General features: G+C 59.9%; 130 protein-coding genes, 1 tRNA gene and 24 pseudogenes (1 of these 155 cut by a window edge). 68 read left to right on the top strand and 87 right to left on the bottom strand.

Going from position 1 to position 163578, the window contains the following annotated elements:
• The 3 genes and pseudogenes from I6F20_RS30450 to I6F20_RS30440 form a co-directional block, all read right to left on the bottom strand.
• Positions 1-203: pseudogene (locus tag I6F20_RS30450) on the bottom strand (IS5/IS1182 family transposase); the annotation flags it as partial.
• A 67-nt stretch (positions 204-270) separates the two neighbouring features.
• Positions 271-1518 carry a group II intron reverse transcriptase/maturase gene (gene ltrA / locus I6F20_RS30445; RefSeq protein ID WP_225129234.1) on the bottom strand — a complete coding sequence of 416 codons (1248 nt, stop codon included), beginning with the start codon at positions 1516-1518 and terminating at the stop codon, positions 271-273.
• A gap of 536 nt (positions 1519-2054) precedes the next feature.
• Positions 2055-2324 (bottom strand): annotated as a pseudogene (locus I6F20_RS30440) (transposase); the annotation flags it as partial.
• A gap of 582 nt (positions 2325-2906) precedes the next feature.
• Between I6F20_RS30440 and I6F20_RS30435 the strand changes: the two are divergent.
• Entirely contained in the window at positions 2907-3089 is a 183-nt protein-coding gene (locus I6F20_RS30435; RefSeq protein WP_225129232.1) for a hypothetical protein, read from the top strand.
• A gap of 635 nt (positions 3090-3724) precedes the next feature.
• On the opposite strand, the pseudogene I6F20_RS30430 reads toward I6F20_RS30435, so the two are convergent.
• Both I6F20_RS30430 and I6F20_RS30425 read right to left on the bottom strand, forming a co-directional pair.
• Positions 3725-4736: pseudogene (locus I6F20_RS30430) on the bottom strand (IS110 family RNA-guided transposase).
• Positions 4737-4825: 89 nt separating this feature from the next.
• Positions 4826-5095: pseudogene (locus I6F20_RS30425) on the bottom strand (integrase core domain-containing protein); the annotation flags it as partial.
• An 80-nt stretch (positions 5096-5175) separates the two neighbouring features.
• Here I6F20_RS30425 and I6F20_RS30415 point away from each other — a divergent pair.
• From I6F20_RS30415 to I6F20_RS30405, 3 genes and pseudogenes are all read left to right on the top strand, one after another.
• A pseudogene (locus I6F20_RS30415) lies at positions 5176-6130 on the top strand (IS110 family RNA-guided transposase).
• Between the two features lie 512 nt (positions 6131-6642).
• The gene (locus tag I6F20_RS30410; RefSeq protein WP_225129228.1) at positions 6643-6999 is read left to right on the top strand and encodes a hypothetical protein; all 357 of its coding nucleotides are present in this window, start codon (positions 6643-6645) and stop codon (positions 6997-6999) included.
• Positions 6996-7565, top strand: a complete 570-nt coding sequence (locus I6F20_RS30405) for a 3-methyl-L-tyrosine peroxygenase-related protein (protein WP_225129226.1) — start codon at positions 6996-6998, stop codon at positions 7563-7565. Before I6F20_RS30410 ends, I6F20_RS30405 begins: the two co-directional genes overlap by 4 nt.
• Positions 7566-7606: 41 nt before the next feature.
• On the opposite strand, the gene I6F20_RS30400 is transcribed toward I6F20_RS30405, so the two are convergent.
• The 4 genes and pseudogenes from I6F20_RS30400 to I6F20_RS30385 all read right to left on the bottom strand — a co-directional run bounded on the left by I6F20_RS30400 (position 7607) and on the right by I6F20_RS30385 (position 13397).
• Positions 7607-8344: a hypothetical protein gene (locus I6F20_RS30400; protein WP_225129224.1), complete on the bottom strand. Its 738-nt coding sequence runs from the start codon at positions 8342-8344 to the stop codon at positions 7607-7609.
• The gene (locus tag I6F20_RS30395) at positions 8251-8904 is read right to left on the bottom strand and encodes a hypothetical protein (protein WP_225129222.1); all 654 of its coding nucleotides are present in this window, start codon (positions 8902-8904) and stop codon (positions 8251-8253) included. The genes I6F20_RS30400 and I6F20_RS30395 overlap by 94 nt, the downstream gene beginning before the upstream one ends.
• A gap of 1115 nt (positions 8905-10019) precedes the next feature.
• Entirely contained in the window at positions 10020-10679 is a 660-nt protein-coding gene (locus I6F20_RS30390) for an SDR family oxidoreductase (protein WP_346276910.1), read from the bottom strand.
• A 1370-nt stretch (positions 10680-12049) separates the two neighbouring features.
• Positions 12050-13397: pseudogene (locus I6F20_RS30385) on the bottom strand (IS701 family transposase).
• Between the two features lie 157 nt (positions 13398-13554).
• On the opposite strand from I6F20_RS30385, the pseudogene I6F20_RS30380 reads away from it, so the two are divergent.
• From I6F20_RS30380 to I6F20_RS30370, 3 genes and pseudogenes are all read left to right on the top strand, one after another.
• Positions 13555-14537 (top strand): annotated as a pseudogene (locus tag I6F20_RS30380) (IS630 family transposase).
• Between the two features lie 512 nt (positions 14538-15049).
• Entirely contained in the window at positions 15050-16087 is a 1038-nt protein-coding gene (locus I6F20_RS30375; RefSeq protein ID WP_518513078.1) for a cytochrome-c peroxidase, read from the top strand.
• A gap of 912 nt (positions 16088-16999) precedes the next feature.
• Positions 17000-17171: pseudogene (locus I6F20_RS30370) on the top strand (IS3 family transposase); the annotation flags it as partial.
• Position 17172: 1 nt separating this feature from the next.
• Here the strand turns inward: I6F20_RS30370 and I6F20_RS30365 are convergent.
• Positions 17173-17541 (bottom strand): annotated as a pseudogene (locus tag I6F20_RS30365) (DDE-type integrase/transposase/recombinase); the annotation flags it as partial.
• A gap of 1321 nt (positions 17542-18862) precedes the next feature.
• Between I6F20_RS30365 and I6F20_RS30360 the strand changes: the two are divergent.
• The 3 genes and pseudogenes from I6F20_RS30360 to I6F20_RS30350 all read left to right on the top strand — a co-directional run.
• Positions 18863-20020, top strand: coding sequence for an HlyD family secretion protein (locus I6F20_RS30360; protein WP_225129220.1), 1158 nt, complete (start codon positions 18863-18865; stop codon positions 20018-20020).
• Positions 20021-20339: 319 nt separating this feature from the next.
• A pseudogene (locus I6F20_RS30355) lies at positions 20340-21149 on the top strand (glycosyltransferase family 2 protein); the annotation flags it as partial.
• Between the two features lie 125 nt (positions 21150-21274).
• A pseudogene (locus I6F20_RS30350) lies at positions 21275-21768 on the top strand (integrase core domain-containing protein); the annotation flags it as partial.
• On the opposite strand, the gene I6F20_RS30345 reads toward I6F20_RS30350, so the two are convergent.
• Both I6F20_RS30345 and I6F20_RS30340 read right to left on the bottom strand, forming a co-directional pair.
• Positions 21698-23425 carry a recombinase family protein gene (locus I6F20_RS30345; protein WP_225129218.1) on the bottom strand — a complete coding sequence of 576 codons (1728 nt, stop codon included), beginning with the start codon at positions 23423-23425 and terminating at the stop codon, positions 21698-21700. The pseudogene I6F20_RS30350 and the gene I6F20_RS30345 sit on opposite strands and share 71 nt — an antisense overlap.
• A gap of 63 nt (positions 23426-23488) precedes the next feature.
• Positions 23489-24022: a hypothetical protein gene (locus tag I6F20_RS30340; RefSeq protein WP_225129216.1), complete on the bottom strand. Its 534-nt coding sequence runs from the start codon at positions 24020-24022 to the stop codon at positions 23489-23491.
• A 1395-nt stretch (positions 24023-25417) separates the two neighbouring features.
• Here I6F20_RS30340 and I6F20_RS30335 point away from each other — a divergent pair.
• The 3 genes and pseudogenes from I6F20_RS30335 to tcmP all read left to right on the top strand — a co-directional run.
• Positions 25418-26917: pseudogene (locus I6F20_RS30335) on the top strand (ISNCY family transposase); the annotation flags it as partial.
• A gap of 108 nt (positions 26918-27025) precedes the next feature.
• The gene (locus tag I6F20_RS30330) at positions 27026-27499 is read left to right on the top strand and encodes a DUF5131 family protein (RefSeq protein WP_518513080.1); all 474 of its coding nucleotides are present in this window, start codon (positions 27026-27028) and stop codon (positions 27497-27499) included.
• Between the two features lie 74 nt (positions 27500-27573).
• Positions 27574-27984: a three-Cys-motif partner protein TcmP gene (tcmP, locus tag I6F20_RS30325; protein ID WP_225129214.1), complete on the top strand. Its 411-nt coding sequence runs from the start codon at positions 27574-27576 to the stop codon at positions 27982-27984.
• 1015 nt (positions 27985-28999) lie between these two features.
• Here the strand turns inward: tcmP and I6F20_RS30320 are convergent.
• Positions 29000-29224: a hypothetical protein gene (locus I6F20_RS30320; RefSeq protein WP_225129212.1), complete on the bottom strand. Its 225-nt coding sequence runs from the start codon at positions 29222-29224 to the stop codon at positions 29000-29002.
• Positions 29225-29619: 395 nt separating this feature from the next.
• On the opposite strand from I6F20_RS30320, the gene I6F20_RS30315 reads away from it, so the two are divergent.
• Positions 29620-30438 (top strand): nodulate formation efficiency C protein, encoded by an 819-nt coding sequence (locus I6F20_RS30315; protein ID WP_225129210.1) that lies wholly within the window; start codon positions 29620-29622, stop codon positions 30436-30438.
• A gap of 615 nt (positions 30439-31053) precedes the next feature.
• On the opposite strand, the gene I6F20_RS30310 is transcribed toward I6F20_RS30315, so the two are convergent.
• Positions 31054-31644 (bottom strand): AAA family ATPase, encoded by a 591-nt coding sequence (locus tag I6F20_RS30310; protein ID WP_225129208.1) that lies wholly within the window; start codon positions 31642-31644, stop codon positions 31054-31056.
• Between the two features lie 276 nt (positions 31645-31920).
• On the opposite strand from I6F20_RS30310, the gene I6F20_RS30305 reads away from it, so the two are divergent.
• Both I6F20_RS30305 and I6F20_RS30300 read left to right on the top strand, forming a co-directional pair.
• A complete protein-coding gene (locus I6F20_RS30305; RefSeq protein ID WP_225129206.1) occupies positions 31921-32172 on the top strand; it encodes a DUF7662 domain-containing protein in 252 nt (83 codons plus the stop codon).
• 51 nt (positions 32173-32223) lie between these two features.
• Positions 32224-32940, top strand: a complete 717-nt coding sequence (locus tag I6F20_RS30300; protein WP_225129204.1) for a hypothetical protein — start codon at positions 32224-32226, stop codon at positions 32938-32940.
• 466 nt (positions 32941-33406) lie between these two features.
• Here the strand turns inward: I6F20_RS30300 and I6F20_RS38475 are convergent.
• Positions 33407-33983, bottom strand: a pseudogene (locus I6F20_RS38475) (HdeD family acid-resistance protein); the annotation flags it as partial.
• A 942-nt stretch (positions 33984-34925) separates the two neighbouring features.
• Between I6F20_RS38475 and I6F20_RS30290 the strand changes: the two are divergent.
• From I6F20_RS30290 to I6F20_RS30280, 3 genes are all read left to right on the top strand, one after another.
• The gene (locus tag I6F20_RS30290; RefSeq protein ID WP_225129201.1) at positions 34926-35495 is read left to right on the top strand and encodes an inclusion body family protein; all 570 of its coding nucleotides are present in this window, start codon (positions 34926-34928) and stop codon (positions 35493-35495) included.
• Between the two features lie 376 nt (positions 35496-35871).
• Complete coding sequence (locus I6F20_RS38470) at positions 35872-36324, top strand: AidA/PixA family protein (protein ID WP_225129200.1); 453 nt, start codon at positions 35872-35874, stop codon at positions 36322-36324.
• Between the two features lie 669 nt (positions 36325-36993).
• Positions 36994-37767 carry an outer membrane protein gene (locus I6F20_RS30280; RefSeq protein ID WP_225129257.1) on the top strand — a complete coding sequence of 258 codons (774 nt, stop codon included), beginning with the start codon at positions 36994-36996 and terminating at the stop codon, positions 37765-37767.
• Between the two features lie 1178 nt (positions 37768-38945).
• On the opposite strand, the gene I6F20_RS30275 is transcribed toward I6F20_RS30280, so the two are convergent.
• The 6 genes and pseudogenes from I6F20_RS30275 to I6F20_RS38460 form a co-directional block, all read right to left on the bottom strand.
• Positions 38946-40019 carry a ribonucleotide-diphosphate reductase subunit beta gene (locus tag I6F20_RS30275; protein WP_225129198.1) on the bottom strand — a complete coding sequence of 358 codons (1074 nt, stop codon included), beginning with the start codon at positions 40017-40019 and terminating at the stop codon, positions 38946-38948.
• The gene (locus I6F20_RS30270) at positions 40010-41953 is read right to left on the bottom strand and encodes a ribonucleoside-diphosphate reductase subunit alpha (RefSeq protein ID WP_225129196.1); all 1944 of its coding nucleotides are present in this window, start codon (positions 41951-41953) and stop codon (positions 40010-40012) included. Before I6F20_RS30270 ends, I6F20_RS30275 begins: the two co-directional genes overlap by 10 nt.
• Positions 41954-42336: 383 nt before the next feature.
• Positions 42337-42483: pseudogene (locus I6F20_RS30265) on the bottom strand (IS5/IS1182 family transposase); the annotation flags it as partial.
• Between the two features lie 430 nt (positions 42484-42913).
• Entirely contained in the window at positions 42914-43555 is a 642-nt protein-coding gene (locus tag I6F20_RS30260) for a GNAT family N-acetyltransferase (protein ID WP_225129255.1), read from the bottom strand.
• A gap of 1197 nt (positions 43556-44752) precedes the next feature.
• The gene (locus tag I6F20_RS38465; RefSeq protein WP_502219692.1) at positions 44753-45094 is read right to left on the bottom strand and encodes an ATP-binding protein; all 342 of its coding nucleotides are present in this window, start codon (positions 45092-45094) and stop codon (positions 44753-44755) included.
• Entirely contained in the window at positions 45088-45303 is a 216-nt protein-coding gene (locus I6F20_RS38460; protein ID WP_271581306.1) for an ATP-binding protein, read from the bottom strand. The genes I6F20_RS38465 and I6F20_RS38460 overlap by 7 nt, the downstream gene beginning before the upstream one ends.
• A 47-nt stretch (positions 45304-45350) precedes the next feature.
• Between I6F20_RS38460 and I6F20_RS38455 the strand changes: the two genes are divergently transcribed.
• The 5 genes and pseudogenes from I6F20_RS38455 to I6F20_RS30235 all read left to right on the top strand — a co-directional run bounded on the left by I6F20_RS38455 (position 45351) and on the right by I6F20_RS30235 (position 47565).
• Complete coding sequence (locus I6F20_RS38455; RefSeq protein WP_518513079.1) at positions 45351-45704, top strand: DUF5372 family protein; 354 nt, start codon at positions 45351-45353, stop codon at positions 45702-45704.
• Positions 45667-45840 (top strand): hypothetical protein, encoded by a 174-nt coding sequence (locus I6F20_RS30250; protein ID WP_157785360.1) that lies wholly within the window; start codon positions 45667-45669, stop codon positions 45838-45840. The genes I6F20_RS38455 and I6F20_RS30250 overlap by 38 nt, the downstream gene beginning before the upstream one ends.
• Before the next feature lie 107 nt (positions 45841-45947).
• Positions 45948-46235 carry a recombinase family protein gene (locus tag I6F20_RS30245; RefSeq protein WP_225129194.1) on the top strand — a complete coding sequence of 96 codons (288 nt, stop codon included), beginning with the start codon at positions 45948-45950 and terminating at the stop codon, positions 46233-46235.
• 78 nt (positions 46236-46313) lie between these two features.
• Positions 46314-46697 (top strand): annotated as a pseudogene (locus I6F20_RS38220) (recombinase family protein); the annotation flags it as partial.
• Positions 46698-47031: 334 nt separating this feature from the next.
• A complete protein-coding gene (locus I6F20_RS30235) occupies positions 47032-47565 on the top strand; it encodes a transposase (RefSeq protein WP_225129191.1) in 534 nt (177 codons plus the stop codon).
• Positions 47566-48162: 597 nt separating this feature from the next.
• On the opposite strand, the pseudogene istA reads toward I6F20_RS30235, so the two are convergent.
• From istA to I6F20_RS30220, 3 genes and pseudogenes are all read right to left on the bottom strand, one after another.
• Positions 48163-49283 (bottom strand): annotated as a pseudogene (istA, locus tag I6F20_RS38450) (IS21 family transposase).
• Positions 49284-50409: 1126 nt separating this feature from the next.
• Positions 50410-51642: a cytochrome P450 gene (locus tag I6F20_RS30225; RefSeq protein WP_225129187.1), complete on the bottom strand. Its 1233-nt coding sequence runs from the start codon at positions 51640-51642 to the stop codon at positions 50410-50412.
• Between the two features lie 126 nt (positions 51643-51768).
• Entirely contained in the window at positions 51769-53769 is a 2001-nt protein-coding gene (locus I6F20_RS30220) for a c-type cytochrome (RefSeq protein WP_225129185.1), read from the bottom strand.
• Between the two features lie 2181 nt (positions 53770-55950).
• Between I6F20_RS30220 and I6F20_RS30215 the strand changes: the two genes are divergently transcribed.
• Positions 55951-56394 (top strand): hypothetical protein, encoded by a 444-nt coding sequence (locus tag I6F20_RS30215; RefSeq protein WP_225129183.1) that lies wholly within the window; start codon positions 55951-55953, stop codon positions 56392-56394.
• Here the strand turns inward: I6F20_RS30215 and I6F20_RS30210 are convergent.
• The 4 genes from I6F20_RS30210 to I6F20_RS30205 are packed head-to-tail and all read right to left on the bottom strand — an operon-like array spanning position 56382 to position 58948.
• Positions 56382-57692 carry an oleate hydratase gene (locus I6F20_RS30210; RefSeq protein ID WP_518513077.1) on the bottom strand — a complete coding sequence of 437 codons (1311 nt, stop codon included), beginning with the start codon at positions 57690-57692 and terminating at the stop codon, positions 56382-56384. The genes I6F20_RS30215 and I6F20_RS30210 overlap by 13 nt on opposite strands.
• On the bottom strand, positions 57667-57918 hold the full coding sequence (locus I6F20_RS38445) for an oleate hydratase (protein WP_518513076.1): 252 nt from the start codon (positions 57916-57918) through the stop codon (positions 57667-57669). The genes I6F20_RS30210 and I6F20_RS38445 overlap by 26 nt, the downstream gene beginning before the upstream one ends.
• Entirely contained in the window at positions 57836-58144 is a 309-nt protein-coding gene (locus I6F20_RS38440) for an oleate hydratase (protein ID WP_518513075.1), read from the bottom strand. The genes I6F20_RS38445 and I6F20_RS38440 overlap by 83 nt, the downstream gene beginning before the upstream one ends.
• A gap of 45 nt (positions 58145-58189) precedes the next feature.
• Positions 58190-58948, bottom strand: coding sequence for a glucose 1-dehydrogenase (locus I6F20_RS30205; protein ID WP_225129181.1), 759 nt, complete (start codon positions 58946-58948; stop codon positions 58190-58192).
• Positions 58949-60148: 1200 nt separating this feature from the next.
• Between I6F20_RS30205 and I6F20_RS30200 the strand changes: the two genes are divergently transcribed.
• The 3 genes and pseudogenes from I6F20_RS30200 to I6F20_RS38215 form a co-directional block, all read left to right on the top strand.
• Entirely contained in the window at positions 60149-60979 is an 831-nt protein-coding gene (locus I6F20_RS30200; protein WP_225129179.1) for an acetoacetate decarboxylase family protein, read from the top strand.
• Between the two features lie 9 nt (positions 60980-60988).
• Positions 60989-61312, top strand: a complete 324-nt coding sequence (locus tag I6F20_RS30195; protein WP_225129178.1) for a hypothetical protein — start codon at positions 60989-60991, stop codon at positions 61310-61312.
• A gap of 57 nt (positions 61313-61369) precedes the next feature.
• Positions 61370-61792, top strand: a pseudogene (locus tag I6F20_RS38215) (transposase); the annotation flags it as partial.
• Between the two features lie 14 nt (positions 61793-61806).
• On the opposite strand, the gene I6F20_RS30185 reads toward I6F20_RS38215, so the two are convergent.
• A protein-coding gene (locus I6F20_RS30185; RefSeq protein WP_225129176.1) for an IS3 family transposase occupies positions 61807-62993 on the bottom strand; the annotation gives its coding sequence in 2 pieces (ribosomal slippage) (positions 61807-62741 and positions 62741-62993; 1188 coding nt in all).
• Positions 62994-63085: 92 nt separating this feature from the next.
• Here I6F20_RS30185 and I6F20_RS30180 point away from each other — a divergent pair.
• From I6F20_RS30180 to I6F20_RS30170, 3 genes and pseudogenes are all read left to right on the top strand, one after another.
• The gene (locus I6F20_RS30180; protein WP_225129175.1) at positions 63086-63658 is read left to right on the top strand and encodes a hypothetical protein; all 573 of its coding nucleotides are present in this window, start codon (positions 63086-63088) and stop codon (positions 63656-63658) included.
• Between the two features lie 30 nt (positions 63659-63688).
• Positions 63689-64006: a transposase gene (locus I6F20_RS30175; RefSeq protein ID WP_249787946.1), complete on the top strand. Its 318-nt coding sequence runs from the start codon at positions 63689-63691 to the stop codon at positions 64004-64006.
• 334 nt (positions 64007-64340) lie between these two features.
• Positions 64341-64849: pseudogene (locus tag I6F20_RS30170) on the top strand (recombinase family protein); the annotation flags it as partial.
• A gap of 129 nt (positions 64850-64978) precedes the next feature.
• Here I6F20_RS30170 and I6F20_RS30165 read toward each other — a convergent pair.
• Entirely contained in the window at positions 64979-65203 is a 225-nt protein-coding gene (locus tag I6F20_RS30165; RefSeq protein WP_157785281.1) for a hypothetical protein, read from the bottom strand.
• A gap of 899 nt (positions 65204-66102) precedes the next feature.
• Here I6F20_RS30165 and I6F20_RS30160 point away from each other — a divergent pair.
• From I6F20_RS30160 to I6F20_RS30150, 3 genes and pseudogenes are all read left to right on the top strand, one after another.
• Entirely contained in the window at positions 66103-66432 is a 330-nt protein-coding gene (locus I6F20_RS30160; RefSeq protein ID WP_050992060.1) for a hypothetical protein, read from the top strand.
• Positions 66433-66560: 128 nt separating this feature from the next.
• Positions 66561-66788: pseudogene (locus I6F20_RS30155) on the top strand (DUF2285 domain-containing protein); the annotation flags it as partial.
• A gap of 450 nt (positions 66789-67238) precedes the next feature.
• Positions 67239-67838, top strand: a complete 600-nt coding sequence (locus tag I6F20_RS30150; RefSeq protein ID WP_050992059.1) for a hypothetical protein — start codon at positions 67239-67241, stop codon at positions 67836-67838.
• A gap of 674 nt (positions 67839-68512) precedes the next feature.
• On the opposite strand, the gene I6F20_RS30145 is transcribed toward I6F20_RS30150, so the two are convergent.
• Together I6F20_RS30145 and I6F20_RS30140 are read right to left on the bottom strand one after the other, a co-directional pair.
• Positions 68513-68686 carry a hypothetical protein gene (locus I6F20_RS30145; protein WP_157785279.1) on the bottom strand — a complete coding sequence of 58 codons (174 nt, stop codon included), beginning with the start codon at positions 68684-68686 and terminating at the stop codon, positions 68513-68515.
• 83 nt (positions 68687-68769) lie between these two features.
• Positions 68770-68997 (bottom strand): hypothetical protein, encoded by a 228-nt coding sequence (locus I6F20_RS30140; RefSeq protein ID WP_225129172.1) that lies wholly within the window; start codon positions 68995-68997, stop codon positions 68770-68772.
• A gap of 930 nt (positions 68998-69927) precedes the next feature.
• Here I6F20_RS30140 and I6F20_RS30135 point away from each other — a divergent pair.
• Positions 69928-70233 (top strand): DNA -binding domain-containing protein, encoded by a 306-nt coding sequence (locus I6F20_RS30135; RefSeq protein WP_036046019.1) that lies wholly within the window; start codon positions 69928-69930, stop codon positions 70231-70233.
• A gap of 568 nt (positions 70234-70801) precedes the next feature.
• Here I6F20_RS30135 and I6F20_RS38210 read toward each other — a convergent pair.
• Positions 70802-71023: pseudogene (locus I6F20_RS38210) on the bottom strand (ArdC-like ssDNA-binding domain-containing protein).
• Between the two features lie 348 nt (positions 71024-71371).
• On the opposite strand from I6F20_RS38210, the gene relB (I6F20_RS30125) reads away from it, so the two are divergent.
• Positions 71372-71650, top strand: coding sequence for a type II toxin-antitoxin system RelB family anti-toxin (gene relB, locus I6F20_RS30125; protein WP_081493968.1), 279 nt, complete (start codon positions 71372-71374; stop codon positions 71648-71650).
• Positions 71651-72137: 487 nt separating this feature from the next.
• On the opposite strand, the gene I6F20_RS30120 is transcribed toward relB (I6F20_RS30125), so the two are convergent.
• The 8 genes and pseudogenes from I6F20_RS30120 to I6F20_RS30085 form a co-directional block, all read right to left on the bottom strand.
• Entirely contained in the window at positions 72138-72431 is a 294-nt protein-coding gene (locus I6F20_RS30120) for a GMC oxidoreductase (RefSeq protein ID WP_249787945.1), read from the bottom strand.
• Positions 72432-72853: 422 nt separating this feature from the next.
• Positions 72854-73720 (bottom strand): annotated as a pseudogene (locus tag I6F20_RS37785) (GMC family oxidoreductase); the annotation flags it as partial.
• Between the two features lie 54 nt (positions 73721-73774).
• Positions 73775-75607: a dipeptide ABC transporter ATP-binding protein gene (locus tag I6F20_RS30110; RefSeq protein ID WP_225129168.1), complete on the bottom strand. Its 1833-nt coding sequence runs from the start codon at positions 75605-75607 to the stop codon at positions 73775-73777.
• Positions 75604-76524, bottom strand: a complete 921-nt coding sequence (locus I6F20_RS30105; RefSeq protein ID WP_225129249.1) for an ABC transporter permease — start codon at positions 76522-76524, stop codon at positions 75604-75606. The genes I6F20_RS30110 and I6F20_RS30105 overlap by 4 nt, the downstream gene beginning before the upstream one ends.
• The gene (locus I6F20_RS30100; RefSeq protein ID WP_225129246.1) at positions 76518-77504 is read right to left on the bottom strand and encodes an ABC transporter permease; all 987 of its coding nucleotides are present in this window, start codon (positions 77502-77504) and stop codon (positions 76518-76520) included. Before I6F20_RS30100 ends, I6F20_RS30105 begins: the two co-directional genes overlap by 7 nt.
• A gap of 42 nt (positions 77505-77546) precedes the next feature.
• The gene (locus I6F20_RS30095; protein ID WP_249787943.1) at positions 77547-79100 is read right to left on the bottom strand and encodes an ABC transporter substrate-binding protein; all 1554 of its coding nucleotides are present in this window, start codon (positions 79098-79100) and stop codon (positions 77547-77549) included.
• 21 nt (positions 79101-79121) lie between these two features.
• Positions 79122-79346: a hypothetical protein gene (locus I6F20_RS30090; RefSeq protein ID WP_225129164.1), complete on the bottom strand. Its 225-nt coding sequence runs from the start codon at positions 79344-79346 to the stop codon at positions 79122-79124.
• An 18-nt stretch (positions 79347-79364) separates the two neighbouring features.
• Positions 79365-80531 carry a mandelate racemase/muconate lactonizing enzyme family protein gene (locus I6F20_RS30085; RefSeq protein ID WP_225129162.1) on the bottom strand — a complete coding sequence of 389 codons (1167 nt, stop codon included), beginning with the start codon at positions 80529-80531 and terminating at the stop codon, positions 79365-79367.
• A gap of 135 nt (positions 80532-80666) precedes the next feature.
• On the opposite strand from I6F20_RS30085, the gene I6F20_RS30080 reads away from it, so the two are divergent.
• Both I6F20_RS30080 and I6F20_RS30075 read left to right on the top strand, forming a co-directional pair.
• Entirely contained in the window at positions 80667-81371 is a 705-nt protein-coding gene (locus I6F20_RS30080; RefSeq protein WP_225129160.1) for a GntR family transcriptional regulator, read from the top strand.
• A gap of 411 nt (positions 81372-81782) precedes the next feature.
• Complete coding sequence (locus I6F20_RS30075; RefSeq protein WP_225129158.1) at positions 81783-82700, top strand: LysR family transcriptional regulator; 918 nt, start codon at positions 81783-81785, stop codon at positions 82698-82700.
• Here the strand turns inward: I6F20_RS30075 and I6F20_RS30070 are convergent.
• The 13 genes and pseudogenes from I6F20_RS30070 to alr form a co-directional block, all read right to left on the bottom strand.
• Entirely contained in the window at positions 82664-82921 is a 258-nt protein-coding gene (locus I6F20_RS30070) for a DUF2274 domain-containing protein (protein WP_225129157.1), read from the bottom strand. The genes I6F20_RS30075 and I6F20_RS30070 overlap by 37 nt on opposite strands.
• Positions 82918-84120 carry a TraB/TrbI/VirB10 family type IV secretion system protein gene (locus tag I6F20_RS30065; protein WP_225129155.1) on the bottom strand — a complete coding sequence of 401 codons (1203 nt, stop codon included), beginning with the start codon at positions 84118-84120 and terminating at the stop codon, positions 82918-82920. Before I6F20_RS30065 ends, I6F20_RS30070 begins: the two co-directional genes overlap by 4 nt.
• Positions 84111-85190 carry a P-type conjugative transfer protein TrbG gene (gene trbG, locus I6F20_RS30060; protein WP_225129153.1) on the bottom strand — a complete coding sequence of 360 codons (1080 nt, stop codon included), beginning with the start codon at positions 85188-85190 and terminating at the stop codon, positions 84111-84113. The genes I6F20_RS30065 and trbG overlap by 10 nt, the downstream gene beginning before the upstream one ends.
• Complete coding sequence (trbF, locus tag I6F20_RS30055; protein WP_225129151.1) at positions 85187-85876, bottom strand: conjugal transfer protein TrbF; 690 nt, start codon at positions 85874-85876, stop codon at positions 85187-85189. Before trbF ends, trbG begins: the two co-directional genes overlap by 4 nt.
• Before the next feature lie 3 nt (positions 85877-85879).
• The gene (gene trbL, locus I6F20_RS30050) at positions 85880-87232 is read right to left on the bottom strand and encodes a P-type conjugative transfer protein TrbL (protein WP_225129149.1); all 1353 of its coding nucleotides are present in this window, start codon (positions 87230-87232) and stop codon (positions 85880-85882) included.
• Positions 87229-87549, bottom strand: a complete 321-nt coding sequence (gene trbK-alt, locus I6F20_RS30045) for a putative entry exclusion protein TrbK-alt (protein ID WP_128930982.1) — start codon at positions 87547-87549, stop codon at positions 87229-87231. Before trbK-alt ends, trbL begins: the two co-directional genes overlap by 4 nt.
• A gap of 10 nt (positions 87550-87559) precedes the next feature.
• Positions 87560-88318: a P-type conjugative transfer protein TrbJ gene (gene trbJ, locus I6F20_RS30040; protein WP_225129147.1), complete on the bottom strand. Its 759-nt coding sequence runs from the start codon at positions 88316-88318 to the stop codon at positions 87560-87562.
• A complete protein-coding gene (trbE, locus tag I6F20_RS30035) occupies positions 88315-90753 on the bottom strand; it encodes a conjugal transfer protein TrbE (protein ID WP_225129145.1) in 2439 nt (812 codons plus the stop codon). Before trbE ends, trbJ begins: the two co-directional genes overlap by 4 nt.
• A 7-nt stretch (positions 90754-90760) precedes the next feature.
• Positions 90761-91036, bottom strand: coding sequence for a VirB3 family type IV secretion system protein (locus tag I6F20_RS30030; RefSeq protein WP_225129144.1), 276 nt, complete (start codon positions 91034-91036; stop codon positions 90761-90763).
• Entirely contained in the window at positions 91036-91377 is a 342-nt protein-coding gene (locus tag I6F20_RS30025) for a TrbC/VirB2 family type IV secretion system protein (protein WP_109141606.1), read from the bottom strand. Before I6F20_RS30025 ends, I6F20_RS30030 begins: the two co-directional genes overlap by 1 nt.
• Positions 91374-92372 carry a P-type conjugative transfer ATPase TrbB gene (gene trbB, locus I6F20_RS30020; protein ID WP_225129142.1) on the bottom strand — a complete coding sequence of 333 codons (999 nt, stop codon included), beginning with the start codon at positions 92370-92372 and terminating at the stop codon, positions 91374-91376. The genes I6F20_RS30025 and trbB overlap by 4 nt, the downstream gene beginning before the upstream one ends.
• 391 nt (positions 92373-92763) lie before the next feature.
• Positions 92764-94014 carry a D-amino acid dehydrogenase gene (locus tag I6F20_RS30015; RefSeq protein ID WP_225129140.1) on the bottom strand — a complete coding sequence of 417 codons (1251 nt, stop codon included), beginning with the start codon at positions 94012-94014 and terminating at the stop codon, positions 92764-92766.
• A 51-nt stretch (positions 94015-94065) separates the two neighbouring features.
• Positions 94066-95129 (bottom strand): annotated as a pseudogene (gene alr / locus I6F20_RS30010) (alanine racemase).
• Positions 95130-95324: 195 nt separating this feature from the next.
• Here alr and I6F20_RS30005 point away from each other — a divergent pair.
• From I6F20_RS30005 to I6F20_RS38435, 5 genes are all read left to right on the top strand, one after another.
• Entirely contained in the window at positions 95325-95780 is a 456-nt protein-coding gene (locus I6F20_RS30005; protein ID WP_225129139.1) for an Lrp/AsnC family transcriptional regulator, read from the top strand.
• A gap of 636 nt (positions 95781-96416) precedes the next feature.
• Entirely contained in the window at positions 96417-97274 is an 858-nt protein-coding gene (locus I6F20_RS30000; RefSeq protein WP_225129137.1) for a DMT family transporter, read from the top strand.
• 352 nt (positions 97275-97626) lie between these two features.
• Positions 97627-98565: an aminoacyl--tRNA ligase-related protein gene (locus tag I6F20_RS29995; RefSeq protein ID WP_225129135.1), complete on the top strand. Its 939-nt coding sequence runs from the start codon at positions 97627-97629 to the stop codon at positions 98563-98565.
• Positions 98562-99710 carry a citrate/2-methylcitrate synthase gene (locus I6F20_RS29990; RefSeq protein ID WP_225129133.1) on the top strand — a complete coding sequence of 383 codons (1149 nt, stop codon included), beginning with the start codon at positions 98562-98564 and terminating at the stop codon, positions 99708-99710. Before I6F20_RS29995 ends, I6F20_RS29990 begins: the two co-directional genes overlap by 4 nt.
• 491 nt (positions 99711-100201) lie before the next feature.
• Positions 100202-100606, top strand: a complete 405-nt coding sequence (locus I6F20_RS38435) for an S-adenosylmethionine decarboxylase (protein WP_225129131.1) — start codon at positions 100202-100204, stop codon at positions 100604-100606.
• A gap of 365 nt (positions 100607-100971) precedes the next feature.
• Here I6F20_RS38435 and I6F20_RS29980 read toward each other — a convergent pair.
• Positions 100972-101144, bottom strand: a pseudogene (locus tag I6F20_RS29980) (IS3 family transposase); the annotation flags it as partial.
• Between the two features lie 219 nt (positions 101145-101363).
• On the opposite strand from I6F20_RS29980, the gene I6F20_RS29975 reads away from it, so the two are divergent.
• From I6F20_RS29975 to relB (I6F20_RS29945), 7 genes are all read left to right on the top strand, one after another.
• Positions 101364-102290 (top strand): LysR substrate-binding domain-containing protein, encoded by a 927-nt coding sequence (locus tag I6F20_RS29975; protein ID WP_225129129.1) that lies wholly within the window; start codon positions 101364-101366, stop codon positions 102288-102290.
• 388 nt (positions 102291-102678) lie between these two features.
• Positions 102679-103575: an amino acid ABC transporter substrate-binding protein gene (locus I6F20_RS29970; RefSeq protein WP_225129127.1), complete on the top strand. Its 897-nt coding sequence runs from the start codon at positions 102679-102681 to the stop codon at positions 103573-103575.
• A gap of 12 nt (positions 103576-103587) precedes the next feature.
• The gene (locus I6F20_RS29965) at positions 103588-104310 is read left to right on the top strand and encodes an amino acid ABC transporter permease (protein ID WP_225129125.1); all 723 of its coding nucleotides are present in this window, start codon (positions 103588-103590) and stop codon (positions 104308-104310) included.
• Complete coding sequence (locus I6F20_RS29960) at positions 104310-104960, top strand: amino acid ABC transporter permease (protein ID WP_225129123.1); 651 nt, start codon at positions 104310-104312, stop codon at positions 104958-104960. The genes I6F20_RS29965 and I6F20_RS29960 overlap by 1 nt, the downstream gene beginning before the upstream one ends.
• Positions 104961-104995: 35 nt before the next feature.
• Positions 104996-105724 (top strand): amino acid ABC transporter ATP-binding protein, encoded by a 729-nt coding sequence (locus I6F20_RS29955; protein ID WP_225129244.1) that lies wholly within the window; start codon positions 104996-104998, stop codon positions 105722-105724.
• Positions 105725-105738: 14 nt separating this feature from the next.
• On the top strand, positions 105739-106818 hold the full coding sequence (locus I6F20_RS29950) for a threonine aldolase family protein (RefSeq protein ID WP_225129121.1): 1080 nt from the start codon (positions 105739-105741) through the stop codon (positions 106816-106818).
• Between the two features lie 165 nt (positions 106819-106983).
• The gene (gene relB / locus I6F20_RS29945) at positions 106984-107265 is read left to right on the top strand and encodes a type II toxin-antitoxin system RelB family anti-toxin (RefSeq protein ID WP_225129119.1); all 282 of its coding nucleotides are present in this window, start codon (positions 106984-106986) and stop codon (positions 107263-107265) included.
• Between the two features lie 109 nt (positions 107266-107374).
• Here relB (I6F20_RS29945) and I6F20_RS38025 read toward each other — a convergent pair whose 3' ends face one another.
• A complete protein-coding gene (locus I6F20_RS38025; protein ID WP_256379488.1) occupies positions 107375-107497 on the bottom strand; it encodes a hypothetical protein in 123 nt (40 codons plus the stop codon).
• 166 nt (positions 107498-107663) lie between these two features.
• Here I6F20_RS38025 and I6F20_RS29940 point away from each other — a divergent pair, with 166 nt between their 5' ends.
• Entirely contained in the window at positions 107664-107903 is a 240-nt protein-coding gene (locus tag I6F20_RS29940) for an AAA family ATPase (protein WP_011082871.1), read from the top strand.
• A 328-nt stretch (positions 107904-108231) separates the two neighbouring features.
• Here I6F20_RS29940 and I6F20_RS29935 read toward each other — a convergent pair whose 3' ends face one another.
• The 17 genes and pseudogenes from I6F20_RS29935 to I6F20_RS29855 form a co-directional block, all read right to left on the bottom strand.
• Positions 108232-108627: a GFA family protein gene (locus I6F20_RS29935; RefSeq protein WP_014490264.1), complete on the bottom strand. Its 396-nt coding sequence runs from the start codon at positions 108625-108627 to the stop codon at positions 108232-108234.
• Positions 108628-109163: 536 nt separating this feature from the next.
• Positions 109164-109265: pseudogene (locus tag I6F20_RS29930) on the bottom strand (P-type conjugative transfer ATPase TrbB); the annotation flags it as partial.
• Positions 109262-109702, bottom strand: a complete 441-nt coding sequence (locus I6F20_RS29925; protein ID WP_225129117.1) for a CopG family transcriptional regulator — start codon at positions 109700-109702, stop codon at positions 109262-109264. The gene I6F20_RS29925 and the pseudogene I6F20_RS29930, both read right to left, overlap by 4 nt.
• A gap of 7 nt (positions 109703-109709) precedes the next feature.
• Positions 109710-111692, bottom strand: coding sequence for a conjugal transfer protein TraG (locus tag I6F20_RS29920; protein ID WP_225129115.1), 1983 nt, complete (start codon positions 111690-111692; stop codon positions 109710-109712).
• 41 nt (positions 111693-111733) lie between these two features.
• Positions 111734-113473, bottom strand: coding sequence for a relaxase/mobilization nuclease domain-containing protein (locus I6F20_RS29915; RefSeq protein ID WP_225129242.1), 1740 nt, complete (start codon positions 113471-113473; stop codon positions 111734-111736).
• A 468-nt stretch (positions 113474-113941) separates the two neighbouring features.
• Complete coding sequence (locus I6F20_RS29910) at positions 113942-114850, bottom strand: lytic transglycosylase domain-containing protein (RefSeq protein WP_225129114.1); 909 nt, start codon at positions 114848-114850, stop codon at positions 113942-113944.
• 4 nt (positions 114851-114854) lie between these two features.
• Positions 114855-115190, bottom strand: coding sequence for a DUF736 domain-containing protein (locus I6F20_RS29905; protein ID WP_225129111.1), 336 nt, complete (start codon positions 115188-115190; stop codon positions 114855-114857).
• A gap of 34 nt (positions 115191-115224) precedes the next feature.
• Positions 115225-115770: a S26 family signal peptidase gene (locus I6F20_RS29900; RefSeq protein ID WP_225129109.1), complete on the bottom strand. Its 546-nt coding sequence runs from the start codon at positions 115768-115770 to the stop codon at positions 115225-115227.
• On the bottom strand, positions 115767-116285 hold the full coding sequence (locus I6F20_RS29895; RefSeq protein WP_225129107.1) for a DUF2840 domain-containing protein: 519 nt from the start codon (positions 116283-116285) through the stop codon (positions 115767-115769). Before I6F20_RS29895 ends, I6F20_RS29900 begins: the two co-directional genes overlap by 4 nt.
• Positions 116282-116536: a hypothetical protein gene (locus I6F20_RS29890; RefSeq protein ID WP_225129105.1), complete on the bottom strand. Its 255-nt coding sequence runs from the start codon at positions 116534-116536 to the stop codon at positions 116282-116284. Before I6F20_RS29890 ends, I6F20_RS29895 begins: the two co-directional genes overlap by 4 nt.
• Entirely contained in the window at positions 116533-117171 is a 639-nt protein-coding gene (gene parA, locus I6F20_RS29885) for a ParA family partition ATPase (protein ID WP_225129103.1), read from the bottom strand. Before parA ends, I6F20_RS29890 begins: the two co-directional genes overlap by 4 nt.
• Positions 117168-118283, bottom strand: a complete 1116-nt coding sequence (locus tag I6F20_RS29880) for a replication initiator protein A (RefSeq protein WP_225129101.1) — start codon at positions 118281-118283, stop codon at positions 117168-117170. Before I6F20_RS29880 ends, parA begins: the two co-directional genes overlap by 4 nt.
• 13 nt (positions 118284-118296) lie before the next feature.
• Positions 118297-118548: a helix-turn-helix transcriptional regulator gene (locus I6F20_RS29875; protein WP_225129099.1), complete on the bottom strand. Its 252-nt coding sequence runs from the start codon at positions 118546-118548 to the stop codon at positions 118297-118299.
• A gap of 314 nt (positions 118549-118862) precedes the next feature.
• The gene (locus tag I6F20_RS29870) at positions 118863-119294 is read right to left on the bottom strand and encodes an NlpC/P60 family protein (protein WP_225129096.1); all 432 of its coding nucleotides are present in this window, start codon (positions 119292-119294) and stop codon (positions 118863-118865) included.
• 152 nt (positions 119295-119446) lie between these two features.
• Positions 119447-119962 (bottom strand): DUF2285 domain-containing protein, encoded by a 516-nt coding sequence (locus I6F20_RS29865; RefSeq protein WP_225129095.1) that lies wholly within the window; start codon positions 119960-119962, stop codon positions 119447-119449.
• A gap of 61 nt (positions 119963-120023) precedes the next feature.
• Complete coding sequence (locus I6F20_RS29860) at positions 120024-120233, bottom strand: transcriptional regulator domain-containing protein (RefSeq protein WP_225129093.1); 210 nt, start codon at positions 120231-120233, stop codon at positions 120024-120026.
• Positions 120234-120345: 112 nt separating this feature from the next.
• Positions 120346-120609, bottom strand: coding sequence for a DUF2285 domain-containing protein (locus I6F20_RS29855; RefSeq protein ID WP_225129091.1), 264 nt, complete (start codon positions 120607-120609; stop codon positions 120346-120348).
• 231 nt (positions 120610-120840) lie between these two features.
• On the opposite strand from I6F20_RS29855, the gene relB (I6F20_RS29850) reads away from it, so the two are divergent.
• Both relB (I6F20_RS29850) and I6F20_RS29845 read left to right on the top strand, forming a co-directional pair.
• Positions 120841-121074: a type II toxin-antitoxin system RelB family anti-toxin gene (gene relB / locus I6F20_RS29850; RefSeq protein WP_225129089.1), complete on the top strand. Its 234-nt coding sequence runs from the start codon at positions 120841-120843 to the stop codon at positions 121072-121074.
• 165 nt (positions 121075-121239) lie between these two features.
• Positions 121240-121659 carry a hypothetical protein gene (locus I6F20_RS29845; protein WP_225129087.1) on the top strand — a complete coding sequence of 140 codons (420 nt, stop codon included), beginning with the start codon at positions 121240-121242 and terminating at the stop codon, positions 121657-121659.
• Positions 121660-121764: 105 nt separating this feature from the next.
• Here the strand turns inward: I6F20_RS29845 and I6F20_RS29840 are convergent, their stop codons facing one another.
• Positions 121765-122091: a DUF736 domain-containing protein gene (locus tag I6F20_RS29840; protein ID WP_011084751.1), complete on the bottom strand. Its 327-nt coding sequence runs from the start codon at positions 122089-122091 to the stop codon at positions 121765-121767.
• Between the two features lie 712 nt (positions 122092-122803).
• Between I6F20_RS29840 and I6F20_RS29835 the strand changes: the two genes are divergently transcribed.
• Positions 122804-123133, top strand: coding sequence for a hypothetical protein (locus tag I6F20_RS29835; RefSeq protein ID WP_225129085.1), 330 nt, complete (start codon positions 122804-122806; stop codon positions 123131-123133).
• A gap of 43 nt (positions 123134-123176) precedes the next feature.
• Here the strand turns inward: I6F20_RS29835 and I6F20_RS29830 are convergent, their stop codons facing one another.
• Entirely contained in the window at positions 123177-123383 is a 207-nt protein-coding gene (locus I6F20_RS29830; RefSeq protein ID WP_164940908.1) for a cold-shock protein, read from the bottom strand.
• Between the two features lie 393 nt (positions 123384-123776).
• Between I6F20_RS29830 and I6F20_RS29825 the strand changes: the two genes are divergently transcribed.
• Positions 123777-124535: a class I SAM-dependent methyltransferase gene (locus I6F20_RS29825; RefSeq protein WP_225129083.1), complete on the top strand. Its 759-nt coding sequence runs from the start codon at positions 123777-123779 to the stop codon at positions 124533-124535.
• Between the two features lie 35 nt (positions 124536-124570).
• Here I6F20_RS29825 and I6F20_RS29820 read toward each other — a convergent pair whose 3' ends face one another.
• Positions 124571-125011, bottom strand: coding sequence for a hypothetical protein (locus tag I6F20_RS29820; protein ID WP_225129081.1), 441 nt, complete (start codon positions 125009-125011; stop codon positions 124571-124573).
• Positions 125012-125307: 296 nt separating this feature from the next.
• Between I6F20_RS29820 and I6F20_RS29815 the strand changes: the two genes are divergently transcribed.
• Positions 125308-125976 carry a hypothetical protein gene (locus tag I6F20_RS29815; protein WP_225129080.1) on the top strand — a complete coding sequence of 223 codons (669 nt, stop codon included), beginning with the start codon at positions 125308-125310 and terminating at the stop codon, positions 125974-125976.
• Between the two features lie 69 nt (positions 125977-126045).
• Here the strand turns inward: I6F20_RS29815 and I6F20_RS29810 are convergent, their stop codons facing one another.
• The 3 genes from I6F20_RS29810 to I6F20_RS29800 all read right to left on the bottom strand — a co-directional run bounded on the left by I6F20_RS29810 (position 126046) and on the right by I6F20_RS29800 (position 132694).
• On the bottom strand, positions 126046-126975 hold the full coding sequence (locus tag I6F20_RS29810; protein WP_225129078.1) for a DUF2493 domain-containing protein: 930 nt from the start codon (positions 126973-126975) through the stop codon (positions 126046-126048).
• A 329-nt stretch (positions 126976-127304) separates the two neighbouring features.
• Complete coding sequence (locus I6F20_RS29805; protein WP_225129077.1) at positions 127305-128363, bottom strand: DUF7146 domain-containing protein; 1059 nt, start codon at positions 128361-128363, stop codon at positions 127305-127307.
• Positions 128363-132694, bottom strand: coding sequence for a strawberry notch family protein (locus I6F20_RS29800; protein ID WP_225129076.1), 4332 nt, complete (start codon positions 132692-132694; stop codon positions 128363-128365). Before I6F20_RS29800 ends, I6F20_RS29805 begins: the two co-directional genes overlap by 1 nt.
• 135 nt (positions 132695-132829) lie before the next feature.
• Here I6F20_RS29800 and I6F20_RS29795 point away from each other — a divergent pair, with 135 nt between their 5' ends.
• Positions 132830-133360: a hypothetical protein gene (locus I6F20_RS29795; protein ID WP_225129075.1), complete on the top strand. Its 531-nt coding sequence runs from the start codon at positions 132830-132832 to the stop codon at positions 133358-133360.
• A 40-nt stretch (positions 133361-133400) separates the two neighbouring features.
• On the opposite strand, the gene I6F20_RS29790 is transcribed toward I6F20_RS29795, so the two are convergent.
• The 6 genes from I6F20_RS29790 to I6F20_RS29765 form a co-directional block, all read right to left on the bottom strand.
• Positions 133401-135545, bottom strand: a complete 2145-nt coding sequence (locus I6F20_RS29790; protein WP_225129074.1) for a ParB/RepB/Spo0J family partition protein — start codon at positions 135543-135545, stop codon at positions 133401-133403.
• A gap of 171 nt (positions 135546-135716) precedes the next feature.
• Positions 135717-136913 carry a DUF932 domain-containing protein gene (locus I6F20_RS29785; RefSeq protein WP_225129073.1) on the bottom strand — a complete coding sequence of 399 codons (1197 nt, stop codon included), beginning with the start codon at positions 136911-136913 and terminating at the stop codon, positions 135717-135719.
• Positions 136914-137124: 211 nt separating this feature from the next.
• Positions 137125-138414, bottom strand: a complete 1290-nt coding sequence (locus I6F20_RS29780; RefSeq protein ID WP_225129072.1) for a hypothetical protein — start codon at positions 138412-138414, stop codon at positions 137125-137127.
• A complete protein-coding gene (locus I6F20_RS29775; protein WP_225129071.1) occupies positions 138411-138992 on the bottom strand; it encodes a hypothetical protein in 582 nt (193 codons plus the stop codon). The genes I6F20_RS29780 and I6F20_RS29775 overlap by 4 nt, the downstream gene beginning before the upstream one ends.
• Before the next feature lie 13 nt (positions 138993-139005).
• Positions 139006-139476, bottom strand: coding sequence for a hypothetical protein (locus tag I6F20_RS29770; RefSeq protein ID WP_225129070.1), 471 nt, complete (start codon positions 139474-139476; stop codon positions 139006-139008).
• Positions 139477-139478: 2 nt separating this feature from the next.
• Complete coding sequence (locus I6F20_RS29765; protein ID WP_225129069.1) at positions 139479-140528, bottom strand: AAA family ATPase; 1050 nt, start codon at positions 140526-140528, stop codon at positions 139479-139481.
• A 119-nt stretch (positions 140529-140647) separates the two neighbouring features.
• Between I6F20_RS29765 and I6F20_RS29760 the strand changes: the two genes are divergently transcribed.
• From I6F20_RS29760 to I6F20_RS29730, 7 genes are all read left to right on the top strand, one after another.
• Positions 140648-140950 carry a type II toxin-antitoxin system TacA family antitoxin gene (locus I6F20_RS29760; RefSeq protein WP_225129240.1) on the top strand — a complete coding sequence of 101 codons (303 nt, stop codon included), beginning with the start codon at positions 140648-140650 and terminating at the stop codon, positions 140948-140950.
• Positions 140951-140965: 15 nt separating this feature from the next.
• Positions 140966-141466: a GNAT family N-acetyltransferase gene (locus I6F20_RS29755; RefSeq protein ID WP_225129068.1), complete on the top strand. Its 501-nt coding sequence runs from the start codon at positions 140966-140968 to the stop codon at positions 141464-141466.
• A gap of 61 nt (positions 141467-141527) precedes the next feature.
• On the top strand, positions 141528-146699 hold the full coding sequence (locus tag I6F20_RS29750) for a DEAD/DEAH box helicase family protein (RefSeq protein ID WP_225129067.1): 5172 nt from the start codon (positions 141528-141530) through the stop codon (positions 146697-146699).
• Between the two features lie 4 nt (positions 146700-146703).
• Positions 146704-149469 carry a DEAD/DEAH box helicase gene (locus I6F20_RS29745; RefSeq protein WP_225129066.1) on the top strand — a complete coding sequence of 922 codons (2766 nt, stop codon included), beginning with the start codon at positions 146704-146706 and terminating at the stop codon, positions 149467-149469.
• Between the two features lie 3 nt (positions 149470-149472).
• The gene (locus I6F20_RS29740) at positions 149473-154323 is read left to right on the top strand and encodes an Eco57I restriction-modification methylase domain-containing protein (RefSeq protein ID WP_225129065.1); all 4851 of its coding nucleotides are present in this window, start codon (positions 149473-149475) and stop codon (positions 154321-154323) included.
• Positions 154307-156280, top strand: a complete 1974-nt coding sequence (locus I6F20_RS38205; RefSeq protein ID WP_225129064.1) for a DUF2326 domain-containing protein — start codon at positions 154307-154309, stop codon at positions 156278-156280. The genes I6F20_RS29740 and I6F20_RS38205 overlap by 17 nt, the downstream gene beginning before the upstream one ends.
• 13 nt (positions 156281-156293) lie before the next feature.
• Positions 156294-157049 (top strand): HNH endonuclease, encoded by a 756-nt coding sequence (locus I6F20_RS29730; RefSeq protein WP_225129063.1) that lies wholly within the window; start codon positions 156294-156296, stop codon positions 157047-157049.
• On the opposite strand, the gene I6F20_RS29725 is transcribed toward I6F20_RS29730, so the two are convergent.
• Complete coding sequence (locus tag I6F20_RS29725) at positions 157050-157634, bottom strand: hypothetical protein (protein ID WP_225129062.1); 585 nt, start codon at positions 157632-157634, stop codon at positions 157050-157052. It abuts the gene before it with no gap.
• Between the two features lie 248 nt (positions 157635-157882).
• On the opposite strand from I6F20_RS29725, the gene I6F20_RS29720 reads away from it, so the two are divergent.
• The 3 genes from I6F20_RS29720 (at position 157883) to I6F20_RS29710 (ending at position 162287) form a co-directional block, all read left to right on the top strand.
• Complete coding sequence (locus I6F20_RS29720; protein ID WP_225129061.1) at positions 157883-159937, top strand: DEAD/DEAH box helicase; 2055 nt, start codon at positions 157883-157885, stop codon at positions 159935-159937.
• Positions 159930-160169 (top strand): hypothetical protein, encoded by a 240-nt coding sequence (locus tag I6F20_RS29715; RefSeq protein ID WP_225129060.1) that lies wholly within the window; start codon positions 159930-159932, stop codon positions 160167-160169. Before I6F20_RS29720 ends, I6F20_RS29715 begins: the two co-directional genes overlap by 8 nt.
• 459 nt (positions 160170-160628) lie before the next feature.
• Positions 160629-162287 (top strand): recombinase family protein, encoded by a 1659-nt coding sequence (locus tag I6F20_RS29710; protein WP_225129238.1) that lies wholly within the window; start codon positions 160629-160631, stop codon positions 162285-162287.
• Here the strand turns inward: I6F20_RS29710 and I6F20_RS29705 are convergent.
• Positions 162244-162320 (bottom strand) — tRNA-Met (locus I6F20_RS29705). The two genes, I6F20_RS29710 and I6F20_RS29705, sit on opposite strands and share 44 nt — an antisense overlap.
• Positions 162321-162630: 310 nt before the next feature.
• Between I6F20_RS29705 and I6F20_RS29700 the strand changes: the two genes are divergently transcribed.
• A protein-coding gene (locus I6F20_RS29700) for a GMC family oxidoreductase (protein WP_225129059.1) crosses the window boundary here: on the top strand, positions 162631-163578 show its 5' portion. It continues 645 nt past the right edge of the window; 948 of the gene's 1593 nt are visible here — the first part of the coding sequence; the start codon lies at positions 162631-162633; the stop codon falls past the right edge of the window.

The following is a 163578-nucleotide window of genomic DNA, read 5'->3' as shown; positions in this document are numbered from 1 at the left end:
TCCCCGGGGGCTACTCGACCGACCGTGACCCGCTTGAGGTCCTGGCTGCGCAACGCGCCGGCCTCGTGTGCCACCCGCAAGCTCTCGGCCAGCAACAGCTCCAGCTTGTCGCCGAGCCGCTTGCGCCGGTGGCTCAGGTCCGAGCGCTCGTGCGGGAATGCGTGCTGGAAGAACTCTTCGCCGGTAAAGTACTGTCGAGTGGGCCGAGGGAGTTTCACCCTCAGCCCCTCACAGAACCGGACGTGATACTCTCGCATCATCCGGCTCTTGTCACCCAACCGTTGCGTGACCAAGGCGCGCCCAGTGGACGAAGAATGAGGGATTGCGCTTCGCAATGCTGTTCAGCCGCCGCAAGCTCCGTCCCCGGTGCCTTTTGAGCGACTTGTACTTCCGCCGGAGCCACACTCCGAGACGTTCGTCAAAGTACGTGAACAGCTTCCACATCTCCGTTGGATAGAAACGCCCATAATACTGCCACCACCCTTGAAGAATCGGATTGAGTATTCGGGCTATATCAGTCAACGGAAGCGGCGCGTGCTGTGGCAAGCGCCAGCTCCTTATCCGCTCCCGCATGCGTTTGAGCGCCTGCGGGCCAACTGCGGGAAGGAAGCGTGTGAAGAGCTTTCCCCAGCGATTCTTCGCCCTGCGGGGTTGGAAGGTGAAGCCAAGGAAGGTGAAGTGGATCTGCGGATGTGTCCCACGTCGATTGCTGTCCCTGCAATAAACCACTTGGGTCTTTTGCGGGTGCAGTGTCAGATGACAGTCGGCAAATCTCTTTTCTAGCGCAGCCTTCAGATGTTCTGCTTCCTGCCGTGTCCGGCAATGGCAGATTGCATCATCGGCATAGCGCTCGAACGGAATGCTCGGAAACGTCCGACGCATCCACGCATCGAAGGCGTAGTGCAGAAAAAGATTCGCCAGCAGCGGGCTTACCACTCCACCTTGCGGTGTTCCGGCCTCCCGTTTCTGGATAGTCCCATCGGGCATTTCCACCGGAGCCTTCAGCCATCGCTCGACGTACAGCAAAACCCAGGCCTCCTGACAGTGCTTCCGAAGCGCTCTCACCAGAAGGGCATGATCGATCGTGTCGAAAAAGCCTTTGATGTCGAGATCCAAAGCCCAGTCATAGTCCCAGCACCGCTTACGCGTTTGCTCGATCGCCTGATGCGCTGATTTGCCCGGCCGATAGCCGTAGGAGTTGGGATCAAACACTCGATCCAACCCCGGTTCCAGATACTGCTTGACCACCATCTGTGCGACGCGGTCCCCGACCGTCGGAATGCCCAGAGGACGGATGCCGCCGTTGGCTTTGGGAATCTCCACGCGCTTGACCGCAGGTGGGAGATAGCTTCCCGACGCCATGCGATTCCACAGCTTGTAGAGGTTATTCCCAAGGTCCTGCGCGAATTCATCCAGGCTCTGGCCATCGACGCCCGCTGCTTTTCCATTCCCTGCCACCAGCTGGTAGGCCTCCCAGACCATACGCTTGGTGATCGGCAACGGTTTGTCCGGCGTCATGACGCTCCTCCCGACAAAGCCGGTTGGCGTCTGATGTCGGACAGAGTAACGCAGCCCCTTCGCTCCACAGCCATTACAGCCACTTCAGCGCTACTACGAGCTGCTCCGTCCCTGTCTCGGGTATTGGTGTTCTCCCTCGTGGTGTGCGCCACTTGCGGATTCCCCTTGACACCCCGAACCAGGTTCCCTCGTTCCGGATTGAAGCCTGTGATGAGATCATGCCGCCTATACACCGGCTGCCGCGTGGACCGTAAGCAGGTGTCGCCCACACTCTTCCGAGCATCACTATCCCCATGCCCGTTTTGACAGCGTCTGGACCCATTTCGATGCGTCATCGGCGGTTCGCTTGCGCTCATCTTCTCATCACTCACCTGACGGCGTATCCCGCCGCCTTTTTTCCCCAGCGCTCACCACCGCGTCTCTTAAACGCAGCAGCCTGGAGTGGTTTGAAGCCTGCCCCTGCAGGCCGGCTCCGGGAGGCCAACTCCCATCTTCAACACAGTTGTGCCGGCAGATACGCACCGGCTACGAGGCACACGGAAATATGGGTCGTGGACCCAGCGCTCGCACACCCCCTCATCGGACAGCCCGTAAATGTGCTTGAGCAACAACAGCCCGATCATGAAGCGGGTTTCAATCCCCGGTCTGCCGTTCTCGCTGTAGAGCGGGGCAATCTCCCCGTCGATCCAGTCCCAATCGATCCTGCCGGCAAGCAGAACCAACTCGTGCTTCATGTTGATGATCTGATCCAGCCGTGCCCGGAACAGATCGTTCGATCCCGTCGTCTTATGCTTCTTCGGCCGCATCGTCCTCCGGCGCACCACAGAAGCACGGTTCACAACGGAGAGGAATCCACAAAACGAATTTGCAAGGTTTGCGGCGTCCAAGCATCAAATCCCTGCAATCTCAAACGCCATCAAATCCCAGAAACAGACTCCCGCTCAATCGCTTAGAGGCTTGTTCACGGGCGACAGTGTAAGTCGCACCATGGATGCGCGATCCCTCCCAGCGTCGCGCAGAGTTTGCTGCTGAGACACTGAATCGGCGCTGGCTTGCGACTGTTATGCTCGAACCATCAATGACAAGTTGGATCCGTGCGCCTCAGCTCCCACAACCTGCTTGGCAGCACAGCCGAGAGTTTTCCCAGAGCATCGTGTCCGGATTACAACTAAACAATTCGCGTGACATAGCGACAGCGTGCCCTTTTTTTTGGCACCGACAGAACCACCAGCGCCGAGCTCTCCAGGTTGCGGCGTCGACGCAGCGTGCCTGTAGGTCATCAAGAAGACGACATTTGACTCGTGCTGCCAAGCAAAAGCGATCTGACGATCTGTTCGAATTCGACCGCGAAAGTGCACTGTGCGTGGCCGCCGGCACGGACGCACCTGATGCGCAATTCAGACGACCGGCTCTACTTGGTCGAAGAGCAGCACGAACCGGGAGAGCGTGAGGTCGTCACGGCGATCAGTCAGAAGCGTGCAGTGGTTTGGCTGATCGCCAACCCGGCCCGTCGTCGTGGTGCGGCTGCCTCTGATCGTAAGCACGCCGAACGCCCTTTGTCTGGTGTCTAAACGTCTTCATTGTTCTCGAGGCAAGTGGCCCAGGCGGGCTGCGTTTCGTTGGGTGAATTGCTACGCGGTCTCCTCAGCTTTCAGTCAGCTAGCGCCGATACAAAGCCGATGGGTTTGGCGAGGCGCGCCAGCCCGCTAAACTCGACGGCAGCGTGGGTGTAGCAGGATACGGGCCTTCATGCCTCCCTGGCTAACCGACTCCGAGCCGCGCCCGCGCTGCTTCCGACTGGTGGGCCGGGATCAAGTAGTTAGGCTCGTCCTCCGACGACGATGATCTCCCGGCCTGCTTCTTCCGCTGCTTTGAGGCTGGCCGGTGTGGGAGTTGGCGGCTCGTGGCAGGGACAGCTGACCTTGCCCCCATATGTGGAACGGCCCGCGAGGCAAGAGCTTTTTCAGTCGATTTCACACATTGGGACGGTGCGGTTATATGTCCGGCCTTTGCGCGCGGCACATGGCCGCTGGCCTCGATGAGATCCGCGAAACGAGGAGCCAAATCAAGTTTGCGCGCTTGAGCGCATTGGGGGCAGTGGCTTCACTCGTCTCGGGATTTCGTCCCATGGGTTCATCGCCTGTCGTTGCACCTTGCCCTCTGCCGGCCTGCGCCGGTCAGATCGTTGTGACGGTCATTGCGTTCATCAGTCGGCTACCGCGGTAATCGCCAGTGGGTCGGGACGCCGATAAGTCCCGCCCTTGTTTAGAAGCGCCCAGATGATCCGCGCCGTCTTATTGGCCTCCGCGACCGCGACAACTTTGAAAGGCCGTCTGGCAAGAAGCGCCTTCAGCCACGGCCGGCTCAGCGCGTCGTTTCGGGCAACCCGCAAGACGGCCGTTGCCCCGACGACGAGGAGAGAGCGGAGCTCCGGATTCCCCATCTTTGATATCCGCCCCAGCCGCTCTTTGCCAGCCAGGCCGCGAAGTGGCGAGCTGACGTGAACCCTCCGGGGTCTGGCACAAGCGCCTTAATGGTCGCCGCTGTAATGGGGCCGACGCCAGAAATCGTGGTCAACCGACGCATGTCCTCGTCGCGCTTGCCTCCACAATAATTGCGCGCTCGAGCCTGTCGATCTGGTCCGCTGCAGCTTCGATCTCATCGGCAATCGCCATCAGGGCGAAGCGCGCCGCTGCGGGCAGGCGGACATCTGTCTTGTCCCGCACGATCGCAATCAGCGCCTCAACCTTTGCCATGCCGGCGGCGGCGATGATCCCCAATTCGGCCAAATGCGCGCGCAGCGCGTTAACCGTCTGCGTTCGCTGCCGCACTAGAAGAGCGCGGGTCTTCAGCACCATCGCGGCAGCCTGTTGCTCGGCTGTCTTAATCGGCACGAAGCGCATGGTCTTTCGGGTCACCGCTTCGCTGATGGCCTCCGCGTCCGCCGCATCCGTTTTGCCTCGCTTGACGAAGGGTTTAACATAAGCCGGGGGAATGAGCCGCACCTCATGACCGAGAGCTGCGATCTCGCGCGCCCAATAGTGGGCGCTACCACATGCTTCCATCCCCACCAGGCACGCTGGCAGCTTCTCAAAGAGACGCAGAACTTCGCTGCGCCGTAGCTTCCGGTTGAACACGGGTGAGCCCTCGGCATCCGCCCCATGAACCTGGAAAACGTGCTTGGCCAGATCCAGCCCAATGGTGATAACCTGCTTCACGGAACGGTCCCTCCTTTGTGGTGTTCGAACGACGACCACGTTCTAGCACTTTGATGCTGTTGGAGCGGGCCGTTCCACCACATCAAGTTTTATCCATTCCTGAGTTCGCTCCGGTCGTTGGATTTGCCCGGTTGGGCGGTGGGAGCGACGGCAGCTGGCGCGGAGCCTTCGGCATAGCGCAGCGCCAGATCCCGGCGCGGGTGACAGGTGAAGGCGAACTCGGAGGGCGTTTTCCATCCGAGCTGCGAGTGGGGTCGGGCATCGTTGTAATCGGCCCGCCAGCATCCGAGAGCCATGCGAACCTGGGCCACTGACGTGAACAGCGTCTCGTTCAGCAATTCATCCCGCAGCTGGCCGTTGATGGGGAAGACGGCCCCGCTCCCTCGGCGCCGGCGATATACTGGCGATGGACGAACCCGCTTACAGGAGCAATTGACCAATGGAAGCCGCAACAATTGGGTTGGACATTTCGAAGCACGTGTTTCACATCCATGCAGTTGATGGCCAAGGCCAAGTGGCCGGTCGCCAACGCCTCCGGCGAGGCGAGATCGTGTCGTTCTTCTCCTCGCTCGCACCTTGCCTGGTCGGCATCGAGGCCTGCGCGACTGCTCACCACTGGGCGCGGGAGATTCGGCAATTTGGGCACGATGTCAGATTGATTCCGCCAGCCTATGTTAAACCCTACCTACGAAGAGGAGCCAAGAATGACGCCGCTGACGCGGCCGCGATCTGCGAAGCGGAGTCGTCCCAATATGCGGTTCGTTCCAATCAAGAGCGCCGAGAACCAGGGCTTCTTGATGCTTCATCGTGCAAGAGGCTTGCTGGTCCGCCAACGCACCATGACAGCTTGCGCCATTCGGGCTCACTTTGCTGAGTTCGGAATCACTGTCGGGCAAGGCCGGCAACGGGTGGACGGTCTGGTGGACTTGTTGGATGACGAGGAACTGACGCTACCGGCCCACGCCCGCATCGCGCTGGCCGTCCTTGTGAGCCAGCTGAAGGAATTGGACCGGCAGGTCGAGGCCATTAAGCGCGAACTGGCTGAGATCCAGCGAGTAAATCCGATGGCGAAGTTGCTGTCCTCGATTCCCGGGATCGGTCCCATTACGGCCACGGCTCTCGCCGCGACCGTGCCGGACGCGACCATGTTCCGCTCCGGGCGGGAGTTCGCGGCCTGGCTTGGCCTGACGCCTAAGCAGAATTCCACCGGCGGGAAGGATCGACTCGGCCGGATTACGAAACAGGGCGATTCCTATCTCAGGCACTTGCTTGTCATCGGAGCACGCAACGTCGTTCGGTACCCAAAGGCACGCGGCTTCTTTTGCGGATCGCGAGTGGCGCGATCCAGGCAGCGTGATCTCCTTTTGATGATACCCGCTGCGCGACCGATCTGATTCCACATCAGCGAAATTCTGGGAATGTAGGAAAACAAGTCTTTCACAACTTCAAACTCAGCAACGGATACATAGGAGGCAGGGACGGGGGGCATGGGCCGACCAATCCTGGTAGGCGCCTGTTGGTCTTTTCGGGGATACAATCCGGGACCCTTGTGTGGGAAAGATATGACTGAACGGCGTGTGCTCTGGTTGTGTTGCGGCGTCGGCTTCTGTCTCGCCTGCCAGAGAGGCTAGCGTGCGGGCGACGAATTCGCGCAGACAGCAACCGCGTTATCAGTTGGGGGGGGCAAATCCGCTGGACGAGCACTGGCAGAAAGCAAACCCGCTGCTTCCGCTGGTCTTGATCAGAGCTTGCGATACGAACCAAGATCTTGGTCTGCGGACGTGGTTTGTTTGAACCGGCTCTGGTGTAGTTGTGCAGGCTGGATGAAACTCGTGGAGTAATCTAGAAAGGCTAAGTTATGGCCACGCCACATCTAATGCTTCCAATCGAGGTATCGGCGGACCTGATGAGGCATCTGTCGCCAGATCGCGCGCAGGCGGTAGTTGACATCATTAGAAACTCCTCGCCATCTCTCATAAGCCAAATGAAATCTTTGAGGCTCATTCTCGGCGCCGATGTGAACGCAGTCGCTCTTGAGGACAAGGTGCCGAGTTCAGGCTCCAAAATGGATCGCTACGACTGGTTCTTCTTGGTCCAGCGTATCCAAAAAGATTCAGACCTTGCCGGATTGGTGGCGCTTCTTCGGACTATGAGTGGATGCGCCGCACTTGTAAGCTCCAAGAGCGTCCTAACAGATGTTGAGGAAGCGATCCTGGGCGAGGCCGTTCAATCGATTGTAGAAAACTACGGAGAACGAACATGACTGGCCCTATGAAGTACGAGGAACTTAGGAGGGCCCATGCCGGTGAAGCCCTCACCAACTGGATTACTGGTCATCAAGGCTTGTTCGTACTCTGCCGTGAACTCGAGCGCAGCCTCAAGCTAATGGAACGTGCTATTTCAGCCGACAATCATGTGGCCACTGCTCGTCAGTTTCAGCGGTTCTCATCAATAACCAGGGCGTGTGCAGTCGCGTTCAAGGTTGCCGGCAATATGTCCAGGAACGACTACGAGAAACACGTGGTCGTTCCGATGCTCGGCGTGGATGAGGCCTTCACAGGACTTTGGGCTCGCGACCATTCCTCGATGTTGCAGCAACTGCGTTCCACCTTTGCGAAGTTGCGCGGCTTCGAAGCGGAACGAGCAGCCATAAAAATGCTGACCGCCGTGATGGTCAAGCAACACGAGCGCGTTTGCGAGCGCTTTGCGAAGGGCCGGCCCAGTCTGAACGCTCAAGCCCGAAGCGGAATGGCAGCGGATCGTCCAGAAGGCTACTTGCTTATTCGTGAGCGATTTGGACCGCGGCACGTGCAGTTGATCGACTCATAGCGAATATGATCGGCCACCTGGAGTGAGCAACACGCTCCCGATCAATGGTTCGCCGAACTAGGCGCCGTTTGGCTGCCAATGAATAAGCCGGCGTCAGTCAACGCTTTTACGTAGGTCTCGTGATGGTGAAAGTCGTGCTTGAACTGCTCAAGGTTGTCGAGCTCATCATGCCAATTTTCTGCTGATAACTCTCCTTTGAATGTCGATTTCAGCATCTGCATGATGGCAGCTCGTTGCTCGACCGGAAGCTTGGCAATTGCCGAGTTTAGATATCCACCCGGCCCGAGTTTTACCTCAGTTGAGGTATAAACACCGGCCGCACGAACAGCGTCGATCTGGATCGGTAGGCTCACCCTGCAATTCGGGAATATCCATGCGCGGTAGCGATGCAATGCGAGAAAGTAGATCGATGCGAAGAATGCAAAATAGCCGTCGATCGGAAGAGTGCGCGCTGGTCTTTTGTCGGTGCGCGGCGTAGTAATGTTGTTCCAAGTTGGCATGCCTACGATAATAGGATCACCGGGCTGGTACGAACTTTCCAGATATCGGGCGTGATCTACGGTTGCAATTATCTCGAACCCGATATTTGGATTTAGGCCTAGCATTGCTCCAACTGAAGCCGATAAGCCTTCCCGTAGCGCGCGATCCTGGCTCTCCAACCGGAAGCGGTATCCATCACCATTCTTCACGACCTTGTAGTTGTCATCGATGCCGCGAGCCTTGGGACCCTTCGTAATGTGGGAGTTATAGACTTCATGGTCATAAGTCTCCTGCCACATGATGATGCCGTCAGCGCCGGGTTCTTCAGGCTTCTATAATGCCGTGACGTCAGCGCCATCGTGCAAAACAGTACTCTGTTTGCGAGACTTCCGCCCATTATCTGCCTTACTCGTTGAACAAGGACGGGAAGCTGATCTCTTACGAATTTTACATCATCGCCACCAACAAGTTCGATGTGCTGGAAACCCTTCGCGAGTAGGTACTCAACCTGCACGACAATGAGCCGCTCGTCCAGGCTTATCCGGCGCATCTCATTGTTGTCGGAGCGCCAGCCACAGAAATTACAATCAGACGCGCAGCGATTTGTTACCTCCACCGGTGCCATCGAAACAACCAAGCCGCCATAAATCTTGCGACGGACAAATTCGGACTTTGCAAGAACTTTGTCGCGAATGGCCTGGAACTCGGTTGAGTGGATCGCGTTCACGAGTGAATTGAGCTTCGCGTAGCTGAGTGACTCGCTCTCCGCTTCCTCCAGTATTGCCTCGACTTGCGGCACTGTTGGGATGTCATGATTCTCGGTAAGGTCGAGAAAACGCTCGCGGTCGATTTTATACATGGTTCACGCCCTGTGAAGGCAAATGCTGTTTTCGGTCAGAGCTCAGAGTTCTTGAATAGTTCGGCAAGCGCAAAGTGGGCTCCCAGTTTTAGGAGTAAGGCCCCAGGCAGCGCCATCAATCGAATTGCCGCCGACGAGTAATTGTGATGGAAGCATCATATGGCTGGAATCATCTACTACCAAATGTTGTAGAGTTGAGGTCCCAAGGGAAAACGACCAACTGTGCCGCGGAATCTGCCAGGAGAAATCGCCCTTCGCAGTGCTTCGACCTCGCTCGAGGGACATTCACTCGACATCGTCCGCTTCGGGTTCTATCGGTATCGTTGACGGCCTCGAAGCTCTGCGAGCCCTTCCCTGTTGCGGATGATCAATACACTCCGCGCCTCCGGCGGGTCGAACATAGGGCGATCAGGCCAGCCTAGCTGTCCTCTCACCGATGACATTTCTAGTGAGCGGAACCTGCGACTTGTCTATCAGGCGCCGACACCGCGAATTTGGTGAGACCCTGCGCGGGACTGCCGAACTCGCCGTCGATCGTCGCGGACACGCCGCGGTGAGCTGCGTCATCCAACTACAACAGCGATTGTGAGAAACTTCACGATACAACCTCGGCCTGAGGCTTAGGTTAGGGTGCATCGAGTAGTGCTACGGATGTGCTGGCCCCTATTTGGTCACCACTTTGCATGTCCCGCAGCGATAAGCGATCGAGGCATCTTCGGGTTTCGCTTCCCTCGGAGTTTCAAAAGCGGGAGAAGCACATGGTGGGACGTCTTCCAGAACGTCGGATTGATCTAAAAGCGCGGCTCGAGAGTGGTGGGCCGCGCAAACGTCTTGCCATAGACGGGGGCGGAATCCGAGGGGGCCTCTCGTTGAAAATTCTAGAGGAAATCGAGCGGTTGCTAACCAAGGCAAGCAACCGCGCCAGACTGTCGTCTGGCGGACTATTTCGACTACGTCGCCGGAACCAGCACCGGCGGCCGCGCCGGAGAGCGCCGCCAAGTCTTGCTGTCCACACCAGCGGGCTTGCGGGGGCGAGCATAGGCTTCGTAGTTCCCACTGCTGTACTACATCGCAACCTCAGATCTTGTTTTATGTGACAATTGATCAGCTGCTAGTCAGAAGATGCTTTCGGGCGCCTGACACTTGTACGGGACGCCGATCGTCAGACCGCCATCGACGACGATTTCGGAGCCCGTAAGATAAGAGGACTCGTCACTGAGCAGGAACAACACTACCTGTGACACTTCCGGCGGCTCGGCTGCCCGCCCAAGCGGAATGGGAAAACTGGAAGAATCGAAGTCCTTTGTCATCCAGGTGTTGATTAACCCCGGATGGACTGAGTTTATTCGAACCCCAGACGCAGCGGCCTCCAAAGCAGCGGACTTGGTAATGCCCCGCACGCCGAACTTGGAAGCAACGTAGGCGTGAAGCCCTGCACTACCCCTCAGCCCCTCGACCGACGAGATGTTGACGATCGAGCCTCCGCCCGCGCGGCGCATGGCCGGCAGGGCAGTCTGCATTCCCAAAAATACACCGGTGAGATTGACAGCAAGGGTCTTCGTCCACTGCTCAAGCGGAAACTGCTCGATAGGAGCAATACTGACTATGCCGGCATTGTTGACGAGGCCATGCAGCGCGCCAAACTTGCTCTCCGCAGCCGCGATCGCTTGGCACCATTCCTCTGGCTGAGCGACGTCTTGACGCAGATAGATCGCGGATGTGCCAAGGCCGGCCGCGAAAGCCTCGCCTTCTTTACGAAGAATATCGGTGATCACGACTTTAGCTCCCTCGCTACCAGCAGGCGCGCATGAGCGGCCCCCATCCCTCGAGCCCCGCCGGTCACCAGAATGACTTTTTCGCTGACACGTCCCATAATTTCGCTTCCTCGAGAGTGTGGTGGGTGCAAGGTCTTTGCGACATCCACTATGCACTATGTCAATCGCCCCCTGGTCGATCTGCTGTGTCCCGCTGCGATGCCCAAAGGCTGTGCGTAGTGCCGTGTAACTCGGCGTGAAAACCAACTCGATAACGATTCCACGTCGTGGACACGCGTCCGCCGTTCATACATTACCGTCGGAGTGTTGAATTGGCATCATGACATTGGGCCACCTTGTTGAGCCCGACGAATCACGACCGAGTTTCCTCCGGAAGATGCGCGTGGACTGCAGGCGACGCAACGCCGGTTCCGCACAGATGCACGTACTGAGCTCTTCGTGGCTGGCCGCGGGAGTGGGGCGCAGAACGCATGAGGTTCTCCGAGTCTTGCGAATTGGAGTATCCATCCTGTGCAATCGACGCGCCGAGAATCTCGTACGAATGCAAACTCACGCAACTCTTGCACAGTTGCTACAGCTGTTCCGATCTTCTTACGCGACCTGGGTATCCGCTAGCATGCGTTTCGGGCCATGCACAGCGATAGCGTTTCGACATTAAAGCTTAGTCGAGCCTCCCCAAACTGCGAGGCGTGCGAACTCGTCATGCGTTTATGTCCCAATTGATCATGTCGGACTTTCGACATTCCGCGTGGCCAATCAAACAAGGGGGAAGGCAACAGCAGAAGAGGCGACGGTTGTCGGCGGCCTTCTCGTACATCTTCATCCGAGCGAGTCCTCTAACACCGAATGAGGTGCTTGGCATCGACGTTGCATGCGACAGATAGAGAGGCCTATCGAGTTATCATCATCGTCGGTGAGCATACTTCACGGGAATGAACGCACGATCGTCAAGCTCATTCTGCACCACAGAATTGAGGTGCAGCGCGCAGAACTGTACGCGTCGTCGGCGAGACGATCATGATCAGCGCTCTATGAGCCGAGGGATCACCGAGCTGCATTGGAGGTTGCATCATCGAGGTTGCATCATCACAGTCTCTTCAGGATGCTTCAAAAACCGAGCACTGTTGCTGAGACGAGTTAGCTGAATCTACAGTTGCGTCCAAACACTCCAAGAGCGAGGAGGAATGCGATGCCCGAGGTAAAAGGTATTCCTCTTGATGCGCCTCTCTACCGTGGGAGCAGAGACCGTGGCAGCGCGTTTCTCGGCTGCCAAGCCATAAACCTTGTATTCAGCGTGGGGAGCGAGGTGTCCTCTCTACTACCGAAGGGATTAGCACTACTTTGGCAGATTTGGTTTGTGCTGTGGTTTTTCACAGATTCGTCTTCTGCAGTGCGGGCATCGCTGCGATGGCGGCCGGAGAATGAGATCGACGATGGCGTGGCGTACGGCGGGCATGGTTGGTTGAGGCGGAGGCCCATTGATTCTTTTTTTCCGTCCCGCATGTGCGAGGCGACGGTGCTGCAAGAAGGCGTAGGCAATCATTGTCATCAGGGCGTGGCGATGAAGACCCTGCCATGATCGCCCTTCGAAGTGATCAAGCCCAAGCTCCTCCTTCAACTGCTGATGCGCCTGCTCACAAATCCATCGTGCCTTGATGGTGGCGGCCAGTGTGCGCAGATCCGTCGCCGCAGGGAGGTTGGCGAGATAGTATTTCTTCTCCCCTGAGGCACGCTGCTCGCCAATGAGCCAAGCTTCGTCGCCCGGGAGATGCTGCTGACCCTTATCCCAGATTCGCTGCGGAGGGCCGTCGGCGGTGCGGACACGGAGAGCAGCAAATCGGGCTTTCAGCCGACCTTTCGTCCCGCTGCGCCAACTCACGGTTTTCCATTTGGCGCTCGCCAGCATGTGTTCTGCCGCAATTGATAAGATATCCGGCACGTGGTGCTTTCGTGGTTTCCCGCGGACTTTGGTAATCGGCCAAATGAGCTTCACATCAACCGGATACACCTTGAGGTGCCGAGGGATGCCGACGGCCCAGGCCAATCCGCGTTCTGTTAGCCCTTGTCGAAATGGTGCGCTGAGCCCGTATCCTGCATCCGCCAGCACACATCCAAAGCGCACGTTGGCTGCCATCGCTCGATCAACCTCAGCCAAAGCGATTTCTGGCTTGGATCTTGCCGTTCGGTGTTCGATCGGCACCCGAGCACGCATCAAACGAGACACATTGCCTGTCCAACTCTCGGGCAGAAAGAGACGCAATGCGACCATCACGGGCACTTCGCCGCGCGCAAGGGTCAGCGACACCAGCGTTTGGCAATTTGCCGTTTTGCCAAGAGAGGACGCATATTGAGCCGCGACACCAACCGAGCGTTCGCCCTTTTTCGGCATTGCGGTGTCATCAATGACTAACACCGCATCCTTGCCGCCGACAAGCCGATCCGCCTGGTTGAGCAGCTCAGATTCCAGCGGTGATGCGTCCCAGACACCTTCGACGATGAAATGGTGCAGCTGATCGTAGTTGCCGGTTGCAAGGCGTTCTGCCATCGGCTGAACGCTCTTGCGATCGCCCGGGCCGATCAATCCCGCAACGTACAGGGGATACATCCGCTGCCGGTCTTATGACCCAACCGGTCCAGGAACGGCTTCAGCCAGCGTTCGAGTTCGTCTTCCCATTCCGCCATGGTCAGCCCTCCAAGAGCCGACCACCCATGAATCATTGAAAAATCGATTCGGGAATCCTAATAAACAGCCCAAATCCAACAATCTGCCAAAGTAGTGCTAGTGTCCCGAGTCACAAGTTCGCAATCGTAGATTGCGCATTAGATTCGCGTCGCTGTGCCAGAGATGGCGGCTGCAACAGCGACGGAGGATCTGATGGCGACCCAGCGACTTGCGCCCCTGGTATTGAGCGATGATGAGCGTGCTGAACTTCAGCCGCTGAGAATGCGGCGAAAGGCGGCGCAGGCGTTGGCTCTGAGAGCCCGGATCGCGCTGGCCTGCGCGGAAGGCGGTCAGAACAAGGAAGTGACGGCCAAGCTAGGCCTGGAGCGGGGGACGGTAGGCAAACGGCGGCGGGGCTTTGTGAAGCAGCGCGTGGCTGGGCTGCACGATGAGCCGCGCTCGGGAGCACCGAAACGTATCTGGCGGGCCTTCGGGCTCCAGCCGCACCGGCTGGAGACATTCAAGCTCTCGACTGATCCGAACTTCGTGGCCAAGGTGCGTCATGTCGTCGGGCTTTACGTCTCGCCACCGGCACACGCCATCGTCCTGTGTGTAGATGAAAAGTCTCAAATCCAGGCGCTGGACCGCAGTCGGCCGATGCTGCCGATGCGTCCCGGCCAGCCGGCCCGAAGGAGTCACGATTACAAAAGGCACGGCACCACATCGCTGTTCGCCGCCCTCGACATTGCGACCGGACCGGTTATCGGCAAGTGCTACGGACGGCACCGTGCCGCCGAGTTCCGCAAATTCCTGGACGAGATCGAGGCCGCTGTGCCGCGCCAACTCGACGTCCATCTCGTCATGGATAACTACGCCACTCACAAGACCCCGCTGATCCGGAAATGGCTGGCCAAGCGGCCGCGCTGGCATGTGCACCTGACCCTGACCAGTTCGTCATGACTCAATCAGGTCGAGCGCTTCTTACCGATTAGAAGATCAGGCGCCGCGTCTATCGCAGCGTAGCCGCCCTCAGGGCGGACATCGCCTCGTTCATCGAACGACATAACGCTGATCCCAAGCCGTTCCGATGGACCAAGTCAGCCGATGATATCCTTGCTTCCATCGAACGCTTCTGCCGTTACAATGCCCCGGTACAACACGACGCGATGTTGCGAACTTCTGGTTCAGGACACTAGACGCGATCCGGCAGACAGTTAGCTAAGTTCATCAAGCTCAGCGCCAGGCCTCATCCCGTCGTGACAGCCTGGCAGCCCCCTTTCAGGCCCATGGGACCGAAAGCCGGTTGGGGAGGGACTGACGGCGCTGCGCTAGGCACGGGGCGGAGCTTCGATCGGGCTCGTATTAATAGTGTAACGCCTGCGACATCGATTCGGATCCAATTGGAGGGAGGTTTCATCTACTCCCGGGACAGGTGCCTGCGACGTCACTGCCCCCTGCATTTCGTCGGAGAGACGCGTCGTGCCTCCTCGAAGAGCAGCAAAACACTATGCTTCGTGATTAGTCGAAGTGTTCGTGTCGGGCTAACGACAACTGTCGTGAAGCCAACATCGAACACAGAAACCCTAGACCAATTCACTCGCGCGCGCTGGCTCAGTTCCTGCATAGCAAAAGCCATCCATGCAGCGGGCGCCTCTTCTGAAGAACTGTTGTTCGGTAGCGGCGCGGCAAGATCTGGAAGTCTCACGTCATGCTCAAGGTATCGATTACTACCGTTCTGATGTGTGTCTCATGCAATGCCATCGCAAACGACGATTTGATGATGACAGCCAGACAGATCTTCAAACCGATCCCTTCTGGTATCCCCGCCCTAAAGGACAATCCCGTGACTACCGAGAAAGCGGAGCTCGGGAAGATGCTGTTCTTCGACCCTCGTCTGTCGGCGAGTGGGATCATTAGCTGCAATACCTGCCACAATCTTGGCACCGGCGGCGTAGACGCGGGTCCAACGTCAGTTGGTCACGGTTGGCAACGGGGAGCGCGGCGGGCGCCGACCGTCTACAATTCAGTGTTCAATGTCGCGCAATTCTGGGACGGACGCGCGCCGGATCTTAAGGCACAAGCCAAGGGGCCCGTTCAGGCGAGCGCCGAGATGAATGCGACTGCGGATCACGTAACGACCACACTGAATTCGATGGAAGATTATGTGGGCAAGTTCAAGCAAGCATTCCCGCGTGATACACCGCCGGTCACCTTTGACAATTTCGCGAAAGCGCTCGAGGCTTTTGAAGCGACGCTCACGACACCAGCAGCTCCGTTCGATGGATACCTGAACGGCGATGCCAACGCGCTGGATGACCACCAAAAGGCAGGATTGCGGCTGTTCGTGGACAAAGGCTGCGCCTCCTGCCACAACGGAATCAATATTGGTGGGCAGGAGTTTTTCGCGTTCGGCGTGATTGAAAGACCAGACAGCAAACTGCTTCCCCCAGCCGACCAGGGGCGTTTCGCGGTCACGAAGGCCTTCAGCGACCGATACGTGTTCCGCGCCGCCCCTTTGCGCAACGTTGCCCTGCGAGCTCCCTACTTCCATTCGGGTCAGGTTTGGACGCTCCAGGAAGCGGTAGGCATTATGAGTGAGGTGCAGCTCGGCGCCGAGCTCACCGAGAAGGAGAAGAACGATATCGTTGCGTTTCTTAATTCATTGACCGGCCGGTTACCCAAGATCGAATATCCGATACTGCCAACGCGCACAAAGGATACGCCGCCACCGTCCTTAGACAGATAGTGCTCTTGTTCACTATCCTGGTTGTTCCACGGTTTAGTCGCGGCGACGCAGCTCCGCTTTGCAGCTGCCGCAAGCCGGAGCGCGTTCAGGCTCGTCGAACCGATCTCTGAGATCGCACTGCTCCCTATCGCGAAGCACTGGATCAAGGTGAAGAGCGGCTTCGGTTCACGATGCCAGTGCAACACCTGCTAAAGGTGTTGTTGCGATGGGACGATGCTCAGCCTTGAGGAGCGCGGCCCTGGCCGGTCGCCACCCACGATCAGTCGGGAACTTAGGCGCAATTCCAAGCGAACGAAGGCTTGGGCCGGCGGCGACGAACCAATCCGCGTCCAGCAGGTGGCCGAGCGACGGCGGTTCCAAGGGAATGGCTTGATCGGACCCCAATCATCGATTTTGCTGAACTTGACCCTCAGAGTGTAAGTCGCACCATGGATGCGCGATTCCTCACAGCGTCGCGCAAGAGTTTGCTGCTGAGACACTGAATCGGCGCTGGCTTGCGACTGTTATGCCCGAACCATCAATGACAAGTTGGATCTCGTGCGCTCAGCTCCCACAACCTGCTTGGCAGCACAGTGGAGGGTTTCCCCAGAGCATCGTGTCCGGATTACGACTCAACAATTCGCCTGACTTAGCGACAGCATGCCCTTCTTTTTGGCACCGACAGAACCACCAGCGCCGAGCTCTCCCGCGTGCTGGCGTCGTCGCAGCGTGCCTGTAGGTCATCGACAAGACGACATTTGGCTCGTGCTGCCCAGCAAAGCGATCTGACGATCTGCTGTAAGGCGACCGCGCGAGAGTGCACTGTGCGTGGTCGCGAATTGAGGATGATCTCGAACGGCACGGACGCACCTGATGCGCAATTCAGACGACCAGCTCTACTTAATGCCGAGCGCGCTCACGTCGGTGAAGTCGGACAGGGCCTTGGAAGAGGAGAACGTGAAGCTGAAGAAGCTTCTGGCCGAGCAGATGCTCGATGCCGCCGCACTTCGCGAGCTCCTTTCAAAAAATGGTAAGGCCCGCCGCTAAGCGCGCTGCGATCGCGCATCTGCAGGCTGTCATGAGCCTGTCGGAACGGCGGGCCTGCTGGCGTTGCAGGTGAACTCGGTGCCATGGTCGGACACGATCATTTCTCGCTTGCCGCGTCGCTGGACGATTGCCGTCAGTTCGCCGACCACGCGCCGCCCCGAGATCGACGTCTCCGGAATGGCGCCAGGCATTCGTTGGTGACGTCGTCGACGATGTTGAGGATGCGGAAGCGTCGGCCATTGGCGAACTGGTCGTGGACGAAGTCCAGCGACCAGCGCGCGTTCGGCCTCGCCTCGACCAGGATCGGGGCACGGGTCCCCACGGCCTTTGCGGCGAGCCCGCCTTTTGCAGACGGTGAGCCCTTCCTCGCGATAAAGCCGGTAGATCCGGTTGATGCCCGATGGCTCGCCCTCCCGCCGCAGCAAGACGTCCCGCTGCTTGACGGATTTGCAGCTCGACGCTTACAATCGAGCTCGCGAACCGAAGCATCTCGTGCTTATAAACGCTAGGATCCCTATGTGTGTCACCTCGCAACCGTGAACAGAGTCACTGGCGATTGGTTCACCAAGCATTTGGCCAACCAAATGGATCCTGCTGTTATCTGATTTTGATCAATGACGTTTCATTGCAGCCCTGCTTCTGAGCAGCCCGTCCGTCTCGTCAGACCTCCGATCTGACCGACCCCATTTGGTTACCCCAGGTGAGCCCTCAGCGACGCGCTCGCCATAGCAATGAGGTAACACCAGCAAATTTGTTGGTCGACGGCTATCCGTGGCCACAAGCTCGACGTATCAAGCTCTCTACCTTTGCCTTGACTCCTTGACCGAGAGAGCAGCGCACAGCTCCGGCATACCCCGCACAGTTCATCGCAATGACGGCTTATAAAGCTGAGGACCCATCATTGCCCTAAGGGCTGATGGGGCAGGCGGGTTATCAGGCTTACGGACTGTCGCCTGCCATTTGGAAATTGGAATACTCTAGCCATAGGCCCCGCCTCCGGACGCATTTCAAAGTCGGCCGGAGAATGTTCATTGACGTCATTTTCCTCCGTTCTTCCCATTGACTCGGAGGCGGGCTTTTCTGTCCAACTAGAAAAAGCCATCGCCATGTGTCCGATTTGCGACCTTACGTTAGAACATGACCTTGACTGTCCGATCTCTGACATGCTGTCGGTTTGGTACACTTCCTTGAAAAATTATCCCTTACTGATCAAGCTGTCGCGGTTGGCACAGGATTTGAACAGAGAGGCGCATCCACCGCAGCCGACCACGAAGCGGCGGCTACGCTAACGCTTCTTCGGCTGTGGCCTTTTGACGCAATGACACGAGCTGCCACATGGAGTCGGTCTCAATAGAACGTCACAAAAACTGCCCTCAATGTGGCTCTGCATTGGTCCACCTCGAGTGGCATGAACGCATCGGTGCGCGGGGGGTCCAAGATCTCTGGCGCTGCTGGAACTGCAGGAATGAATTCATGACCGTTTGCACTTCTGACGATACGGATCCTCCTGCCGCTGAGATCACGAAGCTGTTCTTTACCAGCCTGTTAGTCTGATCATGACGCCTGAGCCACTAACACTTGCATCCGAGCGGACTTGGCAATCCAAAGCAGGGCGGAGGGTCGCTTAGGCGAAAACGATTGGACCGTAGGCTGCTCAGTAATACGCTGCGCAACCTTCCCGTCATAAATGCAGTTGGGAGTTATGAGGCTCGTACGTGCAATCGTCGGCTTGGCCTGTTGGCAGTGGGATTGTACGTTATTATCGGTGAGCACTTCGCTGGAACATCGGCGGACGCTACACTCAATGCTCGGCTCTACATCGTTCGCGCCCCAATCGAAGGAAAGGTAACGCTTGCCGTAAAGAGCATCGGCGCGCGCATTAGTCCCGGCGAGCTCATAGCAGAAATCAACGACCAACGCTTCGATACCGCGAGGCTTCTTGAGCTTGATCGCCATCGCACGAACCAGCAGATCGAGCTCAACCGTCTCGTTGGCCAGCGAGAGGCCTTGTCCGCATCCAGGTCTCGCTTCGATGTTCAATCAACTGATTACCAGCGCGGAAGGGTTCGGCAGATTGAGGCTCGAATTGCCGAAACGAAAGCAGCTCAAGACGCTGCGGCCACACGCCTTCGTCGAGCGGACGCAGAATTCAAGCGAGCAAACGAACTGAGCACGCGTGGTGTACAGACGGCGGCGAATTTGGATCGCGCTCGTGCAACTTACGACGTCGCGCAGCAAGAACTGGAGAGTGCGCAGCAGCGAGTGAAATATTTGGAGACGGAACTTACGTCCGCTCGCGAGGGCGTCTTCATCGGGGAGTCCTATAACGACGCTCCCTCCTCGGCCCAACGTATCCGAGAGCTCGAGCAGCGGTTGGCCGAGCTAAATGTCGACAAGGAGCAGGTGAAAGCACGTATTGTACAGCTCGACCGGCAAGTCGATGCCGAGCGTCTTCGTGTCAATAATCTGAGCTTCGCTACCCTTAATGCCAGCGTCGTTGGTCTGGTCTGGGACATACTAATAGACGATGGCCAATACGCGCGGCGCGGCCAGGATCTCGTCAAGATCGTAGACTGCAGTACCCAGATTGTCACCGCGGGCGTCAGCGAATCTCTCTACGACGGTCTCTCGGTGGGAACGGCCGCGCAATTTCGGTTGTTTCGAGATGATCGTATTTTCAATGGAACCATAACCCGCCTTGGCGGATCCGGTGCGGCCTCGCTCTACACCAATTTTGCTGTGGGTCCAAGTGCGCAACATCTCCAGCGCTTTGATGTCACAGTGACAGTTCCAGACCTTGCAGGAGAGGCAGATCTCGGCTGCGCGATTGGACGTACTGGACGCGTCATCTTCACAGCTGGCCCAATCGCACAATTCCGTCGCTTTATAACGCGGTACGGACTCTGATGATTCTGCTGTCGCCACTCGTTGCTGCCTTCGCAGGCGCCGCCTTCATAATTGGGCTCTGCCTTACCGTCTTTCCGTTTCTCAATCCGATGAAGTGGTATTGGCGCGCTCTGCTCCTGGGGACGGCTGCCGTACTGTCTTGGCGTTATATGGCTTGGCGCTTCACCGAAACGCTGGCGCCCCTCGACTGGACTGCGGACGCGCTGTTCAGTTGGGCATTCGCCATCCTCGAAGCTCTGACGATGCTTTCCTCTACCATCGCGTTTTTCATACTGTCGCGGGTGAAAGAGCGGTCGGCAGAAGCAGACCGGTACTCTGAATGGTGGCTGCCTGGAGAAGCGCCGCGTGTGGACGTCTTTATCACGACTTACAACGAGCCTCGGAAGTGCTCGAGCGCACGATCATTGGCGCGGCGCAAATCCGCTATCCACGGCTTCGGATTTTTATCCTCGACGACGGCGCCAGGAATTGGGTGCGGCAACTTTGCGAGCTGCACGAAATCGGATATCTCGCACGCTCGGATAAGGAGCACGCTAAAGCGGGAAACATTAACCATGCACTTCGCGCGTGCGCCCGCGATCCAGCCCCCCCGGTCTTTGTCGCTGTACTTCACGCAGATTTCGTTCCCCATGCGGACTTCATCGAGCGGACGCTAGCGTTGTTTCACGAGCCAAGCGTCGCACTAGTGCAAACCCCGCAGCACTTCTTCAATCCTGATCCGATCCAACATAACCTTGGAATAAGCACCGCATATCCGGATGAACAACGTCATTTCTTTGACAACGTCGAGCCAGCGCGGGACGCTTGGGGGATTGCCATCTGCTGTGGGACATCATCCGTAATGCGGGTACCGGCCGTCGAGCAGATTGGCTGGATTCCAACACAAAGCGTAACCGAGGACTTCCTACTCACCCTCAAGCTTGCGGAAAACGGCTGGCAAACTGTGTACCTTAACGAGCCATTGACTGAAGGTTTGGCTCCCGAAGGACTGAAAGAGTATATTACTCAGCGTGGACGGTGGTGCCTCGGCTTGATGCAAATTGTCCGCAACTCATACAGCCCCTTTGGCATGCGCAGCCTTGGTCTGATGCATCGAATCGGGATCCTCGATTCATTGCTCTACTGGCTCAGCACTTTTCCCTTCAGGCTTGCCAGCCTGATTTGCCCACTGTTGTACTGGTGGTTCGGCATCACCATCGTGAACGCGGCTGCACGCCAAGATTGGACAACTGACAATCGAGTGCGATTTTTGCGGTGCGCCGCCATGGCGACCGCAAGCGGCCGATCCGGACACGGTTCGCCGATGACGGTGGCGATGCGCCGAACGACCGCTGGTCGCTCGACTTCGTGTCGGATCAGCTCACCGATGGCCGCCGCTTCCGTATCCTCTCACGGTCATCGATGATTGCACCCGCGAGTGCCTGGCGCTGGTAGCCGACACCTCGCTCTCCGGCAACCGCGTGGCGCGGGAGCTGGACCGGCTGACGATCGAATGCGGCAGGCCGAAGATGGTGGTCAGCGACAACGGCAGCGAGTTCACCAGCAACGCCATCCTGACATGGGCTGATCAGAGCCGTGTCGCATGGCACTACATCGCGCCGGGCAAGCCGATGCAGAATGCCTTCATCGAGAGCGTCAACGGCAGGTTGCGGGATGAACTGTTGAACGAGACGCTGTTCACGTCGCTGGCCCAGGCCCGCGTCGCACTCGGATGCTGGCGGGCCGATTACAACTGCGCATCAGAACACCCATCTGGCTATGTAATTGAAGAGAAGAGATTTTGTTGAGCGGGATGCGATCCCGCGGGGTGATGATTTGGGTTCTGTCGCGCTCGTTCGCGATAGATTGAGCAGCAGTTGTTGTCAGCGAGGTGCGGGCGAAGATCCAAGGACCATCCGGCAGAGGATGGATGGATTCGATCTCGCCGACTTCAGCGGCCAGCCGGAGCGTCTTGGGCGCGATCTTCAAGAGCTTTGCGGCCTTGCCAAGGTTGAGCCATGGCTCGATCCCGTCCTCCGCGGGCTTGAACACCGGGATGTGGTAGTTCGAGCGCATTGATGTGACGCGCTCGCGGGTCCAGCGATTGCCGTTGCCGGTCTTGAGGCCGTTGCGGTTGAGGAGGCCGGCAATCAGATCGTCGCTGGCGATCACCACCAGTTGACGTACGGCCTGGATGATGTCGGCAGAGGTGCTGTTGCGTTGTCCGCGCCGGCGCTTCGGCAAGCGCAACTCGCTGTGGGCGCCACCCACCCAATGGACGATGAGAACGATCTCGGACGCCACGTCGTCGATATCGGCCACGACCTCATGAATGAGGGTGCGCACAATGCGCTTCTTGAGACGAGCATCCGTCGTCGGCGCATCCCAGACCGTTTTGAGGTTCGAGGCTAGAATGCCGAACGAAGCTGGATCAGCAAGGGGTGCGGACGTCGCCACATCATGCATGGCGATCTTGGCCTCAACCTCCGCCGCGTGAGTAAGCGCCCTGTTCCAGCGGGCTTCCAGCTCACTGGCGACCAGCCGGTGCGCGGGATCAGCGGCATCGTATTGCCGGAAAGCCCTGTCGGCGGCATAGCGCGCCGCTTCGAGGTCGCGACTGAGAGCATCGCGTACCCGATCGCGCCGTTCCCTGGCTCCGTTGGCGGCAGCGGTTGCGGCGGCGACCGCGCCTGGACCGACGACTCCAAGCAGTGCTTCCTCGATGGCGTCATCGACGCGCAGTCCGCCGAAGGCGATGCAGTGGGCCCCGCCATTGTCCATCCAGGCACAGCTGCAGCTGTAGCGCGGGATATGGTTCTCCATGCCGGAGTACCGGAGTGTGAGCTTGCGACCGCAGCGCTTGCAGCGGATCAGACCGGCCAGCAACGCGTCACTATGCTTGGGCGCGCCGTGATGCCGACTGGTGGGAACATTACTGCTGACCATGGTGCGAATCGCCTCGAACTTCTCCCAGCTCACATACCCTTCGTGAGTGTTGGGCTTCAGCGTCAGCCATTCGTTCCGCGCCTTGCGGCGGATCTTCACGCTCACGCCCGCGGTGCTGTATCCCGCCGCCACGGCCGTCTTACCATAGGCATAGGCGCCGCCGTAGACCGGGTTCTCAATGATCCGGTGGATGGCAGATCCGCGCCGGTTGCGCTCGACGATAGCTATAATCAATTCTTCGGCGGCGATCAGAGCCAGCTCCATTTTCTCCGCAACAATGGTCGACGTATCTCGACCGATGCTGTCGAGGTGGTTCAAGGCCATCGCTTTGAAACTATGGGCTAGGCGCTCCTCGGCATCGTCGCGCGCATAGTCAATAATAGTATCCAGGTGGGCGACGATTTCAGCCCGTTGCTCGGTTGGCTTTGGACCGTCAAGCAACGTCATCGCTCGAATAAAGGCCTCTTCAATAGGGATCATATCACGTTTCCTTTGTTACTGTGATTGGAAGCCGCAATTCCAGCTCGCACCGTTGGTGCAGATTCAGCGGATTGAAAGGCGGGGGACTTCAAACGGCTTGCCGCTCCTCTTTAAGAAGTACCAGGCAGAGGGTATCTGTAGATTTTCGTCGAATTTTCCGTCGACCACATGCCCCACGGCCGATTCCGTGAACAACACCGCGTCATCTAAAGCCACCTTTTCGGCTTTGCCCGTATCGATGTTGAAGTATTCACGGTGATGCCGATCTTGTTGACCTGCGATGAACGCCTTGTTCCCCACGCAGACCAAGGGCACGCCCGCTGCAGAACCTGGCACGGCAGTGCTCGACAGGGCCGGCCTCAGAAGTGCGGTCGGAAAGTAGATAATTGTTCGGTGTGATATTCCGCCCCGCTGATGCCACGCGATTTGGTCTTGTGGGGCAGGCGTCGCGGGAAAGGTAACGATGCCCTGATTGCCGTGGCCGTCCTCTACAAAGATGCCGAATGATCCGCCGTCAATTGAGATATCGAGTTTGATAAATGCACCAGGCGAGATGTTCTGAAATTTAGTAAGCACCGCCGCGAGATCGATGTTCATTGGAAATGCTCCATTCTTTTGGTGCTCATAGGGGAGTTTTGCTCAACCGATGCGGGCGCGATAGCCACCCGAAGGCCAATCGACTACTTCGGGGCTAGCCCGGGGCTCGAAGGGCGCGGCTGATCCTGGATGGGACGGCCGCGCCCTTCAAACCTGAGAAAAACGGGACAGCGCGGACGGGACACGGCGCTCACGCCTCCGGAAGCACTGTCCCTACCACCAGCCGTCGCCCTCAGAGGTAGCAAGGCTGGCCACCTCGGCCCGCTGAGAGGCTGAACTCCCAAAGGGTGCTACCAAGTATCGCGGAGAGGACTGCAAGGCAATCTACCAGGATTGGTCGGCGCCGATCTCATCTGGTCAGCGATTAGCCGGCTGGCGGGTATGGATCGTGGCCATATGTCCACTCGATTCTAAATTGGTGGCTTCGCTTTGAACGAGAACCTGAACGTCGTGCCCTGCCTTTCCGTCCGCGTGGGCGGCATCAACCGCGGCGCGGATTGCCTCTTTCTGAGTAGCGTATGGGCGGAGTGCTTGCCATTTACGAGGTCCATTCGTCATTGTGGAGTGTGAATGATATGTTGAATACGAGCCATAAGGTCTTTCTCCCCAGGTTCTGGAACGCGTGTCCACGCCGGGAGGGAGTTTGCAACCTGACGCGGTCGCCTCAACTACCGGATTGGAGGGGGGGCGAGCTGGCCTCTTGCAGGACACATTTGTGTGGCAGGCTGAGTTGCTCGATGGTGGACCTGAAGCGCGCGTCGGCTTGCCGAGGACCGCTCAGAGCCAGGCGGGCGGCCGAGGAGATCGGGGGAGTCGGCCGATGGATAAGGCGCTAGCAATCGCGTGGGCGTGCATTCTAATCGTCCTGGTGCTGTTCGCCGCGCTGTATCTTCCGTGGTCGTGATTTCAAGGAAGCAGCGGATTGCCGCGCCGCGCCTGCTTGCCGCAGGCAAGCCGGCGGCAAGCGTTCGTATCAGGCCATCGCGAGTTGGCGCGGCGTCTCAGTCTCATTCCATTTGACGCCGCTATGGCGGAAAGCGACGACTTCGGTCGGTGGCTCATCCCTCTCGACGAGCTCCTCAACTATGGCCTCACTTGGGCTGCACTTTCAGGCCCAGCTCGATCAGGCGGCGGATGGGCTTCGGGACGGGTGGTCACGCCATGCTTTTCTCGCCACGGTCGATGGCAGACAGTTCAAGGTCTTGCCAACGCATGCCGATCTGCGTGTCAGGTATCCACTGCGTTCGCAGCACCTCAGCCGGCCCGATCGCGCCCTGAAGTGGCGACCACGCCAGCATGCGACTAAATTGTGAGTTAGGCTCCTTTTAGGGGCATATCCGCGCGTGTACTTCACATCCAAGCGCGCGCCGTTGGTCACGCTGAACGCGCGGACCGATGGGATGGGGAGAGCTGAGCATGGCGACTAGGAAGGAACTGACGGCAGCTGTGGGCGAACGCTACCGATCGAGCGATCGCGTGGAGAAGGCGCGGATATTGGATGAGTTCGTCAATGTCACTGGATATCATCGCAAGCATCCGATGCGGCTGCTGCGGGGCCACGATGGGTCGCGAACAGGTCGTCGGGCGCGGCGCCGGATTTACGGTGAAGCCGAACGCAATGCGCTCGCACTCCTCTGGGAAGCCTCGGACCGGGTTTGCGGGAACCGGCTGAAAGCCTTGATACCGATGCTGATCGACGCGATGGAGCGGCACAGCCATCTTGACCTCGCTCCCGAGATCCGCGGCAAGCTGCTTTCGATGAGCGCGGCGACGATCGACCGGGCGTTAGGCCGGATTCGGGAAGGGCCCGGTCGCCAGCGCCGGCGATCGGCCGCACACGCCCTACGACGCAGTATTCCGATACGGACTTCGGCGGATTGGAATGATCCCGCACCGGGCTTCGTGGAGGCGGACCTTGTCGCCCACAGCGGTCCATCGGCGCGCGGCAGTTTCGTACAGACCCTGGTCCTCACTGACGTCGCGACCAGCTGGACGGAATGCACGCCGCTGATCGTGCGCGAGCAGACGCTGCTGAGCACCGTGCTGACGGAATTGCGTAAGCAATTGCCCTTCGCGCTTCTTGGCTTGGACACGGACGATGACACCGTTTTCATGAACGAGACGCTTAAGACGTACTGTGACACGGCCGATATCATTTTCACGCGCTGCCGGCCGTGCCGCAAAAGCGATCAAGCTTTTGTCGAGCAAAAGAACGGCGCTGTCGTGCGCAGGATGGTCGGCTACCGGCGGTTCGAGGGTTTGGAGGCAGCGACGTTGCTGGCGCAGCTCTACCGCTCGGCGCGCCTGTTCGTGAACTTCTTCAACCGTCGTTCAAGCTGATCGCCAAGCAGCGCGACGGCGCCCGGGTGCACAAGACCTACAGCGCGCCTTCCACGCCGCATCAACGGCTAGCCGCCGACTCGCGCACGTCCGATGAAGTTCGCGCCCGTTTACAAGAGACTTTCGCCGGCCTCGACCCCGTCGCCTTGTTGCGCGATATCCGAGTGACGCAGGAGTGGTTGGCGGCGCTTACTGACGCCGAGCCTGCCGCGAACCCCGGCCCGATCGCGCAGCCGATTGATCTTTTCCTGGCGAGCTTGAGAACCTGAAGGAGGGCGGTGCCCGGCCGACAGATCGGCCGATCGCCAAAGCAAAAGAGGCCGTCGCCGTCCCGACCCGCTCATTCGAGTGACGCCGGATTTGCGCAAATGGTTTGAAGCCGAGCCGTGGCGGACCGGCAGTGAACCCCTAGCGCGATTGCAGGCAAAATGCCCTGGAATCTATCCCCAAAAACTTCTGCGCACGCTACAGCGTCGCCTAAAGACCTGGCGCAGCGAACAGGCCAACGCCATGCTGTTTGGTCCCTCCCAAGAGACGCCGCCTCCACTTCAAGTCAGGAGCAAAAAAGATGAGGCAGCGGACCACCCTGAGGGAGCACTTTTACGTGCGGCAATACGGAGTGTCACCCTGATCGCCGCCGCGCACAAGATATTTGTAAACTCGATGAGCGACCTGTTTCATGAACGAGTTAGCGACGCCTTCATTCGCGACGCCGGGCAGGTGATGCGCGAGACACCGCATCACAACTATCAGATTCTCACGAAGCGCCCCGAACGCATGGCCAGGTTGGTCCCTGCCCTCATCGGCGAGGTCCTGCCCAATATCTGGCTCGGCACTAGCATTGAGAACGCGGACGTAGTGGTTCGCATAGAGCACCTGCGCCAGGTGCCGGCAGCCATTCGGTTCATTTCCGAGCCCCTTATCGGAGCCGTCGGCACTGCCGATCTCCGGGACATCCATTGGGCGATCGTCGGTGGCGAAAGCGGGAAGGCAGCTCGGCCAATCCGTGAGGAGTGGATCGACGAAATCTATGTGCAGTGCTTATCAGCCGGGACGGCCTTCTTTTTCAAACAGTGGGGCACCTGGGGGCAAAGACAACAAGAAGCGCTCGAAAAAGGCCAATGGACGCGAATATAGGGGGCGGACCTGGCGATGAGATGCCCACCGGTCCCGGCGCTGTTCCATAATAGCGCAATACGGTTGGGGGCGACGTGGCCGAAAAACGGTATGAATGGGCTGATGGCGCAAAGCTCGAGGAGCATTCAAAGCGCAAACACAAAATCCTGCGCGAATACGTCTTCGACTATCTAACCGTCCGCTGTAAGCTCCCGCAACAGGAGCGTTTTCGGCTTGCAATCGTCGACGGATTTGCCGGTGGCGGGCGATATCACTGCTGCACGCCTGGGTCACCACTGATATTCATTGAAGAATTGAAGCGTGCTGTCGAGGCAGTGAATACACATCGTGCAGTTCAAGGCCTCGGCGCCATCGAGGTCGAGTGCCTTCTAATCTTAAACGATGCTAGCCGCGATGCCATAGAATTGCTGAAGACACATGTTGGACTGATGGAAGCTGACATTGTTCAGACGTGCCCGAAACTACACCTTCCGTGGAGTATCTGAACGAGTTTTTCGAGGCTGCGTATCCAAAGATCAAGACGTTCTTGAGCAAGGACGCTACAAAAGCGTTCTCTTCAATCTGGATCAATGTGGGGACAGTCACGTCGACCGGAATACGCTTCTTGACATTATGCGCTCCTATCCCGCCGCCGAGATCTTTTACACCTTTATGATCAGTTCACTTCCGGCATTTCTACAGAAGAACCAGCCGGAGCAGCTAAGAGTGCGGCTTGCTCATCTTGGGCTAAACGAGCGCGAATGTCGATGCGCTTAATGGACTCATGAGCAAGAACGACTGGCTACGGACGGAGAAGATCGTCTTTGACGACTTTCGTCTATGCGCTCCCTATGTCAGCCCCTTCTCGATCAACAATCCGGGCGGATGGCGGTATTGGTTTATCCACTTCGCCAACGCCTAGCGGGCGAAGCAGTTTTACAACGATATCCGGACAATGCGAGCCTTCAGGCTCATTTCGGTCGGTCCGGCCTCGACATGCTGTCCTACGATCCGAGGCACGATGAGGGCATGCTCTATCTTTTGACGATAGCGGACGTGCGTCCGCAAAGAACCGGCTCTTAGGAGATATTCCGCGCCTCGTGACGGAATCGGGTGACGTCATGTCTGTCATGGACTTCTACGGGAGCATCTACAACATCACCCCCGCTGCATGCGCATGATGTGCATGCAGCAATCATCGAGAACCCCGACAGGGTCCCACTCTCGTCGAAATCAAGCGCCAGAGCCACAGCCGCATCCACTTCTGCCACCGTCCGCCGCGATCCTTGGCGAGTAGGCGCGCGGGAAACTCGGCCTCGCGCTGTTCGATCCCGCCGGGTCTTCGCGATCTGCGAGATATGGCGTTGGCGGGGTATTCTCCCACTGCTTGAGGATCAGCGTGGGCGCTGTCCGGCCAGCATCTCACACCACGTCGCCGCGAGCCGGGTTTTCAGCGGCATGTAGTTGCGCCGCCTTACTTCCACGCTCCATGAAGACGCGATGAAAAGTCAAGTCAGCGCATTAATTTCCCTCACGGCTATCGAGCTTGGCCCAGATGGCGGTGTTCGCCTCACCGAAGTTCAAGCTCTCTGATCGCAAGGGGGCAAGTTCTGTTGGGTCACCGACAACTGTTTGTGCAATCTTGATGACCTCCTTCGCGATCATTTCCGTTAGCGGATCGTCACCATCCTTCACGCAAACGGTATAGAGCACTTGCTTGTAAGCCGCCCTCATGCGGCTGACCATTTCGGGCTCCATCGCGGCGTCTCGAACCAATCGGTGAATAATGCACCTGTCTCAACCTGGGGTTCGGCAGGCCTCCCTCTCACTGAGACGAACATAAACGCTTCCCCCGAACGGAGTTCACCGAGAGAGGCAATGCCACAACGTGAATTTAGTGGTTCCCCCGGGAATGGTAAAGCCACGCCCATCGTCCGGACCGCGCGCATATTTCGCGGTGGCCTTTCGACCTTTGGTTTCTCGCAAAAAGTGGCTTCCCCAGCCGTGATTGGCCCGCCGCCGGGACCGTCACTCCAGACGCCGATGGCATTGTGACCGACCAACCCTGATAGGTGCGTCTTGGGTCTCTTCGGAAATACGATGTGACGCGTAAGGGGCGGCTGCGTAGGGTGAGAGAATAGATGACTAATAGGCGCGTGCTTTGGTTCGCTCTCGGGCTCGGGCTCTGTGTCGGCCATATTCTGTGGCTGATTTTGCCCGGCGGGCTGGCGGGTAAGGGCGACGGCGTCCGTGCGGATGACAACCCTCTGATCGACAAGGTTAGATCAACTTGGCGAACGGAGGATGGTGAGACGGCGGAGGAAATCTTTGCCAAGGTCGCGAGGGTAGCCCACTTCGCTCCCAGGGGATGGGAGGTTGGCCGAAAGACCGACACTGGCCAGCGTGTTGTCTTTTCATGGGCCAAACACAGGTCTGACAAAACGACGGACGAAAATATGGTCACGTGGGAGGTGGCCCCCGATGGCACGGTGAAACTTGTGACTCCATATGCGAAACCGATGGAACTAGGCTGGCAAGCGTTCGCACTCTCTCTTGTTGTTGACGAGGTAGCGAATAACGAAAGAGGCGTGAACCGCCGCTTTCTGCATGATCCCGCTAACTTCAACTTCGTGACGACCGCACAAGGCAAGTTGGGCGATCTTCTGCGGCGCGGCCGCTGCACGATCGGCGAGCCGGTTGCAGTGCACTACTCGCCGAAAATACACGAGCAGCAAACCGCCGAAGACGACCTGTGGCGCGTCGAGCTTTCGGTCGGCTGCAGTATTCCCGGCCTTGGCGACGGAGCCATCATTTTCGAGAAGCGCGAAGGACAAAATTGGGAGCCGCAATCCGTCTTCGCCAAGCTTATCGCCACGTCAGTACCCGGCTCTTGGTTTGAGCTTGCAGACCCCAAAGACCAGGAAGCATTCGAGCCGCCCCGAAAGACATTGCCAAAGTGAAGGCAGAAAACAAGCTGGAGATGCAGGGCCGTCGATCATAAATGGCCTTGATACGTACGATCGCGCGCGCAGAGAACCGCGCCCGAGAGCCTGTCATCCGGGGTAGACCATGGATGCACTGGCGAGCAAGCCGACCGTGGAAACATGGCCGGTTGCCCTCATATGGCCCTATGAACGCAATTCCGGCGCCCTTCGCCCAGCAGATCGCGGCGTCGCCAATCGGCTGCGCGACGAGATGCTGCGGCTCGAATTGTCCGACCTCGTGGAGGGCGGCTTCGAGAACGCGCTGACAGGGCATAACGGGGTAGCGTCGGAATCCAGGAGTTCGTCCTTGCGCGCCGCCGCCGCATTCCGAGCACTCAACAGGAGTCGGCCGTCACTTGCCTTACAAGGATCGTTTGATCAATCGTATTCTCGCCTGCGTTCTCCGATTTCGGATTCAGAGCAGCAATCCCGACTGACAACACAAAGAGGCTATCGTCAACGGCTCGGCTCGCCCGGCGCGGTAGGCTCCACGAGCGAGCGTCGCGCGGCGCGTCTGCCTAGCACGCCGCTTTTTCGTTTCTTCCGTATGGCTCATGACGACCCCTCGACAAGCTGTTCCAAGACCCACCGCTACAGCTCACGAACTTCCTCCGAGGCTCTTCCCTCTTGTGCAAACTCGGTCACGCCTAATCCTGCCCCAAGCGCGTCCTGATGGTCATTGCGCTGTCCGACATAGGGAAGCGCAAGCACCCCGAGCGAATTGAGCGACGTTGCAGCTTCAGTCAAGCGGCAGCCCCGCGGTGGTGTCTGATTGAGGACGAAAGCAAATCGGCGGTTGAGCCTACGAATAGCAATCAGCGTCGGTATCGCAGCTTCGATGTCCGCCGGACTCGGACGCACCGGGATCAGGCAAAGATCGGCCCTCGCGATTGCGCGCATGGCCAGTGCATTATTTGTGGCGGCGGTATCGATGACGATAAGCGAGATCCCCTCAGCTTCAAGGCTGACCAGCGCCCCTTCTATTTCGACGGGATCGGCGCCCCGAACGAGCCGCGGATAGGAATGGCCGCGCCGCTCTTTCCATTTTGAAATCGTTCCTTGTGGATCCGCCTCGACAATTGCAACGCGCTTTCCGTTCGCCAAAGCGGCGACTGCAATTCCGACCTCCAGCGTGCTCTTGCCGCTTCCGCCTTTTTGGGTGACCAGAGCAAGGACATACATCGCCTGCGTGTCCGGACAACAGCGACATGAAACGCACGATTCGCCGAAAAGAGCCTGCTGATTGGTAGGCCTACCATTCGCCATCGTGAATCGCACTAAGAGCGAGCATGGAACTCACAACCCAATCAAAGGCCCGGACGCGGTGCTCGACATGATGTCGCGGCGGCGTCAGTGCCGCTGCGAGCGAAAACCGACAAATATCGGACAAAATCCGCAATTGGTGACGAAAAGTCCGGATTGGCTATATAGTATGAGATCGTTGGATGGGGGAGCCCGATGTCGATCTATAACCCTTTGAGAGACAAGCTGGTCGCAAACAGCTCTGCCTCGCTCAAGACGACCTTTGCCGATATCGAGATGCTTATCGGTCGCTCCCTCCCGAAATCGGCGTATGAATATGATGCGTGGTGGGCCAACGAAGACCCCGTCAAAACTAATCACAGTCACAGCCTTGCGTGGACAGTTCCGGGGTATCAAGCCGAACCAAATCGATTGCAGCGGACAGTAACATTTCGGCGCAGGGGGTAGCATTTTCCGCAAAAGCGAATGCCTATGAACCTGGTCGCTCGAGGATGCGTCGTGAATGAAAATGATCACGCGACACGACTAAGCCCGTATCGACAAGATATGATATTTCTTATCGCAGTAGCCTCTCTGGCGGGAGCGGTAACTGCTGGGGTGATGGTGAATATCTCCGTCGGCAGCAGTGTGGGGTGGATTGGCTTCGTGGGTACCATCGTGGGCAGTGCCATTAGCTTCGGCGCTGTCACCCACCACGATAACAGGCGCCAGAAACAAGAGATCAAAGCCATGCGAGCAAGTCTCTACGCTGAGATCGTCGATCGAGTTGCACGATGCGCCAACGACTACATAGAGCCGTGGAGGGATTGGGGCACGAGGAAGATTGCAAGTGAAGACGCCAAATTCCTTCCGTCACTCCCACTCGTGTTGCCTGCTGTTGCGGGAAAACTCGGACTGCTCGACGCCGAGATACTGCTGGCAGTGACACAGTTCTATTTTCGTCTCTCGGTTCTAAGAGACGCAATCGAGCTTGTTTCTGGAGAGCCCGACACAAGCGAAGCAATCCGCTTGCAGCGCATTAAAATAATCCAACGACGATTTCTTAGTTGCTTCGCTCCGGCACTCCGTTCACTGACATTGCTCGATGTGCCGGACTGGGAGCAGTTTGATTGCGAAGCCGCCAAGGTGTACCCTCACCTAAGAAAAGAAGCGGGTGATTTGCGCGTGATACTCGAACGATTTGCTGCGTCAGCGGCAAAGCAAAACATCGTTTGAGACGGAGATCGCAGAGCTTGCGGCGGAAGTAGAGTACGGGCCGTTTCTGACCGCATAGTGCTCTGGCAATCATCTGCTTAGCTGGCGTCGCCATCTTCTCGACAGAGCGTTCGATGATCGCGGTCTCGAGTCGCCCGTGAAGAATTCGGAATCGATTGATCTGTCGCTGTGATTTGGCGTGAGTATATTCGATTCAGTAAAGGTCGGCGTGGGCCAAGCCGCTTGCCACAGCGTTATCGGTGAACTGAACTACCGCACTCGTGACAGGCTGACTGGAGACATAGAAACCGTGAGCTGCATATCCAAGTATGAGATTGTTGCCGAGCGAGAAGTTCGTTAGCGCAGCAAATGCAGTCTCAGCGGGTGAGGCTGCACGCTCCAAGCTGTTATTTTCGTGCATGTCTTTCTCCTTCGAAACCAAGGGCGCCCGGCAATTACGCGACGATCGTGACTTCACGATGGGACTGCGGCGTAGGCCGAAGCTGACTCCAATCCAGCTCGCGCCCGCCACGATTAGATCGGCGCCGAGAAACAGGCCCAGAATATAAACACTGTTTATCGGCCAACGCGCTAAGATCAACGATCCAATCAGCAGAGTAATGACGCCGGATATCGCCAGCCAGGATCGGGGCGTTGCGCGTTTGATGCTGAACGCCAGGATCAGGCGCATGATGCCGGCGGCGACCAGCGATGCGCCGAGCGCCAGCGTAAGCAGCACAGCGGCGAGCGTAGGATTATCAAATGTCACAAGCCCCGCGACGATGTAGAGCGCATCCAAAGTAGAGCGCACCCAAAAGAGCGCATAGCAAGAACTTGCCCCAGGTCTTAACCTGGAAAGCATTGATCGTTTCGGCAACGCCGGCGACGATCATCATCACGCCAACTAGCACCACACTCGCCACCGTCGCGAGCGCAACGCTACCAAGCGCCACGAAGCCAGTGATCAGATAACCTACGCCGAGGGCGAAAACCCAACCCCACTTCGTTAGCGAAGCGGTGCCCGGACTAGCTCGAAGCCGCGCGATATCAGACGAACTTGTCATGGAGGTCTCCGGTGCCAAAGCTGCGCCGCAGCATGGCGCGCCTAGCCATCGCTTTGTTGCGATTAGGGTTGAGCTTGCGGGTCGTTGCGAGCAGCCGACTCAGTGTGCCCATCAATCTATATGCTCGCCTGCTGGGTGCCATCCGCATCGTGACCTCCTCTCTTCGGGCTTGGACCGCATCCCAGGACGCGGGAGGACCACATTACTAAGCCCGGCGAGGCGGTGTCGTAGGCCAAGCAATTGGCGTGCCACGTTTTGCGAGCCGCGCGTCGAGAGCGAACTAGCTTCTTCGTGACGCGATCGTGAAATCGCGGCCGTTTGTGGCAGCTTGCCGCCAAACGTCTTAAGTCCGACGCGCAGGAACGACAACATAAACATCTTGCGCGTGGCGGCGATTGGCCTAACTGCATTCTCGAGGGGGTGGTATGCGCGCCCACACGACGGGGTTGGACAAACACGAAGACCGAAAGCTGTCATCCATCCGATACATTACCCTCCTCGGAGCCACTGGTTACAGTACTCCCATGGCTGAGCGCTCCAGAATCGAGATGGGGAGTGACGACGCCCTCGACATCGTGAGGCTTCTGCCCGTGTTGCATAGTGCCTGTGGTGAACGAGCCCCCTATCGAGTGTGGGAAAGAGGAAACAGTTGTGGGCCGGATGGCTGATTGCTCTCGGGAAATTATCGCGGTCCGCATTGGTCGATTTTAGACATGCGACATGGCAGCTAAAGCGCCATCCTGTCGCTCTCCAAGTGATTCCCTCTCCTTTGGCACGGCAAATGCAGGTCTCCTGCAATGCGCGCGGCCTGAGGAGAAATCATCCTATGATCACGCGAATCGGCCGCTCACGAAAGCTCAAGCCTACTCGGCGGCCGCAGCCAAATCCTGATGAACCGGTCGAAGCAGCGCAATCCAACAAACGGCGTTATCAGCCATCGCAATGGTCTACGGCGATGGGTTGAGCTCGGCGAAAGCCGAACATTCCTCTTTGCAATGGAGAGGCATCATATCCAGAGTCACAGACGTTCTTGTTGCCTTTGATACGGAATCCATTCTTCAGAAGTACTCGAATCCGAGCAAAAGACCGGACAGCCCCACTCTCATTGATTTCCGCCATGTCTACATGATCACAAATCAGGACAACGTGATCAGTGGGCAAGCGGGCGGCGAGCTCGACCTGAAGGCCCAGGTCGGGGATTTGATTCGTTGGCGCGAGACCAGCCTCTCCCTTGGATTCGAGAAGTCAGTGATCTTCTACCGCTTCATCGGAAACGTAGGAGACGAGCTGATCTCGACGCCGACCCCGCGGAAGGCGGAGGCCTCGTTCGCGCATCCCAATCCTAGCAATCCGTCCGTGCCGACATGTCAGACGATCGCCAATTACTATTGGTCCTCGGAAACTTTGGCTATCGGACGAGTTACCTACCATTTCAACTTCATGGTCGTCGATCGCAATTGCAGCGCGCTGGGATACTTTTCGTGGGATCCGTTCATCAGCATCCACAATTGATGCGGATGATCATCAAGGCGTCGAAGGAACCGCGCAGCGGGGAACGGCCATGATCCCACCCCCCTCGACTCCGAGGTGGCATAATATGGTCCGGAGGCGTGCCGACCTCACCCATCGTCCCTGGCGGATCGGCCTTCTCGACAGCTGTCGCTTTTTTCGCGTCGCTCTCGCAATGGGACCGATCCGCCGTCAGCACCATCCAGTTCGGTCGGCCCAAGCACTTGGCAAGCTCCGCGGTTGCCGAGCATCCCACGGTCGGGAGGAAGGGAAACAGCAATGGCCAAAGACAGACCCTCAACCAAGAGCCAGCGCTCCGAGTCTCACGTTGCCGTTCTCATCATCGTCGACGCCGAGACGCTGCTGTCACGGTATCCGAATGTCAGTCTCTCCTGATGCGCCCGTACGCGTCCACAGTGAGCATCTCTATGTCCTGGCCGCGCGCGATGGCGGGCCACTCGGGAGCAATGACGGCCATCTCGATCTGGCCGTCAGGCCTGGCGTCCGTCTGCGCATCCGTGGAAATGCCCTGGCCTTGAGAGGAGAGCATATCGTCGTGTTTTATGGGATCGCGCAGGAACACGCTGATGTCCTTTCCCCCTTTGAGCTTGTCTTGCGCCGAGCCTTGACCGTCGCGACGCCCAACTTCGAGAATTTGTTGCAGCCGGGCAACCAAAGCATCCACGACCATTTCTGGCAGAGCCAAGTGCTGGCCGATGGCGTGGCGGCTTGCGATCTGAACTTCATGGTCTTGAACAAGGCCTGCTTGGTGCTGGGATACTTCCGATGGCGTCTCCAGATCAACATCTCGGGTCTCAGGGAGGTGCCGTAGTCGGCCGCTCCGAGCGCGGTCGTTCAATCCCGAACTCGGCTGGGAGTTCTGTGAGAGCTCCTGGAATAGCCAGTTCTCGGGATGTCGCTCGGCCCGTTTCGCGGCTCAAATTTTATGTATCGACGAGGGTACAGCCCGTGATCGAGAAGGCCAGCCGCAGCAAGAAATTCTTGACTCTTAACTCGATGCGGCGCCGCCGAGCCTTATCGCTGGCCCCTACACACGCCTCCGTCTTACTGCGGATGCATCGTCCGCCCGGAACGAAGTGGAGGAATGCGGCTCGTCCGTCGAAGCTTCGCCGTAAGCGGGAACACTTGCATCCAATGGCCGACGAACGGTCGATACGGCCGGAACGAGGACACGCGGAGCAGCTGCAATCAGGAAACTGACTCGCTGTCGAGGCTGACTCTTGTCATGCTGATGTGCTCGAAGGGCGCGCAGGAGGGGTAACCGCGATTAGACATTTTCGGGTCATGCCACTTAATCAACAGTCGGCGGACAGCATCCGCGACCGACCCGACATGCACTTTGCCCATCGACCGGCCGCTCAGGCGGCGCTTGCGACCCCGTCAACTACCAACCCTTGCAGTTGATGGAGGTGGCGGAAACGTGCCAATCGTCGTCAATACCCCGTCGGGGGCGTCGAATTCGAAACTGGGGTTCAGAAGAATGAAAAAATTGCTGGCGGGCACGGTAGCCCTCATCGCGCTGGCCGCGCCTGCCGCAGCCGCTGATCTGGCTGCGCGCTCCTACGTCAAAGCGCCTCCGGTGGTCATTCCGATCTATGATTGGAGCGGCTTCTACGTCGGCATCAATGGCGGTGGCGGCTCTGCGCATCAGTGCTGGGACGTGGTCAACGCCGGCGGCGTGGTCGTCGCTCCGCCCGTTGGCATGGGGTGCCATCATGCGACGGGAAGCACGGTCGGCGGTCAAATCGGCTACCGCTGGCAAATAGCGAACTCGGTGTTCGGTCTGGAGGCGCAGGGCAATTGGGCCGATTTCAAGGGCTCCAACGCGAACGTTGCTTTCGCAGGCGTCCGGGATGACTCCACGCTTGATGCATTCGGCCTGTTCACGGGCCAAGTCGGCTATGCCTGGAATAACGTGCTGCTCTATGTAAGAGGTGGGGCTGCAGTCGTCCGTGACAAATACCGGGTCTCCGATTTTGCGACGGGGCTCACTATCGACAACGGCAGCGAAACTCGTTGGGGCGGCACGGTAGGGGCGGGCCTTGAATTTGGCTTTGCTCCGAACTGGTCCATCGGCGTTGAATACGACCACCTGTTCATGGGTCGTCGGGATGTGGATTTCTTTTTTTCACCCGGACTCGTGGGTGTTCCGGTGGGCACTTTTGCAGGGACTGCCCGTATCGGTCAGGACGTCGATATCGGCTTGGTCCGTGTGAACTACCGGTGGGGTGGCGTGATCGCCACGACCTATTGATCGATCTTCGCCAAAATGGCGCGGGTTCGCACCAATATCTGAGCCGCATCGCGGCATAGAAACCTTGGCAACAGGGACTCGCATCAATGGCGCTATCGGCTTCTTGTCGGTACATCGGCTCGAGCTGGTTAGGCGTGGTTCAAAGGAATCTGGCTGATCTGGTTATGACGCAGCGCCACGGCGAAGATCGCGGCGAACTCAAGCGTGCTGCCGTGGTCGAACGCCAGCCGCTTAGTGGCTGGCTGCGCCGATTTCCCGGCCCCGTGCCTCCACCTGCATCACCGTCGGCTTTCCGGCCGTCGGAGAATGATGAGGCAAAAAATAGTTTTGTCGACCGTCGTAGTTAACCCGGCCCTCGCTTAGGGAGACACAGGTCATCGATTACAATCGTTCCGGTCGGCCGCACTGGCCACCTCGGACGAAAGGCCGACGAGCGGTCGAAGCGGCGCTCGTGCGAGGGTGGGACATAACGTCGACGACGTGATGGCTTGCGTCATCGTCGCTGCCGATCTCTGCGCCCGATCAGCCTGCCGAACCCCCGCTGGCGCGGATCAATTGGGAGCGCCTCGGAGAGCGGATGCAAAATCTCCAGAGGTGGATCGGCAGCGCTGAAGCGGAACTCTTGTGCTAGGACAGAAACGCGGCTGTCATCCGAGCCGCATTGCCAGCGTCTGCTCGTAGTAGATCACCTCCGCGAAGCCACGGCCGAGGAAGACCGTCAGTGGGTCGGCGACGAAATCAAGCGCGAAGGGGGATGAAGAACAAATCGGTTTGCCTGATCCGACCGGGCTGCAATGAAGATGCCCCCCTTTGACAGGGTTGCCCTCTTTACAACTTCCGATTGCGTGATAGTAATCCCCTCTAGCCCTACGAGGGGGGCGGCCGTGGCGATCATCGAGAACATTCGTCTGCTCAAGGGCGTAGCCGTGTTGCGCTGATTTACTTCATGAGACCCACCTCACCGACCTGCGGAAATACTGTAAACCCTAGCCGCCATCAGCAATGGAGCGCATGTACCGGCTTAACCCAACAAACCATCTGTGTGTCCGGTTTTGTCGCGCTGCAATCAAGACGCCACGATGAGGAGGTCCGGTTCTATGCCTTTGTCATGCTGGCGGGTGACGGCGACGACTACCGGCGCCTGCCGCTGTCAATGCCGCTAGCATGAATAAAATGGGCTAGATACGGCCGAAAGTCGCCCACACCCCGTCTTCGCCGTCCCAGCTGCCGCGGCTCGCCGCCTTGGAGTACTCCGTGGCGCGCTGCTCGAAGAAATTGGCGTGCTCGACGCCATTGAGAATCTCGACGAGCCACGGCAGCGGATGCGCCTTGAGCTGGGTGAACCCGCCCTCCTTCGCCTCGAAGAAGCCGAAGACCGGGGCAATCCGGAGTTGGGCCAGTCGCCAGTCGGCGACGTAGCGGACGTAGGCGTGGATATGCCCAGGCAGCATGCCCTCGATCTTGCCAAGACCGAAGGCGAGCTCGACGAAGTTCTCCTCCAGCTTCACCATGGTCTTGGCGACGTCGACAATGTCGTCGCGGACGGAGCGCGTCACCGCGCCGGTTTCGCGGTGCCATTCGTGAAATAGCTTGATGATGCCCTCGCAGTGGAGACTCTCGTCGCGCACTGACCAGCTTACGATCTGTCCCATGCCGTTCATCTTGTTGTGGCGTCGGAAGTTCAGCAGCATGGCGAAGCTGGCGAACAAGGCCATGCCTTCGGTGAAGGCGCCGAACATCGCCAGGGTACGGGCGACATCCGCCACGCTGTCGACGCCGAACTCGTGCATGTAGTCCGCCTTGGCGCGCATCTGCGCATAGCCGCGGAATGCCTCGAACTCGGTCTTAGGCATACCGAGCGTCTTGAGCAGCAGGGCATAGGCGTCGATATGAACCGTCTCCATGTTAGTGAAAGCGGCCATCATCATCTGGACGGTGAGTGGCTGGAAGAGCGGAATGTACCGCTTGAAATAGTTGTCGCCGACCTCGATGTCCGACTGAGTGAAGAAACGGAAGATCTGGGTGAGCAGCGCGCGCTCGCTGTCGGTGACGCGGTCCGAAGCCCAGTCGTTGAGGTCGGCGCCGAGCGGCACCTCCTCGCCCATCCAGTGGGTCTGCTGCTGGCGCTTCCAGAACTCGTAAGCCCAGGCATAGCGATCGACGTCGTAGCTGCCGGTCGAGTCAAGGAGGCCGACGCGTCCCTTGCCGATCAACGTGCGCGGATCGGCGCGCGACAGATCGATCACTGACATGCGAGGCACTCCTCATAGTCGGTGCGCTGCCGCGCCGGCTGCTGCGTCGGCGTTGCATCCCCGGCAATCTTGCCGGCGAACGCCGCGCGCGAGATCGACTTTGATCGACAGTAGTAGAGGCTCTTCACCCCACGCTTCCACGCCGTCCAGTGCAGCATGTGGAGGTCCCACTTATCGACGTCGGCCGGCAGATAGAGGTTGATCGACTGGCTCTGGCAAATCAACGCGGCGCGGTCGGCGGCAAGCTCGACGATCCAGCGCTGGTCGATCTCGAAGGCGGTGCGAAAGATCGCTTTCTCGTGCTCCGACAGGACGTCGAGATGGGCGACCGATCCGTCGTGCGCGATGATCGACTCCCAGGTCGCCGAGGTGTCGGCGCCTTTCGCGGCCAGCACCTTAGCGAGGTGCGGATTGCGCACCGAGATGGCGCCGGATAGCGTCTTGTGGGTGTAGATGTTGGCCGGGATCGGCTCAGTGCAGGCGCTGGTGCCGCCGCAGATGATGCTGATCGAGGCGGTCGGCGCGATTGCGATCTTGGGGCTGAAGCGCGCCATCACGCCGCGTTCCAGGGCATCCGGGCACGGGCCACGCTCGCGAGCGAGCGCCACGGATGCCGCATCGGCATCGCGACGAAGTTTTCGGAACATGTTCAGATTGAATGACTTGGCCAGGGTACCCTCCATTGGAATGCCCTTGGCCTGGAGAAACGAGTGGAAGCCCATGACGCCGAGGCCAACGGAGCGCTCGCGCAGGGCGGCGTAGCGGGCACGCTTCATTCCGTCCGGCGCCACCGTGATGAAGTGCGTGAGCACGTTGTCTAGGAAGCGCATGACGTCCTCGATGAAGCCGGGCTCCTCATTCCACTGGTCCCAGGTCTCGAGGTTGAGCGACGACAGGCAGCACACCGCGGTGCGCTCCTCGCCGCGATGATCGATGCCGGTCGACACGGTAATCTCGCTGCACAGGTTGGAGGTCGAGACCTTGAGGCCGAGCTCGCGCTGGTGCTTGGGGAGCGCACGGTTCACGGTGTCGATGAACAAGAGATAAGGCTCGCCGGTCTGCAGCCGGTTCTCAAGGATGCGTTGCCACAGCTGGCGGGCATCGATCTCGCGGACAACCTCGTTAGTCTTCGGGCTGCGCAGAGCGAATGCGGTGCCGGCGCCCACGGCACACATGAACTCGTCGGTGACGTTGATGCCGTGATGTAGGTTGAGGCTCTTGCGGTTGAAGTCACCAGACGCCTTGCGGATCTCGAGGAACTCCTCGATCTCGGGATGGTGGATATCGAGATAGACCGCCGCCGAGCCGCGCCGCAACGAGCCCTGGCTGATCGCCAGCGTGAGGCCGTCCGTGACGTGGATGAACGGGATGATGCCCGAGGTGACGCCGCCCCTCGCCTTCTCGCCGATTGAGCGAACATTACCCCAGTAGGTGCCGATGCCGCCGCCATTGGAAGCAAGCCAGACGTTCTCGTTCCAGGTGCCGACGATGCCTTCGAGCGAGTCCGACACTGAGTTAAGGAAGCACGAGATCGGAAGGCCGCGCGTCGTGCCGCCGTTGGAGAGCACCGGTGTGGCCGGCATGAACCACAGCCGAGACATCGCATCATATAGACGTTGGGCATGCGCAACATTGTCCGCGAAGGCGCAAGACACTCGGGCGAACATGTCCTGGAGGCCTTCGCCGGCGAGCAGATAGCGGTCGGTCAGCGTCAGCCTACCAAACGAGGTCAGCAGGTCGTCGCGCGACCGATCGAGCGAAAGGTCAGACGGAGTTGGCGATCGCGCGGGGGGCCTCGGCAGGGGAGCCGGCAATGCTGGGGGCTGCACAAGACGCAGTTCAGGTGTGGTAGGCTTTGCCTGCGCTGAGGGCTGCCGCACACTCGGCAGCTCAATGAGATGACCATACTGATCGAAATCGTAAGACGCCGACATCGGCAACCCCGTGATATTTGGGGGCTGGGACCGTGCGGACGACTTGCGAGGAGACCCGGCCAATGTCCTCGGCTGCAAGCGACCCACCGGGCACCCCGCCCGAGGACATGGGTTCTGTCGCGGTAGGTTTCCTGGCTCGCGGGTCTTCCCAGCGCTGTCGCGCTAATGCCTCGGAATAGCCGCTGCCGGCACAATGGGTTCCCCTTAACTCCGTGCCACCATATATGCGAATTGAAAACCAAGACGACACCACATATAGAAGCCGTTGCCCAGACTCGTCAAGACGGCACAGTCAAGTTAACCAGTTGGAGCAGCCCCGAGGTCGAGGTTCGAAATTCGCCGAGCGCCTGTCCTGAGAGCCTCACTCAAAAAGCATAGATGTCTCAAGGCCTGGCCAATCGGCGAGTTAGGAGCCTCAGATGGGCGACGATCGGCCAGGCGAGCTCGGTAGCGGCGGAACCTTCGAAGTCTTTGCAGAGATGCCGACATCTGCCGAGCCACGCAAAGGTGCGCTCGACGACCGAGCGCCTGCGATCGGCCAAGATGTGCTCAAGCCTTTGGAAGTGGCGTCGCAAATTCTCCAACAGGGGAACAGCAACCCTGGACATCCTGAATGTTGGCATCGATCGGTTCGCGGTCCGCGAATTGAGTTGGGCCGGATCGGGTTTCGGTAGCCATACGCGTGTCGCCATTCATCGCTTTCTGTGGCCCTTAGATCAAAAATTGTCTGGAGCCCGACCGCAATCGATGCAGCCGCCCGTGGCAATGTCCCACGCTTAGTGGATTTGACCCCGCCAGCTCTCACATCAGACGTGCCAACTTTGCCGAAGAGGCGATTCGTATGCTTTTCGCAGGCCGGGCGAGCCGCCTCACGTGCTCAGTTGTCTGGCCGCGAACATAAGCCGTCCTGACCGAACGCGGTCATGTCAGGTTATTGGCAATCAATCCTAACGGGATGAGCTATGCTTGAGTCTGGGTGGAGAGCCGATCCGGCGGCGCGGCCTTGCTGGGTGGGAATGAAGCCGTTCGCAACATTGGCGTGAGCGGCGGCGACGAACCGTGTTGTATCTCACCAACGACCTTGAAGCCGTGACGTTGGTAAAAGGGAATGTTTTCAGGGTTCGAGCTTTCGAGGTAGGCAACAATGCCGTCCTCATCGCATCGTTGAAGGGCGTAGTTCATCAGCAACGTGCCAAGCCCTTTTCCGACCCAGTTCGGATCGACGGCAATGAGTGGCAGATACCAATGTGGCTCGTGGGGACGATGTTCGGCCATTCTCCGCCGCAAGTGTGCCATATCCTCGGTAATCTCCGGGCGCAGGGATAGCGCCATGATTGCATCCAATGCCTCCTCATCTTGCTGCACGTTGGGAGGCAGCCACAGGGCCGCGCCACGAATCTCTCCCGCGACGTAGGCTGTGCCATGTGCAAATGCTCGGCCCCCACAGGCGTCAATGAACTGAGGCATGCTCCTAAGGTATTGCCCTGGGTCAGGCCAACTCCAACGCATCAACGGATCCGCGGCAAAGCCGAGCACAATGGTCCAGACAGTGCTTGCACGAATGTTTGCGTTCGCAGATCTGATATCTGATTCCTCTGTCATGATGCCGTTTTCGGGGCTCTGTTTTGGCATTGGCCTTCCAAGGAGGAGCATGGCATCGACGCGTCTGACGGTGAGCGGAATGGATGCACCGACGGGGACCCGCCGGGTGCATTTGGTTTCCTTCCGAGATCTCCGCCTGTCTCAGACGGCTGACGTTGACGGCCACTTCGGACGAAGGCTCCTTGGTCGGCAATGCTTGGATCTACATATTCCTGGCGAGCTTCTGCGCTTCCACGCCCTATCTGGAACCCGCCCCGCCCTTCCCAAAGGAAGCTCCGACGTTCTCAAGGTCGACACGGTTCGGCAGCCTGCAACCGTCCGCGAAGGGAATGACATGAGGACGCCTTTGAGATTGCAAGTGCGAAGAAGTCAGGGCATGGCGAACATCGGGCGATGGCTGCCTGAACCGGGCTCCGGCACGAGCAAACAGCTAGCCAAGTGTCGCGCGTCGAGGTCCAGACTAGGCAAGGAATCATCACCTCGTCTCGTATTGAGCGGTTCTCGTAAGTTTCTTGGTCAAAACACATACTAAGTGCGAAACCTCCATTGCCAACGTCGTGTCCGCGGTCACCGGCAGAGAGAGCTTTCGTCTGCGAGACTCATATGCGTAGTACAGCGGCTTTCCAATTATCGCATGCTGTCCGCGCTCCTTGATGTTCTTGTGTCCAACAACTCTCGGCGCATCATCGCCGCGATTCGCGATTGTCGGATCAAGGCAACGCGACTGGATACCACGACGCTGCCGCCGTCGACCTACTAAACAACGCAACTTGGGATCGCGCGAGAGCTTTCGTGCCTTGATTGATCGTCAGGCGTGTCGATCGCTCGCACAACGGCGTTAGCTCTATCGAGCGAAAACGTTGCTGTCGTGCCGTCGTCGAACTTGACGCCCAGGTCAGTTGTATCCGCCGCGATCCTTGCGATAGTGGGAAAGACAGCAGGCTGGCGTAGTTGCGCGAGTAATTCTCGTAAAAGAGGTTTTTGGCCACAAGCGTTGATGGCTTCATAGGTCTTGTTCCAACTCACTCCCTGATCGGAACGGTTTGGAAGATTTCTTGGCGCTGGTATGCTTGCCACACCAGGTCCGAGATCCACGTGGTGAGTCATGTTGTTTCGTTCTGTCTTGGAAAACTGTAGTCGCCGGGGCAGCATATCAGAAGGCAATGTAGCGAAGACCTCCCCAGAATGGGTAGGGATCTATCCGCCCTTGATGCTGAGTTGGCCCGGGTTCAACCTTGAGCATAGTCTGTCGAACGCCATCCGGAACTGCCCCCTTTTCGTCATGAAGAACTGCCCCACCATCGGACGTTTGATGGTCGCTTCCGCCGGTGACGGGACGGAGGGAGGCGGAGCCGACCGGACGGCCGTCACCGGCGGTCGGCGGTTTGATGAGCTCTTGGCGCGGAGTCGGTAGCTGTCGCCGCGGATCGTCAGCACGTGGCTGTGGTGCAGGAGCCGGTCGAGGATCGCGGTGGCTACCACGGGATCGGCAAACACGGTGCCCCATTCGGCAACGCTGCGGTTCGACGTGATCAGCATGGCGCCGGTTTCGTAACGGCGACTGACCAGCCGGAAGAACAGATGCGCAGCGTCGGGTTCAGGGGCAGGTAGTCGAGTTCGTCGACGATTAGTAGCTTTGGCTTCGACAGCGCGAGCAGTTTTTCGTCCAGATGCCGCTCGCCGTGCGCCTTGGCGAGGCCCGCGACCAGCGTCTTTGCCGTGGTGAACTGCACCGTGTACCCGGCCAGGATCGCCTCTCGCCCGAGAGCAATCGACAGGTGCGTCTTGCCGACGCCTGGCGGACCAGCGTCATAATGCCGGGTGTCTGGGATCTGAGCTGGAGATCCTTTACCCGTTCCATCCGCGATGCGGAGCGTCAGTCGTCATTGTCTCCTGCAAGCGGCTTGGGGGTGAGACGCATTTTGTTATCAGACAACCTGACGCCACCTTAACGCTGCTGCCGGCATGGATGGCGGCTCCCGCCGCCGCTTCCTTCCATCTCAAAGCTGATCCGCAGCTTCCGGTGGATCGTCTACTGGAGGCGCGTCTTCTTGTCGACGCGCTCTTAGCCTCCTCTTCCAGGGAATCGTCCAACTCGCGAGGAGGCCGTCATGGCGGACGCATCACGTCGTCAGGGGGATCTGCTTGAGAGCCATCCGACATACAGCAGCATTCCAATCGAAGCCCAACAGCAAATGCTCGAGCTGTTAAAGGAGATTCTGAGCGAAGCGCTCACCGACAGCGCAGTCGAGGCACATGACGTGAAACCGGGAGGACGGCGGTGAGCAATATCACGCCTGAGCACCTTGCTCGCCGGGCCGTCGTCTACGTTCACCAGTCGACGGCAGACCAGGTCATCAACAACCGCGAGAGCGAGCGCCGCTAGTACGGCTTGGCCGACCTTGCCCGGCAGCTGGGCTGGAGCGAGGTGGCCGTAATCGACGACGAACTCGGTCGCTCTGGTGGCGGCACCGCGCGTCCCGGTTTCGAGAAGCTGCTCGCCGCCATTTGCGAAGGGCAAGTTGGCGCTGTGGTCTCGAGTGAGGCCTCTCGGCTGGCGCGCAACGGCAGGGATTGGCATACGCTCCTGGAGTTCTACGGGCTCGTTGGAACACTGATCGTCGATGAGGATGGCGTCGACGATCCTCGCCATCCCAACGATCGCCTTCTGCTGGCATGAAAGGCACGATGAGCGAGATGGAGCTGTCTATCGTTCGGCAACGCTCGCTTGAAGCCTTGGAGCAGAAGGCACGCAGGGGTGAGCTTTTCCTCAACGTCGCCATCGGCTATCTCAAGGTCTCCAACGATCGGATCGACAAGGACCCTGATCGGCGCATTCAGGAGGCGCTCGCACTCGTGTTCACCAAGTTTGCCGAGATGCAGACACCGCGCCAGGTCCACCTCTGCTTACGGCAGGAGCGAATCACTTTGCCCGGGGGGCGGCCATGGCCCCGAGGGCCGCCACGTCGAATGGAAGTTGCCAGTGTACAATACGATCTACCACATCCTGACCAATCCCGCCTATGCTGGCGCCTATGTCTTCGGGCGCTCGGGCAGTCGGGTGACGATCGAGGCCGGCCGCAAGAGGATCGTGCGGGGCTTCCGGCGCGAGCGCAACGACTGGGAGGTTTTGATCAAGGACCACCATGAGGGCTACATTACGTGGGCGGAGTTCGAGAAGAATCAGGGCCTGATCACCGACAACGCCAACGGAAAAAGCTTCATGAGTCGAGGCTCGGTTCGCAGCGGCGAAGGCCTGCTCGCGGGTTCTTCGTTGCGGCCACTGCGGCCGCAAACTTCACGTTACCTACAGCGGTACGCACAGTACTGTCGGGCGGTATCATTGCCGCGGTAGCCAGATCAACCATGGTGGAGACCCGTGCATCTCATTAGGCGGTCTGCGCGCGGATCGCGCGATCAGCGCGGAGGTCATCGCGCGGCTGCAGCCGCTGGGTATACAGGCGGCGCTGGCGGCCATGGAAGCGCGCGGCCGTGAACACGCCGACAAGCTGCGTCAGCTCGAGTTGACTCTGGAGCAGGCACGCTACGAGGCAACTCGCGCTCGTCGGCGATACGAGGCTGTCGATTCGGACAATCGTCTTGTTGCCGGCGAGCTGGAGCGGCGCTGGAACGAACGCCTGGTCGCTGTCCGCGAGCTTGAGGGCGAGCGCAACACGTTGTTGGCTACGCCGGAGATGACGTTGAGCGACATCGATCGCGATCGGTTACTTGCGCTTGATTCCGAACTCAAGAGAGCTTGGGAAAGTCCGGGTGCAACAGCTGCGACGCGCAACAGGATCATCCGAAGCTTGATCAATGAGATCGTTGTGCGCATCCACGACGAGGTGCTGGACTTGATTGTCCACTGGCATGGCGGCGATCACACGGCATTGCAGGTGAGGAGGAACCGCACCGGCGAGCACCGCGGCGGATGTGGTCGATCTCGTTCGTGTCCTCGCGCGTCAGATGCCCGACAGCACCATCGCCGCGGTTCTCAACCGCGCCAGTAGGTCGACAGGGCGTGGCAACAGTTGGGCCCGCGTCCGCGTTCGCAGTCTGCGCAACCAACACGCCATAGCGGCCTACCGAGAGGACGAGCGCGCCCAGCTGCGTTGAAAGTCAGTCCTTCGACGGCTCGCCGTCTGATCGAAGAACAGAGCTTGCCTGCGCAGCAGCTGTGCAAAGGCGCACCGTGGATGGTCAAAGCGGTTGATCTGGAACATCCCCAAGTCAAGGGCGCGGCGGTTCCGGCGGCCATCGTCTGGCGATCCGGGTCAAAAAGATTTCAACTCCAAGGGGGTAGCGAGATGGGCAGCATGAACCTGACTCGAGCGCGCCGAGCAGCAGCACGTTCTCGCCGTTGGCGATCCAACGTGACGCGGCCAGGTCGCGGATCTGCTTCGGTCGATCGACGGCTGCGCCTATGATTCTTGCGCCACGACCTCGCGCTCGCACAGTAGGATCAGCGTCTCACGCGCCGACAGGTTCACGCGCGCCGTCTCGTCGGGCAGGTGGTCGAGCTGGTCGCGGATGGGAGAGCTGCGAGCGCGCCAGCATGGCCCCCAGCCAATCGATTGGTGCTTCGGTGACCTTCTTTGTACGCACCATCAGAAGCTCCCTCCGATCGTAGCTTCGTATTCGGCAAGAGGACGTAACAACGAGGCAGTGGTGAAGGCGCCGGCACTGTCGGTGTCGCGCTTGCTGGTTGGCAGACCGCGCCATCGCGACAGGCAACCCCGTCGAGGTGGGCGAACTCGACGATCCGCGGCCGGCGATCCTCCGATTGCTTGTGACTGCAACCTCGCGCATGCCATGGCGGATGCGCACCTCGCCAGCCGCGACCGTCACGGTGTACCTCGTCACACGCAAAGCGAGTGATCGGCGCCACGCCCGTCGTGCCGTGGATACGTACGTTCGCCACCCCGCCCTCCCACTCGGCGAGATGCGTCTCGAATGCCTCGCAGCTCGCGAAGGAATGCCCCGCGATCACGTTCTTCTTCACGTAGCGGACGCCATTCTCCGTCTTGCCCTTTGTGCGCGCCCGATACGGTGCGCAGGCGCGAGGACGGAAGCCCCAATGCTTCGCGAACGTGATGAGCTTGTCGTTAAACTGAACCGACCGGCTCATCTGCCGTGGCGCACCACGAGCGCGCGTGGATTGTCCTTCAGCACTTCCTCCGGCACGCCATCGAAGGTCGTGAATGGCTCTCGAGCCCAGCGAACCAGTGCTCTTGCTTTTCGGCGCGGGTCGCCACGAACACAAATGCTTTGACCTTCGCCCCGCCGATATCGACCAGACGCTCGCCGAAGTCGATCTGTAGCTGCCGCCCCGGGGGCGTCTCGAACCGGGTCGTCGCCAGCGCTTCGGCCTTCAGTGCCTGGCGGTAGGGTTGCACGGCGCGTCGCAGCGTTCGCCGGCTGACCGCCAAGCCGTTTTCGGCCAACAGGTCGTGACGGACCGCATCCGCATTGCCGCGATGTCGAATGAACCTCTCGCGCAGCCAGCCTTCAAGGCCATGACCCGCTTCGCCCGCTCAGGCGACTTGAACGGCTACACCCACCCGCGCCACGTAGTCCTTCACCGTCTGCAGCCCAGCTGGCGCGCAATCCGCTTTAGACCTCACCCACACACCCTCAGATGCAACATCTCCGCCACGTCATCTGGCGTATTCATCACCTGCCCCCGTGGATTACTCCACGACAAGCCTTTGATTCGTTCCTCGTTCATTCGCTCTCTCCTCGGCTATCCAAGGAGGGGGCAATTCCTCGTGACGTCGAGGGGGCAGTTTTCCATGGCGCGCGCGACAGCGAGCCGACTTTGTCTTATCAGTCTGGCTCTGGCCTTTGGCAGAGCCAGAAAGCCAAACAAGCTCGGCCGAAGCTGTCTCGATGGGAGAACTCCAGCCATCTTGGGACGTCAAACACCACGCACCATGTTCGATGCGGAGCGCGTTTTCGTGCGATCGCCGTCGCTACTGTCGATCAGGTTGGCAGCAGCCATGTGCACTCCACGACAACATACTCCGGAATGCTGTCCAGCGAGGACTTGCCGACGGCCCGAGTTTGACGCGTTTGAATGCCAACGGGCGATCGAAGCGCCTACCCCTTCTGGGAGTAAAGAGTCGGAATTCGGTGGAGGAACTCGCCCGGACCTGAACAGCGAAAATCAATGGGGCCGCGAGACGATGCAGTCCCGCAGCCTCGCCACCGGAATTTAGTGAAAAGACAGTTTAGTATAAAATACATCAGCCGGTGTTCTTTCAGTAGAACACCGTGTTCCCGTGTTCCCGTGTTCCAACACTTGCCAATCCGGGCGGCTACGGGGAAACGCGTGCAACCGCAGACCAATGCGGCCGCGAGATCGATGAAAGAAGCCGGTAAAATTGACGGTTCGCCTGTCCTATTCGCCTGTCATAACGGGTGCCAAGCGTCGAAAGAGTGTATCAGCGAGCAGAAGCAGCGCTCGATGCTATGCGCTGTTTGTAGTCGTCGGCGTCGCGCGTAATGGTGATCCTGCAGGTGCCGTTTGAGCGCATCATTGCTGTTGCGCTGATTGCGCGATGTTCGTGCATAACTGCCGGTTGCCGAGGCCCGCTTCAGCGTACGGCTTCCGTTCGCTTAAACCATTTCCTCGGTAAGCCAATGTAGTAGCCGCGCATGCGAAGCTCTGCCTCTCATCTATTGATGTGTTTCGCAAGCGGAACACACCACCGACACGATTGATTATTGCCTCACGCATCTCACGCGCATCGCGTGACGGAGACTTCGCGACGAACGACCTAGTGCTGACGCCAGAGGCCGCCACGCCAGCGGCCGGATCGGTACTCGCGGCTCGTTGCTGGGAAGTCCGGCCTTCAGACGGGCGTGTCGTAGGTGATGGGATAACGCTCTGGAAACGGCCCTCCTGCGTAGTCAATCTCCGCGGCGGGACGGACGCCCCGGATTTGCAGGATGCGGCGAACGATTTCCGGAACTTGGATGCGGCTGATCTGGTCGCCGAGGCAGGTGTGCATCCCGTAGCCCAGATGCATGTAGACCGACTCCGGCCGGTCGATCGCGAAGTTGGACGGCGCCGGCAGTTGCAAGCCATCGCGCATCGCCGACCGGGTCGAGATCAGCACCGTGCTGCCGGCCTTGATTGTCGTCGCGCGCAGCGAGCCCTTGGCTATCCGGTAATCGGTCCGGCAGTGGCGCACCACGAACGGATTGATCGGGTTGAAGCGCAGCGCTTCCCAGCAATAGCGATACATCAGATGGTCGTTGTTGCTGCTGGCGACGTCGATGGCCTCCTTCAGGATCCTCGGGCGCTTGAACAACTCGTCGAGCAGCTGCACGATGGCCGCCGATGTGGTCTCAATCCCGCCGACCAGTGTGCCCATCATATTGGTAATAATGCGTTCGTCGGCGAAGCCGATCGAATCGTCAAAATGGCTATTCAGCAGGCGGCTGAACACGTCCTCGAGCGGCGCCCCATTTTTCAGCTGCTCGCGCCGCTGCGGGAGCAGTTGTGTCAGATAGGCGCGCATCTCCTGCCCAGCGTCAATGTTGTCCTGGTGCACCTTCGGATCTTTGTCCAGGTTGTGAAACATGTCATATTGCGTCGCGCGCGACCAGCGGAACATCGAGGCCAGATCGGGGCCGGGAAAGCCGAAATATTCTCGGGTCAGCTGAATGGGCACCAGGCGCGACAACGTGCTGACCACGTCGATCTGGTTCTGGGTATAGATCTGCTTTTCGACAGACGCATTGGCGAGGCTGCGCACCTTCTGGCGAATTGCCGGCAGATCCTCCATGCGCATGAAGGCGCGCATGATACCCTTGTCGCGCTGGTTTATTTCGGTGCAGTCGCGGCCGAGCATGAAGGGGCCGACCGAAGGGTCCATCATCGGCGCATAGGTGACGTTGAAGATGTCGGGGCGGCTCAGCGCTTCCTGCACGTCGGGGAAGCGGGTGATGAACACCGGCCCCGCGGCGCCCAACGCCAGGTTGGGCCTGACGCGCCGGATGAATGCGAACAATGCATCCGGATGTTTGGCGATCATCCATTTCAGGAACTTCGCCGCCGGCCCCTGTTTCTGTTCCGCCATTGCTGCCGCACCCTAACTCAAGAAAAGCTTCGCCTGGTCGGTCGATCCGGGCTTTCGTCCACCTTTCCCCCTGCGGGAGCGAGATGGTCTTCGCTACTGCTCCAGTTGGAGCTGACCCAATCAATTTCAGATCGACTTGAGGAACTCGATGATTGCGTTGCGCTCCTCCGGAGACAGCGCAGGGCCAATGACGCCCTCATGCTTCTCGTTCGAGAATTCGTGGCCGGTATTGCGATTGGCGGGCCTCGACGTATCGATGATGAAGTAGCCCTTGCTGTCGTAGGTCCTGCCTTCAGGAGCGACCGTCCGTGTCACGATACCGACGCGGACAGGATCGAAGCTGGGCTCACCGAGCAGGAAGACTTGTGGGCGCTCCGCAACCGGGCTGAGCAGATCGTAGATCGTCGGCACCGAGCCGTTGTGCAGGAACGGGGCAGTCGCCCATACGCCGTTCAGCGGACGCGCCTTATAGCCGAAACCTGCCGCGAGACAGTTCGGCCGATCGCCTTCGATCTCCGCTTGGACCGTCCCGGTCGACCGAAGCCATTCGTCGATGCCGGATTGGACCACGGCGCCGAGCGCAAGCGCGTAGAGTTGCATCGCATGGTCCGAGAGGTGGATCGTATCCAGCGTGTTGTCAGCCTTCCGTTGGCAGACATCGATGTCGAGGCCGAGTCCTGGGCTGCTCTGGCCCGCCCTGGCCAGTTCGCTGCCGGCGGTGTCCACGGTGCGATTGCGCAGCACGTCGCCCTGGGCCGGATCGGTGCCGATATGGCTTTGCTTGATGATCTTGACGTTGAGTACGGATTCCCTTGTCTGCTTCTCCTGCCCATCGCGACCGCGCCAGCGGATAGGGCCGAAGTTCTTCCAGAACTCCGCGTCCGGGGCCTTGCCGTGCACGATGTCCGGCGTCAGCGCTGGAAGATGGCAGCCGCTGCAATGTTTGTCGTAGAGTTGGGCTCCCACGGCGGCCTTGGCTTTGTCGATCGCAGGAAAGCTGTCGGGCCAGGCTGGCGCATTCAGTCCGGTGAAGGCTTTCGCCACCAGCGGCTGGTCCTTTCCAGCGAGCTGTTGTTCGATCCAGTGCAGATTATCGAAGGGGATGCTGCTGGCAAAACGTCCCCCCTTGGGCGGGGCGGTGAGGTTGAGCTCCGCCGAAACCCCCATCGCCTCGCCGGCATTGCGCACCAATGGCTGCATAATCGAGCCGTCGTACTGCACCCAATCGAACCATGACGATGTCCAGATGTGCGGGTAGCTGACAGGGGCGTTGAGGTTGACGTAGTTGCCGTAGCGCTTGGGGTCGAGTGCGAACACCTGGTTGCCGATGCGATTGAGCGCATCGAGGCGGGTAAACCCTTCCGTGACGTCGATCCCAGCGGGCTGATCGATCAGAGCACCAAGTATTCCATCGAGCTCCTTGGACAGTTGGACGCGTGTAAGATCGCTGTACTCGGTTCCTAAAACGCGCTTCGCGAACCGCCCGAAGCGACCGTCGAAGAAGGGTAGCTTTGCCGACAAAGCGGTCTGTGCGAGCGCAGCGCGGAGCGCATTTGTCAATTGACCGAGATCGGTCACGGCGGGGCCGCCTTCAATGACATAGCGCTTCTCTTTGAAGATCAGTTGGCCGGTATGGCACGCGGCACAGGTCAATCCAACGGCAGTCTCCTTACGCGAAAGCCCGCGGATCGACTGAAACGGCGAATATGCAAAGCCGATCGGCAAACCGTACTCATTGTTCTCGCTTTCGGCAGACTCTATGAATCCAAACCGCAGTAAATAGCGGTTGTCAGAAAACCGTTCTCGTTTGAAAAAGGGCATAGCGAAAGGCGAGTTCAGCGGCGCTTCAAGGGCGAGAAACCATGACAGCGGGATCGGTAAGGTCTGCGTGCCCTGGGCTTTATGATGGAATCGATCGGCGTCTTCGGCGTTCCAGCCCTGATCGAGCGAAACCTGCTCGCTCGCGGAAACCGGTTCAGGGAGACCAGGCGGCGTCAGAGCTTCGATTGTCGCGCCAAGCTGGGAGCTGGTCATGACTGCGATCAAAGCAATGATCACGATGATCGCCAGAAGAACAAGAAAGCGTCGCCACCAAAGGCGCCGAATTGCGCTGGCAACTGTCGACATGGCTCCCCCGTGTCAGCGAACGGCCTCCAGCAGAGAGCCGTGCAAACAGTAATACTACAACTACATGATCTTGTAGGCTTACCCCCGCTGTTGACGTCCTTGAGACGCGATCACTATTCTTTCTGACGTCACAATCGGTGGTCTGTGGAATGGGCGAACTTGACCGCATAACAAGAACATCTAGAGCGTTCGGACGAGCTCTTGTTCGAGCCGCCATCCCATCCTCGCGATCGAATTTGCAGTGACGTTGGGTCCGCTGTGGGAGATCGGGGGCTGTAATCCGCGGGAACGCGAGCGAACGGAATCGGCCGGGCGCCTGAGGGCAATAGGCTCGCACTCGGAGATCAGGCCTCCGTAGGGCGCAATGACCATGAGCATACATCCGGCCACGCCGATCACGATGATGCAGACGGCGAATTCGAGCCAAGCAACGCGGCTACCATTTAACGGCTTCGTTTTGCAAGCACGATGACGGCGTGGCTGACCTGAATTAGCAGCATCGGCGTCAGGCTGTAGCCCGCGACAATGCTCCACATCGTGAGCGTCGGTGGCAGACGTGGAAGACCTCTGTCATCGGCGGCCAGTAGAGAGGGACTGCGAGCAGAGGGCCGTACAGGCCGAGCGCAGCCAGACCCATGGATTGCGCGTGAACTCGTTGACAACGGTACCGGAGCGGCTGCCGCGCATGGCGGCGACGCGCCAAAGTTGTGCGAATGCGACGGCGAGGAATGTGGTGGTGACTATGGCCTCGCCCGTCCAGCCGGGCCGAAACCGCCAGTGTCCCCGCAGTTCTCACGCTTACGAAGGAAGGCCTCATATCCCTCCGGGTCAACCTCCTTCAGGCGGTTCAGCGCGCGCTTAGCTTCCAGATCGGCGGACTTGCTATGACGCTGTTTGATCTTTTACTTTTGCTTCCATCTCTGCGAGCTGTCCCGTTGCTGTTGGTACACTCTCGGGTATTGTCTCGAGCTTCGCGCTTGGTCGCGTCTCTTCGAGGCCTTCGACGCACCGATTGGGATGACGAGATGCTGCGGCTCGAATTGAACGACCTTCTCGAAGGTGGGTTTGAGCCCCGCTCGGCGATCTGCACGAGGCCGTCCAGGCGCTGCTCGACCATGCGCGGCGGCGGCGGCGGCTCCGGCGGCCTGCTGCCCGCAGGGCTGATCCAAGCGACCAAGTTTGCATCGTCGCTGTTGAAATGGTTGAACTCGAGTCGACGTCAGCATCGTCACCTCCGGAGACGTCGGCTTCGCGGCAACGGAAGCTCTGGCAGTATTCCGAGAACGGCACGATCCCCGGCACCGACGACACCTAGCAAGGGATCGACTGCATGGCCCATCCTTCCGCGCAAACGCTCGGGTACCCACGCTAGTAGCCGTGTGCGAGCAGTAACGCCGTCGTGGTCTAGCTGCTGTTGTTAGTTGGTAAACTCACCGCCGTTTGTCGTGCTGGTGATTGCAACGCCGTTAACGCATGTTGTCAACAGCAGCGAACGTAAGCGGATCAACTTTCCGGACACGATGCAACCGCAGGCATAAATACACGTTCGTCTGCCTATTTTATAAGGCAGGCCGATCGTCGCAGCCAAAAACCTTTCCGAACATCGAATAGCGGCGAACAAGCGTAAACATCGACACGCACTGCTTTTGGCGACAATCAAAACGACCATCGACTCGTGCTCGTGACGATGACGAACGATGGTCAATCAAGCCACATCGGCATGGGATTCTGAGGACGTGTCGCTTCTGCAATGCATGTGGAGCGCGGGCCACTCGGTGTCTGCGAGGGGTGGCGATGCGTATCTCGCAACGCCATCATCGGCAAGGTCAAGCGCATGAGAGCTCGCCGAGGCCAAGCAACGCAACAGGGACAAACGACGGCAAAGTCAGCAGCAGTCGCTATCGACTTTGATCCGGCGCTCGTGCAGGAGATGATCTGCTCGAGCCTGGCCCGGAACAGATCACCTTCCTCCGTCGCCTTCGGCTTCTTCGGTCGCATCGGCTCCTCCCGATACGAGCGCCGAATCATGCCGTGCGATTCGAGGGAATCTCAAACTGCAAATTGCAGGTTCCGAGCTACCGCACTGTCAAAGCCTGCAACCACAAAGTCGACGCAGCCGGAAAAAAAGCGACTCCAGATCAGCCCCTTACCCGTTCTTCACGGACGACTAAGGAGGCACGGATGAATCGATCCATGAGTCAAAAACCAGGCGCACGCTTTACCGAGAAGCAGGGCCATTATCTGGCGTTCATCTATACCTATTCGCACATGTTCGGACGGCCACCCGCCGAATCCTGCATCCCCAGAAGCATCGAAATCCTCGCGCCGCCAGAAAACTTGCCGATCCTAAGCTGGCCGGTATCAAACCATCAAAATCACTGTGACGAGCCACTAGCTAGTTTCGCCCTCACCTCGTGGCAAGAGGTTAATCGGATGCGTGTGGCGAGAATAACATCAAGCCGAAAGAACACCGAATTCCAGAGTACGCCTAAAGGTTGCCTGGAAGATCGGCGCGAACGTTTGATCCGCGCCTTGGCGAGTCCGAGCCGTCACGGCGCAGGACAGCGCTTCTCTATCCGAGCGAACGGTCGCCCGCAGCGTCCGCGCCTTAATCAACTCAGGTGATATTTATTCAGTAGTTCGCCAAGCTCAGTCGCTTCAATCTTTTTTAGAATGAGCTCGCGCAGGAACGCAGGTCCCGGGACCTCAATTTCATTGCCGTCGCGCAGTCTAGCCATTGCTGCAAGCAGCTTGCGAATATCATAGGTCGAGTTGAATACCTCGGGCACTCCACGTTCAATCTTGAGGAGGATATACACGGCTTCCATCGCGGTCCGAACGGAGTATTCCGTCGTGAAGATACAATCCCGTTCACCCGACTCCGCGAACTGGCCGATGAAGGCGAAATTGACCGCATCTTTCGGCACAACATCTGGCCGATCGCCCGCCTGCCGCGGCATGAAGAAGGAAGTGACGTAGGGCATCATCACCGGGACCGTCTTGGCGGCCCCAGCGGCGAGTTCCGGTATACTCGCAACCGGTACACCGAGGTGATAAAGCCATTCTTGCGTGATTTCCTCGCCCGTACAATCTTGCATCGGTTTCCTCACGTATTCGCCGGCTTTATCGACGAATAGCGAATAGACCCAGACGACGACTTGATCGTTGGGCTGGCGCTTGAAATGCGGCTGGCGATTTGTGGTCCTACTGAGCAACCAGCTCGAATCTTTCACCGTAACGATGCCTCCTGTGACAACCTTGCCGCTGAACGGATCGCGTTTGGCGATCTTGCGGATGTATGCTGGAATGCGTTTGTCCAGGGTCGTGAACGTCGCCGATTCCCATTTGCTTGCAGGAATATTGCCGCAAAAGACATTTGGGCGTCCAAAGGCCGCATCTTTGGCCGCAATACGCCGCCACAGATCCCAGGCGGGCGCCGGTCCTTCGTTGAGCCTGGCGGCCGTGTGATGGTCCCCCATGTCCGAGCTTTCGGTCAGCGACCCGATCGTCATGAAAACAAGATCGTCGGCGCCAATAATGAGACTGCCCTCAATGCCATTCTCCTGCCAGCGAATGGCTGTGGCTTGCTTGCGTCCACGCTTTATGTCGAAATCGATATCGGTGACTACGACCCCGTAGCGAAAATTGACGCCTTGCGCCAACAGCCATTTGGATAACGGCAGAACAAGCGATTCATATTGATTGTATTTGGTAAACTTCAGCGTACTGAAATCCGGCAGGCCGCCGATATGGTGGATGAATCGATGCAGATAAAGTTTCATCTCGAGGGCCGAATGCCATTCTTCAAAGGCGAACATGGTCCGCCAATAGAGCCAGAAATTGCTGTTGAAGAAATCTCTCCCGAACACTTCGTCGATGCGCTTGGTCTCCATCTGCTTACGGGTGGCAAGAAAAAGGGCCAATCAGCTCTTTCTGGGCCTGTTCGCTCAGTGTGAAGAGGCCATCGGTATGGGCATCCTGCCCCTGTTTCACCGTCGCCCGCCGTAGTGTGTAGTTCGGATCATCCTTGTTCAGCCAGTAAAACTCATCGAGCACGCTGGCGCCTTCAAGTTCGAGCGATGGGATCGAACGAAACAGATCCCAGAGACACTCGAAATGATCCTCCATCTCTCTGCCACCTCGAATCACGAATCCGCTTTTCGGATCCTGACAACCGTCCAACGCGCCCCCCCGGAACCGTCTGTCGTTCGAGGATGGTAATACGGTCGCCACGCATCTGCCCGTCGCGGATCAAGAAGGCCGCGCCGGAGAGCGCAGCCAACCCCGAACCAACGAACCAAGCTGTCTTGCTGTCCGCGCCGGCGGGTTTGCGGGGCCGAGCAAAAGCTTCGTAATTTCCACTGGTGTAATACATCGCGACATTCCATCTCGTTTGATGTGACAATCCGTCCGCTGATAGTCAGAAGATGTTTTCGACCGCCTGACACTTCTGCGGGACGCCGATCGTCAGACCGCCATCGACGACGATTTCGGAGCCGGTAAGATAAGAGGACTCGTCGCTAAGCAGGAACAAGACTGCCTGTGACACTTCCTGCGGCTCGGCTGGCCGCCCGAGCGGAATTGGAAAACCGGAAAGATCGATGTTCTCTGTCATCCGAGTGTTGATGAAGCCCGGATGGATAGAGTTTATGCGAACGCCGGACGCGGCGGCCTCCAAGGCAGCGGACTTCGTTATGCCCCGCACGCCGAACTTGGAAGCAACATAGGCGTGAAGCCCAGCACTACCCCTCAGCCCCTCAACCGACGAGATGTTGACGATCGAGCCTCCGCCCGCGCGGCGCATGGCAGGTAGGGCAGTCTGCATTCCCAAGAATACACCGGTGAGATTGACAGCCAGGGTCTTCTCCCACTGCTCGAGCGGGAACCGCTCGATGGGAGCCATACTCGCGATGCCTGCATTGTTGACGAGGCCGTGCAGCGCGCCGAACTTGCCCTCCGCAGCTGCGATCGCCTGGGACCATTCCCCTGGCTCGGCGACGTCTTGACGCACATAGATCGCGGATGGGCCAAGTTCGGCCGCGAAAGTCGGTCCTTCATTGTCAAGAGTATCGGTGATCACGACTTTCGCGCCCTCGGCTACCAGCAGGCGCGCATGAGCGGCCCCCATTCCTCGAGCCCCGCCGGTTACCAAAATGACTTTTTCGCTCACACGTCCCATAACTCTTGGTTCCCTCGATCAGTGGCGGTGCAGGGTTTTTCAGCATCAAAAAGGATGACGGGCATGTTGATCAAAATGGTTGAGAACGAGCATTGAAAGTCGGGCAAGCCAAGAGTTGCGGTCTGCACCACGCCCCGGACTCTTGCCGATCTGCCCTCTGCTACGCATCATCTTTGATGCCCAAAGCCTGTGCGCAGTACCCGTGTAAATTGGCGCTAAAGCACTTCAATAACGATTTCACGTCGCGAACATGCTTCCGCCGCTCAGGCGTTAGCCATCCTTTGGATTGTTGCATTGGCTTTGCCGAACTACCCCACCTTCTAGACGCCGACAATTTGCGACCGAATTTCCTCCGGTTTCGGAGATAGGATCGGTACCCGCGAGCGGAGCGATACCGGTGCCGAACGGTGCTGAGCTCCTTGTGGATCGAAAAGTGGGGCGCAGAACGCATGAGGTTCTCCTAAGTCTTGCGAATTGGAGTATCCATTCCGTGCAATCGCCGCGCCGAGACTCTGATGGGAAGTCAGCCTCACGTGACTCTTGCACAGGCGCTGGAGGTCTTCCGACTCACCACCGAGACGGCGATGTCAGGGCCTGCGTTTTCGACCATGCGAGCGATAATGTTGCGCTGATCTGGTTTAATCGAGACACAATGGCGATAGCCATGCTGTTGCGAAAACTCGTGAGAGAGCCTCATCGACTTTCTGTCCGGATACTTGATTATGTCGGGCTTTCGACATCGCGTCGTCAATCGGACAAGCGAGGAAGGCAACAGAACAATAGTCGAAAGTTGTCGGGTCACTCGTACCCAATTTGATGTCAGCCAATGAGCCGTATAAACCGCACGAGGTGCCTGGCATCGACGTTGCATAACGACTGATAGACAAATAGGAATCACCCACTCGCCTTGACGTCATCATCGGTGAGGACGCTCCGCCGGAATGGATGCACAATCAGGCGCATCCGGCAGCACAGGACAGCTGCCGGCTTCTAGAATGGAGAAGGTCAAGCGTGTCGGATGTTTTCGGATCGTTTAATCCGGCGGATTGAGGTGCAAGGCGCAGAAACGGCACTGCGGCCTCGCGTAGCGAAGATCGCTATCACCGGATCGATGTGCCGTACGGACTACCGAACCCACATCGCTGCCAGCGCAGTACAGTCGCTTCAGGGGCGCTTCAACAACCGGAGAGGCGCGGTGAGATGAATAGCTCAATCTCCAACCGCGCGAATTATTCTGAGATCAAGGAGGATGCGATGCCCGACGTCAAAGGCATTCCGCTTGATGCGCCTCTTTACCATGGGGGCAAAAATCGTGGCACTGCGTTTCTCGGCTGCCAAGCCATAAACCTTATGTTCAGCGTGGGGCACGAGGCGAATTGTTTATTGCCGAAGGAGCTAGCACCTGCAGCAAACCCTGCAATCGCCATTGTGGGGGTCGCGAGCTATCGCTCAAGCACTGTCGGGCCATACTTGGAGTGCTATTCAGGAATTCAAGTTCGTGATCCCGACGGTGAGACTGGCTACTACATCCCTTACATTTACGTGACGGTAAATGATGCAGCTCTCGCCTCGGGACGAGAGGTTCTTGGTGCTCCAAAAAAGCTGGCGCACATTAGACTGATCAGAGAAGGCGGTCTAATTCAGGGTACGCTCGAGCGTCCGAAAGGCAAGCGCCTGCTGACCCTTACCGCTCAACCAGACGAGCGCATGAGCTCGGATTCGCGGCAGATGTATTCTGCGCGGACGAATTTCTACTCGGTTCGGCAGCTGCCGTCCATCATTGAGTCCGGGAAGGGAGAGGTCACGCAACTCGTCAAATGGTGTACGGACCGAACGTTGCGACGCGACGAGCGTGGCGAAGAAGTTCTATTTACTGGACCAACCTCCCTAACTTACGACTCCCCCTCGATTATCGATCCCGTGCACAACTTGACAGTTGGCCAAGCCCTGCTCGGCACATACGAGGAGTATGACGCAAGGCTCGAGGCCATTGATATCCTTTCGGAGGAATCAAACCCGGTAAACAGATGATCGACGAGCTTGAAGAATTCATCCAATCCTAAATTGCTGCCAGGGCTGTCGGTTTGCCAGCTGACGGGCGGTATGTGGGGTTCACCTCCTCCCGGCGACTCATTCTGGAAGATGGTCGACAAGGCCGGCTTCAAGACCCACGTCTACAACAAGAATAGCGGCAATAAGGAGAAGAAGGCCGACGTGGCGATCGCCACAGCCATGATGGATGGGCGTTCAACATCATCGACAAGGACAACGACGATATCCTGCTGGTTGCCTCGTCAGAAGCAGACGAAAGAGCTGCGCCGGACATGTCGGCTACGGGCCGATTTTGTTGCAGAACTACCTTGAGGAGCGGTGCGAACCGTGATTCCGTCGAAGTGAAGCGGCTATCGACGGAGAGAATCGATGATGGGGCGGCGCAAGGGCGAGCAGGGTCATCTGTTCTATGCGTTCGACCTCGAGGCCGTAGTGCCGGACGACCATCAGGTTCGGCAAATTGCGGCAGTTCTCAATCTGTCGTGGGTGCGCGTCGAGCTTGCGCCGCATTACTCCAACACTGGCCGACCATCGGTCGATCCGGAGCTGATGATCCGGATGCTCATCCTTGGCTACGTATTCGCGATCCGCTCGGAGCGCGCACTATGCCGCGAGGTTCAGCTCAATTTCGCCTATCGCTGGTTCTGCGGCCTTGGCATAGAAGACAGGATCCCGGATCACTCGGCATTCACGCGCGCCCGCAACGAGAGATTTCGCGATCATGATGTCTTTCGTCACGTCTTCGAGCGCGTCGACGCTTCGTGCATCAAGGCTGGCCTTGTCGGCGGTGACCTGCCCCTACATTTTCATCCAGCGGCAGTTAGAGTCTCGGGGTTTTGTACGCCAAGCGGCGCGGATGGAGCAACGGACGATCGGCGGAGCTGGTCGGGGTTGCGCAGCCGATCGTCCGTTGCGGTGAGGTGGGCGGCGTAGGCCGCGGGCGTCAGGTATTTCAGCGACGAGTGGGGACGCTGGAGATTGTAGTCGGCGACCCAGTTGGCGATCTTGGCGCGGGCGTCATCGAGATCGAAGAACAGGGTCTCATTGAGTAGCTCATCGCGCATCCGGCCATTGAAACTCTCGACGAAGCCGTTCTGCATCGGCTTTCCCGGCGCAATGAAGTGCCAATCGATGGCTGCGTCCTTGCACCAAGCGAGCATGGCGTTGCAGGTGAATTCGGTGCCATGGTCGGACACGATCATTCCTGGCTTGCCGCGTCGCTGGACGATTGCCGTCAGTTCGCGGGCCACGCGCCGCCCCGAGATCGACGTCTCCGGAATGGCGCCCAGGCATTCCTTGGTGACGTCGTCGACGATGTTGAGGATGCGGAAGCGTCGGCCATTGGCGAACTGGTCGTGGACGAAGTCCAGCGACCAGCGCGCGTTCGGCCTCGCCTCGACCAGGATCGGAGCACGGGTCCCCACGGCCTTGCGGCGAGCCCGCCGTTTGCGGACGGTGAGCCCTTCCTCGCGGTAAAGCCGGTAGATCCGGTTGATCCCGGATGGCTCGCCCTCCCGCCGCAGCAAGACGAACAACCGGCGATAGCCGAAACGCCGCCGCTCGTTGGCGAGATCGCGCAATCGGCCACGCAGAACTGCGTCCGGCGGGCGGCTGGAGCGATAGCGGATCATCTTCCGATCCGCACCCACAATCGAGCAGGCCCGCCGTTCCGACAGGCTCATGACGGCCTGCAGATGCGCGATCGCAGCGCGCTTGGCGGCGGGCCCTACCATTTTTTTGAAAGGAGCTCGCGAAGGGCGGCCGCATCGAGCATCTGCTCGGCCAGAAGCTTCTTCAGCTTCGCGTTCTCCTCTTCCAAGGCCCTCAGCCGCTTCGCTTCGGAAACGTCCATGCCGCCGAATTTGGCCTTCCAATTGTAGATCGTCGCCTCGGAAACACCGTGCTTGCGAGCCAGGTCGGCTGTCTTCGCCCCAGCCTCATGCTCCTTCAATACCCAGATAATCTGCTCTTCCGTGAACCTTGCTCGCTTCATCTGTCCGTCCTTCTTCGGGCCGGACTCTAACTCCTTCTGGAGGAAATACGCAGTGGCAGGTCAGCGGCAATGGTTTCGCCGTCGATGCCAGCTTGATCGCGGCGGACGCCAATAAGTGCCGCTCGACGCCGGGCGATAAATGGAGCCACGACATCGACCCGATGGGGGCTAGGCGCGCCGTTCAGGACTATCTCGCCAATCTCGACGATCCAGCATGGGGTCGTGCCACCGACGTCGTGCCGAAGTTTGTCGCGCCGTCCGACCCAGCCGCGCAGTGGACTGGCGCACTGCGCAACGCCGCGTTCTTCGCCTACGCCGACAATTACCTCATCGACATCAAGTTCGGTATTATCATGGATGTCGAAGCGTCCCGGGCGATCCGCCAATCCGAGGTTGGCGCATCCCAAACGATGATCGAAAGGACTGAGAAGACGTTCGGCATCAAACCCGACTGGCTCGTCGCGGATACGGCCTACGGCGCGGCCCAAATTCTCCACTTCCTGGTCGATGTGAAGGGGATCGCGCCCCACATCCCGGTGATCGACAAGTCACAGCGCGACGACGGCACGTTCAGCCGCGACGATTTCATCCATGACGAGGCGCGCGATCAATATGTCTGCCGCAGCGGCAAGATCCTGCCGCGCACGCGGACCACGCGGAGATGACGCTATCTCGTATTTCTCGCGCGTCGCCGATTGCCGCGACTGCCCGCTCCAAATCCAAGCGCTGTCCAAACTCGCCGAGCCGGAAGCCGCCACGTGCACGAGGCAGCGCGCGATGTCGCCCGGGCTATCGCCAAGACACCTGCCTACGATCAGACCCGACGAGATCGCAAGAAGGTTGAGATGCTGTTTGCGCACCTCAAGCGGATCCTGCGGTTCGACCGCCTAAGACTGCGTGGACCGGCCGGCGCGCGGTTCGAATTTACGCTTGCAGCAATAGCTCAGAACCTTCGTCGCTTTGCCAAGCTGGCGCTCCATCCACCCAACACGGCCGCACTATGCGTTGCGTAAGTGCGTCCGTCGCGTTGTTGCGTCAGGCATCAGTGCCCGGCCGTCTCCGCAGCCCATGCCGGGCAGGCGGCCAAGAGATCGCGAGCCCAAATTTTCAGATCTCAGCCCGGCTGAGAGCGTCGATCCTACCGACTTCTGCAACAAAATCGGCCCAAAAGCGCAAACCCGCATTTCTCTGCAGCTCGCTTCGCCCGCCGCAACGTGCTTTCAAGAAAAACGACATAGCAGTTGACTCTTTCTGAATACACTTTCCGATGGCGCGGACTTGATGATGCGCCTAAATGGTTTGCGATGCGCAATACAGCGCGACGCGATATAGCCGCGGGGAGGCAACATGGGGAACACCCTTGTTGTACACGCGAAACGTCTGCCTCAGTCTCAGAAAGCGCGACGGGCGGCGCAGTATGTCCGCATGTCGACGGATTACCAGCAATACTCGATTGAGAATCAGGCAGTGGTCATCGCGACCTACGCCGAACTTCACAAGCTAACCATGGTCCACACCTATCGTGACGAGGGAGAAAGCGGCCTCAGAATCGAAAACCGGGGGGCCTTACCGAACTGGTTGAAGACGTGCAATCGGGACGCGCTGACTTCGCTCATCTGCTTGTCTTCGACGTGAGCCGATGGGGACGCTTTCAGGACGTTGACGAGAGCGCGCACTACGAGTTCATCTGCCGCAAGGCGGGCGTCCAGGTTGCTTATTGCGCGGAGCAATTCGACAATGACGGAAGCCTTCTCGCTAGCATCATGAAGAATATTAAGAGAGTGATGGCAGCTGAGTTCAGTCGGGAACTCTCCGCCAAAGTTTTCGCAGGGGCAGTCCGACTGACGAATCGCGGCGATGATCAGGTCTCGCACGGATTATTACCACCTTTTAGGAGCGTGCCGGGGCCCTCAGATGCCGGCTTTTGCCGGCCGCGTTGCTCAAATGCATAGAGCGCTCCCTACGGGGCGCTCTAAGATCGTCAGTTACGCCTTCGGCAAACTGCCGGCGCGCAAGATGGCTTCGCATCTTGCTCGGACGCTTTGATGCTCGGTGCGCATGTGCATCGAGTAGATTTCCTCAAGCCCAAGGAAGACGTCTTCAACCGCTCCGGAGCCGCGTGCATTTTCGAGATCCTTTTCGACCCGTGCCAAAATCTTCAACTCTTTGGCGCAAGCTCTGTCTGCCTTTTGTTTTGTTACCGTTTTCACTGTCGTTTTCTCCGTCGATCTTTCTGAGATCGAGATAGTCGTCCGGAGCCAGAAATAAGCAACGACAGGCGCTCCCTCGCGCCTTTAGGCTTGCGCCACTGGACATACGCGCGAGGACGCAGGACTCTGAGGAAAACGATTACGCCTGCCGCACGAGGTTTTCTGGACCTCATCGCGACAATAGGAAATGCGATTCGGCCCTGTCAACGTTTAAGTTGTATTGTTTTTTATAACACGTATTGAACCATTAATTATATCGACACGCAAAGGTGCACCGTGTTTGAATCGCGCGATGAAGCGCAGCTCAAACCAAACTCGCAGATGTGGACGGAAAGCGAAGCTTTTCAACTGCTGCGTTGCTCGACGAGCCACGTGAGACATCTGCGGCTCACTCGTCAGCTCGGGTGTTATCCATGCCGCCCCGGCCTCTCACAAGCCGATCTGGAAATATACGTCGCGGCAGTGAAGATCATCAGAGTTCGAATGCCCGGAACAGCCAAGGGGTACGCCGTCGTACCGTCGCTTCGGCAAGGTGGCGGACCCACGCGATACGGTCGCCTTCCATTCGATCCGCCTGCCGACAGAGCCAAAGTCAGGCTTCAACATCGGCACCCACCGGAGGGCCGCTGCTTCCGGATCGGCGCTTGGACGTTCTGCGGTATGCTTCATGCGACGGTTAGCCGGGTGGGCACTTTAATCGGCGGCCGTCGCGCGACCGCCAGCTCCTCCCAGGCGGCCTGGACGCGCGCGCGGGCCGCGTCGAATATCTCGGCAGTGCCGCTCCGCGATCCTCCTCTGGCGAGCTGCTAGGCGACGATCGGTCGGGCCGAGGAATAGTGATTGTGGACCGCGGGCAAAGCCTGTAGCACCATGGTAGCGACGCGGCTACGTTGGGACGCATGACGGGCGGGCGCGTACAAGAGGAACTGATTGGCTGCTCCGACTGCGGCGGCAATGTCTCGTTTTCGGCCGTCGCCTGCCCGCACTGCGGCTCGCGTGAGCCAGCCGGTCATTATGTGCAAAGCTCCGAAGAGCAACGCCTACACCCGATCGAAGAGCTGAACGATCAGGCACTGATCGGCATGATTGTCTTGTGTACAGGTATCGGCTTCTTCTACGGCGCGGTGATGATCGGTCCCGGTGGCGCCGCCGGCTATGGCCTAGTCGGCGCTATCATCGGCGCATCGGCCGGTTTCATCATCAATGTCAGCCCCCGGCTGTTTGGATGATCCTGCACCGGTCACGCCGCCGACACAAACACCGGGAAATATCCCGGTGTCACAACCAATGATCGCGGGGAAGCCAATGCCGCCCTCTCCTCAATCCAGTTCTCGCCAATCTAGCGCCCTCTGGGTCCGACCTTACCGTGTACGATGAAGAGCACATGACCACGTATTGGCGCCTGCTCGACGCCAATGCCGAGGGCGCTGACTGGCGCGAGGTATCGCGGATCGTCCTTGGTATCGACCCAGACCGCGAGCCCAAGCGGGCCCGGCAGGCATTTGAAACCCATCTTGAGCGCGCGCTCTGGATGGCCAACAGCGGATACCGTCAACTGCGAGGCGGGCCTTCGAAGGCTCCGTAACGGCAGCGAGCGCGGACAGTCTCTCGAGCAAAACGGCCGGCGGAGGTCATCCACCGCCGGCCATCTTACGCTGCCTTGGGCTGGGGGGCTGATTAGGCAGCGATAACCGTGGCTGCAAGCCTGCCGAACGGCGGTTAATAACCCACTAACCGATTCGGGCGGGCTCCGGATCATTCGAAGGCCGGAAATGGGCGGACTTGCGTCTTCAGGCGAGCCCCCTTGTAATCGGCATTCAGCGCAGCATGGACCTGGGGCGGCCAAAATGTTCGGATGGGGACGATCAAAGAAGTCGGTTCTGGCCTCTGCCGAAAAGGCTATAGGCGATCTCTTCGAACCTCTGACGCTCCTGTCAGCCCTCGACAGGCTGCTTCCGCTGTACCTCAAGGAAACCGATGAAGGCCGGTTGGTTTACCCTGCCTGCAAGCGTGGACTGGGCGACACCGACGGAATGTGCGTGCCATCTGGGAGCACACGCGGCTCGAAGCCTGCCGCTACGTGATGATGGTGCCGCGGCGCGACGTAGATCTTTTGGTCAGCGCCGTCCGCCAGGCCGAAATGATGGATGCCTTTCTCAGGCAGGCTCCGCACGAAGAAACCGTCGCCGACTTCAAGGGCGTTCCTGTTGTCGATTATCCAGTTGCGATCATGGCGGGCCTGAATTGGCTCGATCATTGCGCCTTCATCGGCGGCGTCGACCCTGACAAGTTCAGCCGAACGAGACGAGACTTTCGACGGCTCGTGGTGCTCGCGCAGCAATGGTGGGCGATCGAAAACGCTGAACCGCGCTGCTATGAGATGCTTGCGAACTGTCAGGTCCCGCCGCTGATGTTCTATCTCATGTGGCAGAGCTTCACGCGCTTGGCCAAGGAGATCGCGATTGCGGCGATATACGGCTCCTCGCTCGATCGCGCCATCGAGCTTGACCGGCAGCATCTTCAAACGACACTCGGTTCGCAGCCCGACAAAATGCAAGCTGCGCTCTCTGCTCTGAGCGAAACCGCAGCCAGATTAAAAGACGCTTCTGATCCAGACGACTTGGGCCGTCGATAATAGCGCCGCGGCTCGCGCGCTTAGATCAAGGGCGAAACGAGCTCGACTGGGCAGTCAAATCTGAGGCGGTGCAGGCGTGATCGGCAAGCCCTTAGTCGCGCTTCAGCTACCAGATATGCCCCATCGCCAGACGAGGATGACGCGCGGCGCAGAAAGCTGGGCCTCAATCTACGTCGCCTTGGGCTTCACGCTTTCAATTGACGGGACGGCGATATCGATGATCCCTCTGTTTCCTTGGAAGCTTGCAGTTGACGTCGTGGTGCGTCGCTCACGGTTCTTCTTTTTCTCAATAGCGGACGGTTTCAGAACAAGCTCTTGGGCTGGAAGGCCAAGTAAGAACAGAAGGCTCGCTAAGTTTGCTCTGGGATTACTTGTGGCTTTGCCGCATATGTGGGCTCGGGCTTGGTGGGTGAGCCACTCCTTCGATCGGCTTCTCGCCTACGCGGCCTTCGCCGCCGGTAATCTCCAATTTATCGAAACCACGAATTGCTTGGCAGGAGGACGGCTATTTTGAGATCCCGCACTCGTGCTTGGCGACCCAAGTCCTTGGTGTCGGCAGCGAGCTCATCAAGCTGCGCAAATATTGGGTTAACGCTTGCTGCGGCCTTCTCCCAATGCGACTGGTCATCGGTTGCCAAGGCCGTCCATACATGCATCCGAGTTTCAAATACGCGCTATTCGATGCGCTCGTCTTCGACCACGTGATCTTTTTGGCGGACCACGGTCGCCAACGATCCGCTCGCGCTTCGGGAGGCATGGATCGTGTAGCCGCCAATTGCTGCGGTCATCAGAAGGAGAAATCCGAAACCAACCATCAGCCGACCGGCGATTTTGACATTTGCAAGCACTTGCTATGGCTCTCTGCTAGCGGAAGGTTGCCGTGCTTAGAATGCTCGCGTGCAGCGACCTGATCGCCCGGTGAAAACGTCAGCTATAGACAGGACGATTTCAGTTTGGCGAGTTCGAGGTTGCGCTCAATCAGATCGAGACTGGTTTCAAGGTTGGCCCTAGCTGAAGCGTCGCCAATCTTTTGTATGGCAGCTCGTATCTGACGATGAGTCTGCTCCAGCGTGGCGATGGCATGATCAATCGTGAGCTTGGCGTTCGCTTGAATGGATTTAAGCCGTGGATTTTGGATTTGCACATCGACCGGAATCACACGCCATCGGGAACGGCACCACCGGCGTGTCACACTTGCCAAGGACGGTCGTTTCTGCTGCTTCACGAGTGGCCCGCACCGGCGCACTCGGTCGACGAAACTCCACAACATTGGGCATTTCGAACCTCGATCAAAGCGCATCCAAAATCACGCGCGCGCAGTCATGCTGATAGATCCGCGCGCGAATGGAATTACATGAGCAGCAACGCTTGTTGGTTCGGGTTGTAAGGCTGGCCCAGTTAATAAACTTCTTTAAATGCGGGTCGTCCGCTTTGCCCGCAACAAACGATCGACGGCATACATCCTGTAACATTTGCGGGATGCAACTTGAAGCCCGAAGCTGAATTCCAGCGCCCGGCCATCGAGCCGTGCAGAAAATCCTCAAGGAAGGCGGCATAAACGCACCGAGAAAGGAATACATGATCTCGCGTACACACTACTTGGGTTCGAGCGTCTGATCCGGCCGCAAAACGATCGCACAAAAAAAGTTCGTTGCCGACAGGCCGTCGACGAAGGCTGTACGTCAACCGACAGATTCAGGTTCGAAGTCGGCGACCACTTTCGAAGCAGCCCGAGGGCCTGGCAGTGGATGTTATCGCGTACGTGCTCATCCCTTTCACACTTTCGATAGAGCGGTGCAGACACTTGGAGAGAGCAAATCGCCCAATTGAAGTCGCAAACGGAGTCCGCGAAAGAAGTACCGTGTGCAAGCTTCGCACTGCGGCGGGTCCTCTTTCAGCCCGCGCGACTAAGGCGGGCCGTTGGCGATCGCCCGAGAGGATTTTATGCGCATGTAGCGCCCTGCAAGAGCATGATCTTCTGCCGAGCCGGCTGATAGATTACATCACGTGATACAGAAAATGTCACGAGGCACAGCAGCCCAATCGGCCAAGAATGGTCAGTCCAGGTAACCCCAACCGAGGTTAGCCAATGCAGAAGCCAACACGCTGTCCCCACGTCGACGACGGTGCGCCGTCCGGTGCGCTGCTTACCCGTTACGATGAGGGACATCTCGCCACCTATTCGCGGATGCTGGATGCCGACAGGGAAGGGGCCGATTGGCGCAAGGTGTCACGGATCATCCTGCATATCGATCCCGAACGCGAGCCAGCGCGTGCTAGGCGCGCTTTCGACAGCCATTTGGCCCGCGCGAAGTGGATGACCGAGTATGGTTACAGACAGCTATTGCGTGGCGGTGTTACGGGCCATGAGCTGAGCGACGGCAAGCTGTCGTGACCACAGTTGGTCCGCTGACCACCAATGACGGCCGGGGGTCTTTCTCTATCCACCCGCCCTTCCATCTCCGTGAGGCTGAGCGAGCTGAACTCGGCATTCTCTTAGCCACGACCTGACAGGAAGCGACGGCGCCTATCGGCGGAAGGCGCCGATCGTGTTGCGCCGCGATCCCAAGCGTGAACCAAACGATGCCCACAGAATGCTTGAGCTCAATTCAATAAAACAAGGCAGCCGGACGGCCATTCAAAAATGCGGGGTTATCGCTGATGACTTAACGTGACACCGAGTTTCAACGCCCTTCTGCCGCAACGCGGCCGCGCTCCGCTTCAACAGCTTTGCGATTTCCGATACGGGTGTTCGCGCCCTTGAATTTGCTTGGGGAGTTTGACGTCGGTCGGCGTGTAAGCCTTGCGCTTTAGCCAATTACATCTCGAATAGCGTCAAATTGCGCAGCACGCGGTTTGGTTGATCAAGTGTGAGAGACCGGCAAACAGTGTAACCATTTATGAACGGAATGGACCGCGTCGCCAGCCTCGGCATTGGGTTCAGTGAGGACGAGCTTGTCGGCTTAAACGACGAGGCTGCCGTGTTCGCCCTTGCGCACGTTGGCCTTATGGTCCAGCGCCTGTTTGAACGTCATCCAAATCGGCGATCGGTAGCCTTTGGTTACGGCTTCCGGTCACAGCATGTGAACATTGATACCTTGCTACGGGATGCCATTGGCGCCCAGGGGCCGCGCGATATGCCCGCTGTCATTACCGGCATTCCAAGGCTTGATCCAGGGTCGCACGCCGTCTTCGACCTCGCGGACGATTTGGTCGGATGCGTTGACAGATGTCTGCGTCCTTGTCGTTGCCTTTCATGGCTTGAGGGTTGCGGCATGCAACCGACTAGCCGCGCGGCGATGAGCGGGGGTAGCGGTCAGGGTAAAAAAGCAGGGGGGTTGCGACCCCGGATGCTTGGTCCGGGACTACACGGCCCGTGCTTTTTGGCCTTGACAGAGGGCCGCAGGCCCCTCGACCAGTTTCTCGGTTCGGAACATCGCACTTCTCCTTGTGCGGCGAGAACACGGACTTTCATCTAAATGGTAGGCGATAGCCAGTGTTTTAACCGATCGAGGAATGGCAAGCTTCGAGACATGAAGCCTCGTGCGCTACTGGCCTGGAACGTCCGTCGGATCCGCATCAAACGTGGCATGTCGCAGGAACGATTGGCTCGCACGGCGGGGATCGATCGTTCCTACTTGGCCGGTCTTGAGCGCCAATCGAAAAATCCGACGATTGATGTTCTCGATCGCATTTCCGAAGCGCTCGGCGTTCATCCGTCCGATCTCTTTGTTGATCCGTCGAGCTGTGCGAGCATTCTCAAGATTTCGCCCCGGCCTAAGCGGCCGCGTCTGCTTCGCAAGAACGGGTAGCATTCATACGCGACGGGAGAGCAACACAAGCCATCTCGATAACGCGACGCCGGTCGGCAGGATTATGCAGCGCTCAGAATGTTTTCCCATGAGGCACGTCTCTTCGAGAGGCATAGCGCGAAGCCATAATGACTGCACGAAAATATCTTATCTAATCCCTACAGGTTCTTTGGCCGAATCGACGCAAGCCGCTCGCTCGCTACCGCGCCCTGGAGGCCGCGCTTTGCGAGCGGCCCGCTCAGACTCGCGGCAGCTGATTCAGGAGACACTAGGGTGCGCTTCGGTAACATTGTCATCTGAGCCAATATGAGGGGGCAGTTTTCCATGGCGCGCGGCACAATTACGATAACACGCACGATTGTGGTCATACGATTTCTCGAAGTGAGCACGACAGATGTCGGATGCATGCGTGCCTATTCCATCCTTCCTATCTGGCACATAGAAGCGCGCCACGGACTTTCTCCAATTTTGATTTACGGAATCACGACTACGGATGGATGAGATCTGCTGCCCTCTCTCCGATCATAATAGACGTTGCGTTGGTATTCCCAGCGATATGACGAGGAAAGATGGAGGCGTCCGCAACCCACAAATTCTCAGTACCTCTCACTCTGAGAGAAGGCGTGAGAACCGCACGATCGTCTGTTCCCATGCGGCAAGTTCCGACCGGATGAAAGAAGGGGACAGTCGCTTTCCGAATATACGCTTCATCTGCCTGCCGCCCGGCCCCTGGTACGGGTGCGTCCCTGAACTTGACGACATGAGAGCCGAACGGAGGCATAGAGCAGATCTTCCGGACCAATCCAATCCACGCATAACTCCCTCAAAATCATCAGGATGTTCAAGCAAGCGCGGAAAGATGGCGATTGGAGCGAGAGGATCGTTCGATGTCAGTTCGAGATGACCCGTGCTCTTCGGATAATTGACGTTCACGAGGATGGTCACCAGGTTAGCTCTCGGGGTTTTCAGCCTTCCATTCTCCTTGGTGAGGCCGAACGGGAAGAGGTGAAATTGCAGATCCGGCTCAGCAAGCTCAGGAGACGATCTGAGAAAGGCGAGGACTTGCGCCGTCGGCACGCTCATGAACCCCGACCGTTTGAAGACCCACTCCGCCAAGGCGAGTGCTCCCCTTACCGGATGCGACAGTGCATTCGCGGTCTCTACATCGAGTTCGGCAAGGACATACAGACCCGGGTGCTCCATCAAATTCCGTCCAACCTCAGGACTTTCCACACGGGGAATAATGCCATGTTTTGTGAGATGACGGGGATCACCGACACCGGAAAGCATCAACAAGTGCGGGGAATTGATGGAGCCGGCCGAAAGAATGACACCCTTTCTTGCGACGAAATCGACGTTTTGTCCGTGATGCGTGGCGGCAACACCCCTCGCGCGCGTCTTGTCAAACAGAATGTGGCGAACGATGGTATCATCCAAGAACTTCAGATCAGTTGCTGACAGCTTTGGCCTTACGAAAGCCTCGAAGGCCGAAAGCCGACGCCCCTCGCGCGTTGATCCCTGATTCCAGGCAACTCCCTCGTGCGAAGCAGCGTTCAAATCCTCACTGAAGGGAATGCCAGCGGCTTGAAAGCTGTCGATAAGGTCTTGAGAGATCGGGTGACGCCAACGTAAAGCTGAAACACGTTGAGGCCCGAGGCCTCCGCGATATTGATCGTCTCGGTCCTCGTCGGCCGTCTCCATTTTCCGGAAGTACGGCAGCACGTCCTTCCATCCCCATCCCCTGTTGCCTAGCGCCTCCCAAGCGTCGTAGTCCCGCGCAGCGCCGCGGATGAAGATCATCCCGTTTATCGCAGATGAACCTCCCGGCACCTTGCCACGGGGCCAATCCTCGACCAGGCCGCCTCGGCTCGGATCAGGCTCTGTCTTGTAAGCCCAGTCGTACCGTCTATTTCCGATCATATGAGCGACAGCGCCCGGAACATGAGACAGATTGAGACGCTCCTTCTTCCCGGCTTCCAGCAACAGGACCGATTGTTTTCGCTCAACCAATCGCGCAGCCAGAGGGCACCCCGCACTTCCGGATCCGACGACAATGTAGTCAAACTCCATGCTGTTCACTCTCCGAATAGGAGCGCCATTGGATGGCCGCGCAATCCTGCAAAGTCATTGATGGTGCGGGTCTATTTCTGTCAGATGGCAAGCAGCCAATTCATCGCGTCCGCGTGCCGCGAGCGGCGGATCATCAATGGCGCACTTATCGAGCGCGAACGGGCAGCGTGGTCTAAAACTGCAGCCTGCTGGGATGTGGATTGGGTTGGGCGGCTCACCTTCCAGGAGGTAGGTCTCAGCCTTGAAAGGACGTTCCTCAACCGCCGGTACCGCGCTCAAGAGCGCACGGGTATAGGGGTGTCTCGGCTCGATGAAGGTGGTCCGATTGTTAGCCAGTTCCACCACCCGCCCCAGATACATCACGGCGATGCGATTGCAGGCTTGCCGCACCATCCCCAGATCGTGTGAGATGTAGATGTAGGTAATTCCGCGCAGGTCCTGAAGCCGCTGAAAAAGGGCGAGAAGCTTGCGCTGCTCGACCTGGTCGAGCGCCGATAACGTCTCATCAAGAATGAGCAACTCTGGATCGAGAACGAGAGCCCGGGCGATACTCACACGCTGACGCTGCCCGGCGCTCAATCCGACCGGAAGTTTGCCGAACAGGTCGAGAGACAGCCCGACTTCCTGCATGGTTCCCGCGACACGATCGCGGATCTCGGACCGCGACATCCCTTCATGGACGTAGAGAGGTTCGGCGATGGTTCGCCCGATCGAAAGATGAGGCGGAATGGAGCTAAACGGATCTTGCAGGAGAAGCTGGAATTTCCTGCGGAGCGTCAATAGGCGCTTGGCGTTCATGGACGCGAGATCTTCGCCCATGAACAAGATCTGTCCTGAATCCGGGACCTCCAGGCGGCTGAGGAGACGTGAAAGCGTTGACTTCCCGCATCCCGATTCGCCGACGATCGCCAAATTGTCACCTCGTCGAACATCGAACGAAGCGTCCCGCACCGCGTGCACGAACTGGTTTGCAAACAGCTTGTTTCTATCCCTCGTCGGATAAATCCGGCTGACATTTCGCACCGACAGAATGACATCATTTGCCGCAGGTGACGCCTCATCTCCAACGGCTTCAGTCGAGCTCTGCCATATGCGGGGGACGTCCGATATCAGCTGCTTTGTATAGGCATGTTGCGGAGCCGCCAGCAATTGCTGAACGCTTTGCGTCTCGACGACGCAGCCGCCTGCGAGAACAAGAACCCGGTGCGCGATTTCGTTGATGACTCCGAAAGAAGACGAAACGAACAGAATCGCCGTCTTGAAATCCCGCTGCAACTCGCGCAGGAGCCGAAGGATTTGAGCCGCGACGGTCACGTCAAGAGGTTGCGTAATGTTGTCGGCGACCAGAAGGTCCGGGTTCGTCACGAGCGCATCAACGATCAGAGCGCGCTGCATCATTCCGCCGCTGAACTGGAACGGAAACTCCTCGAATCGCTCTTTCGCCCCCGGCATCTTTACGGCGTCGAGCAGGCGCATGACATGGCCCTCTGCCTCGCCATTGGAGATACCAGGCTCGATGGATTTGAGTTTTTCGACGATTTGCCGGCCAACCGGAAGGGTTGGATCGAGAGCACTGGCGGGATCGGAGCCTATGTAGGCGATCTTGCGCCCGCGGAGCGCCTGCATTTTTGCCCGGGGTAGTCTCAGAAGATCATTGCCGCGATAGCTGATAGCGCCCGATTCGATTTTAAGTGGGCTGGTGACCCACCTGACAAGCGCCCGCGACAATACCGTCTTTCCCGAGCCGCTCTCGCCGATGACGCCAAGCACTTCGTTTTCATCGATGCTCAGATCGACATTGGTGAGCACGGCGCGCGTTCCGCGCGCCCCGAGATCAAGGGTGACGGTCAGATCGCGGACATCAAGAATGTTGACCGGCGATATCATCCGAATCCCAGCAAGATCTTGTTGCGAGATCGCTCGAGAGCTCCTCCCATGATGTTGATGCAACAGAGTGTGATCGCGAGCAGGAGGCCCGGCATCGTGGTGATCCACCAGGCGTTCAAAATGTATTTCGTGCCATCGGCGATGATGGTGCCGAATGTCGGGGTGGGCGGCTGAATGCCGATCCCGATAAAGCCCAGCACAGCCTCGAAAATCATCATGCGGGCAATGTCCAGGATTGCCACGAAGGCGATCGGAGGCAAGATATTGGGTGCGATATGAACGAGTAGGATCCGCGCGTCCGAGGCGCCGATAATCTTTATCGCTCGAACATACTCTTTGCGGCGCTCGGATAGTGTCACGCTGCGCGCTACGCGAGAATACGCCGGCCAGCCGGCAAGAATCAGAACAAGAACGATGGTTAGCGGAGTGGGGCGCGAAACGCCGAGAATTGTGATCGCCAGAATAATCGCGGGAACCGACATCTGCGCGTCTGTGATCCGCATCAAGAGCAAGCCAACCCATCCGCCGAAATAACCTGAGATCATGCCAATGGCCGAGCCAAGGATGAACATTCCTGCAACGCTCGTGATTCCGATCAGCAGGGCATTCCGAAGACCGATGAGGGAGCGCGTAAATAGATCACGACCGAGTTGATCGGTGCCAAACAAATATGGCCAGCTCGAATGATCCAGCAGTGCGGGCGGCAGGAACTTCTTGCTGACATTGAATCGGGTGGGCGACAGATCGAGAATGTAGGGCCCCAGGACAGAAAGGATGATCAGCAGGCAAAACAGGGCAAATCCAATCTTGAATTCAGTTGTCCGCCATGCCTGGGCAAAGATGCTGGCCGCGATGCCGCGACCTCGTGTTGCCGCCGGGCTCTCGGTCTTGGCCGCAATTTCCGTCGACGCTAGTATTGGAGCCTCCTGTCGATCGCCATTGCTGCAAAGTCGACGAGAATATTGACCATCACCAAGGCAGCACAAGCCAGGATCGCGATGGCCTGGATAACAGGGAAATCCCGTTGGAAGACCGCGTTGATCATCAAAAGGCCAACGCCTGGATAGTTGAAGACGTATTCGACGACGAACAGACCACCAAGCAAAACCCCAATGGCCTGTATCCCGAGCACATTGAGGACAGGGATGCTCGAATTGCGCAGCACGTGCGCGACAATCATTCGGCTGCGCGAGAGACCGCGAATCTCACCCTGCGACACGTATGGCTCGATAAGATTTCCGCTCACCGAGACCGAGACGGACCGAATGAGGGTCGGAGCAAGTTCGATCGCGAGAACAATGGCGGGCAAGATTGCATAGCTCGGCCCCTGATAGCCGATCGCCGGCAGCCATCCGGCCTTGGCGGAGACGAGAAAGATGAGAACGAGCGCCAACCATACATTGGGGAGTGAGACCAGGACGGAAGCCAAATGCAGTGCAAGCCGATCCGGCCAGCGTCCTGATCTCAAGCCCGCGGCTACGCCGATCGGGAGCGCGATTGCCAAGGCAAACAGGAATGCAAGGCCAGCAAGGAGCAGGCTGAAGGGTAGACTGGTTGTGATGAGGCCCAAAACGGATGCACGGTTGGCGGCATCGAAAGTCGAGCCGCCTCGCGAGCCGCCAGTGCTGCCGCCTTGTGCGCTTCTGACGAAAGAGCTCCCGAAATCCCCCGTCAGGATTTGCGCGACATAGCGGCCGAATTGAACCGGGATTGGATCCCTCAGGCCCATATCTTTGGCGGTCTGCTCTGCGACAGATGCTGACGCCATTGGCCCCAGCATCATACGCACAGGGTCGCCGGGAACGACGCGCAGCAGCGTAAAGATGAGCATGGTCACGAGGACGACCAATACCAACCCTTGCGCAAGGCGCCGAGCGAAGAAGTCGAGCGCAAACAGCATGTCGGCTCCTGGCCTCCCAAAGCTTTTGCTGCGGCCCCCTTAGCTTAGGGCCGCCTTGCTCAGGTCAATCGGCCCGTTGGGAAAATAGTATGCCCCGGTCAGATTCTTGGCCGCGGCATGGAAGGTCACGGCGGAAAAGAGCGACAAGCTCGGAACCTTGTTTGCGAGAGTGGGAAACGTCTCATTCTTGAAAATCCTGCGGCGCTCTTCCGGGCTTGTAGCGGCGCGTTCCTTGTCTAGCACCGCGTCAATTTCCCGGTCGTTGATCCCGGTGATCAGGGCGGCGCTTGAATGCCAGTTCGGTCGAAGCACGAGATCCGGCTCCGGCGAACCGGTCATCCAGCCGACGTCGCACATGTGGCCCTGGCCCTGGCCGTCAGCGCGGCGATAGATCGCCTGCTCCCACGCGGCCGGTTCAAGAACAGTCAGGCGAACATCAAGCCCCTGCTCTGCGAGCATCGCTGTGATCAGCTCGCCATACTCTTTCGTCTTCGGATAGAACCCGATCGAGGTGATATATTCGAGTTGCGGCAGCCCCCTTCCCTTGGGAAACCCTGCCTCGGCGAGAAGCTTCTGGCAGGCATCCGGATCGAACTTGGGATAATCAGGAATGTCCGTGAAGCCGAACTTCGTCGGCGAAATATAGCAGTTAGACGGTGTGGCCGCCTCGCCCATCAGGGACAGGATTTGATCGCGGTCGATGGCGTGGCAAACTGCGCGGCGAATGCGTGCGTCGTTGAAGGGAGGCTTGTTGCACCGGAAGTGCAAATATTTGTTTTCGGTCGTCAGCGCCCTGTGGGTGGTGACTTTCGGGTTGCTTGACAACGAGGCGTATTGCTCGGGCTCCAGCCGTTCGGCAATGTGATATTCGCCGTTCAACAGGCCCAGCACGCGCGTGTTGGCGTCCGGAACGTAGGCATAGACGATCCGGTCGATCTTGGGACGCCCGCCGTAGAATTCATCATTCGCTTCGAGGCTGTTCCTGTCTCCCTGCGTGCCCGCATATTTGAACGCGTTCGTGCCGTTCGGGCGCTTTTGAAGGAGCGCGGGATCGGCAATATCCTTTGCCGACAGGATTGGAAGGAAGCTCGAAATGAACCAGAAGGCAGACGCGGGGTAGCCGTGTTTTTCGGTCTTCAACCGGACCGTCAGTTTGTCGACGACCTCGACATCAACACGGCCCGGATAGAGGGCGGATGCCGGGCGCGCCGGATTGGAGGCATACTCCATCGTCGCATTAACATCTTCAGCACCGAACTCCTTGCCATCGTGGAATTTGACGCCGTCCCGAAGCTTGAACTCCATAGTGTGCGCATCAATCAGCTTCCAACTGGTGGCGAGGTCCGGGGTCAGCTCTTCAGACTTGCCCTCCCGCATTTCGCAGCGTGTCAGATGATTGAATACGAACTTCTCGAACTTCAACTGCCCCAGGGTCGTGTGAGAGGTTGGATCCCAGTTGCCGGTGACCGGGCCCATCGACGCCAGCACGACGGTTTTACTTTGCGCCGCCTTCGCCGGGAGCGATTTGAGACCCGCTCCGCCAGCCACGGCAACTGCTCCGGCTCCTGCAAGCAACTCTCTCCGCGTTACCATTTCGAGTCCCCTCTTCTTGCGTTAGACGCGCAAACAGCGCGCTTGATGAGCGCTCTCTTCCAAAAATTGGTCCAAGACCGCGCTTTCCAGCGCGATGCCGCTCTCTCTCATCATCTCGCCGGCGAGCTGATCAGGCAGGCTTGCGCCAACGTTCGTGCGTAAACGACGAGCAAAATTGCGCGCAGCGGCGCGGCTCGGTAATGGTCCGCCGATGACGCCTTTGAGACGAATGTAGCTACGGTCCATGTCACAACGCCTCCGTTCTCAGGCAACGCGGTAGCGGTCAATCACGCCTGGATCAGGGTCGAGGCCAAGCCCCGGCCCTGTCGGCACGGCAATCTTTCCATTGACCGGAAGCGTAGCGCCGCCGTAGATCTCGGCCTCGAAATCGCAATAGAGCCGCTCGAGCATCGGCACCGATCTCTGTGCCGCGTTGAGGTGTATTGTTGCGGCCTGGCCGGGGCCGAAGATTGCACAATGCGGCACGAATTCGATTGATTCAGCCTGACAAAGCGCTGCGATCTTCACGAGCTCGGAAATGCCGCCAGCTTTGGCGACATCAGGCTGCGCAATATCGATGGCCCCTGCGGCGATCATCGCGACAAAATCATGCAGGCTACCGGCATTTTCGCCGGCGGCGATGTGGTGCCGGCCGGTTGAACGAATGCGGGCCAGCCCAGCATAGTTTTCCGGAGGCCAGACAGGCTCCTCCAGCCAGTACAGATTGAGAGGCTCAAGAAGCCGATCGTATTTGAGCGCCTCCGCCACCGGCCATGGGCAATTGGTATCCAGCATGACGGCGGCCTGTGCCCCCGCGGCTTCGACGGCGGCGCGGATTTCGTCCTCGGTGACCTCGTGCAACTTGATGTAACGATATCCTCGCTCAATTGCCTGCCGAGTGGCCCTGACGACATCGGCGCAATTGCCGTAGCGCATCAGACTGGCATAGACCTCGACTTCGCTGGCGAATGCACCGCCTAGCAATGCGGTGAGCGGCAGTCCGGAAATCTTGCCGAGGATGTCCCACAGGGCGATGTCGACCGCCGAGACGCCATAGACGATAGGGCCCACGCGGCCGAAATTCTGGAGCTGGAATTCCAAATCATACTTGATCTGGCCGATTTCCAGGGCGCTCCTGCCGATCACGAGCGGTAACACGCGCGTCTCGATCATCGCCTTCAGCGACTTGTCCTCGCACCGCGAGAAGGCTTCGCCCCACCCTACGACGCCCTGTTCGGTTTCCAGTCTCACCAACAGCGTGTCGAACTGCAGTTTCGGCGCTCCGCCGAAGCTCCAAGGCGGCACTCCGCCGGATTCGAACGGAATCGATAACAGGATCGCATCCGCCTTTACGATCTTGTGAGATGGGGCGGACGAGGAGAGGCGCTGCAGACCGGCGAGGCTAACGCCCTTGGTTTCGGAAATGCGCAAGCACGGCCCCGCTCAACTGCTGATTGTCGACAATTAACAAACAGCACGATTTCTCTGGTGTCAATGGCGAATGTTCGCCAATATCTGCCGGGACCTCAGAACGAACATTCCGCGCAAAACGCGGTTGGAGGAAAAATGGCTGCTAAGATCATCTCGGGATTGGTCGAGAAGCGGAGTTTGGACCGTGCGGCTGCCGATGTTATCCGGCAGGCGATCACCAGTGGCGCCTTGACGCCAGGAAAGCGACTGACAGAGACCGAACTGTCCACGGAGCTCAACCTGTCGCGCAGCACGATACGAGCGGCGCTGCAGCGGCTGATGAGCGAGGGCCTGGTGAACCAGAAGCCTTACTTGGGCTGGGAGGTCGCGAGCTTGTCATCCAAGGACGCATGGGAGCTCTACACACTTCGATCCAGCCTGGAGAGCCTTGCCGCGCAGCTCGCTGCCGCCAATCCGAATCGGAGGCAACCGATCGAGGCGGCTTTCGAGGATCTGAAGGCGGCCGCGAAAAGCCGCAACCAGAAGCGGATTACTGATAGTGATCTCGCGCTTCACAAGGCGATCGTCGTCCTTTCCGGGCACAAGCGCCTCGCCGATCAATACCGGTTGGTCGAACAACAGGTTCGGATGTACATGGCCTCTTCGAACGCCATCCTCGAACGGCCCGAGATGGTCATCTCAAACCACAAGAAAATGGTCAGCGCGCTGCTCAGGGGCGATGCGGCCGCCTCCGAACGTTACGCCCGCGAGCACAACAAGACCTCAGGCGAGCTTCTCATTCGGCACATACAGGAAGAAGAGACGAAACAGACCAACAAAGCGGCTTCGCGCAAGCTCTAGGGAGGGAGGCATGCAGTCACCGAGCGCAAAATTCGCGTAGCCGGCTGGGCTGGATCATTCGTGACATTCGCCGCAGGATCGAGAAGCAGCCGTGCTGTGATCGACCTAAGATCTGCCGAGCGTCCGATTGAAAGCCGCGGATCGCGTCCTTCAGCCACCTGCGCACTGTGCTCTTTGATTGTCCTCTGACCCAAGGGACGCAAAAGCGTAAGAGAGAGAGAGAGAGAGAGAGAACGGAATTCATCAGACGGTGAGTAGCCTGTAGTTGTCTTTTTCCTCACGCACCCTAACGTTTGAAAAACCTCGGTATTGAAATACGTATTCCGGCCGAAGTCGGAGGAGCTGACGCAACACGATTTATGGAGGGGCAAGAAAACACTTGGTCCCACAACTCACCATAGGGCTTCGAGCGTGGCTGTGGAATTTCGAGATCTACGCTGGGCGATCGCTACGTCCCAGCATCGAAGCATCCGTCAAGCGGCAGAGACGCTTAGAATCAAGCAGTCGACGCTCAGTCGCTGCCTACGAAGTCTCGAACACACGTTGGGCAGCAAACTATTCGAGCGCACCAACGGAGGTACGCGACCAACGATGGAAGGTCGCGAATTTCTCGAGGATGCCCGGCGCATCGTAGGCGAAGCTGAAGCAATGGCCGCTCGCCTCAAGACTCGCTCGCGTGGCGAGAGTGGTCGGTTGACCATCGGGATCCACACCTCCCTGTCAGCCGGCAATCTCCGAGCCACCCTCCTTGAGCACCGGCACCGCTTTCCCGATGTCGATAGACAGTTTGTCGACGGAGCGCGCGAGCATCTGATTTCGGACCTCGCCAGCTCAGCCATCGATGTCGCTTTCGTGGCGGATCCCAACCCGAATTGGAGCGGCAAGTCATTGGTGCTCTGGAGCGAACGTGTTGTTGCTGCTCTCCCTGCGAAACATCGTCTGGCAAGTCATGACGTAGTTCAATGGGGCGAACTGCGGCGCGAACCGCTTTTGATGTCACAACGTGGCCCCGGACCGGAACTCCTCAAGCTTCTCATCAGCAAATTAGGATCTTCCGATCCTTGCAAGCTGCTTCGCCATGACGTGGGGCTCGACCGGCTTCTCTCCATGGTGGGCATGGACTTCGGTATTCTGCTCGCCCTGGAAAGTGCGACTGGCGCGACTTATCCCGGTGTCATCTTCCGGGAGGTGCATGATGCGGAGGGGCCGACGCGGCTGAGCTTCCGCGTCTATTGGCGGCAGTCCAACGGCAATCCATTAGTACGTCCGTTTCTGGACCTACTTCGCGAGCGCTACCCGGATCTTTCCGCTGCTGTTGGTGCGGGCTGAGCAGAATTTCGCCGGGCCTTCGCAAAAGCGCGGTCGGTTGCCATGAAACGCTCGATCATCGGCGCGATCAATTTGGCAGGTTCGTTCGGCGTCGTAGTGCCTCCGCTACGTGTTAAAATCTCGGCGTAGCTTTTGAGATCCCTGAAAACCGCCGCCGGCAACTCGATCGTGAGCTTTACCGGCTTGTCGTCTTCAAGCGGTCCAAGCTTGAGCTTCGTCATGGCGTCCCTCCCTTTCCGTATGGAGCCAACACTAAATCCCGCGTAACGATGACCCGGACCGGGAAACCCGGCCTAATAGTCAGCGTCGGCTGGATGTTGAGCTGACGTTGCACGATCTGTTGTCCGGTCTGACTGATGCTGTTGGACGCACCGCTTCGAATCGCCTGAACGAGGTTGTTCTCATTCTGGCTCGTGCCCGCCTCGGCTCCGACGCTGAGCATGGTCGAGAGGACGGCGGCCTTGAACAGCATGCCCCAGTGGTTGTCGACCTCGTCCTCAAGTCCGGCATAGCCGCCGGTGTCCGCGCCGGGTTGGCGCTCCAGCACGATCGAGTGACCGTCTGGCATGATGATGCGGGTCCAGACCAGGAGGATGCGGCTCTGGCCGAACGCGACGGAACTATCGTACTGACCTATCAACTTCGCACCCTGGGGGATCAGAAGATATTTGCCGGACGGGCTGTCCCAGACCGCTTCCGTGATCTGAGCAGTGACTTGGCCGGGCAGGTCTGAACGAATGCCCGTGATGAGCGCGGCCGGAATCACGGTGCCCGCCTGCACGACGTAAGGTGAGGCCTTGGCTTCGAGCCGGTCCGGACTGACCGAGCGCTTGTCTGTCGCAGCAGTGAGGAAGGCCGTCTTGCGATCCTGCATGTTCTGCGCAGATCCGACGTCGACGGGCGGTGTCGCAGCCGGAGTGGCCGTGGCGCCAGCGGAGGCATTCGGGACGAGTTGGCCGGTGCTCTGAGGTTGCTGAGCAGTTTGGGCAAAGAGGCGGCTGACCCGCGCCGCCTCGATTTCCTGGCCCATGCGCTGCGTCTCAGGATCTGACGTCGCTGCCATGGTGTTTGGTGCGGCGCCTGCGTTGAGGATGGGCTTGCCGAGATCGCCGGGCAGCGGCGGCCCGAGCGGCGGCGCCTGACGCGGCAGACCAGTGTAGTCCTTCGGCAAGGCGGCGAGGCCCTCGGCCGAAGGCCTGTTCTGGGTGCTAAGCAGCTCTTGCCCGGTCCGCTGCTTATTGCCGGTCTGGAGCGCATAGCCGAGAGCTCCCGCGACCGCGAGGACAGACACCGCGCCGAGGCCTACAAGAGCCTTGCGCGAGAGCCGTGTGACACGCGGCCGCTCGCCTCGGAGCCGAAGGTCGGGCGGCGCAACAGGCGGGATGTTGCCCTGATGTTCGTCTCCACTGCCTATCGCCATGAGCGCGGCCTTCCGTCGGTACGGACGATGCGCACGCGCCGCTCACTGTCCTTGTCGCCAAGACGCAATTCGGCGGCGGCGAACAGGCGGTCGACGATGTAGTAGTTGCGGTTGACGCGGTAGTTCACCAGTTCGGAGCCACCGGCCGGACCAATGACGAACAGCGGCGGCATTTCGCCCTGAACGATGCCACTCGGAAACTCGATGTAGACTTTGTTCCCGTCGTCAAAGGCGCGCAGCGGACGCCAGGCCGGATCATCGCCTTCGATCGCGTAACGGAAGTTGATCGAGGCGAGATCGACGCTGGCTGCGATGGGCGCTGCGGTTTCAGCAGCCGCATTCTGCCGCCGAAGCGCAATGAGTTGGTCCTCGGGATACTGCCAGGAGACCGAGGCCATGTAGGTCTTCTCGGTCGAGCGCAGCTCGAGCAGGTAGGTCCGCCGATCGGTGTTGACGACGAGATTGGTGACCAGTTCCGGCCGCGTCGGCTTGACTAGGATGTGGATCTTCCTGGTCGCGCCCGCCCCGCTCTCGGTATCGCCGATGATCCAACGCACGGTGTCACCAGCGGCAACCGGACCGGAGCCGACGAGTTGCTCGCCCTCCTGCAGGGCCACATCGGTGATCTGGCCGGGCGCCGTATAGACCTGGTAGAGGGCTCCGCCGGAAAACGGATAGACCTGTACCGCGTTGATGAATCCGTTGCGGACCGGTTGCACCCGTGCCGCAGCGTTGGCCTGCTTGACGCGAACCTTCGGATCAGTGGCTTCGGGGACCCGTTTGCCGGCGGCGAGCGGTTTTAACTGCCCAGGCAGCGGCAGGGGTTTTGGCAATTCTACGATCTTGACCGGCGGCGGCGGATCAGTGGTGAGCGCTGCCGGCTCAGCGCTATCGTAATTAATGTCGGGCGGGATGAAACTGTGTGCGCAGCCGCCAAGGGCAGAGACGGACATCAGTAAAGCCGCAAAGGCGGGTTTACGGAGAGACGTATCGCCGACTCTCCGGTTTTGCAGAACGATGAAGAAACGCGAAGCCGGACCGCCGGCTTTCGAGAAAATCGGCGGGGTCATTGTACCAGCTCCTTTGACCAGTTGATGGCGTTGACGTAGATGCCGAGTGGATTCTTGCGCAGCCGATCGGCGTCGGTGGGCGGCTGAATCGCGATGGTGAGGATCGCTGTCCAACGTGTGGTGCCGGCGAGCGCCCCGTCTTGATAGCGATGCTCAACCCAGGCCACGCGAAAACTGTCGGGCGAGGCACGGATAACACTGGCGACGTCGATGGCGACCTGCTGCTTGCCGAGATTGACGAAGGGGTCATTGGCGCGGGCGTAGTCGTTCAGCGCCGCCGCGCCCGCCGTGGTCGTGAAATCATAGGCCTGCAGCCAGTTGTGCCGCACGATGATCGGGTCGGCCGGAAGTGAGCGAACGATCTGGATGAAATGGGCGAGATACCAGGCAATCTGCGGGTCGTTCGGCCTGTAGTCGGCGACGGCGGGCGCCACGGCTTGCGCCTCGCCGAGCTTGTCGACCTGCACCACCCAGGGCACGACGGTGCCATGCGTGGATTGCCAGACGAGCCCCCCGGCGAGGCCGGAAGCGAGGATCAACGAACCGAAAGCCATCAGCCGCCAGTTCCTGGCCTGCACGCGGGCGGAGCCGATGCGTTCGTCCCAAACTTGCGCAGCGCGCTGATAGGGCGTTTCGGGTTCGGGTGTACGGCCGTAGCGCACCGACGATCGCCGAAAGACTGGCATCAATTATTCTCCTCCCGAGAGGTCGACGGAGTGACCGCCACCGTGGCTGTCGCCTGATTTGAGGGCTTGCGCGGCCGTCTGCGCGCCGTGAATGACGGCCTGATTGCGCTTGACGCGCCGGGCCCAGGCGGGCGGGCTCGCTGCTTGAGACGCGGCCCCATCATTTGCGGCCTCGCCACTCCCGATGGTTCCCATGGTCGAGGTGCCACCCGTGTTGACGACGCCGGCACGGGCACCGGAGGCGAAGCTCTCCCTCATTGCCCCCGCCGCTTGCGAAGCGGCGCGTCTGACGGGAACTGTCCCGTGACTAGCCGCCGCACGACCTGCGCCACTGAGACCGGCCGCGACGCCGCCGGCGCCAGACCTGCCGACCGATGCGAGGCTGTAGGCCGTGGACATGCCGCCGGCCATCGCCGCACCACCACGTGCGGCGGCCGCAGCACCGGAGCTCGCTGCCATCGCTCCCCTTCCGGCCAAACCGAACGCCGCGCCGCCGACCATCGCCGTACCGGCGACGGCGAGACCGGTGCCGACGGCAGCGCCCGCGCCAAGCTGCGGCGCCCCCGAGACAAGACCGCTGGCGATGCCGGGACCGAAGATGCCGAGGCCGAGCATGGCGAGCGCTGCCAGCACGACTGAGAGCGCCTGCTCGATGGTCGGCTGGCCGCCGGCATAGGCTGTGGTGAATTGAGAGAAGAGCCCAGTGCCGATGCCGACGATCACGGCGAGCACCATGACCTTCACGCCGGAGGCAACGACGTTACCCAGCACCTTCTCCGCGAGAAAGGCGGTCTTGTTGAAGAGCGCAAAGGGAATGAGGATGAAGCCGGCAAGCGTCGTCAGCTTAAACTCGATCAGCGTGACGAACAGCTGCACAGCCAGAATGAAAAAGGCGATCAGCACCAAGAGCCAGGACACCATCAGCACGGCAATCTGGACGAAGTTCGCAAAGAAGCTGGTGAAGCCCATCATCTGGCTTGCTGCGTCCAGCAGGGGCTGCCCAGCGTCGAGCCCAACCTGTGCGAGCCTGCCGGGACGAAGGAAATCCGCGGTCGAGATCGACGAGCCGCCGGCCTTCAGGCCGAGGCCTGCGAAGCTATTGAAGATGATGGATGAGAGCTTGGTGAAGTTGGTGATGATGAAGGCGAAGAAGCCGATGTAGAGGGTCTTCTTCACCAGCCGTTGGAGGATGTCCTCATCTGCGCCCCAGGCCCAGAACAGGCCGGCGAGCGTGATGTCGATGACGATCAATGTCGACGACAGATACGTGACTTCGCCCTTGATCAGGCCGAAACCCGAATCAATGTAGGTCGTGAACGTATTGAGGAAGGTGTCGATAACGCCGACGTTGTTCATGACCTCCCTCCCTGCGGAGCGCTCGTCATCGGCAGTGTGGCCGGCGCGGCCTGCGGCAGAAGTGGCCGCGCCGGCCTGCCGAAGAAGCGCGCGCGGTTCTCCTTCCAAACCGCCTGGCAGTGCGGATCTTCGGCATCCTGGGGTCCAAGCTCAGCGCAGCGGAGCAGCTCGGCCGAAAGGTCATCGGGAGCGGAGACAGAGGGGACGTCGGATACCGGCCGCTCGGCCGGACGCCGATGGATGACATGCAGCGCTGCGAGGAAAATCACAAACACGATGATCATCGCGCCTGCGCGAAGGATGTCCGGGCGCTCCATGACCGGGGCCTCAGTTGCCGCTGAACATGGTGACGTTGCCGGGCCGATAGCCGCTGCGCGTCGAGAAGATCTTGTATTGTTGCTGCCCTTGCGATTCGGCCGCCGTCACGCGCGCCTGCTCCAGCGCGTCCGCCCTCCCCTTTGCGGCAAGAACCGCGACAAGATCGGAAAGTTGCTGGGAGTGCAGAGCAAGAAGCTGGTTGCCGGCCTGAGCAGCCTGCAGGGCGCCGCTTGCGGACTGGCTGGCGGTGACCAACGAGCTCATTGCGCTGGAGTTGGTCGAGATATTGCCGACGACGCCGGCCTGCACCTTCAGCGAGTCTTCGAAAGCGCCCACCGAGGTCTGCCAACGACTTTGAGCCGCGGCAAACATTGTCGCATTGGAGCCAGTGGCCGCCGCTGTGCCGTAGGTGCTGGAGTACGCGGTCTGGATCCGTTCAACGTTGAAGGCGATATTCTGGGCCTGGCTCAGCAGCGACTGGGTCCGTGCGACCTGTGCCTGGAGCTGGGTCAGCGTCGACAACGGCAGGTTGGCCAGGTTCTTTCCCTGGTTCACCAGGCTTTGGGCCTGGTTGTTCAGCATCTGGATCTGATTGTTGATCTGCCGCAGCTCGCGCGCCGCGGTCAGCACGTTCTGGCTGAAGTTGGAGGGGTCGTAGACGATCCACTGCGCGGAGGCCGGCGCCGTCACAAGCGGCGAGATCGACAAGGTGAGCGAGAGAGCGGTCGCAGCAGCCAAGCCAGCGCGCCGCACGTCATGAGTCGTCATGATTGCACCTCCAGGTTTGTCAGGTCAGGGATGAGATCGGCGGCCCAGAGCAGCTCGTGATCCGCGAGCCAGGCGGCCGTGAAGTCGTCGCGGCCGTGCTCGGCGAGCAGCCGTTCGATGGCGGCATGGTCGGCCTTGGAGGACGCAGCGCAGAAGGCGAGCGCGACCGGCCCGAGGCCGAGTTCAAAGAGCCGATTGCCGCGGCGGGACTGGCAGTAGTAGTCCCGCTTCGGCGTCGCCCGCGCGATGATCTCGATCTGGCGATCGTTTAGGCCAAACCGCTGATAGATGGCGGTGATCTGCGGTTCGATCGCGCGCTCGTTCGGCAGAAAGATGCGCGTCGGGCAGCTCTCGATGATTGCGGGTGCGATATTGCTGCCGTCGATGTCGGAGAGCGACTGGGTGGCAAAGACGACGGACGCATTCTTCTTCCGCAGCGTCTTCAGCCATTCCCTGAGCTGTTGCGCAAAGGCAGGATCGTCCAGGACAAGCCACCCCTCGTCGATGATGAGGAGGGTCGGCCGGCCGTCGAGCCGTCCCTCGATGCGATGGAACAGGTAGGTAAGGACGGCAGGCGCAGCACCGGCGCCAATCAAGCCCTCGGTCTCGAACGCCTGCACCGAGGCAAAACCGAGCTGCTCGGCCTCCGCGTCGAGCAGGCGGCCGGAGGAGCCGCCGACGCAATAAGGTTGCAGCGCCTGCTTGAGCGCGGTCGATTGCAGGAGAACCGTGAGGCCGGTGATCGTGCGCTCCTCGACCGGCGAGGACGCCAGCGAGGTCAACGCCGACCAGACGTGCTCCTTCACGGTCGGATCGATGGTGACGCCCTCCTTGGCGAGGATCGCGGTCACCCATTCGGCCGCCCAGGCGCGCTCCGCCGCATCGCCGATGCTTGCGAGCGGTTGAAGCGAGACTGAATCCTCGGCGCTGTTCGACAGGCTGCCGCCGAGGTCGTGCCAGTCGCCACCCATGGCAAGCGCCGCCGTGCGGATCGAGCCGCCGAAATCAAAGGCAAAGATCTGGCTCTTCCGATAGCGGCGGAACTGGATCGCCATCAGCGCCAGCAGCACGGACTTGCCGGCGCCGGTCGGGCCGACGATCAGGGTGTGGCCGACGTCGCCGACATGGAGCGAGAAACGGAACGGCGTCGAGCCTTCCGTCTTGCCGAAGAACAGCGGGGCGCTGCGGAAATGCTCATCGCGGTCTGGCCCGGCCCAGACCGCCGAAAGCGGAATCATGTGGGCCAGGTTCAATGTGGAGAGCGGCGGCTGACGGACATTGGCGTAGGCGTGCCCCGGCAGAGAGCCGAGCCAGGCTTCGAGCGCGTTGACGCCTTCCGGCATGCAGGTGAAGTCGCGACCCTGGATGACCTTCTCGATCAGGCGAAGCTTCTCAGCGGCGAGGCCGGGATCCTCGTCCCAGACGGTGACGGTCGCGGTGACGTAGGCTTGGCCGACGTCGTCAGTGCCTAGTTCCTGCAAAGCGAGGTCGGCATCGACGGCCTTGTTCGCCGCATCGCTGTCGACCAGTGTCGAGGCCTCGTTGGTCATCACCTCCTTGACGATGGCAGCGATCGACTTTCGCTTGGCGAACCACTGTCGGCGAATCTTGGTCAGCAGCTTCACCGCCTCGGTCTTGTCGAGGAGGATCGCGCGCGTTGACCAACGGTACGGGAACGCAAGCCGGTTCAACTCGTCGAGAATTCCGGGATGGGTGGCGGTCGGAAAGCCGACCACCGTGAGCGTGCGAAGGTGGTGGCGGCCAAGGCGCGGCTCGAGGCCGCCGGCGAGCGGCTCGTCCGTGAGCAACGCGTCGAGATGCATCGGCGTCTCGGGGACGCGTACGCGCTGTTGCCGGGTCGAGATGGTCGAATGCAGGTAAGTCAGCGCCTCGCCGTCATCGAGCCACGCCACCTCCGGCATGAACCCTTCGACCAGTTGCAGGACGCGGTTGGTCCGATCGACGAAGCCACGCAGCAGTTCATGAGGATCGACGCCGCTCCGCGCGCGTCCCTCATAGAGCCAGCCCTCGATGCGCGAGGCGTCCTCGGCTGGCGGGAGCCAGACGAAGGTCAGGAAATAGCGGCTCTCGAAATGCGCACCGGCCTCCTCGAAAGCGTCCCGTCGCTCCAGATCGACCAGCGCTGATGCGGCATCGGGAAAAGTATTGTGCGGATAGGTATGGGCAGCGATGCGCTGGGCCTCGACGAAGATCGCCCAGCCTGAGCCAAGACGGCGGAGCGCGTTGTTGAGGCGGGCCGTCACGCCAACGAGCTCGGCAGGCGTGGCGCTGTCGAGATCTGGGCCGCGGAAGCGCGCGGTACGCTGCAACGCCCCGTCCTTGTTGAGGACGACGCCCTTCGCGACCAGAGCGGCCCAGGGCAGGAAGTCGGCGAGACTGTGAGGCCGGTTGCGGTATTCGGCGAGATTCAGCATGGAGACCTCATGCGCCGAGGTAGGAGGGATAGCGGAGGTGACGTCGCACGACGTCAACGAATTGCGGGTCGCGCTTGGCCGCCCAGACGGCTGCGGCATGGCCCACGGCCCAAATCAGTGCTCCGGGGATCCAGAGGTGGAGGCCGAGCGCGATGGCGGCCGCCAACGTGCCGTTGGCGATCGCAACCGTGCGGGGCGCGCCGCCCATCAGGATGGGGTCGGTGAGCGCGCGATGGACCGGCGCGAAGAAGCCCGGTACTTCCGGATCAACGATGCCGGCCATTACACCAAGGCTCCGCCAGAGAAACTGAAGAAGGTCAGGAAAAAGCTCGACGCGGCGAAGGCGATCGAGAGGCCGAAGACGATCTGGATCAGCCGGCGAAAGCCGCCAGAGGTGTCGCCGAACGCGAGCGTCAGGCCGGTCACGGTGATGATGATGACCGACATGATCTTGGCGACCGGACCTTGCACCGACTCCAAGATCTGGTTGAGCGGCGTCTCCCACGGCATGGAGGAGCCGGAGGCGTAAGCCGCGGGGGCAAAAGCGATGGAGATGAAGGCAATTGCCGCGAGCTCGGTGAAGCGGCGGCGAACGTCACGGATCGCGGGAGGGAACTGGATCATGATGGGTCCTTTGCAAACGAGGATTGGCCCCCCGCCTCGGCTGAGTGGACGCGGTAATCGCCGGTGGCGGGATCGAGGCCGGCAACGAGAGCAAGTTCAGCGAGGCGGCGTTCGCTGCCGCGGCCACGCAGCACCGCGATGAGGTCGATGGTCTCGGCGATCAGCGCCTTCGGAACGGTGAGAACAGCTTCCTGGATGAGCTGCTCAAGCCGGCGAAGCGCGCCCAGCGCCGAGCCTGCGTGGATCGTTCCGATCCCACCTGGATGGCCGGTGCCCCAGGCCTTGAGGAGCTCCAGGGCCTCGCTGCCTCGGACCTCGCCGACCGGAATCCGGTCGGGACGCAGACGCAAGGAGGAGCGGACAAGATCGGATAGCGACGCCACGCCGTCCTTGGTGCGCAGCGCGACCAGATTCGGGGCGCGGCATTGCAGCTCGCGCGTATCCTCGATCAGGACCACGCGATCGGTGGTGCCGGCGACCTCGGCCAGCAACGCGTTCGTGAGCGTGGTCTTGCCGGTGGAAGTGCCGCCAGCCACCAGGATGTTCTTGCGCGCGGCGACGGCTTCGCGCAACACGCCGGCCTGGTCGGCCGTCATGATGCCGGCCGCCGCGTAGTCATCCAGCGTGAAGACAGCCGCCGCGGGCTTGCGGATCGCAAAGGCCGGCGCCGCAACGACGGGCGGAAGAAGCCCCTCGAACCTCTCCCCCGTCTCGGGAAGCTCCGCCGAGACGCGCGGCTTCTCGGCATGCACCTCAGCGCCGACATGGTGCGCAACCAGGCGCACGATACGCTCACCATCGGCGGCGGATATCGTTCGTCCGCTATCCTCCAGGCCGCCGGACAGCCGGTCGATCCAGAGCCGGCCGTCGGGATTAAGCATCACCTCGACGATCGCGGGGTCTTCGAGGAAGGTCGCGATCGCGGGACCAAGCGCGGTGCGCAGCATGCGCGCGCCACGCGAGAATGCTTCCGAATGGAGTGAAGTGCCCGCCACGATCGTCCCCCGTCGAGCGCCAACCGCGGCAAGCGATCAGCAACGGGGATGGATAGAAAAAGCAGGAGATGGGTTAGTTCAACAAGTATTCAGGCGGTGTAGGGAGCCAGCGTAGCTCGGCGAAAAAATACTTGCAGTAGAGAAGACGCAAAGATCATACCTAGAGTGCCATCTGTGCAGCGCAGGAGTTGAACCAACGTTTCGCGAATGGCCGCCAGCATCATCATCCGAAATAGTTATTTATCTGATCGCCAATAAAGCTGCTTGATGATTGTCGGGCGCGCTGTGAATCGTTGTGCGCAGCGCCCTACTTCTTCGAATGAGGTGGCGTGGAGGGATTTGGCCAGAATCCTGATTGAAGACGGCTCTGCCAGAGTAGCTCTTTGCTGGCCTATGAATAGCGCCCTAGGCCTAGATCCTTCGTTTCGATGTCAGGTTTTCGTCCCGAGACAAGGTCCGCTATGACCCGCGAAGAACCGCAACTCATTGTCCAGCCGAGAGTACCATGTCCGGTATTCAAGAATAGATTACTGATCCTGGTCCGGCCAATGATTGGGGTGCCATCAGGAGTCATCGGTCGAAGGCCTGACCAGAAGGATGCGGTCTTAGGATCTCCCCCGGGAAACAGATCCATCACGGAATACTCCAGGGTCCGTCGACGTGCTTCGACGAGGTCATTGGTGTAGCCTGAAATTTCGGCCATCCCGCCAACACGAATCCGATCTCCGAGACGGGTGATTGCAATCTTGTATGTCTCGTCCATGACCGTCGATTCGGGGGCACGTGAGGCGTCGGCAATTGGAATCGTCAGCGAATATCCTTTGACAGGATAGACCGGCAGCTTGATTCCGACCTTCTTGAGCAGAAGCGGCGAATAGCTTCCCAGCGCGACAACGACTGCGTCCGATCTAATGGTCCCACGATCGGTGAACACACCACGCACTTGGCCAGCTTCGATGTCGAGCCCATTGATGAAGTGTCCGTAACGGAAGTCGATGCCCAACGCCGCGGCTTTTTGCTCCAGCGCATTCGTAAACTTGAAGCAGTCGCCGGTCTCGTCTTTTGGAGTCAAGAGTCCACCAACCATTCGGTCGCGCACGTAGCGCAATGCGGGCTCGGCCCGAATACAGCCATCGCGATCGAGGACCTCGAAAGGAACGCCATCTGCCGCAAGAGCCTTCACGTCCTTCGCTGATGCGTCGAGCTGCTGCTGAGATCGGAACAACTGCAGAGTTCCCTGCATGCGCTCGTCATAGTTCAACGAGGCCTCGCTCCTTAACTCGGCAAGCGCCATGCGGCTGTAGTCCGCAAGGCGCAGCATCCGTCCCTTGTTGAGCGCATATCGGTTCGCAGTGCAGTTGGATAGCATGCGAAAGAGCCAGGAGAGCATGGCCGCATCAAGCTTTGGGCGGAGGATCAAGGGCGCATGCCGCATGAGCATCCACTTGACGGCCTTCATGGGGATTCCGGGGGCAGCCCACGGCGAACAGTAGCCGAAGGAAACCTCCCCGGCGTTCGCAAAGCTGGTTTCCAGTGCTGGACCCGATTGCCTATCGAGAACGACGACTTCGTGCCCGAGCTTCGCAAGCTGATATGCGGTGGTGACGCCGATAACGCCTGCGCCTAGAATCGTGACTTTCATTATCTAATCCATAGTCATGCTTAATGATGCCTGCTCATCTGCTGGGAACGTTCAGCAATAGCTTCTGAAGAAGCGCCAACCGAGGCCGGTGAGAATCTCGTAGGAGATCGTGCCGGCGTCAGCCGCCAGCATTTCGAGGGTCTGATGAGGACCGATCACTTCGACGAGGCTTCCCAGATCGAGAGCGTCATCCGGCAGATCGGAGATGTCGACTGTCATGCTGTCGAGACTCGCCCCACGATAGGCAGGCGTTGACCGTGGAAGTAGACGGCTCCGCGGCCACTCAGGCTTCTTGGAAGCCCGTCTGCATAGCCGGCGCAAAGTGTAGCAAGGCGGGTGCTGTCGCCGGTTACGTGCGTTCCGCTATAGCCGACCATAGTGCCGCGCGGGACCGTGCGGGTCTGCGCGACCGCGATAGCGAGGCTGACGACGGGCTCCATTCGATTGACGGCATTCACCTGCGGCGCACCGCCATAGAGCGCGATCCCTGGACGAACGAGAGAGCCATGATAGTCCTTACCCATCAGCACGCCAGCGGAGTTGGCGAAGGAGGATGGCACCGGAGCAAATTCCTTTTTGACCATCTGCATCTCTGCTAGCTGCGCCGCGTTTTGCGCTTTGGTGGGCTCATCCGCGGAGGCGAGATGGCTCATAACGTAGAGAATCTCGAACTCCGGCGATTGCGCGATTTCCATGCGGACCGCAGCGCGCTCGGCGGGCGCAAAACCGAGCCGTGACATGCCGGTATCGAATTGTAGAACAGCAGGGAGACGTCGCCTCTCGGCGTGTGCCTGAGTACGCCAACGGTAAAGCTGGGCGAAGCAGTTGATGACTGGAATGACTTGAGCCGCCGCGCACGCTGCCTCCGCACCGGGCAATAGGCCGTTCAGCACAAAAAGCTGCGCGTCGTTCGGAAGATGAGGCCGCAATGCGATGGCTTCCTCCGCCTGCGCCACGAAAAAGTGTCTGCAGCCGGCGTCAAGCAACGTCTCCGCCACTCTGATGGCACCCAAGCCATAGGCATCGGCTTTGACCACTGCTGCCACGCGAGCCGGAGTCGTCATCGATGCAATGCGCTGAAAATTCCGGCGCAGCGCTGCCAAATCGACGGTCATATAGCCGGGAAAGCCTTGCGCTTTCCCATCTAACACCGCCTGCGGAACGGCCCGGTCCAACGTCTTTTCACTGTGCATGAGATAAGGCTTAGCGCAATAAACGAGCAAGTGGTGCGCATTCCTTGCCCGATTGTTCGATAACTGCTACGAAAGTCGAACGATCTGCCAACCTTTCGAATAAAATTTACAGCGGCCATGGACAGCATAGATCGCAATATCTTGCGCGCGCTCCGCGTAAACGCGCGAATGAGCAATGTAAATCTGGCGGAGGAAGTTGGGCTTTCACCTTCGGCGTGTCTGCGACGGATCAAGCTGCTCGAGAAGGCCGGTGTCATTCGCGGGTATACAGCACTCGTGGAGACCGGTGCCGACTCACAAGGTCTTGCCGTGCTGATCAACATCACGTTGGAACGGCAGACGGTAGAGTACCTCAATAAATTTGAGGCTGCGGTACGCAAGCATCCGGAGATTCAGGAGTGCTATCTCATGACCGGGCGAGCGGACTATTTCCTGCGTGTGGAAGCCGCCAATGCTGTCGAGTTCGAACGGATACACAAGGAGGTCCTCTCGACCCTTCCAGGTGTCGCACGTATCGATTCCAGCTTTTCGATTAGAAACGTGCTTGCAAGCCGAACAAACGCTCGGCGCTGATGTACGCTCTTCCGGCCAATAGAACTCCTATATCTCTCGTTCGATGCGTCCCTTCAGCAGCACTTGAAGGCTCAATACGCGCGGACGCCTGTCGCTTGCGGCGCTGTCGGTCAAGCCGATTAGAACTCACACCATACTTGAGTCGCTAACAGATCGTCGTGGCACTCGGGATGCGCAGCAAGAGAACATCCTTTACGAAGCAATGCCAGCCTACTGTTGCGCTGTACTAAGTAGGCGCTCAGCGCAAAGGCAATGTTAAAGACTTTGGATCCGCTCCGCACAGCGGCGGGTCTAAAAGCGTCGCGAGCCGGCGAGGCCTACCATTTCTGATAGTTGATGTTGAAAGCGTGTCCTGACAGTAACCGGCAAGAACTTCAGCGCTCCCAATGCTCAGCACACACTCTAAAGATAAGGACACCCTTTGTGCCCGGACACTCCTCCCCCTCAGGCTACGTCGAAGAGCACTGCGTCCCCCCGCTATGCCGGCATAAGAGCGCACTGTTCCGGCGCGCTGGGGTCAGCCCGACTCTCGGGTTGAACTCGCCGGCTGCCTGGAATTTTGAGCGCAGACAGGTAGCAGGGATAACCTCGCGCGTTCCGCCCCCTCAATTTTGATGATGCTTTTCGCTTGAACAGATGATCCGAGATTCAGAACTCAGCGGGATAGCGAATGTCATTTTCGCCGGCCTGATGTTGGTTGCGATGGCAGCGATCATCAAAATTGTAACCAGGACTCTTTCGCCCCTCGAGGTCGTCGTCCTGCGGAGCTTGATATCTGCGCCGCTGCTCTTCTTTATTGTCCCTAGACATAGTCGCCTAGACTTCCAAGCCTACTTTTCGAAGGAGCACTTTCTCAGATCAGCGCTCGGTTACGGCGGCTTCGCAGCATTCGCTACTTGTTCGTCAAAGCTCCCACTCACTTTGGTTTCCTCGATATCCTACACATCACCTATTTATTGCATGCTGCTGTCCACACTCATCTTGAAGGAAGCCCATGGCTTTGCCACTGGAAGTGCCGCAACGATGGGGCTTCTAGGCGCGCTTGTTATAACTCAACCGGCCTTGACCGATCTCGACATCTGGGTGGTCGTTGGATTGATCGGAGCCATCCTCGACAGTCTTGCGATTGTGATGGTAAGGCGCCTAGCAAACACGGCCGGGCCCGGACAAATGTCGCTTAGCTTTATGCTATGGAGTTCAGTTATCGGCCTGCCGATCGCAATTCCTGCTTGGGTTTGGCCATCTCCCGCCGATTGGGCATTGTTGCTGCTCCTTGCGATTTTCGCTGCACTGGCTCAAGTCGCCCTCGTCAGAGGCTACGCTCGCGTTCGCCTTTCGCGCGCGGCTCCCTTCGACTTCATTCGTCTTCCAACCAGCTTGGCAATTGACATGTTGTGCTTCGACACAACTCCTACACCTGCGATGTGGCTCGGTTCTGGCTTGATATTTTGTGCCGCTTCGGTCGCCTTGGTCGGCGCAAACATGCACAAGTAGAAAGGTCACGCAGACAAGATGGAGCATTCCGATGCAATATTCAGGGCCAACCGCAACGTGGTCGAGAGCGGCACTTCGATGAAGCAGAGGGCGCAATCAGCCGCCATTTCTATCGCGACCACGGGCATAGCGAATAATGCGGGACGGCGTTATGCCGGCTGCTTATCATGAGTGAAAGAGGAATCGCCGTCCCGTTCAAATCAAACTGATCTTCGCCTGCCATCCGACGCGAGAGCGCTCTCGGGCAGACCGCCAATATCGTGTTCGGACGCGATGAGTTCGCAAGGTCGCCGGCACTTCGCTGACGGCGCCCCTAAAAAGAAACAGCAATCCCCTACGTACGACGGATCTCATGAAGAACATCGAGTTAACACCCGCGCCCAATACGCTCACGGGAAACAACCCAACAAAAGCGGCGCCCTCTATTGAGGCGCTATTCTCGACGTCAGGTGGCATGGCAACGTTTACGGACCGCGGACACGCGATTATCCAGCAACTTGAGGTCATCTTCCTGGATTGGGCGAGCTTCATCCCAGCGACAAATATTCGGTATCCATCGCTTATCCCTATCGCGGATCTTGACCGCCTGAACTACTTCCGAAACTTCCCGCATCTCGCACTCTGCGCGTGCGCCATAAGCGAGTCAGCTTGCGCGGACTTTAGCAAAGGACAAGACGACCTATTGCGCCTCGATCATCGTCAGTTGCAGAGTGCGGAATTTTGCCTCCCCCCCGCCGCGTGCTATAACGTCTACCTCAGTATGCGCGGTCAGCACCTCAGCGCTACTCGTTGCGTTACAACCGTAGCCAATTGCTTCCGCAATGAAGACCATTACCAAGGACTGAGACGGCTTCGGGCCTTCACGTTGCGTGAAATTGTATTCGTCGGGCGTGACGAGGACGTCAAGACTTACCTCCGCAAGTATCGGGCAATTGCACTGGAATTCCTGGGTGAGTTGGGTCTGACCATTGAGGTTAAGCATGCCTCCGACCCATTCTTTGACAAGGCCAGCACCGCAGCCCGCGCAACACGCATCTTTCCGACCAAAGAAGAACTTTTATTCAACGGGACGCTGGCGATCGCTTCGCTTAACTATCATCGTCGCTTCTTCGGTGAGCGCTGCGGTATAACTATCGAGGGCGAACCCGCACATACGGGCTGCATCGGATTCGGCCTTGAACGCTGGGTATACGCGCTGACAGAGCACTTTGGGACTGACACGGGAGTCATTCTCGATCGGCTGCAGGCGTCTCACTCGGCCGTAATGTCCCACCAGAGCGCTTCTCAATGAACAGTGACAATTCCATTCGCGCTTCTACAATGCATCGTGGGCTGATGGGAATTTGTGTCGATCGGACAACAATTTCTGATGTCGACGCGAAGAACGGGACACTCTCTGTCCGTGGCCACTCGATTGATGTCCTTGTTGCAAATTCGACCTTTGAAGAGACAGCGTTTCTCCTGATTTTCAGCAAGCTCCCAACGGCGAGCGAGCTCGACGAGTTTCAGCGAGAACTGAAAGCAGCCCGCTCACTTCCTCCCACAGTCATCGATCTTCTGGCCCAAATGAAGCTCGCGCATCCAATGGATGCCCTGCGCACAACAGTATCTGCGCTTGTTGCGCTCGATCCGGACGGTGCAGATAATCGTACAGAAGCTCTGCAACGAAAATCGATACGCCTACTATCTCAAATGGCTGTCGCTGTAGCGACACATCACGCCCAACGGGAGGGGCGAGCGCTCCCCCGACCGAATGATGAACTCGCTCACGCTGCCAACTTCCTGTGGATGCTAAAGGGCACCCTCCCGACGCGGGAAGAGGCCAAAGTACTAGATGAGGATTTTATCCTGCACGCTGAGCTTGGTGCAAATGCTTCCACGTTCACAGCGAGAGTGATTGCGAGCGCCAAGTCGGGCTATCACGCTGCCGTAGCGGGTGCGCTCGCTTGCTTCGAGGGCGTCTTACACGGCGGGGCGATGGATGGAGTTGCCGCCATGGTCGAGGAGATCGGCTCACCAGATAGAGTCCTGAAGTTCGTAAGAGAGCGCCGACGCCGCCGCGAGCGCATTCTTGGATTTGGCAACCGCGCTTACAAGACGGAGGACCCGCGCGCGCGCCATCTCCGCCGGCATGTCGAGATCCTCTCGCAGCTAAGGGCCGAGCCGCACCATCTCCAGATTCTAAACGTTCTCGCCGAGGAGATGAAACCCTACGGAAGACACGGCATTCACATCAACGACGATTTCTACGGTTCGGTGTCGTACAAGCTTCTCGGCATACCGGCTGATTTGTGCGCGGCGGTATTCTCCCTCTGCCGCCTCGCGGGGTGGACAGCACACATCATCGAGCAATCCAACAACAACATCCTGATACACCCGTTGCTGAAATTTAATGGCTGCAAAGAAGTGGCGTATATTCCGATTCAGGAGCGCTAAGAAATGCTCGATGGAGGAAATCTGAAGTTTAGAGACTCCAGCTTAGGAGCCGCGGACTGGACGGCTTGGACAGAGTAAGCAGTGCACAAGCAACTCCTTTGGCAAGAGACTTAGAGTCGACGGCTCAGCTTGTCTGGCAAGGCAAATGGGTTGGGTAGTGAAAGAGGGGCTGGAAGGCAAGTCGTAGCGAGAACGCTTACCTATCGCGATCATCGAAGAACGGGAGAGTAGCATATGTAGCCTCTCCGAAGAGCTCAATCGTAAGCATTTAAGTGCTCCGCTTGTGCCTACATTAGCCGAATGCTTGGTGTGAGCGGATCGAACACTTCTGGTCTTGTCGGAGCAAGGATCCATCACCCGAACGTCTCGCAAATCATGTCCTCGGAGGTGCAATGCTATCGTGGGAACTTCTTTCTCAAGCGCTCCATCGGCTCGCCGCTGCGCCGCTGCCGATCCGGATCTTTAGGACGCCACATCAATGAGGACTGTGAGTGAGTGACAGCGAACGGATTGCGACACGATTTACTGGAGGCAACCAGCTCGTCGTTGAACTGTGGGGAGCAGCGAAGATAGACGATTGGACCATCGCTGAAGTTGCGATTCCTAGGGCGATTGATGCGACGCGTTCAACTTTAGAATGCTTTCGTCTTCGCGAGTCGCCTGGAGATGGCAGCCTCTTCGCCGTGGCGCGGATGGCTGATGCTCAGATTGTAATACATGCATGGCCCAAGAACTCCTACGCTATCATTGGCATTCTAGCGAGGGGCGGTACCGAAGCATGCAGGGCGGCGTCTGTGCTAATTGAGGCGTTCCAACCTGAACGGTCAGAGATCCGTACTACTACCGCGTTGACCGTTTGGCGCCGGTCTTCCCTGTGGAGACCTAGTCTCGGCTGACCATGCGCGCACTGTAGGGAGAGCGATCTTTCGGTGTATGCTTTAGGAGTGCGACGGGACACGGCCGCAAGCATTGGCCACTCGCACAGTCCGGCCCTCCGATCTCTCTTTTTTGGAGCGCCGGTTGGAGGAGAATACGCTCCTCTGTCTGCCAGACAGCGCGCCTCGCTCGATCGGAACTTGCGTCTGATGTTATTACTGTTCTGCTGCTCGATCGTCTTCGCTTCAATGGTATTCGACTCGCTGACGGGTGCCGTGTGTGCACAACGCAAGGGCAGGGATCGTATTACCTTCATGGCCTTCACTCTCTTCGTGTCACTATGAGTGCATGCTACTGCTCTGCTTGCAACCACGAGATGTAACATCATGCAGTTGATGTTGGTTGCCATGTCGGTCGGAACGCCGGCCCGCTGCCCGCTGTCGACCTCGGCCTTCTTGACCCAGTCATGCAGCGTCTGCGGCGTGCAGCCGATTTTGGCCGCAATCGAGGTCACCGCCGCCCAGCGCGACGGGTGCTCGCTGGCGTATCCAGAACCAGCCAAACCGCACGGGCCCGAACCTCGGGTGAAAACGTGTTCGTCGTCTTGCCCGTAAGGGCTCCATCTTCTCAAGAGTTGAAGCCTCCGGCAATCCCGGGGCGGTTCACGTCGACGGGCAACCCAATCGTAAACAAAAGCGAATTGACGAGGTGCCGCCGCGGTTTATAAGCTGCGCTCTTTGTTCTGGAAGACTTGCGGTTGACCAATTCGAGGAACCGATGAGTAAGGCTCGCCGGCCCATCTCACTTAATGCGTTAAATACCTTTGAATGTGCTGCTCGTCTTTTGAGCTTTTCCGCTGCAGCGGAAGAGCTGAACCTGACACGCTCAGCGGTGAGCCACCAGATCACGAAACTCGAGGAGATATTCGGGTTTCGTCTATTTGACCGAAGACCAGATGGAGTTGTGCTCACCTCGGCCGGAGCGGGATATTACAATAAGATTCGGGGAGCACTTACGGAGATCGGCGAGGTTACGTCTGATGTCCTTGGAAAGCCGCGACGACAGCGTCTGACTGTGCATTGTGCGCCCACTTTTTCTACACGATGGCTGCTGAGCAAGCTCGGACGCTTCATGGGCGCTCATCCAGAGATCGATCTTAGGATCATAGCCGCCTCGGGCCCACCTGACTTTCGTGACCCAGGCTTGGATTTGGCGATCTGCTATGGGGCGCAGGGCCTTCCAAATTGCTCGGAGCAGCTGTTTCTATCAGAGGGCGTTCAGCCAATCTGTAGTCCAATTTTGAGAGACTCGGCAGGACTGCACTCTCCCTCGGCCCTTAGCCAGGTCACCCTCATTCGCACAGATCAAAACCTCGTTTCCTGGGATTTCTGGTTTCGCAGCCAAGGCCTAGAACTTCCAACCGATGTCAGACAAGTACAGTTGAAGCCTTCCTTTCTTGCGATCGAGGCAGCCCTGCAGGCTCTCGGAGTAATTTTGGAAAGCAACGTGCTCACGGCGGAAGAGCTCGCTGCAGGGAAATTGATTCTTCCGTTCCCATCAAGCCCGATCACCCTGCCAGCCTACTATGTCGTCACACCAGATGATGACCGCAATCAGCGCTCTTTGCTATTTAGAAAATGGCTGCTCGATGAGGCACAGCGCTCGAACAAACAGAATTACGTGGGACCGGGCGAGATCGTTTAGGGAGAGGCCCGGCCCGTTCACAGCACGCAACCGAGCTCGGTGGAGCCACCCTAACGCTCGACTACATCGAACGTTAATTGACGAATATCGGTGTGGGACTCGCCGCGGAGAAGCTCGGCGGGACATATCGAGTGACGGCGACGTCGTTCGGCAAGCGAAATGGGGCATGCAGCTCTCTAAAGCACGATGTCGCAATACAACATGCTTTAGCTGATCTCCTTTTTCCGGCCCAGCTCCCTTCAGTTGAGTTGCCGCCTCCAATTAAACCGATGGTCGTGCGGCTCACTTAGGGCGTGATCCTTGTTCACGACCTGGTTGAGCAAATATCCCTTTCCAAACGAACTCGTCGTTCAATATTAGGCCAATGATCACATGAAGGGGGGTTCTGATGAACGCATCATACTTGCAGTCAGCAGTTCGATGGTCGGTCGCCACCGGTCTCTTAATATGGTCTGTCTCGAGCGTCGTACAGGCCGATGCTGCGGAGCTATACGGCACGCTGAAGAAGGTGAAAGACAAGGGGCAAATTGTCATCGGCTTCCCTGAAAGTTCGCCGCCATTCGCATCCTATGACGCAAGCAAAAAGCCCGCGGGCTATGCTATCGATATCTGCATGCGTGTGGTGGATACGATCAAGCACGATATCAGCGCGCCAGACCTACAAGTCAATTTTGTTCCAATCAACTCGAGCACGCGCATGGCGCTTCTCGCAAATGGAACGATCGATCTGGAATGTGGATCAACGACCAACACCCTGTCCCGGCAGGAGCAAGTGGATTTTTCGATGATGCACTTCGTGTCATCGACGCGCTGTCTGGTGAAGACAGGAAGCGGCATCAAGGAGATCGAAGATTTTGCCAATAAGGTAGTCGCGCTCGCTCAAGGCGCCAACACTGTTGGTGTAATCAACGGATGGGTCCAGAAACTAAAGGTCCCAAACGTGAAAATCCTAAACATCTCGAATTTTTCAGAAGGACTCTTGGCTGTCGATAGCGATCGCGCCGACGCGTTTTGTTCGGACGACGCGATCCTCTACACTTTGCGACAAAAGTCGCCGGCTCGCGACCGTCTGGAGGTCGTCGGCCGGCCGCTCTCCTTCGAGCCGTACGGGTTAATGATGCGCCGTGACGACTCTGCGTTTCGCTTGGCTGTCAACAAGACGCTGGCCGAGCTCTTTCGCTCGGGAGAGATAACATCTCTCTACCACAAGTGGTTTGACCAATTTGGAATTCCACTGAGCGAGAAGCTCGAGACCGTCTTCCAAGCGCAAGCAGTCCCTCAATAGCGGCTGGGTCGAATGCTCTCCTACAATTGGAACTGGAGTATTCTCTTCCAGCAGCCGCAGCTTGGATGGCTGCTGGAAGGTCTGCGTCTCACAATAGTCATGGCGGTGGTGAGCTTCCTCCTAGCGCTTGCGATCGGAACCCTAGTCGGTACAGCCCGCACTGCTCGATCGAGAGCGGTGCGTGGAATAGGCTTCGTCTACACAGCTCTCTTTCGGAACGTGCCATTGCTGATCCAGATGTTCCTGTGGTTCTACGTCTTTCCGGAGCTCCTGCCCTCAAATCTTGGACGCTGGGTGAAGCGGGATCTGTACGAGCCTGAAGTCACGATTGCCGTCATCTGCCTCAGCTTCTATATGGCTGCCCGCGTCGGCGAGCAGATACGAGCCGGAATTCAGGCGGTGCCGCGGGGGCTTATTTCCGCCGCACTTGCAAGTGGACTGACCGTCAATCAGATTCGTCGTTACATCGTCATGCCCATCTGCTTGCGCATGCTGATCCCGCCGTTGACGACGGAGCTCCTTGCTACTTTTAAAAATACTTCGCTTGCACTTGCGATTGGAGTACTGGAGATCACCGCGCGCAGTCATCAAATCGAAAGCTCTACTTTTCACGGATTTGAAGCATTCGCTGCAGCAACCTTCCTCTATGTCGTGATCAGCTTGTTTACGCTGGCGCTTGTTTTGCCCGTCGAGAACGCTACCCGCCTTCCTGGAATGCTGAAGGGGCGAAGCTAATGCTCTCCCTGGATTTTGGCATCATCGGACCGAATGCTGCCTTCCTCTGGGAGGGCATGAAAATAACGCTCTGGCTTACTGTGCTTTCGATCATTGGCGCTGCGATCCTGGGCACCGTCATTGTGCTAGCGCGCCTCTTTGGCCCATTGCCATTGCGGTTGATAGCTTTTGCCTATGTGAACCTCTGCCGCTCCGTGCCGCTAGTGCTCGTCGTGTTTTGGTTTTACTTCTTGGTGCCGTTGGTCATTGGCCGACCTGTTGGCCAGTTTTTCTCTGTCTTGATCGCATTCATCCTATTTGAAGCGGCTTACTTTTCAGAGACTATGCGTGCGGGCATCCAGAGCGTGCCTCGGGGACAATTGGCGGCTGCGATATCGACAGGGCTGACGCTGCGCCAAAGCTTTCAGTACATCGTCTTGCCCCAAGGCGTGAGGAAGATGGCGCCGATTCTTCTGACGCAGTGCATTATCCTCTTCCAGGACACCTCCGTCGCATATGTCGTCGCGCTGAATGACTTCCTCACCTCGACTTCCATCATCGCTCAAAGTGAGGCCCGGCCGATCGAAATGTACACGTTTGCGGCGGGTGTCTATCTCACAATCTGCCTTTCTATTTCCCTTCTTGTGGAGAGCCGAACGTGGCACCGGTAGTGGACCAGCGAGACACCGCGCAAGCAGCTGACGTGATGGTCAAATTCGAAGACGTCAGCAAGTGGTATGGCACAACGCAGGTTCTACACTCCTGCTCGACCCAAATTCAGCGCGGCCAAGTCGTCGTCGTTTGTGGTCCGTCCGGCTCCGGAAAGAGCACCCTTATCAAGTGCGTGAACCGGCTGGAGGAATTCCAGAAGGGAAGGATTGTTGTCGACGGAATCTCCGTCGGCGACCGACGCGCCGACTTGCAAAAGCTGCGGGCCACGACCGGAATGGTTTTTCAGGCGTTCGACCTTTATCCTCATATGGATGTCATGACTAACGTATCGCTGGCGCCGCGGCTCGTGCTGCGGATGCCAAGCCAAGAAGCGGAGCAGCGCGCAGCCGAACTGCTCCGCCAAGTCGGCCTGCTTGATCATGCGAAGAAATACCCTGCTCAACTATCCGGAGGTCAGCAGCAGCGGGTGGCCATCGCGCGAGCACTCGCGAACAGGCCGGCGGTAATGCTATTCGACGAGCCGACTTCCGCTCTGGACCCGGAAATGATCAACGAAGTTCTGGACGTAATGACGGCACTCGCGGAGCGAAAGACAACCATGATCGTTGTGACACACGAGTTGGGGTTTGCCCGCCGAGTTGGCGATCGCATCGTATTCATGGATGCGGGTCGAATTGTCGACGATCTCTCTAAGGACGAATTTTTTGCGGGGAATACTAGCGATCGTGCTCGCGACTTTCTGTCCAAGGTACTTCAACACTAACCGCTGAGGATTCGATGTCGTTGATTGACTTGCGCAGCGACCTCTTGGCGGGTCCGACGCCGGAGATGATCGAGGCAATGATCGCCACTGCGCGCGCGCCATCAAGTTATGGCGCGCGCGAGGACCGGCATGTGCGAGAGTTGGAAGCACTGACAGCGCAGACACTTGGAACGCAGGACGCGCTGTTCTTTCCGACCTGCACGATGGCCAATCAGGCGGCTCTCATGGTGCACTGCCGGCCTGGTGACTTCATCATCGCGGATGCAGAGTCACACGTCGCGGAGTTCGAGGCTGCATCAACGGCGGGTGTTTCAAATGTGGCCACGTTTCGAGTGGCTGGAGTTCGTGGACATTTGTCACCTGAGCAACTAGCGCAGGCCCTCGACCAAAGTGAGGACGAGGCCATGCGAGTATCCGTGGTCTCGCTGGAAAATACTCACAATCGCGCGGGCGGGACGGTTATGCCTGCAAGCTGGCAACAGCAGATTGAGAATGAATGTCGCCCACGAGGTATCGCCATCCATCTCGATGGGGCTCGATTGTGGAATGCCGCCGCCTATGCCGGGTGTGAGCCGCTGGCACTCGCGCGGGGGGTAGACAGTATTGCGGTCAGTCTAAACAAAGCCTTGGGCGCTCCGTTAGGAGCGATGCTTTGCGGCAGCAGCGCGTTCATCAAGGACGCTAGTCGCGTTAGGCGGATGTTAGGTGGAAACTGGCGTCCAGCTGGGATTGTCGCCGCGCCGGCTGTTGTCGCGCTGAAGTCGATGCAGAAGCGCATCACCGACGATCATGCAAATGCGCGACACTTGGGCATGGTGCTCACCTCGGAAAACCCCTGGTTGTCGATCGACCTCGATTCACTCCAGACCAACATCGTCTTGGTGAAACTACGGACCGAGGAGATAAGCGCGCATAGGCTCACCCAACGCTTGTCGGAATTGGGCGTGCTTGTCGTCCCTTATGGCGATCGATACGTACGGTTGGTCATCTACGCTGGAATAGGACGGGATCAGATCGATGCGGTCTTGAGCGCTTTTTCGGAGATAGGCCAAAGCTTAGAGGCGAAATACCCCGATACACTGTCGACATCCTAAGCCGCGGGCATCGTGCGAAGCGCGTGGGACGCCGACTGCCCACGTGCATCGATCACGGTCCCGGCCGCGTTTGAGGCTAGATCACGTCGAGGAACACCGACCAAGAAATAATAGCGGGATTATAGCCAGTGTTTTGAGGCCTAGCACCATGGCATGAGTTGACGTATGAAAACTCGTGCGATTGTAGCCTGGAATGTGCGTCGGATTCGCGTGAATCGGGGTATCTCGCAGGAGCAATTGGCTAGGAAGGCCGGGATCGACCGCTCCTACATGAGTAGTCTTGAGCGGCAATCGAAGAACCCGACGATTGATCTTCTCGACCGCATCGCCGAAACGCTGGACGTGCAGTTGTCCGAGTTCTTTGTTCTGCCGCCCAAAGGTGCTAGGTCTCCGAAGACCTTGCCTAAAAGCCGCAAGCCAGCGGGTCCACGTCGCAAGAAAAAATAGCGAATTTCAACGGCTTCTACGTTGCCAATTGAGGGACTTAGAACACCAATTTCGCCCGACAAGCCTTCTTTGCCGGCCGAACAGGGCTGTGATTAAATTGGAGTGCGTTTCACAGCACGGGAGTGAGTGACGACTGGTTGCCGGATGCAGGTTCGCGAAATGCATTGGCGGGCGCGGTCGCATCGGAAGAGGAGACTTCGATAATCGCAATTGCCTCGACTTTTTCAACCATTTGTACGCAGCCGATTGACCACGGCAACCGCGTTCATCCCCACTGGGGCGATCTTTCGTAGTCCACGTGTGATGTGTCCGGAGGCGCAAAGGCGCGGAGATTACGCCTCATCAGGCAAGTTTATTGGAGCGCCAATTGAGCTTGAAGAATATCTGATCGATTCGCCGTGATCTCGGGATGCCCCGGCTGTGGGAAGTCCACGCTGCTGACCGAACTCGGCCGACGCGGCTACGCGACGATAGATGAGCCTGGACGCCCGGTCGTAAGGAAGGAATTGGAGTCGGGCGTTCCCGCGTTGCCCGGGACAGGTATTGAAGCGCGCCTGCACAGTGCGTTTGATCTTTCCCTTGAAAACCTGACGCGAGCGAGTGCGTTCGACGGCTGGGTTTATTCGATCGCGGCCTGATCGACGCCGCAGCGGGTCTCGAACGCGTGACAGGCGAGCCGGCGACAAGGAACTCGGACAGGCACGCCACTATCATCGACGCGTGTTCATCGCTTCCGCCTTGGCCGGCCATCCACGCGACCGATCAAGAGACGCGTCATGATTTCGAGGATGCCTGTCGAAAACGAGCATCTTCAGAAGGTTTTCCCGATGCTCGGCTATGAAGTGGCACTACTGCCAAACTCAGCGTGGTGGAAAGGGCCGATTTCGTTCTTTGAGTGCCGACGTCCAACGAACATCACCAATTATAGACACGTGCAGTCGAACGGAAAGTCCATGGCAAGGGCCGCTATGGCGAATCAATTGTCAGCCTGCTGCCGTGAATCTGCCGAACGGGCACTGAAAACGGATCGAAGTCCTTCAGGCAACGCACGTTCACTGCCCATCCGTCGAACGGCCGAATGCCGGCTTCGCGTTCTGCTGCGGTGGGCTGGCTTGGTTTGCGGAACGGCAAAATACCGCAAACCGGGCAAAAATAGTCAGCCGCAGTGAATAAACCCCAGCGATAGACCGACAACTCCTGGAGGGGCGTCAGGAGCCGGAAGTCGCCCTCGGCGACGCGATAAATCAGCGCGCCACGCTTCGAGCAGATAGAGCAGTCGCAAACCCGCACATGGTCGATATCGGCGTCGATCTCGAAACGGACCGTGCCGCAGTGACACGAGCCGGTGTACGTCTTCATCATCGGCGGTTTGTCTCTAGAAGCCCGACCGAAGATAGATCAACGGATGGGGCCTGACAAAATCTCGTTGATCCTGTTCGCAAACACATAATAGCCGCAACTCCGCCAGCAAGTCACGGGCACGGCGCGCTGATTGGCTCCTGGCTTACTCGCTCGATTGGAGTCGAGAAGAACTCGGGTGGAAGAAATGCCAGTCGTCGCCTTGAGACACACACCGTCTAAAGATACGCCCGCTTCAATGGCGAGGTCATTGGTTAACCAGTCTGGGAAATCGAGCGTGAATGTGCGAACACTATCCGTGTCTTCGACTGAGGCAATCTTGGCAACGCTTGTACAATTGTCGCAAACACAGGATCCCCCCTCATCCCGTTGACATCACTCGCTAGGTCGCAGTCGATCCTGGCAGGCCGTCGAGGGATATAGCTCGCATCAGACGGTCGCATAAGGGGCCAGGGGGTCGCCTCTGATCGAGTTGATCCAGGGGAGGGCATGCATTTCGCAGTTGAGCACGCGGGTCGCCTAACACTTTTTGGATGGTCCACGATCCGCTCGCCGTCGGCGGCGGACATCGTTCGTCCGCTATCCTCCAACCCGCCAGACAGCCAATCGATCCAGAGCCGACCGTCGGGGTTGAGCATCACTCGCCTGGGGACGAGTCAGTCTGCTGGGCATCCTCCGGGATTTCTTGCCGCAGTTTCGGCCCTTGATTGAGCCGGCGGCCCAATGCGGCAAGGAAATTATCATAACGCGCTCCGGCCTGTGCTCTCGCGGCCTTGGCGGCGGGTTCGGGGAGTGATGGTGTTGTCGTGAGCCAGAAGCGGATGAAGAGAGCGATAGTCTCGACCGAAATCCCGACATCCCGCTCAAGGCGCGCGATCCGGCGGTCGATCTGGTCAAGACGCTTGGCAGTAGCAGCCTCTCGCCGTTCATCGGCGTCCGGCGACAGAAAGGAAGCGATCGCGGCTTCCGCGATAAGCGACAGCGACTGCTCGCGCCGGGCGGCGTACGCCGATAGCGCCTTCATGACATCAGGATCGAGATAGACCGACATCTGAGCTTTCTTCTTTGTTCCGCTCATGCCTGCCTCACAATCCGAGATCGTCGCCGGGATCGAGGGAGGCTTGGCGCGCCACGCCCTGCATCATGTCGTTCATGCGCCTGATCCGCGGGACATCTTCATCGAGCTCATCCACGAGGTCCGAAGCGAACTCGTTCTCGAGTGGTTCCTTATTCTCCACCGTGTCTCGATCGAGTTCCGGCTGCTGCCTGCGGTCGGCGGCCTTTGGATCTTCGTCATCCGTCTGGTCGTCGTTCAACGTCTCCAATGCCCTTGGGCGCGGCGGCAATGGCCTTGAGCTCCAATCGTCCAACCGGCCGCCATTGGATTTCGTCAGCATCGGCGGCGCCATGATGCGCTCCTGGAAACGTCTATCTTCGTAATAGCGCGCCTTCTTCGCCCGAATCGGATGGAGGCCCGACATCATGACGATCTCGTCGGAGGGCGGGAGCTGCATCATCTCGCCGGGCGTGAGCAGCGGGCGGGCGGTCTCGGACCGCGACACCATGAGGTGGCCCAGCCAAGGCGCCAGCCGGCTGCCGGCATAGTTCTTCATCGCCTTCATCTCGGTCGCCGTGCCGAGCGCGTCGCTCACGCGCTTTGCGGTGCGCTCGTCGTTGGTCGCAAAGCTGACCCGGACGTGGCAGTTGTCAAGGATCGAGTTGTTGGGCCCGTAGGCCTTCTCGATCTGGTTCAGCGACTGAGCAATCAGGAAACTCTTGATGCCGTATCCGGCCATGAAGGCCAGCGCAGACTCGAAGAAGTCGAGCCGGCCGAGCGCCGGGAATTCATCGAGCATGAGGAGGAGACGGCGCCGGCCCGCCTTGGCCTGCAGATCCTCGGTCAGCCGGCGGCCGATCTGGTTGAGGATCAGCCGGATCAGCGGCTTGGTGCGGTTGATGTCCGATGGCGGCACGACGAGGTAAAGCGTGGTCGCTCGCTCTCCGCCGACGATGTCGGTGATCCGCCAGTCGCAGCGCCGTGTCACCTCCGCCACCACCGGATCCCGGTAGAGGCCCAGGAACGACATGGCGGTGCTCAAGACTCCGGAGCGTTCGTTGCCGGATTTGTTCAGCAACTCGCGTGCGGCGGACGCGACGACGGGATGGACACCGGCATCGCCCAGATGCGCCGTTCGCATCATCGCGGCAAGCGTCGTCTCGATTGGCCGCTTGGGATCGGACAGAAAGGCTGCGACGCCGGCGAGCGTCTTGTCTTCCTCCGCGTAGAGAACGTGGAGAATGGCACCGACCAGCAGTGCGTGACTTGTCTTCTCCCAATGGTTCCGCTTCTCGAGGCTGCCCTCGGGATCGACCAGGATGTCGGCGATGTTCTGGACGTCGCGCACCTCCCACTCGCCGCGGCGTACCTCAAGCAACGGGTTATAAGCCGATGACTTCGCGTTGGTCGGATCGAACAGAAGGACTCGGCCGTGGTGGCTTCGGAAGCCGGCGGTGAGTTGCCAGTTCTCTCCCTTGATGTCGTGGACGATCGCCGAGCCTGGCCAGGTCAGGAGCGAAGGAATGACGAGGCCGACGCCCTTGCCCGATCTCGTGGGAGCGAAACACAAGACATGCTCCGGTCCATCATGGCGAAGGTAGGCGCGCTCGAACCGGCCCAAAACGACGCCGTCAGGCCCAAGCAGACCTGCCTGCTCGATCTCATTGGCTTCAGCCCATCGCGCAGAGCCATAGGTCTCGGCATTCTCTGCCTCGCGGGCGCGCCAGACCGACATGCCGATCGCAACAGCCGCGGCGATGATGCCGCCCGATGCCGCGATGTAGGCGCCCTCGGTGAAGATTGAGGGCGCATAGGCATCGTAGGCGTACCACCACCAGAAGAAGGCCGGCGGGAGATAGACCGGAAAATGCAAGAGCTCGAACCAGGGCTGCCCGAGCTGGGGCTGAAAGCCGAGCCGCCAGGCCGTCCACTCCGTCGCTGCCCAGATCGTTAGCACGACGATCGCCAACACCGTGATGACCTGCCCCCATAAAATCTTCGTCGCGGACATGGCGGCCGCCCTCTCCTGACGTCGGTGATTGGAAGGATCGTTCACAAGCCGAGCCCCCGGTTGCGCCCAAAACCCCAATCGATGCCGCCATCCGCTCGCGCGACACCGGACACATGCCGGCCGAGCTGTTTTTCGAGCGAGGGCGTCCAGGGCACGAGCCGGAAGCCCAACCCGTCATCGATCATGGCGAAGCGGCCGGAGGCGAGAACGAGGCGCTGCCGGTAGGTGCCGGCCACATACTCGCCGCCAGCCGACGGGTTGAACGGTTGGCCGGTCTCGGCGGCGAGCTGCTTGCCGAGATCCTCAAGCTCCCGGTTGCGCAACGTGCCGATGAGATTGTTCGCGAATACCAGTCCTTGCGCCTGGCGTTTCGCGAGACCCTGCTCGATCAGCTGCTCGGCCCGCCGTTGCATGGCCTCGCGGACTTCGGCGCCGAAGCCACCCTGGCCGAGCGCCACGGGATTGCGTGCGACTGCCTGCAGGTCGAGCCATGTCGCGCCGCCCACCGTCACCTGCGCTTCGATCGACAGATCAGAGCGGACGGCCAGCGCCACGCGACGCTGCCCGCCTGCGTCGTCGAACTTGCGGAGCTCGACGATCGATCCTGGGGGGCTGTCGCTGGCCGCGTCGAGATCGGGTAGCCTGATGTGGTGGGTGCGGCCATCGACGCCGTCGACCACCGCATAGGCGGTCCCCTTGAGTTCGTCGTCGAGGCCGCGATCGACGAGGCGTCCAATGATGGGAACGTCGAGGCTTTCGCCGGCCAGCACATAGCTGGCGCTCCCGCGCTCAATGCCGCGTTCGGTCAGGCTGCGGTGGATGCGTTTGATGATGTCGCCGCGCTCGCCGAGCTCGCGCAACGTCGTCTCGGCGGCTTCGTCCATCGACCATTGACCGGGCCCGAGCTGATGAGCGAGGCCGAGGCTCTCCAGGCGCCGCAGCCGGCCGACCTTCAACCCATGGAACTGATCACGCGGCTCGGCCGGATTGGGCGCAAGGTCGATGACGCCGTGCCGGTCTGCATCGCGAACGAGCTGGCGGTCGAGCTGTGTCCACCGTTCGGCTTCGACCTGGCGCTCGAGCGAGCGGCGGATGTCGAGATCGGAGCGCAATCCGAGTTCTTGCGTGACCAAGTCCTGGGCGCGGGCCCGCATCCCTTCCTTGATGTAGTCGCGGGAGATGACGAGGTCCTGGCCATCCTCGGCGACGCCGCGCACGATGATGTGGACGTGGGGGTGCTGGGTGTTCCAGTGATCGACGCCAACCCAGTCGAGCTTGGTGCCGAGATCCACTTCCATCTGCCCGACCAACTCGCGGGTGAAGCCCTTGAGGTCGGCCATATCGGGCGCGTCTTCGGGCGAGACGATGAAGCGGAAATGGTGGCGGTCATCCTGACAGCGCTCAGAAAAGGCCTTGGGATCGGCATCCTCCGTATCCGGGCCGAACAGGCGGGCCTTCTCCCCGTCCCGCGTCACGCCCTCGCGCCGGAGATAGCCGAGATGCGCAGCCAGCGGCGCTGATTTCGCTCTATGCCGCACAACACGCGTCTTGATCGTCACCAGGCGCGAGCGGCCGGTGAGCAGACGGTTTGCCCGCACGCTGGCGGCCCGTCCGCGGCCGAAGCGCGAATGACGGGAGCTCACGAGACGGCCGGCTCGCGAAACGCCGCCGCCGGCGCGCTGAGCGGCCGCAAGCGCCTGGGCGATGAAGGGCCTGGCCCGCTGACTCCGCGAGGAGCGTATGCGGCCTGGCCGGGGCTGAAAATCGCTGTCTTCAGCCATGGCCGGCCTCGACAATGTGCGGAATGCAGAATCGGTACAATGAGTTGATAGTGGGCCGCACATTGCGCGCCGAAGCCGCACATTGCTCGATGAGAAGAAAAACGAAGCAACAACAACCAACCGACCGAGCCGCACATTGCGGCCTTTTATCTCGCCATCGTTCGGTCGGTACTCGCGGAAGCCCCCACTGTTTGCGAGCGTTTGCGATAGCGATCGTTACCCGAAGGGCCGAGACACCCGTAGGGTGGCTCGGTGAGGAGCGAAGCGACGAGTAGAGCGCGGGCCGAAGGCATCGCCCGCATGACTGTGTTGCAGCGTTTCGAATGCAAACCGAATGTCCGTCACGGGGCGCCAGCGAACCTGGAAACTGACGGCTGACATCACGGGCTGCCCGATGTGCAGCCGCCGCAACAAGGGCGCGTGCAAACGTACCGCGATCCGCGCATTGACGTTGAACATGCCGTGCAGTCATTGCGATCGCCCCGTAGCCGAGAGCGCGACGAACAGGCCATCCGACTGCGGCGCAATCGCCGAAACATCGTGCACCGGAGTGGCAGCTGAGCCGCCCTGCGCGGGTTGTTCGCGCGCCGCTCGCACGCCACGAGACGGACCGTCAACGTGGCCGAAAAAGAGCGGCGCCCGCGCCCAGGATGAACGAGAAGAGGTCGCGAGGAGAAGAGGTCCTGGTGCCATCTCCGCATCGACAAAAGGGACGATGGCTGCGACATAGGCTGTCGTCTCTGCCGGCAGCGGACGACGTCTATCGCGAAACTCCTCGTAGCGGCCGGGACCTGCATTGTAGGCCGCAAGGAAACCAGGTGAGCCGTAACTGTCGTGCAGTTCGCGAAGGAAGGCGGCACCGGCGAGGATGTTGTCACGGGGATCGAAGGGATCGCGCCCGAGACCATAGCGCGCGCGCATGTCCGCCCAGGTCTTGGGCATGAGTTGCATCAGGCCGAGTGCGCCTTTGGGTGAGACGGCACGCCGATCGCCGTTGCTCTCGACCCGCATGACGGCTCGTATCCATGCAGCCGGAATGCCAAAGCGCTGCGCGGCCTCTGCCACATGAGATGCGTAGTGATCGCTCGCCGGTTGACTTCGTGCCGGTGCTCTCTGCCCGGACACTGCTGCCGTTGGCCCGCCAATCACCAGCAGGCCGGTAAGGAGGAGAACGGCAAGGCTCGCCCTGTCTCCGCCATCATGGCGAGGCGTCTTGCTGCCTACCGGCGGTGCGCACGGACCGCCGGTTTGACCGCCGCTGTGCGTGGCGTCCGCCCGACGGCTGCGCGGACCGGTGGGATCAGACGGCTTCGCCGCGAGCAAGGGGATGGAGCTTCGATCCGCCTCGACGGCGGCACGCTTGACAGGACCCTGCATGCAATCAGTCCCGCTCAGCGCGCTGGGGCAGACGATTCCAACTCAGCGTCCAGGCCGACTTGTCGTCGCCCGACTGGAAGAGATTGGCGCGGATCGGCCGCGGCAGCGCCGGGTCGTCGATGACGAGCGAAACGTACTCTCCCGCCTTATCGCCGGTACGTTTCCATCCGGCGCCGATCTCCGGGCCGTCGGCATCGCCGAGGCGGATGCGGTAGTCCGGCGCGTTCTCGGCATCCGAGGATTCGGCCGGGACGAGGGTGAGAATCCGCTCGAAGAACAGCGTTTCAACGCGTCCGGTGAAGCCGGACTTATCGCGGGTGAACTGGCCGATTTGCGCCATGGGAAAGCTCCTGGGTTGCTGGGTTGGAAGCGGGTCAATGGGTGGCGGCACGCCAGACGAAGCGGCCGTCGGCGGCTTCGTCCGTCCAAAGCGGGACCGCACGAGCGACAATCGAGGTGACGGGGAGCGCGCCGAAATAGCGGCCGTCCAAGCTGTCCGGGACGCTCGGATTCATGAGGAAGACCTCACCTGGCTCGAGGGTATAGCAACCGCTCCAACGCGGCAGCGGACGGCCGAGATGGTCGCGGTCGTGTGCGGCGCCGACACCGACAGCATCGACCGTGATTGCATCGCCCGACCGGCACACAGTTTGCCCGGGCAGCGCCATCACACGCTTCAGCAGCGGCAGACCTTTTGGAAGAAAGCCGCCATCGGCAAGGAAGCTCGCGATCGGCTCCGGCAGCCGTACCGCGACCAGTTCCAGGGCGTGCAGTTCTCCAACCGGATGCAGCACGTAAAACCCTGTCGGCGTGCTCGCGGTAGCGTTCCAGATCAGCCGCGGCGCGGGATGAATGAACGCCAGGCCGCTGGCGACCAGCGCCGCAAGGTAGGTCAACATGAGATAGCCGAAGCGGGTCATGGCGTGACGCTCCGGCGCTTGAGCCAGGCGATATGCTGCTCGCGCGTGTAGGCGCGCGGCACATGGTCGGCAGCGAGACGATTGTGGAGATGCCGCCAGTATTCGGGCGCAGCGTCAGCCGGATCGATACTGAGCGCCTCGATGGCGTCGATCGCCTGCAACACGCGCTCGACCTTCGGCCAGCTATCGACGCGCAGCAGGATCTCGCCGCCGGGACGGACGAATGGCAGCGTCTGATAGCGCTGGCCGGCCTCAACGGCACGCACGATATCCATGCGCGACACCACGGTGCCGTAGTCATTCGATGCCCAGCGGACGAAGCCGAAGATGCTGCCTGGCGTAAAACTCGAGATGCTGCGGCGACGGTCGAGGATCTTCTCCTCCGCGCGACGGCCGAAGCGCAGCCAGTGCTCGATCCGCTTCTCGATCCAGGTCAGCTCAACATGGGTGAGCGCGACACCGCGTCGGTGCGAGGACGGCACGGCACGCGGCGGCAAGGCCTCGTTATCATTCATGACGGCTCTCCAGCGTCGGTGGGGAACTCTCGCGTCAGCAATTCGCGCAGCATGTCGGCGACGGTGACACCGCGCTGAAACGCGACGACCTTGATGCGGCCGCGCAGCGTGGGGGTGACGTCAATCGTCAGGCGCGCGGTGAATGCGGCTGCGTCGTTCACGCTGCGTGGCGGTGCATCGCTGGCCTTGATCCAGCTTTCGGCATCGCCGGGACGCGAGGCGAAGCCGCGCTTGGTGGAGCGCTCGCTCATGGCGCGAACCTCGCGACTTCAGCAGCGAGCGCGGCGATTTCGCGGGCGGCGGCGCTCTGCTCGGCGAACTCGAAGACGAGCCGTCCGGACTGAGCGGCGTCGGCGAAGACAACGCGTTGGCCGATGGTGCTGGCGAGCACCGGCGGATCGTGGTCGGCGAGCGTTTCGGCAGTCTCGCGGGCGATGATCGTGCGCGCGCCGCAGCGGTTGAGCACAAAGCGAGCGGCAAGCTGCGGACGATAGATGCGAGCCTCTCGCAGCAGAGCGAGCATCTCGGCCGAGGCCCAGCCGTCGAACGGCGACGGCTGCACGGGGATCAGCACCAGATCAGCCGCCAGCAGCGCCGAACGCATCAATCCAGCGACCCGCGGCGGCCCGTCAATGACGACATGATCGGCGGAGCGTGCGATCTCCGGCGCTTCGCGGTGGAGCGTATCGCGCGCGAGGCCAACGACGCCGAACAGCCGTGCGACGTTCTCCCGCGCGCGCTGCTGCGACCAGTCCAATGCCGAACCCTGGGGGTCCGCATCGATCAGCGTCACACGCTTTCCGCGTAGCGCCCATTCACCGGCGAGGTGCAGGGCGAGCGTGGTCTTGCCGACGCCGCCCTTCTGGTTGAGCACGGCGACGATCATAGCTTGCCTCCGGTCTTGCGACCTGGAAGCGGCAAAGATGATTGGCTTGGGTAATTGGTTGGTGGCTCAGCGCGAGCTTCGTCGCTATCCGCAGGACGTACGGGCCCACTACAACAGTTAGATTCTAAGTTAGACTCTAAGTTAAGGCCCGGAATCACAGTTTCGGGCCAAAGCGTTAGTTGGGGTTCACGCGTGCGAAGTCCCGATAGGGCTGCGTGCGGAATCCCGATATGGTTTGCGTGCGAAGTCCCGAGCGCTTCCACAGCGCCGTCCACAGTGGCAGTGGATAATTTGGCCGGAACAATGCGCAGCAATTCGCGACGCGCTTCACGCTCGATGCGCAAGCGGTAGCCGGGAAGCGGCTGACGCGCGGCGATGCGCCGGATCTGCAGCGCAAAATCAGAGACACGCACCAGACTGCCCGACTTCGCATGGAGGTGTGCGACCTCGAACCGCCATCCTCTTGGCTGGCGGCCGGCGTGCTTGCGCGCGACGCGGTAGAGCCAGCGCTCGATCCCGCCGTTCAGGCTGAAATAGGCCGGATCAATCGTGAGAACGAGCGAGCGATCGATGACGCCACGATAGAACCAGTCGGGGAGGACAAATTCCATGCCTTCCACGCGGCCGTCGCGCCCCGCGCATTCTTCCCATTCGTTGATCCAGGAGAACTGGTGGCGCCGCCAATGCTCGCCCTGCCGGATACTCGTGCGGATCACGGTCGCCTGCAGGCGCGTCAGCGCTCCCTTCAAGAGCTTGTAGTCGCGGGCCCCGGTCTGCCGGCCGACTGCGGTTAGAAGCTGGTAAGGTGTGAAGCGCAGGAAGCGGGAGGTCTTCAGACCGAGGTTCTCAGCCTCGACAATCTGGCTGGCCGCCCAAATCAGCACGTCGGCATCCCAAATGGTCGCCATACCGTGCTCAGGGACTGCATAGACTTCGACACGCACGTCGCCGGTCTGGTAGAGGATCGGTCTCGTGCGTTTGGCTTTGGCGAGCGAAAAGAACGGGCGCTCCATCAGGTCGCGCTGATCGCGCGGACTGGCGTCACCGGTGGCGACAACGAACGGGTCGAGCTTACTTCGCTCGCTTGATGTGATGAGGCGACGCGACGACATAACCAGCGTTGCCCTAGCGATGGGCGTTGCCGGCGGTGCGGGCCTCGAGATAGCGAGGATCCGACGTTGAAGTGCAGGCGGCCTGATCGGCCCATGCTTCGAGATCGCCGACGGCGTAGACAACGCGGCCTCCGAGCTTGCGGAAGGTCGGGCCATTGCCATGACAGCGATACTTCTCAAGCGTGCGCGGCGAGATGCCGAGGAGGCGCGCGGCCTCGGGAGTGCGCACGTAGCGGGTGGCGAGTTGCGCAGGCCTATCGAGCATGGGAGATCTCCGTCTTGCCTCGAAGCGCCGCGGCCAAGTCGCGGCATGTCCGGGCCAGAGTGGCGGAGAGTTCAGGCGTTGGGGGTGGACGAAAATCTACGTAGATTTGTGTCCCCCCATCGTCGCAACCAGGCGAGGCCGAGCGCTACCAGCGGGGGTGCGAATTAACTCGCTATGTCGTAAGCCGGATTATGCGAGTTTGACGGCGGTTACGCCTACTCTTGGCCATGCGGCAGTTCGGCACATAATCGACGAGATAGGAACTGGCCTCGTTAGCAAGCAGCAAGCCATAACCGCGCAAAGGCTGCGTTCGACTATAGGCCCACCCCAATTTGGCGGAGCCGCTTTGCGCCAACGAAGGTTCGATATTCGGGAAGCTCGAGAAATTGAGCAACCGGCCAGATCACCGGAGCGGACTGCTTCTTGCTCAGGTGAATAGCTTGGTCATCACCCAGATAGAGCGCGACATGTGCTCCCCAAGGGTTCTCGGTTCGATTGAAAAGCAAGAGGTCGAGGGGCCTCAATTCATCTGACACCAAGCAGGTCTCAGTGGCGTCCTCCCACAGATTGCTGGACCGAAATGGGTAAACGTCAAATCCGAAATGCTTGAGCAGCGCGTATGCGAAGTTCTGACAGTTCGGGCTCTCTGAAAGGCTCGGCAGGGTTGGCGAATCGGGATCGTGCTGTTGATCGTACCTAATGCGCCAGAAATGGTCGGGTATCATGTCCGCAGACAAGGTCTTCATCGTCTTAAACCCTCATGCCGGAGCGCTGAGGTATCCTACTGTCTTGCGGCGGCTGCATCAATCGTGAACGGCAATCGGCACTCCTGAAGCACAGTATGCCGATATCGGCATAACGTGCATTAGAGGCGATAACCTTGAGGGATAGGGGCCGATCAGAGGCCGCGTAGAAGTTTCAGATAACCGCGCTCGACCAGGGCAATCGAATCATGAATGAGCCGGTTCGCCTTGCGGCGGGCATGCGAATCCTTCCACTCGACCGAACGGCGCTGGGCGTGGTCTGAGGCGAGCACCTTCGCTGCGACCTCGCGCGGGCCGCCACCCAGATCGTGAACGTCGAAGGCGTGAAGAAGCTGTGTCAGTCGACGTTTCTGGAACGACGTCAGCCGCAGCGCGGCCGGCAGAAGACCGGTGCGCCGGCCAGCAAGGCGGCGGGCGAAGTGTAGCGCCACATCGGCCCGCAATTCGCCCATGCTGTCGAGCGGCACAAGCACCGCAGGGCGGCGTGCGGCCTGCTCGTCATGCAAATGGACATGCAGTTCACCCGACGCGTCCGCAATCACCAGCTCGCGAGCGTCAGTATCGGACGGTTCGAGGAGCGACTGCCCGAAAGCGCTGCGATCAACAGAACGGAGTGTATCGAAGCCCGGCGGCGCGGATTCCAGGATCAATGTTCCCGGTGATGCCTCGGGCAGCCAAATGGCTGGTTCGGGTCCAACCGGAGAGGCGGGGTCATGGGCGACACCGCAACCTCCATCGACGTGCGAAACTCGCTCGGATGGTTTCGGGATCAGCTCCGTCGCGCGCGATCTGGCGCTCAGTACGGGCGAAGTCGCGGCGGTAGTCAGCGTTGCGGCGAAGGAATTCGAGGGCAAAACCCGGACGCTCAAGGCGATTGAGGCGTTCGATGGTCTCCGGCGAGCGCCAGTACTGGGTCGGCATGGTCTGTCTTCTCGTCTCTCTGCCCCATGCCACGATCCGAAAAGACGACACGAGAGACTAGACCCTAAGGTTGCATCACGCGAGATAGCAATTTGCGTGAGTGGGGCACAGTTCACTGCATCCGCGGTTGCAAAAGGTCCTGATATCCGGCTTCCGACATCCATCGCGCACGGGCGAGGTGGCTGTCGTGGACGATTTTGGCACGATCCGGTTCGCGTCCGGGGTCGAGGCCGAAGATCACGCTGACCACCTCACGCCAGTCGGCGCCCTCCTCCTCGGCCATTAACAACCTAACGTAGATCGCAAGATGTTTCTCGTCATAGGCGTTGACGCGATCAGTTATTGGCGGTCGGTCCTGGAATGACGCTTCGTTCATTGCAATTGCCCCTCAGCATGGATGCAGCGATTAGAATTCATCTAAAGCTTAAGAACTTTACAAGCTGGAAATCGTCGCACGCGATTTGTGCCGTGATGCGCAAATCGCATCGCGGCGCTCCCCGCAAGTGGCAAACTCGGCCCAAGCCAGACGATATGAATAGCACGGCTCGGTACGAATCGGAACGATCGTTCCTGGAACGATCGTTCCGATGTGAGTTCCCTTGTTGCCATGGATCTCAAGGAGGTCATGGCGATCAATTTGCGTCGGATCCGCCATAAGAAGGAGATGACGCAGGAAGAGTTGGCCGATGGCGCCGGACTAAGTGTCCGTTACGTCGGCGCAATCGAACGAGCCGATGTGTCGGCCAGCGTAACCGTGCTGGGCCGAATCGCGGAGGCGCTAGGGGTCGAAGCAGCCGATCTGATCAAACGAACGGCGGTTCATCCTCATCGCGCTCGATGACGCAACAAATTTGTGCTCCATCGCAGCCTTCGCACGTTATGTATCAACTGGGCATTACCTCACGCACAAGTTGATAGGCAACTTTACGTAAATCTGGTCTGTCTCCAAAAGGCGCATACCTGTCCGGGGACGGAAGAGCGTGCTGAGCGAGATGGAGTGAGCCTTATGACCACCCTGTACGAGCACTTGCCAGCCGACATCCGCGAGGTCGTGGACGCTTACGTCGCAGACCTCAGGCCCCAAACTTGGCGAATTCGCCTCCTCTTGCTGATTGATCTCCTTCAAGAGACGTTGGAGACCAGACCCGCCGCTGAGCATTGGCGTTTACTTCAACAATGGACCGGCATAGTGACAGCAATCTTGGAACACTTGCCGCCTGACAGCTCGTTTGTCGAATGTTTGGGGTTGATGAGTATCAGCTTCAACGACCAATGGCGCGCTCAGGCGCTCGGCCAGATCGAGCGCGATCCTACGGTTCTGGATCGTCTCGTCGCAATCTGCCCCGACTGGGGAGACATCGTCGAAACAATATCGGAGGCCGATCAGAGACGGCCAATCAAGGCCCGTCAGGTTCGCCGTCGCTGATCGGAATCGACCCGCCATCTGCGCCTGACTGCAGAACTCTGCACGGCTTCTTGAGCTTAGCGATGCCTCGCCCGGGCCAAGCCGGGCGAGGCATTGCGGATCGGATCAGTCGCCGTTCCGACGGTTGGGACGAGACCAGATCAAGCTGAAGCCCTCGCCCTCTTCATCGGCGAAGAGGTTGGCGAAGATCGGTGCGGTGAAGCTCGGGTCGTCGAGCTTGAGGCCGAGATAGTCGCGGCCCTCATTGGAGCGCTTGGACCAGGCGGCCCCGATCTCAACCCGGCCGACATAGATCCGGTGGCTGGGAGCGTTGTCGCCCGAGCGGCTGGTTTCGGGGACGATGCGGACGTTCCTCGCCTGCAGCGAGAGAGTGACGATTTCGCCGTTGAACTCGTTGTTGCCGGTCTTCTTGAAGGTGCCGATGGTCGCCATGGTAGTTCTCCTTGATCTCTGTTTTCCGAGCCCGCACCTTGCGGCCTCGATGGTGATCGACAGGCCGGAGGCGATCGACGGCGCACCCCGAAGGGGCCGAAGCGTCAGCGGAGGATGGCAGCCAGGCGACTTTCTTGTTTCGCGAGGAATGACGGCGCAGCCGGCAGGGGAAGAAAGTCGATCGGCGCCGTTGCGCCATAGGCGGGCGAGGCGTCAGCCGTCCTTCGGCCAGATCAATCCATCGAAGAGGCCGTTTGGTGCGCTCGGTCCGAACAGAGCTGACATCAAGGGGAACGTGGCGATCTGCGAGTCCACTGAAAGAGTTGGCGCAACCGAATCCAATGGTGAGCTCTCTTTATTGCAGGTAGCGGATCTCCGCTTCCGCGATCGCGGGTCGGCTGGACGCCCCGTTGACGAGAACGGCTGGCCGTATCTGTGATCCGTCGCCGTTTGGTCGATGCCGCACAAGGACTGCCACGAAACTGCCACTCTGCGATGATCGGTCGAGCCTCGACGCTCAGGCTTCGCTGAGTGTAGCTCAAAGACAAGCATCGCGAGCACGCTGGATGCCTGATCCGGTCAGTTACAATGGGATCGATGTCGGCTCTCGCCAGGCCTTCTGATCCGGCAGCGGTAACGATTAGCCGCGGCCCGAAAGCAGGATCTCGTGCAGGACGATGCCCGCTAAGAGCTCGAGTGAGAAGAGAACCGGATGAGCGACAAAAGCGATCTTGAAAACAGAGCCATCGAAGCGATATGGAACTATCGTGAGGCCTTCGCCGTGGTCGGCCGCCTGGAGAGAAAACAGCGTTCCGCGCATCGATCATTGACCAAAGCGCTGATTAAATTGGGTCGCGCCACAAATGGCGAAGACCCGCGGTCTCTCAAGGACAGCATTGAGATTACCTTGGCAGCTGTCTCGCGGCACGACGAAGCGCGGGCCACCCTAAACGAGGCGGCTGCACTAATGGAGTCAGCGCGCCTGACTTTGGCTGCCCTCGAGCGCCAACTGGGATATCTCCCACGTGTCTTGAAAGCGTGAGATTCGGACTAGCTCAAAGAATGCCGGGACGTCGAGCTGCGCCTTATCCTAGGCGGAGATTTTCTGCCGCTTGTTTGCCGCTGCGGTTCGTCACCAGCTCGTAGCTGACCTTCGCGCCTTCAACAAGCGAGGTATAACCGGCCTTCTCTACCGCCGAGATGTGCACGAAAACATCTTTGCCACCATCATCCGGCGCAATGAATCCATAGCCTTTCGTCGGGTTGAACCACTTAACAGTCCCTAACGCCACGTCATTTGCTCCAAAACGGAAAAACGCGTTCATATCTAAATCAATCAACGATCCGGTCGCAAGTCTCCGCGCGAATAGTAGCTTGAAGGGATCCGTTGTCTCGCGCGGAAATGGGCCGACATTCAAGATCGACGACGCGAAGGTCACATTTTCTTCGAAAACCGCGTGCTAACTGTTGCCTGGTTGTCGCGGCCGGATGTACGCCGTGGCATCACGGGAGCCCCGGCCTTCATGCCGGGGTTTTTCGTTTTTGGCGCGAGAAGCCCACCGATTCAAGATGCCTTTTGTGCAGCTGATTTGAGTAGGATCATGACGCGTCGTAGACTGCGACAATTCTGCTTGGATCTGCAGGAACTGTCCGGGACAGAGCGAAAGGCCGAATAGCAGGCAGACATGGCGCAGAATATTTACGACAATCCCGATTTCTTCGCTGGCTACAGCCAGTTGCCCCGGCAGGTGCATGGACTGGACGGCGCTCCTGAATGGCCCGCGATCCGGGCTATGCTGCCCGATCTGGGCGGGAAACGTGTCGTCGATCTGGGATGTGGCTTCGGCTGGGCCTCGCGCTGGATGCGCGAGCAGGGCGCGACCTCCGTTCTTGGTCTCGATCTGTCGCAGAACATGATCGAGCGTGCCAGGAGAGACACAGCGGATACGGCCATCGAGTATCGCATCGCCGATCTCGACACGCTGGACCTACCTGAGACGGCTTTCGACCTCGCCTACAGCGCACTGACCTTTCACTACGTTCAGGATTTTGGCCGCCTCGTGCGCGTGATCCGCAAGGCGCTGCTTCCTGACGGGCATTTCGTCTTTACAATTGAGCATCCGATCTTCATGGCAGCGGCACATCCGCACTGGATTTCCGATGAGGAGGGCCGCAAAACCTGGCCGGTCAATCGATATTCCGTCGAGGGTGAACGTCGGACGGACTGGTTCGCGAAGGGCGTTCTGAAATACCACAGAACGCTTGGCACTACCCTGAACACGCTGATCAGCGCGGGCTTTCAAATTCGGCGGGTCGAGGAGTTTGCCCCGACACACGAGCAGATCCAGCAGATGCCGCAATTGGCCGAAGAACTAGAACGCCCGATGATGCTGATCGTGTCCGCTTCCACATCCATCGCCGGCGAAGCTTCGAAGCCGTCGTGACTGGGTCGTACCGGGCCGCCGCCCCAGTACACATGTCAGCCCCGCGCCAAGCGCTGTCTTGCTGGTCCGTCCGCGGCCATTCCAGTGAAGCGGATGAAAGCCGTGATGCTGACGGCAACGGCTCCGACGACCGCGAAAACCGTCTGCCACGTGGGTGAAGACATCGCCATCTGGGCAATTCCGTGCGTAGCGCTGTAACCGGCGACGGTGGCGGGTGCGACGTAAAAGATGATGACTAAGACCCGGAGCCAAGTCCATGTCACGAGGGCGAGCGCGAGCTGGCCGATGCCGAAGGTTGCGGCGCCAGCCACGAGGGCGACAGCGATGCCGCCCAGAGCGCCGGCGCCCGTGTGGAAGGCCCAAAGACCAATCGTTACGCTGGCGAAGACGGGCAACGCGAAGACTGCAAGCGTGAAGAGCAGCCAGGCGAACAACCCTATGACGACGAAAACAAGCAGTGGTCCCAAGGTGATCATGGCGGTGGGCTCCGTGAGATAAAGGTCTGACGGTCGCGCCTTCCACCACCACCACGGCGCGAACGCAGTATAGCAGCAAGTGCCAGCGACCGGAATCGTTACAAATCCGGGTTGCGTGCGACAGACAAAGTGACCATATTAACCCTCAGGAGCCGATCGCCTGGGCTGCAAGCGACCCAAAAGGCGGCATCTCGATTTCCCAATCGAACACCCCAACGGCAACCATTCTGCCGGCGCGCGGTGGTCATGAAGCGCTTGTGACTGCCATTAAGACGCCGGACTGAAATGGATTTGCCATGTCTACGATTCAAAAGGAATGCGCAGACTTTCTGCGTACGACATTCAACAACCTGACCGGAAGCAAGCTTGGGTCAGGTCACGCTCACGAGATCGTTGCTGCGTATTTTGGCTATTGCACCGCAGCGGCTTTAAGGGTCGAGCCCACATACCAGCTTTCTGCTTTGAACGAAGCCGCGATCCTAATACCTGATCTGCGCTTGATGGATCAGCGCCTGCAGCAGCTCAATGGTCTTCCCACAGGCCTACCCAACGTTGACGAACTGGCGTCGCAGCTGTCCAGCTTTCTCAGTGCAAACGGCTACCTTACAGGCGAGGAGTGGTACACCCGAGATCTCGAGGAGTATATCGACGTGTCCTTCATTCAAGAGGATCCCATGATGATCGAGGACGCTCTCTCGGGTGAGATGGCTATGACGAACGCTTTTTTTGACGAGCTTTATATCGATAAAGTAAGTCTCGACGTCGGAAAAGATGTGCTCGTGGCAAATGTCTCAGGCGCTCTCAATGGAGAGAACGATCCGGATAAGCCGTTCAGCGGGGATTCCATCGTTTTCACGACGATGATGACGTTTGAGCGTGTGGCCGGTCGAATCGGCTATAGGCGACCGGAGTTGGAGACATCGGGCGCCATTGATGACTCGCATTATTATCACGACGACGCCTGAGCCTGTTCGATATTTGTGCCGCGATTGAGCGCTCAGCTAGCTTGTCGTTTTGCAAGACGATGGCGGCGTCTATGCGCCGCCGTACCTCCAGACCGGGATTCCGAGCTTCTTGGCCTTATCGGCGAGGTTGTCCTGGATGCCGGTGCCGGGGAAGTGCATCACGCCGATGGGGAGCGTCTCCAGCATCGCGTCGTTGCGTTTGAACGGAGCGGCCTTGGCGTGCTTCGTCCAGTCGGGTTTGAACGCGACCTGCGGCACCTTGCGATGATCGGCCCATTTGGCCGCGATCAGTTCGGCGCCTTTTGGCGAACCGCCGTGCAACAGCACCATGTCCGGGTGCTTGGCGTGAACCTGATCAAGCTTGGCCCAGATCAACCGGTGATCGTTGAAGTCGAGACCGCCGGTCAGCGCGACTTTCGGGCCAGGCGGCATGAGCACCTGATTATCGGCTCGCTTCTTCGCGGCCAGGAAATCGCGGCTGTCGATCATGGCGGACGTCAGATTGCGGTGGTTGACCTTCGACCCGTTGCGCGGCCGCCAGGCGGAATGGGTATGGCGTTCGAACTCGTCGGCAGCCCGGTCACGCATGAGCTCGAAGGCGCCTCGTCGCTCGATCAGCGTCTGCCCTTCCGCCGTCAGTCGCTCCAGCTCGACGGATTTGATCTCGCTGCCGTCCTGCTCGCGCTGCGAGCGCTGCTGCGCCAGTTCGTTGTCGTCAAGCTCGCGCTCGATCCTGTCAATGGCGCGATGGAAGACGTTCACCGTCGACCAGAGCAGGTCTTCGAGGTCGGGCTCAAGTCGGGTATCGGACAGCGCCACTACCAGGGCATCAAAGATGTCGGCGATGCTGCCGGCGAGGACTCGCGCTTCGGGGAGCCCGCGGGGATCGGGCTCGTCGTGGAAGGGCCGGTAGCCGTAGAGCTGGAGTTCCTGGAGAACCTGGCCGGTCGGGGATGAGTTCTGCTGCGGCTCAAAATCGTCGTCGTGGTTGGTGCTCATTGCGACTTTCCCTGGTCGGATCGACCGCGCCCATCGCGGCCTTCATGGCGACGAAAGCGGCAGGCGGAACGGACTTGCACCCGCAACGCTAGCTGTGGGCCGCAGCCTTGGCGGAGGACCGAAGGGGGACGACTATTTTGCCTCGCGATGTAAAGGCGAGTCTTCCGCCGACGGAAAATAGTCGGCCCACGAGGTTGCCGGTCCGGGCCGTTTGCCGCCCGATCGCCCTCTTAGGAAGGCCGTGGGTGCGGTCCTCTCCGGCGCCGAGGGGAAGCAGGACCACCGACTCCGCAGAGACGAAGCGTCGCATCACCCTCATCCCGTTCCAGCTATGCCGCCAACTCCATAAAGCGCGCGACGTCCTGCGCCGCGATCTGCACGCGGCTCGCGGCCCGAAGGGCCTCAAATCCGAGCAGGCGAAGATCCTCATTGAAGTCGCCAAGCCGTGGCGAGATCACGATCGCGTCGATCCCGGCCTCCTGCGCCCGTTCGATCAAGGTCGCCATGGCGCCGCTACCTGCAGGATCGTCGTCGCGAGCGATGTAGAGCCGGCGAAGCGTATCCGGGAAGAGGATGGCGGAGAGATGCGCCGCCGAGAGGGCTGCGACCATCGGCATTGTCGGCAGGACGCTGCGGAGCGAGAGCATCGTCTCGATGCCCTCACCGGCCGCCATGACTTCGCCAGCTACGCCAAATCGAACGGCGTGACCGAGCAAATCGCCCATCGCCCGCTTCGGCGTGTCGATGAGCGCCTTGCCGAGCGTCGTCTCGCTGAAGCCCCCGGGGTCGAGCCACGTGCGATGCGCGCCGGTGAGGTGGCCTGAGAGGTCGGTGACGGCGGCGATCATCGCCGGCCAAGTCTCCGTCGGGCTGTGGTCATCGGGCCGGTAGTAGCAACGAGGGTGAAAGCGCAGACATCCGGTTTCGTGCAAAGCCGTAATGCCGCGATTGCGGAGATACGCTTCGACGAGTGTGCCCATGACCGACTGGGACATGCCGAAGAGTCGCCGCGCCGCCTCGGGCGATCCGAGGGGCACGGGCGATTTTCTCGACCGGTGATTCGGCTCAGGCTCCAGTTCTGGACGCGGTAGACTCAGAAAGCGTCGTGCTTCAGTGACGACATCGCGGAAGTCTACGAAACCGCAGCTCTCGCGGATCACGTCGAGGAGATCGCCATGTTCGGCCGAGGCGGCATCGGTCCATTTGCCCGCGGGTCCCTTGGCCGATTCCTTGAGCCGGACGAACATCGAGCGACCAGGCGTATTACGGACGTCGCCCACCATCCAGTAGCGGCCCTGTCGCCGCCCATTGGACAGATAATGGCGGCACACCGCCTCAGCGTCACGCGCGAGACGGCGGGCCAGTTCAGAGGCGTTGTCCCGGGCCATCAGGCGGCCTCCCGCTCGCCGACGCGCGCGACCGGATAGTGGTCGAACACCTTGGCCAACACCCCCGCGCCGGTCGCGTCTGTCGGCACGAACATGCGCAGCTTCCACGACATGATCTCGCTGAAGAGGCCGTAGGCGCGCAGCCGGTCACGCATTGCATCGGTGAAGCCGGACAGCTCGATGCGATGGGCGCCCATCACGCGGACGCGACGGAGTTGCAGGTCCTCGGCGAGGTTGAGGACGGTGCGCCCCTCCATCAGCGCCGAGAACGCTTCGTTTGGGGTCAAACTGCAGGTGCCCGTCGCGCAAGCGTTCGCCGCCCAGGCCGGCGAGACCCTGCGACCGATGATGCGTTCGCCATCGTCGCTCTGAAGCCGATAGACCCGGGTCGACTCGTTCGGAAGCCGCTTCCAGATCGGCAGCAGCAGACCGGCGACGATGTGGAGGGTGCTCTCGGCGAACTCGGGGACGTCGACGACTTCGCCGTTCCAGGCCGCGGCGAATGCCTCGCGATGCGCCGGCTGCCAGTGGCTCTCGTCCATCATCTTCATCGAAGCATGATGGTGCTCCATCGGGCGGATCAGCCGCACGCGGCGTTCGATATCGCCGTCATCGAGCATGAAGCTCGGCGCGGGAGTCTGTACCGCGGCGCGGCCCGAGCGCTCGTTGACCAGCGGCACCGCGTGAGGATCGGCGAGATAATCGAGCGCTCGATCCAGCGTCATGGGATGATTGCGCCTGCGTTCGGTGATGGTGAGCAGCCGGGTTTCGGCACCGGTCGCGGGATGGGTGTAGATCGTGCGCCGATCCGTGACGACGAAGCTCTCAGCCTGCAGTGTCTCCAGGCCGACATCGTAGACGCCGCTGGCGATGGCGCCCTCGACCTTGGCGGCCAGCAACTGCTCGAAGGCCGTGAACAACAGACCTTGCAGGTCGATGGTGAGCGCGAGCAGCCGGTTCAGGAACGTGGTGATCGGCGGCAGCTCATCCTTGATGCCGTTCGCGTCCATGAGCTTCAGGCCCGTGGCGTCCTCAAAGGTCTGGAGCGAGCAGCCTTCGACCTTGCCGCGCACGAGCAGCAGATAGAGCTGGCGCAGCGCATCACGGGCGAAGTGGCTCTCAAGATTGTCCTCGGGCCGGAACAGGCCCTGGCCGCCCGTCTGGCGCTGGCCGCGCGTGATGGCACCCAGCGTGTCGAGCCGGCGGGCAATGGTCGAGAGGAACCGCTTCTCCGCCTTCACGTCGGTCGCAATGGGGCGGAACAGAGGCGGCTGCGCCTGGTTGGTGCGGTTCGTTCGACCGAGACCCTGGATCGCAGCATCGGCCTTCCAGCCCGGCTCGAGCAAATAATGGACCCGAAGCCGGCGATTCCGCGCCGAGAGCTCGGCGTGGTAGCTGCGGCCAGTGCCGCCAGCTTCCGAGAAGACAAGCACGCGCTTCAGATCATCCCTGAAGGCGGCGGTCTCGGCGAGATTGGCGGAGGCAGAACGGTTCTCGACGGCAAGGCGGTCACCCCTGCGCACCACGCGCCGCGAGCGTCCCGTCACCTCCGCCACGAGGTCCGTGCCGAAACGCTGCACGATCTGGTCGAGCGCGCCGGGAACAGGCGGAAGCGAAGCTAGCCGCTCGATCAGCTCATTGCGGCGGGCGACGGCCTCCCGGCTCTCCACGGGCTGGCCGTCGCGGAAGACAGGCCGCGACGAGAGATTACCCTCGGTATCGGTGAAGGGCTCATAGAGCTGGACTGGGAAGGAGTGAGCGAGGTAATCCAGCACGTACTCGCGCGGCGTGATGTCCACGCGCACGTCGTTCCATTCTTCTGTCGGGATCTCGGCGAGCCGCCGCTCCATCAGCGCTTCGCCGGTCGACACGATCTGGATGACGGCGGCATGGCCCTCGGCCAGGTCCCGCTCGATGAAACGGACCAGGGTCGGCGTCTTCATGCTGGTGAGCAGATGGCCGAAGAAGCGCTGCTTGGCGGACTCAAAGGCGGAGCGCGCGGCCGACTTCGCTTGGCGGTTGAGCGTGCCGGTCTCGCCGGTGATGTTGGCGGCCTGCATTGCCGCATCGAGATGATTATGAATGATGGCGAACGCGCCGGCGTAGGCGTCGTAGATGTGCCGCTGCTCATCTGCGAGCTGGTGCTCGACGAGCTCGTATTCGACACCATCGTAGGAAAGCGAGCGGGCGGTGTAGAGGCCGAGCGAGCGAAGGTCGCGGGACAGCACCTCCATCGCCGCAACGCCGCCCTCCTCGATCGCCTCGACGAACTCGGCGCGCGTGGCGAACGGAAAATCCTCGCCGCCCCACAGGCCGAGGCGCTGGGCGTAGGCGAGATTGTGGACGGTGGTGGCGCCGGTCGCCGAGACATAGACGATGCGGGCATTGGGCAGCGTATGCTGAAGGCGCAAACCCGCACGCCCCTGCTGCGAGGGTGCGACATCGCCCCGCTCGCCCTTGCCGCCACCGGCATTCTGCATGGCATGGCTCTCGTCGAAAATGATGACGCCGTCGAAGTCGGAGCCCAACCATTGGACAATCTGCCGGACGCGCGAAAGCTTCTCGCCGCGGTCGTCGGACCGCAGCGTAGCGTAGGTTAAAAATAGGACGCCTTCGGCCAAGCGGATCTCGCGCCCTTGAGGGAAGCGCGACAGCGGCGTGACCAGCAGACGCTCCATGCCGAGCGCCGACCAGTCGCGCTGCGCGTCCTCGAGCAGCTTGTCGGACTTCGAGATCCAGACCGCCTTGCGCCGGCCCTGCAGCCAGTTGTCCAGAATAATGCCGGCGGATTGGCGGCCCTTGCCGGCGCCGGTCCCGTCGCCGAGCATAAAACCTCGACGGAAGCGGACGGCGTTCGGTGCGTTATCGCGGGCGGCCGTGACGAGGTCGAAGGTCTCGTCAACCGTCCAAGCGCCGGCGAGATAGTCCCCATGCGCCTCGCCGGCATAGATGACCGTCTCGAGTTGGGCGTCGGACAGGAGGCCGTCGCTGACAAGGTCGGCAGGCAGGCGCGGCCGATAGCTCGGCTTGGGCGGCGCAACCGAGGCCATCGCGGCCGACTGCACCAGCTTGGTCGGGTGCGGCTGCGCGCCGGGGATCCGGATCGATTGGAGCTGGTATTCTTCGTAGATGGCGTCGCCGAGGCGCGCCTCCTCGGGCGGCGTCCAATCGAATGTCTCGTAGGCGAGGTCGACGCCCTCGGGATCGGCGACCGGGGCGTTAACCGGTTGTGCAGCGGCCCGCCCCAGATACCCGCGCACGATGCGAGGCGCCGGCGAGACTGACATGGGAAGCGCGCCGGTTGATGCGACGCTCAGGCGAGGTGGAACGTGTTCGCCGATCCCGCGGAGCAGCGTCGCGACGTCGGGCGCGATTCCCGTAGACTCCGGGAAAGCGTGCGCGTCATCGGCAGGCACCTTGTCGATGATCGTGATACGCGTCTCAATCGTGGTGCCGTGCTTGGCATAGACCGCGCCGGCGATCGCGGCGGTGAACACCACGCGGCCGCGTTCCTGCAGGCGGGCGAAGGCCCCGCGCCAGGCCGAGGCCTCGGGTGAGAAGTTTGCACCGGTGATCGTGACCAGCCGGCCGCCGTCAGCAAGGCGGGCAAGCGCCGAGGCGATGTGACGGTACGCCGTGTCGGCCATGCGGCCAGAAACGTTCGCCATCGCCGAGAACGGCGGGTTCATCAGCACGACACTCGGCACGACGGCGGGGTCGAGGTGATCGTCGATTTGGGCCGCGTCGAAACGCGTGACGGAAATGGCCGGAAAGAGGGAAGAGAGCAACGTGGCCCGGCTCTCGGCCAGTTCGTTCAGCACGAGCCCGCCGCCGGCGATCTCGGCGAGGATGGCGAGCAGCCCTGTGCCTGCGGACGGCTCCAGCACGCGATCCGCCGGCGTAATGGCGGCCGCGGTCAGCGCAGCCAGACCGAGCGAAATCGGAGTCGAGAATTGCTGGAAAGTCTCACTTTCGGCGGAGCGGCGCGTGTGGGTCGGCAGGAGCCCCGCGATCTTGTCCAAGGCGGAAAGTCGTGAAGCCGGGGAAGCGGCTTTGCGGAAAAGCGCGTTTCCGTATTTGCGCAGGAACAGGATGGTAGTGACCTCACAAGCGTTATAAGCCGTCTTCCAATCCCATGCGCCCGTCGCATCGGATGCGCCGAAGGCCACCTCCATCGCAGCGCGCAGGATTGCGGCGTCGATACGACGACCATGCTCAAGATGAGGGAGAAGCTGCTCAGCCGCAGCGATGATAACGCTGGCTCCCTCGGGAGTGCGCACAGGCGAGATCGGGGCGGCCTCGTCAGCCGCGATCGGGAATAGATGGTTCATGAGGGGAAGCCTGAAGGAGAGCGGGAAGGAGCGAGCCGGCGGCGCTCTCTCTCAGACCGGACCGGCTCAAACCCGTCCCGGCCCCACTCTCACTCTCTGCCCGATGCCCTTGAAACGTTGCGGGCAGGAGATTACTTGAGCCGTGTCAGGGTCGCTGCGCTCGCGCAGCAAGAACCGCTTGTGGCGCAAGCCCCAAGAGCTGAACGGCCTGGTCAACAGGCTGCCGCTGACCTGCCCCCGCGCTTTGCGCAGGGCGCGGGTCTCGGCATGCGGTTCACGAGCCCCAACAAGACCATCGAACCGCTTCGCACAATGAAGGAGGATTTGATGGCTCTAATCTTGAGGTTTCCCACCAAGAAGATCGAACCTGTCACCGTTCGCAGCGGGAGCAAGCACCGTATCAGCGTCGAGGTCCTCGATGATGTTCGCCCGCGACGCACGCGGTGGAGGGTTCAGTTCGAGATCCAGGAAGCGGCAGGGTTTGCTGCTTTGAAAGGCTTTACGGATCGCGCCGTAGCCCAGGGCTATCGACATCGCTTCGCAGTCAGCAGCACGCAGGCGGTACGGCGGTTCGTGGCCGAAACCTCCGGCCTCGTGGCCGCCGGCAGGATCGCGATCTGGATCGACGGCTTGCGGGTGCAGCCACGGGTGGCTCGCAGCGCATAAAAATAGGCTGGGGCGAACCTCGTCGCCCCAGCCAGTGCTTCTACTCGGCAGCAATCATGCGCGACTCGTCCGCTTGATCGGCCGGAGTTTCCTCGTCGTCTCCGGCGAGGAATTCCGGAAGCGCTTCGTCATCGCCCTCGGACTCCGCGGCGTCGACGGGAGCCGCCTGGTCGGCATCGGCCATTCGCAAGGGCTCGGGCAGCCAGCCGCTCTCGGCCAGGAGCCGTTCGGCCTCCTTGGCCATGTCGCCCTTTTTAAGATGGTCGATGAGCTGGGTGGACCGCTCGCCGGCACCCTCGCGCACCGCCTCCAGAATGCGGCGCTTCGGGACCCGGCCGAAATAGTTCTCGACGGTTGGGCGCCAACCGGACGCCACCATGTCGAGATCGACGGCCCGGGCGATACGATCGGCGTCCGCGATTCGCTGCGCGACGATGTGGGGGGTGACGCCGCCGCCGTAGCGGTCGCCTTTCTCATAGAGCGCGTTCACGCCGAATGAGGCGCAGTGCGCAAAGAGACACGCCTGCTCGTCGCCGGTCAACCCGGTGAGCCAGTCCCAGAGATCGGCCTTGTCCTTCGGCAGACGCTCCTCCCAGGTCTTGTGGCGGGCGTTGATCGCCTTGGCCGCCGGTGTGTCCTTCAGCCCCTGCGCTTGCAGCGGGAAGCTGGCGCTGCGCACGGAGACCTCCATCGCCGAACCAAAGGAGGAATAGCGGGAGAACACGTCGAGGCAAAATTTGTGCAGCACCGACTGGAAAGCGACCGAAGGCGTGATCGCCAGCTTGTCGCGCAGCGCCAGCGTCCGCTCCGCCGTGAGCTCGGTCAGAAGACGGTCCGGCAGCGGCTTCACCGCATCGTCATCCTCGTCCTCGGGATCCGCGACCTGCCCGCCGATGGTGATGACGGCGCGCTGGACAGCCGGTGCTGATGATTCGTCGCCGTCCAGGGCCGCGGCATCAGGTTCGCAGCCCCTGACCTGCTCTGATTCGGTCACGGGCACTTCGTCCTCGGGTCGGACGTAGCCGCGATCAACCAAGAGCTTGCCCTCGGCGTCGATGCCGACGAACACGCCCGCGCGGGCGATGTCGGCCGGCTGATAGATGACGGGTCGATCGTTGAAGGCGCCGAGAGCCGTCTCGATTTCGCCAAGGCGCTGGTCAACCTCATCCGGAAGCTCATCCGCGCCGTCATGCTCGGCTTCGAGTTTGGCATATTCGGCCTCGAGCGCCTCGATGGTCGCCTGCTCTTCGGCGGTGAGAGCGGCGGGTACGCCGTCGAGCTCGCGCAAGCCGCGCGTATGGCCATAGGGGAAGTCGATCGCGACCTCGATCCACTTCCAACCTTCGGCAGCGATCGTTTCAGCCTCCGCCTTCAGTTTCGCGGCGACCAGACGGTCGAGCAGAGCGACGTCCTCCAGCCAGCCCCCGTCGTCGGACTGAAACAGGTCGTGCAGCACCACGCCACCGGCCGCCTCGTAGGCGTCGAGGCCGACAAACACGGTCCGCCGGTCGGAGGCACGCACCGTCTTCTCCGTCAACATGCGGCGGATCTGATAGGGCTCCTTCTGCCAAGAGCCGGAGATCGCCTGCCAGACCTGCTCCTGGCGTCCATGATCTGCGCTGACGGTGAAAGCCATCAACTGCTCGAGCGACATGCCGTCCTCGGCATAGATGTCGAGCAGCGCGGGCGAAACTGAAGCGAGGCGCAAGCGCTGCTTCACAACGTTGACGGAGGTGAAGAAGGCAGCGGCGATGTCCTCCTCGGACTGCCCCTTCTCCCGCAAAGCCAGGAATGCCCGGAACTGGTCGAGCGGATGTAGCGGCGCGCGCTGAATATTCTCCGCAAGCGAGTCGTCTTCGGCGAGAATGGTGGTTGCCGGGTCGCGTACGACACAAGGCACCGGCGCGGTCTTGGCCAGGCGCTTCTGCTTCACCAGCAGCGCCAGCGCACGGTAGCGCCGTCCGCCGGCCGGGATCTCGAACAGCCCGGTCTCGGCGCCTTCTGCGTCGAGGACCGGCCGCACATTGAGGCTTTGGAGCAGGGTACGCCGGGCGATATCCTCAGCCAGCTCCTCGATGGAGACGCCGGCCTTCACGCGCCGGACGTTCGATTGGCTGAGCACCAGCTTGTTGAAGGGAATGTCGCGCGAGGACGACAGGGTGATCTTCTGAACGGCGTTAGCCATGGGTGATACTCCGCGACGGGCGGTCCAAAGACTCTCTCTGGGCCTCCAACCCGTCACGAAGCGCAGCGCGGCCCTCTTTCTCTGAAGGGCAGCGCCGCAAATCGAGCTCAGGAAAAACGGAAAGGCACGAAGCCGAAGACACGCCGTTCCGTATATCCGGCTTTTCGGGTGTCAGGCTGCGCGGTCGAGCAGCTTCTTCGCGCGCGCCTCCAGATCAAGTCGTGCGTCCTGATGGGTTTTGCCGCGCGCAACCGCTGTGATGCCTTGCACGAAATCGAATACGCTTTCGGGCTTGCGTCCTTCCTCGGACAACACCCTTTCGATGATCCTCGCTGTTTCGGCCTTAGAGAACCCGCGCTTGCGCAGGAATTCGTTGCGGTCGTCGTCGGTGCGGGCGACGATCTTTTGCCGTGCGGCCTTGATGCCGTTGACGAAGGGCATCGGTGAGGAATTGGCAAAGCTGGCCAGCGCCGGGGCCGCCTCGTGGGCAAACCGTGAGGCGGCGTATTTGGAGTGGCGGATGGTGATCTCCTCGAAATCCTCGACGCCCCAAAGATTGCGGTTCTGGCAGACGGCACGGAGATAGAAGCTCGCCATCCCGAGCGTCTTCGCGCCCACCTCGGAATTCCAGCAGTAGAAGCCGCGGAAGTAGAGGTCCGGCGAGCCATCGCGCAGCCTGCCGGCCTCGATCGGGTTGAGGTCGTCGACCAGGAACAGGAACACGTCGCGGTCGGACGCGTAGAGCGTCGTCGTATCCTGGCTGATGTCGGTATACGGATTATAGACGCCGGTCGACCAGTCGAGCACGCCCGGGATCTTCCAGCGCGTGTCGCCCGTGCCATTGCCGGCGATGCGCTGAACGGCCGCCACAAGTTCGTGGTCAAATATGCGCCCGTATTCGGGACCCGTAGCGGCGCGAAGCTCGACGCGACCATCCCCTATCTCGAGCGTCTTGACCTGCTCGGCTCGATGAGAGTTGAGGCCGAACTGTAGGTTGATGCCAGCGAGCTGCGCCGGAAGTTGACGGAGGTAAGCCGCCGGCGCTCCGACCAAGCTGGCAAGTTGACCGAAGCTCCAGTGAGTCGGCGTGATCGGCGCGTCGGAACCGGGCAGCAGCAGAGCCAGCCGCTCGGCATCGTCGCGGCTGGCCTCAACCCGGATCGCAGCGCTCTCGACCGTTCGGGTCCGGCTTCGCTCGGTCCGGCTACGCACCGCGGCATAGAGGTCCGACAGGGATAGATAGCGCTCGTCCGCTGGCCTCGAGAACCACTCCGACGATACTCGGCAGACGCGCTCGCCGCGGGTCACGTCCACCTTGTAGCCGCCGACGCGGTCGCGGCCAGCACTCAGAACTTCGACTTGGGTCATGGTTCATCTCCACGACAGGCGCCGGAGGCCTCTCCTCCGTTCTTCAACCCGTCATGGCGAAGCCAGTCCGCCCTCTCACTCTGATGGGGGCGTTGCGGGGTTCTCCCCGCAGAAGGGGTCGGCCGAGACCTCAGGCTCGGGCGTAGGGGAAGGCTTTCCCCTCAAAAGCGTAACGCTAGAATTCAGGATGCCAGGATCGACGCATTTCCGCTTACTCGAGGCCAAGCTTTGGATGCCAGATGCGGTGGCCTGTGATGTGACGCGGCGATGGGCCGCCCAGCAGCGCCAGTCCATCGCGGAACAGCGCGTACTCGTAGGGCACACCGTCTCGCCTTGTGATCGAGGCGGCTCCGTCGGCGGACGATCCGACAAAGTCACCGCTCGGAAGGTCAAGGGTTTCGGGGAGAATCCGATCCTCCAGACGAATCAAGGCGCTTAGCGCATTTAAGAACCGTTCTCCAATTTTCTCTTCGATGACAAACCACCGTATCGATAGAGGCTGGTCAGCGAGGCGCCGCCACCGATGTCGCCAGAGCGGGTGATCAACGACATTATCCATCAAGACGAACGGTGGCCGGAATAGCGAGAACGAATGTGCATAGGCGAGAAAGGCTCTTCCTGCATATTCCAACCTGAAGAATGCGAGCGGTTCGATATCAGCTGGCAGCTCGCGCAGGCCTCGTGTCCAGTCGATCCAGTCAGCGACCGGGAGCGCGTCCATGAGGACGAAGTTGGATCGGTACGAGGCAAGCGCAATCTGAGTGGGGGACCTGCCGAAAGCGCCCATAAGACGCTGGGAGGGCGGCGGTGGCGACCGTCGCGGTTTCCGGCGCAGCGTTTCCGACAGACGAAGGAAAGCGCCGACGGTCCCAGGTCTCGATCCGAATGCGACTGAATAGCCGTGGATAACCTCGCCATAGGGTGACGGCTTTGAGATGAAGGGGCGGACCTGCCGCAGATACTTGTTTCGCGCCTGGGCAGCGAGCTTCGAGTCAGTGACGCTGCCCGCGAAGGATCCATGAGCCTCCGCCAGCACCACGCCGTAGCCGGACGCGTGGCCACCAGCATAGAGGAAATCGGCGTGGGGGTTCAGCGTTGATGCAAGACAGACTGCGTTGTCACGCCAAACGTAACCCAGTCCGTTCATATAGAGATCAGTAATCCCAGCGCCTACGCGCGCTGCGAAGTGGGTTCGTTCGGTATCTGCGAGCGATGCGATGTAGGAAGTGAGTCCGAATACAGGGCCGTCAGCTATCAAGATCTCGGCGTCGTTGAGCGCGCTGTCTTTCAGGCGGGAAAGAAGTACCGGCGGGGCATTCAGAAGGGTTGCGGTCCGCGCCATGGCCGCAGCAAGGGCCGTCGGGCCGAATGAGATGGAAGCAGCGGGCGCCGGCGCTTGGAAGTCCGGCGCGACTGGATTGGGAGCATGCTTATGATGACGATGACCAGTGAGCGGAACGATTTTTTGGGCGCTCCAGACGGCGAGAGTAGCGGCGGTCATGCGTGCCACTCGAAGCAGCCCGTCTCGGATATGAAGGTCCGCAAGATGCGATCGGATTTGAGAACTAGCTGGCGGTCGCGCTGGTTCTGCGGCGACTTTTCGCCGTGAAACAGATTGCACCGCACTTGGTAGATCGTGCGCAACAACTGTTCCCAGGACGGCGTATCGTCGGCACTCCATGCCAAGGGCTGACGCTTGACGTTGGCTGCATCGCAAGCTGCGGTGAGCTCATCGCGCTGAAGCCGCCAGAACGCATCGCGGCCCAGCTTTTTGCGCACGTCGCGAACATTTAGAATTGGCCACATCGCTGCGAAATCAGAGACAAGACGATGGAACGCGCGAGAGTTCTCCATCAGTCCAGCATAGGCATGAGTCAAGCGACTGTTAGCCGAGAGGTCGCGGATCATATCGGCATCGGTCTCCCGCTCGGTGACCGCTGCCATCCACCCGTTGAAGGCCATCCAAATATTGACGAATGACATAAACGCGGACCGCTGGCGGTCGGCATTTTGCATGAGCTCGAAGACAAGGTCCTTCGTCTCCGGCTGCATGATTCGAAAATTGGCGAAGTTTGTCACCGGCGTCTCGGGTTCACTCTTCGCGTGGTTCGGGTGCATCGGGCGTCGGCGGCCGACTTTGTGTATCTTCGGTGGCGGTGTCTCTAAAGGCGCTGCCCTTATGCGCTCGCTGGCGGGAGACCTCGACGATGCGATCGATAATGCGGTCCGGCGTCCGCCACTTGATCACGAGCTTGCCTGTGTCCATCCCATAGTCGGCGACGACATCACGCAGCTGCTCAATGTCTAACCTGCCCAGCGCCGAGCGCAGCACATCTTCTCCTTGCCGCGCGAGCTGGACTGGATCTAGAACTGCCGGCGCACGACGATTGCTAGGTCGTTTGGGCTCTTCCGCCTTCGGCGTGGTCTTGGGCGTCGGAGCCACATGGGCGCGTGGAGCGAGCTCTCCGAGAGCCTGCTCAACTCTCTGTCGGAAAGCAGGGTTACGCTCGGCCTCGTCGGCCACTTCGTGAACAAGAGCTGTCAGGACTTTTCGGATATTCATCCTCACGCCTCCAGCGCGGACCAGATCTCTCTGGCGAGATCATCGTACTGACCGGCCAGTTCCGATCCATACTTCTGCTTGAGAGTCCGCGAATAGGTCTGAAATTCGGCCGCTGCGGCAACTGAGTTCGCTTGGCGAATGACGGTGTCCATCACGTCGGGAAGCTCGATATCCTCGCGGAGCTGCTTCAGCACGTTGTTATGCACGGTCGAATTGGCTTGGTACTTGGTCGCCACGATTCCAACGGGCTCAATAGACTCCGAGATAGCTTCAGAAAAATCCCTGACGCGCGTGATGATCTGCGGGATGCCGTAAGTCGAGAGATGGTCTGGAATTGTTGGAATGATATAGCCGCCTGAGATTCGAAGTCCATTCAAGGTAATGATTCCGAGATTAGGCGGGCAATCGACGATGACGAGATCGTAGTCCTCAAGCTTGCCCTTCACAGCGCGCCAAAGCAGATCGATCGGATTGGCGGCGTAGAATTTACCGGCCGGCGCCGAGGCGAGTTTGTCCTGAACGTCGATGAGATCGAGGCTTGATGGCAGCAGATCGACGGTTCGCACTGCGCCGACGTCGGACACCCTCTTCTGAAGCGTTGCCTCCAAATTGAACTTACGATTGTCCGGATCCATGGCATCCTTGAATAGACGCGCAAGGGTCCGTTCTTTTTTGTTCAGTTCGAACCATTTGTCTTCGCCGATCAACATGAGCGTGGCATTGGTCTGCGGGTCGAGATCGATCACAAGGACCCTCTTGCCCATGTTCGCAGAAAAGGTCTCGGCTAGGGCAACGGTCGTCGTTGTTTTTGCGACCCCGCCTTTCAAATTGATCGTAGAAATTACATGAGTCATCGACTTTCCTTTTCTCTTATGGCGCTTCAGCCAGGCGCGAATTTGGGAGCGCCGAAAAATTGGACCCGAAGCCAGCTCGCTGACCGGCTGCGGAAAATCGGGGGCGCGGACCCTCCAGTTCGCCACGGCCTGTCGCGAGACATCGGCCATGGCTGCGATCTCGTTAATTCCGACGAGATCTTCAGAGAATTCTGCCACAATCACTCCTGTGACCATCGTTCACAGGAACTGTTTACATTGTTCACAGTGAGACGGTCAAGTAGGAGAACCGCTTGAAATGGCCGGGCATTGGCCGTACATCCGTTACGGAGGCTTTTATGGCCAATGCAGCTTCGAAATCGAATAGCGGCCGGACCCGGGGGGAGCGCCTGGAGGCCCGCGTGACCGCCGAGCAAAAGAATCTGATCGAGCGGGCGGCAGCCTTACAGGGCCGCACCGTGACGGATTTTGTGCTGACGAGCGTGCAGGATGCCGCCCGGCGCGCCATCGAGGAGCACAATCAGCTCGTCCTCTCGGTTCACGACAGCGAGGCTTTTGTCGAGGCGCTGCTCAATCCCAGGCCGGTCAACGATCGCCTGCGCGACACAGTCCGCCGCTATCGCGAGAAGACCGGCGTCTGAAGCGTGGCCGGTGAAATGGACGAAAAGCTTCGCGTCGAGCCGCTGGGTCCCAGCCATGATCGCTCGGGGTTTGAGTCCGGCGTCGAGCCACTGGACAGGTACTTTCGGACGCAGGCCGGCCAGGACGCGCGGAAAAATATGGCTGCGCCTTTTGTCCTCTTGCTGCCGGACCAAACAATCGCAGGCTACTACACGCTATCGTCGACATCTCTGCAGCTCGCCGAACTGCCGGAGCAAACGGCGCGGAAGCTTCCAAGGTATCCCTTGGTGCCGGCGACGCTTTTGGGCCGGCTCGCCGTGGATCGGCGTCATCAAGGAAAGGGCTACGGCCGATTTCTACTGGCTGACGCCCTCTACCGGTCGGCACGGAGCGAGATCGCCACGTTTGCGGTGATCGTTGACGCGAAGGACGACAACGCCCATCGTTTCTACGAGCGGGAAAGCTTTTTGCCGTTTCCGGATCAGCCCATGAAGCTGTTTCGGCCGATGACAGACATCCGACGGTTGTTTAATTGACTTTATTCAATGATTTCGCGAGCGTCTTAGCTCAGAGTGAAGAGTTGGTTGGGAAGGGGCAATGAAGGCGTTCGAATTTGATCATCGTCTTATTGATTCATACGCTCGGTTCTCGCGGTCTTTCAGCACCGTTCGATCTGACGATCTGAAGTCCGAGATTGATCGGCAGTACAATGCCAAGCGCTTCTGGCCGGACGCTCTCCTATCGATCAATCCTCGCTATCTCGAGGGGCCTACTGCCGACGATCTTGTCGGATCGGGTGATCTCGACGAGGCAACCGGCAGGATCTTCCGCTTTGGGGCCACGCCCCTACGGTTCCATCGCCATCAGGCACAGTCGATCGCCAAGGCTCGGGCCGGCCTGAGCTACGTCGTCACGACCGGAACCGGTTCGGGCAAGTCGCTTTGCTTTTTCGTCCCAGTCGTCGATGCCATTATCCGGGCGCGGAAAGCCGGAAAGCCGCGCAGGACCAGCGCCATCATCGTTTATCCGATGAACGCACTGGCCAACAGCCAGATCAATGAGATTGAAAAGTTCATTTCCCAGTCCGGGTTGGCTAATGAGCTTAAGCCCATTGTGCGGCGCTATACGGGTCAGGAGAGTCAGGAGGAGCGGCAGCGCATCGCAGACGATCCGCCGGATATTCTCCTAACTAACTTCATGATGGCCGAGCTCCTTTTAACGCGGCAGGACAGCCTCGACACGAAGGTTGTAGAGAACGCAAACGGACTCGATTTCATTGTTCTCGATGAACTACACACCTATCGCGGCCGACAGGGTGCCGATGTCGCTATTCTCGTGCGTCGCCTTCGCAACCGGTGCGCGCCGCACAAAGCACCAATATGCATCGGGACTTCCGCCACCATGGCAAGCGAAGGCGCTGACACCGATCGCGCGCGCGCCGTTGCGGAAGTCGCGTCGCGCCTTTTCGGAACGCCTATCGGGCCAGAGTCGGTTATTGATGAATCGCTGCAGCGAGCGACAGACGACCGGCTGAAGCTCAGCGACGTGCGGCCCAAGCTCGCGTCTGCGCTGACCTCTGCCCTTCCCGACGTCCTGACTGACGAGGTCCTCAAGCAGCACTCCTTGGCCGTTTGGACCGAATTGGCAATCGGCCTTGACGACGCACAAGAGCTCAAGCGTAAAAAACCCATTCCGTTCGCAGAGGCCGTAGCGTTGCTGTCAAAGGATAGCGGCGTACAAGTAGAAACCTGTCGTAATGGGCTCGAGACGTTCTTGACTCGGATCAGCCTCCCGGAAACGGAGCGGGGCGGTGCGGGGACTGGCGCATTTTTGGCATTCAAACTTCACCAATTCATCTCTGGTGCCGGCGAAATCTTTACCACGCTGACCGAAAGGCCCAGAAATGTGTTGTTCGATGGTCAGCTCGAAGATCCCAGCACGCCGGGCCATCGTCTCTACCCAACGCGCTTCTGCAGGGAGTGCGGACATGAGGTCCATGTTGTTACGAGGGCCGAGGATAGCGGCAGCATTCGATTCGTGCCCAGGAACATCGATGACGCGCCACTTGACAATGAGGAAGGAGAGACGGCCGGCTATCTGATCCCCGATGGCGGCAGTGATCCCGATTACGCCTTCACAGGTGAAATCGAGACTTATCCCGAGGACTGGCGCGAAGAGCGGGGTGGCGTAGAGCGGCTCCGAGCGAACAGGAAGCGCAGAGTACCCCAGATGGTGACGGTGGCGCCGGATGGGCGCTACGCGCCATCGGGTAAGAGCTACTGGTTCATACCCGGCAAGTTCGGCTTCTGCACATGTTGCCTGGACCAACCCCATCCCAACATGCGCGAGCGCACGAAACTGGCGGGCCTGTCGGGCGAAGGCCGTAGTTCGGCAACGACGCTCCTCGTAGCGACCGCTCTCGAATGGATGAACGGGCGCAATAGCGGCGTTCCCAAGGAGAAGCGCAAGCTTCTCGGCTTCACAGACAATCGTCAGGACGCTGCCCTCCAGGCTGGCCATTTCAACGACTTTCTGTTCGTCAGCCTGCTGCGCGGCGCCATCCTGCGGGCCGTACTGGACGCCGGCAATGACGGCATGACCGAGGACGAATTCGGTCTGCGAGTCGTCAGGGCGCTCGGTTTCACCGCCGCCAACCGAGATGCGCGCATCCACTGGATGCAAGATCCGGAGGCAGGCGCCGTGGTCCGCGAGGACGCCCAGCGTTCGCTCCAGAAGGTGCTCGCGCATCGTCTCTGGACGGATCTGCGCCGGGGATGGCGCTACACCAACCCGAGCCTGTCGGTCCTGAAGCTGATCGACGTCGAGTTCATCGGCCTCGACGACATCGCGGAAGACAGCAAACGTCTGACAGCCATCCTGCCTGAATTGGGTGTGCTCGATGCGCCGGCGCGCAAGTCGATGCTGAAAAAGCTTCTCGGAGCCATGCTCGACGGACTGGCCGTCGGAACAGAAGCACTCGAAGCGACCGTTCTCGAGGGGGCGGCCCAGAAATCCCGCAACCTGCTCCGGGCCCCGTGGGCGATCGACATCAAGGAAACACCCAGAAGCCGCACCGCCCTGTTTCTGCAAGCCCCAGGCAAGGACCAGGTGAGTCTGCGCGAAGAACAGACGATCGTCCGTGCCGGGCACAATTCCCGTATCGGTCGGCTTATCAATCGCAATAGCGTTATTGGGACTAAGCTCGGCAAGGCCGATTACCTGAGGGTCCTGACTGATTTGTTGGACCTCCTTGGGGGCGAGGGGCTCGTGTCGCGCGTCGAGATAGAGGAGGACCTGCAGGGTTGGCGCGTGTCACCGTCAGCCGTCCGTATCGTGCCCGGCGGAGCCATTCGAAGCGGATCGGCGCAGGGCAATCGTTACTTTCACGATCTATACAACGAGATCGCTGCCGATCTCAAAACCGGTCACAGCAATTTCTGGGGCCTTGAAGGCCGTGAACACACAGCTCAGGTATCCCAGAGGCAACGTGAATGGCGCGAGTGGCGGTTCCGGTTCGAGAAAGAAGACCGAGAAAATCTGGCGACTAACGCCGCCGATCTCAAGAGCGCTGGCGAGTCGAAGCAGTTTCTACCCGCCCTGTTCTGCTCGCCGACGATGGAGCTTGGCGTCGATATCTCGGCGCTCAACTCCGTCTATCTGCGGAATGTGCCGCCGACTCCGGCCAACTACGCGCAACGCGCTGGGCGCGCGGGTCGCTCCGGGCAGGCAGCCGTCATCGTCACTTATTGCGCAGCCCAATCGCCTCATGACCAGTACTTCTTCGAGCGGCGCAATGAGATGGTGGCAGGAGTCGTTCGTCCTCCCGCCCTCGACATCACCAATCAAGAGCTCGTTCGCTCGCACCTGCACGCCGTCTGGCTTGCCGAAGCGAAGCTCGCACTATCTCCGGATATTCCGGAAATCCTCGACCTGACGCAGACGGCATATCCGCTGAAGCACGAGATCCGGAGCGTGGTCGACCGGCCTGAGCTGATCGCATTGGCGCAGGCTCCGATGAAGCGCGTTCTTGGTCAGATTCTCGCTTCAGTGGACGGCCGCAAGCCGGTCTGGATGAGCGATCCGGATGACTTCGTCTCCTCGGTCGCCTTGCGGGCACCACAGGAGTTCGATCGCGCCTTTGATCGATGGCGGGAGCTCTACAACTCAGCTCGAACACAGTTGATCGAGGCCAACGCCCGCTCCGAGATCACGGGTCTCTCGGCCGCGGATCGCCGTCGGATCAAAGCTTCCCAGATGCAGGCAAGCGACCAGATCGCGATTCTCGAGCAGGGAAAGGCTTCGAACGGCTCGGACTTCTACTCCTACCGCTATCTCGCAACAGAAGGCTTCCTGCCGGGCTACAATTTCCCGCGGCTACCGCTCTATGCTTTCATTCCCGGCGAGGGAAAAACCGGCTCCTTCCTCCAGCGCGCTCGCTTCCTGGCCATCTCAGAATTTGGGCCGCGCAGCCTGATTTATCACGAAGGCCGCGCTTACAGGGTGATGAAGGCAAAGCTGCCGCCGGAGGTCCGGACCGGGGATGGTTCGGAGCTCGCCACAAGAGACATCTTCATCTGCTCGACCTGTGGCGCTTGTCATGACGGCGAGGTCGAGCGTTGCCACGCGTGCAATGCTCCGATGGCCGGTGAAACGCCGGTTCAGCGGACGCTCAGAATCGACAACGTCGAAGCCGCGCCGGCCGAGAGGATCACAGCCAACGATGAAGAGCGTGTCCGACAGGGCTTCGATATTCAAACCGTTTTCTCCTGGCCGAAGCGGGACGGCAAGATCCAGATCACGGAGGCGGACTTCCGTTGCGAGGACGCCACGATCCTCAACCTGCAATACGCCAATAGCGCCGAGATCAGCCGAATCAACAAGGGGCTGAAACGACGGGCCAACCAGACGGTCTTCGGTTTCTACATCGATCCACGCAGTGGTTATTGGGCGAAGTCGGACGAGGAAGATCCCGAGGTCGATGTCCCGCCCGATGTCGTGAGGCCGGTTCGAATCGTGCCTATAGTCCGTGATCATAAGAACGCCCTGCTATTCCGTTTCAGCGAGCCCACGGCCTGTGCGCCAGAGACGATCGTGACGGTTCAGCACGCCCTTATGAGGGGCATTGAGGTCGTTTTCCAACTAGAGGAAGGCGAGGTTCTCGGCGAGCCATTGCCCGCCCGAGACAACCGGCGGGCCGTCCTGGCCTACGAAGCCACAGAGGGTGGCGCCGGGGTATTAAGTCGTTTGATCGAGGATCCACAAGCACTCGCAAAGGTCGCGCGGGAAGCTCTGATTCTCATGCACTTCGAAAAAGTGGATGAAGCGATCGCGGCTGGCGACGCCAAACTACTCGTCAGTTATGATGGGGAAGCCTGCGTCCGCGGGTGCTATCGGTGCCTGCTCTCCTATTTCAACCAGCCGGATCACGAACTGATCAACCGCATGAGCGGCGAAGCGAAACAGATGCTCATCGATCTGGCCCGAGGACAGGTGGTGCTCGCACAGGGCGCCGGTCAGTCTGCCGAAGGTTCAGAGTGGCAAAGCGCTTTTAAGGAAGCGGGGCTTCCGCCTCCCGACGGCTCTGCGGTGAGCTTCTCCGGTCAGGTTATGAACTTCGCATGGCGCAGCCACTTCGTTGCCGCTTGTGTGACACCTCTTTCTCAAGCCACGCGCGAGGTGGCCGAAGCCAAGGGCTGGACGCTGTTCGAGTTGACTGAAGCGGCGGCCGGAGGCGTGCCCGACGCGATGCTGTCGATGTTCGGGGAATGATTCGATGACCGTGAACTTCACCCCCGGAGACCTCGTCCGTGCACGCGGGCGCGAATGGGTCGCGTTGCCGTCTCCCCAAGATGGCATTCTGGCGCTTCGTCCCCTCTCGGGCGGAGAGAATGACGCGGTCGTCCTCGACCCCCAACTCGAGATTCTCCCTGTCGAACCTGCTAGGTTCAATCTGCCCGCCGACGCACTGCCAACCGTTCAGGCGAAGGCCGCGCTCCTAGCGGATGCGATGCGCCTGACATTGCGCCGCGGCGCCGGCCCTTTCCGTTCGGCCGCACAACTCGCCTTCGAGCCCCGGACCTACCAGCTTGTCCCCTTGCTCATGGCACTTCGGCTGTCGTCGCCGCGCCTACTCATCGCGGACGATGTCGGTATCGGCAAGACCATCGAAGCCGGCCTTATCCTGCGTGAGCTGATGGATCGGGGCGAAGTGGAGGCCTTCTCAGTCCTCTGCCCACCTCACCTCGTCGAGCAATGGGTCGGCGAGCTTAAGGCGCGCTTCGGGATCGACGCCGTCGCGATCACCTCAGGCACGGCGAGCCGGCTGGAACGCGGCCTGCCCCTTACTCAGACCCTGTTTGAGGCGTATCCCTTCACGGTGGTCAGCCTTGACTATATTAAGGCCGAGAAGCGCCGGGAGAGCTTCGCACGTGCCTGCCCGGACTTCGTAATCGTGGACGAGGCCCATGCCTGTGTAGGAACGCACCAAGGACGACAGCAGCGGTTCGCGCTGCTGTCCGGTTTGGCCCGCGCGCCTGACCGGCGGATGATTCTTCTGACAGCGACGCCGCATTCTGGGGATGAAGATGCGTTTGCGCGCCTTCTCTCTCTTATCGAACCGTCATTCGCGTCGATGGACTTCGACGACAGCCGCTACAGGGAGCGCCTAGCGCGGCACTTCGTGCAGCGGCGCCGGATCGATCTCATTTCAGGAGACTGGGACGAAGATCGTGCTTTTCCCAGGCACGAGACGAAGGAATTCGCCTATCGGTTGACGGAGGCCCATCGCGGATTCCAAGAGCGTGTGCTCGACTACTGCTTTGGCATCGTGTCGCGCGCGGGCGACGGGCAAAGAGAGCGACGCTTAGCTTTTTGGGGCACGCTCGCCTTGATGCGCTGCGTCGGCTCCTCGCCGGCAGCGGCGCTGAGCGCCTTGCGAAACCGCATGGCAACCGAGAGCGACCGTCTCGAACTGCAGATCTACGATGATGATGGCGACGATGAGGACGCGGTCGATCTCGAGCCGGGCACCACCTTCGACGCCGATCCGGAGCTTCTTGCGTTAGTGAGGCAGGCACACGAACTGATCGACAAACCCGATCCGAAGCTGGCGGCATTAGTTGAAGCTCTAACGCCTCTCATTAAACAGGGCGCAAATCCGGTCGTCTTCTGCCGTTATTTGGCGACGGCCGAGCATATCCGCGATGGTCTGCGCAAGGCCTTCCCAAAACTGATGGTCGCAGCGGTGACGGGCGTTTTGACTCCCGATGAACGGCGCGACCGTGTGGCCGACATGGTGCCGATGGAGGGGGAGAAGCCGACACAGCGCATCCTGGTCGCTACCGACTGCTTGTCTGAAGGAATCAACCTCCAGCAGCTCTTCAACACAGTCGTTCACTACGACCTGTCCTGGAATCCGACCCGGCATCAGCAGCGCGAGGGACGCGTCGATCGTTTCGGCCAGCCAGCAGAGCTTGTCCGGTCCATCATGATGTTCTCGCCGGACAGCGCGATCGACGGCGCCGTGCTTGAAGTGATCCTTCGCAAGGCGGAGGAAATTCGCAAGGCGACGGGTGTGACTGTTCCCCTGCCCGACGAACGGGGCCCAGTGACAGACGCGCTGATGGCCTCTGTGATGTTGCGCCGAGGTGTGCCTCGCCAGCTTACGCTCGATCTGCGCCTCGGCGATGGAGCCAAGGTCATGGAGGCGCGGTGGCGTGACGCCGCCGAGAACGAGAAAAAGTCCCGCGCACGTTTCGCTCAGAATGCCATGAAGCCGCAGGAGGTCGCCCCGGAATGGGAGAAGGTCCGGGCACTGCTCGGCTCTCCGGCGGATGCGAGGTTCTTCGTTGAGCGGGCAATGGCGCGCTTCGGCGTACCGCTCGAGGCCCGGAAATCCTTATTGTTAGCTCATGTCGATGCCGTCGATACCAATCTCCGTGAGCGGCTGGCCGAGCATAATCTAACCGGATCGGTGCGTTTGGCGACGGCCGAACCCGCGCCTTCGGGTACTGCGCTACTGACCAGGACGCATCCTTTGACAGCGACGCTCGCCGAAGCGCTAGTTGAGGCTTCACTTGATCCGGAGACGTTGTCGGGCCTCGGCATCGGCCGGGTCGGAGCCTGGCCGACGATGGGCGTGCAGCAGATAACTCGCCTGGCTCTGCTCCGCATTCGGTTCAAGCTGACCGTTCATGCCCGCAAGGAACGATTGCTGCTGGCCGAGGAGGCGGCCCTCGTCGCGATCCGAGACGGGCGGATTGTCGCAGCTGGCGAGGCCGCCCGGGAATTGCTCAATGCGCCTGCCACTGCCGATCTCGCGCCAGTGGCGCGCGACAGGTTCGTCGCAAAGGCGAAGGAGGATCTGCCTGGCCTGCTTGAAGGACCGATCGCGGAATTCGGCCGATCGCGTGCGCAAGAACTCATGAATGACCATGCTCGGCTGCGTGCGGCGTCGGGGTCCGCGTCGCGGGTCACTGTGGAGGCCGTGCTGCCGCCAGACGTGATTGGGATTTTCGTGCTGATGCCGGGTGAGGCCTGATCCATGGCGCGCAAGCCGGTCACCGATATGTCAGCATGGCCTTCCCTCACGCTTGAGGGCAACCTCATTGCTCCAGCGATGATCGCCAGCATCGACCGCAGACAAGCGTCCGAGCAGACGGAGCAGGACTACCACATCCGCAAGGGGCTGACGATCCGCGAGGAGATCTCGACCGCCTTCCGCGTCGGTCAGTCACACTTCGATGCTTTCGCCGAGCTGAAGAACCCCTCGGTTGAGGCTACACGGCGTTTTGCGCGAGCCTTCCTCGCGGAAACCTTCGGCTTCGATGATCTCCTTCCCGCTGACGGAGTGATTTCCTTCGTGGCGGGCGGGCGCGTGCCTGTGGTCGTGGTGCCGCCTGAGGACGAAAAGCTAGACAGGCGCAGTCCGACGCTATCGACCGACCGCTCCCGATCTCCAGCCTTCGCGCTCCAGGATTGGCTCAATGATAGCGATCAAGCACTGTGGGGCCTGGTCACGAACGGCGCGGTGATCCGGCTCATGCGGGACAATGCGTCCCTGACCCGCCCTGCCTATATAGAAGCCGACTTTGCACAGATATTCGCAAACGAGGACGCTGCCTCGTTCGCTGTCCTTTGGTCGCTGATCCACCGAACCCGCTTCGGTATTGCGGGCGCGCCTGTCACCGACTGCGCGCTGGAACGTTGGCGTGAAGCCGGTTCGCGCGAAGGCGAAGCTGTCCGCGACCGGCTGGCGGACCAAGTGGAAACTGCGCTGAAGGTGCTTGGTTCGGGCTTCCTCGAAGCCAATTCCGATCTCGCCGGTCGCTTGAAGTCGGGCGAGGTCGATCTGACCGAATGGTTCAACGAACTCCTGCGCCTCGTCTATCGCCTCATCTTCCTGATGGTAGCCGAGGATCGGAACCTGCTTCACCCAGAGATGGCGAAACCCGGCGCTCGTAAGCTCTATGCCGAAGGCTACAGCCTCGCTTTCTTGCGTGCACAATGCGCTCGCGCGGCTTCGTGGGACAGGCATCACGATCGCTATGAGGGCGTGAAAGTCGTCTTCGGTGCTCTTGCCCATGGGCAGGAGACGCTCGGCCTTCCTGCCCTTGGAGGCCTCTTCAGTGCAGGCATGCTGCCGCAACTCGAAACCGCGCGCCTGCGCAATCGTGCCTTCATGGAGGCGCTCTTTCGTCTCTCTTGGCTCTCAGACAAATCCAGTATGGTCCCGGTGAACTGGCGCGCGATGGAGACCGAGGAACTGGGTTCGGTTTATGAGTCCTTGCTCGAGCTTCAACCGCAACTAGGCGACGACGGCAGAACGCTGACCTTTGCTTCGGAAGCCGCCGAGCAGAAAGGGAATCAGCGCAAGACGACCGGCTCGTATTATACCCCCGATAGCCTTGTGCAGCTGTTGCTCGACACCACCCTCAATCCGGTGCTCGACGACCGAGAAGCTAAAGCTTCCGATCCTGCCGAAGACCTTCTGAAGCTTACGCTTATCGATCCTGCCTGTGGCTCGGGGCATTTCCTCCTTGCGGCTGCGCGACGCATCGCCACCCGGGTCGCACGCCATCGTGCGGGTGGGATTCCTTCAGCCGCCGACTTTCGTCACGCGCTGCGCGAGGTGGCGTGCCGCTGTCTTTACGGCGTGGACCGCAACCCTATGGCGGTCGAACTGACCAAGGTCGCGCTTTGGATCGAAGCGTTGGAGCCCGGCCGGCCGCTCGCCTTCTTCGATGCGCAGATTCGCTGTGGCGACAGTCTGATCGGCGTGTTCGATCGCACGATGCTGCGGGAAGGATTGCCGGACGAAGCCTATAAGCCGCTGACCGGCGACGACAGGGAACTTTCCCGCCGGTACGCTCGCCTCAACAAGGAACAGCGTGATCGGGCCAAAGGGCATCCCCAACTGTTCGAGAATTGGTCGCCGCCTGAAATCCTAGCAGAGCGGGACCACAAGCTGAGGGAGATGGTGCAGGACGATCTGGCGAGCGTCGAGGCAAAGGCGCGTGGCTTCGAAGCGATACGTGCGTCGGACGATTGGCAACGCCTGAAAACAGCGAGTGACCTCTATATCTCGGCAAATTTCTACATGGCTGCGTTCTTCACGGCTAAAGCTGCCAACGGTACGGATACGGACGCCATGCCACTCACTGAACATGTGTGGCAGGCGGCCGGCGGTCACGTGCCCGCAGAGCATCTACGTCGTGGCGCCACGCTGACGTCCGAGAAGGTGAAGGCCTTTCACTGGTTCATCGAATTTCCCGACATTATGGAGCGCGATGGCGGTTTCGATATTGTCATCGGCAATCCGCCGTGGGAGCGCATCAAGCTGCAGGAACAGGAGTTCTTCGCCGCACGTTCACCGGCGATCGCCAGCGCGGCCAACAAAGCGGAACGCCAAAAGCTGATTGATGCTCTGGAGAAAGCGGATACAGACGGTGCCGATGGCCGGCTATGGCAAGATTTTGTGTTTGCAAAGCGCACGGCGGAAGCAGCCAGCGAGTTTTCTCGCTCATCGGGCCGATATCCGCTCACAGGCAGAGGTGATGTAAATACCTATGCCCTCTTTGCGGAGCTGTTCTCGCGGCTCGTTGGTCCGCGCGGCCGCGCAGGCGTGATCGTGCCGACAGCTATCGCGACCGACTCTACCACCGCCAGCTTTTTCGCCGCGCAGGTGGAGGAGCGCCGATTGATCAGCCTGCATGACTTCCAGACGGGCCGAGGCTTCTTCGACCGTATCGGTCATGCGCGCTTCAAATTCTCACTTTTAACATTGGCCGCGCCGCAAGGTGGCCCCACGGAAATTTCTTTCAGCTTTTTCTCGCGTACCGCCGAAGATTTTGCTGATGAGCGGCGACACTTTAGTTTGTCCCCGGCTGAAATCGCCGCAGTCAATCCAAACACCAGGACAGTTCCGGTTTTCAGAACACGCGCCGATGCCGATTTGACTGCGAAGCTTTACGCTCGCACTTCGGTGCTTATCGAGGAGCGGCCCGTGGAGGCCGGCGGAGATATCAATCCCTGGGGCATCACGTTCCAGAGAATGTTCGACATGTCGAGTGACTCCGGCTTTTTTCGAACACCCACGCAAATGGAGGGCGAGAGCTGGCGGAGAGATGGAGCCAACTGGGTTAGGGAAACGGAGGGGGGCACCGAATGCCGTGTACCGCTCTACGAAGCCAAGATGGTCCATCACTTTGATCATCGCTGGGCGACTTACGGCGTCGATGGGAGCGACGATGAGGAAGGAGCGCGGGATTGCACCCTGGCTGAAAAGCAAAATCCAGCATTTGAGCCTTCGCCGCGTTACTGGGTGCCCGAGGGAGAGGTTGTTCTGCGCGCCGCTCGCGTACCGGCCGCGCTAAAAAGCGCCGTCAAACAGGGTCGCGGCGACGGCGGAAAGGCAGGCCGCAAGGCTGATACTGATCTGGAGGAAGGTGCTCGTGCAGCGGCGCTTAAAGCGCTTGTTACGTGGATTGCCGGGGCGATTTCTGTATTTGAGGGTCGCTCCGCGCGGGAAAGCGACCTCTTTCAGCTTCTTGGCCGCGCTCAGGATTGGCGGGGGGCCCTAAAGAGTTCTCCTGAACGCTTCCTGCTCGATCCTAAGACGCTCGCCGTCGCCGGGGAGATGCAGCGCGAAACACCGCTGGCCGCGGATGATCTTACCCGGATTGCTGAAGGGCCGAAGGATGCGCTTGCGCTTGCCGAACTCCTAATTGCCGCCAAACAGCCGCGTTGGCTCATCGGCTGGCGGGATATCACCAACGCAACCAACGAGCGTACGGTGGTTGGCGGAGTATTGCCAAAAGCCGGAGTCGGGAACAATCTGCCCATTTGGTATCCGGGGGGTCACGTCGACGGAAAACAAGCGGCAGCTTTCGTTGGCATGCTCAGTTCTCTGACCTTCGATTTTTCGGCTCGACACAAGGTGGGCGGTACGCACCTCAATTTCTTCATAGCTCAACAGCTTCCGGTCCTTCCCCCTTCGGCTTACTCGCCTGTCGATTTCAGCTTCATCACCCCACGCGTGCTGGAACTTACCTACACGAGCAATGCAATGAAGCCGTGGGCAGAGGATTTAGGATATTCCGGTCCACCCTTCGCATGGGATGACGATCGGCGCGCCCAATTGCGCGCCGAACTCGATGCCTTCTTTGCCAAAAAATACGGTCTTACGGAGGAAGAGCTGCGGTACGTCCTCGACCCTGCCCGCGTCAAAGGCTCCGATTATCCGTCAGAGACATTTAGAGGATTGAGGGAGAAAGAAACCCGCCAATTCGGCGAGTACCGCACCGAACGTTTGGTGCTAGAGGCGTGGAAGCAGGTGGGCGCTCAGGCGTCTGATATGTCTCCTGTCTCCATCGATTTGCCGCCTTTTGAAGAGCTGGCAGACCACGCATGGGCTTGGCCGACAAGCGTTGAGCCTCGAGACCGGCTCCGATACGCTGCGCAATACGCGCTCTGGCAAATGGACGCGGCCACCGATGGCGCCCGTGTGCGCTTCGTTATCGCGAGTCTTGCTGAGCCAGCGTTGCTGACTCCTTTGCTGGCGGACGGCGATCGGAGCCAATGGATCAGACTCGTTGGCCGCGAGGCGCAACCCTCGCACGGCGCGGTCCGGTTGCGGCCGGCCATCAATGGAGCATGGCGATCCACTTTCGAGACGCTGCTCACCTCAGGTCAGCTGGCGGAGAGCGCTGACGCTACGTGGGCGAGAGGTCAGCATTTTAGTCCGGCGGGGCTACAGGCCACCTCTGCCGACGCCCAGCGTGCCGCCTTCGTGACTCGCGCCGTGCGGGGCATGGAAGTCGCGAGCCTCACTGCTGTGGCCGCGCCTGAGGACAACGTGATCTGGGCGAGGTTTGGAAGTGGCCGCTCAAGCTGATCTGTTTACCCCGGTGATCCATCCGCCGGTCTCGCCGCAAGGTCGAACAGGGCCTCGGCTATGGATCCGTCGTCTGGCGATTCTGAGGGACCCGCAGACTATCATCCGTGACGTGCGGTTGAAGCCCGGACTCAACATCATCTGGACACCGGATATGTCGAGCAGCGGCAGCCACGCCTTGGCCCATGGTAGCGGCAAGACAACGTTCTGCCGCTTACTTCGTGCCTGTCTGGGAGAGCCCGGCTACGCCGCGGACACACAGCGATCACGTCTCTTGGCGCGCATTCCCAACGGTCTGATCGCGGCGGAGATTCTGATTGATGGCGGGTGCTGGATCGCGGTCCGCCCATTTGGACCGCCAGGCGGTGAGTTCGTCACTCAAGCCGATTCCGTCGAAGATGGAATAGCGCGGGGACGTCTAGAGGACGATCGAGCATCTATCGACCCCACCGTTATAGCGAGCTTCTTTTCGACCATCACCGGAGCGACGCCGCCAGAGGTTGGTCGTGAACAGATCTGGGACGTCCTTCGGGCGTGGTTGACCCGCGACCAGGAGTGCCGCTTAGCCGATATTCTGGCCTGGCGGTCATCGCACACGCAGACCCGATCTCGTGCCCAGGTGATCGGCGAAACAGCCAAGCTCACCATGGTACGCCTCGCCTTGCGCGCTTTGGATGCTGACGAGCGCGCAGCCGCCGCCCGCGAGCGGCAGCTTGTGGCCGCGGTCGAGGACGAGCGGCGGCGCCAAGCTTATCAGCTACAGCGGTATGCCGACGGTCTGCAGAGTGTGAGGCTCGCCTTGAAGGCCGACGACGAAGTGGGATTCGACGACACGATCGATCGGAAAGGTCTGGTCTCTCTGGCGGAGGTGGCCTTGGCCAACGCCATGCGAACCGAGCTGCCGAAGCCGCCCGATGTCAGCTCAATCTTCGCGCGCCAAAAGGCGCTCAATGAGCATCGTCAGACACTAACGGCAAAACGTCAGCAATTGGAAAACGAGGCGCGGTTCAAGCGCAGTGAAGCCGAACGCTACCGTTCCGAAGCGAGCCTAGGCGAGATCGACGTCACTCAGGGAGGGATCAGGGTCTGCCCCGTCTGTAGGGTCAACATAGATGAGGTCAAGGCAAAGGGATGCGGGATTTCGCTCGAAGCCTGCGACCTGGCCGCATTGAAGGCCTCGATTGCGGACAAGCAAAGGAAAGCCGCGGAGCTTGATGCGCAAGCGAACGGTGCCGAGCAGGAGGCAAAAGGCGTCGAGGCCCAGATTCAGCAGCTCGGTTCCCAGCAGCAGGCGCTCGAGGCCGAGGCAAGAACCGCTGATGCCGCCAACCGCGGTGCTCACGCAGCCGCCAGGCAGGTGCAAGATCGCATCTATCAAGCGAGGAGAACGCTCGACGACGTACGATCGCTGCGCGAACGCGAAACCACTGCGAAACCTGCGCCGCCAGGGACCGCTGAGCTCGACGCGGTTCGTGCGCAGTTGGAGGCCGGACGCGCGCGGGCGCGAGCGGCCATCCGGACGCTGGAGGAAAAGTATCAAGGTATTATGGCCGCCTGGCTTCCTGATGGGGTGGCGGGCGCTATCAAGCTCGACGGCAACGGCTTGAAGGTCGACGCTGAATTCTCAGGACGAGGCGAGGTGTCAACGGCTGCATTGGACTCCCTGAAGATCGTCGCTTTCGACCTTGCCGCGCTGCATATGGCCGTGGAGGAGAAAGCGGACTTACCCGCTTTTCTGCTACACGATAGTCCACGCGAGGCCGACCTGGATGGACAGCTGTACGCCCGCCTTTTCAGCCTTGTGCATCAATGGGAGCAAGGAGTGGAAACGCCTTGCTTCCAGTACATCGTCACGACCACCACGGCTCCGCCGCCTGAATTGCAGGACGAGCATTACGTCCGACTCCAGATGAGTTCGACGCCGCCCGAAAGACGTCTATTCGGAATGGACATTTGATCCTGAGAATATCATGGTCGAAACATCTCAGTCCTTCGTTGTTCGTGAGGAATGCCAAAAGGCCGCTTGGCAGAACGGCTTCCGCCGCGTTTTGGGGGAAGAGAGGGGGTGGGCAGCCTTCGGTTCTACTACGGCGAGCGGTGTGGTTCACCTGGCCGCTGCTGGGGCAGCAGGACCATGGTATCTGGCTCTCGACCATTACGGTGTCATCCAGGAACTGAACTTACCCAGCGCTGAGGTAGTCGGTCCTGGGAGTGCTCGCTTCGCCTTCGATACGCTTGGTGCGCTTTATGGAGTGCTGCGCCGCGTCTATGAGCTGAGCGTCAGCTTACCCGATGCACCACTCCGGGAGTTTGAGCGGCGCGTTACTGGGCTACCGCGGACAACCGAGGCCGAGCGGCTGATCGTGGAGAGGATCGGTCAAGACATCTTTCGCGCTCGCCTAATGGACTACTGGCGGGGGCGTTGCCCACTCACAGGAATAAGTGACGCGGCTCTGTTGCGGGCATCGCACATCATTCCCTGGGCGGAATGTGACAACGACGCCGAACGGCTCAATGTACATAATGGGTTGCTGCTGTCGGCGCTTTGGGACGCCGCATTCGATCGTGGACTCGTTACCTTCGACGACGAGGGAAAGCCCGAGTTCTCGTCTAGCCTCAGCGATCAAGCGCGCGCCGAGCTCCGTTGGAATTCGCCGATTTGGCTAACGGATGAGCATCGCCGACGGCTTGCCCACCACCGCGCGCGCTCGCGCGGACTTAGTTAGTCATTGCCCGCGACGGCTAAACCCGATCTCTGCGACCGCCGAAACCAACGCGGTGTTAAGCGCCAGCATCGCAGCTTGCAGATGCGAGAGGCTGATATAGGCTTCGAACTCGATGGGCGCGTCCCCGGCGTCAATCGGCGTACCGTAGTTGCCATAGCGGAACGCGGTCGAATTGGGATCGATTGCAGCCAATTCCTTCATTCGCCTCACAACCCAAGCTGGAACATCTTGTCCATATTTCTCTTTGATCATCTCCACGAAGCTATCAGTAAGGCCAGTCAAATCATGAGTTCGCTTCGAGGCGGGCAGCGCGGCTTTGAGAATGAGTTCGCAGGAATGACGGTATAGGAACAGGGCTGCGTTGCCGATCCGGTAGTCGGCGATGCGCTTCTCCTTGATCGCATCCACAAGCTCATTGGCGGCTGTGAAGTATTCCTCGGCAAGGGAAGCGGTGTTGGCCTGCATCATCCCGCCGATGGCGAAGCCGTGCGGGCCGGACCATTCATCCTCACGCGCGTGATCTCCAGTAAGGTCCTCGAAGAGCGGCCGGGTCATAGCCTCTTCAGTGAAGATGTCGGCACGCATCACGCCATCGTCCTTATCCGGATCCTGCCGTCCGAACGCTTAACACATTTCGGACATAGCGACTCTGGCGCGATACGGCTCTTCCGCCAGCCATGGACAGGCTTTGACAGGCTTTCGAGGTGCGTTGACGCCTTCCGCTTGCCGCACCGCCGGCTTGTGCGGGACCAGCTGAGCGGAGCCTGTCATGCCACCGAGAATTCACAACATGCGCCATTGACTCAATGCATAATGTTGCATAATGTTGCATCATGTCCCAGAAAGATGCTCCAGATTTCCTCACCCTCGCCGAGGCTGCCGAATATGTTGGCGTGTCGAAAGACACTCTTCGCCGCTGGGATGCCTCCGGTCGACTAAAGCCAGTGCGGCGTCCAGGCAGCGGATATCGATTCTATCGCCGGCCGGACCTTGAACCGTTCCGGCTCGAATATCGGCGCGCCGAGCAGGCGGCCGAAGAGCCCGACCACATGTTTCAAACGCTGATGGCGGACATCGAGGCGAACCCGAAGGTCCGTGAGCCTCAGCAGGGCGCTCATCGCGCAGTTCGGAACCATTTCGAGACATCAGACGAGCCGGTCATCCTGCAGATCCCCGTCGGTTGTGGCAAGACCGGCGTCATCGCGACGCTGCCATTCGGCGTGGCCAAGGGCCGGACGCTCGTCATCACGCCGAACTTGACTATTCGCACCGGCGTTGCCGAAGCGCTCGACATCAGCAATCCAAAAAATTTCTGGAGGCGGACTGGCGCGCTTCACGATTTTTCGGCGGGGCCGTTTCGCGCCGTGCTCGATGGCGTAGACGCCAATCTGCACGACTGCAATGCAAGTCAGTTCGTGGTGACCAACATCCATCAATTGGCCAGTTCCGCCGACCGTTGGCTTCCGCAGTTTCCGCCGAACTACTTCGATATGATCCTAATTGATGAGGGCCATCATAACGTCGCTCCCAGCTGGACGAAGATCTTCGACCGTTTCCCGAATGCGAAGGTCGTCAGCCTGACTGCGACGCCGTTCCGGGGTGACGGGTCGCGGCCGGTCGGCAAGGTGATTTACCGCTACCCCTTCACCCGGGCCATGGTGAAGGGCTACATCAAGCAGATTCACTCGCGAAATGTAGCACCGTCGGAGCTGTCGTTCACTTACCGGGATGATGCCAAACGACACAGCCTGGAAGAGGTGATGGCCTTGCGCGAGCACGCATGGTTTCGCCGTGGCGTCGCCCTGGCTCCAGAGTGCAATCGGCACATCGTCGACGCCAGCATCAAATATCTCAACGAGCTGCGCGAGCGCAGCGGCTTTCGGCATCAGATCATCGCAGTCGCCTGTTCGGTCGATCATGCCCGCCAGGTCCGTGGACTGTACGAAGAGCGCGGCCTCAAGGCCCGCGAGATCTACGGCGAAATGGATCGGGACAAGCAGGATGCGGTGCTGGCCGAGCTTCGTAGCGGCAGGCTCGATAGCATCGTGCAGGTCCAAATGCTGGGCGAAGGGTTCGACCACCCGCCGCTGAGTGTCGCCGCGATCTTCAGACCGTATGCGAGCTTGTCGCCGTATATTCAGTTCGTGGGCCGTGTCATGCGTGTCGTGCACGAGGCGAAGCCCGATCATGCCGACAACCACGCCTACGTGGTCTCTCACGTCGGATTAAACACCGACGCTCATTGGGACGATTTCCGCGAGCTCGACTTCGACGACCAGGCCATGGTCAAGAAGTGGCTCGAGGCCGGAGACGAGAATGGCGACGGCGAGGGTAAAGGAGAGCCTCGCCGCTTCGACATCGGAATGCTGGTCGATAATGAAATCGTTGGCTCGTTCATCAACAGGTCGTTTCTCGATCCCGAAGACGATCGCGTCCTCAACGAAATGCTGGATCACGAGATCGGCAGTGGTCTGCGGTTACGCGATGTGGTCGACAAGGAGCAGCTTCGGCAGACGTTGCGGCGCAAGCAGGAAGAGATGTCGGCCGTCAGCAGCGCCGGCAATCTTCCAACGCAGCCTCAGGCACGCCGCGTGCATGCGCGAAAGCGGCTTTCCGAACGCACCGGTTCAGTCGTGGCCCGCATTCTCAAGGACCTCAAATTGTCGCCCAACGGCAGGGAGGTTGGACAACGGGACAAGACCGTGGCTGGGCGGGACAACAGGGCCGCGGTGACATCGCTGCTCAACAAAGCGATCAACGAGCATTTGGGGATCAAGTCTGGGAGCCGGAAGTCGCCAGACGCCGGCGACAATGAAGACGCATTGGCGGCCCTCGACATGCTGGGCGATAGGATCAGGGATTCCCTTAAAGGAAACGACGATGCCTAAGGTGAGAGACATCCTCATTGACGTTAAAGTCGAGCAGGCGCAACGGCAGCGGAAGTGTCGACGGAGCACGGCGCATCTCATTAGCAAGGGCGAGATGTGCCTCGTGGTCAGGACCAATGCGACAAATGACCCGTACAGCTATTGCCGCGATGCGGCCAGACCGATGCTGGACGCTGCCCTGGCGAAGTTGAAGGCCTTGTATGTGGAGCTTGGCCTTTCACCGCCGGCATAGCAGAAGGATGGAGGGAGGAGCGTTGTCCGACGTCGGGATCAACCAAATCGCATCTCGCAGAGGTGATCACGAAAATATTTTTCGCGCGCTCGACCTTGCGACTTCCCGATCCGCTACGCTGCGCATCTCGGAAAAGCGCGCGACTACGAAGCAAGGCATTGATACCGTTGAATATTTTTTCTTGCGTTGCGACCGTAACTTGCGATCTTTGTCACGATGCGGAGGGATCCGCGCAACGACAAGGACGCCGTGGTGGCGCGACAGAGAGGAACAACAGCCGAAGAGTTTCGCGCGGTCGCCGATGCTGCGCCCGGCCCCTCGGCTGCGACCGTCGGATCGAAGCCTGATCCGCGCCTCGTCAACTTGGTGCGCCTGCTGGCTCGGCAGGCCGCGCGGGACTTCGTGCAAACCGAATCAGACAGCCGGAAGCGTGACCGTCTCCCGGAATAAGGAGGCGTCATGAAGGTCGCGCTCTACGCCCGTTACTCATCAGACAACCAGCGTGACGCTTCGATCGAGGATCAATTGCGGCTCTGCCGCCTTCACGCCGAGAAGCAAGGTTGGACTGTCGTCGACAGCTATACAGACCGGGCCATCTCTGGCGCATCGCTGCTTCGCCCCGGCATCCAGGAACTGATCAGCGACGCGACCCGGGGGAAGTTCGCGGTCGTACTTGCAGAGGCGATGGACCGCCTCAGCCGCGATCAAGAGGACATTGCAGGGCTCTTCAAGCGTATGGCCTTCGCCGGCGTGCGGATCGTCACGCTCTCGGAGGGCGACGTCACACATCTCCACGTCGGGCTGAAGGGCACTATGAATGCCCTGTTCCTGAAAGACCTGGCGGACAAGACTCGGCGAGGTCTGCGCGGCCGCATCGAGGACGGCAAGTCCGGCGGGGGATTGTGCTTCGGTTATGACGTCGTCAAGCAGTTCGCTGCCAATGGCGAGCCAATCCGCGGCGATCGCAGGATTAATGAGGCCGAAGCGGCTGTCGTCCGCCGCATCTTCACAGATTACCTCAGCGGCCAATCCTCGCGCACGATCGCCTTCGAACTGAACCGCGAGCGTGTGCCGGGACCTCAAGGCGCCGAATGGGGACCATCGACCATTCACGGCAATCCAAAGCGCGGCGTTGGCATCCTCAACAACGAGCTCTACGTCGGGCGCCTCGTGTGGAACCGGCTTCGCTATCTGAAGGACCCGGATACTGGCAAACGGGTTTCTCGGCTCAACCCCGAATCCGAGTGGGTGACCCTAGACGTCCCCGAATTGCGCATCGTCGATCAGGATACCTGGGACGCTGTGAAGGCGCGTCAGCAGGCACTCGCCTACGAGCCCTCGGCACCCGGCGAGAACAAGCTCAATGACCGTCGGCGGCCCAGGTATCTCTTCGCCGGGCTGGTGAAATGCGGTTCTTGCGGCGGTGGGTACACGATGATCTCGAAGGACCTGCTCGGCTGCGCGACGGCGCGCAACAAGGGGACGTGCAAAAATCGCCTGAACATGCGCCGCGATACGCTGGAGACATCCGTATTGAGCGGCCTCCGGACGCACTTGATGGAGCCCGAGCTATTCAAGGAGTTCTGCGAGGAATTCACCCGTGAAGTAAACCGGCTGCGGATCGAACGTCGAACCGATCAGGATGCTTGGCAGAGCGAGCTAGGAAGAGTTGAAAAGCAGATTCGAGGCATTATCACCGCGATCAAAGATGGCATGTATCAACCGTCAATGAAGGCTGAGATGGATACGCTGGAAGCTCGCAAGGCGGAGTTGACCGATCTGCTCGCGAATGCCGAAGACCCCCCGCCGCTTTTGCACCCGAGCATGGCGGAGATCTATCGGCAGCGCATCTCGGCGCTTTATGAGAGCCTGCAAGGCGAAGAGGAGAGATCAGAGGCGGCGGAGGTGTTCCGTACATTGGTCGACCAGGTGACGCTCGTGCCCGAGGCGGAACAACTCGCCATCGTGCTGCGCGGTGACCTAGCTGCGATCCTGCAATTTGCGGCGGGCAAGAAGAACCCCGACTTCCTCTCGGAGGCCGGGGCTCTGGATAGCTTGCTATCGCAAGCATCGGTGGTTGCGGGGATAGGATTTGAACCTATGACCTTCAGGTTATGAGCCTGACGAGCTACCGGGCTGCTCCACCCCGCGTTAAACCTTTGCGCGCCTTCGGTTAAATCCTGGGGACGGTCGGTTGAGGGCCGGCGCTGGCCGCGCTGGCTTTTCGCTTCCGTCCCAAAGGCTTCCTTGGAAGGCGACCCCCGGGCAATGCCCGTCGGGTGCGGGGGGTATGTATCAAGGCGGGCTGCCTTTGGAAAGGGCTGCGGGAACGTTTTTTTCGACTTTGTGACAGGGGGATGGACGGATTTCCGCGCCGTTTCGCGCGGTCTTGCCAGAAGTTCCACAAAGGGCCAGCTTGCGGCAACAAGATTAAGGCTGAAGCGCCGGCGGGGGAACAACATTGACCGACACATTCGATTTCGTCGTCGTGGGCGCGGGCTCGGGCGGCTGCACCGTTGCGGGGCGGCTGTCGGAGGATGCGGGCACATCCGTCGCGCTGCTCGATGCAGGGGGACGCAACGACACCTGGCGGATCACGACGCCATTCGGGCTCGCGTTGCCCTACGCCGCGGCCAACTGGGCGTTCGATACCGTGCCGCAGAAGGGATTGAACGGCCGCATCGGCTATCAGCCGCGCGGCAAGGGCCTCGGTGGGTCCTCGGCGATCAACGCCATGGTCTATATCCGCGGCCACAAATGGGATTACGACCATTGGGCCGCGCTCGGCAATTCCGGCTGGTCGTATGCGGACGTGCTGCCCTACTTCAAGCGCTCGGAAGACAACGCCGATTTCGACGGCGAGTATCACGGCAAGGGCGGACCGCTGCATGTCAACCGGCTGCGCTCGGACAATCCGATTCACGACATCTTCCATCAGGCCGCACGCGAGGCGCAGTTCCGGATCCGCGAGGACTTCAATGCCGAGGACCATGAAGGGCTCGGCAGCTACCAGGTGACCCAGCGGGGCGGCGAGCGCTGGAGCGCGGCGCGGGCTTATGTGGCTCCTCATCTCGGCAAGCGGCCGAATCTGCGGGTCGAGACGGGAGCGCAGGCAACGAAGATCCTGTTCGAAGCAGGGCGCGCCGTCGGCATCGAATATGTGCAGGGCGGGCAGACAAGGCAGCTGCGCGCCCGCCGCGAGGTGATCCTCGCCGCCGGCGCCTTCCAGTCGCCGCAGCTATTGATGCTGTCGGGCATTGGCGATGGTGATGCGCTTGCTGCCCACGGCATCGACGTCGTGCATCACCTGCCGGGCGTCGGGCGCAATCTGCAGGACCATCCGGACTTCGTGTTCGTCTACGCCTCCGACTATCCGCACTTCGTTCACGCCTCGATCAGTCGGTTGCCA

The sequence above is a fragment of the Bradyrhizobium sp. IC3123 genome (assembly GCF_020193625.1).
Taxonomy (GTDB): domain Bacteria; phylum Pseudomonadota; class Alphaproteobacteria; order Rhizobiales; family Xanthobacteraceae; genus Bradyrhizobium; species Bradyrhizobium yuanmingense.
This window is presented reverse-complemented; position numbering and strand designations above follow the sequence as displayed.

Coding starts and splice junctions, on each gene's coding strand:
- ltrA (WP_225129234.1), bottom strand. CDS start 1,518: ATGACGCCGGACAAACCGTTGCCGATCACCAAGCGTATGGTCTGGGAG.
- I6F20_RS30435 (WP_225129232.1), top strand. CDS start 2,907: ATGCGCAATTCAGACGACCGGCTCTACTTGGTCGAAGAGCAGCACGAA.
- I6F20_RS30410 (WP_225129228.1), top strand. CDS start 6,643: ATGAGGCATCTGTCGCCAGATCGCGCGCAGGCGGTAGTTGACATCATT.
- I6F20_RS30405 (WP_225129226.1), top strand. CDS start 6,996: ATGACTGGCCCTATGAAGTACGAGGAACTTAGGAGGGCCCATGCCGGT.
- I6F20_RS30400 (WP_225129224.1), bottom strand. CDS start 8,344: ATGTGGCAGGAGACTTATGACCATGAAGTCTATAACTCCCACATTACG.
- I6F20_RS30395 (WP_225129222.1), bottom strand. CDS start 8,904: ATGTATAAAATCGACCGCGAGCGTTTTCTCGACCTTACCGAGAATCAT.
- I6F20_RS30375 (WP_518513078.1), top strand. CDS start 15,050: ATGCTCAAGGTATCGATTACTACCGTTCTGATGTGTGTCTCATGCAAT.
- I6F20_RS30345 (WP_225129218.1), bottom strand. CDS start 23,425: ATGATCCCTATTGAAGAGGCCTTTATTCGAGCGATGACGTTGCTTGAC.
- I6F20_RS30340 (WP_225129216.1), bottom strand. CDS start 24,022: ATGAACATCGATCTCGCGGCGGTGCTTACTAAATTTCAGAACATCTCG.
- I6F20_RS30330 (WP_518513080.1), top strand. CDS start 27,026: ATGAGCGACCTGTTTCATGAACGAGTTAGCGACGCCTTCATTCGCGAC.
- I6F20_RS30320 (WP_225129212.1), bottom strand. CDS start 29,224: ATGGTCAGCCGCATGAGGGCGGCTTACAAGCAAGTGCTCTATACCGTT.
- I6F20_RS30315 (WP_225129210.1), top strand. CDS start 29,620: ATGACTAATAGGCGCGTGCTTTGGTTCGCTCTCGGGCTCGGGCTCTGT.
- I6F20_RS30310 (WP_225129208.1), bottom strand. CDS start 31,644: ATGTATGTCCTTGCTCTGGTCACCCAAAAAGGCGGAAGCGGCAAGAGC.
- I6F20_RS30305 (WP_225129206.1), top strand. CDS start 31,921: ATGTCGATCTATAACCCTTTGAGAGACAAGCTGGTCGCAAACAGCTCT.
- I6F20_RS30290 (WP_225129201.1), top strand. CDS start 34,926: ATGGTCTACGGCGATGGGTTGAGCTCGGCGAAAGCCGAACATTCCTCT.
- I6F20_RS38470 (WP_225129200.1), top strand. CDS start 35,872: ATGTCAGTCTCTCCTGATGCGCCCGTACGCGTCCACAGTGAGCATCTC.
- I6F20_RS30280 (WP_225129257.1), top strand. CDS start 36,994: ATGAAAAAATTGCTGGCGGGCACGGTAGCCCTCATCGCGCTGGCCGCG.
- I6F20_RS30275 (WP_225129198.1), bottom strand. CDS start 40,019: ATGTCAGTGATCGATCTGTCGCGCGCCGATCCGCGCACGTTGATCGGC.
- I6F20_RS30270 (WP_225129196.1), bottom strand. CDS start 41,953: ATGTCGGCGTCTTACGATTTCGATCAGTATGGTCATCTCATTGAGCTG.
- I6F20_RS30260 (WP_225129255.1), bottom strand. CDS start 43,555: ATGACAGAGGAATCAGATATCAGATCTGCGAACGCAAACATTCGTGCA.
- I6F20_RS38465 (WP_502219692.1), bottom strand. CDS start 45,094: ATGCTGATCACGTCGAACCGCAGCGTTGCCGAATGGGGCACCGTGTTT.
- I6F20_RS30250 (WP_157785360.1), top strand. CDS start 45,667: ATGGCGGACGCATCACGTCGTCAGGGGGATCTGCTTGAGAGCCATCCG.
- I6F20_RS30235 (WP_225129191.1), top strand. CDS start 47,032: ATGGAAGCGCGCGGCCGTGAACACGCCGACAAGCTGCGTCAGCTCGAG.
- I6F20_RS30225 (WP_225129187.1), bottom strand. CDS start 51,642: ATGGCGGAACAGAAACAGGGGCCGGCGGCGAAGTTCCTGAAATGGATG.
- I6F20_RS30220 (WP_225129185.1), bottom strand. CDS start 53,769: ATGTCGACAGTTGCCAGCGCAATTCGGCGCCTTTGGTGGCGACGCTTT.
- I6F20_RS30215 (WP_225129183.1), top strand. CDS start 55,951: ATGAATCGATCCATGAGTCAAAAACCAGGCGCACGCTTTACCGAGAAG.
- I6F20_RS38440 (WP_518513075.1), bottom strand. CDS start 58,144: ATGTATTACACCAGTGGAAATTACGAAGCTTTTGCTCGGCCCCGCAAA.
- I6F20_RS30205 (WP_225129181.1), bottom strand. CDS start 58,948: ATGGGACGTGTGAGCGAAAAAGTCATTTTGGTAACCGGCGGGGCTCGA.
- I6F20_RS30200 (WP_225129179.1), top strand. CDS start 60,149: ATGAATAGCTCAATCTCCAACCGCGCGAATTATTCTGAGATCAAGGAG.
- I6F20_RS30160 (WP_050992060.1), top strand. CDS start 66,103: ATGACGGGCGGGCGCGTACAAGAGGAACTGATTGGCTGCTCCGACTGC.
- I6F20_RS30135 (WP_036046019.1), top strand. CDS start 69,928: ATGCAGAAGCCAACACGCTGTCCCCACGTCGACGACGGTGCGCCGTCC.
- relB (WP_081493968.1), top strand. CDS start 71,372: ATGAAGCCTCGTGCGCTACTGGCCTGGAACGTCCGTCGGATCCGCATC.
- I6F20_RS30120 (WP_249787945.1), bottom strand. CDS start 72,431: ATGCCTCCGTTCGGCTCTCATGTCGTCAAGTTCAGGGACGCACCCGTA.
- I6F20_RS30110 (WP_225129168.1), bottom strand. CDS start 75,607: ATGATATCGCCGGTCAACATTCTTGATGTCCGCGATCTGACCGTCACC.
- I6F20_RS30095 (WP_249787943.1), bottom strand. CDS start 79,100: ATGGTAACGCGGAGAGAGTTGCTTGCAGGAGCCGGAGCAGTTGCCGTG.
- I6F20_RS30090 (WP_225129164.1), bottom strand. CDS start 79,346: ATGGACCGTAGCTACATTCGTCTCAAAGGCGTCATCGGCGGACCATTA.
- I6F20_RS30080 (WP_225129160.1), top strand. CDS start 80,667: ATGGCTGCTAAGATCATCTCGGGATTGGTCGAGAAGCGGAGTTTGGAC.
- I6F20_RS30070 (WP_225129157.1), bottom strand. CDS start 82,921: ATGACGAAGCTCAAGCTTGGACCGCTTGAAGACGACAAGCCGGTAAAG.
- I6F20_RS30065 (WP_225129155.1), bottom strand. CDS start 84,120: ATGGCGATAGGCAGTGGAGACGAACATCAGGGCAACATCCCGCCTGTT.
- trbG (WP_225129153.1), bottom strand. CDS start 85,190: ATGACCCCGCCGATTTTCTCGAAAGCCGGCGGTCCGGCTTCGCGTTTC.
- trbF (WP_225129151.1), bottom strand. CDS start 85,876: ATGCCAGTCTTTCGGCGATCGTCGGTGCGCTACGGCCGTACACCCGAA.
- trbL (WP_225129149.1), bottom strand. CDS start 87,232: ATGAACAACGTCGGCGTTATCGACACCTTCCTCAATACGTTCACGACC.
- trbK-alt (WP_128930982.1), bottom strand. CDS start 87,549: ATGGAGCGCCCGGACATCCTTCGCGCAGGCGCGATGATCATCGTGTTT.
- trbJ (WP_225129147.1), bottom strand. CDS start 88,318: ATGACGACTCATGACGTGCGGCGCGCTGGCTTGGCTGCTGCGACCGCT.
- trbE (WP_225129145.1), bottom strand. CDS start 90,753: ATGCTGAATCTCGCCGAATACCGCAACCGGCCTCACAGTCTCGCCGAC.
- I6F20_RS30030 (WP_225129144.1), bottom strand. CDS start 91,036: ATGGCCGGCATCGTTGATCCGGAAGTACCGGGCTTCTTCGCGCCGGTC.
- I6F20_RS30025 (WP_109141606.1), bottom strand. CDS start 91,377: ATGATCCAGTTCCCTCCCGCGATCCGTGACGTTCGCCGCCGCTTCACC.
- I6F20_RS30015 (WP_225129140.1), bottom strand. CDS start 94,014: ATGAAAGTCACGATTCTAGGCGCAGGCGTTATCGGCGTCACCACCGCA.
- I6F20_RS30005 (WP_225129139.1), top strand. CDS start 95,325: ATGGACAGCATAGATCGCAATATCTTGCGCGCGCTCCGCGTAAACGCG.
- I6F20_RS30000 (WP_225129137.1), top strand. CDS start 96,417: ATGATCCGAGATTCAGAACTCAGCGGGATAGCGAATGTCATTTTCGCC.
- I6F20_RS29995 (WP_225129135.1), top strand. CDS start 97,627: ATGAAGAACATCGAGTTAACACCCGCGCCCAATACGCTCACGGGAAAC.
- I6F20_RS29990 (WP_225129133.1), top strand. CDS start 98,562: ATGAACAGTGACAATTCCATTCGCGCTTCTACAATGCATCGTGGGCTG.
- I6F20_RS29975 (WP_225129129.1), top strand. CDS start 101,364: ATGAGTAAGGCTCGCCGGCCCATCTCACTTAATGCGTTAAATACCTTT.
- I6F20_RS29970 (WP_225129127.1), top strand. CDS start 102,679: ATGAACGCATCATACTTGCAGTCAGCAGTTCGATGGTCGGTCGCCACC.
- I6F20_RS29965 (WP_225129125.1), top strand. CDS start 103,588: ATGCTCTCCTACAATTGGAACTGGAGTATTCTCTTCCAGCAGCCGCAG.
- I6F20_RS29960 (WP_225129123.1), top strand. CDS start 104,310: ATGCTCTCCCTGGATTTTGGCATCATCGGACCGAATGCTGCCTTCCTC.
- I6F20_RS29955 (WP_225129244.1), top strand. CDS start 104,996: ATGGTCAAATTCGAAGACGTCAGCAAGTGGTATGGCACAACGCAGGTT.
- I6F20_RS29950 (WP_225129121.1), top strand. CDS start 105,739: ATGTCGTTGATTGACTTGCGCAGCGACCTCTTGGCGGGTCCGACGCCG.
- relB (WP_225129119.1), top strand. CDS start 106,984: ATGAAAACTCGTGCGATTGTAGCCTGGAATGTGCGTCGGATTCGCGTG.
- I6F20_RS38025 (WP_256379488.1), bottom strand. CDS start 107,497: ATGGTTGAAAAAGTCGAGGCAATTGCGATTATCGAAGTCTCCTCTTCC.
- I6F20_RS29935 (WP_014490264.1), bottom strand. CDS start 108,627: ATGATGAAGACGTACACCGGCTCGTGTCACTGCGGCACGGTCCGTTTC.
- I6F20_RS29925 (WP_225129117.1), bottom strand. CDS start 109,702: ATGAGCGGAACAAAGAAGAAAGCTCAGATGTCGGTCTATCTCGATCCT.
- I6F20_RS29920 (WP_225129115.1), bottom strand. CDS start 111,692: ATGTCCGCGACGAAGATTTTATGGGGGCAGGTCATCACGGTGTTGGCG.
- I6F20_RS29915 (WP_225129242.1), bottom strand. CDS start 113,473: ATGGCTGAAGACAGCGATTTTCAGCCCCGGCCAGGCCGCATACGCTCC.
- I6F20_RS29910 (WP_225129114.1), bottom strand. CDS start 114,850: ATGCAGGGTCCTGTCAAGCGTGCCGCCGTCGAGGCGGATCGAAGCTCC.
- I6F20_RS29905 (WP_225129111.1), bottom strand. CDS start 115,190: ATGGCGCAAATCGGCCAGTTCACCCGCGATAAGTCCGGCTTCACCGGA.
- I6F20_RS29900 (WP_225129109.1), bottom strand. CDS start 115,770: ATGACCCGCTTCGGCTATCTCATGTTGACCTACCTTGCGGCGCTGGTC.
- I6F20_RS29895 (WP_225129107.1), bottom strand. CDS start 116,285: ATGAATGATAACGAGGCCTTGCCGCCGCGTGCCGTGCCGTCCTCGCAC.
- I6F20_RS29890 (WP_225129105.1), bottom strand. CDS start 116,536: ATGAGCGAGCGCTCCACCAAGCGCGGCTTCGCCTCGCGTCCCGGCGAT.
- parA (WP_225129103.1), bottom strand. CDS start 117,171: ATGATCGTCGCCGTGCTCAACCAGAAGGGCGGCGTCGGCAAGACCACG.
- I6F20_RS29880 (WP_225129101.1), bottom strand. CDS start 118,283: ATGTCGTCGCGTCGCCTCATCACATCAAGCGAGCGAAGTAAGCTCGAC.
- I6F20_RS29875 (WP_225129099.1), bottom strand. CDS start 118,548: ATGCTCGATAGGCCTGCGCAACTCGCCACCCGCTACGTGCGCACTCCC.
- I6F20_RS29870 (WP_225129096.1), bottom strand. CDS start 119,294: ATGAAGACCTTGTCTGCGGACATGATACCCGACCATTTCTGGCGCATT.
- I6F20_RS29860 (WP_225129093.1), bottom strand. CDS start 120,233: ATGCCGACCCAGTACTGGCGCTCGCCGGAGACCATCGAACGCCTCAAT.
- I6F20_RS29855 (WP_225129091.1), bottom strand. CDS start 120,609: ATGAACGAAGCGTCATTCCAGGACCGACCGCCAATAACTGATCGCGTC.
- relB (WP_225129089.1), top strand. CDS start 120,841: ATGGATCTCAAGGAGGTCATGGCGATCAATTTGCGTCGGATCCGCCAT.
- I6F20_RS29845 (WP_225129087.1), top strand. CDS start 121,240: ATGACCACCCTGTACGAGCACTTGCCAGCCGACATCCGCGAGGTCGTG.
- I6F20_RS29840 (WP_011084751.1), bottom strand. CDS start 122,091: ATGGCGACCATCGGCACCTTCAAGAAGACCGGCAACAACGAGTTCAAC.
- I6F20_RS29835 (WP_225129085.1), top strand. CDS start 122,804: ATGAGCGACAAAAGCGATCTTGAAAACAGAGCCATCGAAGCGATATGG.
- I6F20_RS29825 (WP_225129083.1), top strand. CDS start 123,777: ATGGCGCAGAATATTTACGACAATCCCGATTTCTTCGCTGGCTACAGC.
- I6F20_RS29820 (WP_225129081.1), bottom strand. CDS start 125,011: ATGATCACCTTGGGACCACTGCTTGTTTTCGTCGTCATAGGGTTGTTC.
- I6F20_RS29815 (WP_225129080.1), top strand. CDS start 125,308: ATGTCTACGATTCAAAAGGAATGCGCAGACTTTCTGCGTACGACATTC.
- I6F20_RS29810 (WP_225129078.1), bottom strand. CDS start 126,975: ATGAGCACCAACCACGACGACGATTTTGAGCCGCAGCAGAACTCATCC.
- I6F20_RS29805 (WP_225129077.1), bottom strand. CDS start 128,363: ATGGCCCGGGACAACGCCTCTGAACTGGCCCGCCGTCTCGCGCGTGAC.
- I6F20_RS29800 (WP_225129076.1), bottom strand. CDS start 132,694: ATGAACCATCTATTCCCGATCGCGGCTGACGAGGCCGCCCCGATCTCG.
- I6F20_RS29790 (WP_225129074.1), bottom strand. CDS start 135,545: ATGGCTAACGCCGTTCAGAAGATCACCCTGTCGTCCTCGCGCGACATT.
- I6F20_RS29785 (WP_225129073.1), bottom strand. CDS start 136,913: ATGACCCAAGTCGAAGTTCTGAGTGCTGGCCGCGACCGCGTCGGCGGC.
- I6F20_RS29780 (WP_225129072.1), bottom strand. CDS start 138,414: ATGACCGCCGCTACTCTCGCCGTCTGGAGCGCCCAAAAAATCGTTCCG.
- I6F20_RS29770 (WP_225129070.1), bottom strand. CDS start 139,476: ATGAATATCCGAAAAGTCCTGACAGCTCTTGTTCACGAAGTGGCCGAC.
- I6F20_RS29760 (WP_225129240.1), top strand. CDS start 140,648: ATGGCCAATGCAGCTTCGAAATCGAATAGCGGCCGGACCCGGGGGGAG.
- I6F20_RS29755 (WP_225129068.1), top strand. CDS start 140,966: ATGGACGAAAAGCTTCGCGTCGAGCCGCTGGGTCCCAGCCATGATCGC.
- I6F20_RS29750 (WP_225129067.1), top strand. CDS start 141,528: ATGAAGGCGTTCGAATTTGATCATCGTCTTATTGATTCATACGCTCGG.
- I6F20_RS29745 (WP_225129066.1), top strand. CDS start 146,704: ATGACCGTGAACTTCACCCCCGGAGACCTCGTCCGTGCACGCGGGCGC.
- I6F20_RS29740 (WP_225129065.1), top strand. CDS start 149,473: ATGGCGCGCAAGCCGGTCACCGATATGTCAGCATGGCCTTCCCTCACG.
- I6F20_RS29730 (WP_225129063.1), top strand. CDS start 156,294: ATGGTCGAAACATCTCAGTCCTTCGTTGTTCGTGAGGAATGCCAAAAG.
- I6F20_RS29725 (WP_225129062.1), bottom strand. CDS start 157,634: ATGCGTGCCGACATCTTCACTGAAGAGGCTATGACCCGGCCGCTCTTC.
- I6F20_RS29720 (WP_225129061.1), top strand. CDS start 157,883: ATGTCCCAGAAAGATGCTCCAGATTTCCTCACCCTCGCCGAGGCTGCC.
- I6F20_RS29715 (WP_225129060.1), top strand. CDS start 159,930: ATGCCTAAGGTGAGAGACATCCTCATTGACGTTAAAGTCGAGCAGGCG.
- I6F20_RS29710 (WP_225129238.1), top strand. CDS start 160,629: ATGAAGGTCGCGCTCTACGCCCGTTACTCATCAGACAACCAGCGTGAC.